This is a genomic window from Olivibacter sp. CPCC 100613 (assembly GCF_036959255.1).
Classification (GTDB): domain Bacteria; phylum Bacteroidota; class Bacteroidia; order Sphingobacteriales; family Sphingobacteriaceae; genus Olivibacter.
The window spans coordinates 1-230686 of the sequence record NZ_JAWMTI010000005.1; the positions used below are offsets into that span (position 1 = coordinate 1).

General features: G+C 40.7%; 171 protein-coding genes, 1 tRNA gene and 1 riboswitch (1 of these 173 cut by a window edge). Of the genes, 56 read left to right on the forward strand and 116 right to left on the reverse strand.

All coding sequences use genetic code 11. The annotated features are described in order from the left end of the window. Nucleotides 1-104: 104 nt before the first annotated feature. From RYH73_RS16360 to RYH73_RS16385, 6 genes are all read right to left on the reverse strand, one after another. Nucleotides 105-821 carry an RteC domain-containing protein gene (locus tag RYH73_RS16360; protein WP_335314523.1) on the reverse strand — a complete coding sequence of 239 codons (717 nt, stop codon included), beginning with the start codon at nucleotides 819-821 and terminating at the stop codon, nucleotides 105-107. A 224-nt stretch (nucleotides 822-1045) separates the two neighbouring features. Further along, nucleotides 1046-2254, reverse strand: coding sequence for a hypothetical protein (locus tag RYH73_RS16365; protein ID WP_335314524.1), 1209 nt, complete (start codon nucleotides 2252-2254; stop codon nucleotides 1046-1048). 11 nt (nucleotides 2255-2265) lie between these two features. Next, complete coding sequence (locus RYH73_RS16370) at nucleotides 2266-2970, reverse strand: LytR/AlgR family response regulator transcription factor (protein WP_335314525.1); 705 nt, start codon at nucleotides 2968-2970, stop codon at nucleotides 2266-2268. Nucleotides 2971-2979: 9 nt separating this feature from the next. Next, nucleotides 2980-4152 carry a sensor histidine kinase gene (locus RYH73_RS16375; RefSeq protein WP_335314526.1) on the reverse strand — a complete coding sequence of 391 codons (1173 nt, stop codon included), beginning with the start codon at nucleotides 4150-4152 and terminating at the stop codon, nucleotides 2980-2982. 9 nt (nucleotides 4153-4161) lie between these two features. Next, nucleotides 4162-5298: a hypothetical protein gene (locus tag RYH73_RS16380; protein ID WP_335314527.1), complete on the reverse strand. Its 1137-nt coding sequence runs from the start codon at nucleotides 5296-5298 to the stop codon at nucleotides 4162-4164. Nucleotides 5299-5356: 58 nt separating this feature from the next. Beyond that, nucleotides 5357-5488 carry a hypothetical protein gene (locus tag RYH73_RS16385; protein WP_335314528.1) on the reverse strand — a complete coding sequence of 44 codons (132 nt, stop codon included), beginning with the start codon at nucleotides 5486-5488 and terminating at the stop codon, nucleotides 5357-5359. Between the two features lie 316 nt (nucleotides 5489-5804). On the opposite strand from RYH73_RS16385, the gene RYH73_RS16390 reads away from it, so the two are divergent. Next, on the forward strand, nucleotides 5805-6788 hold the full coding sequence (locus RYH73_RS16390; protein ID WP_335314529.1) for a hypothetical protein: 984 nt from the start codon (nucleotides 5805-5807) through the stop codon (nucleotides 6786-6788). A gap of 136 nt (nucleotides 6789-6924) precedes the next feature. Here the strand turns inward: RYH73_RS16390 and RYH73_RS16395 are convergent, their stop codons facing one another. From RYH73_RS16395 to RYH73_RS16415, 5 genes are all read right to left on the reverse strand, one after another. Beyond that, the gene (locus tag RYH73_RS16395; RefSeq protein ID WP_335314530.1) at nucleotides 6925-7311 is read right to left on the reverse strand and encodes a mobile mystery protein B; all 387 of its coding nucleotides are present in this window, start codon (nucleotides 7309-7311) and stop codon (nucleotides 6925-6927) included. A 259-nt stretch (nucleotides 7312-7570) separates the two neighbouring features. Beyond that, nucleotides 7571-9058 carry an RNA-binding domain-containing protein gene (locus RYH73_RS16400; protein WP_335314531.1) on the reverse strand — a complete coding sequence of 496 codons (1488 nt, stop codon included), beginning with the start codon at nucleotides 9056-9058 and terminating at the stop codon, nucleotides 7571-7573. 10 nt (nucleotides 9059-9068) lie between these two features. Further along, entirely contained in the window at nucleotides 9069-9437 is a 369-nt protein-coding gene (locus RYH73_RS16405; protein ID WP_335314532.1) for a helix-turn-helix domain-containing protein, read from the reverse strand. An 11-nt stretch (nucleotides 9438-9448) separates the two neighbouring features. Continuing rightward, nucleotides 9449-9847, reverse strand: coding sequence for a helix-turn-helix domain-containing protein (locus RYH73_RS16410; protein WP_335314533.1), 399 nt, complete (start codon nucleotides 9845-9847; stop codon nucleotides 9449-9451). 10 nt (nucleotides 9848-9857) lie between these two features. Then, nucleotides 9858-10241 carry a helix-turn-helix domain-containing protein gene (locus RYH73_RS16415; protein WP_335314534.1) on the reverse strand — a complete coding sequence of 128 codons (384 nt, stop codon included), beginning with the start codon at nucleotides 10239-10241 and terminating at the stop codon, nucleotides 9858-9860. A 173-nt stretch (nucleotides 10242-10414) separates the two neighbouring features. Between RYH73_RS16415 and RYH73_RS16420 the strand changes: the two genes are divergently transcribed. The 4 genes from RYH73_RS16420 to RYH73_RS16435 all read left to right on the forward strand — a co-directional run bounded on the left by RYH73_RS16420 (nucleotide 10415) and on the right by RYH73_RS16435 (nucleotide 16709). After that, complete coding sequence (locus RYH73_RS16420) at nucleotides 10415-10654, forward strand: hypothetical protein (RefSeq protein WP_335314535.1); 240 nt, start codon at nucleotides 10415-10417, stop codon at nucleotides 10652-10654. A gap of 264 nt (nucleotides 10655-10918) precedes the next feature. Next, a complete protein-coding gene (locus RYH73_RS16425) occupies nucleotides 10919-13909 on the forward strand; it encodes a SusC/RagA family TonB-linked outer membrane protein (protein ID WP_335314536.1) in 2991 nt (996 codons plus the stop codon). A gap of 9 nt (nucleotides 13910-13918) precedes the next feature. Then, nucleotides 13919-15283 carry a RagB/SusD family nutrient uptake outer membrane protein gene (locus RYH73_RS16430; RefSeq protein ID WP_335314537.1) on the forward strand — a complete coding sequence of 455 codons (1365 nt, stop codon included), beginning with the start codon at nucleotides 13919-13921 and terminating at the stop codon, nucleotides 15281-15283. 13 nt (nucleotides 15284-15296) lie between these two features. Next, nucleotides 15297-16709 (forward strand): TlpA family protein disulfide reductase, encoded by a 1413-nt coding sequence (locus tag RYH73_RS16435; protein WP_335314538.1) that lies wholly within the window; start codon nucleotides 15297-15299, stop codon nucleotides 16707-16709. Here the strand turns inward: RYH73_RS16435 and RYH73_RS16440 are convergent. The 11 genes from RYH73_RS16440 to RYH73_RS16490 all read right to left on the reverse strand — a co-directional run bounded on the left by RYH73_RS16440 (nucleotide 16699) and on the right by RYH73_RS16490 (nucleotide 29989). Continuing rightward, nucleotides 16699-17721, reverse strand: coding sequence for a hypothetical protein (locus RYH73_RS16440; RefSeq protein WP_335314539.1), 1023 nt, complete (start codon nucleotides 17719-17721; stop codon nucleotides 16699-16701). The genes RYH73_RS16435 and RYH73_RS16440 overlap by 11 nt on opposite strands. Nucleotides 17722-17768: 47 nt before the next feature. Then, the gene (locus RYH73_RS16445; protein WP_335314540.1) at nucleotides 17769-18047 is read right to left on the reverse strand and encodes a hypothetical protein; all 279 of its coding nucleotides are present in this window, start codon (nucleotides 18045-18047) and stop codon (nucleotides 17769-17771) included. Nucleotides 18048-18154: 107 nt separating this feature from the next. Next, nucleotides 18155-18631 (reverse strand): MauE/DoxX family redox-associated membrane protein, encoded by a 477-nt coding sequence (locus RYH73_RS16450; protein ID WP_335314541.1) that lies wholly within the window; start codon nucleotides 18629-18631, stop codon nucleotides 18155-18157. Nucleotides 18632-18946: 315 nt separating this feature from the next. Beyond that, nucleotides 18947-19522, reverse strand: a complete 576-nt coding sequence (locus tag RYH73_RS16455; RefSeq protein ID WP_335314542.1) for a hypothetical protein — start codon at nucleotides 19520-19522, stop codon at nucleotides 18947-18949. 86 nt (nucleotides 19523-19608) lie between these two features. Then, entirely contained in the window at nucleotides 19609-21621 is a 2013-nt protein-coding gene (gene mobC, locus RYH73_RS16460) for a conjugal transfer protein MobC (RefSeq protein WP_335314543.1), read from the reverse strand. Next, nucleotides 21618-22904, reverse strand: a complete 1287-nt coding sequence (locus RYH73_RS16465) for a relaxase/mobilization nuclease domain-containing protein (protein WP_335314544.1) — start codon at nucleotides 22902-22904, stop codon at nucleotides 21618-21620. The genes mobC and RYH73_RS16465 overlap by 4 nt, the downstream gene beginning before the upstream one ends. Beyond that, nucleotides 22886-23296 carry a mobilization protein gene (locus tag RYH73_RS16470; protein WP_335314545.1) on the reverse strand — a complete coding sequence of 137 codons (411 nt, stop codon included), beginning with the start codon at nucleotides 23294-23296 and terminating at the stop codon, nucleotides 22886-22888. The genes RYH73_RS16465 and RYH73_RS16470 overlap by 19 nt, the downstream gene beginning before the upstream one ends. 189 nt (nucleotides 23297-23485) lie before the next feature. Beyond that, nucleotides 23486-23662 carry a hypothetical protein gene (locus RYH73_RS16475; RefSeq protein ID WP_335314546.1) on the reverse strand — a complete coding sequence of 59 codons (177 nt, stop codon included), beginning with the start codon at nucleotides 23660-23662 and terminating at the stop codon, nucleotides 23486-23488. A 533-nt stretch (nucleotides 23663-24195) separates the two neighbouring features. Continuing rightward, complete coding sequence (locus tag RYH73_RS16480; protein WP_335314547.1) at nucleotides 24196-24912, reverse strand: hypothetical protein; 717 nt, start codon at nucleotides 24910-24912, stop codon at nucleotides 24196-24198. 22 nt (nucleotides 24913-24934) lie between these two features. After that, nucleotides 24935-27427 carry a TonB-dependent receptor gene (locus RYH73_RS16485; RefSeq protein WP_335314548.1) on the reverse strand — a complete coding sequence of 831 codons (2493 nt, stop codon included), beginning with the start codon at nucleotides 27425-27427 and terminating at the stop codon, nucleotides 24935-24937. 165 nt (nucleotides 27428-27592) lie between these two features. Then, the gene (locus tag RYH73_RS16490) at nucleotides 27593-29989 is read right to left on the reverse strand and encodes an ABC transporter permease (protein WP_335314549.1); all 2397 of its coding nucleotides are present in this window, start codon (nucleotides 29987-29989) and stop codon (nucleotides 27593-27595) included. 325 nt (nucleotides 29990-30314) lie between these two features. Between RYH73_RS16490 and RYH73_RS16495 the strand changes: the two genes are divergently transcribed. The 4 genes from RYH73_RS16495 to RYH73_RS16510 are packed head-to-tail and all read left to right on the forward strand — an operon-like array spanning nucleotide 30315 to nucleotide 33059. Next, a complete protein-coding gene (locus RYH73_RS16495; RefSeq protein ID WP_335314550.1) occupies nucleotides 30315-31154 on the forward strand; it encodes an ABC transporter ATP-binding protein in 840 nt (279 codons plus the stop codon). A 10-nt stretch (nucleotides 31155-31164) separates the two neighbouring features. Next, complete coding sequence (locus RYH73_RS16500) at nucleotides 31165-31959, forward strand: hypothetical protein (protein ID WP_335314551.1); 795 nt, start codon at nucleotides 31165-31167, stop codon at nucleotides 31957-31959. Next, a complete protein-coding gene (locus tag RYH73_RS16505) occupies nucleotides 31960-32337 on the forward strand; it encodes a GntR family transcriptional regulator (protein WP_335314552.1) in 378 nt (125 codons plus the stop codon). A gap of 2 nt (nucleotides 32338-32339) precedes the next feature. After that, nucleotides 32340-33059, forward strand: coding sequence for a hypothetical protein (locus RYH73_RS16510; protein ID WP_335314553.1), 720 nt, complete (start codon nucleotides 32340-32342; stop codon nucleotides 33057-33059). A 62-nt stretch (nucleotides 33060-33121) separates the two neighbouring features. On the opposite strand, the gene RYH73_RS16515 is transcribed toward RYH73_RS16510, so the two are convergent. The 4 genes from RYH73_RS16515 to RYH73_RS16530 all read right to left on the reverse strand — a co-directional run bounded on the left by RYH73_RS16515 (nucleotide 33122) and on the right by RYH73_RS16530 (nucleotide 37566). After that, the gene (locus RYH73_RS16515) at nucleotides 33122-35071 is read right to left on the reverse strand and encodes an LTA synthase family protein (protein ID WP_335314554.1); all 1950 of its coding nucleotides are present in this window, start codon (nucleotides 35069-35071) and stop codon (nucleotides 33122-33124) included. A 12-nt stretch (nucleotides 35072-35083) separates the two neighbouring features. Then, nucleotides 35084-35740 (reverse strand): phosphatase PAP2 family protein, encoded by a 657-nt coding sequence (locus RYH73_RS16520; RefSeq protein ID WP_335314555.1) that lies wholly within the window; start codon nucleotides 35738-35740, stop codon nucleotides 35084-35086. Nucleotides 35741-35857: 117 nt separating this feature from the next. Beyond that, a complete protein-coding gene (gene porY / locus RYH73_RS16525) occupies nucleotides 35858-36895 on the reverse strand; it encodes a sensor histidine kinase (RefSeq protein ID WP_335314557.1) in 1038 nt (345 codons plus the stop codon). Next, complete coding sequence (locus RYH73_RS16530; RefSeq protein ID WP_335314558.1) at nucleotides 36892-37566, reverse strand: response regulator transcription factor; 675 nt, start codon at nucleotides 37564-37566, stop codon at nucleotides 36892-36894. The genes porY and RYH73_RS16530 overlap by 4 nt, the downstream gene beginning before the upstream one ends. A gap of 220 nt (nucleotides 37567-37786) precedes the next feature. On the opposite strand from RYH73_RS16530, the gene RYH73_RS16535 reads away from it, so the two are divergent. The 5 genes from RYH73_RS16535 to RYH73_RS16555 all read left to right on the forward strand — a co-directional run bounded on the left by RYH73_RS16535 (nucleotide 37787) and on the right by RYH73_RS16555 (nucleotide 44054). Next, nucleotides 37787-38200, forward strand: coding sequence for an EamA family transporter (locus RYH73_RS16535; protein WP_335314559.1), 414 nt, complete (start codon nucleotides 37787-37789; stop codon nucleotides 38198-38200). Between the two features lie 132 nt (nucleotides 38201-38332). After that, a complete protein-coding gene (locus RYH73_RS16540) occupies nucleotides 38333-38770 on the forward strand; it encodes a PepSY-like domain-containing protein (RefSeq protein ID WP_335314560.1) in 438 nt (145 codons plus the stop codon). Nucleotides 38771-38831: 61 nt separating this feature from the next. Then, nucleotides 38832-40076: a TolC family protein gene (locus tag RYH73_RS16545; RefSeq protein ID WP_335314561.1), complete on the forward strand. Its 1245-nt coding sequence runs from the start codon at nucleotides 38832-38834 to the stop codon at nucleotides 40074-40076. After that, nucleotides 40076-41023 carry an efflux RND transporter periplasmic adaptor subunit gene (locus RYH73_RS16550; protein WP_335314562.1) on the forward strand — a complete coding sequence of 316 codons (948 nt, stop codon included), beginning with the start codon at nucleotides 40076-40078 and terminating at the stop codon, nucleotides 41021-41023. Before RYH73_RS16545 ends, RYH73_RS16550 begins: the two co-directional genes overlap by 1 nt. 10 nt (nucleotides 41024-41033) lie before the next feature. Continuing rightward, entirely contained in the window at nucleotides 41034-44054 is a 3021-nt protein-coding gene (locus RYH73_RS16555) for an efflux RND transporter permease subunit (protein WP_335314563.1), read from the forward strand. Between the two features lie 14 nt (nucleotides 44055-44068). On the opposite strand, the gene RYH73_RS16560 is transcribed toward RYH73_RS16555, so the two are convergent. The 15 genes from RYH73_RS16560 to RYH73_RS16630 form a co-directional block, all read right to left on the reverse strand. Then, nucleotides 44069-44656: an HD domain-containing protein gene (locus RYH73_RS16560; RefSeq protein ID WP_335314564.1), complete on the reverse strand. Its 588-nt coding sequence runs from the start codon at nucleotides 44654-44656 to the stop codon at nucleotides 44069-44071. A gap of 17 nt (nucleotides 44657-44673) precedes the next feature. Continuing rightward, nucleotides 44674-47082 (reverse strand): TonB-dependent receptor domain-containing protein, encoded by a 2409-nt coding sequence (locus tag RYH73_RS16565; protein ID WP_335314565.1) that lies wholly within the window; start codon nucleotides 47080-47082, stop codon nucleotides 44674-44676. Nucleotides 47083-47448: 366 nt separating this feature from the next. After that, nucleotides 47449-48090, reverse strand: coding sequence for a CPBP family intramembrane glutamic endopeptidase (locus tag RYH73_RS16570; protein WP_335314566.1), 642 nt, complete (start codon nucleotides 48088-48090; stop codon nucleotides 47449-47451). A 662-nt stretch (nucleotides 48091-48752) separates the two neighbouring features. Continuing rightward, nucleotides 48753-49145, reverse strand: a complete 393-nt coding sequence (locus RYH73_RS16575) for a nuclear transport factor 2 family protein (protein WP_013665548.1) — start codon at nucleotides 49143-49145, stop codon at nucleotides 48753-48755. A gap of 73 nt (nucleotides 49146-49218) precedes the next feature. Further along, the gene (locus RYH73_RS16580) at nucleotides 49219-50064 is read right to left on the reverse strand and encodes a helix-turn-helix domain-containing protein (protein WP_335314567.1); all 846 of its coding nucleotides are present in this window, start codon (nucleotides 50062-50064) and stop codon (nucleotides 49219-49221) included. Between the two features lie 474 nt (nucleotides 50065-50538). Continuing rightward, complete coding sequence (locus tag RYH73_RS16585) at nucleotides 50539-53187, reverse strand: glycoside hydrolase family 38 C-terminal domain-containing protein (protein WP_335314568.1); 2649 nt, start codon at nucleotides 53185-53187, stop codon at nucleotides 50539-50541. 105 nt (nucleotides 53188-53292) lie between these two features. Then, a complete protein-coding gene (locus RYH73_RS16590) occupies nucleotides 53293-55224 on the reverse strand; it encodes a RagB/SusD family nutrient uptake outer membrane protein (RefSeq protein WP_335314569.1) in 1932 nt (643 codons plus the stop codon). A 92-nt stretch (nucleotides 55225-55316) separates the two neighbouring features. Next, nucleotides 55317-58850: a SusC/RagA family TonB-linked outer membrane protein gene (locus tag RYH73_RS16595; RefSeq protein WP_335314570.1), complete on the reverse strand. Its 3534-nt coding sequence runs from the start codon at nucleotides 58848-58850 to the stop codon at nucleotides 55317-55319. Between the two features lie 172 nt (nucleotides 58851-59022). Next, nucleotides 59023-60072 (reverse strand): FecR family protein, encoded by a 1050-nt coding sequence (locus RYH73_RS16600; RefSeq protein WP_335314571.1) that lies wholly within the window; start codon nucleotides 60070-60072, stop codon nucleotides 59023-59025. 58 nt (nucleotides 60073-60130) lie between these two features. After that, nucleotides 60131-60691 (reverse strand): RNA polymerase sigma factor, encoded by a 561-nt coding sequence (locus RYH73_RS16605; protein ID WP_335314572.1) that lies wholly within the window; start codon nucleotides 60689-60691, stop codon nucleotides 60131-60133. Between the two features lie 328 nt (nucleotides 60692-61019). Then, the gene (locus tag RYH73_RS16610) at nucleotides 61020-62066 is read right to left on the reverse strand and encodes a DUF6528 family protein (protein ID WP_335314573.1); all 1047 of its coding nucleotides are present in this window, start codon (nucleotides 62064-62066) and stop codon (nucleotides 61020-61022) included. Between the two features lie 52 nt (nucleotides 62067-62118). Beyond that, the gene (locus RYH73_RS16615) at nucleotides 62119-63615 is read right to left on the reverse strand and encodes a RagB/SusD family nutrient uptake outer membrane protein (RefSeq protein WP_335314574.1); all 1497 of its coding nucleotides are present in this window, start codon (nucleotides 63613-63615) and stop codon (nucleotides 62119-62121) included. A 16-nt stretch (nucleotides 63616-63631) separates the two neighbouring features. Continuing rightward, nucleotides 63632-66766 carry a SusC/RagA family TonB-linked outer membrane protein gene (locus RYH73_RS16620; RefSeq protein WP_335314575.1) on the reverse strand — a complete coding sequence of 1045 codons (3135 nt, stop codon included), beginning with the start codon at nucleotides 66764-66766 and terminating at the stop codon, nucleotides 63632-63634. Between the two features lie 90 nt (nucleotides 66767-66856). Next, a complete protein-coding gene (locus tag RYH73_RS16625; protein WP_335314576.1) occupies nucleotides 66857-67918 on the reverse strand; it encodes a FecR family protein in 1062 nt (353 codons plus the stop codon). A gap of 108 nt (nucleotides 67919-68026) precedes the next feature. Beyond that, nucleotides 68027-68629 (reverse strand): RNA polymerase sigma factor, encoded by a 603-nt coding sequence (locus RYH73_RS16630; protein WP_335314577.1) that lies wholly within the window; start codon nucleotides 68627-68629, stop codon nucleotides 68027-68029. Nucleotides 68630-68896: 267 nt separating this feature from the next. On the opposite strand from RYH73_RS16630, the gene RYH73_RS16635 reads away from it, so the two are divergent. Beyond that, nucleotides 68897-69844, forward strand: a complete 948-nt coding sequence (locus RYH73_RS16635) for an SPFH domain-containing protein (RefSeq protein WP_335314578.1) — start codon at nucleotides 68897-68899, stop codon at nucleotides 69842-69844. A gap of 13 nt (nucleotides 69845-69857) precedes the next feature. Here RYH73_RS16635 and RYH73_RS16640 read toward each other — a convergent pair whose 3' ends face one another. From RYH73_RS16640 to RYH73_RS16655, 4 genes are all read right to left on the reverse strand, one after another. Further along, complete coding sequence (locus RYH73_RS16640) at nucleotides 69858-72377, reverse strand: phosphocholine-specific phospholipase C (protein ID WP_335314579.1); 2520 nt, start codon at nucleotides 72375-72377, stop codon at nucleotides 69858-69860. A gap of 202 nt (nucleotides 72378-72579) precedes the next feature. Continuing rightward, the gene (locus RYH73_RS16645) at nucleotides 72580-74046 is read right to left on the reverse strand and encodes a family 43 glycosylhydrolase (RefSeq protein WP_335314580.1); all 1467 of its coding nucleotides are present in this window, start codon (nucleotides 74044-74046) and stop codon (nucleotides 72580-72582) included. Between the two features lie 233 nt (nucleotides 74047-74279). Next, the gene (locus tag RYH73_RS16650; protein ID WP_335314581.1) at nucleotides 74280-74864 is read right to left on the reverse strand and encodes a DUF6266 family protein; all 585 of its coding nucleotides are present in this window, start codon (nucleotides 74862-74864) and stop codon (nucleotides 74280-74282) included. A gap of 10 nt (nucleotides 74865-74874) precedes the next feature. Continuing rightward, nucleotides 74875-75522 carry a DUF6266 family protein gene (locus tag RYH73_RS16655; RefSeq protein WP_335314582.1) on the reverse strand — a complete coding sequence of 216 codons (648 nt, stop codon included), beginning with the start codon at nucleotides 75520-75522 and terminating at the stop codon, nucleotides 74875-74877. Nucleotides 75523-75962: 440 nt separating this feature from the next. Here RYH73_RS16655 and RYH73_RS16660 point away from each other — a divergent pair, with 440 nt between their 5' ends. Both RYH73_RS16660 and RYH73_RS16665 read left to right on the forward strand, forming a co-directional pair. Further along, nucleotides 75963-76562, forward strand: a complete 600-nt coding sequence (locus RYH73_RS16660; RefSeq protein WP_335314583.1) for an HD domain-containing protein — start codon at nucleotides 75963-75965, stop codon at nucleotides 76560-76562. 4 nt (nucleotides 76563-76566) lie between these two features. After that, the gene (locus tag RYH73_RS16665) at nucleotides 76567-77436 is read left to right on the forward strand and encodes a YitT family protein (protein ID WP_335314584.1); all 870 of its coding nucleotides are present in this window, start codon (nucleotides 76567-76569) and stop codon (nucleotides 77434-77436) included. A gap of 7 nt (nucleotides 77437-77443) precedes the next feature. Here the strand turns inward: RYH73_RS16665 and RYH73_RS16670 are convergent, their stop codons facing one another. The 3 genes from RYH73_RS16670 to RYH73_RS16680 are packed head-to-tail and all read right to left on the reverse strand — an operon-like array spanning nucleotide 77444 to nucleotide 80233. Further along, the gene (locus RYH73_RS16670; protein ID WP_335314585.1) at nucleotides 77444-78487 is read right to left on the reverse strand and encodes a response regulator; all 1044 of its coding nucleotides are present in this window, start codon (nucleotides 78485-78487) and stop codon (nucleotides 77444-77446) included. Next, nucleotides 78480-78863: a response regulator gene (locus RYH73_RS16675; RefSeq protein ID WP_335314586.1), complete on the reverse strand. Its 384-nt coding sequence runs from the start codon at nucleotides 78861-78863 to the stop codon at nucleotides 78480-78482. The genes RYH73_RS16670 and RYH73_RS16675 overlap by 8 nt, the downstream gene beginning before the upstream one ends. After that, nucleotides 78863-80233, reverse strand: coding sequence for a sensor histidine kinase (locus tag RYH73_RS16680; protein ID WP_335314587.1), 1371 nt, complete (start codon nucleotides 80231-80233; stop codon nucleotides 78863-78865). Before RYH73_RS16680 ends, RYH73_RS16675 begins: the two co-directional genes overlap by 1 nt. A gap of 198 nt (nucleotides 80234-80431) precedes the next feature. Here RYH73_RS16680 and RYH73_RS16685 point away from each other — a divergent pair, with 198 nt between their 5' ends. Continuing rightward, nucleotides 80432-80641 carry a hypothetical protein gene (locus RYH73_RS16685; RefSeq protein ID WP_335314588.1) on the forward strand — a complete coding sequence of 70 codons (210 nt, stop codon included), beginning with the start codon at nucleotides 80432-80434 and terminating at the stop codon, nucleotides 80639-80641. Here the strand turns inward: RYH73_RS16685 and RYH73_RS16690 are convergent, their stop codons facing one another. The 3 genes from RYH73_RS16690 to RYH73_RS16700 form a co-directional block, all read right to left on the reverse strand. Further along, entirely contained in the window at nucleotides 80642-81124 is a 483-nt protein-coding gene (locus tag RYH73_RS16690) for a hypothetical protein (RefSeq protein ID WP_335314589.1), read from the reverse strand. A gap of 87 nt (nucleotides 81125-81211) precedes the next feature. Continuing rightward, nucleotides 81212-82666 (reverse strand): amidohydrolase family protein, encoded by a 1455-nt coding sequence (locus tag RYH73_RS16695; RefSeq protein ID WP_335314590.1) that lies wholly within the window; start codon nucleotides 82664-82666, stop codon nucleotides 81212-81214. Nucleotides 82667-82811: 145 nt separating this feature from the next. After that, nucleotides 82812-82973, reverse strand: coding sequence for a hypothetical protein (locus RYH73_RS16700; RefSeq protein WP_335314591.1), 162 nt, complete (start codon nucleotides 82971-82973; stop codon nucleotides 82812-82814). A gap of 142 nt (nucleotides 82974-83115) precedes the next feature. On the opposite strand from RYH73_RS16700, the gene RYH73_RS16705 reads away from it, so the two are divergent. Beyond that, a tRNA-Ala gene (locus tag RYH73_RS16705) sits at nucleotides 83116-83189 on the forward strand. Between the two features lie 331 nt (nucleotides 83190-83520). Here RYH73_RS16705 and RYH73_RS16710 read toward each other — a convergent pair. The 5 genes from RYH73_RS16710 to RYH73_RS16730 all read right to left on the reverse strand — a co-directional run bounded on the left by RYH73_RS16710 (nucleotide 83521) and on the right by RYH73_RS16730 (nucleotide 90784). Then, complete coding sequence (locus tag RYH73_RS16710; RefSeq protein WP_335314592.1) at nucleotides 83521-85086, reverse strand: hypothetical protein; 1566 nt, start codon at nucleotides 85084-85086, stop codon at nucleotides 83521-83523. 671 nt (nucleotides 85087-85757) lie between these two features. Next, entirely contained in the window at nucleotides 85758-86234 is a 477-nt protein-coding gene (locus RYH73_RS16715; protein ID WP_335314593.1) for a hypothetical protein, read from the reverse strand. Between the two features lie 266 nt (nucleotides 86235-86500). Then, a complete protein-coding gene (locus RYH73_RS16720; RefSeq protein WP_335314594.1) occupies nucleotides 86501-87682 on the reverse strand; it encodes an ROK family protein in 1182 nt (393 codons plus the stop codon). A gap of 252 nt (nucleotides 87683-87934) precedes the next feature. Beyond that, nucleotides 87935-89449: a malate:quinone oxidoreductase gene (locus RYH73_RS16725; protein ID WP_335314595.1), complete on the reverse strand. Its 1515-nt coding sequence runs from the start codon at nucleotides 89447-89449 to the stop codon at nucleotides 87935-87937. A gap of 162 nt (nucleotides 89450-89611) precedes the next feature. Next, nucleotides 89612-90784 carry an acyl-CoA dehydrogenase gene (locus RYH73_RS16730; protein ID WP_335314596.1) on the reverse strand — a complete coding sequence of 391 codons (1173 nt, stop codon included), beginning with the start codon at nucleotides 90782-90784 and terminating at the stop codon, nucleotides 89612-89614. Nucleotides 90785-90994: 210 nt separating this feature from the next. Here RYH73_RS16730 and RYH73_RS16735 point away from each other — a divergent pair, with 210 nt between their 5' ends. Beyond that, nucleotides 90995-91906, forward strand: a complete 912-nt coding sequence (locus RYH73_RS16735; protein WP_335314597.1) for a DUF6263 family protein — start codon at nucleotides 90995-90997, stop codon at nucleotides 91904-91906. 121 nt (nucleotides 91907-92027) lie between these two features. Here the strand turns inward: RYH73_RS16735 and RYH73_RS16740 are convergent, their stop codons facing one another. From RYH73_RS16740 to RYH73_RS16750, 3 genes are read right to left on the reverse strand one after another with little or no spacing between them, the layout of a single operon-like run. Continuing rightward, on the reverse strand, nucleotides 92028-92555 hold the full coding sequence (locus tag RYH73_RS16740; protein ID WP_335314598.1) for an adenine phosphoribosyltransferase: 528 nt from the start codon (nucleotides 92553-92555) through the stop codon (nucleotides 92028-92030). Then, entirely contained in the window at nucleotides 92552-93448 is an 897-nt protein-coding gene (locus RYH73_RS16745) for a ComEA family DNA-binding protein (protein ID WP_335314599.1), read from the reverse strand. Before RYH73_RS16745 ends, RYH73_RS16740 begins: the two co-directional genes overlap by 4 nt. Before the next feature lie 4 nt (nucleotides 93449-93452). Continuing rightward, nucleotides 93453-94865 (reverse strand): APC family permease, encoded by a 1413-nt coding sequence (locus RYH73_RS16750; RefSeq protein ID WP_335314600.1) that lies wholly within the window; start codon nucleotides 94863-94865, stop codon nucleotides 93453-93455. Nucleotides 94866-95051: 186 nt separating this feature from the next. Here RYH73_RS16750 and RYH73_RS16755 point away from each other — a divergent pair, with 186 nt between their 5' ends. The 4 genes from RYH73_RS16755 (at nucleotide 95052) to RYH73_RS16770 (ending at nucleotide 101012) form a co-directional block, all read left to right on the forward strand. Further along, on the forward strand, nucleotides 95052-97268 hold the full coding sequence (locus tag RYH73_RS16755; protein WP_335314601.1) for a sodium-translocating pyrophosphatase: 2217 nt from the start codon (nucleotides 95052-95054) through the stop codon (nucleotides 97266-97268). A gap of 201 nt (nucleotides 97269-97469) precedes the next feature. Continuing rightward, complete coding sequence (locus RYH73_RS16760; RefSeq protein WP_335314602.1) at nucleotides 97470-98954, forward strand: amino acid permease; 1485 nt, start codon at nucleotides 97470-97472, stop codon at nucleotides 98952-98954. A gap of 111 nt (nucleotides 98955-99065) precedes the next feature. Next, complete coding sequence (locus tag RYH73_RS16765) at nucleotides 99066-99632, forward strand: MarC family protein (protein WP_335314603.1); 567 nt, start codon at nucleotides 99066-99068, stop codon at nucleotides 99630-99632. A 126-nt stretch (nucleotides 99633-99758) separates the two neighbouring features. Further along, entirely contained in the window at nucleotides 99759-101012 is a 1254-nt protein-coding gene (locus tag RYH73_RS16770; protein WP_335314604.1) for a cation:proton antiporter, read from the forward strand. Between the two features lie 5 nt (nucleotides 101013-101017). Here RYH73_RS16770 and RYH73_RS16775 read toward each other — a convergent pair whose 3' ends face one another. From RYH73_RS16775 to RYH73_RS16790, 4 genes are all read right to left on the reverse strand, one after another. After that, entirely contained in the window at nucleotides 101018-102190 is a 1173-nt protein-coding gene (locus RYH73_RS16775; RefSeq protein WP_335314605.1) for an RsmB/NOP family class I SAM-dependent RNA methyltransferase, read from the reverse strand. 11 nt (nucleotides 102191-102201) lie between these two features. After that, complete coding sequence (locus RYH73_RS16780) at nucleotides 102202-103452, reverse strand: ABC transporter substrate-binding protein (protein WP_335314606.1); 1251 nt, start codon at nucleotides 103450-103452, stop codon at nucleotides 102202-102204. Further along, nucleotides 103409-104959 carry a glutamine-hydrolyzing GMP synthase gene (gene guaA / locus RYH73_RS16785; protein ID WP_335314607.1) on the reverse strand — a complete coding sequence of 517 codons (1551 nt, stop codon included), beginning with the start codon at nucleotides 104957-104959 and terminating at the stop codon, nucleotides 103409-103411. Before guaA ends, RYH73_RS16780 begins: the two co-directional genes overlap by 44 nt. Before the next feature lie 557 nt (nucleotides 104960-105516). Further along, entirely contained in the window at nucleotides 105517-106470 is a 954-nt protein-coding gene (locus RYH73_RS16790) for an acetyl-CoA carboxylase carboxyltransferase subunit alpha (protein ID WP_335314885.1), read from the reverse strand. A 309-nt stretch (nucleotides 106471-106779) separates the two neighbouring features. Between RYH73_RS16790 and RYH73_RS16795 the strand changes: the two genes are divergently transcribed. The 5 genes from RYH73_RS16795 to RYH73_RS16815 all read left to right on the forward strand — a co-directional run bounded on the left by RYH73_RS16795 (nucleotide 106780) and on the right by RYH73_RS16815 (nucleotide 111616). Continuing rightward, nucleotides 106780-109044, forward strand: coding sequence for an aconitate hydratase (locus tag RYH73_RS16795; protein WP_335314608.1), 2265 nt, complete (start codon nucleotides 106780-106782; stop codon nucleotides 109042-109044). Nucleotides 109045-109340: 296 nt separating this feature from the next. Beyond that, nucleotides 109341-109556, forward strand: a complete 216-nt coding sequence (locus RYH73_RS16800) for a hypothetical protein (protein ID WP_335314609.1) — start codon at nucleotides 109341-109343, stop codon at nucleotides 109554-109556. Between the two features lie 211 nt (nucleotides 109557-109767). Then, entirely contained in the window at nucleotides 109768-110094 is a 327-nt protein-coding gene (locus tag RYH73_RS16805; RefSeq protein WP_335314610.1) for a DUF3276 family protein, read from the forward strand. A gap of 93 nt (nucleotides 110095-110187) precedes the next feature. Next, the gene (ypfJ, locus tag RYH73_RS16810; protein WP_335314611.1) at nucleotides 110188-111033 is read left to right on the forward strand and encodes a KPN_02809 family neutral zinc metallopeptidase; all 846 of its coding nucleotides are present in this window, start codon (nucleotides 110188-110190) and stop codon (nucleotides 111031-111033) included. Nucleotides 111034-111184: 151 nt separating this feature from the next. Further along, nucleotides 111185-111616: a DUF983 domain-containing protein gene (locus tag RYH73_RS16815; protein ID WP_335314612.1), complete on the forward strand. Its 432-nt coding sequence runs from the start codon at nucleotides 111185-111187 to the stop codon at nucleotides 111614-111616. On the opposite strand, the gene RYH73_RS16820 is transcribed toward RYH73_RS16815, so the two are convergent. Continuing rightward, nucleotides 111617-111778, reverse strand: coding sequence for a lmo0937 family membrane protein (locus RYH73_RS16820; RefSeq protein WP_335314613.1), 162 nt, complete (start codon nucleotides 111776-111778; stop codon nucleotides 111617-111619). A 369-nt stretch (nucleotides 111779-112147) separates the two neighbouring features. Here RYH73_RS16820 and pyrR point away from each other — a divergent pair, with 369 nt between their 5' ends. The 9 genes from pyrR (at nucleotide 112148) to RYH73_RS16865 (ending at nucleotide 123239) form a co-directional block, all read left to right on the forward strand. Beyond that, complete coding sequence (pyrR, locus tag RYH73_RS16825; protein WP_335314614.1) at nucleotides 112148-112699, forward strand: bifunctional pyr operon transcriptional regulator/uracil phosphoribosyltransferase PyrR; 552 nt, start codon at nucleotides 112148-112150, stop codon at nucleotides 112697-112699. Between the two features lie 23 nt (nucleotides 112700-112722). Further along, entirely contained in the window at nucleotides 112723-113661 is a 939-nt protein-coding gene (locus RYH73_RS16830; protein WP_335314615.1) for an aspartate carbamoyltransferase catalytic subunit, read from the forward strand. Between the two features lie 144 nt (nucleotides 113662-113805). Beyond that, entirely contained in the window at nucleotides 113806-117003 is a 3198-nt protein-coding gene (locus RYH73_RS16835) for a tetratricopeptide repeat protein (RefSeq protein ID WP_335314616.1), read from the forward strand. A gap of 55 nt (nucleotides 117004-117058) precedes the next feature. Continuing rightward, nucleotides 117059-118777 carry a hypothetical protein gene (locus RYH73_RS16840; protein ID WP_335314617.1) on the forward strand — a complete coding sequence of 573 codons (1719 nt, stop codon included), beginning with the start codon at nucleotides 117059-117061 and terminating at the stop codon, nucleotides 118775-118777. A 41-nt stretch (nucleotides 118778-118818) separates the two neighbouring features. Then, a complete protein-coding gene (locus tag RYH73_RS16845) occupies nucleotides 118819-119841 on the forward strand; it encodes a hypothetical protein (protein ID WP_335314618.1) in 1023 nt (340 codons plus the stop codon). 80 nt (nucleotides 119842-119921) lie between these two features. After that, nucleotides 119922-120623: a MotA/TolQ/ExbB proton channel family protein gene (locus RYH73_RS16850; RefSeq protein ID WP_335314619.1), complete on the forward strand. Its 702-nt coding sequence runs from the start codon at nucleotides 119922-119924 to the stop codon at nucleotides 120621-120623. Nucleotides 120624-120662: 39 nt separating this feature from the next. Beyond that, nucleotides 120663-121073: an ExbD/TolR family protein gene (locus tag RYH73_RS16855; protein WP_335314620.1), complete on the forward strand. Its 411-nt coding sequence runs from the start codon at nucleotides 120663-120665 to the stop codon at nucleotides 121071-121073. A gap of 22 nt (nucleotides 121074-121095) precedes the next feature. After that, entirely contained in the window at nucleotides 121096-121914 is an 819-nt protein-coding gene (locus RYH73_RS16860; RefSeq protein ID WP_335314621.1) for an energy transducer TonB family protein, read from the forward strand. A gap of 17 nt (nucleotides 121915-121931) precedes the next feature. Beyond that, on the forward strand, nucleotides 121932-123239 hold the full coding sequence (locus tag RYH73_RS16865; RefSeq protein ID WP_335314622.1) for a bifunctional folylpolyglutamate synthase/dihydrofolate synthase: 1308 nt from the start codon (nucleotides 121932-121934) through the stop codon (nucleotides 123237-123239). A gap of 112 nt (nucleotides 123240-123351) precedes the next feature. Here RYH73_RS16865 and RYH73_RS16870 read toward each other — a convergent pair whose 3' ends face one another. The 6 genes from RYH73_RS16870 to RYH73_RS16895 all read right to left on the reverse strand — a co-directional run bounded on the left by RYH73_RS16870 (nucleotide 123352) and on the right by RYH73_RS16895 (nucleotide 133072). After that, the gene (locus RYH73_RS16870) at nucleotides 123352-125643 is read right to left on the reverse strand and encodes a GH92 family glycosyl hydrolase (protein WP_335314623.1); all 2292 of its coding nucleotides are present in this window, start codon (nucleotides 125641-125643) and stop codon (nucleotides 123352-123354) included. A 197-nt stretch (nucleotides 125644-125840) separates the two neighbouring features. Then, on the reverse strand, nucleotides 125841-128570 hold the full coding sequence (locus tag RYH73_RS16875) for an outer membrane beta-barrel protein (protein ID WP_335314624.1): 2730 nt from the start codon (nucleotides 128568-128570) through the stop codon (nucleotides 125841-125843). Between the two features lie 337 nt (nucleotides 128571-128907). Then, nucleotides 128908-129435: a ferritin gene (locus RYH73_RS16880; RefSeq protein WP_335314625.1), complete on the reverse strand. Its 528-nt coding sequence runs from the start codon at nucleotides 129433-129435 to the stop codon at nucleotides 128908-128910. A 151-nt stretch (nucleotides 129436-129586) separates the two neighbouring features. Further along, nucleotides 129587-129985, reverse strand: a complete 399-nt coding sequence (locus RYH73_RS16885; RefSeq protein WP_335314626.1) for a DUF6686 family protein — start codon at nucleotides 129983-129985, stop codon at nucleotides 129587-129589. An 83-nt stretch (nucleotides 129986-130068) separates the two neighbouring features. Next, complete coding sequence (locus tag RYH73_RS16890) at nucleotides 130069-131907, reverse strand: UbiD family decarboxylase (protein ID WP_335314627.1); 1839 nt, start codon at nucleotides 131905-131907, stop codon at nucleotides 130069-130071. Between the two features lie 106 nt (nucleotides 131908-132013). Continuing rightward, nucleotides 132014-133072, reverse strand: a complete 1059-nt coding sequence (locus RYH73_RS16895) for a class I fructose-bisphosphate aldolase (protein WP_335314628.1) — start codon at nucleotides 133070-133072, stop codon at nucleotides 132014-132016. Nucleotides 133073-133288: 216 nt separating this feature from the next. On the opposite strand from RYH73_RS16895, the gene RYH73_RS16900 reads away from it, so the two are divergent. Next, a complete protein-coding gene (locus tag RYH73_RS16900; protein WP_335314629.1) occupies nucleotides 133289-133963 on the forward strand; it encodes a class I SAM-dependent methyltransferase in 675 nt (224 codons plus the stop codon). Here RYH73_RS16900 and RYH73_RS16905 read toward each other — a convergent pair. Next, nucleotides 133960-134409 carry a deoxycytidylate deaminase gene (locus RYH73_RS16905; RefSeq protein ID WP_335314630.1) on the reverse strand — a complete coding sequence of 150 codons (450 nt, stop codon included), beginning with the start codon at nucleotides 134407-134409 and terminating at the stop codon, nucleotides 133960-133962. The two genes, RYH73_RS16900 and RYH73_RS16905, sit on opposite strands and share 4 nt — an antisense overlap. A 196-nt stretch (nucleotides 134410-134605) precedes the next feature. On the opposite strand from RYH73_RS16905, the gene RYH73_RS16910 reads away from it, so the two are divergent. Next, a complete protein-coding gene (locus RYH73_RS16910; protein WP_335314631.1) occupies nucleotides 134606-135235 on the forward strand; it encodes a LysE family translocator in 630 nt (209 codons plus the stop codon). Nucleotides 135236-135402: 167 nt separating this feature from the next. Here the strand turns inward: RYH73_RS16910 and RYH73_RS16915 are convergent, their stop codons facing one another. From RYH73_RS16915 to ispG, 11 genes are all read right to left on the reverse strand, one after another. Continuing rightward, nucleotides 135403-137313 (reverse strand): amidophosphoribosyltransferase, encoded by a 1911-nt coding sequence (locus RYH73_RS16915; RefSeq protein ID WP_335314632.1) that lies wholly within the window; start codon nucleotides 137311-137313, stop codon nucleotides 135403-135405. Between the two features lie 157 nt (nucleotides 137314-137470). Continuing rightward, nucleotides 137471-138787, reverse strand: a complete 1317-nt coding sequence (locus tag RYH73_RS16920; RefSeq protein ID WP_335314633.1) for an ammonium transporter — start codon at nucleotides 138785-138787, stop codon at nucleotides 137471-137473. A 325-nt stretch (nucleotides 138788-139112) separates the two neighbouring features. Further along, nucleotides 139113-140606: an NADH-quinone oxidoreductase subunit N gene (locus tag RYH73_RS16925; protein ID WP_335314634.1), complete on the reverse strand. Its 1494-nt coding sequence runs from the start codon at nucleotides 140604-140606 to the stop codon at nucleotides 139113-139115. Nucleotides 140607-140614: 8 nt separating this feature from the next. After that, nucleotides 140615-142219, reverse strand: a complete 1605-nt coding sequence (locus RYH73_RS16930; protein WP_335314635.1) for a complex I subunit 4 family protein — start codon at nucleotides 142217-142219, stop codon at nucleotides 140615-140617. Nucleotides 142220-142228: 9 nt separating this feature from the next. After that, the gene (gene nuoL, locus RYH73_RS16935) at nucleotides 142229-144286 is read right to left on the reverse strand and encodes an NADH-quinone oxidoreductase subunit L (RefSeq protein ID WP_335314636.1); all 2058 of its coding nucleotides are present in this window, start codon (nucleotides 144284-144286) and stop codon (nucleotides 142229-142231) included. Then, complete coding sequence (gene nuoK / locus RYH73_RS16940; RefSeq protein WP_335314637.1) at nucleotides 144287-144592, reverse strand: NADH-quinone oxidoreductase subunit NuoK; 306 nt, start codon at nucleotides 144590-144592, stop codon at nucleotides 144287-144289. Then, the gene (locus tag RYH73_RS16945; protein WP_335314638.1) at nucleotides 144589-145140 is read right to left on the reverse strand and encodes an NADH-quinone oxidoreductase subunit J family protein; all 552 of its coding nucleotides are present in this window, start codon (nucleotides 145138-145140) and stop codon (nucleotides 144589-144591) included. The genes nuoK and RYH73_RS16945 overlap by 4 nt, the downstream gene beginning before the upstream one ends. Beyond that, nucleotides 145137-145700: a 4Fe-4S binding protein gene (locus tag RYH73_RS16950; protein ID WP_335314639.1), complete on the reverse strand. Its 564-nt coding sequence runs from the start codon at nucleotides 145698-145700 to the stop codon at nucleotides 145137-145139. The genes RYH73_RS16945 and RYH73_RS16950 overlap by 4 nt, the downstream gene beginning before the upstream one ends. 124 nt (nucleotides 145701-145824) lie before the next feature. Then, complete coding sequence (gene nuoH, locus RYH73_RS16955; RefSeq protein ID WP_442946113.1) at nucleotides 145825-146925, reverse strand: NADH-quinone oxidoreductase subunit NuoH; 1101 nt, start codon at nucleotides 146923-146925, stop codon at nucleotides 145825-145827. Nucleotides 146926-147198: 273 nt separating this feature from the next. Beyond that, entirely contained in the window at nucleotides 147199-148938 is a 1740-nt protein-coding gene (locus tag RYH73_RS16960) for a thiamine pyrophosphate-dependent enzyme (RefSeq protein WP_335314640.1), read from the reverse strand. Nucleotides 148939-149035: 97 nt separating this feature from the next. Beyond that, nucleotides 149036-151045, reverse strand: coding sequence for a (E)-4-hydroxy-3-methylbut-2-enyl-diphosphate synthase (gene ispG, locus RYH73_RS16965; protein WP_335314641.1), 2010 nt, complete (start codon nucleotides 151043-151045; stop codon nucleotides 149036-149038). Between the two features lie 47 nt (nucleotides 151046-151092). On the opposite strand from ispG, the gene RYH73_RS16970 reads away from it, so the two are divergent. Further along, entirely contained in the window at nucleotides 151093-151755 is a 663-nt protein-coding gene (locus RYH73_RS16970) for a YceH family protein (protein WP_335314642.1), read from the forward strand. Between the two features lie 173 nt (nucleotides 151756-151928). Here RYH73_RS16970 and RYH73_RS16975 read toward each other — a convergent pair whose 3' ends face one another. The 7 genes from RYH73_RS16975 to RYH73_RS17005 all read right to left on the reverse strand — a co-directional run bounded on the left by RYH73_RS16975 (nucleotide 151929) and on the right by RYH73_RS17005 (nucleotide 164612). After that, on the reverse strand, nucleotides 151929-152564 hold the full coding sequence (locus tag RYH73_RS16975) for a sprT domain-containing protein (RefSeq protein ID WP_335314643.1): 636 nt from the start codon (nucleotides 152562-152564) through the stop codon (nucleotides 151929-151931). A gap of 79 nt (nucleotides 152565-152643) precedes the next feature. Continuing rightward, nucleotides 152644-154746, reverse strand: coding sequence for a ferrous iron transport protein B (gene feoB, locus RYH73_RS16980; RefSeq protein ID WP_335314644.1), 2103 nt, complete (start codon nucleotides 154744-154746; stop codon nucleotides 152644-152646). A gap of 23 nt (nucleotides 154747-154769) precedes the next feature. Continuing rightward, on the reverse strand, nucleotides 154770-154991 hold the full coding sequence (locus RYH73_RS16985; protein WP_335314645.1) for a FeoA family protein: 222 nt from the start codon (nucleotides 154989-154991) through the stop codon (nucleotides 154770-154772). A gap of 459 nt (nucleotides 154992-155450) precedes the next feature. Then, entirely contained in the window at nucleotides 155451-155831 is a 381-nt protein-coding gene (locus RYH73_RS16990; RefSeq protein WP_335314646.1) for a VanZ family protein, read from the reverse strand. Between the two features lie 159 nt (nucleotides 155832-155990). Next, the gene (gene gcvH, locus RYH73_RS16995; RefSeq protein ID WP_335314647.1) at nucleotides 155991-156371 is read right to left on the reverse strand and encodes a glycine cleavage system protein GcvH; all 381 of its coding nucleotides are present in this window, start codon (nucleotides 156369-156371) and stop codon (nucleotides 155991-155993) included. 138 nt (nucleotides 156372-156509) lie between these two features. Further along, nucleotides 156510-163595 carry a T9SS outer membrane translocon Sov/SprA gene (gene sov / locus RYH73_RS17000; protein WP_335314648.1) on the reverse strand — a complete coding sequence of 2362 codons (7086 nt, stop codon included), beginning with the start codon at nucleotides 163593-163595 and terminating at the stop codon, nucleotides 156510-156512. Between the two features lie 255 nt (nucleotides 163596-163850). Further along, on the reverse strand, nucleotides 163851-164612 hold the full coding sequence (locus RYH73_RS17005) for a hypothetical protein (protein WP_335314649.1): 762 nt from the start codon (nucleotides 164610-164612) through the stop codon (nucleotides 163851-163853). Between the two features lie 439 nt (nucleotides 164613-165051). Here RYH73_RS17005 and RYH73_RS17010 point away from each other — a divergent pair, with 439 nt between their 5' ends. Then, nucleotides 165052-165504: a hypothetical protein gene (locus tag RYH73_RS17010; protein ID WP_335314650.1), complete on the forward strand. Its 453-nt coding sequence runs from the start codon at nucleotides 165052-165054 to the stop codon at nucleotides 165502-165504. A 215-nt stretch (nucleotides 165505-165719) separates the two neighbouring features. Here the strand turns inward: RYH73_RS17010 and RYH73_RS17015 are convergent, their stop codons facing one another. The 3 genes from RYH73_RS17015 to tkt all read right to left on the reverse strand — a co-directional run bounded on the left by RYH73_RS17015 (nucleotide 165720) and on the right by tkt (nucleotide 169672). Beyond that, complete coding sequence (locus RYH73_RS17015) at nucleotides 165720-166340, reverse strand: HAD family hydrolase (RefSeq protein ID WP_335314651.1); 621 nt, start codon at nucleotides 166338-166340, stop codon at nucleotides 165720-165722. Beyond that, nucleotides 166340-167467 carry a transaldolase gene (gene tal / locus RYH73_RS17020; protein WP_335314652.1) on the reverse strand — a complete coding sequence of 376 codons (1128 nt, stop codon included), beginning with the start codon at nucleotides 167465-167467 and terminating at the stop codon, nucleotides 166340-166342. Before tal ends, RYH73_RS17015 begins: the two co-directional genes overlap by 1 nt. A 195-nt stretch (nucleotides 167468-167662) precedes the next feature. Next, nucleotides 167663-169672, reverse strand: a complete 2010-nt coding sequence (gene tkt, locus RYH73_RS17025; RefSeq protein WP_335314653.1) for a transketolase — start codon at nucleotides 169670-169672, stop codon at nucleotides 167663-167665. 237 nt (nucleotides 169673-169909) lie between these two features. On the opposite strand from tkt, the gene RYH73_RS17030 reads away from it, so the two are divergent. After that, nucleotides 169910-171922: a sensor histidine kinase gene (locus RYH73_RS17030; RefSeq protein ID WP_335314654.1), complete on the forward strand. Its 2013-nt coding sequence runs from the start codon at nucleotides 169910-169912 to the stop codon at nucleotides 171920-171922. A 13-nt stretch (nucleotides 171923-171935) separates the two neighbouring features. Here RYH73_RS17030 and RYH73_RS17035 read toward each other — a convergent pair whose 3' ends face one another. Beyond that, nucleotides 171936-172304, reverse strand: a complete 369-nt coding sequence (locus tag RYH73_RS17035) for a response regulator (protein ID WP_335314655.1) — start codon at nucleotides 172302-172304, stop codon at nucleotides 171936-171938. Nucleotides 172305-172528: 224 nt separating this feature from the next. Here RYH73_RS17035 and RYH73_RS17040 point away from each other — a divergent pair, with 224 nt between their 5' ends. Next, on the forward strand, nucleotides 172529-172729 hold the full coding sequence (locus RYH73_RS17040) for a hypothetical protein (protein ID WP_335314656.1): 201 nt from the start codon (nucleotides 172529-172531) through the stop codon (nucleotides 172727-172729). 8 nt (nucleotides 172730-172737) lie between these two features. Here RYH73_RS17040 and RYH73_RS17045 read toward each other — a convergent pair whose 3' ends face one another. From RYH73_RS17045 to RYH73_RS17065, 5 genes are all read right to left on the reverse strand, one after another. Next, on the reverse strand, nucleotides 172738-174030 hold the full coding sequence (locus RYH73_RS17045) for a bile acid:sodium symporter family protein (protein WP_335314657.1): 1293 nt from the start codon (nucleotides 174028-174030) through the stop codon (nucleotides 172738-172740). Between the two features lie 7 nt (nucleotides 174031-174037). Further along, on the reverse strand, nucleotides 174038-174700 hold the full coding sequence (locus RYH73_RS17050) for an aspartate/glutamate racemase family protein (RefSeq protein WP_335314658.1): 663 nt from the start codon (nucleotides 174698-174700) through the stop codon (nucleotides 174038-174040). Nucleotides 174701-174711: 11 nt separating this feature from the next. Then, nucleotides 174712-176112: a four-carbon acid sugar kinase family protein gene (locus RYH73_RS17055; protein WP_335314659.1), complete on the reverse strand. Its 1401-nt coding sequence runs from the start codon at nucleotides 176110-176112 to the stop codon at nucleotides 174712-174714. Between the two features lie 8 nt (nucleotides 176113-176120). Continuing rightward, the gene (locus RYH73_RS17060) at nucleotides 176121-177359 is read right to left on the reverse strand and encodes a ribulose-bisphosphate carboxylase large subunit family protein (protein WP_335314660.1); all 1239 of its coding nucleotides are present in this window, start codon (nucleotides 177357-177359) and stop codon (nucleotides 176121-176123) included. A 202-nt stretch (nucleotides 177360-177561) separates the two neighbouring features. After that, nucleotides 177562-178017 (reverse strand): soluble adenylyl cyclase-like protein, encoded by a 456-nt coding sequence (locus tag RYH73_RS17065; RefSeq protein WP_335314661.1) that lies wholly within the window; start codon nucleotides 178015-178017, stop codon nucleotides 177562-177564. Nucleotides 178018-178255: 238 nt separating this feature from the next. On the opposite strand from RYH73_RS17065, the gene RYH73_RS17070 reads away from it, so the two are divergent. After that, the gene (locus RYH73_RS17070; protein ID WP_335314662.1) at nucleotides 178256-178471 is read left to right on the forward strand and encodes a CsbD family protein; all 216 of its coding nucleotides are present in this window, start codon (nucleotides 178256-178258) and stop codon (nucleotides 178469-178471) included. Between the two features lie 37 nt (nucleotides 178472-178508). Here the strand turns inward: RYH73_RS17070 and RYH73_RS17075 are convergent, their stop codons facing one another. From RYH73_RS17075 to pncA, 3 genes are all read right to left on the reverse strand, one after another. Beyond that, nucleotides 178509-179114: a CDP-alcohol phosphatidyltransferase family protein gene (locus RYH73_RS17075; protein ID WP_335314663.1), complete on the reverse strand. Its 606-nt coding sequence runs from the start codon at nucleotides 179112-179114 to the stop codon at nucleotides 178509-178511. Nucleotides 179115-179160: 46 nt separating this feature from the next. Continuing rightward, nucleotides 179161-179257, reverse strand: a riboswitch (TPP riboswitch). A 130-nt stretch (nucleotides 179258-179387) separates the two neighbouring features. Continuing rightward, nucleotides 179388-180221 carry an MOSC domain-containing protein gene (locus tag RYH73_RS17080; protein ID WP_335314664.1) on the reverse strand — a complete coding sequence of 278 codons (834 nt, stop codon included), beginning with the start codon at nucleotides 180219-180221 and terminating at the stop codon, nucleotides 179388-179390. Between the two features lie 172 nt (nucleotides 180222-180393). After that, on the reverse strand, nucleotides 180394-180984 hold the full coding sequence (gene pncA / locus RYH73_RS17085; RefSeq protein ID WP_335314665.1) for a bifunctional nicotinamidase/pyrazinamidase: 591 nt from the start codon (nucleotides 180982-180984) through the stop codon (nucleotides 180394-180396). A gap of 339 nt (nucleotides 180985-181323) precedes the next feature. Here pncA and RYH73_RS17090 point away from each other — a divergent pair, with 339 nt between their 5' ends. The 5 genes from RYH73_RS17090 to RYH73_RS17110 all read left to right on the forward strand — a co-directional run bounded on the left by RYH73_RS17090 (nucleotide 181324) and on the right by RYH73_RS17110 (nucleotide 186625). After that, a complete protein-coding gene (locus tag RYH73_RS17090) occupies nucleotides 181324-182352 on the forward strand; it encodes a c-type cytochrome (RefSeq protein WP_335314666.1) in 1029 nt (342 codons plus the stop codon). A gap of 71 nt (nucleotides 182353-182423) precedes the next feature. Next, entirely contained in the window at nucleotides 182424-182897 is a 474-nt protein-coding gene (locus RYH73_RS17095) for a DsrE family protein (protein ID WP_335314667.1), read from the forward strand. A gap of 48 nt (nucleotides 182898-182945) precedes the next feature. Continuing rightward, the gene (locus RYH73_RS17100; protein WP_335314668.1) at nucleotides 182946-183860 is read left to right on the forward strand and encodes a molybdate ABC transporter substrate-binding protein; all 915 of its coding nucleotides are present in this window, start codon (nucleotides 182946-182948) and stop codon (nucleotides 183858-183860) included. A 423-nt stretch (nucleotides 183861-184283) separates the two neighbouring features. Further along, nucleotides 184284-186161 carry an FG-GAP-like repeat-containing protein gene (locus RYH73_RS17105; RefSeq protein ID WP_335314669.1) on the forward strand — a complete coding sequence of 626 codons (1878 nt, stop codon included), beginning with the start codon at nucleotides 184284-184286 and terminating at the stop codon, nucleotides 186159-186161. 101 nt (nucleotides 186162-186262) lie between these two features. Continuing rightward, nucleotides 186263-186625 (forward strand): VOC family protein, encoded by a 363-nt coding sequence (locus tag RYH73_RS17110; protein WP_335314670.1) that lies wholly within the window; start codon nucleotides 186263-186265, stop codon nucleotides 186623-186625. A 95-nt stretch (nucleotides 186626-186720) separates the two neighbouring features. Here RYH73_RS17110 and RYH73_RS17115 read toward each other — a convergent pair whose 3' ends face one another. Beyond that, a complete protein-coding gene (locus RYH73_RS17115) occupies nucleotides 186721-187011 on the reverse strand; it encodes an HU family DNA-binding protein (protein WP_335314671.1) in 291 nt (96 codons plus the stop codon). Nucleotides 187012-187260: 249 nt separating this feature from the next. On the opposite strand from RYH73_RS17115, the gene RYH73_RS17120 reads away from it, so the two are divergent. Then, a complete protein-coding gene (locus RYH73_RS17120; protein WP_335314672.1) occupies nucleotides 187261-189351 on the forward strand; it encodes a hypothetical protein in 2091 nt (696 codons plus the stop codon). 261 nt (nucleotides 189352-189612) lie between these two features. Here RYH73_RS17120 and RYH73_RS17125 read toward each other — a convergent pair whose 3' ends face one another. The 3 genes from RYH73_RS17125 to RYH73_RS17135 form a co-directional block, all read right to left on the reverse strand. Continuing rightward, complete coding sequence (locus RYH73_RS17125; RefSeq protein WP_335314673.1) at nucleotides 189613-190314, reverse strand: AcvB/VirJ family lysyl-phosphatidylglycerol hydrolase; 702 nt, start codon at nucleotides 190312-190314, stop codon at nucleotides 189613-189615. A 74-nt stretch (nucleotides 190315-190388) separates the two neighbouring features. Then, nucleotides 190389-193526, reverse strand: coding sequence for a hypothetical protein (locus tag RYH73_RS17130; protein WP_335314674.1), 3138 nt, complete (start codon nucleotides 193524-193526; stop codon nucleotides 190389-190391). Nucleotides 193527-193690: 164 nt separating this feature from the next. Continuing rightward, entirely contained in the window at nucleotides 193691-193963 is a 273-nt protein-coding gene (locus RYH73_RS17135; RefSeq protein WP_335314675.1) for a YtxH domain-containing protein, read from the reverse strand. Between the two features lie 251 nt (nucleotides 193964-194214). Between RYH73_RS17135 and RYH73_RS17140 the strand changes: the two genes are divergently transcribed. Further along, the gene (locus RYH73_RS17140) at nucleotides 194215-194640 is read left to right on the forward strand and encodes a hypothetical protein (protein ID WP_335314676.1); all 426 of its coding nucleotides are present in this window, start codon (nucleotides 194215-194217) and stop codon (nucleotides 194638-194640) included. Between the two features lie 141 nt (nucleotides 194641-194781). Here the strand turns inward: RYH73_RS17140 and RYH73_RS17145 are convergent, their stop codons facing one another. The 4 genes from RYH73_RS17145 to RYH73_RS17160 form a co-directional block, all read right to left on the reverse strand. Next, nucleotides 194782-196656: a hypothetical protein gene (locus RYH73_RS17145; protein ID WP_335314677.1), complete on the reverse strand. Its 1875-nt coding sequence runs from the start codon at nucleotides 196654-196656 to the stop codon at nucleotides 194782-194784. Nucleotides 196657-197361: 705 nt separating this feature from the next. Continuing rightward, nucleotides 197362-199305 carry an OmpA family protein gene (locus RYH73_RS17150; RefSeq protein ID WP_335314678.1) on the reverse strand — a complete coding sequence of 648 codons (1944 nt, stop codon included), beginning with the start codon at nucleotides 199303-199305 and terminating at the stop codon, nucleotides 197362-197364. Between the two features lie 36 nt (nucleotides 199306-199341). After that, entirely contained in the window at nucleotides 199342-200349 is a 1008-nt protein-coding gene (locus RYH73_RS17155; protein WP_335314679.1) for a PorP/SprF family type IX secretion system membrane protein, read from the reverse strand. A gap of 215 nt (nucleotides 200350-200564) precedes the next feature. Further along, complete coding sequence (locus RYH73_RS17160; protein ID WP_335314680.1) at nucleotides 200565-212798, reverse strand: Ig-like domain-containing protein; 12234 nt, start codon at nucleotides 212796-212798, stop codon at nucleotides 200565-200567. 657 nt (nucleotides 212799-213455) lie between these two features. Between RYH73_RS17160 and RYH73_RS17165 the strand changes: the two genes are divergently transcribed. Continuing rightward, entirely contained in the window at nucleotides 213456-216008 is a 2553-nt protein-coding gene (locus RYH73_RS17165) for a hypothetical protein (protein ID WP_335314681.1), read from the forward strand. On the opposite strand, the gene ruvA is transcribed toward RYH73_RS17165, so the two are convergent. Next, a complete protein-coding gene (ruvA, locus tag RYH73_RS17170) occupies nucleotides 215960-216544 on the reverse strand; it encodes a Holliday junction branch migration protein RuvA (protein WP_335314682.1) in 585 nt (194 codons plus the stop codon). The genes RYH73_RS17165 and ruvA overlap by 49 nt on opposite strands. 100 nt (nucleotides 216545-216644) lie before the next feature. Next, entirely contained in the window at nucleotides 216645-218942 is a 2298-nt protein-coding gene (locus RYH73_RS17175; RefSeq protein ID WP_335314683.1) for an NADP-dependent malic enzyme, read from the reverse strand. Nucleotides 218943-219393: 451 nt separating this feature from the next. On the opposite strand from RYH73_RS17175, the gene RYH73_RS17180 reads away from it, so the two are divergent. Further along, on the forward strand, nucleotides 219394-222111 hold the full coding sequence (locus tag RYH73_RS17180; RefSeq protein ID WP_335314684.1) for a carboxypeptidase-like regulatory domain-containing protein: 2718 nt from the start codon (nucleotides 219394-219396) through the stop codon (nucleotides 222109-222111). 67 nt (nucleotides 222112-222178) lie between these two features. Here RYH73_RS17180 and RYH73_RS17185 read toward each other — a convergent pair whose 3' ends face one another. Next, nucleotides 222179-222349 (reverse strand): hypothetical protein, encoded by a 171-nt coding sequence (locus tag RYH73_RS17185; protein WP_335314685.1) that lies wholly within the window; start codon nucleotides 222347-222349, stop codon nucleotides 222179-222181. 263 nt (nucleotides 222350-222612) lie between these two features. Here RYH73_RS17185 and gcvP point away from each other — a divergent pair, with 263 nt between their 5' ends. Then, entirely contained in the window at nucleotides 222613-225495 is a 2883-nt protein-coding gene (gcvP, locus tag RYH73_RS17190) for an aminomethyl-transferring glycine dehydrogenase (protein ID WP_335314686.1), read from the forward strand. A gap of 52 nt (nucleotides 225496-225547) precedes the next feature. Here the strand turns inward: gcvP and RYH73_RS17195 are convergent, their stop codons facing one another. From RYH73_RS17195 to RYH73_RS17210, 4 genes are all read right to left on the reverse strand, one after another. After that, the gene (locus RYH73_RS17195; RefSeq protein ID WP_335314687.1) at nucleotides 225548-226858 is read right to left on the reverse strand and encodes a nicotinamide mononucleotide adenylyltransferase; all 1311 of its coding nucleotides are present in this window, start codon (nucleotides 226856-226858) and stop codon (nucleotides 225548-225550) included. A gap of 206 nt (nucleotides 226859-227064) precedes the next feature. Then, nucleotides 227065-227595, reverse strand: coding sequence for an NUDIX hydrolase (locus RYH73_RS17200; RefSeq protein WP_335314688.1), 531 nt, complete (start codon nucleotides 227593-227595; stop codon nucleotides 227065-227067). Between the two features lie 28 nt (nucleotides 227596-227623). Next, nucleotides 227624-228484, reverse strand: a complete 861-nt coding sequence (rfbD, locus tag RYH73_RS17205; RefSeq protein WP_335314689.1) for a dTDP-4-dehydrorhamnose reductase — start codon at nucleotides 228482-228484, stop codon at nucleotides 227624-227626. A 41-nt stretch (nucleotides 228485-228525) separates the two neighbouring features. Further along, nucleotides 228526-229464, reverse strand: coding sequence for a glycoside hydrolase family 43 protein (locus tag RYH73_RS17210; protein ID WP_335314690.1), 939 nt, complete (start codon nucleotides 229462-229464; stop codon nucleotides 228526-228528). A 190-nt stretch (nucleotides 229465-229654) separates the two neighbouring features. Here RYH73_RS17210 and RYH73_RS17215 point away from each other — a divergent pair, with 190 nt between their 5' ends. Continuing rightward, nucleotides 229655-230686, forward strand: partial view of an endonuclease/exonuclease/phosphatase family protein gene (locus RYH73_RS17215; protein ID WP_335314691.1) — the 5' portion only. The gene runs 27 nt beyond the window's last position; only the first 1032 of its 1059 coding nucleotides appear in the window; it begins with the start codon at nucleotides 229655-229657; the stop codon falls past the right edge of the window.

The following is a 230686-nucleotide window of genomic DNA, read 5'->3' on the forward strand; positions in this document are numbered from 1 at the left end:
ACACCAAAAGAACACATTCTGCTCTGGGTTATAAGACACCCAGACAGATCGAAGAAATGCTATTGGAAAAAGAAAAAATGGCAGCATAAAAAAGTCTCCTATTTTTAGTTGCAATTCCAGTTGAACATCGTTTCCAGTTTACGGACAATTTCTCCTATCCCTGCCTGACCATTGTTGAGTTGCCCGGTGCAATACCAACCATAAGCAGTTTCCAGTAAATTAATGCTTTCTCCTGTCCATGTTATTTTATTCAAATCCGGTTCGACCTTCGTTATGCCGCGCTTTAGGAATTTTTGAATGTGATTGACCAACCTTTCTTTAGCCATTATTTTGGCAATTATATTATCAGCCTGCGTAGAAAAGCGTTCATCATGATCAATCCTCACAGGGCACAACCAAGTAGGAGCCTCTTTGGCCGAGCGCAGAAATAATAACTTGTCCAAGCGGTTATCGCCCGAACGATAATAAGTGTAAAGTTCCCTATTCTGTAAAAAGAATTTTTCTATCCCTTTCAGGATATAGCGGTAATATTTCCTGACATATTCATCCCGTCCTGTAGGTTTGGCAACTTCCATCCGTTGCTTACTGGAAAAGTAAAGAATAAGACTTGCGAACTTTGGCTTTTTTGTTTTGAAGAAGGTAATTTCTTCTTGTTCATTGAACGGGTAGTCCACTGTTTTGTCTCTTAATCGTAACAGATAAGTATGTGCTGTCATGGCTTTCTTAGCAACTGTGAATTTCTGTTCCTTATTTTCCTGTTCAATGGCCGTGAGTTCCTCTTCGAGTTCACGGTATAAATCGTCTGCATATTGTAAGATCATAACTTTATCATTTGGTTTCGGTTCAAAAAGACAGCTTTTACACTCGTAAATAAAGTGGTCAGGGTGGTTAAGAAAAAGTAAATAGTCCCCCAATACAAGAATTAAGAAGTACTGAAGCAAGAACTTAGGTGGTAGAATTGATGTGAATTTTTGCAAAAAAATGTGAAATTAATTGCAATTAACAATGAAAGAAACAACTCTCTTTCATTGAATAGTACAAGCAATCATCGGTATTTGGTATTGATATGATTGATCATCTTGATAAGAATTTCTTTCACCTTTTCGATAACCTGCTGAGATGGAATATCGTCTTTACTCAGTAAGCTATGTAGCGCTAGACGATCAGCATTGGGAGTACCAATAAAATTAGCGATAAAGGTAAAAAGCATTTTTTTCTTGCCTACCATCAGTATTTGCAGCTCCAGTAAAATTCGGAAGAAAAAAATCAATTGTCTTGCGGTTAAGGAAACCCTGAAATAATATTTCTTCGAGTCTTCTTTTGCACCACCGACCGGAAATTTTGACCAAATTTTACGAGTTTTACGAAATGATGCCAGTTTTTTATCGATATATGTCAAGAGCGAATATTGGATTGTCGGCAATTGTGAATCCGCAGCTAATTCTTTTATGATAGGAATAGCTCTCAACCTAACCCTGTAATGTGTCCATTGTTCCTCCTGCCCGTGTGGATCATCATTAACTTCTACTAAACGGTGCATCTTCTCTATAATGAAATGGTAAAAGGGTAGGTGATTAAAATTGAAGGAAATCAGTTGAATAATGAGCTCTTCTTCTTTCCGATCAGCATAACCGAGGAACAAGAGTCTTGAAGATAATTCATTTGAGAGTTTAAGGGCATAATTCCAATGATGCCATGTAATGTAGTTACCGGCCTTTTCATGTAGAAAACCATAAAAATAGTCCTTTAACAGGCTTATCAGTTTCCTTTCTATCCTGTTTTCATCAAAGACCCATAGTAGTTCCTGTACATTGTTCAAGAAGGCTTTGGACCTGAAATGCAGTAAAAAGGACGGTAATATTTTTTCCGACTGAAAATTCTGTGGATAAAAAAGCTGCAAATTCTCTAAAAATTTAATCCCGCAGTGCATACAATGATAAAAAACAGCTATTTCATAATTGTTCTTTACCCTTATCCCATCCCTTTGCTGCTTGCAATTATTTAGCTTCCCCCAGCTGGTCAAAAGGGCATCTGTAACGGATATCTGATATCTACGGATCAGTATATCACGTCCTTGGAAATCATGCACCTGGAGTATATTGACAGCTATCATATCTTCCATATGCTGAAAATATTGCTTCAATGTTCTTTTGGAGGAGGAGAAATCCTGGACGTTATTTTCGTCAGTTATATCAGCAATCAGGTCATCCAATTTACTCGAACAAATAAGGTAGTTGTCAGATTTCGCATACATTTAGTTTTTCGTTATATAGATGGATAGACATAGTTGAGCAGGTATTCCCTGTACATCCCGCCGATAATGAGACTGGTTCCATTTTTTAGTTTAACCATTCCTTCATCAATTGTATCGATCATTTTTATGGCTACGATATAAGATCGATGTATCCGGATAAACCCCTCTTGGGGAGATAGTTTTGATTGGACATCTTTGATTGGCATAGTAGAAAGCAGGAACTCTTGGTGCAGATGAAAAACTACATCGTTTTTTCTGGCTTCTATGTAAATAATATCGTCATAATCTATTCTTTTGAGTTTTCGCTCATACTTTATGAAAACGTAGTCGTTACTGATTGCAAATAGGTCTACCGGTTGATGTGTTATCCTTCCCCGTAAGCGTTCCACTGCCTTCGTAAATCGATTCATATCCATTGGCTTTAGCAGGTAATCGACAACGTCATGCTCAAAGCTTTCCAACGCAAATTCCGAAAATGCCGTACATACGATTACTTTTATATCGGACTTAAGCTTCCCCAGCACTTCCGTACCGTTCATTTCGTCCATTTCCATATCTAAAAAAAGCGCATTGGGCTTCATTTGTTTGATCATTTCCAATCCCTGCAAAGGGCTCGTAGTTGTTCCGATCAGCTCAACATAGGGGAATTCCTGTAAATAAAGTTCCAACTGTTGAAGAGCGGCCGGTTCATCGTCTATAGCAATGCATTTAATCATAATTATTTATTAAAGGAGGGAAATCAGTAATTCAATTGTATAAATTCCGTTTTCGTCAAGACGTGTCAATGTAGCCTTATTGTTAAAGATCGCTTTCAATCGTTTCTCAAGATTCTTCAATCCGATGTGATTCCCTGATTCCTGCGGTACAGCCGCTTTCTTTTTATTAGAGCAATAAAAATAGATTTTATGTCTATCGACAATGATCTTGATTCTCATGGGACACATCGGGTCACTCAGATCGCCATATTTAAATGCGTTCTCAACCAGTGTGATAAAGCATAACGGAGGTATTGTTAGGCCATACGGATCCCCTTCAAATTCAAAAACCACTTGTTTTGTGCCACCGAAACGTTTGTTATTTATTTCCAGGTAAGTATTTAAGTATTCAAGCTCCCTATGGAGAGGAACCAGTTGCTTTCCTGTTGCTGCATTTTCCAGAAAATATCGCATCATGGTTGAAAGTTTGAAAATGCTGTCGGATAACGATTTCGACAAAGTCAACGCTTCTGTATAAATAAAATTGAGTGTATTATGCAGGAAATGTGGGTTTATCTGTGCCCTTAAAAGTGCCTGCTCATAGGAGAAGCGTTCACGTTCCACCTGAAATTTAGCCTCGTCTGCACGCCGGCCATATTGTATCGCCCGGAAAGCCCGGAGCACAAAATAATAAATTAATGCATAGCTGGTATATTTGATATACATGGGCAGGATATTGCGTAGATAAAGCGTTATTTTAAAAGGAACGTGTTCATAGAACAACTTGATTCCGAATAATGGGAACAGATGGTAAATAGCAATGTAGCCCAACGTTGCCAGCACAAAGAAAAGAACAACCAATAAAGCGCAGCTGTACCACCATTTTATGTTTTTCTGTTCGAAGAACCATAGCGAAAAAAGGTTCGCATAGAAAACAATAGCATAAAGTATACAGGAAAATACAATATGCATGTACACTACGTTCTCGATTTTAGGAACATTATACAGGTAAGTTAACTGCATATAGATCAACCAGCAAAGTGCGTGAAAAAAAACGGGGTGTTTATGAAAGAAAATAGCCATATCTCCGGGGTTTGAAGATTCTACATCCCACAAGATAAGGATATTACGCCAGTCTTTCCGAAAAAAACGACTATAAATGCAAAAAGCAGCATCAAAAAATCGAATTCCTATATTATCCATGGTTAAATACTAATGTTGTACCACAACCCGGCTTTTTACAAGATCGGCCATATGGTTCCGGTTTAACATCGGAACGGTAAACCGATAACTTCCCTCGTACAATTGCTCAAGCCTGGTGTAGAGCCATTGTTCCACCTCAAAACACTTATAATCGGCTTTACGAAAGAGGAAATGCTTTTCATTTACCCTGAAAAAGCCATAATCTCTTTTGTTGAATGCCACCTGTTTTTTTGCCGACTTCCCATCATTGTCAATTTGCGGATGAATTGATTCATCAACACTCACTTTCGCATAATGGTGCAGGTATAGCCATCCATCCCATTGCCAGGGCCTTTCATAAACCAAATTTTCAAGGTCTTTGTAAATTGAGACCATCACGCTCTCGGCAAATGTTTTTTTATCAGAAGGGCTATTAGGTATAATAGGGCGTCTAAATTCCAGCTTTGATACATAACGCCACCTTCGGCTTGCGGTTACCGGATAAAGCGGCACTTTGTTTATAAATGCGGCATAAGCAGCTCCGGCCCGTACATTGATATGCTGGTTCAAAAAGGGAACGGTAATGAGGTTTTGATTTTGATATTCATTACCTGCTCCCGTGTTCCCATCCATATATATCAGTACATTTGTTTTCTCTCTGAGTGTCCGGCATATTTTAATCAGGCAGTTTTTTTCATTTGCATCGATAAGATCAAAACCTATTGTATCCAGCGACTCCTGACTGTAAAGTTCATTCGCTAGATTACCTTCTCTTAGCATTCCATCGTTTGCTACAACCAATTTGAATGGAATTCCATTTGCTGCCAAATAATGTCCTATTAACCTAAAAGACCCAGTATGAAAGGTAACAATAATACCAGGTGCATCACGAAATGTGTCCGGTTTTCCTTCGTCCCAAAAAAGCACTGGCACCTCTTTGAGCAGGTCAATTGCAGACTGTTCCATATTTGCATTTTTTTGGTTGATGAGGAGTTTTTTAAACAGTAGTTCATGCTGTTCGTAGGGAATATGCGGGAGAAAATTCCGAAAACTGGCACTTACTATTTGAAATTTGAACCATATTGGTGTGTTTGGAAGCAATAATAAGTTTTTGTAATAATCAGACCAATACTTCCTATTTCTTTTCAATTTATTGATGGAATACATGATTTCCAGTTTTAGCCCAACAAAGCAAACATACTCTGTTGGGCAGTGAGATTGATTATTAAATACCTTCGTAAGGAATGCACTTTTCTTCCCTAGCAGCAACCAATAGTGCGGCTTCTAAGGCCAACAAACCAACAGGCTTGCTGAAAAGTTTATTGATCCTGGCTTTAACCTTTGTTATCCGTTTCATATTAATCGTATATGTTTTTAAACCGTTCCTACTCTTATCAAGGGTTTTCGGTTACTCCCTACCGTTGGCCAAAGGATTTGTCGAATATCCTGTTACTAATCTCGTAAGGGTATATAGCGGCATCAAGCAAACTGGGACGAATGCAGCTATTCTAAGTACGAAAGGGATTTTTGTAGGTACGAAAAATTATCATTTATGATAATCTATAAGTCATACTGAATTAATAATTTAGCACCAACCTCCGACAGATATGACACTGATTACTAAATCCATTATAAACAACCCAGTACAAGCAAAAAACACTTAACCTAAGATTATGCATCCCATTACCGTTAAAAAGATTATTGATCACGCAATCAGGAGTTTCCATGAAAAAGAATTTCAAAAATTTGGAGATAGGTTATTAACCGAATTATATCCGGATGATTACCATTCAACGCGTGCAGGTGGAAGATATGGCGATTTTTCCAATGACGGATACAGTCCGAAGAGCAGAACTTTCTTTCATTTTTATGGCCCTTGGCGTGATACCAGCAAAAAGTTGAAACTAAAAATGCAATCGGATGTCAGTGGGTGTCTCGAAAAGCAAAAGAACGTGAAGAAGATTGTTTATATCACCAACAATTCTTTCTTAGGTGAAATCGAGACGCACATCGATGAAATGAAAAGAAAATTCAACATGGACATTGAAACCTGGGGTCCCGAAAGAATTTTACAAAAAATGGATGGCTTGCGTATTAAAACCGTCAGCTATATATTAGATATGGCCTTAGATCTTAATGAGCAGCATATTGCCCTTAATGAAGAAGTTATTAGTTACGAACCTTATGTAAGAACCTTAAGAAAGCATTCCCATAGAACGGTAAGGGTACGCGGTCTTTTATCGATAAGCTTTTTCATAATTACTGTCTCTCTGAGTTTACTTAATATTCTTTTTAATTTTTCTCCCGTAACCGGATTAAGTGTTTTACTATCACTTGGGGCTCTGTTTACACAACACAGATATCTGGCTATATATATGGTTGTTTCAACAAAGGAAGCAGAAATCACATCGTTTTTCGATGTAAGATTCTACAAAAAGGAGGGTAAAAGCTATCTGGAATATGATAAAGTAGCGTCTTGTGCAGTTCCAGGCTGCACAGGAAAAGTAGTTACCGGATTGCCCCCAAAAAGAGAGAAAAATAGGTTTTCAGTGGTAGGTTATTGTTCTAAAGAGAAAACTTTGCATACCTATTCAATTAATGATGATAATATAGGTTATCCCGTACAGCTTAATTTTGAACCAATTTCTCCAAAGTGAAAGTTTTATCAGGTTATTGCCAAAGAAGAAACTAAAAAGTAAGGCAATTACTTTATCTGATAGTAGGGCGTTCTAAAAAATTGCCAGCTGTTCTTTACAGATATGTTTCATTTTCTTTGATACTCGATACCGAAAATTACGATCTTGCAAATGCTACCAATGGAGCCAAGTTTCCCGCATCGGCCATACGAACACATTTAATATAATCTGCTCGAGCGTCGCTTTGCTCAACTAAATTAGCCGCCCCCCAACTAAATACCGGCTGCTTAAAAATCTTATCGATGATGATATCCGCCATTAATCTGCTATGTCTTCCATTGCCGTTCGGAAAGCAGTGAATGCTTACCAAACGGTGCTTAAAACGTATGGCTATTTCTTCCGGAGGATATGTATTGCTCTTTATCCAATAGAGCGTATCGTCCAGTAGATATTTTAATTCCTGCCCTATGCGATATCGTTCTACACCAATATTTTTTTCTGTAACCCTGAAATCTCCTGCCCAAGACCACACATATGTAAGCATATATAATGACAAAATATATGTTTTTGTCAAACTTTAGGCTGACATTTTTGATACAGAAGTTGAAAGTTATCGGGAAGAAATATCGATTCAGGACTCACAGAACAGTGAAACAACAAGCAAGAAACAGGGGTAAACGGAAGGAAGCTATTGCTATTGCTATTGCCAAAGAAATGAAAAATGGCGATTTGCCTACCAGCCAAACCGTAGAGTTTACCAAGCTTTCTATTAAGGAGATCGAAAAACTAAAAACCCATTTGTCCTATACTTTCCAATATCCGCCAGTTTTCGGCGCGCCTCGGAATTCAATCTTTTTTTCATTCCTAAGGATTTTTAGCCATCTTTGAACAGATCTTACTGGAGCATTCATCTTATCCACAAAAAATGGAACCCTATTGCCAGGATGTTGAGAAATCAAGCTTAACAGCTCATTTACTACGCCATTTACTACGCCATTTACTACGCCATTTACTACCTCTTCCTCCGTTATTTCAGCAATAAAGTCTGGATGGATATGCAAAGTTACCTGAAAGTAACTCCTTTCTTCATCGGTATCGAACTCAGGATTGGGTGAACCATTGGTTTTGAGTGATTTTCTAATAATTGGAATACCTGTGGCCTTGCCCTCGGTAAGATCCAGTTCCTTTAGAAAATCGCCCAATCGCCTATTTCTATAACGCCTGGGCAATATTGGACCGATCTCGAATGCTTTGTTTTTGATACTCCTATCAGGACCACCATAATTTAAAATAACCATACTGTTTGGATAAAGCCTAATCTCTACAGGTTCTCGTGTTTGGTAATCACGGTGATATAGTGCATTAGCAACCACTTCCTCCAAAGCCTCGTAAGGATAATTCCAGACTCTCACCGCTTCGGCTTTCCCTTTCACTTTACGCACCTTCTCTTTTAGAACAGTTGTACGCAGGTACAAAAGTGTCTGTCGAATCATTTGTGGAACCGGACCATTAATAGGGGCCGCTTCAAAAAACTCAGGATCGTCAACTCCTTTAGGAAAATGGACTATTTCGACATGAGAATAAGGAAAAAACTTTTCGGGATTTTCTGTAAAAAGCATTAAAGAAACATTCCTTGGGTACGATAATTCTGAAGGGCCATATTGTAATTCCATCTGAGAAAGAATCTCCGCCTTCGATCGAGTATCAACCCACTCCAGCAAGCGGCTATTCGTTTGCCTCAAATGCTCTTTCAGCAGTATAAAAGATATATCATCAATAGAGGCACTCGTGTTAGGCCGATCATCAAAGGGAACTTTGTTTGAGATAGAGATCAGTTCCTCACGTTGTTGCTTATTGGCTTTCACGCTACTTCCCATCAGACGGATAAAATAATGGTAGCGTTTTTCCTTTGAATTGATTTCATCAGGAACCTCATACGGCCTGTTCTGCCCACTGAGTGCCCAAATAACTATAATTTTCTTTCCACTGATTTCCTCTACGCTTACCTTTGGATAATAGGCAGGATTGACAAGGTTGTTGAATCCGATCATTTCTTTTTGGATCCGATCTATTTCGTCCTCATTCAGCCCAATAGGAGGTAATATTGGCCTACCATTTTGTTCCTCTATTCCAACGATAATATACCCACCGCCAATATCATCAAAGTCGTTGGCAAATGCGCAAATACTTCTGTATATAGAGCCTGGATTCCATCCCTTTTTATATTCTATCCGTTCACCTTCTACCGTACGGCCTTCTACCAATTCTAATACATTTATGTGCAAAGGCATTTCAACAAGTTTAATTATTTCTAGTTTGCACCCGAGCTTGTAAGCGATTTGCGTCTTTTTTACTTTTATCGACCTGTTCCTCTAAATTCTTGATTTGGTCAGAAGAGCAGCCTTGGTACATTATGTTCACTCCTTGATTACCATCATAATTGTTAAAGTGGTTTGTATAAGTGGCCTTGTCTTGATAGTTAAGTATATATTCCGGGGCTACTCCGAAAATCTCCGATAGCTCGTAAAGCCTTGAGACTGTAACGTCTGCAATATTGTTTTCTATATTACTATACGCTTTAACTGTTATACCGAGTGCCTTTGCCACATCCTCTTTATGCAAGCCTTTTTCCTTTTCTCTGATTTCTTTAATATTTTCGCCAATTTTCATATTCTAAATATTTAAAATTCTATATTATTATTTTTCAATAGTGCTTCCAATAAAGAGATTCGTTTGCGTTCGCTTTCCAGCAATTCCTCTTGTAATTTAAGGATTTTCCTATTATTGTCTGACTCTACACTTGTTCCACCTTGATGCATAATATTAGTCCCCTTATTGCCGCTTTTATTGTGAAAATAATTATAAAACTCTTTCTTAGATTGCTTGTAGTTCAGGATATATTCTGGATTACACTCAAATATTAAAGCAATCTCTTCCAGTCTAGTTAAATTTATATCTGTAACATTATTCTCTATGTTCCCATATGCCCTTTCGGAGATATTTAATCTATTGGCCATATAGCTCCTTTTAAAGTTTTTTTCGGTTTCCCTAATTTCTCTTATATTATCTCCAACTTTCATGTCAAAAGGTTCAAAAATCTATTGGTATATTGTTTTCGCGCAACAATTTTTCAAGCTTGGGTATCCTTTTTAGCTCTTCACTATACAACTCTTTGTATGCTTTTCTTACTTCTTTTTGATCAATTCCTTGGATTTTTATGTTTGTTCCTGAATTATCACTATGGTTAAAAAAATAATTTTTTATTCCGTTAGTCGGCTCGTTAAGCTGAAGCAATTCCGCAGGAGTTAAAGATAAAATGCCACAAATTGTATCCAGCATACTTAAAGTTATGTCAACATCGTCATTTTCAATTGATTTGTATTCATCAACACTAATTTTCAATTCGTTAGCCATAAATTCTTCAGTATACTTGTGAGCTTTTCGGATTTCAATGATGTTTTTCCCTATTTTCATGTTATAAATTTTTACAATCGTAAATATAGTAAAACTTCCACAAAAGAACAAACACTTCCAAACAAACCTCCATATAAATTCATCTTTCTGAACTACAACATCAATTGCTAGAAGCTATTTTCTCCAATTTGAACAGCATTTGTCTTTTCTTTGCAAATACCTAACACAAGATTATGAAAAGAAAGCAAAAGGCACCTAAATCAATCCAAACCATTTTAAAAAGGGTTCAGAAGGGTTGCAGCCTGTCCAAGCTTTTTTCAAAACAACCAACTAAATTTTACCCAATGGTAGTACTAGCTGACGATGAAGAAATCATTGTCAGTATCTCTGATTTCAGTCTGACAATTCAATGTGCTCCTGAAAACCGCACAAAAAAAAATCTCTTTAAAAACCTGATAAAGTCACCGGTTTAATCGGCTTCTTTCTTCTTTCCCAAGAAGTTCAACCTAATTTTTCACCAAACCTCAATCGTAAAAAATGAATTTAACGCTCATAAGGGGAATGTTATGTCTTTCCCAAACGAACTTTACATATAAATTTAGAAAAACGACCGCCTATCATGTGTTTACCGCAGAGGCAATGCGGGTTCCACTTCGTTTGGAGCCTGCTGCCGAAGCGGTATTGATACTTAATTGCCGAAGCAATAACAAATTAGCTACGAAAGGGGGAAATAAAAAGTGAAGAAACTTTTGATACCCTTTAAAATTTCGCTTTTAACGATCTTGTTCTGTGTTTGTTTGACCAATGCCGGGCAGCGGGGACTAGGCACCTCTGCTGCCACCGGCTTGGTTATGCAGCAAATTATACTAAAAGGAAAAGTGCTGTCAGCAGTTAACAATGAGCCGCTTGAAGGGGCCACCATACGTACAGAAATCACCTCTATAAAAACTGATCAGAACGGGAATTTCACTGTCATAACCAAAAAGGACAAGGGAACATTCACGGTCACCTATTTGGGCTATCAAACCAAGGAAATTCAGTACGATATTTCCTCTAGTCAATACTATGCGGTAAAGCTTGATCCACAGCAGAATACCTTAGATGAAACGGTGGTAATTGCCTATGGACAAACTACCAAACGCTTCAATACAGGAAGCGTTGGGCGTGTAACCGCAGCAGAAATTTCAAGGCAACCGGTCGCAAACCCAATAGCTGCATTGCAAGGGCGCATCCCTGGGGTAGAAATCACGCAGCAAAGCGGACGTACAGGTGCAAATTTTAATGTTCTTATAAGAGGTAGAAGCTCGATTGCAAATGGAAACGAACCTCTATACCTGATCGATGGAGTGCCATGGTTAAGTGCAGGTATTTCAAAAGCCGGTTCTGTGGGTTCACAAAGTCCGTTTAACAGCATCAACCCATCAGACATCGAGAGTATCGAAGTGCTTAAAGACGCTGATGCAACCGCAATTTTTGGTAGTAGGGGAGCAAACGGTGTTATACTCATCACCACAAAGAAAGGCAAGCGGGGAAAAACAGAAGTTGGCCTGAACGCTTACACAGGTATTAGCCGGGTGGGGCACACTATGCCGTTAATGAACACACAGGAATACATTGAAATACGTTCTCAAGCCTTTGTAAATGATAACATCGCCCCTACGTCTGTAAATGCACCTGACCTTGCACTTTACGATCAGCAGCGGTATACAAATTGGAAAAAAATTTTAATTGGAAATACCGCTCATTTATCGGATCTACAGTTAAACCTTTCAGGGGGCAGTGATAAAACACAGTTCCGTATTTCAGGTGCCTATCGAACGGAGGAAAATGTTTATCCCGGAGATGAGGCCGACAAACGAGCAAGCGCGCAACTAAACCTCGACCACAGATCCGAAAATGAGAAGTTCCGGATCTCTTTTACGAGCAGCTTTTCAGATTACAAAAACAACATACTTCCCACCGATTTAACAGAGGGTACTTACACTGCACCAAACTTACTACCATATGAAGATAATGGATCCTTATCATGGTCAGAAAACGGATCGGCTGTATATAATAACCCTTTGGCGGCTACATTGAGAAGTTACCGGACAAAAACGCAGAATTTGGTCAGCAATCTGAACGCTAACTACAGTATTACAAAACACATAGCTATCAGGTTGAATGCCGGTTATACCACCATTGCAACAGATGAGGCCAACGTTTATCCATTAAGCTCTTTTATACCGAACAATTCGAGGATAAGCGGGGAATCAACATTCGCCAATAGCGATTTTAATAGTTGGATTGTAGAGCCGCAACTTACGTATAACCGAAGCTTTGGCAACCATAAGTTGGAAATGTTGTTGGGATCTAGTTGGCAGGAAGAGAAATCCAGCGGCAGGATTATATTTGCCGGCAATTACAGTAGCGAAGAACTGTTGTTCTCCACAACCGGGGCAAGTACCCTAAATGTCACCGAAGAATATGGACTTTATCGGTATCAGGCAATATTCGGAAGGATCAATTACCAATATAAAGAACGATATCTTTTTAATCTGACCGGGCGAAGGGACGGTTCTTCCCGTTTCGGACCCGGACGTCAGTTTGCAAATTTTGGTGCAATCGGTGCCGCATGGATTTTTACCAATGAAAACATTATCAAAAACAATTTGGCATTCTTAAGCTTCGGAAAATTTCGCGCCGGCTACGGGCTGACAGGAAACGATAAAATAGGCGACTACCAGTTTCTTGACACTTACGGAAATGTCCGTTATCCCTATGCAGGCATCGGTGGCCTGGCTCCGCAACGTCTTTACAATCCTGACTACGAATGGGAAAGCAACCGTAAATTGGAAATGGCTTTGGAGCTTGGTCTATTGAAAGATCGGATACTGTTTTTGGGAGCTTGGTTCAGAAACCGAAGCTCCAATCAGCTATTGCAATATACCTTACCATCTCAGACGGGATTCCGGGGCATTACCCAAAATCTACCTGCCGAGGTGGAAAACAAAGGGTGGGAATTTGAAATCAGCACCATAAATCTCCAAAAACCTGCATTCAAATGGAATTCATCCTTCAATATTACACGCGCAACAAACAGGCTACTCGATTTTCCGGGTCTTGATAAATCAAGTTATGCAAATCAATATGCGATTGGCGAGTCCCTGAACATCGTTAAGTTATATCCCTATTTAGGGGTAGATCCTGAGACAGGCCTTTGGTCTGTCGATCTTAATAACGGCCGCAGCGTTATTCGCGACCTTACACCGAAATTTTACGGAGGGTTGAACAACAGCTTCCAGTTCAAGGGATTACAATTGGATGTCTTCCTCCAATTTGTCAAAAAGGATGGGTATAGTTTCATACATAGTCTTCCGGCGTTAATGGGAACTACAAACTTTAACCAACCAAAGGCTTTGACAAACTATTGGGCCCCTTCAAATATCGATAGTGAGATACAGAAACCTTCTACAGGGGGACAGGCTGCAACTGCAAGAAGCAATTACCTGCTATCGAACGGTGTAATAACAGATGCCTCATTTATCCGATTAAAGAATGTTTCACTCAGCTATCGTTTGCCTGATCGTTGGCTTAGCAGCATGGACATCAAGCAGCTCCGCATTTACTTTCAGGGACAGAATCTACTGACCTTCACGGGGTACGAAGGTAATGATCCGGAAGTAACCAGCATGCGTACCCTCCCGCCTCTGCGAACATTAACATTTGGAATTCAGGGAACTTTTTAACAGCATAAAATGAAACAAAAATTATTTAGATACTATTTGATAGCGATCATCACAAGTTTTACAGGCTGTAGCAACTTCGTGGAAGTTGAATTACCGCCCAACCAGATCGGTAAAATTAACGCTTTCAACAATGAAGCGACTGCAACGTCTGTAATCAGTGGGATATACAGTAACCTTTCCAACATTTCCCATACTTTAAATGCAGACATGCACATTGCCGTAGCACTCAATGCAGACGAGCTATCTTATTCACAATCTTCACAGACTTATCTGGAATTTCTAAATAGCAATATACAGACTAACAACACATTGGTCGGTAGTTTTTGGTCCACGACATACAGCAGCATTTACAACGCCAACATGGCAATTGAAGGGCTTTTGTCTTCATCTAACCTAAGTGAGTCCGTACGGAATCAACTACTGGGAGAAGCGAAATTTATCAGGGCGTTTTGTTACTTTTATCTGGTGAACCTATTCGGAGATCTTCCGCTGATATTGGAAACGGACTATCAAAACAACCAGCGCCTTGGCAGAACCGAGATAGCTAGTATCTATGAACAGATTGAAAGTGATCTTACAGAGGCTGAAACGTTATTGACGGAAGGCTATCCGGTTTCGGATAAAGTTAGACCCAACCGTTTGGCGGCCACCGCTTTGTTGTCTCGAGTTTATCTTTATCGCGAAAAATGGCAACTGGCAGAGGCGAAAGCTTCCGATGTTATCAATAGTGGTTTATATTCACTGCCCGACCTTTCAGCGGTATTTTTAAAAGCGAGTGAAGAAACAATCTGGCAGCTAATGCCGGTGTTTCCCGGCTATAACACTAATATCGGAAGAATACTAATTCCAACATCTAGCGGCAGAATTCCAAATTACTTTCTGATTGAAGATTTCCTACAATCATTTTCCAACGGCGATAAGCGACAACATGAATGGATAAGCTCCTTAACAATCGCTGATAAAATTTATCATTCGCCCCATAAATATAAAGTGCAGATAGGTACTGAATTGTCGGAATACCTGGTTGTGTTTCGACTTGCCGAGCAATACCTGATAAGGGCGGAGGCTTTGGCAAGGCAGAACGATATTTCCCGCGCCCTACAGGATTTAAACATAATCCGTAAAAGGGCCGGATTGGAAGAAGTAGTTATTAACAGCACCGATGAGATGATAGATGAGGTTCGAACACAGCGCAGGCATGAATTATTTATGGAATGGGGTCATCGCTGGTTTGACCTTAAACGACTGAGCCTTGCATCCTCAGTATTACAATCCATCAAAGGGGCAAATTGGCAATCTACGGATATTTATTGGCCAATTCCCTTACAGGAGCTGGACTCGAATCCTTTTTTAATCCAAAATGAAGGTTATTAACAAGAGAATTGAAATGAGAAACTACATAAGAAGATTAAGATTTTTACTGGCGATATTAATAGGAATGAACTTCCCTATCGAAAGCCATTGTCAAGCAGAAAGAAATGTTCCTGTTAGGCCATTAACAGTTGGAGATACAATAGATCTGAGCTCAATAACAGGATTTGATAATCGTCAAATCAAAGAAATCAAAGCAAAGCATGTGATTATTGACTTTTGGGCAACCTGGTGTTTTGCCTGTCTTAATGGGATGCCGAAGTTATCTGACTTACAAAAGAAATTCGCAGATCAACTGGAAGTATTTTACGTTACCTACGAAAATGACAGTCTGGTTAATAACATTTATAAAAAAAACTTAATTCCCAAAGAAATCGAGCCTAACATTATCACGAACGATAAAATATTAAAGAGACACTTTCCATATTTAACCTTGCCCCACGAAGTATGGATCAACGATAAGGGCATTGTAGTTGCCATTACCGGCGGGAGCGAAATAAGTGAAGAAAATATCCAAAAGTTTTTAGCGAACCAAGAACTTAGGTTGCCGGTCAAAAGAGAAAATTTCAATTATGAAAAAGAGGGGTTAAGTAATGCTGATAGCACTGATGTGCTGTACCGATCAATACTTTCAAAATATAACCCAAATGCCCCACATCGCGGCATGTTTGACAGAGGTGCCCCGAGCTTCGGCACTGACAGTACAAAGTATAAAACTGTCAATCGGGCGTTTTTTTCGAATTACCCGGTTATACGTCTTTATTACTGCATATACATGTTATGGAAAAACAAAGGAGATGGGAATGTCAATCCATACCGTGTTGAGGTCAATATAAAAGATGATTCCATCCGGAGGTTATATGCTGACGTTAACACAAAGATTCCTTTTTTCCCCGACTTACCCTTCCGAAAGTGGAAAACCAGACAGGAATACAATAAGGATAATTTATATAGTTATGAATTAAAACTTCGGGAGTTTGTCCCAGATACGCTGGTCTATCAATACATGTTCAATGATTTTAATCGGTTTTTCCCCATAAAAGGGGAAATAGTAAAAAGAAATATTGAATGTTTGGTTCTTTATGTCAAGGATACAACGAAAGTCGCCGGCAGCCTTGTTTATAAGGGTGGCGATCAAAATGCAGCCATAACCACTGAAAAGATAATTATGAGGAAATGGAACATGCGCCACCTCGTTAAGAACTTGAATATGTTCCGGGCAAAGCCGTTTATCAATGAGACGAATATATCCGAGCCTATTGACATCGTAATTGACTTCAGTAAGTCTCCATTTCTCGATAGAAAGCAGGGAAAAGTAGTCAACATGCTAACTTTTGACGAGGATATTTTTGAATCTGAAATGGCCAAATATGGTTTGGGTGTAAAGAAGGAAAAGCGGGTGATCGATGTCCTTTCCATTACCGATTGAACAGATCTCTGACATTAAAAAGACGTAATTCATTGCTATGGTATAACACCAACATTTTATTCCGTGAAATAAACTTCATTGATTTGATCAGTTTACCTTTGGAAACCGGAAGATAAAAGCTGCCTAAATAGGAAGCGGCTTTTATATCGTACATATCAATCGGAATATGCTGGGTGTAATGGGATCGCGATTCATTATCTGCTTTTAGATTGGATGATATATACAGGAATCCGCCGTGTACGCAGCTCTTTTGGTTTATCGCAAACCTCGCACCATTTTCGCCTTCTTTTAAGCTGTTTGTAACCGTGTCAATAGTGTGAACGATATTTTTTAGATGTAATGAGGTATCGAAAGTTGTTACCTCATTTTTATAATAGTGCATATAGACAAAAATTTGGGTCGAATCATCAAAATTCAATTGTCCGTCGGCTATCAGGCCCTTCGGTTCGGATAAAATGGTATTACCTGTATCACAGGATATGGTAGCGTCGTTAAACCGGCCAATGCAAAATTGTTTGGACGTTTCAATACCTGTGTATTTTAAATAGCTATATCTATTATCTGAAATAGGCAGGTAATAAATCACCGGAGGCGTCTTGAATCTTGATAGCAGTTTTGGCTCCTTGGTTTTCAAATTAAAAATTTCGACCTTTCCACGGCGGTCATACCGATAAAGCTCGTCGCCGAATAGCTGGTATCGGTATTTTTTATTTTTGAAGCCTACCGGAAAATTGCCAATGGTTATAACCGATGTCTGACAAGAATCGTTGTTAAATTTCAACAGAAACTGGGCATCATCGGTCTCCAAAAGCGTGTAATTGCCATGTACTCCCAATATTCTAGTTGTTTGTTTTTTTAATAACGATTTACTGATCTCTTCAACCTGACCCTTTAAAATTTTCCGGTCAAAACCATTGTCTTTTTTATTAGGTAAATCAGCCATTGCCCATAACCCATAGATTATCAGGATGGGTAATGTAAGCGAAAACAGTAAAGAAACAAAAACTCTCATCTCATCATGTTAACAATGAGCGGATTCTCCGCTCATTGTTCGAAAATCTAAAATTTATTTTCATTTCCGTTCCACTCTAAGTTTGGAGCAGTAGAATTCTGATCCGTTGGCTCCGCACAGGTTTGCTGAGTACCTTGGCACAAAGGCGAAATTTCGGATTCGAGTCCCACCAGATTAAAATTTGGGTGTGATGAATCTGTAATACGGTATTCCTCTTCCTGAACTTTTAATACCGAGGCATTTGCTTCAACATCATTGTTCATTGCCCAGTTTGCCACACCAACCAACCCAGCAGCCAGTGTGATTCTTAAAATTGTTTTTTTCATTTTATTTATTATTAGTTTTAAAAATTCGTTTTCCAGATGGATCGTCAGTGAAATAACACAACCTAGTTATGGTGGCGAATGCGGATATAAAATGTTCAACAATTTTTTCATGACTTTGGTATTTGATTTTGTGAATTGGTTTCCTCTATTAAAACCCCAATGAGCGCGAATGCCAGAAACACCATATTGAATATTAAATGTTGCTGCCAGGAAAGTGATTCAATGGCTGCAGAGCACAGGCACGAGGTAAAGTAACTGTAGTTAACAAGCATGTATATATAAGCGGTAAACAAGCTCATAAGAAATACCGAGAAATAAAGCGCTCTTAACCGCCATTTATCAATTACAAGCATCATTGCCACAATTGCTTCTATGAGTGGAGTACCTATCGCAACAGCTAGAGCGTAATCCATAAGAAATGGAGATTTACCGAGCTCATCCAGAAAACGGCCAAACCGCACTGTTTTATCAAAAGCTGTAAGACCGAAAAGAGCAATAAGAAGAATGGCGATTGTTTCCAATGTTATAACCTGCCAGGTTATTCTTATTGGTTTCCTTATCGCGTCTATATTTAATGTATCCATTTTTTTGATCTTCATTTGTCCTAACAGCATATGATAAAGTTCCGAAAGTGGGAAATAAATCTTTGTATCAATTTTCGAAAACTTTTGTCGGATATGAGACATGGCTTTGTCGTAAAAGACACAGGTTTTTGTCACAAAAACGACAAACCTTAGGTCATTAAACATTGCTTAAGCAGCCTTTACATTGAACTAGGGTAGTTTAGAAAGAAATGTAGTGTGGAATAAAATGGTTTCACCCCATAAAAATCACCGATGTGAAAATCTGCTTATTTTTGGCTTGTTGTAGAGAAAATTTGCGATTTTACAGTAGTGGCTCTATTTGATAATCTTGTAGAGATATCTCCTGTCAATTTGCAGGTATTGGGCCTGTTGTTCAATGGTCAGTTTTCTGGCAAGGTTAGGATATTCCATAAGAAAGTAGTTATATCGATCTGTTGCATTTTTAATTCGCAGCATGATCTCCCTTCCGGCACCTTCCACTACGGCCTCTTCATAAATTTCCAGTAACATTCTGTACATATTGATATTGTTACGCGCAATGGTATCTGCCCGTAAAAGGTTCAGGGCGTATCCTTCCGTGTCATTTAGCACCTGAATAAGTTCCTCTTTTTTTGTTCCGGATAGAAAACCATTGCCCGGCACAATAAATCCTTTGTCAATTATCCACAAGCAGTAGTCTCCACTGGATTTGGAAACCACACTTCTTACCAGACCACCGGTGATATAATAAAGATACGCAGTTGAAATGCCTGTAGGATAGGAGATTACCCAACTTCGTTTAAATGAAATTGGGGAGAAGAGATTCTCTAACAACATGACGGTTTTTTCATTTGCCGTTTTGAGCGATTGCAGTCTTTGTCGTAATTCCACCATAGTCTGAATTTTATTCATAAAGGAAAAATTATTTTTTCAATAAAATGGGTGGTTAGGGTGGTGTGGATTAACCACCCATTTTACGATCGGTTAAAAAAAGTACTTTATAAAGACAGGGAAGTCTGTTCAGGAGGCGTTGGAATATTTTTTGGAAAGGTATCATTTTCTTTGGGAAGTGGCGCAGTTATCTTTGCCAGCTCTTTTGTTATCAACTGTTGTATATCATCCTTTATACAGAGATAGGTTTCCTGTATATCTGCTGCTGTCACGTTTTCAACTAGTGGTATATCTCTATAGGAAGCTTCTTCTGCTTTTATCGCCTCATGGTCATTCTGTATTTCTGCATGAAAAATCTTTTGTGGTATCCTGCAGTCCGGGTTGTCGGCAACAACTCCAACAAACACGCCCGATGAAAGCGTTGCTATCTTACTTGCCGGAATGGCGGCATCCAATTGCGTAGATTTTGAGATGGATATATCACTGCTGTTTATGCTCAGGCTCTGTCTGTCCTGAACGATTTTGCCAAACGTCTCGGATAGCTTTTTAGCGGTATCGCCTGTCACCTGTCCGCTGATAATATTCCCGACAATTCCGGTTATCACATCAGCTTGGTCTGCCCCATAATCTTTTTTTAGCTGGCTGAAATCCTGAACGGCCAATATGGTGGCCACTTTGTTGCTCCTTGCTGTGGCAATAAGGCTATCAATATTGTTAAAGTAGATAGTTGGAAACTCATCGAAAATGAGGCTGCTCTTAAGTTGGCCTTTCCTGTTGACCAATTTTATCATCCTGGAGATGAAGAGGGAAAGTACAGGACCGAACACCTGTAGTTTCTGCGGATTGTTACCAACGCATACAACTTTTGGAGCTTTCGGATTATTAACATCCAAGGTAAAATCATTCCCGCTTAGAACATAATATAACTGAGGTGAGGATAATCTGGCTAATCCTATCTTTGCACTGGCGATCTGCCCCTCCAGTTGCTCTTTTGCATTATTCTGAAAGGCGGATATAAATGGGTTGATCAGTACCTTAATCTGTTCCTCCTGTTGCAACACCGCAAAAAGCGGATCGTAATCCACCTGCATCAGCTCTATAACGTGGGGCAAGGTACAATATCTTCCATCTTCATACTTCCGGAGAAACCAGATAATGGCTGTTAGGAAGTTTATTGGGCTCTCTACAAAGAAGTCACCTTCCTTTTTTATCCAGTCACGGTTAAGGCCAAGCATAATGGTGCGGCTTGCCTCTGTGGCGTCTGTAATATCGTCCATGCTTTCTGGATCCAATGGATTGCACCTGTGATAGATTTTTTCGAAATCGATCACCCAGAAAGTTGGCTTTACGGTATAATTCTTCCGATATCTTAATAAGGCATTATAGGTAATCTTGGACAGATCATCGAATTTAAAATCATATAAAAAGACTGAGAAACCTTTTTTTATGTGCTGGTCGATTATATGGCGGATGACAAAATAACTTTTCCCTGCGCCAGGGGTTCCGGCTACCAATAATCCTCTGAAAAGATTGATTAGGTTTATCCAGCCGTTCCTTATCTTTCCCTTAAGCTGATATTTTGTCGGAAGGTTAACGGAAAATTCATTTTCCAGCAGCCGTTCTTCCTGTGGAAAGGTTTCATTGTTGTTATTGAAAATATCATGGTTGAGCTTTTCTTTCAGTAGCCTTGAGAGGTATACGCCTCCCGTGAGGATCAGGAGGTAGCCTATTGATGCCATCAACATATAGAGTACGGCAATGACCGTTATTTGTGTAGGGATATAAAAACAGAGTATACTTATGAAGTAAAGTAAAAGCCCGGTAATAATATAGCAAACGATTACCCTAACCTTCATCTTTTCATCCTTTTTGCCCTTTGCTCCCAACAGGGATATCGATAGCAGACCCAGTGCAGCAAGTTTGGGCAACAAAAGGTCGGAATAAAGCCCTGTCTTTGCAATGACAACAATGATCCGATCGGTAATTTCGGCTGTCCAGCTCCATTGTTCAAAAGCTTTATAACAGCATAGGTAAAAATGGATAGCTAATATGAATATGCTTATCAGTCGGGAAAAGTCGATGATTTTTCTTAAGCCCTGTATGTCTTCTCCTGTGTTCATGGTTGTTTTGGCTTTATTCTTCTTTTTTTCTTTTTGGAGGTAATAGAAGGTGCATATCCGATGTATTCGGGATCTAGAAGGTCTTTCAGTATTTTACCGGTTGTAGCGGAGACAGTCAGATCGGAAAGATTAATTTTTCCGGTATGTTGAAGGTGCTTTTGTTCACTATGAGGTTTTAGGTAACCGCTTATTCTTTTTGGTTTCGACAGATAGGTCTTGATCTTGTCGTTTTCGGCAAGTTTTTCCTTTAAGGCTTTTGCACTGTATGTTTTCCCAAGGCTGCTGCCGTTGAAAACGGCTTTACGCTGGTGGTCGACAAATGTAACCCCGTATATAAACCCTTCTCCGTTCTGCCGGAAGATCAAGGCGATCCCGTTTTTCTGTAGTTCGGTAATCAATGTCTGCTTGGTAATGTATTCGTATTTGCTGAGCGCCTGGTCAATTCGCCTTTTCAGATCATCGCGGTATGGTTTTCTCCTTTCAACATTCTGTTCAAACTTTGTTTCCAACCATTTAAGGATAGGTCTGTTGTAAAAATTGCTTGCCTTGATGGGAACGCCTATTTTTCTTCCCTGATTGTCCAATATGGAATAAAGGAGACCTTTCTTTTTAAACATTTCGCTTTCCTCATTCCCCCTGTCCGCCACAACATTGAACTGTTTGAGCACTGCATTAAATTCTGCGAGTGATGTGAACTTATAGCTATTCATCACCATCGTAACCACATTGCCGATTGCCCTTTTGGTAGGCAAATGACCATATTGTATTTTTTCAGGATCAATTGCTTTTATGGCTGGCTCTGGATGATATGTTTTGCTCTCCGCTCTGATCAGGCCAAATTCTTCCTCTATGAATTTCCTTGCCTGTTCCGACTGTATCCTGCCAATGTTATGTAGGTCTATGGATGTGCCGTCCTTTTTTATGTTTACCGTTGCGATATGGAAATGCTGGTGGGAAGCATCTTGGTGCCGATAGACCAAAAAAGGTTGGTCACCAAAACCAATGCGCTCCATATAAGTTGCTGCGATCTGTTGCATTTTAGCGTCGTCGAGTTCTTCACTCGAATGAAAGTTTAACGAAATATGCAGTGCGTTTGTGCTTACGCTCGGTTTGAGGCAAGTCAGGTGTTCAAACCGCCTAAATTTATTAGGGAAATCCAGCTTTTCGATGTCTCCCGCAAAACCGCTTGCCATAATCAGCGTAGCAGAACCTTCTGCAACCTTCTGCTCATTATAATGCAGTATGCCCCGTATGCTTTTGCCTATCATGATCCTTGCAACCATTTTTCAGCAAGTTTTGAAACAATACTTAACAGGCGTTCCAGCTTCGGTTCCATCTGTTTATAGGTACTGGCTGTTTTGAGGGCAAAAAATGCTCGCTCCGATTCATTCTGGCTGGTGTGGAAACGATGCGTCTGTTGATTGATATTTATACCTATAGCCTTGATCTCTTTTCTTATCAATGCAAGCTCTTCCATAGGACCATTCATAGAAATGTCCCTATGCAGATAGGTTATCCGTTGTTTTGAGAGCATCTTTCTGACTACTTCTCCAATGCTCCTGTAATTACTTTCTTTCCGGATCTTTTCAAGTTTATCGAAATCTTCCAAAGTGATCCGGATAACAATCGGATTGGTTAGCACCTGTTCCTGATCTTTGTGTTTCTTTCTAGGCATAAATTACACTTTTTAGAAATTTCAGACTTTGCGAGTTCCGAGCAAAGTCCCGACCGCAAGGACGGCAAAGATATTTTCGTATACGAAAATACATCTTTGCTGCCCACCCTCGTGGGCCGTAACTGAGCTGCCCAAATGTAGTCTGAACTTCGGTTACACTTTAGTTTTTCTCCTTACTTACCCCTTTATTTAATTGGGTAATTGCTGATAAAGATCGGTTGTATCTTCGGATGGATGGAGTGGAATAAACGAACGAAGAAGTTGTCTTATCTGGGTTCGAGTATTTCTAATGGGCTTGATGATCGGTTGCAGATTTTTGGGTAAATCTATTTTTTTAATTGCCTTTTTTTGCATTTTCCCTTTCATAACTTTGACATTGTTTTTATCAAAGTTGAGGGGATCTCATGTAGTTACTTGACAACCTCGTGGGAAGTGGCTAAAGATTTTGTTGAAGTTTGTTATCTGATAATGATTAAGGAAGTGCACATAATGAACCAAGCGTCATGAAAGCGTCAGTTGATTTTAAATAGTAATACCATTTTAAGATCAACTGTTTTCAAGTCTAGAAACAATTGACTAGCTTTGATCATGGAAAGCAACCATCTTCCTCCTCAAGCTGAATGGCTTAAGTCCAATAAGATATCGAGCTATAGAAGCTGTCCAAAGTGCAAACTAGGAGAATTAGATACACGCATTCACCGGGGATTTTTTGTTAAATTCTTCCTAAGCTGGCTTCGCTTGAAAAGATATCGTTGCAATAAGTGTTGGAAACGCTCTTATATATGGATTAAAACGAAATAAAATCACATATTATTAGTTTCCTCTTGCATCACCAAAAATGGTGTTTATCAACTAATCAATTAAGTGTTATATTTTGGCAAAATACACGATTCAATTTATCAGTTATCACCAATTGCCCATTTAACTGCAGCATCGAATAGCTTGAGACCATTTTCTTTCAGCAACGGAAAGGTCTTGTTATCTAGAAACAGCATAACTCTTCTTTCAGGTGCAAGAAAATCATAGTCCATAGTAGCCCCTTTTTCATAGCCGAAGATAATCGCTTTGTCCGGTTGTCCCGGCATAGTGGCAATAGTAGAGGCACCTAATCCGGGCTTTCCCCACCCCATCGGCTGATCTTTTCGATAGACCGAATTGATCCCTGCGGATAGGCCTGCAGCTAAGGGGTGAGGAGCATTGACAATCCAGATATAATGCTCACCTTCTACTTCTCCGAAGTCCGCATCTTTATGGCGTCCGACATAGCGTAGGTCGTCGAGGATATCATTTTCCCAAGTTAATATAGGCACTTTAACATCCCTGTATTTTCCCTCGAAATCTTGTGAACCGACCGTAGAAGAAATAATAACCAGATCGTAACCCACTGCTTTTTCTACTGGTTCAGACTGATCGATAAAGGTGATCCTGTAACCGAGCGAATCCAGATGTGCTTTTACTTTTTCATCAACAGGCCTATCGCGATAATCCATGCGGAGCACATATAATATAGATTTCCCCTTGCCCAAAACTTGCGTAAATGCCGGTTGACAATATAATAGACCAGTCAAAAAAAATACACTTTTTATAAGGTTTACTGTTGTTCTGTAAGTTTTCATATCGCTATTTGTAATACTGTAGTTAGAAATCATAAGTTAAACCGGCCAGCCACGTTCTGGGCGCTCCGGGATATAAACGGGAGCTGTCGTACCCGCCCACCCAGTGTGTTTTGTTAGTCAGGTTATTGACATTTAGCTGAAGCAGCACCTTATTAACACGGTAATAGAGCGCTGCATTCAATAAGGTATAAGTGGGGGCATCTATAGGTGTGATGCTGGCATTGCCCTGAAAACCGAATGAACGCTTTCCAATGTAATAAACACCACCACCCATTCCAAGTCCCTTCAAAGCACCGCTGTCAAACTGATATTTGGTCCATATACTTCCCTGATGAGCGGGAGCATTGGGTTTCTGTTGATTATTGTACAGACTGTCGGTACCACCACTTGCGCCTAGCAGTCTCGCATGATTATAGGCATAGGTGGCGACTACATTTAGGTTCGGAAGGATGCTGCCCACTATGTCCATTTCTATCCCTCTGGATTTATCCTTTCCGATCTGGTTTAGTCTGTCCGGATTATCAGGATCCTGTGCATTGTAGAGCGCGTTACGCTGTTCAATATCATAAACTGATACCGTAGCACTCAGGCGTTTTTCGAACCAATCTGTCTTAAGTCCAGCCTCTAATAGATAACTTTTCATCGGATCGAACGGCCCTCCCGCCAATGTGTTCTGGCTCCGTGCGTCCTGCGGGTTATATCCTGTTGTATAAGTAGCATAAGCATTGACATGGCTGTTTATCTCATAGGTTACTCCAATACGTGGCTGTAAGGCGCGCTGGGTAACTTTACTCACCTCCGCGGATGCATAATCCAAATGGCTAACGAAGATGTCATACCTCAACCCTAACAACAGCTTTAGGCGGCGGAAGCTGAGTTGATCCTGTACATATACACTGTGTTGCTGGGAAAAGAAGGGTACCACCACATCTGTGTTGTTTGCCGCGTATATATACCCTCCGATATCCAGGAGACTATGTTTGTTAGCTTCCAGATCGTAGGAAGGAACGTTGGGCTTGGGTATCATCTGTCCATTGTATTCATAAAATTCGTATTGTGCAGCACGCGCAGGTATATAACGGACTGTTACCGTACCATCTTTAAGTCTATAACCTGCTGCATCCATCTGCGATGAACCGACAGGGATAAGGCTGTTGTTGTAATCGTAACCCGCCACGATTATATGACGAACTTCACCCGTTGCTGCTTCTGCGCTGAAATACGCAGTATAACTATCACTCAACTGTTCATTATGCCGTTGGCTCGCCCGTCGAAGTGCTAAGGTATTGATCTGATTGCCTGCACTGTCAACTGCAAAGGCGGTGCTGCGATGTTCCAATAAGTCCTGCCGATATCCGGTGCGCAGATAGGATGTATTGAACGTAATATGATCTGTTAATTTATGACTCAGGGAAGCCGTGATGAGATAGGTCTCTTCATTGAGATAGTCGTTGATATCTGCAACGTTCAGTGAGATTGGCGTTGAATAGAGATCGTTGGAACCAAAGATGGATTGCCCACGGTCCAAACGACTGTTGGATTTGTTATAGACGATATCGAGATTGATTCTGGTCCGTTCATTGGGTACATAGGAAAAAGATGGCGCAATCACAATGTTCTTATCGAACATCAGGTCGCGGAACGAATTGGCATTTTCGTACCCCAGATTTAAACGGTACAGAATTGTTTTATCCTTATTGGCAGGTCCTGTGAAATCTAGATTGGTACGCATGGTACCATAATTGCCGACCTGGAAGTTGACCGATCGGCGATTTACGTCGAGCGGCTTCTTGGTGACCTTATTGATCGTACCACCGGGATTAACATTCCCAAAAAGGGCAGAGGCCGGCCCCTTGATTACTTCCACTCTTTCCAGATAGTTCAGGAGATTTTGCCGCCAGAAGCCATTGAAGGTCCTCAAGCCATTAAAAAGTTGATTGGAACTGTTGCTACCTACTCCTCCCTGATTTCTGAATCCCCGGATTGTCACATCGTCATAAAAGGTATGCTGATTGATCCCGCTGACATTCTTGACGACATCTATCATACGTACCGCACCCTGATCCTGCATTAGCTCTTTGGTAATATATTGAATGGACTGGGGTACATCTTTGATATCAGTTGCGATCTTTGTTCCGCCATAACTTAGTGAATTTTTATATTCCTTTTCCTTTCTGCCGGTCACCTCAACGGATTGCAAAAGCTCTGATTGGTGATAAAGCGTAATTTTCTTTGACATATTATCAGATCCTATTTTAATGCGCTCATGGAATGGTTCGAAACCAAGGGAATTAATTATAATCTCAAAGTGACCCTGAGGCAGGTCGTTAAAATGAAATTTGCCCGTTCCGTCACTTTGTCGGATATAGGTCCCCGGTTCCAGCCTGATAGTCGCACCGATTACAGGCTGCCCCAGTTCGTCAAATAATTGGCCAGCGATGCTGGAACGCTGGCGGGCAGAAAGCGAGAAAAACACGACGGAAAAAAATAATAGAAAAAGTAAAGTTCTTTTCATTGTTACGCTGATCAAAAAATGGAGAGCGCAAATATATAAATTTTATTTAAACTTATTCTAAATAAAGTCCTATACCAATAAAATTCCACAAATATTATGTATAGAATTTCTCTATTGATGATCTTTAGAATCCGTCATAGTGCATCGAAAATCATTATAATTGGACTATTCCATTCTCAAACTATCAACGGGATTAGCTGCAGCCGCCCTATAAGTTTGGGAAATGATGGTAAACAGACCAATGCCGAGTAAAAAAAGAAAACACATCAGCACATGAAGTACACCGAAGTCGGTTTTTACAGGAAAGTTCTGTAGAAACATCACGGATAAAAGCCAGCCAATAGGCATGGCAATTAACCCTGCAATAAGCAATATTTTAACAAAACCTTTTGAAAGGATCCGAATGAGTTGAAATTTATTGGCACCGATAACCTTGCGCACATTTATTTCCTTATTTTTTACTTCAACCGTATAGACCACGAGACCGAGTAGACCCAGCGTAGCGATAACCAAGGCAATAAAACCCAAAAATCCGAGCAAAGAAATGGTGGCTGTTTGCGAATTGCTTTTGTCGAGGTCATCTGCCAACCACGAAACTGTAATGGCTTGGTCAGGATGCAACTCATTTAAAGCAGCTTTCACGCGTTCCTGTACAGCGGTCTTGTTACTGCCTATCGTTTCAGCATATAAATAAGTATATACACCTTTTTTGGTTCTGAAAGCTAAAGGATCTATTGGTTGGCCGGCACCTTTATAGATAAAGTCTTTTAATACACCGGCAATTTCTAACTGTGTAGAGTCATTCATCCATATCTTTTCTCCAACTGCTTTAGGTGCATCAGCAAAGCCAAAGGCATGTGCGGCTTTTTCATTCAATAGTATGTATTCCTCTTTATCATCCGATGCATTTGCTTGGAAATTTTCTCCCGCTTCAAAAGCAAAATGCATGTTTAAAATAAAATTTGCATCCGCATAATAATAATTGAGGCCAAAAGCATCTTTTTTATCATTAATCCATACCGGCATATTCATTCCGCTGAAATGTTGGGTAAAATTGGCCGAGGTAGCTGAAACCGATTTAATACCACTTATGCCGCGGATCTGCTGTGCAGTTATGTTTTCATCCAAGCCGTTTAACGGCACCACAAGCACATTTTCTTTCTTAAAACCGGGGTTTATATTTGACATAAAAGAAAACTGCTTGTAAAAAACAAGCAGAAAAATGATTACCACCAAAGAAAGCGTGTATTGAAAAGCGATCAATGTTTTCTGAACACTTACCTTGCCTAAAATTTTAGCGGTAGACAAGCTCTTAAGCACGCGCAGTGGCTTGAATGCAGATAATATCCACGCCGGAGCAGCGCCTGCCAGCAACGCGGCAAAAAGTGCATATACAATAGTCCATGTTACAAAAGAAAAATTATAATAAAACGAAGAAGGAATAAATTCATAACCATCATTGAAAGGCGCATACCGAACTATAAACGAAAGAACCATCCAGGCAAAGCCTAAAGCGGCAAAAGACAACAAAATAGATTCAAAGATGTACTGTACAAAAACCTGTGAACGTTTCGCCCCAACGATCTTTCTTATGCCTACTTCTTTTGCACGGGTTAAGGCACGCGCAACGGTAAGATTGGTATAGTTAAAACATGCAGCGAGTAATATCAGGAAAGCAATGCCAACTTCCACATAGATCTTTGTCCAGGAAGTGCCCATGGCAATTTCGTTACTTAAATAGTCCGCACCCGGACTGATACAATCTAACCGCTGCAGATGGAAGCGTGTTTCGCCATCCTTATTCATTTTATTTAAGCCACTTGCTGTTGTATTCAGTTTGGATTGTAATGCCCCCGTCGTTGCATTTTTATGTAATAGCACATAGGTGTAAGCTATATTGAAGGCAAACCAGTCGGTCGATTTTTTCGGAAGTATTTTGTTACTTTCCATTTGCGCAACGCTGCTATAAGATGCATATGCATCATAGTTAACGTGCGATTTTCCCGGCGGTGTATCCAGCACGCCTTTAATAATGAAGTTTTGGCCGTTCTCAAAGGTTATAACCTCGCCAATAACATTGGTTGTACCAAAAAATTTCTGAGCAGTCTCATTACTGATGATAATTGAATTCGGTTCTTTTAGCGCCGTTGCAGTATTGCCTGCAATCAAGGAAAAACCAAATATAGAAAAGAAAGAAGGTTCGGTGAAAGCACCATCTAAATACATTTCCTTTCCATTTACGCTGGCCTTCCCATTTAATACGGGATAAATATTCACCACCTCTTTTACCGTTGTCTGATCTTCGCCCAAGCTGCTTGCCAGCGGTAATGGAGAACTCGCCATCTGCCATTTCTCTCCATTTTTTTTATTGTATTCTGAAATAATGCGGTACGTATTTTCAGGAGATGGATGAAATTTATCGAAGCTGAATGCGTCCAGTGTACGGATCAAAATCATCAAGCCTACGGACATACTTAATCCGAGACCAAAAACATTTATGAATGTGGTAAGTCTGTTTTTTAAAAGACTCCGTACTGCGATCTTTAAATAACTTTTTATCATAATATAAGATCTTGGCTTGAAGATCTATCTCCCAGATATCTAAAACACTTCCAAGGATATCTTTCAATTAACCAAAGGGAATGCCAAATAATAAAAATAAGAAAATCAATCACTTACAAACTAAAAATTCAACATATTGTACGCTTTTGATACACGCTGTGTCCGCTTTCAATACAGAAAACTGAACAAAGGGAAGCTAAAGACGTTCATTAATATCGATACAGAAATGCTACAACTACGCCCCCATTTAAATATTCTTTGAAATAAAAATTGGATTCTAGAAAAATATTCTACATTTGCAGTGTAATACTAAACTACTACACTGATGATACATATTTCTGACCTCTCATTTGGCTATACACGTAAACATTTACTGTATCGTAAACTCACGCTTTCAATGGATGATGGAAATGTTTACGGCCTGCTTGGCAAAAATGGCGCTGGAAAATCAACCCTGTTAAAGAATATTACAGGCACCCTTTTTCCGACGGAAGGAAACATCTCCATTGATAACATGGTACCTAGGAAAAGATTGCCCTCCTTTTTAAAGACCATTTATTACATTCCCGAAGATTTACATATCCCATCATTAACGTTAAAACAGTATGTAAATTTGTTTGCAGTTTTTTATCCGCTGTTCAGGGAAGACGATCTACACCGCTACTTAAAAGAGCTGGAGGTAAAGGTACCAGGAAAGATCAATGCGCTTTCCTTTGGTCAGCAAAAGAAATTTATAATCGCTTTCGCCCTTGCCTGTAATACGAAGGTTTTATTGATGGATGAACCGACAAATGGCTTGGATATCCCGTCAAAAACACAGTTTAGAAAACTCATTGCATCGGTGATGGATGAGCATCGCATCCTGATTATTTCTACTCATCAAACACGTGACCTTGAAAACCTAATCGATCGGGTTATTATTGTGGATGACGGCCGCCTACTGATGCATGCATCGATAGAAGAAATTACTAGGAAGTTTTATTTTGAAACCGTCAACGAACTTCCAATCAGCAGTAAGATCCTATACACAGAAAAACACCTCAGAGGCTTATCAATTGTAAGAGAAAACACGACCGGAGAAGATACCCGAGTTAACCTTGAACATTTCTTTAATGGCGTAACAGGAAAACCGGCTTTAGCTAAAGAAATTTATTTAACGGAATAATCAGTTAATTATGAATGATACATTTAATTTAAAACGTTTCGCTTGGCTGCTAAAAAAGTCGATATTGGAGCGCCCCGCTCTTATGTTGGGGCTGTTGGCTGTAACACTGGCGATTACACTGCTCACCTACTCTATCGTGCAATCTATAGCGGGTATAAACAGGGCACAGATTAGTGCTTTTGTTCTTGGTTTTGTAACGGGCGGGAGTTTTATGGCATCTTCTGTTTTTGGATATTTTTCTTCCACGGCCAGCGGTTCGTCGTTCCTACTGATACCTGCGTCGCATTTTGAGAAATGGCTCTGCGGGATTTTAATAACAGGAGTCCTATTTATATTGATATATTTAGGTTTCTACCGTTTAATTGATATTTTCTTTGTAAACAGCTACCGCAATGGTCTCGATCCTGCCAGAGCTGACTATCAGTTGTTATATAGCGGGATCGAGCTATTTTCTTTTGATAATGAAATAGCCAAGATAGTGTACACCGTATTTTTTAATCTTGCTGGAGCAATGTTAGTGGGTTCATTATATTTCAATAAGGTAAGTTATATCAAGGTGGCGTTGGTCATTTGTACATTGACTATTGTAACGTATTTTTTGAACCTCTCTATAGCAATGGCTTTTTTTGATCATATTGATGTAGCCATCCCCTTTAAGGTTATCTTTTTAAAAGTTGGCAAGGGTGTGGGTATTATCAACCAGCCCGACCTCATGGCCAGGGCGATAAACATAACCATTAGTTATGTGATACCTGCAATATTATGGTTAACAGCCTATATTCGCCTTAAGGAGAAAGAAATTTAAATGGAGTTTAAAGAGAAACAGGCAATTTATCTGCAGATAGCAGAATACGTATGTGAGCAAATTTTGCTAAAAAAGTGGCTACCTGGCAATAAGATATTGAGCATTCGTGATCTTGCTGTGCTTATGGAGGTAACGCCGAATACCATTCAGCGCACCTACGATTTTCTGCAGCAAAGAAATATTATATTCAATAAACGGGGTGTTGGTTATTTCGTTGAGGATAGCGGAATGGAGCGTGTTCTCGCCTTTAAAAGAGAGTTATTTCTGGAGAATGAGCTACCTACAACGTTTAGAAATATGTACTTATTGGATATAAATGCGGATGAAATAAAAAAAAGATTCGAGGAATTTATTGAACAGAATTTTAAAAAGATATAGTTATGAAGATCAGTACTACTATTCTCACCATTATGTTGGTTTTATTTGTAACTGGCATATTTGCGTCAAACGTCGCTTTCAGAAGGCAATATGAGAAAGTGGATAAAAGTGATTTATACTGGAATTACAGTAAAATTGCTGATAAGCCTTTCAGACATGTAAAATTAGATGGTGGAAACCTAACCAACATTGTTTTTGAACAGAATCCGCATTGTTCGGCGAGGGTACTTGACTACTGGGGCGGCTATGAAAAAGATAGCATAAAGGCTTACGTAGATAAGGATACGCTCCACGTTAAGTTCGTAAATACTTATGCCAACCTAATAGAGAAATCATGGCTACAATCGAACGTGCTGATCCTTATTTCTGCACCTGAATTATTGTCGATTGAAGGTGTCAACACAAATTTTCATATGAACAAGCTTAACCAGAAATCATTGGACATAAGGCTATCAGGCAGGTCAAGGATAGGAATTGAAAGTAATAATCATCATTTTGATAACCTTAATATTACCCAACGGGACTCATCGCAGGTCATTATCAAGATGAATCCCGAACTTAAGAGTAGCCCAATAATGAGCGTGCAAAAAGTTACTGCCGATCTGCAAGGTAGGACCCTTTTAGACATTGGCCGAGCCTACGTAAATGAATTAAACCTTAACGTAGCGGATAGCTCTGCTATTATTTTATCTGGCTATGCTTTAAAAACTATTAACAGATAGTGCGTGATGAATGAAAGGAGCTTACACTTATCGAAGAGTGAATCCTTTATATTTCACAAAAATTATTGTTTCATAGCACCACTTTTAAACAATTGGTATGCTCCCTGATAGTAAGCTACTGCTTTGTTTAATTTCTCTTGATCAATAGGGATGGGAAACTGATTATTGCCATTCATATCCAGTTTATAAAAATTGGCCTTTCTTATCGGGCTTAAAGTCATCAGGGTACCCTGCTCCAGCAGTCCCAAGATCTGATAAGTACTGATGAAAGTCCTTGGGTGATACGCAGACGATAGTACATCCTGACCAAAAAACTTGCTCTTATAATTCCATCCCAGTATATGGAATAATGTAGGATATAAATCTATCTGCGAGCACATCGGCGCTATTTTTTGAACAGCATTATTCTTCAAATTATAGATAAATGCCGGAATATGGTAATTACTCACGGTCAACTCTTCCTTTCCTGCACTGCTTGCACAATGATCGGCAACAAATATAAAGATGGTATTGTTGAACCAAGAGTGTTTCTTTGCGGCGGCCAAAAATCGGCCAATGGCATAGTCTGTATATTTCACTGCGCCATCTCGTCCCGAGCCCGAAGGAATATCAATTTTACCGGCAGGATACGTGTATGGTCTGTGATTCGAAGTAGTCATAACAAAATGATAGAAAGGTCTGTGTGCCTTATATTCCTTATCAGCCTGCTTAATAACCGCTTCAAAAAGATCTTCATCACAGATGCCCCAAGCATTTTCAAAATGTATAACGCTATCCGGAATGAATGTGCGTTTTGTGATGATCTCATCGCTCGGCATGATTTTTCTACCGCGATCTACAATATCAAAACCATTGTGACTAAAATACCGGTTCATATTATCAAAATAACCATCGCCTCCATAAAAGAAAGTACTATGGTATCCTTTGCTATTAAAAACGGCCCCCACAGTAAACAAGTTTTCGTTGTCTTTTCTCCTCACAATACTATTACCCGGAGTAGGCGGCGCCGCCAAAGAGAGTGCTTCCATTCCCCGTACTGTTCTCGTTCCGGTTGCATACATGTTTGTAAAAAGCAGACTCCTATCCGCTAGGCTGTCCATAATTGGCGTAATATTATTCTTATTGCCGAAGTGCTTCATAAAATTTGCACTCATGCTCTCGATGGTGATCATGATAACATTGGGTTTTTCATCTACCCCTCCGTTGTTTATATAACGCTCAATACTTCCCCTATTAACTGAATACCTACCATTATCGCTTTCGAGCTCTTTTCTCAAAACGGCCAACACCTCGTTAGCGGGATGGTTTATATAAAAATCTTTGTACGATAACTCATTAGTTCGATAGGCTGCAACAAATGAATAAATACCTGCCTTCGAAAGCTCCTGTTGGTATCGGTTATTACCCGTCTCAGCCCATTGGTTGGGGATAAATAAAATATATACAAACGCAACCAATAAAAGACTTACTGTAATCGCTACTCTTTTTCCAAACCTTGTGCCCGTTTGAAAGCTTCGCTCGAACATGTTGTATTTGAATACCAACAGAACCAATAACAATGTAGTGCCCAGCACACCACCTATCAATAAAGGTAAGGGATAAGATTCATTGATATTCTGAACAACTTCATAGGTATAAATAAGATAGTCTACCGCAATGAAATTAAAACGGCTTTCAAATTCACTCCAAAAAGTAATTTCTGCAAAGAAAGAGAAAACACAGATGAAAACACAGAGGGTAAAAATACCGATAGTGACAATTTTATTGAATAAACTTCTGTTCCACTTTTCTGGTAAAAATAACAGGTAAATTGAATAAGGAACCACAAGGAATGCGCTTACTCCAAAATCAAAAATCAAACCCTTCCAATATATAGAAAGTATATCCTGGAAAGTAAATACTGCTTTAGAAAAGACTTCAATCAGCAGGATGGTCCTCATCAAAAAAGATAGCACCAAAAATAATAGCATGAAGCTGTAGAGTACAGCATATCTGTGCTGAAAATATTTCATTTGATAAATTTTTTAATTTTCGTTGAGGTGCCTCTTTTTATTCCATTTAAAATGGTGTGTCCAATAAGCAAGCTTCATGGTGAGAATACCAATACCAGCCCCCATCAGCACGTCACTGATATAGTGCCGGTTGTTGGCCATCCTTAAGCCACCTACACTAGAGGCCGCCGCGTAGGCAACATAAGGCATCCATTTATAGGTAGATCCATACTCTTCTGTCAAAAAAGTGGCTGCCGCGAAGGCTTGGGCAGTGTGGCCGGAAGGAAAAGAATTATAGGTACTGCCGTCGGGCCGTAAATTATGGAAAGTGGATTTAGACGCAAATACAATACCCGACAGCAGCAGCTCACCTTTCAAAAGGATGGCCGAGCGGTTCACGAAATCATGACGGGCTTTGTAACCGTAAGCATCCATGGTATATACCGTAGCGATCGGTGCGTATTGAAGATAGTCGTCCACATGGGTATGGAAATTGGGAAAATGTTCGTTCCGTTCCTCGGCAATTTCCATTTTAAAAGACTCCGGTCCATTTCCATTGGCCAGCAAACCACCGATCATCACGCCTAGTGGCAAGTATAATTGGTTGCGATTAAACTTCACCGGGTTTTGGAGGTAAAGCCTTTCCTCCCTATGGGCATCCATGATCATTCGCTGGGCAAACAGGTTCATGTGGCATACTGTTAACCCCAGCAAAATCAATGACTTTAAATATCCTATTTTTGGCATTTATTTTTGCTGTATGTAACAACAAAATTGAAAGCCAATTCTGTAGAAATCCTGAATTGTCTAGAAAGAAACCGTAAAGTAATGCTTATTATTTTCGAATTTGTAGGCGATATCCCAGTGATACGTTGAACAGATCTCCTTAGCTATGGCCAGGCCCAATCCGGTTCCCATACCGTTGTTGGATGAAAAGCGTTTGAACAGCTCGTCTTCACGTAAGCGATTCTCTCCTGAATTTGCAACAACGAATCCCGCAGCATCCACGCGGATTAATATTTCACCTCCAGAATGGTTATGGCGATAGGCATTAAAAAGTAAGTTCTGTAGTAACACTTCTACCAGCGCCTTGTTGCCCATGATAGATACATCGTCTGAGATATTGGCTGTTAGCTTGATTTCTTTGATCGCTATATGTTCAGAAAGCATATCCATTACCTCTTGAAATAACTGGCTAACGTGCACTTTTTCTATGTCTTCAAATTGCCTATTATCAATTTTTGCCAACATTAACAAATTCTTATTGATACGTGAGGTGCGTGCAACGGCGGCGCTTAGTTCCCGTATCAGTTGATGCTGACGTGGCGAAAGAGTACTCTCCTGAAGAAAGAGATCCAGTTTCGATTGCATAATGGCCAGTGGGGTCTGTAATTCATGACTGGCGTTTTCCGTAAATTTCTTTTGCTGATTATAAGCCGAAATGGAGCTTGTTATCAATTTGTGGAGGTTGGTGTTCAGCTCCGTAAATTCCGAAATATCGGTGGGCTCAAAAGAAACTGTTTTATGCTGGTTTAGATCGAAATCCTTAATTTTGGTTAAACTGTCATAAAATGGACGCCACAGTTTATGTGAAAGTCTACGGTTCAGTAGTACCAGACCAACCAGTAACAAGCTGGAAAAAAGTACTGTCAAAATGGTTACCGTACCGATGATCAAAAAGCTATCTTCTCTGCCTGCCTTCTCCGTCAGGGTGATATTATGTTCATCCAATTCATACTGCAAAAGCGCACGAAAAATAAAATAATAGACGGGTATACTGCAACAGAGTACAATGGCAGCGTAAGTGAGTAGCTTATTAAGTGATTGATTTAATAGTTTACTCATATCTCCCATTTATAGCCTGAACCGTACATTGTTTTCAGGTAATTATCTATTCCCGAATCTCCCAGTTTCCGTTTGAGATTTTTGATATGTGCATAGATAAAATCATAACTATCCAACATATCTGCAAAATCTCCAGATAGATGTTCGGCAATCGCATTCTTGGAAACTACCTTATTCTTATTACTTATAAAATATAACAAGAGGTCAAATTCTTTACGGGTAAGGATTACCTCCTTATCATTTACCGTAACAGTTTTTGCCGGAACATTGATCGTTATCTCTCCCTGTTTTAATATATTTGAATTACCCAATTGGCGCCTTCGTATCACCGCATACACCCGCGCAGCCAGTTCCGATAAGTGAAACGGTTTGGGAAGATAATCGTCAGCGCCTATTTTTAGGCCTGCCAGTTTATCTTCCAGCGAACCTTTGGCCGAGATAATGATCACCCCGTCTTCTTTGCCTTCATCCTTCAATACTTGAAGAATTTTCAAGCCACTCCCTCCGGGAAGCATCAGATCCAGTAAGATACAATCATAGCTAAATTGGTAAATTTTAGCTATGCCCTCATCATAGGTCTCAGCCAGCTCACATCGATACTGCTCATTGGAAAGATATTCGATCATATCTGTTGCCAGCGCTGGTTCATCTTCTATGATAAGGATTTTCATCTGTATAAAATTTACTTTCAATGGCGATGAAGCTATCATGATTTTATCCATTCCACTGTATGCTTTTGCAAAAGCATGATGGTTTCATAATTGCTATCGGCTCTTTAAGCTTAAACCCAAAGATAAAGATCCAATTCTGATTTTTCTCTGAATTCGGACGAACGATCTTAAAAACATTCAATATAATAATTTGAATGGTGTATTTTTACATTAAAAAAGTATGTGGAAATATTACGCTTTGCTCTCCGCATTATTTGCTGCGTTAACGGCGATACTAGCTAAACTCGGCGTCAAAGGAGTTAATTCGAATATAGCCACTACTATCCGAACGCTTGTTATCCTTTTTATCGCTTGGGGTATCATCTTGCTCAACGGTGAAGTGAAAGATATCAAAACCTTAACTAAAGAAAACTGGCTATTCCTCATTCTCTCTGGTGCGGCCACGGGCCTTTCCTGGCTTTTTTACTTCAAGGCACTTCAGTTGGGCGATGTCTCCAAGGTCGCCCCTATTGATAAGTTAAGCGTAGCAATCGCGATGGGACTATCTTTCTGGATACTAAAAGAGCCTATGGAAATGAAAACCATTATTGGTGGCTTATTAATTTTAACGGGTACGCTGGTTATCATTTGGTAATTTATCAAAAATTGCAATCTCGCCATCCGTCAAAATATCATTCACAAATATTAAACCTATAATAACAAATACAGAAATTCTACAGAATTGGCAACTAGTATTGTTTATTATTTCACGCTTATTTAGCAAAAGATGAAACACTACATTAGCACAATGATCTTTCTATCGTTCATGATGATAGATCTATCCGCCCAAGGAAAAGTTCTGCCACAGACATCTCCGCCCGCTGTCGCAAAAGCTAGTTTCGAGAAAAGTTATCCCAATGCCTCCAAGGTAAAATGGGAAAAAGAGAACGCAGAGTATGAAGTTAGTTTTACCAGTAATGGTAAAGGGATGTCAGCTGTTTATGATGCCTCCGGTAGGTTGAAAGAAACAGAGACAACTATGCCAGTAGCACAGTTACCTGCTCCAGTAAAGAGCTATATTGCCCAGCATTACAAGGGACACAAAATTAAAGAAGCAGCAGAAATTAAATATGCTGACGGTACTGTAAATTATGAAGCTGAGGTAAATAAAACGGATGTCATATTCGATCTGAGCGGTAAATTTATAAAGGAAGACCAAGACTAAGCAAACAGTGCAGGATCGGCCGTCGAATTTCATACGGCCATCCTTTTATATTTTCGAAATAATGAAAATCGATAAAAAATGGATATTCCTCATCTGTACGCTTGTTTACGGGTCCATCTTACATGCGCAATCGGGCAATCTAGATTACTATCTTAAACAGGGATTGGAAAACAGCCCCTTATTAAAAGACTATCGTAACCAAATGAGTGCTAACCTTGTGGACAGTGAAAAAATAAAAGCGATCTATAAACCACAGATAAACGCCAACAGCACAAACTCTTATGCCCCTGTCATAAATGGGTGGGGATACGATGAAGCAATCACCAATGGAAAAAACATCAATGCGGTACTAGGTTTCACCCAAACATTGGTAAGTAAAAAGACTCTACAAACCCAATTTGAAAGTGTCAATCTGCTGAATAAGGGGCTTGATAACACATCAAAAATTTCGGAGCAGGATCTCAAACGTACCATTACTGCCCAATATATAACAACCTATGGAGACGAAGAGCAAGTTAATTTCTTAAAAGAAACCTATCAGCTGTTGAAAGAGGAAGATGAAGTACTTAAAAAACTAACCCGCAGCAATGTTTACCGACAGACCGACTATCTAATTTTTTTAGTAACCCTTCAACAACAGGAACTAGCTACAGCACAAGCCGATATACAATTACAAAATGATTTTGCCACCCTAAACTATATTTGTGGCACCAACGATACCAGCGTCCTCCAATTGGAAAAACCTGCTCTGATTACGGAAAATACACCTTCGGCTGAAAACTCCGTCTTCTTCACCCAATATGCTATAGACAGCCTCTCTCTAATAAATCAAAAGGCAGTGGTAGATATGAATTACAGGCCAAAAATAAACTTATTTGGTGATGTCGGTTATAATTCCACGCTTTTAGTAACCCCCTATAAAAATATTGGTTACAGTTTCGGTGTAAGTCTGAACATTCCTATCTATGACGGTGGCCAGCGTAAGCTGGACTATCGTAAATTGGCTATAGCTGAAGAGACCCGTACGCAGTATAAGGATTTCTTTAGAAGACAATACGATCAACAACTTGCACAATTACAGCAACAGTTGCATGCTACTCAAAACATGATCGAACAGATAAATCACCAAATAAAATATGCAAATGGACTGATTAAAGCCAACACTAAGCTGTTAGCAACTGGAGATGCCAAGATAGCGGACTTAGTTATTGCAATCAATAACTATTTAACAGCAAGGAACCTCTTAACGCAGAACAAAGTCAGTAGCCTATTAATTGTTAACCAAATGAATTATTGGAATCACTAATGAAAAATATACTAAAAGGTAAAATATTGCTGTATATACCTCCTCTCCTACTTGTTAGCTGGATCTGTGCTTGCAGCAATTCCGTTCAAACAGATGATCAAACAAATAATTCCGTGCTGACACCCGTAACGGTAACAAGTATTGGCCATGAAGATATGAGTGATTATATTGAGCTAAATGCCACTTCTACATTTCTTCTCAAAAACTTCGTAAAGGCAAACGCAAATGGTTATCTACATTCTTCCAGCATTCATTTAGGGCAATCCGTTAAGAGGGGCCAGTTACTTTTTACCGTTAAAACGAAAGAGGCGGAAAGCCTGGGCAGCACATTAAATGTATTAGACTCGTCGTTTAAATTTAGCGGAACGAATAAGATCCGCGCGGGAGAAAGCGGTTTTGTAAACCAACTGAATCATCAAACTGGGGATTATGTACAAGATGGGGAACAGTTGGCTACCATCAGTGACATGAACAGTTTTGTGTTCCTGATGAATCTGCCATATGAATACAGTATGCTTGCTATTCCCTCAAAAAAGGTAGAGATCTATCTACCTAACGGAGAACAACTGATTGGAACGATAGGGTACGCTATGCCACAAATGGATTCCGTTGCGCAAACGCAGCAGGTAGTAGTTAAGGTTGTTGCCTCTCATTCCATACCCGAAAATCTTGTAGCCAAAGTTCGATTACTGAAAAAAGCCCGCCCTAACGCCACTACGCTTCCGAAAGCTGCAATACTTAGCGATGAAAGCCAGACTAACTACTGGATTATGAAAGTAGCTAACAATGCTATAGCCATCAAAACACCTATAAAAAAGGGTATAGAAACTGCTCAAAGCGTTGAGATTCTCTCTCCTCTTTTAAGTGATAGCGATCGTATTTTGCTAACGGGCAATTATGGACTAGAAGATTCTGCCAAGATAAAAATTACCAAACCCACTGAATAAACTACAAGACGTGAAGAATTTCTTTGTGACCTACAAAAATCCGTTGACTGTGGTATTGGTGCTCATTATAGCAGGTGGTATATTTACCTACGGTAAAATACAGTCATCTTTATTTCCGGAAATAACTTTTCCCAAAATAAAAATTATTGCTGACGCTGGGCTCCAGCCAGTTGATAAAATGATGGTAACCGTTACTAAACCCCTTGAAAATGCTATCAAGCAAGTACCTGATTTGCAAATGATCAGAAGTACAACCAGTAAAGGAAGTTGTGAAATATCTGCGTACATGACCTGGGGTTCAGCTATTGATCTCAGCTTACAGCGAATCCAAGCACGTATTAATGATATCCAAAGCCAGCTACCACCAGAAGTGCAGATCACCGTAGAAAAAATGAATCCCTCTATACTGCCTGTTATGGGCTACACGATAGAAAGCCGGGATAAGTCGCCTATTGAGATGAAAATGCTAGCCAACTATACGATTAAGCCCTTTCTTTCACAAGTAAACGGCGTGTCTGACGTAAGAGTCATTGGTGGCAAAACAAAAGAATACTGGATACAGTTAGATATTCAAAAAATGGGTTCATTGGGTATTACCCCAGAACTGGTAGCGAACGCCATGGCACAGACTAACTTCGTCAAATCCAATGGTTATGTATCAGATTACAGATATCTCTATCTTACCATAACAGATGCAACGGTACACGCACTGGATGATCTTAAACAGGTAGTCGTCAGCAATGATGGGAAACGAATAATCACTATTCAAGATATAGCCACTGTGCAGATCAATGAAAGTGTTGAATTTACCAAAGTAAATGCCAATGGTAAAGCAGGCGTTCTTATTGCAGTGATTAAGCAGCCGAACGCTAATCTCCTCACACTATCCGAAGCGATGAAAAGGAAGGTAGAGGCATTAAGGAAAACATTACCCAAAGGAGTAACCATCAAACCGTATTACATACAGGCAGACTTCGTTAGCGATTCTATCCGCAGTGTTTCCGATAGCTTATGGCTAGGATTAGGTTTAGCTATTATAGTATCTGTCCTTTTTCTGCGTTCCTGGAAAGCCAGTGCAACTATATTAGTTACGATCCCCATAACCTTATTCTTGACGCTTATTGTACTATATGCTATTGGCTATACCTTTAATATCATGACATTAGGTGCCCTTGCTGCTGCCATTGGATTGATCATTGATGATGCGATCGTAGTGATGGAACAGATACAGCGTACACATGAAGAACATCCAGAAGAAGCCACTACCAATTTACTCCAAAAGGCGATAAGATATCTCTTCCCAGCGATGTTAGGATCGTCTATTAGCACAATCGTTATTTTCATCCCCTTTATCATGATGAGCGGCGTGGCAGGAGCATATTTTAAGGTTCTGACGGATACTATGATCATTACATTGCTATGTTCTTTTTTCGTAACCTGGATTGGGCTGCCGGTGGTTTACTTAAGGCTGGGTGGCAATACAAAAAAGGACACAGGCAAGTTTGAGGGCAATGAGGTCAAACAGCAGGGTTGGATATCATTTTTTATACACCGCCCATGGATCAGTTTTTGTTTTGCGGGCGTGCTATTAGTGGCAGTAGTATTGGTTCTACCTAGGCTACAAACGGGTTTCCTTCCCGAGATGGATGAGGGCAGTATTGTACTCGACTATACTTCCCCGCCCGGCACCTCGTTACAAGAAACTGATCGCATGCTCCGCCAAGTTGAACAAATAATACAGCAAACACCCGAAGTATTGGCCTATTCTAGACGTACGGGCACTCAAATGGGTTTCTTCATAACTGAACCAAATACAGGAGATTACCTCATCCAGTTAAAGAAAAACAGAAGACGATCTACCGATGAAGTAATCAATGCGATCAGGCTACAAATTGAGGGCTCACAACCCGCACTTAGAGTAGATTTTGGGCAGGTAATAGGTGATATGCTGGGTGATCTTATGACGTCAGTACAACCAGTTGAAGTAAAGATATTTGGAAACGATCAACACCAGTTGCAGCAATTTTCGAAACAGCTCGCAGACCTTGTTTCGACCGTACCTGGTACAGCAGATGTATTTGACGGTATTATTATGGCCGGACCTTCGGTAAGCGTTGTTCCAAACTACGCGAAGCTAGCACAATTAGGAATTACACCTGCCAATTTACAAATGCAACTACAAGCCTCTATTGAGGGAAATGTGGTGGGAAGTATACTGGAAAAAGAACAACTGTCAACTATTCGAATGACATACCCAAATAACAAGGGCAGAAGTATATCCGATATAGGCAAGCTTAACATATTTTTACCTACTGGAAAACGCTACCCGCTCTCCATGTTAGCTACCATCAACATTAAAAGTGGCGATGCAGAAATCCAACGAGAAAACCTCCAATCAGTAGGCGTGGTAACGGCGAGACTGGAGAATCGTGATCTTGGAGCCGTTGTAAAAGAAATACAGCAAAAGGTATCCCATACCTTGGCATTACCGTCTGGTTATCATATCGAATACGGAGGAGCTTATGCCGATCAACAGCAATCTTTTAAAGAACTACTTATGATACTCATCACCGCAAGCCTACTGGTTTTCGGTGTCATACTTTTCCTCTTTCGCGAATTTAAAGTTGCACTGGCCATTGTGGTAATAGCTGCCTTCGGTATTTCAGGTAGCTACCTCGCATTATTTTTAACCAACACACCACTGAATGTGGGCAGCTATACCGGTTTGATCATGATTGTAGGTATTATTGGGGAGAATGCAATATTTACATTTCTTCAATTTAGAGAAGCGATTAAAACCAGAACAGCTGAAGAGGCTATCATATATGCGATATCTACGAGACTACGGCCTAAATTAATGACGGCAATAGGTGCTATTATGGCCCTGCTACCCTTAGCATTAGGAATAGGTGCCGGTGCCCAATTACACCAACCACTTGCCATTGCTGTTATTGGTGGTTTTATAATAGCACTACCATTGTTATTGATTGTACTGCCTTCTGTTCTGAAAATATTGTACAAGCGTAATTAGGGATAAAAATTTGTTCATTCTTGACTCAAAGACTTCAAGTGCTGAAGATTTTTAGTCTTTCCTTCCGACAACAGTTGCCGACAATAAACGGTGAAAAACTGATGCGTCTTTAGGAAATGAATAGACTTTTCAATCTTTTTATCAATACATATACCCAGCCTACATTCTAGTTCACACCATACCTGTTCATCTAATTTCATAAACTCATTGGTTCCGATATGGTAGGTATCCGCATCGCACAAGATCTCTTCAAGTAACGTTAATGGTTTGGCAGGCATTTTGGTGGCCATAATACACGCTTCTATCCGTTTAAGTATCCCTCGATCAATCAGCCTTTCAGCAAAATATTCCCGCATCAACTTAACACCTAGCTGCTCATGTGTAGAAATATCGCCAAAAAGATGTCCGGTATCATGGAACCAAGCCGCTGCAAGCAAGGTAAATTGCTCCTCTTGATTTAAGGCGCAATGCGTTGCTATCTCTCGGGCGTGTTTTACAACCTGCTTGGTATGATCCAAGTTATGGTAAAAAAGGCATGGTAAAGACCGTACCCGAAACAGTTCTTCCACAAATGCAGCTATTTGAGTGAGTTCCGTTTTCATACTTACGTCATTAATTATTAGAACTTATAACTATAACCCAAACGAACAACTTGGGTTTCATAGTAATCTGTACTAAGATAACTGAATCCCCGCCCTTTTATATCTCTTCTGATCCTTAATGTATTGGCAATATCCGTTGCATTCAGGAAGACCTCTCCTCTGCCCTGCTGAACAGGCTTCTTTACCCCCATATCAATAGAAAATTGAGCGTAGATCTTTCCCTGAGGGATGATATCTGGTGCCAGGTAAATGCTTGTCAGTTGCAGATCAAATTGTTTCGGGAGGTGAAATAAGGCATTTAATTTTATATTTCCGGAGAACATATCCTGTTTATCGGCACTAAAGGTATTTTCTTCCGGATATTGATTTACAACCGTAAAAGCATTTATGATATTTTGGTATCCATTCAGGTTTAGGTTAAATGTTGCCCACTTGCCAGCATCCTGCGATATAACCACCTCTACCCCGGTATTATAACTTCTTCCTGCATTCTGAAATATATTGTAGATCAGGTTGCTGCCCGGTATGGTACTGGCAATTCGGGTGATCGTTGCTTCCATTGATTTATGATAAGTCGCTGCATAGAAAGAGCCTTCGTTCCAGCTGGTCTTATATCCCAGTTCATAGGAATTTGTAAACTGAGGGCGTAAGCCCGGATTTCCAACCTTGATAATCTCCGCATCGTCATATTTCGGAAAAATGCGGATATCCACCTCATTGGGTCGGTCTACACGGCGGTTGTAGAAAAAGGAAATCCTGTTCCGATCATTAAATTTATAAGCCATACGCAGATTTGGAAAAGGCTGCATATAGTCGTAACCATCACTTTTATACGTTGGGTGATCAGGGTTTACATCGTATTGCACCTTCACATACTCCACACGTAGTCCGGCTTCTACCTCGAAGTGCTGGTTTTCAAAAATGTAGTTTCCATAAAGGGCAGGTATCGTTTCCTTATAATCTGCCCAACCGCCGGCGGTGGAGTCCAAGGGCGAATTTAATCCAGGAATGAATTGCATATTGGTGGGAATACTTCGCCTCCTGAACTTCATCCCACCTTCAATACGACCATACTTCAAGGGATGCACGTAGTCTATATTAAGATCAGCAACATGTTCATCGGAAATCAATTTAAAAGCATCAAAACCGGTAAATGTGGGCAAGATATTGGTGAAAAAATATTTCTCATCTTCCCGATGGAAAGTATAATTAAAACCAACGTCCAAAATCCTACCAGGTTGTTTAAATTTATGCTGCCATCCAGACGATGCTGTAACAGTAGTTTTCAGTTCATCTTCTAAAAATTGCCAGAGACGGCGTCTTTCTGACAGATCTTGATTAAAAAAAGGCTCATCACCACGATCTATAATTTTCTCGCTGCTGAAAAGCCCTGATACCGTAAACGTATTATACTCATTTATATACCAGTCGAAACCACCCTTGCCGGTTACGATATTGGTGTTTCTGTTACGCTTGGTCTGTTGCCTCACCATATCGCCGTTATCGTACGTTCTGTCTACAAACTCATTTTTATTCAAGGTCTGGGTATAAAGATTATCTCCCTGAAAGAATATATTTATATGCTTCTTACGATAGTTAAGGGCTAGCGATGGATTGATCTTCGGTGTGTAGCGATATTGAGAACGGATAGTCGGAAGATTTTCCTTTTTTTTCCACAGGGCCCCCAATCCTCCCGAGAGGCCTACTTTCCCGTTAAATCCCTCCTGTTTTTCTTTCTTGTATATTATATTGATAATTCCGGCATTTCCGTTAGCATCGAATTTTGAAGAAGGATTGTTTATGATTTCAATTCTTTCTATTGCGGAAGCGGGGATGTTATCCAGCCCAGACTGGTTCCCAAATCCAGTTAAGGCGGTCTGCTTGCCATCCATCAACACCATCACCTTATCGCTTCCACGGAGCTGTACCTTACCATCGTCACCTATCGTAATCCCGGGAAGATTCTTCATCGATTCCAGTACGGAACCTCCGCTCTGACTGATATTGTCTGCCACATTAAACACTTTTTTATCCATTTTGGCCGATATAGCCTCCTGTTTCCCGGTAACAGTAACTTCATCAAGCTGGCTCCTATCTGGTGAAAGAGCTATTGCTCCCAGGTCCAGAAATTCACTCAATTTTCCTACCGCTACCTGTTGTTCTTTTGACTGATAGCCTATATAACTTACTTCGAGTACATAATTCCCGCTATTAATATTAGAAAGAATAAAGTTGCCATCTTCCTTAGTGATCGTTCCTACAATAAATTTATTGTCTGTTGCCGTTTTCAATCTAAGACTTACAAATGGTAAGGCAGCATTGCTGGTTGAATCTCTAATATGGCCAGACAGGGTCACCTTAGTTTCCTGGGCATATAGAAAAGCAGTAAAGAATAAGGAGCAGCTTAGTAAAGTAAATGATCTCATCGGATAATATTTTTTGGTTGTACCCGACAAAGATGTAAGCAGATTCTGGAGAAATTCTGAATTTTCCACAACTCCCATGCTTAAATTAGTCCAGAGACTCGATCAGCGGTAAGGTAGATAATTTTGGGGTAGTTGTCAGTGCTGTTGGAAAGTCGCTTTTGCTGTTCGCATGTTTCTTGCCAAACACATGACCATCATCCCTAATCTTGCAACATGAAACCGATTCTAATCTTTTTCCTTTAGCTATTCAGCGTCGGCTCCACTGCCCAGACCTTACGTGGAACGCTGGTTGACAGACAAAGCCAAAGAAGGCTTACATTTGCCAGCCGTTGATCAGATGATCTCTTCCCTTTTAACAGGATTTTTTTAGGTTAAAAGTCCCAAATATATTAGTGTCAATGCTATGGTATCAAAAAATGCATGTGAAAGAATAGAATTCCATAGGTTCCTTCCAAAATATCTATATATGAAACTCCAATATAAACCGCCAAATGTTGCAGCAATGATTCCGAATAACCCTTGCTGACAATGATATAATCCAAACAATAAGCCGGTTATACAAGCACTTAACCAAAAAGAATTTGTATATTTTTCAAGCAGGGAATTTATAAAGCCGCGGAACACTATTTCCTCATAAAATCCTCCAACAATCCACGCTGCAACTAGCGTTATCATTAGCCTAGAAATATGTTTCCTTATAAAATCATATTCAGTATAATCGGGAACTGTAAATAAAACCGAAATAAGAGGAACATATATCCATCTCATAAATGCTGTCCAAATCAGTGCCGATAAAATGGCAATAATAACTGATTTGATTGTTATTCCATTTTTTACCAGCCCAATACTTCGTAAGCCCTTTCTGCTTTTCCTCAAATAATAAATAATTGCAATAAAACAAACTATCGAATAAGAATAAAACGGAAGTGGAAAATAGTGAGGAAATAAAACGACGAATGCAATTATTCCAAGGTCAAATATTACTTGATTTACGTTTTGGTTATTCATTTTTTTAATATCACGAAGGGTCCGAATTGATCACATCGTTTCATCAGAAATCTCACATATCAACAAACCTGCCAACGCTAAAACCTCACTTTAGCAGTTTAATTAAATGTTTAAAAGTTTTATGAATGTACATTTTCGTACAGTAAGTGTCTGAATACGGGCATTGCTGCTTCGTGGCCAAATTTCATCTTATCTACATCAAGATTGATTTTATTATAGATTTAAAGAATTATCCAGTAAGGTAAGAATCTTATGGTACTGAATTCTTATTGGAATTATTTCCTAGATGTCATTTGTCCAATTTCTCTACCTTGCGTTATATTATGTTCCTTTCGTCTATTGTTAAATCAGCAATTTCTTTCAATTCCTCTATAAATTGGTTCGAATTATGCCCAGTCAGGAGCACTTTAAGGGCAAAATGCTTTCAATAGCTTTTTGCCCTTTTTATTTACCAGCAATTCCTTAGTAATCAGACAAATACAATTGAACACTGGGCTCACTGTAGCGGTTCAGGCTTTTAAATTTTCAAACGTAAAGGTCTGGAAACATTGAGTCAATTATCCCTCATTTTAAATAACCGTCTGATTTAAAGAAAATTAAATCCGCTTTAAAGATTTTAAAAAATAAAATCGGCGACTTTCATGGGTGGCTACAACTGAAAATTAGTGCCTCGACCCTAAATCGCGATCTTTTTCGTCGCCACTGATCATGTGGGTAAGTTCGTTACAATAAATAATCTTCTGATCTTTGAAATGGAATTCAGCAATGACCCGAAACTTACCCGAACGTCCGTCTTTTGTAGTACCGCAGACTACATGATTGGAAAACAATATGTTGCCCTCCGTGATTATGGTTTGAAAGTCAAAGCTTAGCGTCCTTATCGTTTCCTTTTGCAGGCTAACATGCTTGCAGAACTGAGCGTAGTTCAATTTTTTACCATCTACTTCCTGGATGTATTCCTGATCAAAGTACTTTTGAATCGCCGCCTCATTAAAGGCGGTGTTTTCAAAGATTTCTTTAAACATACTCTTGATTGTTGTTTTGTATTCGTTCATATAAAATAAATTTAATACAAAACAATAGAATTGATCCCTAATGGTACAGACCTGATCCACGGAAAAAATTGTACTATTTGCGGTATCGTTTACGAAAAGCTGCTGGACGCTCACCAACTATCTTCTGAAAAACACGGTTAAAATAGGCCGGATCGGAATAGCCCAACCCATAGGCAATCTCTTTAACACTTAAGTCTGTGTGCACGAGTTGTCGTTTACCCTCTAAAACAATTTCTTGCTGAATGTATGTACTTACCGCAATCCCGCTTGTTACTCGTACACATTCGTTTAAGTAAGAAAGTGAAAGGTTAAGCTGACTAGCATACCATGATGGCGCTTTTCGTGCCTTGAAATTATTCCTGAGTATTTTGCTAAATTCAAAAGTAATAGCTGCAGCCCTATTGCCTAAAGTTTTCTTTTCACTTATTTTGATAACTTGCGCGAAAATACCGGTGAAAGCCGATACTAAATGCGTAACGATGACCGATATCAGGTTACCGGCATTTGATTGATAACTAGCGATAGCGCGCGCTATCTCATCCAAGAAAGGTGCTGTGTCGTTTACACGGAACACGTCTCCCGACACGCTATCTAGTAAAATACGCCTAACAACTTCATCTATTAATTCCGAACTCGTTGCTAACATCCAGCCACTCACTTTATCTGCTGAATTAAAATGGTGGACGCTTCCGGGTAAAATACAACAAATGCTGAGCCCATCTAAGATTACCTCTTTGAAATCGATGGAAAGTATTGACCTTCCCGACTGCTGGTACAGAAAAACAAAGTAGTCATCACGATGAGCAGTCATTATAGGAGGACTGCCATGTGGCTTATTGTCTATACGCCTGATATGCAAGCCCGGTATAATTTCCCGTTCTAAATTTAATATCGGAATATCACTCGGTCTTTTACTCATGTAGATATTGAAATTATAGCCATTCGTATGATTCTAGTAAAAATATGACAAGCAATGGAATAAACAAATGATATTTGCTGATATCCTGAAACGGTACGCATTGACGGGTATACGCTTTCCGCTTTCGAGCCTAGATGGGACATAAGTAATCCCTCTTTTCGAGGGGTTTGTTATTTATATTTGTCGTCCAATTTAATTTTAATGGAATTAAAAAGTGGACTGGTAATGTCGACACGCAGATCCTGCGAAGTTCTTCCATTCATTTCAAAAGTCCCCTTTTTTCCTGCGCAAGCGTATCAATTGTGGTGAACGCTGTAAATAAGACCGTAATTAGAATGCTATTTAATGATTTCATATAGTATTGGTCGATTGTCAAAAAAACAGCTCTGCAATGAGTGTACGACTGGAGTTATCCCAATTTTCTATCAAAGCCGAATCTCCACACGAAGTAGAGATCTCGAGTTCTAAAAATACCTATAATAAAATAAAGCTTGCCGGAGCATAAGCTCCAAGCTTAAATTCGAATTTGCTAGATATAATTTTTATCGGCTTCCCTATCTTCTGTCCCCGCAAATCAACAGGAATTGCCGTAAGCGCCTTTATTCCATTCGGTAACGTTACAATAATTTTTCCTGAAGTCCCAGCTTGCTCCCATACGCGGAAAACGGTTCCATCCCCGTCTGGATTATTTCCAAATGCGGTAATCATTACACCCTTTTGAGATAATTGAACCCCCGAGGCAGACACGGGCAAACGCCCGCTTGCATCATTTATTAATGTCGCTAAAAGCGGAGACCGGGATTCTTCAGAGGGTGTAATAATAGACTTTTCATTATTAAAATGATCTGTAAACCATAAATTAATCCTTGTGGACCACGAACCTTCCACCCACTCCGTGAAGTTGGTACCCCAGAGATTATTATACAGATTAACAAAAACATTGGGTTTTCGGGGTATAAAATATCCTGAATATGTCCACAGTCTAGGGCTATCAAGACTGATTCCGGGAGCATCCGGCGTTGACAGCCCAACACCATTTCCATGCTTATCGATTACAGACAAGCCCGAATTCAGAAAAAAATAGTCAAAATTGCTTCCCTTAACAAAATCCTGGCTAGGATCCACTATGCCGCCCAGCCTTGCCAATTTAAATGCGGGATCGTTAACATTGAAGGGCAAACTTATCCAGCCCGCTTCCGGCCAAGGTTCAGCCGGTTTACCGTTGATACTCCAGATGAGCTCAACATTGGGCGTATTTTTATATAGGGTTACTGTAATGCTATAATCGTGTGGCAGATTAGGTGATGCTGAAAACAGCATGGTAGCTGTTACAGATGTCGCATTTTTTGAAAAAATAATTTTTGCATGTTGTCCTTTCTCCGTCAGATGTGGTTCATCAGTCAGATTCGGCCGGGTTAATTGACCACCGCCCCCTCTTTTTATGATATCTTTAACGTAACTATCTGCATCTTTCCTACTGAAACGCTCATACACATATTGACCAAATCCATATTCGCTTTTTTTATCAACCATTTCCCTGCCTGTTTTCTTTTCTAAAATCGAGCTTATACTTCCTTTAGTAGGGTCAAATTGTATCTTTAAATATTTGTTCTCTATAGTGCTGGTTGATTCATTGATCAAAAATTCCTTTCCAGCATTTGATGGTTCTTCATTCGTTAGTATGTAATTGCGATAACCTGAAGCCGGCACATCATTCGCAACAAATTGAAGCAGATTCTTTTCGTTTGAAAGCGTTATAATTTCACCAGTCTCAAGATCCTTAACTGCGGTACCTGGATTGGATGAGCTATGCCCTTTAATAGTGACCAGTCCACTTCTTTTCCATGGCAGTGGATTATAAACAAAAATCCTCTTTCCTTTGACATTAACCTCTCGAGCTAAGGCTTTCAGCTGTTGGTTCAACGATGGCGTTACGATCTTATCAGCTGAAAACACACGATCTGCTTTTTCCTTCCATGACTTTTCAATATCACTATACACTCCTTTTGCCCTTTGTATTTTAAATTCATCTCCATAAGTCCAAATGCCATTTTTACCATGACTCATGGCCATACCAAAAGTATGCTCATCAAATAAAAGATTATTTATATAAGCGTCTGATAACAGATCTGAAATATTGTATCCTTTAGGCGACCAAATATTATATAACGTATTAAGCGACTCAAGAGCAAAGAGATCTTTACTTATTCTACGAGAGTCTTTAACTTCCCGTGGCATAGACATAAACCCATAGATCCAGGTGTCTGGCATATCGCCACGAACGACCGGTAATCTGGGATTTTCTTTAATAATAGCGTCATAAAAATCAGACATACGCCCAATTTTAACGCTTGCATTCGGCGCTTTCGCATGTATTTCTGCGAGAACTTTTTCAACAATTTCAGGCGTAGGTGGTCCTGAATTATCGCCGTTTTGTACAATTGCTAGCCAGGTTTTATATGGCCAATTTATAGGCGGAAGCACGGAGGTACCATAACCTTTTTCCGAATACATTGTCATCAATTTTGAGCCATCCGGTCCCTCCCACCAGAATAACTCAGGGACTTTAGGAGATTGAAAAGCCCCGTTGCAACCAATCTGGATAAATTTTACTCCAGCGTGTTTTAAAAGTGTCGGCAACATCCATGATTGACTGGGAACATCCGACATTTTTGCATCGTAAGGTAAAGGTAAACCGTAACGTCGTGAAATAGCAGACGAGATACCCATCCCGCGAACCAGCATTTCAGGATCGCTGGATTCAGTTTGTATATTAAAGGGTAAGGCGTGTATTACAAAACGACCGTCAACAATAGCGGCTTCCACTTTAGGCCTCATGTCGGGTAAACTTTGGTTGATCATTTGACTCATTGGCCAGCCAGGAACGGTCCAGACAAACTGTTTCTCAGGGGCCAGATTTTTGTTTTCTTCAATAATATTGAAAGCATTTTCCATCATGGAAGTACTATACTGTTTTACAACGGCTCCGGCATAATCCGTATAACCAATATCAAAATGTGTTTTAAACACAATAATGATCTCCTTGACAGACGTATCCTGTTGCCGAGCAAACAGCACTGGGCTGGCGAGTAATAACCAAGAGCGTAAAAAAAATTGTTTCATCATCATTTATGTTATTAAGCCTCTCTTCAGTTAAGGCGAAGCGCGACAAAATATGCCGAGTTAAACATCTATCACTAACTCGGCATATTCTTTCAGTAACAACCCTTACCAACCTGGACTCTGTATCAAGGTAGGTGATTGCTGCAATTCCGTGTTCATCAACGGGAATAGGTAATGCTTCGGGGCGGTAAACACCCGGCTTTCAACAAAGAAACGCTCCATCCGATATTTTTTACCATCTACTTCAATCTTTCCGTTTGGATCTTCTACCGGACGCATACCGTTAATCATCCGTTGGTTTTTCGGATAAGGTCCATAACCTTTCGCCCAATATTGCTGCGAACGTTCATTATCATCAGCACCAGCACTCCTAAATTGCTGCTCTTTACTTATTTCGCTATCCGAAGTGGGTTCCAGATACAATCGGGTATCAAAAGCACGCTTATTTTCATAGAAAAACTCAACCCGGCGTTCGCGCTTGATGTATTCGCGCATCAATTCCTGATTATTCATTGTTTCTGGTGGCATAGGTGCCATAAACGAACGTGCCCGCACTTGGTTAATCAAATGGTAAATTTCCGCATTTGGACCATCCAGCTCATTTACCGCCTCTGCATAAATATAGATAAAATCGGGTAAACGCCATATCGGCGGGGCACTGATTCTTAGACTCCCGTTTTTATTCCAGGCCTCCTGTAAGTACTTACGCAAGTAATAGCCTGTTTTTGTTGCATTGGAGGCATTGATTTTATCAGCACCACTTGCTGTATTAACGGTAGATGGATTATTAGCCCCATTACGAAAAGGAGCTCCATGATAAATAATATCCCGATAAAAGCGTGGGTCGCGTTTCACCGAACGGTAGGGATTGGCATCATCATAACCATCATCCTTTGCCCTGCTGGCATAGATGGGATAACCGTAACCATCCGGTGCTATATATTCATATTCATCCACCTGCTCCTGTACGGGTTGCTGTCGGGAACTCCCACCCCTACTGGGAGGATACACATCACCATACCATCCTTCATATTTATCTTTTGTTACAAACCAAACCGCTTCGGTTTTGAAGGCATCCATATCATAATATATTTGCCATAAACGGGTATATACCGTCGAACCACTGGTATTCTGGTTACCGCTATCATTAAAATCCTGATCACTATATTTCTGATATAAACTAAACCTTTGGGAACCAGCTTCGTTCTTTAGATCCAACACGGCTTTTGCTGCATCCCGGGCAGCTGCCCAACGCGCTGCATTATATGCATAATCATTTTCAAAAACACGATTTCCCGTATAACCATATTTACTTGCACCATTCCACAACGGTGCAGCTAGCGTCCAACGTGTAATAGCTATCAACCCTAAACAAGCGCCTTTGTCGACCCGCCCAAAATCATTACTACTCCAGTCGGCAGGCAAACGATTAAAAGCCTCGTGTGCGTCTTGTACAATTTTATCACCTACGGCCTGAGCGGATTCACGTGTGAATTCCATGGACTGATTCACATCCACCACATAGTCCAGATAAGGTGCTTCACCATAAATGCGTAATACCAAATAATGCAGGTATGCGCGCATAAAATAAGTTTCTCCGATACGCTTCTGCAAATCACCCGGATTTACCGGATTATCCGGCGTGTGATATTTCTCTACGCCTGCTAAAATAACGTTCGCTTTCCGTATCCCAGCATAAAGATCGTTCCAATACTGACCACGGCTTCCCGGTAAACTCGTAGTATTCCAATCGCCCGTGTTAAAACTATTGGCAGCATTATTGCCAACATTGGTTGCTTCCGCTTCATCTGTAATACCAGCGGTAGAAAAATCTGCAAACCAGGTCATGGGCGCATTAGCAGTCTTTGCTTTTGCATATAAATCCGTTACTAATTGATTGACTTTATCATAACGCGTAAACACCTGTTCTTCGGTTAATTGATCGTCTGGTAATTTATCCAGGTACTTTTTGCAGGAGCTAAAAGCCATGGAAGCAACAACCGTTAATATAATGTATTTCTTTAATTGTGTTTTCATTAGAATAAGTTGTTTTTTATGGCAATGAAGCCGGCATAAATTATTTTGATTTTTTTGTTTATGACAATTTATGCAGGTCTCATCGATTTATCTTAGAAGTTAACGTTAACACCAAAATTGTATACTTTCAATAGCGGATACCAATACCCGTTTGTATTACTTTCCGGATCCATATCTAGCTGATCCAATCCATCCCATGTCATGAGATTCTGTCCTTGCACATAGAACCGCACTTGGTTTAAGCCAATTCGCTTAATCCAATTTCGAGGTATACTGTATCCGATCTCAACATTCTTTAATCGAAGGTATTTAGCATCATACAAGAACAAGCTGCTGTTACTGTTCTTATTGTTATTATGTGTACCCATATGCAATGCTGGATATGTGGCCGTTTCGGCGGTTTCGGGGGTCCAGCGATTAAGATGTAAGGGCCGTACAGACCCTGTTTTATCGTGATCATATTGCGGAAAATCCCAAGCAGCACCATCGGTTACCAGCATAGACGAATTTAAGGCCCCCTGAAGAAGCACACTGATATCCAATCCTTTATATTGTAGGGTTATCGGTAAGCCAAATTGGATTTCAGGACTACGCGGATTGCCCATAATCTGGCGATCAGCAATATCGCTTATCAAACCATCTCCATTTAAATCCTTATATACCGCATCACCTGGAATGAGCTTGCCCCAAGGTTGATAGCCCATTTCATTCAGGGCATCTGCTTCCGCCTGATCCCGCACAAAATGATCAAACACATAAACAAAATTCTCATTCAAACGATGTCCGGTAGCAGCACGCCAAGGGTATTCCCAGTTAATTTCGTTTTGGAAAATAATCTTATTACGTGCAAAGGTAAAATTCGGTTTGACGAAATACCGAAAATCCGCACCGATACGGTCGGTCCAAGTTAACTCAAAATCGATTCCTCTGTTGTTGACAACCCCGGAATTAATGAAGGGGGCAGTTTGACCAACCACACCAGGGAAGCCTAATCGGTTATCACTCGCTCGCAATTCGGTCAAAATATCATAACGATGCTCATGGAAGACATCTACGGTAATCCCCAAACGCTCTTTTAAGAACTGCGCATCTAAACCGATATTGATTTTACGGGCTTTTTCCCAACTCATTAGTGGATTTGCCAAGCGGTCTTCTTTCAACCCTCCTGGGTTAACATTGAAGTTTTGTTCGCCAAATTCATAGCCACTTCCTCCCGTATAAAACTGTAAATAGCCAAAACGACCGCCCGGTAACTTATCACTACCCACCAAACCATAAGAACCGCGCAGTTTTAGGAAGTCCAACCACCCTGCGGTGTTATTCATAAATTTTTCTTTGGAGATGACCCAACCGAGCGCTGCGGCAGGGAAGAACCCATAACGATGTTGGGGTGAAAAGTTTTCCGATCCATTGTAACCGAAGTTAAATTCTGCGAGGTATTTCTGATCGTAATTATAGGTAAACTGACCACTTAAACCCTGATAACGGATATCGACTTGTGCATGATCTCCATCATAGACACTTTGTGAAGACCGATTGAACAGCAGCATGCCGCTGATATTATGCTTATCAAAGTTATGATTGTAGTTCACCTTAAACTGATAGAACGTACGGTTAAAAGGGTTACTCTGTGAAAAGCTGTTCCCTAAGGTTTGGTCGATGGCATACTTATTACCTAAAACATAGCTTCCATCGTAATAGCCTGGATTCATGAATACATCGCGTCCCCCTGAAGGTGTAAAAATAGAATACCCAGGATATTCCCGATATCCTTCACTGTAGGTATCTATTTGTCGGCGTAACCATTGCTCTTCGTTTGCATCATAAGAAAAGGTACCATCCACCGTCAATCCGTCGGTGATAAAGTCGAGGTTATACCCCATGGAAAAGCTTCCTTCCAAATAAGTTTTTTTCTGCGTATGGAACCCGCTTTTAGTAAGCTCGCCCAAGATATTGAAACGGTAAATCTGATCGCCGTAAAGTAATCCATCAGGATGATCCAGTAAATATTGTGCATTCACACTATTGCTATTCGGTTCCAGTACAATGGGCAGATAAGGCGGTTGCGTCATGGCAATGGTTGTAAGCCTTCCCGCACTTGTTCCCGGTGCGGTACGGTCAGTAATACGAGCTCCGAGGTTTAACTTAGCCCATAATTTATCGGTAATATTCACATCGATATTTGATCGGAAATTATAGCGTACAAATTTAGCTTTGGCATTGTAATCTGATAGATCAATATGATCATAGTTAGTACCTTGACGCATATAGCCTCCCATTACATAGTAACGTGCGATATCGTTACCGCCACGAATAGCCAGATTTGATTCTTGCTGTACGCCGCTTTTGAAGAGGTAGTCAAAATAATCCCAGTTATATCCTAGTCCATCAGAATTATCTCCCTTCGCCTGACGGAATTTATTGATCCCATCTCCAGAAAATAGATTTAAATTATCCACGTTTCCACCATCACGAAGGGCATCGTTTGTCATCGCCTCATTATAAAGCATCGCATAATCGCCAGATCCTAAAAGGGAGGGTAATTTTACCGGACTGTTTATCCCAACAGACGTTCTAAAATCAACCGTTGCTTTTTCCGCAGCTTTTCCGCGTTTCGTTGTAATGACGATTACACCATTGGCGCCACGGATACCATAAGGGGCCGTGGAGGCTGCGTCCTTCAGAATGGTAAAGGTTTCAATTTCGTCCGGAGCCAAATAAGACATATCGCGTTCGATACCATCCACGATAATAATAGGCGATTGATTGCCATAGGTGCCCTTACCACGAATAAAAATCTCCGATCGATCAACACCCGGTTCACCACCACTATATTGGTTAGCGACTAAACCCGGCAAGCGTCCAGCGAGCATGTTATTAATATTCGCTGTAGGACTTTGCACCAGATCTTTGGAAGTAATGGTACTGACAGCGCCGGTTACATTTTCCTTCTTCTGGGTAGTATAACCTACTACTACGATTTCTTGCAGGGCCTTGGTATCTTCCACCAACTGTATATTAACAGTACTTGATCCTTTCAGATCAATTTGTTGTGGTTGAAAGCCAATATACGAGAAAATCAACGTGGCGTCAGCATAAGGAACGTGAATGGTAAAATTACCATTAGCGTCTGTTCTTGTAGCTGTTTTTGTACCTTTTACAACCACACTGACGCCAACCATTTCCTCTTTGGTTACACTATTAACTACCGTACCCGAAATCTGCTTTCCTTGCTGTATATTACGGTCTACCGAACGGGATTCTGCGGGAATAATCGTAATTTGTCCTTTTGCCTTATGATAGGACAAACCTAACTTAGGCAGTTCAGCGCCCAGTAGCGTTAACAAGTCCTCCCCGTTCGACTGAATGGTAATTTTTTTATCTTTAAAAAGATCCTCATTATACAATAAGGCAATATCAGTTTGTTGTTGTAGGCTTATAAAAAAGGTCTTTAATGATGCATTTTTTAGGTTTAACGATATTTTCTGCGAAAACGCTTTAGCAGAAAAACCCAACAATAATAAGGTACATAAAATGCAGAAAAAAGGATGGATACTAATCCTTTTTTTTGGACAATTACCTTCCATTACATCACCTTGCAGGTCATGTTCATTTTTTATCGTCATTTGCTTATTTTTTAGGCAATGAAACTCCGACGAGTTTTTTTATGATTATATGCTATATTATCACCGAAAACTCAAGTAGGTTTCATATTTTTGATTAAGATTTAAAGATTAGATAAGATTTTTACGTCTCAGGAAGAAGGAGCTCCCCCTCCTCTTCCTTATTTTTTTGTCATTATTTTTTTATCAAGTAAACCTCCTTTTCATTAATTTTAATTTGATAACTTTCTAATTCATATATGCTTTTCAACACATTTTCTATAGATCCTTGTAGACTTAAACGCCCGGAATAGGCTACCCGTACCTGTTGTAATGTTTCCGGACAATGTATATGTACATTAAAAATACGTTCGAGCTTTTTAAAAAGCATCGGTATAGCTATTCTATCGAGTGCCAATTGCCGCTTGGTCCATAACATTCCTCTTTCCACCTCTCCTTCATGTAAGTAAACTTTTTTATCCTTTCGGTTTAATGCAAGTTGTTGCCCTGGCTTCAATTGGAACCGTTGACGGTTCTCACTTTCAAAAGCAATGCGACCTGTAATTAACGCTGCTAGCATCTCCGGATCTTCTTCATAACAGCTCACATTAAACGAGGTTCCTAATACATGAATGGTTCCATCATTGGTTAACACGCGAAAAGGGTGCACATTCGAGGCGATTTCAAAATAAGCTTCACCGTTTAAAAACACGTCCCTGAAGGCTCCCTCCTTGAATGTTGCCGGAAAGGTCAAAAAAGAGCCTGCATTCAACCATATTTTCGAGCCGTCTTCCAAGATTACTTCCTGCCGCATTCCATAAGGCACGTAAACGGTTTTATAATCAGCCATCTTTTTGTTGATCACTTGTTGCACGTAAGAAACGCTATCCTTAAGAATGACCGCTTGTTCCTTCACTAGCTTCATGTCTCCTTTTTTCAACCCCTTTTTGGATAAAGTAAGCATCTGTATACGACCTTCCTCGTGTTTCAGTAAATTAACACTTAACTGTGCAGCTCGTTTCATTTCCCCGGATCGATCTTGATCGGTCTCTATATGCATCCAAAAGAACAGGCCTACAACAAATACTGTCACAACAAGGCTAAGCATACCGATAGTTTGCTGTCTTTTTTTTCGATAAATGGAATGTTCAATTTTTTCCCAAAGAAAGTTTTTGGTATCTGTATTAAAAGATTTCCCCTCGTCTTCTGGCTCAGTTAGTGACCGTTCCTGCTTTGATTTATCCATTAATCTTTAGCCTTATATAGATAGAGAGCTAAAAACATATCAGGTATGGACATTTTTTTTAAAAAAATGAAGAGAGGACAATTACAAAATAGGTTAGTGTTTGTAGATCCGCCTTTAATAACTTAATAGCACGATAGCTTAATTTTCGGCAGGTTTCAATATTGATATTCATGACTTTTGCAACTTCGGGATAAGATAAATCCAAGGTGTAACGTAGGTGTAAGATTTCCCGTTGCCGCTTAGGAAGACGATTAATACCATATTTTAGCCGTTCCCAAGTCATTCGTTCCGTTTCTTTTGCAATCAGATTAGCTTCTGCGCTTTCCTCCATTTCCATAGCTATCTCTTTGACGCTTAGGTCCTCGGTAGGTTTACCGAGCTTAAGTAAACGTCTACGTAAGGAGGCCATTAAATAAACGCGGATATTCACATCCTCAGCGATCTTATGATTTCCGTAAAGATGTACAAAAAGGTCATGGATGCAATCAAGCACTTGGTCATGATCGCCTCCTAAACGGATTCCATAGGCATATAGGCTGTCTGCATGCGCCTCATAAATACGCCGGAACGCTTCCTTATCACCTTTGACAAATAATTTCCAAACGCCTTTTAAGTCCATAAGTTTTGGTTAATTTTCCTATTAAAGGCACATCAGATACAGCTAACATAGTATTTTTATAGGAAAAAACGCACAATATTAGGCACAAAAAAATATTTGCACAATAAGGAGTGAAAAAATTAACATAAAAGTAAAATTTATTCCAAGACATCTTATTCAATGAAAAGACTCGCGATTCAAGTCAATGGCTCGAATGGTAGTCTGTCTTAGAGAAAAAAACAAACCCCTCGTAAAGAGGGGTTTGTTGCTTATATCCATCTGAGATAGACTATTCATTCGATCCTGATAAACACCTTTTTTATTTTCCGGTGATTCTTTACGTTCCTTTTCAATAAGGGGTACGAAAAATCTTCGCCCTATAAAATTTTGCACCGCTCTTTGTCCGATAATATTGAAAGTACCCGTCACTGGAATAAATATCCACGTAGCGTGTACACCAGGTTGGACTGGTAACAGGGTCCGGCAAGTCGGTTGTCTTCTCCGAATCCGGACGTGTAAGTACAAATAGGCCAGACTGCTGTCTGCTTATGCCTTTCACAAAAGTCTTGTTCAGCAGATTAGGTGCATCCGTAAACGCTTTTGTTGTTTTATCAAAGCGGTAAACACCTCCATTGGTGCTCACCCATAAAATAGTAGGATCGTTCAGATCGCGCGATAGGTCATGCCCATAGGGATTAGCACTGCTCGTTGTATTCAATCGTCCCCGTCTTTCGGGAAGTTCTGTCAAAGTTGGAGCAGCATCCGTTCCACCAATTTGCAGGGCCATTACAAAATCATTACCGGTTGCCCAGAGGATATTTTCGATTGGGTCGTACAAGACGGAATGCGCTTTATTCAGTCGAACCGCCGCATGGGTTAAATTATCCGTTCCGATAGAAGAAGCAAAAAGCAATACCGAATCTTTATCCGTAGCAGCGACCGCAATATTCCCGTTTGGTAACAATTCTACACCATGCGGATTAAATCCGAGGTTATATGCCCACTTCTTTATACCCCCGGGATAGGAAGCGATCGTAACCAGTCCATTTGAACAAGACGCAACTAAATGATTCCCTCCCCAGACACTAATAGTACGGACTTTAAAATCTGTCGGCAAACCCCAATGATCCAGTGCATACTGAGAATAGCCTTTGGCCTCCTCTGGTTTCCATGACCATTTTAACGCAGTCGAATTGTTCCAATCTTCGACTGCAGGGTTATAGATTTCAATTGCATTCGTAGCCTGATTACCCGTCCATATCCAATCATCGGTAGCTACCGCATTCGTTACTTTAGACGGAACCGTCATTGCTACATTTCCCGTTAAAGAATCTTGTTTATCTTCTTTGCAGCAGACAAAAATAGTCGCTATATAAAAAATTAATAATCTTTTCATTTTAATGCTTGACTAATACTTTTCATGATTGACCTTTCCTTTATTCAACCAGCTAATATCCTGGATTCTGGGTAAGATTCGGATTTTTAATAATCTCCTCGGCAGAAATCGGATAATAGTTATGAAACGGTTTGATGTTTGCCGCACCTATCGGGTTATCATCAGCAACTGATTTAATCGCATCCACGAGCTTATCCCATCTCACAAGATCCCACCTACGTTGAAACTCTCCGACAAATTCGATGGCACGTTCCTTCATGATCTCTTCTCGTAAACCTTCCTGCGATAGGCTTGCAAGTTCACTCAATTCGGCACGTTTCCTTACTTCATTTAACCATTTCATACTTTCCGAGGTATTCCCCTCTTCATTATAAGCTTCTGCCAGAATCAATAAGACATCTACATAACGTAATATATAAAGGTTTTTACCACTTGCTTGGGCATTGGCTTCCAAATCCCAAAATTTAGGACCGAACCAAGGGTGATCTGGTCTTGGCCATTTCGTAAAGGTTTGACCGTTATAACCGTAACCGAGTACGACATCCTTACGCTGGTCGTTTGGCTCAAACATCTTCACCAACTTAATTGTTGGCCGGCAAACACTCCATCCATCTATCACATAACTACCAAAGTCTACTCCTGCATAGGTGCTTAAACCGGGATCTCTTGCAGGCATATAATAGGACGTCTGCTGATGTGTTTTGATATTGGTGGCGGTGGCCGCATCACGAAGAAATTGAACTTCGAAAATGGACTCCGCATTGTTTTTAAAACGATTGCGCACGTCAAAAACATCTGCATAACTTGGTAATAGCGAATATTGGTCGCTTTGAACAACCTGTAATGCGGTTTGCCGCGCATTTGTCCAATCTTTGTTATAAAGATATACTTTAGCCAAAAGGGTCAGGGCCGCTCCTTTCGTCGCCCTACCTACATCGCTTGTGCCATAGCTTAATGGAAGTGTTTCAGCAGCCTCGCGCAGATCTTTCATAATCTGCTCACGAACTTCCACCAGTGGAGTTCGCGCAAGCTGACTAACTGCATCCACATCCAATTCATCCGTCCATACGGGAACATCTCCCCAAAAATTAGACAATATGAAATAGTACAATGCCCGTAAAAATTTTGCTTCCCCAACTAAGCGTCCTCTTAACTGTTCGTCAATAGGCGCTTGTGAAACTCGGGCGATAACCATATTCGCGTTCTTAATAGCCGTGTATGCGCTACTCCAAACGCTACCGGTACCTGTATTTCCAGAAGTGAAGGTATATTCATGTGGAACCAGATTGTTTGCGTCCTCGGTATAGGAAAGATCCGTACCCAAATCCACAATCCGCCAAAAATCAGGCGATCCATAAATCGTATTTAGAGATGCATAAACACCATTGACTGCCTGCGTACATTGTTCGCCATTCGTAAAAAAATCAGCGGGTGCAATAAACGTTTTCGCATCTTCATCCAGCGATTTTTCACATCCTCCTATCAGGATGCTGCCCGCTAATAGGAACATAAACAAATATAGTTTCATAACGATTATTCTTGTTTTCATTTCGTATCACTTTGGGTTAAAAGGTCATATTGAGTCCGAATGTTATCGTTCTACTGTTCGGATAGTTTCCATTGTCGGTGGCGATGATCGTCGAACTGCTGCCTCCACTATTTACTTCAGGGTCGAATCCATTGTATCCTGTCAGTAAAAACAGATTCGTACCGCTAACAAATACCTTCATATCTTTGACAAGCTCTTTTAGCAGTAAGCCTTTGAGATTATAACTGAGCTGGGCTGATTTTAAACGAAGAATGGAAGCATCGTGCAATAAGCGATCGCCCGGTATATTGTCACGAGATTCTACTGCAGGAATATCCGAAGTTGGATTATTTACAGACCAACGGTCGGCCATATACTTGTATTGGTTAGTCAGAGAAGATCCCATCCCGGCGAAAAATTCCATGGCATTGAACATTTTATGGCCTTGGCTAAACTGAAAGAAGAAATCAAACGTAGCCCGTTTGTAGGTAAATGTGCTACCGAAGCCGCCAAATAATTTGGGGTTTGCCGGCGCAAGGTAATGGTAGTCCACGGCATTCAGTACGCCGTCGCGATTGTAATCAACGTATCGCGGCCCTCCAGGCCTGTAAAGGTTGGCAGTTGACACCAAAGTTCTTTCTCCACTGGGTTTGCTCAGTTCGGCATCGATCTCTTCTTGGTTCTTCCAAGTACCCGCATACTCAACACCATAATTTGCACCAATGGGCACACCTTTTTCCAGGTAGCTGGTCAGCACGCCATAACCAATGCCTGCATCCAGAGAAACGCGGGTAAGTGGACCGATATCGGTTACTTCCTGGCGATTGGTTGAGATATTGATCAGGGCATTCCATGTGAAATTACGATTTCTGATGACATCTCCATTTACTGAAAAATCGAACCCTTCATTTAACGATTTTCCGAGATTAACAATGCGTGATCCATACCCCGTTTGTGAAGGAATCTGGACGGTCAATAATAGATCTTTGCTCACCATTCGGTAATAATCAGCTGTAAAATTGACTCGTCCATTAAAGAACTCGAAATCAAGTCCTGCGTCTAGTTGAGAGGTGGTTTCCCAGGTCAATCCGTCGTTACCAACATTTCCTTGTGTATAACCCAATGCCTGCGTTCCTCCAAAGATATACGCATTACTGTTTGCCGATAAAGAAGCCAAAGACTGGTAGTTGGCAATACCTTGGTTCCCGGACAAGCCGTAGCTAACACGAAGCGAAAGATCGGATATCGTATTGCGAATCTTAGCATTTTCGAAGAAGGATTCATTGGATATTCTCCATTTGACAGCACCTGAAGGAAAAAATCCCCATTTTTTCCCCGCAGCAAAATTTGAGGCACCATCACGACGGCCTGTGAAAGTAAAATAGTATCGATTTTGATAATCATAATTAATACGTCCCAAAAAAGAGATAATTGTATTTTCGTCTAAGTTAGAAGCTATACCGCGATTCTCCTGTTCCGTAATTCCCAGGTTATTGTATTGGGTAATATCGTTTGTAAGCCGTGCACCTGAAGCATAGAGTCGATCAATATCTCTACTTTGATAACTGGTTCCAAGAAGAAAATCCAAGTGATGATCTCCGAAACTCTTCGTATAATTTGCTGTGTTTTCATTAATCAAACTAGTGGTATTATAGATATCAGAAGACGCAGAACCGTACATAATGTTATTATAAATCTTGCTCGGCATATCAGAAGGACTATAATAGTCCGCCCGTTGATTGATAAAATTGATTCCCAGCGAAGACCTTAGTTTCAAGCCGGAAATAGGTTCATATTGAAGATAAAAATTCCCGATGATATTGTTAGCGAGCTGCTTATTGGTGATTTTATTCACAATCGCTACGGGATTATCAATATGTCCTCCCGTGTACCAAATCGGATTGAATGTCTCATAGCTTCCATCCGCCTTATAGATAGGTATCGTTGGTGCTAAAAAAACATAAGATGAAGACCAGCCCGTATTAGATCCTAAATTCATGCTGCTAAGCTTCTTGTTTTCGCGGCTGATATTGAGATTAACACCGAGGTTCACCTTTGATGAAAGATTCTTCGTAAAGTTGAGCCTACCCTGATAGCGTTTAAAATCTGTATTCTCAATAATACCTTGCTGGTTCAATACGTTACCCGATAAATAATAGGTATACCCATGATCACCACCTGTCCCTCCCGATGCTGATAAGTCATAACTTGAAAACGGAGCATTACGGGTCACCGCATCTACCCAATCCGTGCCCTCTCCGCCAACTATATTAATAACCGAATCCACGTTCGGATAAAGAGCAGGTTGCTTACCAAATATCCGGGCCTCGTTTATAAATTCAGCGAACTCCCTCGCATTCATCATTTCAGGCCGCTTTGCTAATTGTGAGATCCCTTGATTTGTCGAAAAACGAAATTCATTACGCCCTGCCTTCCCTTTTTTAGTGGTAACGAGAACGACACCATTGGCGGCTCGAGACCCATAGATGGCAGTTGTAGAAGCATCTTTAAGGATATCGATACTTTCAATGTCTGCTGGATTGATTGAATTAAGATTTGTACCACTGGGATCAACGATACCATCGATGACATAAATAGGTTCATTCGTAGCGCTGATTGATCTCGAACCCCTAACACGGATCGTGGTAGGACTTCCAGGCGCACCATTTGTTGATTTAACGTACACACCAGCTGCCCGTCCCTGTAGCATTTGATCAATTCTCGTTGCCGGTAAATCCGCTAGCTTTTCCGTTGAAATGGTACTTACGGATCCCGTTAAATCTTTTCTTTTGCTTGTACCATATCCAATAAGCACGACTTCATCGAGCACGGTTTCCTTAGGGCTTAATTTGATATAAATCGAACTGATTGAGCCCCGATTTGTAAGTACTTCCTGGGTGAACGGCGTATAGCCGACTAGTCGAAAGTTAAGCGTATAGCTTGTTTCATTTTGAAGATCGTTGACCTGAAATAGTCCTTGCTTGTCCGTAGTCGTGTTTTTTACGATCTGATTTTCATTCAACTGAACCGTTACAATTACGCCTTCCAACTGTCGACCGGCAGTATCAACAACCACTCCTTTGATACTTGCTTGTTGTTGCGCAAATGTTGGTACTGCCAAAACAAGCAGTAACATGAGTAGAAAGTAACATTCAAATGTTTGTTTCTTCATAATTTGTCTTTTTTATCTTATTATTATTTTTCAAGCAATACGAGGCCCCTACCGCTTTTGCAGTTGCAACCGTGTCACGTTTAGATTATTTTATTGTTTTTTTTTACTAATCAGGATCGTATCCCCTTGTTGATCAAAAAAGAGATTGTTCATCGTACAAATAATGGATAGTGCAGTTGAAAGTGGCATATCTTCTTCGAGATTACCCGTGAAATATAGATTTTTAACATCCTTTACTTCGTAATCAATCGATACCTTGTAGTGTTTCTCTAAGGTGCTGAATGTTTCTGATACCGCGGTATTTCGAAATGAAAGCGAAACAATTGGTTCTTCTGCTTTGGAAGAAGGTATTTGCTTAAAAGCTTGTACATTTTTGGCGGTTGTAACGTCTACTACACCCGACTTCAGGTCTAACCTGAGTTTTTTCCCAGGCATCAGATAAGTTTCTTTTTTGAAGTCTCTGCCACTATAAACCACCACCTTGCCTTTAAGCAGTTTAACATCGGCGTAGTTTTTATTTCGTAGATCCACATCGAAAACCGTTCCTAAAACATTAGTTATCAAATGGTTACTTTTTACAACAAACGGAAGTCCAGGGACTGGTTTTACGTCAAAGCGGGCACGCCCTTTGATCAATTCAATGCTTCGATTGTCTTTCCCAAAAGTTCCATTGTACAGAACAATACTTTGGGGATATAACATGACCGTAGATCCATCTGCGAATTTTAGCGCTCGCACATCGCTTGAAAAATTTTGTTGTTGAAAAATCCTTGTTCGCTGTCTATTTTCAGTTAATGACCTTGCCGTTTTTACAGGAACTGTTGAAAAATGTCCAACCAAGACCTTCGTAAGGCATACGACCAGAACTATAGCAGCGGCATATTTTATATAATTGGAAAAGTGGTCACTTCGACGTCGAGGTCTTTCCATATCGATCTTTTCTAACAGTCGGTCCTTAATCGTTTGAAGAGGATTCTGCTCTTCCTGCAGAACTATTTCCTCAACATCTATCAATGTCCGGACCTGTAAACGTAATTCCTCTTCATTCGCCACGGCAAAATAGGCAAAGAGAGAAAGCAATTCTTCAGGTGTGCATGTATTATCAAAATATTTTTGAAGTAGCGGGTTGATATGGCTGTTCTTTTTATCCACTTTATGCTCTTTTATTACTAATATGCGCGAGCGGAAAAAACACACTAATCTTTTTTTACTTTTTTTGATTTTTTTCGAACGGAAGAAATCCGCTACGCTTTTTCTCTCCTAGTTACGGAGCATATAGGCGGTTACGACAATCAGGGCTATCTCAACAGATTGAAAAAGGGTTTTTCGGGCGATTGCTGTAGCACGGACAAGGTGATTGCTAACCGTAGATGTGGATATATCTAATAATAGTGCCGCCTCCTCATAGCTTTTTCCCTGCAAGCGGCATAACTCAAAAACTTCCCGGCAACGTGGTGGCATATTGGTCATTGCATCCTGCAATAGCTTACGGCTTTCTTTAAGATAGTAATCCTCTTCCGTATGAGTGTATAGCTCATCAAAGGTCTGTAAAATATGCGTCTGTAGCTTAATGTCCAGCGCTACCTTTCGGTAAAATTTATAGATTTCGTTTTCAGTGACCTTGTACAACCAGGGCTTAAGCGTGTAATTTACGTCTAGAATATGGCGATTCTCCCAAACTTTTAAGAAAATATCCTGGAGCAGTTCATCGGCTATAGCAGTAATTTTCACCAATTTCACCAGTTTACCATAAATCGCTCCACTATAATGGTCATAAATCTTTCCGAAAGCTACCGGATCGTCGGTCTTCATTTGATTTATAAGCTCTTTCTCGGCAAATACAGTTGAAAAGGAGGTCGTCATAGCGTTGAATGATCAACAGGGTTATTTCCAGTCGCCAAAGCTAAAGTCCCTTTGTTAACAAATCATAAATAAATCTTAATGTTTATTTATTTCAGCAACATTTATTGCAAAAAAATGCTTTTGCGTCTTAACCACTCCTGTACAATTAACTTTGCTATTCAGCCCATGACTTGGGTTTAAATAGATGCCAAAACTGTTTTTTTTCTCCCTTTTACACGATCTTATTTGGATAATGACCAAAATTTCTCTATCTTACGGAAAAAGCCTATGAATATTTTTGATATTTTAGCTACCTTCTCTTGGATACTCTATCTTGTTATTGGAATCTTTTTGTTAAGTTTTTTGGGCCTATTTTTTACCGTGAAACAACAAACGGCAGTGATAATCGAACGCTTTGGTAAATTTCAAGGTATACGTCAGGCCGGATTTCAGTTCAAAATTCCTTTTGCCGATCGGATTGCTTCTCGTCTTTCGCTAAAAATCCAACAATTGGATGTTGTAGTCGAAACGAAAACACAAGATGACGTTTTTGTCAAATTAAAAATTTCAGTTCAGTACGTTGTCATCAAGGACAAGGTATACGAGGCCTTTTATAAACTAGACAATCCCTATACGCAGATTACCTCCTATGTATTTGATGTGGTACGGGCAGAAGTTCCCAAGCTTAAATTGGATTACGTTTTTGAAAAAAAGGATGATATCGCTGTTGCAGTTAAAGGAGAATTACAAGAAGCTATGAATGATTATGGCTACGATATTGTCAAAACGTTGGTGACCGATATCGATCCTGACGAACAGGTAAAGCAGGCCATGAACCGAATAAATGCAGCAGAGCGAGCGAAAGTGGCTGCTCAATATGAAGGAGATGCCCAACGGATATTAACAGTAGAAAAAGCGAAAGCTGAAGCTGAAAGCAAGCGTCTTCAAGGGCAAGGTATTGCGAATCAACGTAGGGAAATTGCGAAAGGCTTAGAGGAATCGGTGAACGTTCTTAACAAAGTAGGTATCAATTCGCAAGAAGCTTCAGCACTGATTGTCGTTACGCAGCATTACGATACACTGCAAGCTATGGGAACCTTAGGTAAATCCAATTTGATTTTGCTTCCCAATTCACCACATGCTGCGGGCGAGATGCTCAATAGCATGATCGCTTCTTTTGTTACCGCAAATCATATCGGAAATGAAATGAGAAAACCAGATGAGCCTGCAAGTTAACGAAATATCGGATTTAGACCTCGCCGCCCATCAGTGGATCTGTCTTTGAGACTTGACCGGTTTCTACATGCCCGGCAAAACGTTCTGCCCAAGACGCTTCATTGATTTCGCGAACGGTAAAATCGTACCATTGGTGGCTACCTTTCAAATCCATTATGATATCCATGTTGCTGCCTGGTGATAGAACATGGCTGGTCGTTTCTTTTTGATAACTATTATCCGTTATGGAAACTGTTCTTTCCATTTTACTGTTATTTTTTAGCTTAATCACCACATTACCTGTCAATCCGCCCCTTTGTTTCTCCTGTCGTTCGTAGGCGCAGGTAACCGCAATACCGGGATGCTCACTACTTCCCATAAATTCGCGATAAAAGCCGTTGGGTGCATATACCCGTAAATGATATTGCTTTTGTTCAAAGGCCCTTAATGCCCATTGATCTTCCAATCGATCGCCTGCAGCAACGGCATACTCCCAGGTGCGTAACACTTCCCCTTCATAGGGATTCATCGCGTACACCAGAAAGGGAGATCCTGCGGATTGTTTACCAAAAATATGCTGATCGGCTGCAAAACGCACGTGATATTTCTCTTTCGCAGCGTCGTAAATCCCTTCTACATATAGCTCATAAGGTAAAGCGCAGGCAAGCTTGGTTCCTTTCTCCTGCTTTGGAAAATAAGGAGAATCCTTTGGCTCTTTATTAATCTGTGCAATGTCTGCTGCCGTCAAGTTTTTAAAATTATGAGGTATGTCCTTAAACTGCGTTTTATGGATATCTTCCAAGAAAGCTTCTTTGTTTAAAAATTCCGGGCCGGTTATCCGCTCGCCGTGGTAAGGACGGAAAATCGAGGTCAAATCACCACATATGCTTCGACGCCAAGTGGTAATATTCTCTTCCCTTAGCTGTTTATTATATTTCTTATTGATAAAATGCTCCAGAAAACGCAGCGACGAAGTATGGTCAAAAAGTTCGGAATTGACGAAACCGCCGCGTGTCCATGGAGACGCAACAATTAAGGGGACACGATATCCCAAACCAATAGAGCTTTCGCGAAGCCGATTTTCCATCACAGAAGGATTTGTCTGTTGATCTTTCGTCACAAAATCCATTCGGCTATCTATACTAGCAGAAACCTTTCCCCTATTTTCCTTGTAAGGATTCGGAACCGCATAAGGTGGTATGTGATCAAAGAAACCATCATTTTCATCATAGGTTAAAATAAAGATCGTTTTTTGCCACACCGCTGGATTTTCCAAAAGAATTTCCATCACCTCATTCACATACCAGGAACCGAACCAGGGACAACCCGGATGATCCGAAAAATTGGCCGGTGTCATTAGCCAGGAAACCGTGGGCAAGGCACCATTCCTAACATCTTTGCGAAACTGATGCAACACATCCCCCTTAGGAATATATAGTTCACGATCGGTCCCCTCATCTGTATAATTTAATTTGGTGAGCTGATGAAAATCAACATCTTCACTATTTACCGTAAAAGCTTTGCTATTCAGCGCCTTTTCCCTGTCGCTTAATTTTTGATAAGCTTCCGCCGTATAGTGCAATTGATCAGCCTCGATCATCGTCAACACTTTTTTGGCTGCTGCCAAGCGTTGCTTATCATCGTCCGTTGTAGCCGATTCTTCAAGTCGAGCAATCTCCTTCTGTATCAAGCCCTTTCGCTCCCGAAGGTTGGCCACGCTACTTGGGTGTAAACGAACATTATAGGCTTGGAAATATTCCATCACATTCGTACCGAAATTACTTAACCAAGCACTCTCCTCCCCCTTGAGTCCAAAGCCCATAGTTAACTCATTCTGATATATGCGCCAAGACACTCCGTGCTCTTCCAAGCGCTCGGGAAAAGTCTTCCACGTCAGTTCCGGTTTATTATAATTGCTGATATTCCACAGATGTGCTTTTGCCTCTACTTCATTACGCTCCCTCACCGTACCGGTCATCCAGTACCAACGATTCGGATGCGTACCGGTAATACTCGAACAGAAATGTTGATCGCAAACAGTAAACGCATCGGCCAAAGAATAATAGAAAGGAAAATCAGAACGATCGCAATAACCCAAAGTAAGCGGTATATCCGCATATACCTTATTGTAAGGCTTTTTCACCTCTAACCAACGATCATATTTTCCATGATTACGGGCGTCCGTCTGATCAGCCCAACCATGGGGTGTTGAGCCCATCCAGGGCACTTTCGTTTCTTTCGTATTTAGCCGGAAGGGTGCATAGGTTTCGCCTGCCCGATTGGATTGCAACCAAACACGATTTTTATTAGCCAATTGGATAGCACGGGGATCATTAAACCCACGCACACCTCTTAATGTGCCATAAAGATGATCGAACGATCTATTTTCCTGCATCAAGAAAACCACATGTTCAGCATCGTAAAATGTACTCCCATTTGCCGGATCAATAGCCAAAGCTTTCTGAATTGTAGGAGGCATCATATGCGCCAAAGCGGCACTTCCTGACAGGAGCGTTGCTTTTTTAAGAAAATCTCTGCGTGAATTATTCATCATATCCTAACCCTTCAGGTTTAGTGACATTAAAAACCTTGATACCATCACCTGCTTTTTTGAAATTAATCGCGTCAAAATTATTTAGAAAATTAGATGTTCGCTATAGGGCAATATTATTAAATCGTTAAATTGCTTGTTTAGCAAAATTGAACGATTGTTAAAATTATGCGATCAACGGATGAGCTGCATTTCCCGAAAAATATCAAGGGGCTTCGAATTCCCATATCTGCGCATCCGTACCGTTCCAGTTCCATGAGCGAACATCGGCTCCCGGTGTAGGATCCCCATCAGCAATATCCAATACATTGTTACTTGATTTGGACATGATCCGATATGAGCCATTACCCAAGGATTCGATACGCCAAAGTTGGCAATCGTTCGAAAAAACATCCCAAACCTGAATATTTGCACCACGATCTATTCCGCAAGCATCCAGATCGAGCGATTTGTGAGTAGGTAGTGCTGATATAATTTTATAAAAGCCATTCCCTTGATACGTCAGGTTCCATTTCTGGCCATCACAGTCTGTTCGCGTCCATGTTCTTACATCCGCGTTTCCCTGAGAACATCCTGCAATATCAAGATATAAACCCGCGCCGGTAGTCGTGTTTACCTTTGATCGGATGGCATATTGTCCGTCCGGTATAGGGTCGGGAGTATAACATGGTGCTGAAGGGCCAGTTTGAGTAACACCTGAGTTCGTAATATTTATTGGCATAATGTTACCTGCTGCATCGAAAAACATTCGATCGATGGCCACTTGACGTTCATGAATATTTGTACTGGTTCGACGGTGATAAACGAAAAAATACTCTTCGCTGCAGCCAGGCTTTCTAATAACCGCATTATGGCCCGGTCCTTTTATCTCTCCTCGTGGCGACGTAATCCGCCCTTTATTGGTCCAAGGTCCCATCGGGTTCGTTGAAGTAGCATATTCAACATGATAATCATCATTGCCGAAGTGGTTGACAGAGTACATCAGGTAATAAATATCATTTCGCTTTATCACATAGGCTGCTTCAAAATAATTAGAAGGTTTGTTATGTCCCCGCTCACCCGTTAGCGAGATCATATCACTGTCAAGACGTTGAATATTGAATGTAGTATTTCCCCAATACATGTAGGCCTGTCCATCCGTATCAATGAATACCATGGGATCTATCGGGTCAGAACCATCACCTGTTGCCAAAGCGCTCCCTTTATCAACAAAGGGGCCGATGGGCGTATCACCAACAGCCACCCCTATTTTTTTTGCTGCGGTAAAGTAAAAATAATATTTCCCATTACGTGCAACGACAGACGGTGCCCAGCCATCGGTTTGCGCCCAACTAACATTAGCCAGGTCTAAAACAATTCCCTCATCTGTCCAGTTTAATAAATCAGGAGAGGAATAGGCATGAAACTGGCTAGCATTCGGGCCTGTTGCCGTCGTATAAATATAATATTTGCCATCAGCATAAATAACATCCGGATCAGCCGTTGGTACAGGTAGAATAGGATTTCCACTCATCAAACCGATGGCGTTTAGCTGTGCAGCAGAACTCGTCGAAACTTCCGCTTTCACACTTTCTCCAGGAGCAATGTCTTTTTCCTTACAGGCGTTGATAATCAATACGATACTCACCGCACCAACAAACAGTTGTGCTATTTTTTTACGTTGCTTTTTCATTGGCTTTAGCTTTATACAAATTGGTTCTTTCGTTAAAGCTATTGAGAAAGGGCGGGATATTATACCTCATTTTTTCTCAAAAGTTCTGCAAATTATATCGATATGAAAAACACAATATATTCATAACAAGCAGATTACCTCCAAAGAAGCCCGATTCAGTATGACTATAAGGATATTGTAAAAAGAAAGAGAACCCTTCTGCGGTTTAAAACGAAGAACCTAATTTTTTATAATCACAATTTATCATTTTGGTCAAGCATTGCTTCAAAATGGCCCAAATAGTAACTTTTTGAATAGCTTGTTTGCTTCTTATTGTGACAATAAATATAAGCATGAAAAGAACCCGCTTCAAACTGTACAGGAAGTTCTACTTCGATATGGCCATCTTTTCGATACCAAACTTGATCACTCTTGGCACCTATGCCGAGCTCAGGACTGATTACAACTAATACCAGTTCATCACTATCTCTCGCCATTGGATGTGGTTCGTTCGTAAAAAAGACTTCCAATATACCGGGTGATCGCACCACATCGGCTATCGCAGGCATCGGTAAAGCTCCCATACTGATCATCACCTTTTCGGGAACAATCATCTGATCGGGGTAGGTTCCTTCGACTGCTTCCTGTATTACCTTTTTAAGTGCTTGGCCGAAAGCTTTACTTTTTTTCCCGTTTCCATATTGGCTCCACCCGTCGTTTATAACCGGCCTCAAAGGATTCAGAAAGGCCATAGCTAAGCGCATTCGCTGTTGACTGGCGAGTTTTCCATAGGATTCCTTCTGCTTTTTTGGTTTGTGGGCGTCAAAGAAAAATTCCATAAAGATTAGGTTATTGGTTATTGGTTATCGAAAGGTATTTGGTAGAAGACACCCGTTTTCCCTGACTGTCGCTGAGGAACAACCAAACATGGATTAATTCACCCTCCAACGCGTAAAACTCGACCAAAGCCTCTCCATGATATCTTAAAGGCACAATGTTCGGGACAAAAAAGAAATCGGTCTTTTCCACGTAACATACAATATGAACTAGATCGTCCAGGGTGCCGCTCAGTCCATAAGTTTTAGGATTCCACATCACCTTCAGTTGGCTATCCCCTAATAATGCTAATTTTTCGGCTCCAGCTGTGAATAAGGAGCCTTTGCTGAGTTGAATCATGCTGTAGTTCAGGGCGGGTTCATTATTCTCATCCATTAAAAAGGCATGGTCAAAATTTTGCTGAAAAGCAATATTGCGACTGGTTGCTTTGCTGATATAATTGCCAAAGCCTATATCTAGCTTGTTTTTTATAGGTGCTAAAAACTCATTTAACAATTTGAATTTTTTATAATGCTGCCGCTGTTCGGCAGTTGGTTTACCTTTGTTTTTATAAGCCCTCGAAAAACCTTTAATATAGTTTACCCCTCGCCAACGGCTGCCGATAATACTACCCGTTTTACCGCTAAAAGGTCCGTTTATACCTTTGTTGTAAGTGCCCATAATTTTCGATTTAAAATAAAAAAATACGATGCTTAACCCACTCTTTGCCATGAGTTATGGCCATATTTATTAATAAATATATAAAAAAATCATATAAAAAGAATAATAAAGTCTATAGAAGATTCAGTTTTATCGTAAATTTATCGTTTTTTTACCGTAAATTTATCGTAAATTATATGATCAATTTACGATATTTTAACGCTTAAAAATAGATATAGTATAGGATTAATAATTTATTTTTCTATTTTTTGTATTTTTTCTTTATACTGTCTATAGTAAAATTGGAGATAGCCCATTATAACGTTCTTTCAAACGGTATAGACCCTTCTCATAACGCTCAACCGGATACTCACAACCAATAAACTTTCCTTTTTTAAAAGCGATTTCCCTAGCTCCTAGATAATCTCCTTATCCCGTTTAAGAAATTTTAATATCTTAGCGTGTTATTAACGACTAACATGCAACTGGAGCTGGTTACGACATTCATTTTAGATAAGTTGAAACGTGAACTCTCCCCTTCTATTACCTATCACAATGCAGATCATACGAAAGATGTGATGCGCGCAGTAAAGGAGATTGGGGCGGGGGAACAGGTTTCGAACGAGGAATTGACTATTTTATCAACGGCGGCACTCTTCCACGATACCGGTTTTTTGCAATCACCTGAAAACCACGAATCGTACGGTTGTGACATCGCCAGGAAACATCTCCCCTATTACGTTTATAACAAACAGGATATCAATCGGATCTGTCATTTGATTATGACCACCAAAATGCCGCAAACACCTAAAACTCATTTGGAAAAAATCATTTGTGATGCCGACTTAGATTACTTGGGCAGGGAAGATTTTTTTGAAATCAGTGAACGGCTTTATGAGGAGATGCGAGCGCTTGGCACCGTATCATCTCACGAAGAGTATATGCAGATACAGTTAAATTTCCTTTCTGCCCATCACTACTTTACCCATACTGCCAAAAAAATGCGCAATAAAATAAAAGAAGAAAATTTAACTAAAATAAAGACAAATTGGGAAGCTTAAGAATATGAATTCAAAATCAATCGCTGTAATCCGTGACATCATCTATGTAGTAGCCGGTATTTTATTCTGTGGCTTCGCCTTAAAAGGCTTTTTGGTTCCTAATCAGTTTTTTGATGGTGGTATTACCGGGATTTCCCTCCTCATCCACGAGATTTACCATATTAACATCGCTTATGTTATTGTGCTTGCCAACCTTCCACTTATTATTATGGGAGCCTTTCAGGTAAGCAAAAAGTTTGCTTTAAAAACACTGATCTGTGTGATACTACTGGGAATATGCCTATTATATGTTCCTTATCCGATTATTACATCCGACAAGCTACTCGTTTCTATCTTTGGTGGGGTGTTTATGGGGATAGGCGTGGGCCTGTCTATGCGGGGCGGATGCGCGCTGGATGGTATTGAAGTACTGGCACTCTATACACTTAAGCGAAGCAGCTTTACGATTAGCGAAATTATTTTAGGGATTAATGTTGTTATTTTTTTGATTGCGGCTGTGCATTTGGGACTTCCAACGGCCTTGTATTCGATTTTAACTTATTATACAGCGTCAAGGACGATTACTTTTGTGATCGAAGGTTTAGAAGAATATACGGCCGTTAATATTATATCCGCTCAAAGTGATCTGATTAAGGAAAAATTGGTAAAAGAGATGGGTAAAGGAATAACGGTTTATAAAGGTGAACGCGGCTTTTTAAAGGAGAGCTTTGACACAAGTCACCCGGTTGATATTGTATTTACCGTCGTCACCCGATTTGAGGTACGAAGACTTAAGAATATGGTACATCGTATTGATCCGCAGGCATTCGTGTACACGAATACCATTAAAGAAGCTGCCGGTGGCATCTTGAAAAGAAGAGCAAGAGAACATTAATCTCTTACTATGCGATTACCTCATAGATATTGACAGCTTTCGCCTTGTTTTTGAGCGATGCTGTGCCAAGTGATGAAAAGCCGAACGATTGTTTCGCCTGATCATAAACATGTTCGGCAACAACGATCTGACCGGCTTTGGCGATTGATTGTAAGCGTTGTGCTAAATTAACAGCATCACCAATGACGGTATAATCCAAGCGTTTCAGCGACGCCGAACCAATATTTCCTGAAATCACCTCTCCCGTATTGATACCGATGGATACTTCCGGTTTGAATGTATGGTTACCTGAACGGATTGATTCGATGGCGGCAATCTTTTCTTTCGCCGCAAGTGCCGCATCAATTGCCCGATCCAGGTGGTAGTCTCCTTTGAATACGGCCATTACGGCATCACCCATAAATTTATCTACATGCCCTGCATAACTGATAATTTCCTTCACAATCGTATCAAATAGATCATTAATCAGCTTCACCACGTCATCAGCGGCAACGGTTTCTGTGATCGCGGTAAAACCGCATATATCAATAAATACAATGGTGGCTTCGATTGTTTCGTTCACTAAAAGGCTTTTTTCAAATTCCTGATGCGTCATAAAGTTTAGTACATTCTCATCCACATACATCTTCAGAATATTATTTTCTTTAATCGCCTTTAGCGTATTCTTAATTTGTTCGACATGACCCAGTGTTTTTTCGATCGTTACATCAAGATCATCAAAATTTACTGGCTTACAAACGAAGTCAAAAGCGCCCCGATTCATGGCTGTACGGATATTTTCCATATCTCCATAAGCTGACACCATGACCGCTCTAATGACCGGGTTTGCTTCGGGAAGCTTGGTTAGTAAGGTTAAACCATCCATTCCGGGCATATTGATATCGCTTAAAATAACATCAATATCATGCTCCTTTTTCAAGCATTCGAGCGCTTCCAATCCATCCTTAGCAAAGACAAATGAGTAGGTCTGCTCTCGGATTTTTTTTCTGAATTTCTGCCTAATCAACAGTTCGAGATCTGCTTCATCGTCTACAACCAATATCTTAGCCATGTTTTTCCAGGTTTTTTAATTTTTCTTTCAACAAATTAAAATCGAGCGGTTTCGTTAGAAAGTCGTTGGCCCCTAATCGCATCGATTCTTGATAATTCTCTTCATTCCCATAGGCGGTAATCATCATAACAAAAGGAGGTGTTCCGCCATGCTCTTCTCGAATATGCGACAAAAGCTCCAGACCGCTCATACCAGGCATATTGACGTCGGATAAGATTAAAATCACCTCCGATCCGTCCTGGTGGAGATACTGAACGGCCGCTTCTCCGGACAATGCAAATTCAAAGATGATTTCGCCCGATTTAATTTCTTTACGAAATCGTTGCCTAAATAGAGGTTGTATATCTATTTCGTCGTCAACTACTAATACTTTCATTATCTATCGGGTATGGTAATAATAAATTTAGCGTATGCCCCTTCCTCGGTTTCCACTTGCAGTTCACCTCCATGCATTTTTGTGATAATATCGTAACTCATAGAGAGTCCTAAACCAGTTCCTTCTCCTGTTGGTTTGGTAGTAAAAAACGGTTGGTATATCTTTTCCAACACTGCCTTTGGGATTCCTAAACCATTGTCGACTACTGTGATCTTTATGATTGCCTTTTGATCGGGCGCTATAACACGCTCGGTAGTCACCGTCACCTGAGCGGTAAAATGTTCCCCGAGTTGCTTTTTTTTCTCATTAACTGAGTAAAAAGCATTATTGAAAAGATTGAGCAACACACGGCCCAAATCCTGCGGCACTACTTCAACTGCAGGCAAAGTCGCGTCAAATTGCGTGTCAATGCTTGCATTGAATGATTTATCCTTTGCTCTCAAGCCATGATAACTTAATCGCAGGTATTCATCGACCAGGGTATTGATATCGGTCATTTCTTTTTTACCACTGCTACTGCGTGAATGCTGCAGCATGCTTTTAACAATGCCGTCAGCACGTTTACCATGAAAATTAATCTTGTCCAGGTTCTGCGTGAGATCGGCCATAATGTCTTCCGCTTCTTCTTGCTGAGACGCATCAAGCGTTTTTAAAGGTCCTTCTCTCAATTCATCTAACAGCTCAATACTTACTTCGGAGAAATTATTAACAAAATTCAGTGGATTTTGTATCTCATGGGCAATACCTGCTGTGAGTTCACCCAAAGAAGCCATCTTTTCGGATTGGATAAGTTGTGCTTGTGTATTCCTCAGTTCGTCTAATGTCAGCTGTAATTCTTCTTTTTGCTTAACCAATTCAGCCGTTCGTTGGGCTACTTCCTTTTCTAAATCAACTTTCAATTGCGCCATAACTCGATGCTGCGCCTCCTCCGATTCCCGTCTAGCACGTTCTTTTTCCAAAGCCTTTCGTTGATTTCTATTCACCAGCCACATACCTCCGTACCAAAGCACACCAAATAATACAGCGCTCTCAAAGAAATCACTATTACTTCGGTAAAATGAAGGAAAGAAATTCCTAACAAAAGAACTGATAAACGAAAGAATAGCATAAGGCAATATGGAAAAAATCATATGCCTTCCTACTTGTAATTCAGGTCTTATATAAACAATATATAATAAGGCAAAAAGAGAAAATTGCACCCCTAAGGTAATCAGATAGGTCTTGGAGACAATATCAAGAATAATCAAGGCGATACTGGCATAAAAACCAAACTGAAGATATTTCGCCAAATCATAGTCTACCTTTCGATAGTCGACCTTTTTTTTAAGGAAACTGATCAGAAGAAGTGCGAATACGGGCTCTAATGTCATAAAACGAAGGTTTAGTTTGTAAATAAAACCTGTTAAACACAAGTACAAACTTTTTTTTCAAACATAGATAAAATCGTAGTCTCCTACAACAACAATTCCATCAAAGACTAAACTTTTTCTATGACTTCTTTGTTATAGGATGTAGCTGAAAGCGAAGAATACGACGCAGGAAGTAAAGAGTCCTTAAATAAACTGAATATGTTAGAGAGATTTGCAAAATGGGCACAAGAAATAGACCACGAATGGGCGGGCTATTCCAGCACTTATGACAAGCAGTCATTTATTATTTTTGACAATTTAAAGAATGAAGTTGCCCGCATTGACTACAACGACGGACGCTACGATATATCGGGCAATAATATACCTATCGTTGAAAAGCTTACCAATATGACGCAACACAGGCACTAATTATCGTGGTGTCACTTTTAACGAAAGTGTAAATGGTCCATTATAAGGATCACCTGCCATTTGATTTTCGCTGACAACGATCCGATAGGTTCCGGGTTCTTTTAAATTATACTCCATACTTGGACCGAAGGGCCCATCTGCCACATTATTAGGTAAAAAGATCTGGGCAATTCGAACGTTTCCATTTGCTTCACCGGGTTTGACAGAAGCGGACAGTTTCCCGAGCTTTTCGATATGAAATGAAAACACTACATGTTTTCCTTTTTCCATGCTTGCTTCGTGGGTAACCTCACCATTCTCCAATTGCAGATTAATCGAATCTCTGGTATCCTCTGTTGTCGCATCTGTAGTGGTCAAATGATCAACCTGCGTTGTGTCAGCACTATCTATTTCCCCGGTGGAAGTCTTCGTGGCATTATTGCAAGCAGCGATTACTAAAAACAAAATGATTGCCGAGGTATAGCGAAATGTAATTACTTTCATCAATGATGTAAATTTGATTTATGAAATAACAGTGTGTCTTATAAATTGTTTTCCAGGCGTAACCTGCTGAAGTAAATGATTAATTGCTTATTGATCGTTTCTCTTTTGCCAGTCAAATTTTTGCTTATTTGCCAGGTTTCGTTTAGAAAGATCCGAGAGTAAACTATCGATCGTTGGTTTAACAATCCATCTGCCGTCAAAAAAAACACCTGAAATTCTTCGGGTATTTTCTATATTTTCCAAAGGATTGGCATCAAGCAAAACAAGATCTGCCAATTTACCCGCTTCAATGGTGCCGATTTTGTCATCGATTTGCAGCCAGGTTGCCGGAAGTCGTGTTGCCGAAGCCAATGCTTCCTCAGGCGTCAGACCGGCCTTAACGAGCAGTTCCAGCTCGTCATGTAGGGCATATCCCCATACAACACCAGAGGTACCTGCATCTGTACCTGCCAGGATAGGGACACCTTCTCGTTCGAATGCTTTTACCAACCTGTTGTGAAACTCGACCAATTTATCAAAGTAGGCAACTCGTTCGGGATTGGTATCTCGATTATATTGATTGGCGGTTAACCATTTGCTTTGCACCAGTGGATGAACGTAGGATAGATAGGGTAAATTGCGAACGCTATCCAAGGTGCGCGCCTGCTGTGCAATGCGCACCATGGTGACCAGCGTTGGAGATAGCCATGTACCATTTCTTTTTGCAAGCGCGGCAAAACGAGCAGCATCTTTATCGCTGAAATCCGTGGTTTGTTTAGCAAATTCTTCAGCATGGGCAACCAAATCAAAATTGGGAACAAAGGCTTCCTGCAGCTTACCTTTAAAAGCATCGGGAATGTGCCCCACGACCTTCATGCCTTCTTTAGCGGCTTCCGCAATGATGGCCTTAAAGGTTTCGGTGCTAAGACTCGAATAGACCTTAATAAATTCGTAGCCCAGTCCTTTTGCAACACGGACAATTTGCCGTCCGTCAGCAGGTGTATTTGCAATCATACCGGTGGCATCGCCCCCATCGATCAAGGCAGCTAAGGCAATGCGCGGACCGATAGCTTTTCTCTGTGCGATCTCATTTCGTTGTCCGAAATGTTCGGCCCGTCCATTCAACTCAAACGTCGTTGTCACCCCGTTGGCAACATACAGCAACATGAAGTCTTGCGTTTCTACAAAAAAATTTGCCGCTTTGGTAGGATAGTGCTTTCCGAAACCGGTGCTTGCCAGGTTATGAACATGCATATCAATAAGACCAGGTATCAACCATTTTCCCTTTCCATTTATAACATAAGCAGAATCGGGCACCGTTCCGTTAATCGATATAATCTTGTTATCGTCGATAACAACCGTGGCATCACGAATAACCTCATTTTTTGATGTCATTGGAATTAAATTGACATGCTCGATTACAAAGCGCCGTTGTGTATTAAGGGGTAAAGCATCGGATTTACCAGATGGGTTTGCATGCTGCCGGCAGCCATGAAAAATGGATGTAAAAAGTAGTAAAAATGCGATAACAAGAAAGTTGCGTTGCTTTTTAAGGATAATCATAATTTAGTGCATTAGGCTTTATGTGGACTAACCATTACTAAAAACGAATATAAAGAACATCTTGTTATTTTTTATTGAAAATAATGCGCCGTTTAAGGTATATTTTCATCAAAATTGCCATATGTTCAACGGTTTCATTAGCCCATTAATTGATGATAGAATCTCCGGTATTTTCTGTTTTCGTCTCTATAGTAAGTAGACTATCAATTTGAGCAACATCGGCACTATTCGTTTCTTCAGTTGAAGTCTTAGTGGCATTATTATAGGCAGGATGGTTAAAGGTATAGCCATGTGTGGCTGCTTTCATTAATGGTGTAAATTTTGATTTATAGAATTTTGATTTATAGAATAACAATGAGTCTCGGATAAGATCAATAAGGACCTCTTTGTTTAACAAATAATTTGCACTTATGTTGCTATTTACTATCTTTGCCCCACACAAAAAACTCGGGGGTTTAGCTCAGCTGGCTAGAGCGCTTGCATGGCATGCAAGAGGTCACCGGTTCGACTCCGGTAATCTCCACTAAACAAATCCCGCTTTTTGCGGGATTTTAAGTATAAGAATTTCAACTTATGCTTAGGTAAGCAACTTTAATTGAAAATAAACATCTTGCGGGCTGATATAAAAACGACAGCTTTATACTAAAATAAAGCATAGCCAAACTCTCAATTTAATATACACCCGTGTCCACAGAAGAATTAAATGAAAATAAGAATGTCGCTAGCGACATTTTTCTCGACCATACGGGATCTTAATAGTTATTAAGACAGAAAAAGGTCACCGATGATGTCGATGACCTTTTTTCCAATTGGAACTTACTAAATATCTTCCAATTTATTGAAGCATAAATTACTTAATAGTCGTAGACTGGTAAAACTGTCATCTCTACATAGGGGTTTGAGATACTGTAAAGGCTATAGGATGTTCCATCGTTCGATGTTACAACAGGCTTTGAAAAATCTAATTCAAGTGTACCCAATTGATCAGAATTACGTGTAATAGCGAAAGTATGCGTGTTCACGATAGTTTTTTTTGCGGATCCGCCGAAATTTATACCGATCTTCTCAGTGATATTATTATTGATTCCAAAGTTGGTTGCAAATTCAGAAGTTACTGTCTCTGTTCTAGTTTCAACCGTTTCCTCATCCTTCTCGGACACGATAAACTTCCATGCAAACCCATTTTGTTCTAGATTCCAGCTTATTAAGTTAATTCGCGGATAGTAATCTTTTGGAGACAGACCTATAGCCCGGTACTCATAAATGTTTGAAACCATTTTCTTTCTTTCATATACAACGTCAAACAGCTCTCTATGTGATACACTAAAAAATTTTTGTAATGTTGTTCCTAATCCTGAAAGATTATTTATAAGTATATCGATATGAATTTCAAATCTTCCGTCTTGCCAGAATAAATTCTGAACGACATCCCAGTCGGGATTATGTCCGGCTAATACATTCCGGTCATAAAAAACAGGGTCTCCTTCTTGATCCGACATAACAAAAAATGCATCTGATGTAAATTTGATTGATTCAATTCGTTCAATCACACGTCTATTTAATGGTCCTTTTGAATTTTGATCAGTGGTTAAACCATAGTAAATATGGTCTCGTTGCCAATATTGATTATTGATTCCCATTACGTTGAAAGCCGACACAACTTCGGGGATTAGGTCTCCGTTAGCCTTTATTATCAGTGGAGCTACATCTCTTTGACTAGATAGTTTTTTAACTTTTGCATCAAATGCCTCGTCGATAAATTCGTACGAATCTTTTGTAGGAAAGACATTGGGATTCCTTGCAGATGTAGGTGCTTTCGAAAGAAGATGTTGTGCTTGCTGATTATTTTTTAAACGAAGACGTTCATTGTTTTTAACGACCAATACGGGAAAGCCAGGAACGGCGGCTATCTCCAATGAATCTTTAATAATACCTTCTTTATAAAGACTTATAAATTTATTTCGAACTATTGTTGGTGAGACATAGGGTTTTTCATTAATATCATCCCAATTTTCCGCATTAAACCCTGAAGGTAGTTCAGGAACATAAATAGTAAGCAATGGTAACGCACTTTCTATTTCTTCTAATTCTCTTTCATCACTAGTGTATTTCATCAATATCTGTCTAAAAGACTTACCGTCAGAAACAATGTCATCTTTTACAAATGGATAAAAGACGTCATAATCGTTATCAAATTCCTTCAGTGCCTCCTGTCTTACAAATTTTCTCAAATCTGCATTTTCATCAATAGCCTTCGAAAAAATTTCCGAGAATTTCCTCATTGCCGGTGCTATCTGGCTGTGATTCGAGTCTTGATGAACCTCTTGCGCTGCTTCATTGGTTAACTTCGTTTCCTTTTTACAACTATACACAAATAATAAAATATTAGCAGCAGTTAACAATAAAAATTTAATTCTCATAAAAACATAAATTAAATAAAACAATAAGAGACACCAAATATATTTTCAATATATTGTTTTAACAAAAAATTTACACGAACACCCATTTTTCTTACACATAAAAATAATCATAATTTATTTTTATAAAGACGACTTAAGAATTCAAGGCGAAAAAAGAGAGCAGCAGAGATATCATATTGTTCATAAGAGTTACGTTTTAAGTTTTTACGCAAGGTATGAAAAAAACAACTATACTGCGCATTAGAGCTGTTAAATCATTGATGAAACTACTCAGCTGGAAAGAGGTTAATCAAGCAGTTAGCTAGCCATCGTCATTGGAAGTATTTTATATCTATAACAGTATTAACAGGAATTAGCGGTGTTTACGCATCCTTTAACAAAGCCTCTCAACATTCTTTTGCTTTTCAAAAGCTTCTATGCTATTTGGTATTCAGGCTTCTCTCAATAATATATATTTCGGAGACTCGCTGTTTGATATATACATAAGACTTAAAAAAGACTCAACATTTTTTATAAAATTATTTCAAATAATCAATTATCAAAACTATTTTATTGTTATCTTATCATCGAACAATATAACAAATAACTAAAAAAAGAAGTGGTTCAGACTGAAAACTGAACCACTTCTTTTTTACTCAAAATGACTTAGTGATTTAAAGAAAGGATTTTACTTAATTAAAAGTGTATTTAAACCCAATACTAAAACGCGAGGGTTCAAAATCCGATTCGTCTGTCAGGGTCCAACGTGGCTTCCAATCAAAATGGAATGCTAAGGGTGCGGAAGGTATTTTATACTCCAAACCTAACGCTGGCCGAATGGCAAAGTACGTTTTATTACCAAAAGGTCCACGATCAATAAAACTTAATTGAGGACCGACACCGATGTACCAGTTAAGTCCTCTCGCTCCGCGAATCGCTTGATTATAGGAATAATCCGCGCCAAGCAATACGTGGTTATCTGCAAATAAAACTTGCACGTTAGCGGCATCTTTTGAATTAAAAAAATGCTTTAATTGTGGTCCCACTAACGTCTGGCCGTCACCTAGATCAATGCCTAATCCTAAGGCATTGCGATACTGGGCCTTTGATTCTTGCGCCAAGAACACCAATAAAAAAACTGTTAATAAGGATAAAAATCGATTTCTCATAATAAATATTTTGTTTTTAAACTAAATTTATTACCCCCAATAGAGGGTTAATTGATCTCTCTGAACAAATTTCTTGCCAAAAACAAAGGAGAGGTTCACGTATAACGAAATTTAGTTCAAAAGACCTCCAATCGAATTTTTATAAACTGACTAACAAATAGTTGGCACCCACGAGTTAGTGCTCATATCAAGAATATCTTACTTAATTAATTTGGTGGTATCTGAAGGATGTGCTTTTCGAAAGATCGAACGAAATCAAATATTCACTAAAATTCACAGCGCTCCATCACTAAAGCAGCTGCACCTAAGAGTTGTACCTCTTTAGATAAATCAGACACAGCAATGGTGGTTTGCTCTGACAATCTGGGAATACAGAATTCGTTTATCGCTTGATGAATCGGTGCCAACCAAATCTTGCCTGCAGCGGCCCCTCTTCCACTTAACACAATGCGCTCGGGGTTCATAATATGAATGAGCGTTGCCAATCCCTTTCCGATCATAAAACCACCTTCCGCAAGCAAGGAAACGGCCAAAGGATCACCCGCCTTCGCAGCATTCAATAAGTGCTCACCCGAGAGCTTGTCCTCGTCTTGAAAGAGCTGTTCCAACCTCGACTTGGCACCAATTGTCATTTCCTTCTTCGCCTTCTCAACCAAAACCAATAAGGAAGCATCCACCTCCAGGCATCCGCGTTTACCACAGGAACATAAGTTATTGCTGTTTGCCAAAGGAATATGGCTGAACTCACCTGCATAACCATTATGTCCGCTAAAAAGCGTTCCATCCACGATCATACCCAAGCCTATACCCCAACCGATATTGACAACCATTACATCTTTATAGCCTTTCGCTGTACCAAAATTCAATTCGGCCATAGCAATGGCGCGCGAATCGTTATCAACATAAACCGGAAGCCCGAGTTTTCGGCTCATATGCTTTGGTAAATGCTGATGATCGGGAAAATAGGTATGATTAATCCCCTCTTTCATATTGTACACACCTGGCATGGCAATTCCGACACCCAAAATCTGATCAGCCGGCAATTTACTCTTCGCAAGTACCTCTTTGATGCAAGCAACAAGATGATCGATTGCAATTGGATTCTGTGTAATTTCCAGACGGAAAGAATGTATCGGCTGTACCAGCTCATTCCCAAGATTATAAATACAAATCCGTGTTTCAAGCTGATCCACAGCTACTGATATAATAAAGCTATTCTTTTCCTTGTTTAAAAGATAAGTGGTTGGCCGTCTACCGCCTGTGGAAGGAGCTAGTCCGTATTCGATGATGTAATTTTCTTCCAATAATGCTATTACCGAAGATGACACGACTGGCAAGCTTTTATGTGTCATCAAACATAAATCGGCCAAGGACAAGGCGCCATTATAGTATAGCTGCCTTAAAATAGCTTTTCTAAGGTGTTGTTGTTTTAGTATTTTTGCTGTCAAACCGGTTAGTATTAATAATTATCTAAAATTAAGCAATAATCGGGTATCGTCCTAATGTTAATTTTCACGCACCGTTAGCATTCAGCAATAGCATTGCCAAATTCAGCAATTGGTTACTGTGCCTTTTAAGCAACATTTTATCTGAAAGAACTGTCCGTTAATGAACAATAATTGGTCATTAACGGACAATAACCTGTAAAAGAAAAGGGCGGAAAAATTTTTCCGCCCTTTTCTTTTACAGGTTTATCAATACTAAATATTTTCCTCGACTAACTGTTGTAATTCCAGTACTTCACTACTTTTTCTCCGTGTTTCCGTGGCCAAATTCGCATCGTTCGCTAATGATTTTCCATAAGATGGTATCATTTTTTTGAACTTGTCATCCCAGCCTTTAACCTGTTCCGGAAAACATTTTTGCAAGAGTTTTATCATAATGGAAACGGATGTTGAAGCACCCGGAGATGCACCCAGTAACGCAGAAATAGAGCCATCTGCACTACTTACCACCTCTGTACCGAATTCCAGTACACCTCCGTGCACCGGATCTTTCTTAATGACCTGTACACGCTGTCCGGCAATTTCCAGCTCCCAATCCTCTTTACGGGCCGTTGGCACATATTCTCTCAAAGCTTCTATCCGATCATCTGGAGATTGCCTCACCTGATCGATTAGGTATTTCGTCAACTTCAGGTTATCTAATCCAGCAGCCAACATGGGTCTGATATTATTAATTTTGATGGAAGCCGGCAAATCTAACCACGAGCCATTCTTCAGGAATTTCGTAGAAAAGCCAGCATAAGGACCGAAAAGCAACGCCTTCTTACCATCGATAATACGCGTATCCAAATGCGGGACAGACATGGGGGGAGATCCAACAGCGGCCTTCCCGTACACCTTCGCTTCATGTTTAGCAATGACCTCCGGATTCGTACATCGTAGCCATTGACCACTGACAGGAAAACCTCCAAAGCCCTTTCCCTCTTTAATATCAGACTTTTCAAGTAAAGGCAAAGCGCCACCACCTGCACCGATAAACACAAACTTAGCAATAATGGTTCGTTTGCGCTTTGTTGTGCTATTCCTAACCTCTATTTTCCACCGGCCATCCGGTAATCGTTCTAAATCGCGCACCTCATGGGCTAAACGGAGTTTAAAATTAGGTTGCTTTTTCAGATATTCAAATAGACAACGGGTAAGCGCACCAAAATTAACATCCGTTCCGATATCCATTTTGGTAGCGGCAACGGCTTGATCGTCATTTCGCCCTCCCATAACCAAAGGAATCCATTCTTTGATGACTTGGTGATCTTCTGAATATTCCATTCCTTTAAAGAGGTGATGCTCTTTCATCGTCTCATACCGTTTTCTAAGGTAATTGACATTTGCATCTCCCCACACAAAACTCATATGGGGTACACTTCTGATAAATTGAGATGGGTTCTTTAATATTCCCTTGCTCACCAATTGGGCCCAAAATTCCTTTGAAACCTCAAATTGCTCCGCAATATTAATAGCTTTTTTTATTTCGACAGAACCATCTGCCAACTCTGGTGTATAGTTTAATTCGCATAGTGCAGAGTGTCCGGTTCCAGCATTATTCCATGCATCCGAGCTTTCCGCTGCTACTTCATCTAAACGTTCAAAAACTTCTATACTCGCTTCCGGCAGAATCTGGTTTAACATGATGCCCAAGGTAGCGCTCATGATTCCCGCACCTATCAATACAGCATCCTTTTCTTGAATGGTGTTTTTGTTACTTTTAGTCATTTTAATCTATGGTTTGCAAAAATAACACCATTCGATTATATTTTCTTAAAAAAATAACAAAAGAATAGAATTATTTACATATATAATACAAAGTAAATGCTGTCATGATTTTGCAATTATTCATTCCTGCCATTTTTTTATTCAATACCGTAAACTTGCATTTTAGTCACTTTTCCCGGCGCGAAGCACTTCTCTGGAAATGACCATCTTTTGTATTTCCGAAGTCCCTTCCCCGATCGTACAAAGTTTTGCATCCCGATAAAATTTTTCTACCGGAAAATCTTTGGTATAACCATAACCACCGAAAATCTGAACCGCTTCTGTTGCCACCTTCACCGCCACTTCTGACGCATAATATTTAGCCATTGCGGAAGCTTTTGTAACAGGAAGCCCTTTATTTTTCCAGTCTGCCGCTCTTCTTATTAAGAGCTCAGCGGCCTCAACTTCCGTCGCCATATCGGCTATTTTGAAAGCGATCGCCTGAAAGCTAGCGATTGGCTGTCCGAATTGATGCCGTTGTTGACTGTACGTAATAGCAGCATCCAGTGCGCCTTTAGCGATCCCCAACGCTAAAGCTGCTATGGATATCCGTCCGCCATCCAATATTTTCATTGCTTGCTTAAAACCTTCTCCCTCCTGCCCAAGCAAATTGCTTTTCGGTACCTGTACATTATCAAAAATAAGCTCCGTTGTCTCAGATGCACGCATGCCCAGTTTATTTTCTTTTTTACCATGCGTAAAGCCAGGCGTGCCTTTTTCTACCATGAATGCCGAAATACCAGCAGATTGGCCTTTATCACCTGTACGGGCCATTACCACCGCAATGTCACCGCTCTTTCCATGCGTAATCCAATTTTTAGCGCCATTAATGACGTAATGATCTCCTTCCAATACAGCCGTCGTCAGCATATTTAGTGCATCAGACCCTGTATTGGCTTCTGTCAGGCCCCAAGCCCCAATCCATTCTCCGGAAGCCAGTTTCGGCAACCAACGTTTTTTTTGTTCTTCGTTACCAAAAGTAAGGAGGTGCCCTGTACAAAGCGAATTATGTGCAGCCAATGAGAGCCCGATTCCTCCGCAAACGCGAGCAGTTTCAACAATTACATCAACATATTCATGGTAACCGAGCCCGGTACCACCGTAATCTTCGGGTACCAGTACGCCCATGAGCCCCAGTTCTCCCATCCGGCCAAAGAGTTCTCGAGGAAAAAATTGCGCTTCATCCCATTCCATTACATGAGGAAGAATATTTTTTTGAGCAAATTCGCGCACCATCTCCCGAATCATACCCTGATGATCCGATGCGAAATAAGATGTTTCACTATTTTCGAGCATAATAATTTATAATATGGTAACATACAATATTAACCAAATTATATCTTAAAAAAGAAAGTAAAATCAATATTAAATGAATAACAAAACAGTATTTAGTATAAAATCAAAGCCTATTCGCTTAGGTCCACGGTATGTCTTTTTCTTTACATCCGTAACAATCTTTCTAAAGGCGTTGTCTTATCTTCGTTCATACATTTAAATGCAAGCAAAATGATAAAAAAAATCTTCACATTCTTCTTCCTATTAGTTAGTTTGACCATGGCCAAAGCCGGTAATAAAACGGGGGAAGAGATCGCCAAGCAAGCCGTATTATTAAAAATGAATTTAAAAAAAGGGGCCTCATACCTTTTTAGTACCAATATTGATCAACTCGTCAACCAAGAGGTAATGGGAAATCAGATGGATATTAAACAGCAGACGAAAGTAGACTACCTATATGAAGTACTTGAAAGCAATGCACAGGGAATGAAAATCAAGAGCACCTATCAGACAATGGCCATCAATATGGAAACACCTCAAGGCGCATTTAAATTCGACTCAGAAAGTAAGGAGAACCCGGAAAGCCCATTAAAAGCCGTTGGAAACATGGTTGGTAAAAGCTTTCTGATGTATTTAAGCCCGGAAGGCGAAGTAACAAAAGTAGAAGGTATGCAAGACATCTTGAACTCCATTGGTGGCGAGGAAACTACACAACAACTATTAAAACAACAGTTTAGTGATTCGGCCTTTATGAATATGATGAATGTTTCATTAAACATCTATCCGAACAAAGAGATTAAACCTAGGGAAACCTGGCAGAAAGACTTCAAAATGCCCATGGCGGGCATGATGGAGATGGACCTACAAAATCAATATACACTCACAGGCATCCAAGGAAAACAAGCCGATATCGCGGTACATTCAGCAGTTAAGCTGAGCCCAATCGCCTCCGACAGCCCCTTAGGAAGTATGGAGATCAATTTGAATGGAACTCAGGAAGGCACCATTCAGGTTGATGTCTCTACAGGACTTATAAACGCAAGCACAATCAATCAACAGATTAACGGCGACATTTCCGCTCAAGGGATGAAAATCCCCATGAAGATTACCTCTAAAATTACATTAACAGGAAAAGCGTTGTAGCGTGGTTGAGTCGGGAAATAGTTGAGTGGTTGAGTAGGAAGTAGTTAATTAGCCAATGTGATGATTAGCCGATGCGATAATGAAGCATAAGCCCCGTGGACTTACAACCCGCAACTAATAACTAATAATCAACAAGGGAGATGAGTTGGCTACTGTATGGTAAAAGACGCTGTCTCCCGTTTAAAAAATCCAAACTTATGACGAAGCTATAACCTGCTATTATTCCGCCGAGCTGTTGAATCAGTTTACTTGCAGCTACTACGGTTCCGCCAGTTGCCAGCAAATCATCGTGAATCAACACGCGTGTACCTGCTTCAAAAGCGTCCGTATGTACTTCAATCGTAGCCGAACCGTATTCTAAATCGTATGATTGTTTGGTAGTTTGAGCGGGTAACTTCCCTTCCTTCCTTATCGGAACAAATGGTATCCCCAGACGGTTTGCCAACATCAAACCAAACAAAAAGCCCCTACTTTCAATACCGGCAACGACATCAAACTGTACATCTTCTAAACGCGTTACAAATTCTTCAACAACGAGATTACAGAGCTTAGCGTCTTTAAGTATAGGTGTAATATCTTTGAAAACGATACCAGGTTTCGGAAAATCTACAATATCCCGTACGGTTGCTTTTAGCAGATTGTCAATCATTGATCAAATAGTATATAAGGTGCAATTTTACGTAAATATTTTTCATCAAATACAGGTATTTGTGATAAATCTTCCATGCTTTTATAGGCTCCATGTTGTTTTTTATAAGCAATGATCAATTTCGCATATTGGGATTTGATATAAGGATGCTTTCGTAACTCGTCGAAACTCGCTCTATTTATTGCTATGCGCTTCACATGCGTACTATCAACCAGTACGTGCCGTGTAAGTTGTTGATATTTCATGGTATCCATGCCATATACTTCCTGCAGTTGTGACACGGAATAAAAACCGCCCAACAGATCCCGATAACGAATAATGCGCGAGGCAAAGACAGGTCCGATCCCGCGTAAGGACAGCAAGGAAAGGCTGTCGACCTCATTTAAATCCAATGGCTCCGCCCGTATTGGTTCCGCTTTTGTATATTTTTTATTTGCAGGAGAACCAAAAGAAGAATCGTCTATTTTTGCAGTTTTCAGAGGGGTGATATGGATGTAAGATTCGAGGCGTTTATAATCGGCTTCTGAAATCGTGTATATTTTGCGTAGATCTTCTTTTTCCCTGAAACGCCCACCCTTAGCTTCAAAATTTTTAATGTTTTGTATTTGGCTTTCTCGAAGACCTAACTGTCTCCATTGAGTGGCGGATAAATCATTCGGGTCGAATTTAAAATAATGGACCGTCTTTTCTTGTGGTAGCGTTTTGCTTGGTTCTAAAACTTCCACATCCTTCCAATCGTCCGCTAGAAATTCAACGCTTGGTTGATCTGGTTCGTAAACTAAAACATAAAGAAGAGGAATAAGCCACACGAGCACAATCAAAATAAGTAAACCGGAAATGCCGTTCAGTTCTCGTCGATGAAAGCCAAAATGCCGCTGCAGTTTCCTTAACATTTGATCATTTTTTATTACCAATTAAATAATATATGGGAATGCCTATCAATACAATGATCAGTCCCGGCCAAGTGAATGTAGGTTGATAAATTAGTAGACCGATGCAAATTGAAAAGGCAGCTATAACATAAACGGCCGGTAGTATTGGATACCCAAAGGCTTTATAGGTACGAGGGATATCCGGGCGCTTCTTACGAAGGATGAAGACACCGATAATCGTGAGCGCATAGAAAATCAATACTACAAAAATCACATAATTCAACAAATCGCCATACTTACCGGTTAAACAGAGCGCCGAAGCCCAAACGCATTGTGCCCATAATCCCCAACCCGGGACTTCGAAGCGATTTAGCTTTCCTGCCTGTTTAAAAAAAACACCATCATTGGCCATGGTGTAATAAACGCGTGCACCGGATAATATAAGCCCGTTATCGCAACCAAAAGTGGAAATCATAATCATCACAGCAATTACAACCGTACCCACCTTACCGAAAATAGCGTGTGAAGCCACAACCGCCACCCGATCTGCCGGCGCAAAGGCAATATCCTGCAAAGAAACAGTTGCCAAGTACATCACATTGGTTGACACATAAATAACCGTTACGATTAAAGTTCCTAAAAAAAGGCTTAATCCGATATTACGTTCAGGATTTCTTATCTCGCCTGCGATGAAGGTTACATTATTCCAAGCATCACTTGAAAATAACGAACCCACCATCGCCGAAACAATCGCTGCGAAAAGTGTAGCACCACTGATATTAACAAATATCTCTTTATTAAAGTCCCATGTTTTAGGCACCCATGCATCCGTCCAATTCAAATTCCATATGTCCGCCTTGAAAGCCGTTATCAATCCTAAAATCGTCAACCCTCCTAATGATAAGATCTTAACGATGGTGAGCACCGTTTGTAAAATCTTCCCATTTTTAACGCCTCTGGTATTTAACCAGGTAAGCAAGACAATGATTGCAATCGCTGTAATCTGTGCAGCGTTCAATTGAAACAGATCATTTTGATATAAAACATGTTCATCGCTTACAACGGGAAACAGGTAGGCTGTAAATTTTGCAAATGCAACACCGACGGCAGCAATCGTCCCTGTTTGAACGACCGCAAACAAAGCCCAACCATATAAAAAAGCAATTAAGCGATTATAAGCCTCCCGAAGGTAAACATATTGTCCACCAGCTTTGGGAAACATCGCCGAAAGTTCACCATAACTCAAAGCAGCGGTAAGTGTAATGGCTCCCGTCAATAACCAGATAACAATCAACCAACCTGCACTTCCGACCTGACGAACGATATCTGCGCTAACAATAAATATACCTGAACCAATCATCGATCCAACCACTAACATGGTCGCATCCAATAGGCCCAATTCTTTCTTCATATGATTTTCGGATTGTACTTGATTCATGGGGTTTTGGGGTTATCAAAAACGAATGTAGAAAAATATTTTTGTGATTTTTTAAAAAAATAAATTTGATTATCTCGATAACCCTGTTTATTTTCAGCGAATTATTTTATATGACTCTTACCTTACGTTAGGTAACGGAACCATTTATACAAAACCTTTATACACATTATAAACTCAATTGAAATTATGGATTTTCTACACAGTAATTTAATTTACATCATACCGATGTTAGGGCTTATAGGAATTTTGGTCATGATCGGCAAATCAAGCTGGGTTAACAAGCAGGACGCGGGTGATTCAACCATGCAAGAATTGGCAGATCATATAGCGAATGGCGCAATGGCATTCCTAAAGGCTGAATGGAAAATATTGTCTTATTTCGTCGTTATTGCGGGTATATTACTGGCCTGGTCAGGCACATTAAGTCCATATTCCAGTTGGGTTATCGCCATATCATTTGTAATTGGCGCCGTGACATCAGCTTTTGCCGGTTACATTGGTATGCGTATTGCGACGAAAGCTAATGTTCGTACTACACAAGCTGCCCGTACAAGTTTGGCCAAAGCCTTAAAGGTGTCCTTTACCGGAGGAACGGTGATGGGACTTGGTGTTGCTGGTTTGGCGGTCTTAGGGCTCGGTTCGCTTTTTATTATCTTTTATACCATTTATGTAAAGAATACAAACGGCCAAATCAACGGTTTAGAAATGGAGAGAGCGCTGGAAGTATTAGCGGGATTTTCTCTTGGAGCCGAATCCATTGCCTTGTTCGCTCGTGTCGGCGGTGGTATCTATACCAAGGCAGCCGATGTAGGAGCCGATCTTGTTGGAAAGGTAGAGGCAGGCATTCCGGAAGATGATGTGAGAAATCCTGCAACCATTGCGGATAATGTAGGTGATAATGTAGGTGATGTAGCAGGTATGGGAGCCGATTTATTTGGTTCTTATGTGGCGACGATTCTGGCAACCATGGTGCTAGGACGAGAAATTGTTTCAAATGACAATTTTGGCGGTATCGCACCTATTCTACTTCCTATGCTTATTGCCGGTTTAGGGTTACTTTTCTCCATCATTGGTGCTTCCCTGGTAAAGATTTCCAATGAAAACGGAAATGTACAAAAGGCCTTGAACACCGGAAATTGGACTTCTATTGTATTAACAGCCATTGCCTCCTTTTTTGCCGTGAATTGGTTATTGCCGGACACCATGGTTATTAGAGGATATGAGTTTACAAAAACCGACACCTATCTAGCTATTGTCGTGGGTTTGATCGTGGGTGCCTTGATGAGTATCATTACCGAATATTATACTGCTATGTCCAAGAGACCGGTTCAATCCATTGTTCAGCAATCGATAACAGGTCATGCAACCAATATAATCGGTGGTTTAGCCGTTGGCATGGAGTCTACCGTACTGCCTATACTTGTTTTGGCGTCCGGCATTTACGGTTCCTATCATTTTGCCGGTTTATATGGGGTTGCTATAGCCGCTGCAGGTATGATGGCTACAACCGCGATGCAACTGGCTATTGATGCCTTCGGTCCCATTGCTGATAATGCAGGTGGTATTGCTGAAATGAGTCAACTTCCAGAGGAAGTGCGCGGTCGGACAGACAATTTGGATGCTGTTGGAAATACCACGGCAGCCACCGGCAAAGGTTTTGCGATTGCATCGGCCGCCTTAACCTCTTTAGCGTTGTTCGCAGCATTTGTGGGCGTTGCCGGAATTGACCAGATCGATATATACAAGGCCGATGTACTCGCCGGCTTGTTTGTTGGCGGGATGATTCCTTTTATCTTTTCAGCATTGTGCATTTCAGCGGTAGGCAGAGCTGCTATGGACATGGTGCAAGAGGTAAGACGGCAATTTAGAGAAATACCGGGAATCATGGAGTATAAAGCAAAACCTGAGTATAACCGTTGTGTGGAAATCTCCACAAAAGCATCGATTCGGGAGATGATGCTGCCGGGCGCTATCGCACTTCTTGTGCCGATTGTGGTTGGGTTCAGTTTTGGCCCTGAGGTATTAGGTGGTTTACTAGCTGGTGTAACAGTATCCGGTGTTCTGATGGGGATGTTCCAATCGAATGCCGGCGGTGCTTGGGATAATGCCAAAAAGTCTTTCGAAAAAGGGGCAAGTATTAATGGCGAAGTTTATTATAAAAAATCAGAACCTCACAAAGCATCCGTTACCGGCGATACGGTGGGCGATCCTTTCAAAGATACATCGGGCCCATCCATGAATATTTTGATCAAATTGATGTCGATTGTGTCGTTAATAATCGCTCCGCATATAAACATCAACAAGCATACAATTAGCTTAAAGCAAACAAAACCAAAAACGGAGGTAATTCAGACAGCAAACAATCGAGAGAATGTAACAAATACGAAAAAAAACAACCTATAATCCCTTGAAGGCGCTAAAATAAATAGCGCCTTCTTTGTTTATCAAATAAAAATTGTAGGTTTGACTTTCTTTTAATAAAAGATAATGATTTTAAGTAAAAAAGACATCAAATCACCCAAACATTACATTATTTTAGCAAAATCACACCACATTTTAACAATAAATACAATTCAAACCACCACAAAGTAAAAAAACCACATTATGTTTTATAAAAAATCAATTCCCTCACTGATTAAAGAAGCGCAAGAAAGTGGAGAAGGCACTTTAAAACGAACCTTATCCAGTTATCACTTAGTAGCCTTAGGCGTTGGAGCTATCATAGGTGCGGGACTTTTTTCGTTAACGGGAATTGCTGCCGCAGACAATGCCGGGCCAGCGGTTATTCTTTCCTTTATTATTGCTGCCATCGGATGTGGTTTTGCCGGTCTGTGTTATGCAGAATTTGCTTCCATGATTCCAGTCGCAGGAAGTGCTTATACCTATTCCTATGCTACCATGGGTGAGTTTATCGCCTGGGTTATCGGTTGGGACCTGGTCCTTGAATACGCTTTGGCCGCTGCAACAGTATCTGTGAGTTGGTCGCAGTACTTTTCTCAATTCTTAGCGGAGATTGGCATCCACTTGCCCGCAGCCCTTTTACACGGCCCTTGGGAAGGTGGTATGATCAACATTCCGGCGATCGTGATTGTATGTCTATTATCGCTCCTGCTAATGCGGGGAACACAGGAATCCTCATTTGTGAACAATTTACTTGTGATCGTAAAAATAGCGGTTGTATTGATATTTATTGCTTTGGGTTGGAAGTTTATCAACCCGGCAAACCACAGCCCCTTTATTCCTGTCAATACAGGCGAAGAGGCTTTGAAGGCGGGAAAAATCGGGTTTTTTGATTTCTTCAGCAGCCCTGAATTTGGGCACTTTGGCATTAGCGGTGTATTAAGAGGAGCCGGCGTTGTATTTTTCGCATTCATTGGATTTGATGCCGTTAGCACTGCTGCACAAGAGGCTAAAAACCCGCAGAAAGGAATGCCTATCGGGATCATCGGCTCGTTGCTCGTTTGTACACTTTTGTATGTGGCCTTTTCTTATGTTATGACGGGTTTGGAGCATTATAGTGCATTCGAAGGTGATGCAAAGCCGGTAGCAACGGCCTTCGCCCGTACAGGTTACACCTTTTTGAATCTGGCTTTAATGATTGCCATTTTAGCGGGTTACACGTCGGTGATCTTGGTCATGTTATTAGGCCAAAGCCGTGTATTCTATAGTATGAGTAAAGATGGTTTGCTGCCCAAGTTCTTCTCTGATCTTTCTAAAAATCAAACCCCTTGGAAATCGAATTTACTCTTCATGTTTTTCGTCAGCATTTTCGCTGGATTTGTACCGGTTTCTGACCTGGGACACATGGTCAGCATCGGCACTTTATTTGCCTTTACATTGGTCTGCATTGGGGTGATCATTTTACGAAAAAAAGATCCACAATTAGATCGTCCATTCAAAACACCACTCGTACCGCTTGTTCCTATCTTGGGGATTATCATCTGTGTTACGATGATGGCGGGCCTTCCTATAGAAAGTTGGGAACGCTTAGCAATCTGGATGGCACTTGGTATTATAATTTACTTTGGTTACAGTAAATCGCATAGTCTTGCCCGATTAGCCGCCGAGCGAAATGAGTCAAAAGATTAATAATTACCGAAGGGCCTGAAGGCCCTTTTTTTATATCGCTGCCTGAATAATGATCGTCCTCATTGGATATCAACGAAGTTTTATATAAGTTTGATTTATAAAACCAAAAGCATGTTTTTCAACATAAAGGAAATTGCTTCCGTTACTATGATTCTCTTCGCGATCATTGATATCCTAGGCTCCATTCCTATTATTATTGATTTACGTCAAAAAGCCGGAAAAATTGAATCAGGCAAAGCAAGCCTCGTTGCGATGGTACTGATGATCGCTTTTCTTTTTATAGGGGAAAGCATGTTGAAATTGATTGGTATTGATGTTGCTTCGTTCGCTATTGCCGGTTCATTGGTGATCTTTTTTATTGCTATGGAGATGGTTTTAGGTATGACTTTCTTCAAAGATGATAGTTTTGAAACAGCCTCCATTGTACCGTTGGCTTTTCCGCTGATTGCCGGTGCCGGAACGATGACAACTATTTTATCTCTCAAATCGGAATATGCAACACAGAATATTATTGTTGGTATACTCATCAATATTGGCATTATTTATATCGTGTTAAAAAACACCTATCGTTTGGAAAAACTCTTGGGTCGTACAGGTTTGGCGGTATTGAGAAAAGCGTTCGGTGTCATTTTACTAGCCATTGCTATTAAGCTTTTCAGAAGTAACACGGGTTTGTAAATTCAAAAGTAAGAAGTAAAAAGCCTGCCACGACCCTCACTATTAACTATCCCCTACTCACTACTTACTACTTCAACTTGCCAAACAAAATAAAAATTCTTATTTTACGGCAAACCCAAACATTATATGGAATTATACTACTCATTTTCAATACTTATTGTTCTTTCAGCCGTTTTCTCTTATATTAATGAGCGGTTTTTAAAATTACCGTCTACTATTGGCGTCATGGTGATTGCCCTTTTGGTCTCACTGGGCCTTATACTTACTGATAAAATTTTTCCACATACTTTCCAGGAATTCTCCACCTTCATTTCTTCTGTTGATTTTACAGAAGTATTAATGGGGGCCATGCTAAATTTCCTGCTATTTGCGGGCGCCATCCATATCCGACTAAGCGACTTGAAAGAGCAAAAGGCGCCTGTTATGATTTTCTCTACGGTGAGCGTTATCATCTCCACCTTTGCTGTCGGTTTCATGCTTTTTTATATCTTGCAATGGTTGCATATGGGAATACCCCTCATTCAATGCCTTCTTTTCGGGGCGCTTATCTCCCCCACTGACCCGATAGCGGTATTGGGTATCTTGAAACAAGCAGGTGTTCCAAAATCATTGGAAACAAAAGTGGCCGGCGAATCCCTTTTCAATGATGGGATAGCTGTTGTGGTTTTCATTATTATGTTACAGCTTGCTCAAGGTGAAGATGTAGATTTATCGTTCGGTAGCATCTCCTGGTTGCTTGCGAAAGAAGCGCTTGGCGGTGTTGCACTGGGATTACTATTAGGTTACATCGCCTCTAGAACAATAGGAAAAATCGACAATTATAAAGTGGAAGTTCTGATTACCCTTGCGGTGGTAATGGGTGGCCACCTTGTGGCAAGCGCAATACATATGTCCGGCCCCTTAGCCATGGTAGCTTCCGGATTAGTGGTTGGAAACTACGGCCGCAGTTTTGCGCTCAGTGAAGTATCCAAAGATTATTTAGATAAATTTTGGGAATTGATTGATGAGATCATGAATGCGATCTTATTCTTGATCATTGGTTTTGAACTTATTCTTATTACCAACATTGGCGATTATTGGTTAATTGGCATCATTAGTATTCTGATGGTATTACTTGCCCGCTTTGTCTCCATATGGCTCCCGGTGAATATTATACCGATGAAGACAAAATTCAATAAAGCGACAATTACCATTCTAGTCTGGGGAGGTCTACGCGGCGGTGTATCCGTTGCACTTGCCCTTTCCATAGATAACGACTTAAATAAGGATTTGTTGCTGTCCATCACCTATTATGTTGTTCTTTTCTCCATCTTAGTGCAAGGTTTGACCATAGGAAAACTGACAAATAAAGCTCGACAAATAGCCAGCGAAGATATTTAATAAAATTATATTGGATTTTTAATCAGCCGGGCAACGAACATCGTGTCGGCCCGGTTCTCATAGCCTTTCAACAGTGTCATTTTTTCCACTTGTAAACCTAGCGATTCGGTAAAAGCTACCTGTTCTTCATTTTCTTCTTTGTATACCGAGCAGGTAATATATATCAATGGCTTATTGACCTTCAAATGATGTACGGTATTTCGCAAAATTGTCCGTTGTAGCTGGCTAAAACTTTGCAATTTTCTGTCATCAAATTGCTGCATCATCTCCGGCGTTCGACCCCAAGTTCCAGATCCTGAACAAGGTGCATCCAGTATAATACCATCAAAAGTTTCATCACCAAGTATCACTGTAGGATCTTTTGTCAAGTCGATAATCTTTCTTCTATAATGTCTAATAGAAGCTTGTTCAAAGCGTTCATCCAAATTCCTTAATATGCTTGATCGCACATCACTGACTAATAAGTTTACATCAGGGTATGTTTGCATCAAAAGAAGTGATTTCCCTCCTGAAGCAGCACATGCATCCCACCATTTTTCATTCGGTTTCGCTTCAAAAAAAACACCCGTTTGCTGTGAAGATCGGTCCTGTACTTCATACGTTCCGCGAAGCTCTCTATATTGGTCGATCTTTGTACCATTTTCCAAAGCCAGGCTTCTTTGATCTATTCTTTCATAACTGATTTGATTACGCTCCAAGCATGCTAAAAATAACTGTTCCGCTCCCGGGTGGATCCGTACAAAAAGTTTGGGCTGCCTGAACATGCTCTTTAAGAAAGGCAGTTGATCTAAGTCCGCTGATACATGTGCGATCAACGGAAAAACATCATGAATCTTAAAAGAAAAACGATCCGCTATTAAACGCAACTTTTCATCGACCCTGGCTGTTATCGTATGATTTAAAACCGGATTGAGAAGCGCTACGACATCGCTCTCGGCCGCACATAGATATTCGGCAATCACTAGGCGCTCCAATACAGATAAATCGGGCAAAGCCTTCCCTAATCGAAAATAATTGTAAATCCACCGCGATAATGTTCGTCTATCGGTTGAACCCATCTGCCGATTTTCCTTAAAAAAAAGGGTAAGAAACCTGGAAAGCGGTTCCTTACCCTCGTCATATGCGTTTAAAAGACGTTCGAAACTTCTTAATTGTTGCGAAACACGTTTTTCATTCATCAAATCGTTCCCTAAAGCGGTCGATAAAATTGACCATTAAATCGCAATAAACGGACACTGTTATTGATATAACCCATGGTAGGATCGAGTACAAACTCGAAACCAATGGAAGTGCCCATATGCTTTTCTTTTATGAGTTTTTCTGCATAATCCTTCGGATATTTAGCCAACAATCGCCCGAAAAACACCCCGGTATCATATCCTTTAAATGCAAATTCTGAAGGAATCACCTTAAACAAAGCTGAATAATTTTGCCTAAACTTCTGCACTTCCGGTTTTTTTTCATCAATAAAATAGGAAGAGCTAATACATGTTTGAAGTGCGGATAAGTAATCCGGGTTTAAGTCCAATTTGCTCCAGTTGGGATGACCGACCAACGAGATATTATAAGCGCTCTCTGTTTTTAACTTATATAAACTAGCTAATAGCTGTGCAATAAAAAACTGGTTAGTAGAAGCATTTACAACCATATTTTTTCCAACGCTGTTTAAACTAGCCTCTATCTCGTTTAATTCATGCAATTCGCTGTATTTAACCGCTTGTTTATCCAATGCTGCGCGGAGCGGGACAAGTAATTTTTCGCTGTCTTCATCAATATTATTCAATAGGACCACATGATCTCCGATTTCATATTCCGATGCGATATATTTTGCTAACACTTGGGCATGGACATCAATTGGAGGCGTGACCGTAACCAATTTGTTCGTCTGATATTGAGAAGGGCTCCGAGCCGCCAAAGGTGAAATCTGCAATTTACCACTAAGATTTGCTGCATCGCTAAAAGCGTTGATTTCTGTTGGAAAAACCGGACCTACGATTAATGCAGCCTCTTCTGTACTTTTCCCCACGGCCAATTTTTTCACTTCTGCTACATTATCGCGTGTGTCCAATACTTCAAGCTTGAAGTTATCACCACTTGCTGTAAGATTATCCAATCCAAGTTTGAAGCCTTGGTAAAAATCCAACGCCAAACTCGATCGTTCCACATCCCGTTTGTTAGGCAATGAATCGATTACTTTATCCAATTGAAAGGGCAAAAGCAACGCAATATTATTGAAATGCGCCCGTTTCTCAACAACTTTCGTTTCTCCTTCCTTATTTTCCTTTTCCGGCTTTTCCTTAGTAGGTTCCTTCGTATCTTTACGACCCGCACCAGGCCTCAGCACCTTGGGAGTACATGCTCCCAACATACTTAAAAGTAGTACAAAAGCTACTATTTTACTCCCACTCAATGGTAGCCGGTGGTTTTGAACTAATATCATAAACAACTCGGTTTATCCCTTTTACGTGATTAATAATTTCATTTGATATCTTCGCTAGAAGATCGTACGGAAGGTGAATCCAATCCGCCGTCATCCCATCCAAGGAACCGACAGCTCTTAACGCTATAACATATTCATAGGTCCGTTCATCCCCCATAACACCAACAGATTGAACGGGTAAAAAGATAGCTCCTGCCTGCCATACCTTGTTATACCAACCCGACTCGCGCAAGTTTCTGATATAAATTGCATCCGCTTGCTGTAAGATGTTCACTTTTTCGGCCGTGATGTCACCTAATATACGGATTCCGAGGCCCGGCCCCGGAAAAGGATGACGCCCTAAAATTAATGGATCAATTCCCAAGGCAGCTCCTACCCTACGCACTTCGTCCTTAAAGAGCGTATTTAAAGGTTCCACTACTTTTAGTTTCATAAAATCGGGCAGGCCGCCAACATTATGATGCGATTTGATCGTAGCAGAAGGCCCCTTTACCGAAACGGATTCAATCACATCCGGATAAATCGTTCCCTGCCCTAACCACTTCACTTCAACTCCTTCCGGCAGTTCTTGCTGCACCTCATGAGCGGCCTGATCAAATACATCTATAAAAGCACCACCGATAATTTTCCGCTTACGCTCCGGATCGGTCACGCCTTTCAGCTTATCATAAAAAAGTGATTTGGCATCGATACCTTTTATATTTAACCCCATATGTTTATACGAATCGAGCACCTGCTCAAATTCATCTTTTCGGAGTAGACCGTTATCAACAAATATACAGTGTAAGTTCTTTCCGATCGCTTGATGTAAAAGCACGGCAGCTACCGAAGAATCCACTCCTCCCGATAGGGCTAAGATAACGTGGTCATTTTGTAGTTTTTCTTTTAGTTCTGCAATCGTTGTTTCAATAAATGTATCGGGTGTCCAGTCCTGACTGCAGCCACAAATATTCAACACAAAGTTTTCCAACAGCTTCTTCCCGTCTAAACTATGCGTAACCTCTGGGTGAAATTGGATACCGTAGGTACTGGAATCCTTAATATGATAAGCAGCTACCTGCACTTTGTCCGTACTGGCAATGATTTCGAAGCCTTCCGGTACATACTTAATCGTATCCCCATGTGACATCCATACTTGCGAATCTAATGGAATGTCTTTGAGCAGCGCACTCTCTTGATTCACGAACAACAAATTTGCCCGACCATATTCCCTAATTTCAGAAGGTGCGACTTCACCTCCTGCGTGCTGCGCAATATATTGAGCACCATAACAAACGCCTAATAAAGGAATTTTTCCATGAAATTGTTTGAAGTCGATTTGTGGAGCGTCGTCCTGACGAACAGACGAGGGACTACCTGAAAAAATAATACCTTTTACATGCTCGTCAAATGATGGTAAATGGTTGAAAGGATGTATTTCACAATATACATTTAGCTCTCTGACCCGGCGAGCGATCAACTGTGTGTACTGCGAACCAAAGTCAAGAATAATAATTTTTTCTTGCATGGGCCAAAGTTAGGTATTTTGTTTACTTTTTTATGGCAAAAAAAACAAAAAGCTTGCTGTAGTCTTAGGACTCGCCTTTAACCTTTGGATGAGGGTGTATATATTATAAGAACATTTTTCTTTAGTCACTTTTTCCCGCAAAAAGTGACGCAAAAACTCGTCGCTTGGAACTTTGCTACAACGGTAGTGCATCAACGTGCAAACCGCAAATTTCCTAGGCGACATCTTCAGAAACCAACAGTTGATGCTTTTAACCGGACGTATTATTTCTTTAGCCCTAATAAGCCTTGCGCGCGGAAAAACGGCCTTGGAGGACACTGCCTTGATTTATTCACGCTTGTTTATTTTTAAAGGTGTTCATGAACTCATCACTACATTCTTCGGTTTGTTCAACTTTTTATCAAGAACCTTCCCGTAGGGAAAGCTTGAATGCCTTTGAAACTAACTAATGATGAAAAAAGCTGATTAAGAAAAACGTTTTTTTAAAGCGAAACCGACCAACGGGGAGCTCACCGAAGGTAATCCCTGGCTGTTGTTTAGCTGGTAAAAAGGCAAAATTACTCTACGACCACCCCCATCGAACAGAACTTCTCAATGCGATCATTCACCAGCGTATCAATTTGTTTAGTACCTAATTCAACAATATCTTTTACCAGTTGCTCTTTTATTGTTTCCGCCATCTGATGCGGGTCTTGATGTGCTCCTCCCAAAGGCTCTGGCAATATACCGTCTATAAGACCATTGCTGTACATGTTCTCTGCGGTAAGTTTTAAGCACTCGGCCGCCTTTTCCTTGTAATCCCAACTCCGCCACAAGATTGAAGAACAGGACTCAGGTGAAATGACCGAATACCAAGAATGCTCTAACATATAAACCTTGTCGCCGATACCGATACCGATTGCGCCGCCGGAAGCCCCTTCCCCTATGATGATACAAATGACAGGAACTTTCAGAACCGACATTTCCAATAGATTTCGTGCGATGGCCTCTGCCTGTCCACGCTCTTCAGCCTCAATCCCTGGATAAGCCCCCATGGTGTCTACAAACGTAATCACCGGTTTGCCAAACTTTTCAGCCATTCGCATTAACCGCAAAGCTTTTCGATACCCCTCCGGATTCGCCATGCCGAAGTTACGGAACTGACGTTCTTTTGTATTTTTACCTTTCTGATGACCGATAACCATGACCGAATGACCGCCCAGCTTTGCTAATCCGCCGACAATTGCTTTGTCATCGTTCACATTTCGATCGCCGTGTAATTCCACAAAATCTTCACAGATCATGTGTATATAGTCCAACGTTTGAGGACGATCCGCATGACGCGCCATCTGTACCTTTTGCCAGCCACTCAAGTTACTGTAGATCTCTTTACGGGTTTCCGCTAATTTCCCTTGCAACTCGGTAATTGTGGCAGACATATCCACTTTCGTCTTTTCGGCCACTTGGTTTACCTTCTCAATTTGCATTAACAAATCGGCAATCGGCTTTTCAAAATCAAATGTTGTTTCCATTAAAGAAAATTTGGGGTTGCTAAGGTACGGATATTTTTTTACTAGCCTAAAAATTCTTTCCGACGATGCGCCATAGACCACAGACTTCGGGCAGGATACGCCGCCATTTATCGTGTATACCTTTTTGCCCTATACCATTCACCTACAACTGTTTAGAATATTTCCAAATAAGGCCTTAAGCCTTTAAAAATGCGATTTTCATCTCTTTTTTTGTAAATTCGTCTCGCTTTAATGCTGATAATGAGTGCAGCAGGTTTGTTGCTCCACAACAGCCTTTAGAGCATTGTAAATCCAAAAAATATTTATAAAATGGCGTTTGATATAGAAATGATCAAAGCGGTTTACGGACGCTACCAAAGTCGGATAACGGCTGCCCGTAATGTTGTCGGTAAACCACTTACTTTAACGGAGAAAATTTTATATGCTCACCTTTGGGATGGCGAAGCAAAGGAGGCCTACGGCCGTGGGAAGTCTTATGTAGATTTTGCTCCGGATCGGGTAGCGATGCAAGATGCAACAGCACAGATGGCTCTTCTTCAATTTATGCAAGCTGGCCGGCCGCAGGTAGCTGTCCCTTCTACTGTACATTGCGATCATTTAATCCAGGCTAAAGTAGGTGCAGCGACTGATTTAGCCGTAGCAACCGATCAAAACAAAGAAGTTTATGATTTCTTAGCATCGGTATCAAACAAATATGGTATTGGCTTTTGGAAGCCCGGGGCAGGCATCATTCATCAAGTTGTATTGGAAAACTATGCTTTTCCAGGTGGCATGATGATCGGCACGGATTCACATACACCGAATGCGGGTGGTTTGGGCATGATTGCTATCGGTGTTGGCGGTGCCGATGCTTGTGATGTTATGGCAGGACTACCCTGGGAACTTAAATTCCCTAAACTCATCGGTGTAAAATTAACTGGTAAATTAAGTGGTTGGACCGCGGCGAAAGATGTGATCTTAAAAGTTGCAGGTATTCTAACTGTTAAGGGCGGAACCGGTGCAATCGTTGAGTATTTCGGAGAAGGTGCCCGTTCGCTATCGGCAACAGGTAAAGGAACCATTTGTAATATGGGTGCAGAAATCGGTGCTACAACCTCGATTTTTGGCTATGATGAAAAATCAGAAGCCTATTTACGCGGTACGGATCGCGCTGATATAGCCGATTTAGCAAATGACATTAAAGAACACCTGACCGGGGATGCTGAAGTATACGAAAACCCGGAACAATACTTCGATCAGGTAATCGAAATCAATCTTTCCGAATTGGAACCACATATTAACGGACCCTTTACGCCGGATTTAGCTTGGCCAATTTCAAAATTTGCTGCTGCCGTTAAAGAAAATGGTTGGCCCGAAAAATTGGAAGTAGGCTTGATTGGTTCTTGCACAAACTCCTCTTACGAAGATATCAGCCGCGCCGCGTCGCTCGCGGAGCAGGCTGTAGCAAAAAATTTAGTCGCCAAGTCTGAATATACCGTTACCCCCGGCTCAGAGCAAGTTCGTTATACCGTTGAACGCGATGGTTTCTTAGAGACCTTCGACAAAATCGGTGGCGTTGTTTTAGCCAATGCTTGTGGACCCTGTATTGGTCAATGGGCTCGCCACGGTGCCGAAAAGAAGGAAAAGAATTCAATCATTACTTCCTTTAACCGAAATTTTGCAAAGCGTGCCGATGGTAATCCAAATACGCACTCTTTTGTTGCCTCTCCGGAAATTGTGACCGCTTTAGCGATATCGGGGTCGCTCTTATTTAATCCGTTGACCGATACGCTTACGAATGAAAAAGGCGAACAAGTTAAATTAGATGAACCAAAAGGACTTGAACTACCTGTTAAGGGCTTTGCTGTTGAAGACGCTGGATACCAAGCACCGGCAGAAGACGGCAGTCAAGTTCAGGTAATTGTAAATCCTACATCAGATCGTCTACAGCTGCTTGAACCGTTTAAAGCTTGGGAGGGTACAGATCTTACCGGTTTAAAACTGCTAATCAAAGCAAAAGGCAAATGTACTACTGACCATATTTCCATGGCAGGCCCTTGGTTGAAGTATCGTGGACATTTGGATAATATTTCGAACAATATGTTGATAGGTGCTATCAACTATTTTAATGATTCTGCTGATAATGTTAAAAATCAATTAACAGGATCATATGGTCCGGTACCTGCTACGCAACGCGCTTATAAAGCCGCTGGAATAAATACCATTGTCGTAGGGGACGAAAACTATGGAGAGGGCTCTTCAAGAGAACACGCCGCCATGGAACCACGCCATTTAGGTGTCCGTGTTATATTGGTTAAATCTTTTGCCCGTATCCACGAAACGAATCTTAAAAAGCAAGGGATGTTAGCTTTAACATTCAATAATCCTGCTGATTATGATTTAATCAAGGAAGACGACATCATTGACATCGTTGGTCTAACTGACTTCGCCCCCGAAAAGCAATTAACGGTTATATTGCATCACACAGATGGAACCGAAGATCGCATTCAGGTAAATCACACGTATAATGCCCAGCAGATAGAGTGGTTCAAAGCCGGTGGTGCTTTGAATATTATCCGTAAGAATCAAGCTTAACAGGCTTAAAAATAAAATGGCGCTCTCAAAAGAGTGCCGTTTTATTTTTGCTGTAAGCAATAAGCTTTAAGCTCGCACAAGCCGCTGTTTAGTTATTAGTTGTTAGTTGTTAGTTGCCGGTTGTGAGTCGCTGGTTTTGAGTCCACGGGGCGCACGCCTCATTATCACATTGGCTAATCATCACATTGGCTAATTGACTCCCCCTTAACGACGCATCTTTTAACCAAAACTTCATATAAAATTAATCCTCAACTCATAAGCAATTCCAAACTTTGGTAAAAACAACATTTGCGACCATGGAAAGCTTCAAAATTGAAATCACTGACAATCAATATTTGATACGTTTACAGCGATCGGAATTTGATCTAAACTCGCTATATACTTTATTAAAAAGTTTAGGTGCGGAAATACCTTTTAGAAATTATCGCGTAGATTTAGATGATGACATGATTAAAAGTCATCGAATTGATGAAGACTTTGGTGATCGTTTTGACTATTTATTAGATAAATAGTCGTTTAAACGCATACATTTTTTCATTTTTTTATCAACCTTAAGAAAAAGAAAAAAAAAGCGGAAACGAGTAACCCAGGTCGCTTTTTTTTCGGAAAAGAAGTTTTTAATAGCCTATTTTTTTCAGCCATTGTTAAATTCAATTTGCATTATTAGAAAATATTGATTTATATTTATACCGAATCGGAGAACTTAAACTTAAAGATTTGACAATGGGAGATTTTGACAACAAAGAACGGGAAGAAGTTTTTTCAAAAAAGGTAAGAGCAGGAAAGCGTACCTATTTTTTTGACGTGAAAGCCACGAGATCGAATGATTACTATGTAACCATTACAGAGAGTAAGAAGAGATTGGAAGACGGCGTGTTTGTAAAACATAAGATTTTCTTGTATAAAGAAGACTTTGAAAAGTTTGCCGAAGGACTTAATGAAACAGTAGAATATATTAAGGCCCATCAAGAAGTAGTTGAGAAGCGTTACGAGTTCAGCGAAAATGGAATAGCCGCTGATGCAAAAAAAGATGACGATTTTTCGTTCTAAAAGACTGCTTAATTGATTTCAATCAATTAAGAGCCTCAACCATTTGAGGCTTTTTTTGTTTACCAAGCATAACCATTTAACGAAATATACATTATGCGCTGGAAAGGCAGAAGAGAAAGTGACAACTTCGAAGATCGAAGAGGAATGTCCGGAAGAGGTTTAGCTGTTGGGGGTGGAATTGGTGCCATCGTCATTGCGTTAATCGTTAGCTTTTTAGGAGGCGACCCTGGGCAGGTCCTGCAGCAATTGCAAACTGCTGCCCCCCAGCAGGAACAAGCCGTCGAGATTAGCGCGGAGGAAAAAGAATTAACCTCCTTTGTCAGAACTGTTTTAGCCAGTACAGAAGATGTTTGGGCTCATCTTTTTCAGCAAGAAGAAGCTACTTATCAAAAACCGACCTTGGTAGTGTACCGCGACCAAACTTCTACGGAGTGCGGTGCCGGGTTAACTGCTATGGGACCTTTTTATTGTCCGGCTGACCAAAAACTCTTTATCGATCTGAGCTTTAATGACGAACTAAAAAACAGATTCGGTGCTCCCGGAGAGTTTGCTATGGTCTATGTTATTGCGCATGAGGTTGGCCATCATATACAACATTTGAATGGTACAATGGATAAAGTACAACAGATGCGTGGGCGCCTAAGCGAAAAAGAATACAATAAGCTATCCGTTAAACTGGAGTTACAGGCTGACTTTCTTGCGGGGGTATGGGCCCATCACGCCAATCAATTAGAGCAATTACTGGAAGAAGGCGATATTGAAGCCGGTCTGCAAGCGGCTAACGCAATAGGCGACGACAAACTTCAAATGCAGACACAGGGACAGATTGTACCCGATGCCTTTACGCATGGAACTTCCGCACAAAGAGTTTATTGGTTTAAAAAAGGTTATGAAAGCGGCGACATAAATCAAGGTGACACGTTTAATAACGATCGATAAACGTTCGGATTCTATTTTGGTGCTATTAATTCCCTATATTTGCGTTAGAAAGTCAGTTTAAGACACTTCTTTTCGTTGTGGCCGCACCTCAAAAATAAAAACGCTGCGTTGAGATGACACCCATTACAAAAGACTAAATTGTTCAATCCACATGGCTCAAAATACGCATTCCGAAAAATTCATCCCAACCTTTCCTTCCATGTTAAAAGGAAAATGTCCACGTTGCAGGCGAGGCAATATGTTCAAGAGCTTTTATTCCAATAAAATGTACGAGGAATGTAGCCATTGCGGTTTAACCTTCGAACGAAATCCCGGTTATTTCTACACGGCCATGTACGTCACTTATGTTTTTAATGTCGCAGAAATAGTAACGCTTGGTATCGCTACTTTCATTTTATCAGGTGGATCTGATAATCCCTGGCTATATGTTGGCATCATCATTCCCGGAATTTTACTTTTAGCTCCTATTAACTATCGATACTCACGTATAATACAGATGTACTGGTTAGACCCTACACTTAAATACAGGCCCGATTTATCGGGAAACGATCAGGCGGATGAAGTAAGAGATAAGGCGCATTAACTAGTTTCCTCCTGTATTCCTTCTACGTGCCAAGCCAAGAACAAGTGCCACAATGGCCAGTACCAATAATATATAGATTAAGTTTCCCACGGCGTATACAAAAGTACCCAGGGCCCATCCTATCAATAATATAACTGCAATAATATAAAATAACGTTCTCATAATATATTCCATCTAGTAAACCAACAACCATTTGACGGCTTCATTTGTTTTTGGAAATCCGATAACTACTCTCTTGATCTGTAAAGCCTGATATACTCGTCGTCTTCTTTGCTGATTTACTACGCCAGCTTCATTACTGATAGGATGCGATTAACAACGGTTTTCCCAAAAGCAAAAACATAGGTAAACAGGCTGATTCGTTTCTGCTCTGATGGATCATGAACAATTGCACAATCATTGCATATGAAACCAATTTTATCTAAGTTTGCAGAATAAACAAAATAATTCCATTAGCTTGAGGCAATTACGAAGATTAGCAGGGAAAAAGAAAAAAATAAGGTTTTATACGCTCAACCAAACAGATTTCTAATGCAACAATCTATATTATTAAGTGGTCTAAAATTTCAACTCACGATTCAGCGTCTTTGCCAACAGTTAATTGAGAACCATCATGATTTCAGGAATTCAGTCATCATTGGTATCCAACCCAGGGGTATTTATCTGGCCCAACGGATAAGAGAAGAATTGCAAAGAATATTGCAAATCGACCATATTTTATTCGGCGAGCTTGATATCACTTTCTATAGAGATGATTTTCGACGCAAAGAAAGCGGGCCGCTTGTTCCCAATAGCACGAATATAAATTTTGTAATAGAGAATAAAAGCGTAATTCTGATCGATGACGTGTTGTGGACAGGTCGAACCATTCGATCGTCACTGGATGCTATTCAAGCCTTTGGGCGTCCGGAAAAAGTGGAGCTGCTTGTTCTTGTGGATCGCCGATTTTCGCGGCATCTACCTATACAACCGGATTATATAGGCATTCAAGTAGACTCTATTAATTCGCAACGGGTTATTGTTAACTGGCGCGAAACAGATACGCAAGACCAAGTAATCCTTTTAACAGAAGAAAACATTTAGAAATTTTTTGATTGCATATTACAATGGCAGAAACAGCACAACAGCTAAGCACCAAACACCTTCTCGGCATAAAGGATCTGTCCGCAGACGATATCCACCTTCTATTAGATACGGCCAGCACTTTTAAAGATGTGATCAATCGCCCAATCAAAAAGGTTCCCTCTTTAAGGGACATTACAATAGCCAATGTTTTTTTTGAAAATTCAACACGAACCCGGTTGTCCTTTGAACTTGCTGAAAAACGTCTGTCTGCGGACGTCATCAACTTTGCTGCCTCTTCCTCTTCCGTTAGTAAAGGAGAAACACTGATTGATACGGTAAATAATATATTGGCAATGAAGGTAGATATGATCGTTATGCGACATCCTTATCCAGGTGCCGGTGTATTCTTAAGTAAACATGTTGACGCTCAAATCATAAATGCGGGAGATGGCGCTCACGAACACCCAACCCAGGCGCTGCTTGACGCATTCTCCATAAGAGAGCAATATGGTGATGTCGCCGGAAAAAAAGTAGCCATTATCGGGGATATCCTACATTCCCGTGTTGCACTTTCCAATATATTATGTTTGCAAAAACTTGGTGCTGAGGTATTGGTTTGCGGCCCAACAACGCTCATCCCGAAATACATTACTTCATTGGGTGTCAAAGTGGAGCATGACCTGCTCAAAGCACTTCGCTGGTGTGATGTGGCCAACATGTTGCGCATTCAATTGGAACGTCAGGACATCAATTATTTCCCCTCTTTGCGAGAGTATTCCATGTTGTATGGATTAAACAAGGCCATCCTCGAATCATTGGATAAGAAAATAACGATTATGCATCCTGGACCTATTAATCGCGGCGTGGAAATTACAAGCGATGTCGCCGACAGTCAACATTCAATTATCTTAGATCAGGTTCAAAATGGTGTAGCGGTAAGAATGGCTGTCCTTTATTTACTTGCCGGAAAACGCGTTTAAAACCGCATAAAGCAAAAATAATTAGCATGCACATTATTTCACAATTATTGCCGTTATAGTAAGAGGTTATTAACATTTGTTAAGTAATAGTGTACAAAACTTCATAACATCCCATTAATTTAGCATAAAAAGAATTTGAACAATATGTTTAATAAATTCACTCGTATTAGTCTAGCCCTTAGTCTTTTCGCCAGCAGTGCCGTCGCTCAACAAAGTGCTTGGCAATCCCTCAATCAGGCCTATAAAACAGGTATGGAGCTATACGAAAGAGGGAAATATTCCTCTGCTTACAACCAGCTTGGTAAAGTTGAAACCATCCGTACCAACACGACTATACAACAAGATGAAAGTGACCAAATTTCATTACTGAAAGAAAACGCACGTTTCTATCAAGCGGTATGCGCACTTGAATTAGGCAATCACGATGCCGAAGGTCTATTCCTAAAATTTATAAAAGATCATCCGACAAGTGCCAATACAAAGGCGGCTTATTTTCAAGTTGGCCGTTCTTACTTTGCAAAGAAAAATTACCCAAAAGCTATCGAATGGTTTAAAAAATTGGACGGCGGAAATTTAAGCGGTTCTGAAAATACCGAGTATCGTTTCAAATTGGGTTATTCGCTCTTTATGACGGAAGATTATAAAGCAGCAAAACCTTTATTTGAGGGCTTAAAAGAAGAACGAGGCCAATATCAGGAAGCTTCGATATATTATTATGCATATCTTTCCTACTTGGATACAGAATACAAAATTGCGCTAAAAGAGTTTGAGCGCTTAAAAGGTTCAAAAACATACGAAAACAGCTATCCCTACTACATAGCTGCGCTTTATTTCCTAGATAAACGCTATGATGATGTACTTTCCTATATACTCCCTATTTTAGAAAGAACGAAACAAGAGAATGAGACAGAAATCTTTCGTATTGTTGGAGCAACCTATTTTGCGAAAAACGACTTGACCAAGGCAAAGGAGTATTACGACAAGTTTCAAGCGCAGGACCAAGGGAAAACTCAAAATAACCAGGACGATTACCAGATCGGATATATTGCCTACAAAAACGGCAATTACGAGAAGGCCATTAAAGAACTTGAAAAGCTAACAGAACCAGATGCTTATTTTCAAAGCGGAATGATCATTCTGGGAGATTCTTTTTTAAAATTAGGCAACAAAGAAAGCGCTCGTAACGCTTTTTTTAGGGCCTCTAAGCTCGATTTCGATCCTTCTATGAAAGAACAAGGGCTTTTAAACTATGCTAAATTATCCTATGAGCTCGAGTTTCATCAAGTAGCCTTGGATGCTACACAAGAATACCTGAAAACCTATCCTCGTTCTAAAAACCTGGATGACGCTAAAACATTATTAGCTGAAGTTTTATTAAGCACGAAGAATTACCGATCAGCCGTCGATATTTTGGAATCGATTCCAAAAAGAACCAAAGAGGCAAATGCGGCCTACCAAAAGGTGACTTATTTCCGTGGCTTGGAATATTACAATGAGCGGGCCTTTGAAAACGCTATTTCTATTTTTATGCGTTCGGAGCAGAATCCTTATGATCCAGAACTACTTGCTTTGGCAACCTATTGGAAGGCAGAAGCAATGTACGAGGTAAGAAAATACGGCGAAGCCACTACGAATTTTAGCAAATTTTTACAATACCCAGCAGCAAAAAACACGGATATATATAATTATGCCAATTACGCACTTGCCTATGCCGCTTTCCGCAATGACAATTACCGTACTTCCGCCAGCTACTTTGCTAAATTCTTAAACAGTGGAGAACCTATCGAACTGAACACAAGAAATGACGCCATTGCTCGCTTAGGTGACTCCTATTTTATGTTGAAGGATTATGGAAATGCAATGGGACAGTACAATAAACTCATGAGTTCAAAGGCTAAAACCCAGGATTATGCTTTATTCCAAAGCGGTATTATCAGAGGTTTACAGGGCGATGCGGATGAGAAGATCAGTATTATGACGGATCTACTGGCAAGGTACCCCAATTCGAACTATGCAGACGATGCGAGCTTTGAAATACCCTATACGTTCTTTTTAAAGGGAGAAAACGAAATTGCCATTCAAGGCTTGCAAGATATGATCGAGAAGTATCCCCGCAGTAGTTATGTTCCCAGAGCACTTGTAACTATTGGCTTGGTGCAATACAATAGCGATAACAATGATGCAGCGGTTAGGACCTTTCAACGGGTGGTAGAACAGTATCCGACAACAGAGGAAGCCAAACAAGCACTGAAGTCGATACAGAACATCTATATCGACAAAGGGGATGCCCAAGGATTCTTAGATTATGCAGGAACCACTGCCATTGGTGATTTGTCAACAGCCGAGCAGGATAATATTACATTTCAAGTGGCAAACAATTACTTTTCAAGGGGTGATTATCAAGCAGCGATAGAAGCAGTAAATGCTTATTTCGACAAATTTCCGAAACCAATACAAGAAAAATTTGCACGCTTTATCAGGGCGGAAAGTTTGTATAAAACCGGACATCCACAAGAGGCCTTACACGACTTCAATATTATTCTAAACGATTGGACAAGTGCTTACACGGAACGTACCTTATTGAGTGTATCCAGTTTGTATCTTGATCAAAAGAAATACAATGAAGCTATTGCTCCATTGAAAAAGCTAGAACTTACCGCGGAGTATAAATCACATTACAATTTCGCCATCAACAACTTGATGGTCGCATATTTCAATATTCACGATTTTGATAATACATTGATGTATGCGCGATACGTAAAGGAATATGAAAAATCTTCAACGGAAGACAAAGCGAAGGCAGATCTCTATGCTGCAAAGGCTCATATGTTAAAAGGCGATTTAACGACCGCCCGAAAAGAATTGGATCAAGCTGTAACCAACAGTCAAACAGTTGTTGGTGCTGAAGCAAAATACAATATCGGTAAATTGCAATATGAGGCAGGCGAATATAAAGCAGCCCAGGAAACCGCTTTCGACCTCATTAAAAATATGCCATCCTATGACTATTGGGTTGCGAGAAGCTTTATCTTATTAGCTGACTGCTATACAAAACTGAAAGATGAATTTCAAGCGAAAAGTACCTTACAAAGTATTATCGAGAATTACGAGGGCGAAGATGATATCCTCCCTGCCGCAAAAGAACGTTTAGAGAAATTAACTGGAAAAAAAGTAGATAATAAGAAAGCAACAGATAGTGTAAAAACGAAAAGTGATTCTACGAAGGTAGACAGTACGAAGATAGATAGTACAGAGATAGACAATACGGAAACGGAAATAGACAGCACGAAAACAGACAGTACATCGCAAGATTCATCTTCTATTGAAAAACAAGCTTTATAAATTAAGGACATTCATACTATCTAAATAAAGAAATACCATGATATTGAATTCTTCAATGTTAAAATATACATTACTAATCGGCTTGGGCTTTTGTTCCTTCGTTGCTTTTGCGCAAGAGGAAGAGCAAGTACCGCAAGAGGAAGCTAAAGGAAACTTAGGTGAAATTGAAGTTGTTCGGGATTATAAACCTATTTTGGCAGATGCTGTAAAAATCAGACAGAGCCCTGATCTTACCAATAACCGCAAGTATTTATCTAAACTCAACTATTCCGTTTTTGATAAGAAACTCGATATCAATACCGGGACACATCGCTTGGAAATACAACAACTACCCGCGATGCGACCAGATGTGCTGACCAATAATTACGCAAAAATAGGTGCCGGAAATTTTAATACGTTGTTGGGTGAAGTATACATAAGCAACGGCGAAGACGAAGCGCTTCAAGTAGGAGGTTTTGTAAAACATCTCAGTCAAAAAGGTTCCGATTATGAGGGGCAAAATTTTAGCGAACAAAAAATAGGATTATTCGGAAGAAGTATCCTCGACCGAATTACATTGAATGGGGAGATAGGATTCAACCGATACGCCACGCGGTACTATGGCTTTGTCCCACTTCAACCCGAATTAAATACAGACCCCACCAAGCAGCATTATAACGACCTTTATCTTAAGGGAGAATTAAACAGCAATTACGAGGACAATGAGGAATTATTAAGTTATTCTCTCAAGGTTGATGGCTACCTATTTGGCAATGCTTTTTCAACAAAAGAGAATTCCTTTGCACTAAGTGCTAATATCAACAAAAAAGTCAATGCATTTAATGTAGGCGCCAATGTCTCCGGTGACTTTACAAGTTTAAAAAGTAACGGCTTAAGCCTGGGGAATCATATCGCGCGATTAAATCCATATATCCGCTTTCAGGGAAAGAATTATAAATTGACATTAGGAGCCACTTTTGTAAGTGAATTTGGCGGTGAGGAGAACAGAAATAATATTTTTCCAACGGTTGATTTTGATTTCGCATTAGTACCCGAATATGCAAGCATTTATGCCGGTGTGAAAGGTGATGTCGTTAAAACGTCATTCAGATCATTGGCTAATGAAAACCCTTTTCTTACCGAAAGTCCTTTTCTTGACACAACCAGCAACACCTTGGTTGTACGCAATATGTTAGAGAAATTACATGTTTTCGGGGGGCTAAAAGGCAATGTTGGTGCCACATTTGGCTACAAAGTAGGTGTCTTTTACAAGCAAATCAGTGATCTCCCCTTCTACGCTATCCAAGCGAACTCCCCTTCAAGATATGATATAATATATGATCGTGGAGATAATAATAAAGTTTTTGGTTTAGAGGGAGACATCAACGTGCGGGTATCCGAAGCCGTTAGCTTAGGAGGCAATTTATTATTTAATGAATACGATCTTGAAAATGAAGCCGAAGCATGGTATATTCCTAAGCTTCGCCTTGCTGCCAATACACGAATTAACATCAGTAAAAAAGTATATATTGATGGCGAGCTCTTCTTCAATGATGCGATGAAAGCAAAAAGTTATCAGCAATACGCAGGAATAGTCGGAAACGATCCAAGTGCACCAGTCACGGTATCCATGCCCTCCTTTGTTGATATCAGTGCAGGCTTAGAATACCGTGCCACCAAACAGATCGGTGTATATGTCAGAGGAAATAATTTGTTAAACAAAGGTTATGAACGCTTCTTATATTACCCCCGTTTAGGTTTTAATATAATAGGTGGTGTAAATGTTTCGTTTTAATTGTTAAGCTTTCTAAATTTGCCGATTCAAAAAAAGAAGAAATGTTTAATTTAGGCCAATACTTGCATCAACTCTTGCTTATACATCCACAGGTTGGGGTGCCCGGTATTGGTATTTTTTCAAAAGAACGCATTGCCGCTAGATACGACGAGCAATTAAAAAAATTCTTACCTCCCACGAGTAGTTATTCATTAACTCCTCACGCAGCAACCGATCAGCATTTGGTTAACTATGTTGCTAAATCGTTGCATTTATCCCCTGACGAAGCGATTACAGCGGTCGATAAAGCAGTCGATCTTTTGTTAACAACTGTTGATGAGTACGGAGAAGCTAAGTTAGAGCCCATCGGTTATCTTAAAGAAGTCGAGGGTGTTTATAACTTAGTAGCAAAAACAGATCAAAAATTTTGGGGTCTACAACCGGTTGGCGAATATACGGTACCGTCTGTGTCTGAAGAATTACCGATAGTAGTAAAAGAAGAACCTGACGAATCGTTGGCTGGTGAGCAAGTACCCGAAACAGCTTTTGAAACAGCAACGAGTGAGAAAGAAGGAAGCAAGCTTACGTGGTTATGGCTAACAGCCGGTATTGTTTTTATCGGAATTATTGCCTTTTTTGTTTGGCAACGCCAAGAGCCGCTCGTTCAGAACCAGCGAAATGGAACAAATGCCACCGCAAAAGAGGTAGCAGATAGCTTAACAAAACAAGAAGCATCGGCCTCCGCAAACGTGTCGGATACCACAACTTCAAGTCGCCCAATAACCCCTGTAGCAGACTCGCTAGGTCAACAAAGATCAAGAGAAGAAAACGAACCGCTCGTTCGAAAAGCCTCCAAAGAAAAACCATTTTCAATCGTAATAGGCTCCTTTAAAACCATGAAGTTAGCCATTGAACAAGCAAAATATTTTAGAACCATCGGTATTAATGCATTTGTTCTAGAAAGTAATATGCCCAATAATAGAAAGAAGATATGCTATGGAGCCTACGCTACTAAGGAGGCTGCTAAAGAGCATTTGGAGAAAGTTAGGGATGAAATAACCAAAGAGGCATATATCTTCCCCTAACGTATAAATGCCAGGAATAAGTTTTATCTTGGTACCGATATAAAACAAACAGTGTAAAACAAAATTATTATTTATAAAACATGTTTTTATTACAAGTTACAGACACACCCGCAACATTGGATTCCATGCTAACCGCACCAGGAGCCTCGACAGCACCCATTGAAGATTTAAGTTTGTTAGACCTGCTTATAAAAGGGGGATGGGTCATGATTCCTATCGCCATCCTTGCTTTCCTAGGCTTGGTTATTTTCATAGAAAGATACTTAACGATAAAAAAAGCTTCGCGTTACGATTCGAACCTTATGATCCAAGTCAAACAGAACATTATGTCTGGTCGCCTGGAAGCTGCATTGGCACTGTGCCGGAACAGTAACGGTCCTTTAGGGGCTATGCTGCAAAAAGGATTGACCCGTATCGGCAGGCCTATTAAAGATATTGAAGGAGCTATTGAGAACGTAGGTAAGCTAGAAGTATCCAAGCTTGAAAAGAATATTAATATATTAGGTATTATTGCCGGTATTGCTCCGATGCTAGGTTTTGTTGGTACTATCATTGGGGTGATTACTATTTTCCACGAGGTCTCTATCAAAGGAGTTATCGAGATTGGAACGGTATCAGGCGGTCTATATACAAAAATGATCACGTCTGCTTCGGGACTTATCATTGGTATTATCGCCTATGTGGGTTATCATATTTTAAATATGATGGTTGATCGTTTAATACTCAGGATGGAAACAGATGCTATTGAGTTTATCGATCTATTGGACGAACCGGGCAGCTAAATTGTGATGCTACCCATTGACCCAAAAATGTAATTTCTGATGAATTTAAGAAAAAGACACCATAGACCAGCTGCAGAGGTTCATACATCGGCGCTGAACGACATCATGTTCTTTCTGTTGTTATTTTTTTTGCTAGCCTCTGCCGTTGCCAACCCACAGGTAGTAAAACTCCTGTTACCTAGGTCTCAATCCGGCGAACAATCAGTAGCTAAACGGACCATAAGCTTGTCTATTAACAAAGATTTACAGTACTTTGTAGAAAAAAAACAAGTATTGCTGGATCAGTTAATGCCAACCCTACAAGGCTATGTACAAGAGGGGCAGGAATTGACCGTTCTTTTGTATGTTGACAGAACAGTAGCAATAGAGGATGTGATACAGGTAATGGATATAGCCAATAAGTTGAAAATAAAACTTGTTTTGGCAACCGAACCAAAAGAGAAGAGTTAGGATTTAAATTGGAGAATGCACGATGAATCATCAGCATAAGCAAGAGAACAATTACCCAAAGGCTTTCGCTATATCGGCAGGCGTGTTTGTTGCATTCCTATTACTGTGTTTTTTCTGGATGCTAAGTCAACCACCTGTCGAATTTGGAACCGGAGGTCTAATTGTCAACTACGGTACCGTTGACGAAGGCATGGGAGATGACTATATGAGTTTGGATGAACCTTCCATGGATCCAAATGCCAATCAAACGCGACCAGACAAAGTGATACCCAATGAAGAACCTACACCTGTGGCTTCTCAAGAAACCAATGATAAAGCCGTAGTAACACAAGACGCCGAGGACGCACCTGCTGTCGTAACGAAGGAAAAAGTAAAGCCAACATCCACCACTCCGACTATCACGCCGGAAAAAAAGGAAAGTAAACCAACCGTTAATCCCAACGCGCTTTATACAGGCAAGAAGAATAAAGGTGTTGGTGTTGGTGATGGTACCGGATCAACACCCGGGAATCAGGGCAGCGCACAAGGTAATAACATGGCCACTAATTACGGCGAGGGGGGGGCCGGTAACGGTCTTGTAGGTTTGCCTAATCGGTCTTTTGCCGTTAGACCCCAAATAGAAGACAAAGGCCAACTTTCCGGCCGGGTTGCGGTGGAGATAACGGTTGACCGAAATGGGGTGGTAACACGCGCGAGAGCTGGCGCTAAAGGCACTACGCTGTCGGATGCCTCGCTGTGGGAAAAATGCGAAGCCGCCGTTAGAAATGCCCGTTTAAATGCAACCGATGGAGGACCCGAATTGCAATCGGGTATTGTAGTGTTCAACTTTAAAGTAAAGTAAGCACGCGTTTACACATCATGAACTACATAGAGGTAATTGATTATCTATACAGCCGTTTGCCGATGTTTACGCGCGACGGCTCTTCTGCTTTTAAGAAAGACTTAACCAACATTCGAGCGCTTTGTGAGGCCTTGGGAAATCCAGAAAAAGCATTTAAATCGGTTCATATTGCCGGCACGAACGGCAAAGGGAGCAGCTCCCATATGCTGGCGGCTGTTTTACAAACTGCGGGCTATAAAACAGGTTTATATACTTCTCCCCATCTTCTGGATTTTAGAGAACGGATCAAATTTAACGGTGCGTTGGTGCCCCAAACATTCGTCATCGATTTTGTTAAAAATAATCGATCGTTAATTGAAGCAATACAACCATCCTTTTTTGAGGTGACCGTGGCCATGGCATTCCGTTATTTTGCGGACATGCAAGTGGATATCGCCATTATTGAAACAGGGCTAGGTGGCCGATTAGATTCCACCAATATCATCCATCCGATCGTTAGCCTGATAACGAATATCGGTTATGATCATATGAACATGCTAGGGAATAGTTTGACTGCAATTGCTTATGAAAAAGCAGGCATTATCAAAAATCGAACACCTATCGTAATTAGCGAAAAGCAACAAGCAATAGCCCCTATTTTTATTAATCGAGCACAAGAATTAGCCGCTCCTCTTTTTTTTGCCAGTGATGAGTGGACCGTGGATGAAATCGTTGTAAACACACAATTTCAACAATTAATGGTAAGTCCGAAAGAAGGACATCCATTGAAGACGGCGAAGGCTATCTGTCTCGACTTAAGAGGAAGCTATCAACGGAAAAACCTGCTAGGTGTCCTCAGCACCTTCTGCCTATTACAAGAAACCGGTTTTATTATTTCCGAAGACCAATTGATAGAGGGTTTAGCAGCCGTTCAAACGCTTACGGGCTTAATGGGCCGCTGGCAAACACTATCAAACGCCCCCTTAACAATATGTGATACGGGACATAATGAAGATGGCTGGAAAGAAGTAATCAAAAATATCAGCCATACCACCTATAAAAAGCTTCGGATGGTGATTGGCGTAATGCGCGATAAAGATCTTGAACATATGTTAAGCTTACTTCCTCGTGACGCAGACTTCTATTTTTGTAGCCCCGACTTCCAACGGGCACTTCCAGCAAAGGATTTAAAGTCGCAAGCCGCTGATTATGGATTGATTGGACATGCTTATGACGATGTAAAGCAAGCGATCGAAACGGCGCAACAGAACGCATCGGACGATGACCTGATTTTTATCGGTGGAAGTACCTTTGTGGTAGCAGAAGCCTTGCCTCTCTTTCAGTAATCTTTGTCACATCTAAGCGTCTAAACCTATCCGCAAATACGTATTCGATGGGAGGAAATGCCTCTGCTTCGCTCCTGTTATGCTTGAAGCAGAGGCATCGGGTTCAATTCGATTATTTACCTTCCCTTGAAAGCGAATAAGGTAAATCGCCGTCTTGCACGCCGCGTGTTTTATTAGGTTGACTTCCCATATCAAACTGAATGGTGGCCCCTTTTATCAATTCTTCATGCGAAAGGAAATTTTTCGTATAAGAATTGCCATTCAATAAAAGCTTATCAATATATTTATTGTCGATGCTATTATCAGGCGCATCTAATCTAATTTCCTTTCCGGTAGGCAATTTAATTTTAGCATGTTGAAATAAAGGCGCTCCGATAACATATTGGTCGGTTGCAGGGGCAACTGGATAAAAACCCAGTGCTGAAAAGACATACCAAGCCGATGTTTGTCCGTTATCTTCATCCCCACAATATCCATCGGGAGTCGGCAGGTACATCCTATTCATGGTTTCGCGAACCCAGTATTGAGTTTTCCATGGTTCATTCGCATAGTTATACAAATAAATCATGTGTTGAATCGGCTGGTTTCCATGTGCATATTGGCCCATATTAGCTATCTGCATTTCTCGAATTTCATGAATAACCTGCCCATAATAGCTATCGTCATAAATAGGCGCTAAGGTAAAGACAGAATCGAGCTTAGCAGCAAAGGCTTTTTTCCCACCCATCAAATTGATCAACCCCTGTATATCGTGGAATACAGACCACGTATAATGCCAACTATTACCTTCAGTGAATGCATCTCCCCATTTAAATGGATTAAACGGCTTTTGAAAACTTCCATCTTGATTCTTTCCTCGCATCAAACCAGTTTCAGGATCAAATAGTTTTGTATAATTTAAGCTTCTTTTCCTATAGTGTTCTATTTCCTTTTTCGGCTTATTCAATTTCTTAGCGAGCTGATAAATCGCAAAATCATCGTAAGCATATTCCAAGGTGCGCGCCGCATTCTCATTAATATTTACATCATAAGGCACGTAGCCCAGCTTATTGTAAAAGTCGGCCCCGGCCCGACCGACCGCCGTTAATGGGCCTGCATTATTTGCACCATGTAACAATGCCTCGTATAAGGTTTCAATATCATAACCACGGAGCCCTTTAATATAGGCATCTGCCACGACCGATGCGGAATTGTTGCCTACCATTACATTTCTCAAACCAGGGCTTGCCCATTCTGGAAGCCAACCACTTTCTTTATATGCATTTACCAAACCCTCTTGCATTTTAACGTTCATCTCAGGATAGACGAGATTCAAGAAAGGGAATAGACAACGAAATGTATCCCAAAAACCGGTGTCGGTGAACATGTAACCAGGAAGCACCTTTCCATTATAGGGGCTATAATGTATAACCTTTCCATTTGCATCATACTCAAAAAACATCCGTGGAAATAAGAGCGCTCGATACAAATTTGAGTAAAAAGTACGCACCTGATCGATGCTACCGCCTCCTACTTCCACTCTACTTAAAGCCTTGTTCCAAACCAACTTACCTTCCTGCTTGAGTGTTTCAAAACTTTTACTGCCGATTTCTTTCAAATTCAATGCGGCCTGTTCATGACTTATAAAAGAAGAAGCGACTTTGATATTTACTTGTTCACCTGCCTTGCTCGTTTTAAAGTGTATCACCGCCCCCGCATGTTCGCCGGTAAACTCTAAAACCCCTGTTTTTAAGGTTTTACCATCAAAAATAGCAACGTCATCAAAACCTCTATCAAACTCCATCACAAAATAGTTCTTGAAATTCTCTGGCACCCCTCCACTATTTTTTGTAGCGTAACCAATGATCTTATTTTCATTTGGAAGCACCTGAATGTAAGATCCTTTATCAAAAGCGTCGATTACAATGTACGCGCTATCTGTTTTTGGGAAAGTCATCCTAAATCGCGCGGCCCTCTCTGTTGGAACAATTTCCGTCGTTACGTCATGATCTGCTAAATAAACACTATAATAATAGGGTGTCGCGACTTCTGCCTTATGAGAAAACCAACTGGCACGATCATCTTCGTTAAAACGAGCAGTACCTGTAATTGGCATAATTGCAAATTGACCATAATCATTCATCCAGGGTGATGGCTGGTGTGTCTGCTTGAAGCCTCTAATTTTATCCGCATCATAGGTGTACATCCAACCATCACCCATTTTTCCTGTTTGTGGCGACCAAAAGTTCATACCCCAAGGCCGAGCTATAGCGGGGTAGGTATTACCGGTCGATAAGCTGTGTTTCGACAAAGTTCCCACCAGTGTACTCACATAATCAACGGGACTTGAAACCGTTTTTACTTCCTGTCCCCAAAGTGAGGAAGTAAAAAGGTACATAGAAAATAAAAGGATAACGCGTTTCATTGGATTTTAGTTTTTACTTGATTCAATATAGTGCTGACTTTGGTTAATGAGAAAAATATCCTCATGGAGCTAATATATACAAATTTTTCTAGATTGCTAAAACGTTAAAGCTTATAAATTTCTCTCATTTGCAAACTTGCGATGGACTACAATGAATGGAGCAGGCTCGCTTTTTTAGTTCAACATTGCGGTACCTATTAAATTTCAGAAGGGAACTTCTGTAAGCGAATATTAAGAGAGATCAAAAAGTAACGGGCGAGTCTGTTATTTTGCATATCCATAATACTATTCCCGAGAATTTCTCGCCTAACACCTGTATTTTTGTTAAATAGATCGAAGCCTTGTAAACGAACTGCTAGCATATCATTTTGTAAAAATGATTTTTCTATGTAAACATTTAGCAGCGTTGGATTTGCATTGATAGAGCTACTATATCCGGAATTAAAGTTTTGCGAAAAATCGGCACTAATGATCCATTTTTTAGGAAGATAACCTTTTCCTCCAAAGCCTAGACTGAACGTATTCGCGCCCGCATCCATAAAAGATGGAATATTATACTTTATTTTATTAAGGGTATAGCTGCTCCTCAGATCTGCTTCAAGCAGATCTTCTATTTGAAAGTTCACTTGCAAATTCTGTGAGAATATCATATTTTTTCCGACATTTCTTACATGGTTGATATAGGTCAGATTGTTGGTGTAATCCATTGAACCATTCAAATTAAGCGTTAACACTTTTCCGGCCAAGGGTGCACTGTAATGATAAAAACCTCTCAGGTCATAATAACCATTTGCATTTAAAAATTCTGTTTCTTGTATTGTGCTGTTCATGGCACTTATCCTATTTGTTACCACTTTATCCTGCACATGTGTAAATGAAAAATTAGTAAAAAGTGAGCTACCATTTTGTATATTAAAGCTTCTGTATTGCAAGCTTACCATATTCATAAACTCAGGTTTCAAGTTCGCATTGCCAATTACAATGTATTGCGGATTAGAGACATCTCGTATCGGTTGGATTTGTGTAAATGCAGGTTGGTTATTTTGGCCTCTATAATTTAAAGAAAGATTACTGGTTTTATTAATTGTATACTGCAAGCGTGCACTAGGAACAAAATTCAAATTGTTTATATGGGTAACAACATCTCTCGAAGGCGTCTTTCCATCCAGTTTAGTGGGTTGTAAAGCAAAGCCAACGGTATATTTTAGTCGATCGAGACTCCCTTGATAGTTGATCCCAAATTGGTGTGTTTGAAAGAGATAATCATAGTCAATACTCAGCGAGTCTACCAACGACTCTCCTGCGGTAACAGAATCAATATCAAAAGTATTTCTCGCATTTGCAATCGAATTGGATTCATACTGATAGTTCAATTCCAAATAACTGCGTTTGGTTACCGGTTCCATATACGATATACCAAACAACATACTTTTATTATAGCTAAAGTTACCTATACGTTGCTGAAATTGGCTATATCCGATCTGTGGATCGTTATACCCTGAATCGATACTCGTTGAAAAATCACTTGCCAGGTCATTGCGTGTGCGTTTGTAATATTCAAATTTTGCACTAACGCTCAGATTTCTCCCCTTTGTTGGAAAACGATGATTATAAAATAGATCTACGTCGACATTTGGATCCGTATAGGTTCCCGAAGTCTTATAAAGTCTATCCGTGAACACCCTTTTATCTGTAATTGTATTGTGGCTTTCACTCAGTAAATCATTCGTTAGATAGGAGGCCGTAGGTGTGATTTTAAGGTAATTGGCTGTATCGATATTGGCTTCAACCGTCCAAGTCAATTTATGTTTAATATTATCGGTGATTGACTTTACTTCATCAAGCGAGTTAATCTGTCGATTTTGATAAATACTGGTCAGTCTGGTTGTTCCGATTGTTTGATTCTTACGTTTTGTAAAGGTATACCCTCCATAAACCGACACACCTTTTGCGACTTCATCCCGATAATTCATACCAATGGAGCTCGCTGTATTAATACCGTCACCTCCATCGATCATACTGCTTAAATCAGTTCCATCTCGACTACCTGCACCACTAACGTCTCCAAAACTGAATAAACTTGTATTGGTATTATTCGTAGATCCTAAAATCGAAATTTGTTTATTCCCTTTAAACTTATTAGCGGAAAAACTCCCAATGTACCTACCCTGTACTTTATCGTTCGCGTCTACACCTCCTCCTGCCGTCACTTGGCCGAAAGTTCCAAAATTTTTGTCTTCTTTAATCGTTACATTCAGCACTTTCTCCGGCTCGCTATTTTTAATACCTGTAATATTTGCTTGGTCTCCATAATCGTCTATTATCTGAACGTTTTCTACAATCTCTGCCGGTAAATTACGTGTAGCTGTCAGTACATCGCCATCAAAAAAATCCTTTCCATTTACTTTCACTCTTGTAACACGTTGCCCTTGGGCATCTATATTCCCATTTCGATCTACCTGCAGACCAGGCATTTGCTTGATCATCTCTTCCAACAAAGCATTTTTACGGACCGTATAGGCCTTTGCATTATATTGAATAGTATCCTGCTTAATCACAACAGGCACCACTCCATACACTGCAATTTCCTGTAACTCATGCGGCTGTTCTTTTAAATTAACGGTTACCAGTTCTGTAATAGGAAGTAATACATTGGAAGTATAATGTCTTTCAAAAAGTTGAAAGCCAATTAGGCTAAAGGTTAACTTAAAATCACTTGCCGCCACCTTGTTGAACATGAAACGTCCGTGTTCATTGGTGCTCACCATCATCGTGTCTTTTTTTGCATAAAGCCGAACAGTGACTCCAACAAGAGGTCTACCGGTAGAATCTTGCACTACACCGCGCACTTCTCTTGTCTGTATCTGTCCTTTTGCAATTGTAACAAAAGAAAAAATCACAACTATGCAAACCAATGCCCTGTGCATATAATACTTTAATCCGATCGACGCTTTATTTAGTAACGAGAAATAACTTTAAATCTTATAAACACTCTAATATAGCTGAATTAATGCTTATTTCATTGGATTATTTTTTTTATAAAGATCGTTACTCAAGTCAGTACACTTTACCGTCCAGAGCTACTCATGAGAACGCAGAGCTTAGTTGCTCAATCTCAGGACTAAATAAAGTTAGCCTAAGTAATAAGTAAACCATTATTATAATTTCTGCTTACGTTCCCGTAATTCATAGCACCTTACCATCCAATAAAAAAAGCCTTAGTTTATCACTAAGGCTTTTGTGTTAAAATTTTATCAACAACGCTTATTCTGCATTGTAAGTTACCTTGGGTATATGTTTGTCAATTTCCCAACGGCCCGTTCCTTCTTCACCAATTACATCAAACATCTCAAGAATTCTTCTTGCTACATACTCCTCTTCAATTTGCTCAGCTAAGAACCATTGAATAAATTGGAAAGTAACAAAATCCTTCACTTTGAAGCATTTCTCTGCGATGTTATTAAATTGAGCTGTCACGTGCATTTCTTGTTCTAAAGCCAATTCAAAAACGCTTCTGAAAGATTCAAAATCCTTCGGTACATTAACAACCTCCGGAGAGATAGCCTTTCCGCCTCGATCGTTAATATAATTAAACAGCTTTAACATGTGGTGACGTTCCTCATCCGCTTGTTTCGCAAAATAACCGGCGCTAAAATCGAAACCTTGGTCATCACACCAAGAAGACATTGCTAAATAAATAGCTGATGAATGGGCTTCTACTTTAACTTGTTCATTTAATATTTTCTCTATTTCTTCATTTAATGAAGTTTTTAAACTCAATAAGTCTTTCATACTCAAAATTATTAATGCTTCACGGCCTATAAAGTAAGTCCGCTAATCTTTATACAAAGATAACAGAAACGGCCCTTAAGTTGCTTAAAATAAAATCAATACGTATTCAGTCTAAATTACTGAATAGGCTTTAAGAAGGAGGTATAAGAGATTAATGTTGAGAATTAAAGCGCTGCAAAGAAGATACTTTTAAACAATCTTTGATGACGCCGGGCAGTTCCATCATAAACTTTGCTCCCTGCATAAGCTCTTTCAATTTCAACACTTCGGTTACATTTAACACAAAACAACGCTGGGACCTAAAGGGCATCAAAATGGTTAAATCAGCACTTAAAGCAGATTCAGACAGCAATTCGTCGATTGCTATATCATCTACTTGTTTTCTAAAATTTAAAAAATCAGCCACTTTAAATGGCGTGCAATCGCCTGCAAACTCCAACCAATAACAATTTTTATTGCTACATTGCAATACCGCACCGTGTTCTGTTCTAAAAATCTCCTCTAAACTTGCAAGACCACAAGGCATATTCCACAAACGTTTTATTTCCAATGCGAATATAGTAATTATGTATAATCAGTCCAAATTAATAAATGCTATTTTTTCTATTTCATATTTGGGAATCAAGATCTTCCTTAAATGAAGCCAAAAAGTGAGCCTCCCCGAGCACCTAATTCGTCAACTCGCTTTTCAATTTCAGGCACCTTTTCTAGAGGTGGTGCATGATGCGGTTTATTCCGAGCATCAATAATTAAAGGTCCTTTACATCCCCAATGTTTATATTCAACGAAACTACCGACACCGTATAGGTCATGAGATGGATTACTTCTGGTGAAACATACCCAAACAAAATTATTAATATTATCAGCGGCAAAATGCACATCATCACAAAGCACAATAAGTGCAACACCGCTCAAATCTTTGGTTTCCAGATATTTTGAAAACACCTCCAGCTCTTCATTTGCTTGCACATACGTAGTGAAAGACGGGCCTTGAACAATTAAGACACCCGGGATGATCATTTTTTTGTGCGCGAAATTCCGGGGAAAGTCCAGATTTTCAGGCATTTCAGACCACAAAATCCTTTTTACATTTCCCGCCGCTGCGAAAACAACCTTTGATCCCGAATTAAGCCCCTCACCACTATAATCGAGTGTATCAATCGTTGTCTGTGTATGAAAGTGAAGATCTCGGCTGAAATCTATTCTTTCAAGGATATGCATAAGAAAAGCTGGAACGCTGTGTATGTCTAAGGACGGATTGTCTTCCTTAGCCACAATAAACAGGTATTTTGCTAAACTTAATTGATTTTTACCAAGCACCTGGTTTGCTATGGTTAAAATCTCTTGCGGTCTATCTATTTTAAGATAGGGAGTATATCGTTCCGATCCAATGGCAAAAAGTAAGGGATGAACGCCCGCAGCATCCACCGCATGGACCGCATGCAAACCATTGATTTCCTTCGGGATAGCCGGACCGCTAATTTCATGTATCAATTCACCAAAACTGGTATCTTCCTGCGGTGGCCGTCCCACTACAGTAAAAGACCAAATAGCATTTTTGCGGTGATACACATTATGCACATGCATAAGCGGAAATGGATGCGTTAAACTATAATAGCCGATATGATCACCAAAAGGCCCTTCCGGTTTATTTTCATTTGGATACACCGTTCCCGTGATGACAAAGTCAGCATCAGCAGAGATACAAAATCCTTCATCATCATAGAAATAACGAAACCTCCTGTTGCCAAGTGCACCTGCGAAAATCATTTCCGAAAGCCCTTCAGGTAATGGCATGACGGCCGCTAGGGGATGAGCAGGAGGCCCGCCAATAAATATGCTCACTTTAAGCGGCTTTCCCAGCTCATTGGCTTTTGTCTGATGTACACCTATTCCTCGATGCAACTGATAATGAAGTCCGATCTCCTTATCTTGTATATATTCATTTCCGCTGAGCTGAATGCGGTACATCCCTAAATTAGCTTGCATAATACCGGGCCTGGTTACATCTTCCGTATAAACTTGCGGCATGGTAACAAAGGCTCCCCCATCCATTGGCCAATTAACAATTTGTGGCAGTGCGCTGATCGTCGTTTTTCCGTAGTTGATCGGATTATTTCTACCAAGCTTCATTGGTAAAGCAGAAAGAGCATTTAAGGAAATACCAGCATATTTTAGGGGATTTTTAAGTGCCCGCAAGGGGTCCATTTTAAGATCAACCATCAACTTCATCTTATGAAGCGTATCCCTGAACATAAAGCGAGATCGATCTAGTGTACCAAATAAGTTAGATACTGCCGGAAACTTGCTTCCCTTCACTCGTTCAAAAAAAAGAGCAGGCCCTCGATGCTCGTATACCCGTAAATGAATTGCAGCCATCTCCAGATAAGGGTCTACCTCTTCTTTAATTCGTATTAAGTGTCCGTTTTGTTCCAGATCCTTTACGCATTCGGCTAAGCTTTTATATCCCATTAACTTCTTTCATTTCTCTTGCTGCCAAAATAGATAAAAAGCCCTTTTTTAACAAATGTTTGTATACCGGGAAAGATTAGAACAGTCATTTTCCAACGCAAAATACCTAAGCTAACGTAATTTCTTTGGCGAGATATACATCTTGAACAAGGTGCAGGAGTTCGATCCCCTCCTCAAAGGGTCGTTGAAAGGCCTTCCTGCCTAAAATCAAACCCGTTCCACCTGCCCTTTTATTTATAACAGCACTTTTAATTGCCTCTGCCAAATCGGCCACTCCTTTCGATTCCCCTCCTGAATTTATGAGGCCAATTCGTCCATTATATCCATTTAGGACCTGATATCGGCACAAATCAATTGGATGATCCGAACTCAAATCAGTATACATACGCGGATCACTTTTGGAAAAATTGATTGCTGTAAAACCGCCATTACTTTCAGGAAGTTTCTGCTTCAGTAAATCGGCTTGGATGGTAGCCCCTAGATGATTTGCTTGTCCTGTAATATCAGCCGATGTTTCATAATTTACACCTCCTTTTTTGTAGGCAACGTTCCGCGTATAGCACCACAAGACACAGGCCATCCCTAATTCATGTGCCCTTTCAAAAGCAGCAGCTACTTCTACAAGTTGTCTGTTGGACTCTTCCGATCCAAAATAAATAGTGGCCCCTACCGCTGTGGCTCCTAAATTCCATGCTTCCTCTACAGAGCCAAACATAATCTGATCATATTTTGTCGGATAGGTCAACAATTCGTTATGGTTTATCTTGACGAGGAAGGGAATTTTGTGTGCATACTTTCGCGAAAGCAAGGCCAGATTACCAAACGTCGTCGCCACGGCACTACAACCACCTTCGATTGCTAACCTGATAATATTTTCAGGATCAAAATACAGGGGATTAGGGGCAAATGAGGCCCCCGCCGTATGTTCAATCCCTTGATCAACGGGAAGAATTGATAGATAACCCGTGTTTGCCAAGCGTCCATGCCCAAATAAAGAAGCGAGCGATCTCAGCACTTGCGGATTACGATTGGAAGGAATAAAAATATCATCAATAAATGCTGGCGAAGGAACATGGATCTGCTTCTTATCGATCGTCTTGCAGCTGTGATTCAATAGAAAGTCGGCCTGTTCCCCTAATAATTCTTGTATTTGTTGTAAAGCCATTATAGTAAATTTTTGGGTGATTCTACAATAACAATTTATTCTATGTCAGAACATTTGAGTGTCTAGATAGTTCACCAAAATTCACATTAATTGTTACTGCTTTGTTTTTCCAATGAATGCGAATATTATTATATTCGTTCTTATATTAAATATACGCTCGTTGTGGCTTCTATCGAAGCACATAAATAACAGGATTTTAAGACATATCAAGCATTTATGGATGAAATACGAAGGCGTTTCGGTGAGATATCAGAAAAATACGATCAAGAGCGCGAGCATCTAATCCCTTGTTTTCAAGACTTCTATCACATCAGTCTTCCACTGATACAGCATCATCATCAAGCAGAAAGTCTATTAGACATCGGGGCAGGAACAGGACTGTTTTCTTATTTTGTTTATCAAGTTAACCCAAAGCTAAAGTATACGCTGCTAGACATTTCTCCCGAAATGCTTGCTGTTGCGAAACGACGGTTTACCGGTTTAAACCATTTCACGTACGTGGAAATGGATTATAGGGAACGTTCACTTCCCGGGAAATACGACATTATTATCTCTTCGCTTTCTATTCACCATTTAACAGACGAAGATAAATCTATGCTTTATGAGCGCATTTTTAAAGCTTTGAAGCCAAAGGGTTTGTTTATCAATGCAGATCAGGTGAAAGGCCGAACGCCAGCCATTGATAATTTCTATAAGGAACAGTGGCGTCGTTCCGTTATCGAATCAGGATTGAATCAAGAAGCTATACGAGATGCATTTAAACGTACCGCTTTGGATAAACTCGCTCCCTTATCCTGGCAACTGAATGAGCTGCAACGAATCGGATTTAACGAAGTAGATTGCATTTACAGGTATCATAACTTTGTTGTGATGATTGGCAGAAAAGGTTAAAATTTAACCGCGTTTACACCAAATCTATTCAGAAAATCAACACCTTCATCGGAGCTCAATCCTTTATATTCTGCATAGGAGTATTTATACAGCACTTTAATAATACCTGCGGAATAAATCAGACGTGCACAAGGCAAACAAGGAGACAGCGTCGTATACAGCGTTGCACCTTGTAAACCGGCCCCATTCTTTACGGCGTATAAAATTGCGTTCTCTTCCGCATGCAAAGCTAAAGAACAACTTCCTTTTGAATCGCGGGCACATCCTTCCAAGGGCCATTCTTGATCGCAATTATGCGTACCGGAAGGTGGTCCATTATAGCCAATGGATATAATCCTTGTGTCTTTTGCCAGCACAGCACCTACATGAGCCTTTACGCAATGAGAGCGTTCAGCAAGCTCAAGGGCCAAGTTCATAAATATTTCATCAAAACTAGGTTTCGTCATCTCTTCTAATGTTACATTGCAAAACTGTTACAGAACGGATTATCGATAAAAAAATACTTGTGTTAAAAGCGAATAGCTTTACTTAACGGTGTTACAAAAATAGAATTAACCCTCAATTTTCAGTAGCTTTTTTTCAACAGAAACTTCCATTTAATATTTTTTTCTTATACTTGCACCTCAACCAAGTAATGAAAACATGATTGAAGTAATCATTTCTGGTATCGGTTTGGGGATTATTTTGTCTTTTCTAACTGGCCCAGCATTCTTCGCATTACTGAAAACAAGTATAGAAAAAGGGTTCTATGGCGGTCTTTCCTTTGCATTTGGTGTATTTATAGCCGATGTGATGTATGTTGCGCTCGCCTTATACGGCTCTTCGTATATTGCGCGCGAAAAGGAAATTCTTCTTCCCCTTGGTATCATCGGCAGCCTTGTGTTGCTCGGCGTTGGTATTCATTATATTCGTAAAAAAGTCACCATAAAGCGTACGAAATGTTTATCTAAAAAGGAACATAGCGGTTACTTTATCAAAGGATTAGCGATGTGCATTTTTAATCCAACGCTATTACTTTATTGGATCAGTGTTACAAGTGGGGTAGTTTCTATCAGTAATACTTTTGATTTAAAACGAATCGTTCCGTTTTTCGCATGTGTACTTTTTACTCAATTGGGTATCGACTCTCTAAAAGCTTTCTATGCTGACAAATTGAGCCATAAAATTGAGGAATGCACCCTAAATAAAATCAACAAATTTGCCGGTGCCCTCATTATCGTATTTGCGCTACGACTAATGTATGAGTTGGTATTTACGCATACAATTATTTAACGAACGCAGGTATTTTGCAATAATCTCACTCACCATCATTAATACCGGAACTCGACGGTAAAAGCATGCGAGAATAATTTTCTACGCCCACAAAAAAAGGTTGAAATTTTATTTCAACCCATACATACTGTTATTTCATTATTATCTATCTACACTGCTATATCATATCAGGCCGAATAATAAGCGCGTACATTCTTTCCTTCTACCCAATTCATGAAAGCGCGGTTGACCACTTTATTTCCACCCGGAGTTGGATAATCACCTGAAAAATACCAATCCCCTTTATTCTTCGGACATGCAATATGTAAATCTTCCAATTTTTGGTAAATCACTTCTACTTTTGCCTTAATATCGATAGGGGTTACAATACGTGCAATCTCAGCCGATATCTCTTCATAAGTGAAAGGTTCGTAAATAGCTTTTACATGGTTTGGAACCCGTGTTTTATCCATATCCAACGAGTCAACACATTTTTGATAGACATCATCAATAATGTAATTCATACCGTTTTTACGCAGCAATGAAATAGCGGCCTCAAAAGCAACAAACTCACCCATTCTCGACATGTCTATACCATAACAATCGGGATAACGTATTTGAGGAGCAGATGAAACAATAATAATTTTAACGGGATTTAAGCGATCTAGGATCTTCAAGATACTTTGCTTCAAGGTAGTGCCACGTACAATGGAGTCATCAATTGCTACAATCGTATCTTCCCCGCCCTTAACCACACCATAGGTAGTATCGTATACATGGGCCACCATATCTTGTCTATCGGCATCTTGCGTAATAAATGTCCGTAGCTTCGCATCCTTAATACTCAATTTTTCGAAACGAGGTGAAATGTTGAGCATATCTTCCAATTCCGCATCCGATATCTTATCGGTTCGGTTCAATAATGTATCCTTCTGCAATTTGCGAACATACTCATTAATACCATCGGTTACACCGTAAAAAGCAACCTCGGCTGTATTGGGAATAAAGGAAAAAACAGTATTTTTTATATTATGGTTAATAGACTCTAGAATGCCAGGACACAGCAGTCGCCCCAGTTGTTTTCGTTCTTGATAAATTTCGGCATCGCTACCTCTCGAAAAGTAGATGCGCTCAAAAGAGCAAGATTTCTGTTCTTCGGGTTCCCTGAACATTTCTTCCGAAATCGTTCCGTCTTTCTTAATGATAAGCGCATGCCCTGGCTTAATTTCACGAATATTTTCAAACTTAATATTGAAAGCGGTCTGAATAGCCGGTCGTTCAGATGTAACCACTACGATTTCATCATCATAATAATAGTAGGCAGGCCTGATCCCTGCGGGATCTCGCATAACGAAAGCATCCCCGTGCCCGAAAATACCACTGATTGTATAACCTCCGTCCCATGTTTTTGCAGAACGCCGAAGAATATTAGCAACATCCAGATTTCTTGCAATAAGCGCGCTTATTTCGACATTAGAATACCCCTCTTTCTTAAACTTATCAAAAAGTTCCTGATTTTCAGTATCTAAAAAGTGTCCGATCTTTTCCAAAACAGTTACCGTATCAGCCTGTTCCTTCGGATGTTGCCCCAGCTCAAACAATTGTTCCAATAGTTCGTCTACATTCGTCATATTGAAATTACCGGCAATCACCAAGTTACGACTCATCCAATTGTTCTGGCGCAAAAACGGATGACAATTTTCAATGCTATTTTTGCCATGTGTTCCATACCTTAAATGCCCTAACAGTACCTCCCCCACAAAACTCATATTCTCTTTTAACCAATGAGAATCTTGAAACAATTCAGGTTCCGCCTGCTGGACGGCAGCAAATTTCCGTTGAACATATTCAAAAATTTCTGATACAGCGCTCGCCCCCATCGCTCTATATCGACTGATATAGCGATTACCAGGTTTAATATCAAACTTAATGGTGGCAATACCAGCTCCGTCCTGACCACGGTTATGCTGTTTTTCCATTAATAAATAAAGTTTGTTGATGCCGTACAGAGAGGTACCATACTTCTCCTGATAATAAGAAAGAGGCTTTAGCAAGCGAATTAATGCAATGCCGCACTCGTGTTTAATTGAGTCACTCATAGTTGGAATTGAGCATGCAAAATTACATATTTAAACAACTTTGCAAAAAGAAAGCCACCTAAAAATAAACACCCCTATGTAAAAAAAATTGGAGCCCCTCCCATCAAGGGGCTCCCGAGCTTCAAGCATTGCTGCCCGAAGATATTGGTTGGGTTAATTAGAGTTTCTCTCCATGTTGGCTAATATCCAGTCCCATTTCTTCCTCTTCGGGAGAAACACGCAATTTGCTAATAGCGTTTGTTACTCTTAATAAAATGAACGCTACAACAAATGTATAAGCTACCGACCCAATTAGCCCAATAAGCTGTGCCCAAAACAGGGTTGTTTCACCAAAGAACAACCCATCGGTTGTAACCACAGGATTAACATGTTTTGAAGCAAAGACACCCGTCAACAGCATTCCAACCATTCCGCCTACGCCATGACTTGGAAAAACGTCCAAGGTGTCATCTACATTCGAGCGTGTAGTACGCCATTCAACCAATAAGTTACATATTATCGACGTTACTACTCCTATGATCAGCGAATGTGGAACCGTTACAAAACCTGCCGCAGGTGTAATGGCAACCAAGCCGACCACTACGCCAATAGAAACGCCCAAGGCTGAAGGTTTTTTCCCCCTCGCTGCATCAAAGAAAATCCAAGCTAATGCAGCTGCTGCCGATGCTGTTGTGGTGGTAGCTAAAGCCGAGGCAGCGAGTTGATTTGCTCCAAATGCTGAACCTGCATTAAAACCAAACCACCCAAACCATAAAAGCCCCATACCAATCAGTACATAAGTAACACGGGCAGGATCATGCCCATTACTATTTCCTCTCTTCAGAAAAATAGCAGACACAAACGCAGTGACACCCGCTGACATGTGGACGACAGTTCCTCCCGCGAAATCCAACACCCCCATACTCGCCAACAACCCCTCGGGATGCCAGGTAGCGTGCGCCAATGGAGCGTATATAAAGACAAAAAATAGACAAACAAATAAAATATAGGAAGTAAATCGAATCCGTTCAGCAAAAGCACCGGTTATAAGAGCGGGGGTAATAATGGCGAATTTTAATTGGTACATTGCAAAAATAGCTAAAGGAATAGTCGGTGCACCCGCCCAGTTCGGTCCATCCAAAACCCCTTTAAACATAAAAAAGGTACAAGGATTACCGACAATACCGTGCCACGACTCACCAAACACTAAGCTGAATCCAAATACAACCCAAATAACGGCTACAATACACATACAAATGAAGCTTTGTAACATGGTTGAGATAACGTTCTTTTTCTTCACCATGCCCCCATAAAAAAAAGCTAAACCCGGGGTCATAATCAGCACCAGGGCGGTGGATGTTAGCATCCAAGCCACATCGGCACCATCATATTCTGCGGCTCCCTCACCAGAAAGAGGAACCGAAGGAAAAATTAGCGCCAACAACACAATAAGCAACAGAAAAACAAAAGGAATAGTTGATTTTTTTGAGTTCATATTATATTTTAACATAAGTTTTGCCAAATATATACAATATTTTAAAAACAAAACACATAAAAATATTTTTTTAACATAAAAAATCAAAATAAATTAGAAATAACACAAAAAATAGTTAAAAAATAAATTCAAAATCATAAAAACATACAAAAACATGTTATAAAAACGGGTAATTCATCCAAAATTCCTGAAATAATAAAAAATCACAAACAGACAATAAAGCAGAACAAAGAAAAGAGAAAGCAAAAACGTGGTTGTAACAGAGAAAAATAAACGCGAATAAGCATTTTTCAGCTATTCACGTAATACAATAAGCGGCTATACTTTAAAGTAAATTGAGCACAAAAGAAGGGAATATGCCAAGCAAAAGGCTTAGAAAGCCTAAAAGAAAGACGACAAAAAGTAAAGCATTGGTATGAACTTCTTGCTTTGCTTCGTTATTTGTATTTTTTAGAAAGGCCTGTAATGGGATCTTGAAATAAAAAAATAACGCCACTACCGTCGTAATTGCACCCGTAATCAGCAGAAGCAACCATGCTGTATCTCCATTTGCTTGATAGGCATTAAGTAGTGCAGAAAACGTAAGCAACTTAGCCACAAAACCTATCGTTGGGGGTAACCCAATAAGCGACACCATAAATAGCGTTAATACACTCATAACAAAGGGATGAGATTTCCCCAAGCCTTTATATTCTGTGATTTCCACCAAGCCAAATTTTTCTTCCAAATAATCAGCAAGCATAAATACCCCCATATTCATAATCACATACGAAGTCAAAAAGAAAAAAAGAACCGGAAATGAACGCTCAGTATCAGCCAAGATGATCATCATCAAAAAGCCCGTGTGTCCAATGGATGAATAGGCCATCATTCGTTTCATATTGCTTTGCCTAATTGCCACTAAATTACCGAGAAGCATACTAAATATCGCAACAGCAACCAACAAATAAAAAAGCGGAGCAGGCAACCCAATGTCTGTCTCTTGAGACCAAGCTAAAACAAAACGTCCTAAGAGCATGATAGCTCCTATCTTTGGCGCGGTCGACAAAAAGGCAGTCACCGGAGTAGGCGCTCCCTGATAAACATCCGGGCTCCAAAAGTGAAAAGGAACAAAAGACAATTTAAATCCAATGCCTGTCAACACAAAAAGCATAGCAAGGATAAACACCGGGAAAGGCATCATTGCCAAAGCGGAAAGATGATGAGGATCAACGAAATTAAGACTACCGGTATATCCGTAAAACAAAGAAAGCCCGTATAACATAATGGCAGAGCAAACGGTTCCGAACAACACATACTTCATGGCTGCCTCGCTCTGTTTATTATTCCGCGACAAATAAGCAACCATAATGTAAGAACCGATGGAAACCATCTCTATTGTGATATAGGCCATCAACCAGTTCACTGCAACAGTCATCAAATTTAACCCGATATGAATTGCCAATAACACGCTCAACAAATCATCTATCTTTTTTGAGTGATTTTGCAAGGGCTGATTATAATAGACAAAAATGCAAAATAGCAAACAAACAGCACTTACAAGTGCTTTCAGTGTCGATCCATTAGCATCGGGTAAAATCATTCCAAAAAAAACGGGCTCAACTGCTGGCGAAAAACGCTGCATAACCGCAGCCACACCAGCTAAGACGATACCTATAAAGGTAAAACACCAAGTGATCGTCGATCTTTCTTTTTGTGCAAATCCGGAGAATATCGTTAAAAGAAAAGTAATTGTCAGTATAAATTCAGGCAAAAGGAAAGGTAAACCATCCCAAACGCCATTTAACAAATTACTGATTTGCGGAATATATTCTCTCATAAACAACATTAATGATTTACGCGACTGACCAGTTCAATGAAAGAAAGCACCGAGGCATTTATTTTGTCAAAAACAAGGGCAGGCATAATACCAAACAACAGCGCTAATAATACCATCGGCACCAACGCCAACTTTTCTCTCCTATTCACATCCGTCAACAATACTTCCCACTGGCTTCCGCCTTTTAAACGCGTATGCCCAAAAAACATTCTTTGCAAAGTCCACAAAAAATAAGCGGCACTTAATAGAATGCCTACAGCACCACCAATAGCCATCCATCTCGGGATAAGACCATTGACACTCTCCGCGTTAAAAGCGCCGATAATAGTAAAAGCTTCAGCGATAAAAGCCGAAAATCCAGGAAGTCCTAATGAGGCAAAAAACGCTACAGCTACGAATACGGTATACGTTGGCATAATGGAAGCTAAACCCCTAAAATTATAGATCATGCGGTCGTGAACGCGATCGTACAAAACCCCCACCAGGAAAAACAGCATAGCTGACAAAAAACCATGGCTGACCATCTGGAACATGGCACCACTGATCCCTTCCGGTGTTAACGAAGCAAGTCCCAAAAGAACAAAGCCCATATGGGATACGGAGGAATAAGCAACCAAGCGTTTTAAGTCTTGTTGTGCCAATGCGTTTAACGCGCCATAAATGATAGAAACGACACCGATCAGCCCTATCCACCATGCCACATTCAAAGCGATATCAGGGAATATACTATAACAGATCCGAATGATACCATAGCCGCCTACTTTTAGCAATATGCCCGCCAATATAATGGAAATCGGCGTCGGAGCTTCGACGTGCGCATCAGGCAACCACGTATGCAGCGGTACAATAGGTACTTTAATAGCAAAAGCTATGAAGAGAATAATAAAACCAAGCAACCGAGCAGATATTCCAAATAACTGTCCGTTACCGATCCAAGAAAACACCGAACCTTCAACATAGTTTTTACTATCCATCATGTGCAATATATTGAAGGTATGATTGCCCGTAATTGGATCCGTAACGGAAAAATACAGACCGACCATTACCAACAACATGAAGACCGAGCCGAATAATGTATACAAAAAAAACTTAATGGCTGCATATTCTCTTCTTACCCCGCCCCAAATACCGATCAGAAAATAAAGTGGTAGCAGCATCACTTCATAAAAGACGTAAAATAGAAAAAAGTCAAGCGCAACAAACACCCCCATAATCGCCGTATTCAACAATAATAATAGCGATAAGAAACCTTTGAGCTGTTTATCTATTTTCCAAGAGGCGAGTACTGCTACCAGCATTACCAAAGCTGTTAACAACAAAAACAATATGGAAAAGCCATCGGCACCAACAAAATAATCTACCTCTAACGTTCCCAAATTGCCTAAATTCAACCGAATCCAAGGAAGCTTCTCTACAAATTGGTAGCCATCCATTGCAGAAACGCCCGCTAATTCTGTATCAAAAGCAGTATACAGATACACGGCAAGCAATAGTTGTATCATACTCACACCGATTGCAATGTACTTATATACCGTTTTGTATGCTGTAGGCACTAATAATACAAGCAAAGCAGCACATAATGGCAAGAAGATTAAAACAGACAATAAGCTCATATTTTCAGGTTAAGGACTAAAGACCTTTAATCCAACAAATAATACAATTAATAAAACTAAAAACATACTAAATATATAGTACTGTATTTTTCCCTTTCTGGAACCGCGCATCAGACCACCTATTACAAAAGCAGTTTTGCCCATACCATTAACGACAGCATCAACAACAGAACGATCAAACCAGTGCGATGCATAGGCGAATAAACGCGCGAGACCAGTTACTTTTTCGACTAAGCCGTCTACCACGACACGATCTATAGCGTACAACATTTTTGAAAATCCAAGCAAGGGTTTGACCAATCCACTTTCATAGAAAAGATTTAAGTACCACTGATGAAAAGAGAACTGATATAAAGCTCCTTGAAAACTTCCTTGTGGATATTTTCCTTTTGCATACCACTTCCAAGCGATAAAAATCATCACAATCGCAAGTCCATTGACCGCTGCCGGGATCACCGTATGGTAAATGTTGACCCGTTCCAATGTTTCCGGCAACTCGAACCCCTTAATAAGCCAGGAATCTTCAAAAATCAATGGATTATATGAAAATAGAGGAAACAGCGAACATAACCCTAGAAATAGCATGGGAATCAACATTCCCCTAGATGCCTCGTGCGGATGATATTTCTGTGAATCATTCCTTTGGAGTCTAAGTTTACCATAGAAGACCTTAAAAACCAGTCTCGCAATATAGAAAGCCGTTAAGGCACTGGTAATCAACAAAGATATGGGAATCAATTTCCACCAAGCAGATTGCCACTCCGACCATTCAAAAGCAAATATCAAAATCGCATCTTTTGACAGATATCCTGCGGTTAAAGGTAGACCCGCCAACGCAAGCGCAGCTACTAAAGTCAAGCGAAAAGTATGCGGCATATATTTTCTCAATCCCCCCATATTCCGAATATCCTGTGGATCTATCGCTAGGTTATTTTTTTCTTTCAAGTGCTGCATTTCGTGTATTACTGCCCCGGCGGAAAGGAAAAGCAGGCATTTAAAAAATGCGTGTGTTACCAAATGAAAGATTGCTACTCCATATTGACCGATGCCAATGGCAACCATCATAAAACCAAGCTGGGAGATCGTTGAGAAAGCTAGGATTTTTTTAATATCCTGTTGCGTCAGGGCAATCGTGGCCGCCATCAGGGCAGTAAAGGCGCCGATCGTTCCGATCAGCAGCAGCACATGATCATCAAAAAGAGGGGATATTCGCACGAGCATAAAAACACCGGCCGCTACCATGGTGGCTGCATGGATCAAAGAAGAAACCGACGTAGGACCTTCCATCGCATCCGGCAGCCAAATATGAAATGGAAACTGGGCAGATTTGGCCATTGCTCCAAGAAAGAAAGCTCCTCCCGCTATTGATAACCATATAACAGGCATACCATGCTCGCCATAGCGCCATTCGATTCCATCATTTAGCGCTTCCCTAACCATACCATGCTCTCCAAAAAGCGCTAAGAGATCAAATGTCTGAAATTGCGTATAAATAACGGCTATCCCTACTAAAAAGCCTAAATCTCCAATTCTGTTAATTAGAAAAGCCTTCTTATTGGCCTTAATAGCAGCTGATTTCGTAAACCAAAAACCAATTAATAAATAGGAAGCAAAACCAACCAATTCCCATCCGATATACATGAGCAACAGACTATCCGCCATGACCAGTCCCAACATGGCAAAACAAAAAAGGCTTAAATATAACCAATACCGGTGTATACCTGAATCACCTTTCATGTAAATCGTGGAATATATATGAACAGGAAGAGCTATAGCCGACACCAACAATAACATGATGGCCGATAAATTATTTAACAACATACCTGCACCAAAGGCATGTTCTCCAATTTGAAACCAAGAAATCTGTTGGTGGATTTGCTCCCCGTTCCAAACATGACAAAAAACTACGATCGATGCTGTCAAACTGATTGCAATAGCCGCTATAGCAGGTATTCCTGTTCGTAGCTGTTTACCAGCAGCAGCGTAGATAAAAAAAGAAACGAGTGGAGCAAACAGCACAACAAGTGCCGCTAAAATCGGTGTCGATAATTGACCTAGCTGCTCCATTTAATCTTTTAAATTGTTAATATCGTCGGGATTAATGCTTTTATAGTGCTTGTATACATTCAATATAATAGCGAGGGCTACGGCAACAGCAGCAGCGGCAAGAACGATCGCAAATAGCGCAAAAGTTTGACCACCATACAGGGCTCCATCATACCTTCCGAAGGCAACTAAATTTAGTACTGCCGCATTAATCATCAGCTCAATACCCACCAATACCAAAATAGCATTCTTTTTTGCGAGGACAGCATATAGCCCAATAGAGAATAACAGGGCACTGACAATTAAAAAATGTGTTAGGCTTATCACGATGTTTGCTTCTCCTTCCTTGCTAGGTGAGCTGCGCCCATTAACGCCATCATTAGAAACACCGAAACTACTTCGAAAGGCAATATAAAGCGCGTCATCAAGTTGATTCCCAAATGATGTATCGTATTATCATGATATTGTATATATAGCTGCTTTTCTTTTGCTTGGGTAATCCATTGTGGTTCGCTTACAGCTAATTGCGACACCACGCCCAACAGCGCAACGAACAGACCAAGAGAAACAACGCCAGCTTGCCAAGATGGTATCGAAAACACACCACTCAACCCCGATCGTAAATCATTCAACAACAGCTTATTTGACAACATGAAAGCAAAAAGCATTAAAACCAATACGCCACCCACATAAACAATTACTTGCGTAACCGCTACAAAATCAGCTAATGCAAAGATATAAAGGCCTGCAACGGCAAATAAGGTCACAAAAAAAAGAAATAGGCATCGTACCAAATTTTTCATCGACACAATCAAAATCGCAGAACCGACTGCGGTAAATGCCAATACATAGAATAATATCAGATTTATATTCATGGTTTACGCTTCGCTGCCTCCTTCTCAGCCTGAAAACGCGCCAATTCAGCTCGTTTTTCTTCAATTTCTTCTGCTGTCATCTCTGAAAATTGATAAATCAGCTCTGATAAATTTGAAAAACTACGATCGTAATTATCCGTCATGGTAATGCATTCTGTTGGGCATACAACTGTACATAGACCACAATACATGCATTTTGCCATATCGATATCAAATTTCGCAGCATACAAACGTTTTACGCTGCCATCAGAAGTCTTTCCAATCGCTTCCGTTGCTTTGATGGCGTCGATACTAATACAATCTACAGGACAAGCTTTGGCACATAGATCACATACGATGCAATCGTTAATTTCGACGTCCAATTGATATCTAGCTACTTCAGGTATCGGTATTTCCTGCTTGGGATATTGAATAGTAGTAATCCCTTCTTGCTTTTTAAAATAATTATCCTGCTTAATATCCAATTCTTTACGTGATTTACGTGCAGCAAAAAAATGCCTGAAGGTAATACTTAACCCTTTAAGCGCTGTAGTAAATGCCTGTAAAGCTCTTTTTAACATATTCTGCTTTGGTTACAAGGTACTCGAGCTAACGCAAAGTTATTCATCAACTACTTTCCCACTAACTACTTTTCAATTCAACTCTTTTTCTACACCCTATTCAACATCTCAACTACTTAATGTTTCAGCCAACCATGACCATAATCCGCCAAATACCGGATATAACCATACATAAAAAGGCTAAAGGTGTTAATACTTTCCAAGATAGACCCATTAACTGATCCACCCGTAATCGAGGAAGCGTCCATCTGATCAAAATCTGAATACCAACGACTGCCAAGGTTTTAAACAGTACCCAAATAATCCCCCAAACGATTCCTGTAGTCCAGGTTGCTAATTTCCAAGCGCCGATATTTGGTAGTGGTGTGTTCCATCCTCCCAAAAAAAGTACAACCCCAATCATGGACACCAAAAACATCAAACAGTATTCGGCCAAAAAGAAAAAGGCAAAACGCAGTCCCCCATACTCTGTATGATAGCCTGAAACCAATTCGGATTCTGCTTCAGGAATATCAAAGGGCGCTCGGTTGCATTCGGCTAATGACGCAATGAAATAAATAATATAAGCCAGTATAAGATGAGGTGCCTGAAAAATATTCCAGGCAAAAAAACCACCTATTTCACTTACATCCCAAAAACCAAGAAAAAGTAAGCGTTCTTTTGTCAACACCCCTTGATTAATTGTGACCTCCTGCAAATCAAGCGTTTGCGTAATCATTACCGCGGCAATTAACGCTAAACCAGCCGGTATTTCATAAGAAACAATCTGCGCTACGGAACGAAGCGCCCCCAGCAGGGAGAACTTATTATTAGACCCCCATCCAGCCATCAGTACACCAATCGCTTCTACTGATATAATGGCGATCACATAGAACAATCCCAGATTTAATGCTGCAGGTGCTACATTGGGCGCCCAAGGCATAGCTGCAAAACCTAGGTATACCGCAACAAATACAATGACCGGTGCCGCTGCAAATAATATTTTATCACCACTTGCCGGTGATATAAACTCCTTTTGTAAAAGTTTAAGAATATCGGCCACTGTCTGTAAGCTACCAAACTTACCCGTCTCCATAGGACCCAATCGGTCTTGCACAAAGCCTGCCACTTTCCGCTCAGCATACACAGCAAAAAGTGTAAACCCGGCTAAAAAAGTAAACAATAAAATGGCAACCAGAATATATATGACGTAAAAACTCAAGACAAAATTTGCACTAATTGTAATTAGTGCAAACTTAATGATTAAGCATGAAAATACTAAATGGAAAATAAACTTATTTTGAATGATTCTAATAACTACTTATTCTGTAGAGCTGAGGGTTGTTATGCGTTGCAGATACCAGTTGTCAGTTGCTGGTTCTTCGTTATTGGTTATTAGCTATTCGCAGCAACACTCATAAGGGCAATGCCGGCAATCCATCTTTGGTTACCCAGGTTCTTCCATTATCACATTGGCTAATAAACTATTTCCTTACTTAACAACGCAACTATTTAACTACTATCGAATGACCTCCTTCAGATGCTTGTAATTGCTCTTAACCGTTTCAAGGACCTCGTCCATTCGTCCGCTCAGAATCATTTTCCCCATTGTGATCGCGTACCCTTTCATCTGCGAGAACTCTATTTTTGGAGGCATCGCCAAAGAATTTGGGTTGGTTTTTGCATGTACCAATACAGGCCCCTGGTGAGTCAATGCTTCCTTTATGCCCTCTTCTACCTTATCCGGTTCATCAATACATATTCCTTTCATTCCCATTGCCATTGCTACCGTTGCAAAATCCGGATTGTACATATCCGTTTGCCAATCAGGTAGACCGGCCACTTCCATCTCCAACTTCACCATACCTAATGAACGATTGTCGAAAACGATGATTTTTATCGGAAGATTATACTGAACAATAGTCGCTAAGTCACCCAGCAGCATCGAAATCCCCCCATCTCCACAAAAGGCGATTACTTGTTGGTTTGGCCGAGCAAAAGCTGCACCGATAGCCTGGGGCATGGCATTTGCCATCGAGCCGTGATTAAACGAACCAAGCAATTCTCTATTAGCTGTAGCCTGAATAAACCGTGCTCCCCAAACACAGCTCATACCGGTATCAACGGTAAATATCGCATCCTTTGCGGCTAACCGATCGATCGTATAAGCTAAATATTCAGGTGATATATTATCCTTCTTTCCTCGATCATTTACATAGGTCTGCTGTGTTTCTCTTACCTTTCCATAAAGCTTCAATTGCGCTTGTAAAAAACTATCATCCTGATTTTGTTCCAGTAAAGGCAGCAACGCTTGTATCGTATGTTTGATATCACCCATCAGCCCCATTTTTAGTTTAGCCCTGCGCCCCAATCGTTCCGGCTTTTCATCAATCTGGATAATACCGCAACTTTCAGGCATGAAATCTTTGTACGGAAAATCCGTTCCCAGTAACAAAAGCAAATCCGACTCATGCATGGCATGATAGGCAGAAGGCAAGCCCAAAAGTCCTGTCATTCCTACTTCATTTGGATTATCGTATTGCACATACATTTTACCCCTAAATGAATAGCCAACAGGTGCATTTAATTTTTTCGCCAGGGTTACTACTTCATCGTGTGCATCTTTACAACCGATGCCACAGAAAAGCGTAATCCGTTTATGTTGATTCAGCAAAGTAGCCAAAGCCTGCAACTCCTCATGATCGGGGTGTACGATCGTTTTTTGGCGCAGCAATCTTGTCTCGGTCAATATATCGGTAGCTTCCCCCATAGCGACGTCACCGGGTAATCCAATAACCGCCACTCCTTTTTTACTTGAAGCGTGTTGCAGGGCTGCCTGAAGCATTCTTGGAAATTGTTTGGAGGTAGTAGCTATTTGATTGTAAACACTACAATCATCAAACAGTTTAATCGTATTGGTTTCTTGGAAATAATCAGAACCCATTTCATCGGTGTGCATCGTTGAGGCTATCGCTAAAACAGGTGCTCCTGATCGATTAGCGTCATACAAGCCATTAACAAGATGCACATGCCCAGGGCCACTGCTCCCGGCACAACAGGCGATACCGTTCAGTTCAGCTTCCGCCGCCGCGGCATAGGCTCCGGCCTCTTCGTGACGAACGTGAACCCATTGGATATTGCCGTTTCTTCTCACTGCATCATTCACCTCATTTAAACTATCGCCCGTAACGGCATAGATACGCTTAACCCCCGCTTCCCAAAGGGTTTCAACTAGCTGATCAGCTACTTTTTTTGCCATGATAAAAAATCTAAAGGTTGTTATTAAAGATGTACTAATAACAACCTACTGGCCTATTAGTTTGAATAGTGATCGATTTATCGGTTGAATAAGGAGATCAAGTTAGTTCAGTCCAATTACCATCTGCACGGATAATTTCTATCAGCTCATTCAGTGCATTTGCCGACAGTACATTTTTTTTCACAACCTCTTTTCCCCGGTACAAGGTAACCCGATCAGGACCTGCCCCCACATAACCGTAGTCGGCATCAGCCATCTCACCCGGACCATTTACAATACATCCCATAATAGCTATCTTCAATCCTTTTAGATGATTTGTACGACTACGAATCATTTGCGTAGTTTCTTGTAAATCAAACAAGGTACGACCGCAGCTTGGACAAGAAATATATTCTGTTTTCGAAATTCTGGAACGTGTTGCCTGCAAAATTGCAAAGGACGCGGAAACGAGTTTATCGGTAGGGATGGCGGGTGCGTCAATCCATATTCCGTCGCCCATCCCATCTATCAAGAGCCCCCCTAAATCAGTTGCTGCATATAATTGCAATTTAGAGATGGGTTCTTCCGGGCTCATAACATCCCCTATAGGACCATTAAATGCTAAAGGGTCGTAAAATCGCTTTATAATAACAGGAATTTCCAGACCCCAGCGCTTTAACTTTGCAAAAAACGCTCGTTGGTCTGCCATACCGTGCAGCCGCTCGGTTTCCAATACAAAAACCAATGTGGGGTCCATGGGCAAGTTTTCAAAGGCTTCACTTTCCAGATCTTGGTGACAAATGCTTACCAAATTTAAATGCATATCATGCTCGGTAGCCTCTAAATACGATGCCAATTGATACAAGGGGTGTGCGTTCTCCTTATTCGTCAGACGCTGCCAAGTAGTAACGTTATAAACCTGCTTTAAATTACCGGGCATGGTAAAGGAAGGCAAGTTATCACCAAAGAAAACAAAATCAACAGATTGATCGCCCATATGGTATTTATCCAATAAAGGATCATATATATAACCAATATCTTTTAATACCATGGGGTCGATCAGCCGTTTCTTAGATAAATCAGCCACTACCCGGGGAACCATGGCTCCGCCAATAAATGCATTGACCTCTTTGGTTTCACGACGGTTACTTAAACTGTCCACTATAAGCTTCGAATCAGCGAAAGTCTGACGCGCGCGATCCTCCTTGGTGTGCTGCGCACGATCCACATAACGGTTCACCAATGCCCTTGCTACCGGTGCTTCTAATTCAGGTTCTTCCGTCAACGATACCCTCACGGTATCGCCAAGCCCATCCTCTAATAAAGTGCCGATACCCACAGCCGATTTAATTCTGCCATCTTCCCCATCGCCAGCCTCTGTAACACCTAAATGTAGGGGATAATTCATTCCTTCAGCTACCATCTTCTCTACCAACAAGCGATAAGCCTGCACCATCACCTGCGGATTACTCGATTTCATGGAGATCACCAAGTTATAATAATGGAGATCTTCACAGATACGAATAAACTCCAGAGCTGACTCCACCATACCTTCAGGTGTATCACCGTAATGGCTCATGATCCGATCCGATAGCGAACCGTGATTAGTTCCTATGCGCATAGCGGTACCATACTCTTTGCATATCTTTACTAAGGGGGCAAACTTTGTATAAATTCGTTCCAGTTCTGCCTGATAGGCTGCGTCTGTATACGTCAGCTTGTCAAATTTCTTTTTGTCGGCATAATTACCTGGGTTTACCCGTACCTTTTCAACGATACGTGCGGCAACTTCAGCAGCATTGGGGGTGAAATGAATATCGGCTACCAGGGGAACTTTACACCCTTCTTTGCGTAATTCCTTTTTTATTTCTGCTAAATTTTGTGCTTCTTTAATACTAGGTGCCGTGATACGTACATACTCACATCCAGCCTCTACCATTCGCAACGTCTGTTCAACCGAACCCTTGGTATCCATGGTATCAACCGTTGTCATACTTTGAATGCGTATGGGATACTTGCCCCCCATCGGAACATCGCCAATCTGTACCTCTCGTGTAAGCCAACGCTTATAATCTGTCAACGACTCGCAATATTTCCCCGGAAGCATTAATTTCTTTGTTAAATCCATAGCCTGAATGTGTTGCACAAAGTTAGCTAATTTTCCTATCTTTAGCCATGGAACAACAGATTACCTTACCTATATTAAGCCTTGAAGAACAACGAGTATTAGGTTCTTTAATGGAAAAAAGCAAAACAACTCCCGAATATTACCCACTCACATTAAATAGTTTAACCGCGGCTTGCAATCAAAAATCGTCTCGTAAACCCGTCGTTCAATATAATGATGATACCGTTATCGCCGCATTAGACGCTTTGCGAAAGAAGAGTTTAGTTGCAACTGCCACCGGAGGTTCGAGCCGTACCATTAAATACAGGCATACGCTAAGTGTTTCATATCCAATTATCCCTGCTGAAATAGCCATTTTATGTCTTCTCCTCTTACGGGGCCCATTAACAGTGGGTGAGATCAACAGTAATTCCGGTCGACTTTACGAGTTTGAATCATTGGCGGAAATACAAGAATACCTCGATAAGTTAAGCAAGGAATCAGAATTACCGGCTATGCTTATTCAAGTTCCTAAAAGACCTGGACAAAAAGAGGTCCGTTATATGCACCTTTTTGGAGGGATTCCGGATTTCGAGAGTAATGAATTTAATGAAGATGCTACGACAAACATCCAAGATACTGAAATCTTGGAGGCTCGTCTCGCCAAAGTAGAACAGGAACTTGAGACATTAAAAGAGGCATTTGAAAAATTGTTGAAGGAGCTTTATTAGGAAGTTAAGTAGTTGCGTGATTGATTGGTCAATTTGGTAATTATTCATTCGTGTTCATTTTAAAGGTATTATTCATAGTCAATTGCTTTTTATTTGGCATTCATGAGCTCATTGCACTCGGTTCATGAACTCCCTACGGTCGGTTAGCTGATGAGCCAATGCGAAGATGTGAATTAAGGCCTGAGGGGAGATACCCCACTAACCACCCTTACTTCGGCGACCGGACTAAATAAATAAATTCTACCCGTTGTTAATTCCTCGCAGCGGAAACGAGTTCTGTTTTTTTGACCTTTTTTAAAAATTCGCCCATTGGGCAATGCGAAGGCGCTGCCCAATGGTAATTCCTCTACCCGAACATGTCCGTTCCTGGCCTGATCGTATTGTTTTAATACGCGATACAACACCAGATCAGAGCAACTAGAAGCAGCTGGATTAGTCAAGTAACTCAATACGGCTTGCCGCACATCGTCCGGAAACACTTCCATCTCAAAAAAAGGCTTCATCAACACCTTGAAATTTTGCTTCCATTCTACGCCATGAGGTTTTGCCTTCATCCTGTGCTCATTCCAAGTTTTCAAATGGGCAAACTCATGCACTGTTGTTACCAAAAAAGCATAGGGGTTCAGGTTATGATTTACTGAAATGCGATGTCCTTTATCTTTATAAGGCGATCGATAATCTCCAAATTTAGACGTTCGGCTTTTGCTAATTTTAAAAAGACAGGGAGCCTGATGGATCCAACGGGCAATTATCGGAGCAGCCTGCTTCGGAATATATTTTTCTAAAGCTAACTTTGTTTTTTCGATCATTTCCAATACAATGATAAAAGTAGTAAGATATTCAGAAAAAACAAGACTTTCACGGCAAATTCAACGAAGACACTTTTGTCTATTTTAACAATTGGAACACCAATAGAGAGGAAAAATAAGCTAAAGCCGTCATATATGTTAACTGGATAATTGGCCATTTCCAACTTTTGGTTTCCCGATGTACCACCGCAATGGTGCTGATGCACTGCATTGCGAAGGCATAAAATATCATAAGAGAAAATGCCGATGCCACCGTATAGATGGGCTCTCCCGTTATGCTATCCTTTGATGCAAGCATCTTTTGCCGAATGGTAGACGTATCATCTTCCGGCTCTTCAACACTATAAATAGTTGCCATTGTTCCCACAAAGACCTCCCGCGCGGCGAAAGATGTAATCAGCGCAATACCAATCTTCCAATCAAAGCCCAAAGGTCTGATAGCCGGTTCGATTGTTTTCCCCAAAATGCCAACATATGAATTCTCAAGCTTTTCTGCCGACGCTAGAAATTGCCGCTCCTCTTCCGAATAATTCTTTACGTAATCTTCGGTTTGATACTTTTCTTCAATTGCTTCCATACGTCCCGGCGGGCCATAGGTTGCCATTACCCACAACACGATTGACATTGCGATAATCACTTTCCCTACCTGCAGCACAAAAGTCTTCACTTTCTCGTACATCGTTAGAAAAACATTTTTCCAGCGAGGCGCCCGATACACCGGTAATTCCAGAATAAAATACGATTTTTCCTTTGCCTTGATTACCTTTTTCATAGCCCAAGCGACCACAATTGCACCAATGGTTCCTATTAAGTACATCCCCATCAGTGCCAAACCCTGTAGATTAAAAAAGCCCCAAACTTTATCATTTGGTACAACTAAAGAAATTAACAGCGTATATACCGGTAAACGTGCTGCACAGCTTATAAGAGGCGTTACCATGATAGTAATAATCCTGTCTTTCCAGCTTTCAATATTTCTTGTTGCCATGATAGATGGTACAGCACAAGCTAAACCACCGATCATAGGCACAACTGATTTTCCGTTAAGTCCTACTTTTCGCATGACTTTATCCATTAGAAAGGTAATTCTTGCCATATACCCTGTATCCTCCAAAATGGCGATAAAACCAAAAAGGATAGCGATTTGCGGGATGAATACCAATACACCGCCCAATCCGGCCAAGATCCCATCTAGCAAAAGATCGGCTAGAACCCCTTCAGGAATAAATTGCCGTCCCATTTCATCCAGCCAGGCAAAAAAGTTCTCTATTAATCCCATCGGATACTCGGCCCAAGCAAAAATAGCTTGGAATATGAGTAATAGGATCGCAAAAAAAGATACAAACCCCCAAACTCGATGCGTCAAAAAATGATCGATTTTCCCTGTGGATGTCTCCGATATATTCTTAGGCAGTTGTTTTACTGATTCCTTTAGTACCGTGCTGATAAAATCATATCGCGCAATTGTTTCCTTTGTTTGGGCGTGCTGTGGCTGAAAGGCATTGGCTTGCTCCAACGATTCGATATGATTGCTTTCCTCTTCCGTAAGATAATCAAGTATTTCATGTTGATGGGCCAGCAAGAGTGCTTTATAATCCCCCTCTATACGGATATCTTGTTTTATTTGTGAAATCAATGCCGGTGCAATCTCAACCACTTCAATGCTCTGTTTTTGCAGGGCAAGTCCCGGTGCATCTGCAATTGCCTGCTTCAATAACTCAATATTCTCATTTTTCCGCGCACTGATAGGGACCACCTGTACACCTAATTTCTGTGACATTTTATCGATATCGATCAGGGTTTTTTCCTTCCGTGCAGCATCCGACATATTAAGCGCCAAAATCACCGGAATTTTTAAGTCGGCAACTTGTGTAAAAAGGAGTAGATTGCGTTTAAGATTGGTAGCGTCGGCCACTACAACAATCAAATCAGGGTGAGAACTATTCTTGACATTCGTCAACACTTCCAGTACAATTGCTTCATCTCTGCTTTTCGGATAGAGACTATAACAACCTGGTAAATCAATTATCTCAACTTGCTTTCCGTTTGGAAGTTTACTAATTCCGGTTTTTTTATCGACAGTGATGCCCGGAAAATTTCCCACTTTTTGATTAAGTCCAGTCAAACTGTTGAACAAAGTTGATTTACCGGTATTCGGATTCCCTACTAACGCTACTCTCATGAATATCTGTACTTGTTTATATTTTACACGCCCTCAACAATGATAGTTGCGGCTTCTTCTTTTCGCAAACTGAGTTGATACCCCGCAATTGATACCGCTATGGGATCTCCCAAAGGAGCAATTCGTTCAAAAGTAATTCGCTCTCCGGGCAAACATCCCATCTCCATCAATTTCACAGAGAGGTTTAAATCTGTAAAATCTTTTATAATACCGGAGCTTCCGATTTTCAATGCTGTAAGTTTCATGCGTAACTATTTTTTATCCATCGACTAGGTGACCTTGCCCTGTTCAACTCTTTCATTTTTCGACAATAAACCGTGCATTATCTATCAATTTTTATCCATTAGATAGATGAATACCCTTCAAAACAGGATGTTTGATCGAAAACAAATTCAAAGGTAAGTTTTATTTAGAATGATTCAAAAAAAGATATAAGCTTATTGCCTACTCACGACAACTTAGTTGAATAGGTCTTTTAAATACATCCGTTTATTAGGATCATATAATTCCGCATCTATCGATTTGCCACTTTATAATGCTTACTTATCGGCGGACAGTTACAGCCTTTTTTAAAAAGTCCACACGAGCTGAGCAACAAACACAAGCCAATTAAAAACAGAAGGATATATTTATGTTTCATACCATTATATTCGCTATTTTACAAATCACAGCCCTTCGAGCCTGTTGTTTCTCAGTAGTTACTATTACCTGTCTACTTTATAGCTTCTATGCAACACAAGGTACGAAAACAATCCCATACCTGTACCTGTCATATCAGCAAAAACATCCCACCAATCACCGCTCCGATAAGTAAAGAACTTATATTGTAAAAATTCTGTTAGCAAGGCAAACAAAGCTGAAAAAATCAGTGTTTTCAGCAAGATATTGAATTGAGGGCTATAAGTTCTTTCTTTTCTTGCATACCCTAGACAAAGCAAAACGGAAAAAACAAAGAAAAACCCGGTATGTACCAATTTGTCCATTCCTTCAAAATGGGGCACTTTTTCGGTTGTATTATCCATTGGCAAACAAGTGAGGAACAACACAATGACGGCCCATAAGATAGCCCATATAAAATACTTCATAATATAGCGCAAGGGAACAATAAAAAGACCATTCTATTGAATGATCGCAAATAAACCAGTCGTAAAAAAGTAAGCGACAGATTACCACTAAGGAAGCAATCTATCGCTTTCAAATTTCTCGCATATATAGCAACACAATCTATACGACAAACGAGTGATTTAACCTCCTACCAACTCCTGATATGCTTCAGCGGAAAGTAGTCCATCCAATCCCGTATTATTATCGATTTTAACTTTTATAATCCAACCTTCGCCATATGGATCATTGTTAACCAATTCGGGCGATCCATCCAATGTTTCATTTACACTCACCACAGTTGATGTTACCGGCATATACAAATCAGAAACGGTTTTCACGGCCTCCACCGTCCCAAACACTTCATTAGCAGTTACCTCTTCACCTACAGTAGGAATTTCAATAAAAACGATATCACCTAATTCACGCTGCGCAAACTCCGTAATCCCAATGGTTGCTTCATCGCCTTCTACACGGATCCATTCGTGGTCTTTCGTGTACTTTAATTCAGCTGGAAAATTCATTATTATTTTGTTTAGTGCTTTAGTAAATCCTACTTTGTTAAGAAGGATATATTCATGTTGTTTTTTTGCCAAACTTAGATAAAATTGCTTTCAATTGCAATTTTCGTTTTATGGCCAACAGTTACCATGGCTCAACCATTACTGCAACAATATTCTTAAGTTAAATCCGAAGTTGCTATAAGCAGTTGCATAGGTTTGCGAGGTATAAGGTTTCACAGCATTGCTGTCAAAGAACATACGAATATTAAAGCGATTATTGAACATATAATCGATAGACGGTCTATAGGTAATATTCTTATTGCCGGAAGCCATTTCTGAGAACTCCGAATCAGAACGATATACAAGGGTTTTCATATCGTTGATTGCTATATCAAGCTTAAAAGTCAAATCGTTCGATACTTTCCTATCAGCAAACCAACCGAATGGGAATCTGAAATTAGCAACCCGATAACCGGCACCTAAAATGAAACCTTCATCCAGTAGCTGCGCCAATTGGCTATTCTGTAAACTAAGACTTAGGGTTCGTGCTTTTCGGTATTCGGCATTTGCCGTCAGGTTATTTTTAAACCGAGCATTGACGCCAATTAAGGGTAAGAATTGTTCCTGTAAAGTAATTTGGGAGAATTGATACTCGGGCAGGAAGTTTCCATTAATATCCCTGACCGAGGAGGCTCCGTTTGTTTCGTTATACCGGATGAGCGTTGTATATCCATTAATGTTATACAGTGTCCGATAAGCATGCACTAATTCCAAGGACGATAAATACTCGCTAAAGAAAGGATATTTCGCCAAGCCATTATACATAATACGCCAATTCGGGATTGGTATGCGCGGAAATACACCCAGGCTTTGTTTATCGGGGCTTTTACCTGTATAAGCCGCTAAGAAAGCTCCTATCACCACGTCCTGTGCCGTATTTCCATATCCATCAGCAAAATCGCCAATGGTCCCCTCAGAATTAGGATTCAATTGCCCCAACCTTCGTGAGATCGTTCCCCTATTTCGCTCGAATGTTCTGAAAAGCTCATCTTTATTAGAGAAGGCTGTTTTTAATGAAAAATAGGATATACTATAATCACCGGCTGTTACGGGCGTCACACGTTCAAAATCTTGTGTTTCTTCATTAAATAGTACCTGTGTTGTAAAATTTCTATTTTCAATCCGTGTAGCCGTCAAATCAATTCGCAAATCTTTAAATGGCTCTAAGGTAGCTCGAATGCTAAGGTCTTCCCGTAAAGACTTCGCATAGAGTTGCGTTTGCAAACTATCTCTACTCAACCATCCGTTAGCAATTGCTTTCCCCAATATATCCCCTTGTCCACCGAATATAAAGCCAAAACCAGGTGCATTCATATCAAAGTCTAAGCCCAACATATTTGTTTTTCCGAGATATCCGGGCAAGAACGTTCCGTCTACTCTCGTATAGGCAGCATTGATATCCTTAATGCTCGATACGAAATTTGCGAATATCGCTGTTCCTTTATTCGGACTTCGACCATTACGAGCATCTCTAAAGAATGTAAATTTATTAAAGAGGCCTAACAAATTAAATCGTGGGTTTAGTTGCAGCGTGCGCGAGTTCTGAATCGTATTTCCTATATTCAAATTAGGGTCGTTAATCGCGAGCAAAGGTTGCGTCTGCCAAGCGAACTGACTTCCATAACGAGCCGCTACATTGATCCAATCGAGTCCCGGAATTTTATCAAGCGGCACATTATAGGTTAAATTCATCATATGGTTATAATCGGTCGTCCTTCCCAGCTTCCAAAAATTCTCCCATAAGGTATCCCGTTTAAGCCCATCCAAACGCCCTTGCGGCTCATCAATAATCGAATAATTTGTTGCATTAAAATCCAATTTCAGCGAGCGTGTCAGATTCCAACTGATACCGTATAGTCGCGTCATTGTAAAATTCTTATTGTATAGAGTCCCTATATTACCGGCAGGCAGGTAGTTGTCCGGCGAACTACCGGTGCGAAGTGTATTTTCCGTATAAAGTCGTTGTACATCAATTCTAAAATTAATGAAAGAAGGCATTAAATTAAAATTCAGATCACCTAATAATCTCGTATACCTGCCTTTAAATAACTTTTTCAACGGTTCGATATACTTATCTTTATTCTGTACATAGTCATAAGATAGGGATGCCCTATAATTGTTTTGCACCGATTTTTCCGTTAGGTAATCCCGGTGGTAAAATTGTGAAAAAGCATAAGAAACGCTGAAGTTTTCGATATCCCATAAGCGCACCGGTTTCTCATTGTCCATACGCAATTTCCGCACATTCATAAAGCTGATACTTTTGCGCGTTGTATAGTCCTGTGTTAAGCGCAGAAGCGAATCTTTTTGATTATCATTCAAACCATCTAATGCCGATTTCATCTCGATATCGGGCACCAAAGGATTGTACTGTGGCGTACGCACCTGATTCGAATAATTGAAATAGAATGGAATTCTGATACCGGTTCGCTCAGGAAAAAATTTACCCAGTTCTACGCTACTCGTAAAATCAAAAAACCGATCTTCCGTTCGATTACGTTCATTGATGCGAGCATCAATCGCACCAAAACCAATGGTGCTCTTACTTCCAGACACTGTCACATCCGCAAAATCTGCCAGTTTAGCATTCAAACGAGCCGTTGCGGCCCAGCCCCCCTTATCTTCATAATCTGTTAAGCGTAGCTCATTGAACCAAATAACACCTGATTTTTCCATTCCATCATCATTCGCATTATTTTGCCCTTTCAATGGGTTTTTAACACCCAGCATGTAAAACCGGACTTTACTGATATCCGGTTGCCCTTTAACGGTTACGGTATTAGCACCGTCCACAAAGCTATAAGGGACGTTGATTGGCCAAGGGCTTCCGTCAGGTAAAGTCGCTTTATTCCGCGCTTCTTTTGCTTCTTGGAATAATTTGATTTCGACATTCATCCGATTGCTGGACGGCCAGATTGCCTCTGGATCACGACTCCCGGGGGTAGTGACTTCAAGTGGCATTTCATACTCATAATAGTTTTCAATACCATCCGTTCCCATCCTTATAAAACCATGCAAATCTCCACTGCGCAGCTCATTCCCTTCCGCGTGGATAAACATCTGCAAGCGTTTATAAGCCCGAAAATCGTTGGTCGATGTGCGATATGCTCCCTGTCCGTACCCATCCCGCAATCTATTGACAGTAACCGATAGTGCTTGTTCGTTCAGCTGCACGTTCGTATTATAATTACCGTAATCGATCTGCCGTTCAATACCCGGAGGAACCACATAAGGAATAGGCTCTCGGTTTCCATTTTCCTCGATACTAACAGCAGCAACCTCAATGGTTGAGTTGTCCAAGCCAGGGTTATTCAGTGTGGGATCAGCAATAACTTTTGTTGGCGAACGCTCCGAATTAAATCGCCGCCATTCCCCTCTTACCAGCTGCAGTCTCGCCATTCTTAAGACAGACGTATCACCAAAATTAGTCATGAACATCCTTATGAAACGAATGGATTTAAAATCCTGCGGATCACCAGCCCTGGATTCATACTGCGTAATTGGTATTCTGAGTTGGTACCACTTCACATTCTCCTTTTTGCCATTGGCCAAGGTAACGGGTGCATCAATCATGTCGACAATAAAGTTTTTACCCACCATCATATCTTGTGGGCGAACAGACACACGATATTGATAATACTCATCCGCTTGATTCATGGTGTTATCTCGATTAACATCCTCCCCATCAGGCAACAAGGTAGAGGCCGAGGTATTGACTCCATCTTGTGCACCAGCTTGTTCTGCCGTTTTGCTATTGCCTTCGGTACCATTAAACCGTTCATAACGTTTTAGGATCCCGGCATTTTGCGCATCCAATTCAGCACTTCTAAAGTAACTGAAATTATCACTGGAAGGGTCGTTGTTTAATTCCTGTAAAGGTTGTGGATTGAGCGTAGCACTTGCTTGCGACAAAAAATTTGAAAAATGATTCCGTTCATCCGCATCATTCAGGGCATCCAAACCCACGTCCTGCAATGCTCGTTGATCGGGGTTATTTGCAAAAGCCTGTACCATCGGTTGCAGTTTAGGTACCCTTCCCCAGTTCGTGAGGTCCATCTCGGAATAATTCCCATTGGTAGGCAATGCGTTTTCTACGGATCGGCGCCCATCTTTTAATATATCTTCTGAGATGTTTCCTAGGTTAAAATAAAGATCTCCACCGGCATCCTGTGGCTTATAAATGAAAGGGTCCATCATCCAAAGCTCAATAAACTCAATATTCTGCGCTTCAAAATCCGGTGTTTGGATTTGCCGAAACATCCCCCCCCATCTCGATTTAGGGTTTGTCAACGTACCATCACCATTCACACCTGAAAGTGTGTAATTATAAGGTCCTCTTATCGTAGGATAAAAGCTGAGATCGAGCGTAGACATGTATAAAGGTTGTCCGGTAACCGTTTGTTTATTTGGAAACACCTCCTGTTCCAACACCTCACGCACATAGTGATTTGACAATTCCGTTAAATTGCCTCTGATATTCGCCGGAGTCAGACTATTATCGTTTCTATAGAACACCGGGTCAATGTTATAAAAAGCTAGACGGGCCCGATTATAACCGTAGCGTAAATCATCGGACAATTGCGATTCAGGAAACAGCTGAGGAGTTCCTGATATTTGCCAGCTGTAAGCGCCTTTTAAATCAATAATAGAGCGGCTGTTTTCAAAATCGTCGATATAGCTAGCCCCATTTCGGGATCCAGCGATATTCGTTGCCTTGGAATGCCCCGGTATGAGGTTTGCAAATTCGCCATAGAAGGAAATCGTAGACTCTTCCCGCGTATCGATAAACGGAATTTTATCAACCATACGTGTCAGCCATCGAGAGGGGGCATTGTAGTTTACGTCAAAACCCCATATGGTATTGGAGATTGGTTCTTGTGCTAAATTAACCTTTTGCGTTAAGGGGCGTTCCGACAAATTCATAATGGTACCTCCCAGTTGAAGTTGATCGTTCACCATATAGTCAAGCCTCGTTCCGAACAAAGTCCGTTGTTGCAATCCAAAAAGCTCATTATTTTCCATCTTAATCCGTATTGCCTGTCCAGATCTTAGAAGTGCCTCATTTAAAATACGGACGCGTCCAATCTCATAGTCAACGGTAAAATCAGCGCCTTCCTGTAAAGGGATTCCGCCGGCAAAAACCTGTACTGATCCCCTCGGGATATTGATAGCACCGAGTTGGAATTCCGATCCCGCTTCCGACTCATAAGTACCTCGGATCGCATACCTGTTTTTATTGGCGAACAATTGTTGGGCGACAACTTTTGTCGAATCATAAAGTTCTTGAAAAGCATAGCGCTCAGCCAATTGTTCCTCTCCCGGGGCGAATAAGCTTCTCAAGTCCTTCCCGAAGGGTTCAACGACAGGAAATACGACCCGCCCGTACTCGGGGTCTATCGTCAAGCCCTCTAAAAAATCAAACACGCCATCAGGTTGCCGATCATTCTGCGGATTAAGTCGATCTAAACCGGTTAGCTGTAACCACAATTTATTGGTGGTATTTTTTCCTTCAAACATGACAGGCCGTTCCACCCCCGTTTCATCCTCCAATCGGAAGACATTCAGAATAAAATTATTTCTTCCTACTCGATAAGCTCCGATTGAGTAAATATTTTTCATCATCAGATCCCAAACCGGTAAATTAGGTTTCAATATTTCATTTTTCAACAACTTCGTAAAAAGCACCTGTGGATTGGAGGGCGTAATCGGAATATCCGTTGAAAATTCGCCCACTTGATATTCCCGCCCGTTAGCCGTATAACGATAAGCAACTGTCAATACCTGATCCGCATTAAGTGGTGTATTCAATGAGATATACCCTAACCGTGTATTCAAGGTATATTCCTTTTCGGTCAATTTACGTGCATTGGAAAGCCGCGCATAATTATCACTAGCGCCACTAGCTTGAAAAAGAGCTGCTACTGCATTTGAAGAGCTATAGCGAGCATCTGGATATTGTTGCTGCAAAATTTGCAAGAGGCGATTTGACTGCTGTGGAAAGGCGGGATCCCCCACCACACCGGCAGCCGGTAATTGAGATCCTCCGGGCAGGTTTAACATTGGATTCCAAGGACGGCTTTCCCCCAGATCCATAAAAGCCAATACGTCGCGACTATTTTCGATGGAATTACTTCGATTCGTTACCCAAACCTCGATCTGTGTAATATTGACGTTTGTCAACAGCAAAGGGGCATTAGACATAGCTCTATTGTAGTTATCGCGGAAGTATTGTGCGAGGAAATAGTGCTTATTCTGTTCATACTCGTCGGCTTTCAACGAAAACTCGTTCTGTTGTGCGCCATTGGTAATGGTAATTTCTTTGCTCTGTGATCGTTGCTGGGAAAAAACACTCGTTACACCCAGTTTACCAAATTGAAGTTGCGTTTTAACCCCAAAAAGAGCTTGCGTACCGGAAATCAACGTAGAATTTAAAGGCATACTTACATTACCTACTTCTATACGACGAATAATCGCATCATCCTTTCCCACATAATCAAATTTTATCTGATTTTCAAAGTCAAACTGCGCTTCTGTATTGTAATTGGTAATGATACGCATACGATCACCGATCTGACCCGTTAGGTTCATTTGAATACGCTGATCAAAGTCGAACCCCAGTTGCTTTCGTTGGCGCTCATTAAACATGGGGTTATCGTTTTTATTATACTGCCCCATAATAGTGGCATCTACGCTTCCTCGGGGAACGATATTAATCGTATTTCCACCAAATATTTTCTCGAAAGTAGGACTGTTAACCTGAATACTGGGAATCCATCCGTCCTTCCGCGCCCGTCTTGAAAAATCATCCGACAGTTCTCGCCAAGTCCGTTCCTTAAGCGATTGATTTTCGTACTGCTGGTACTCGTCAATACTCATGTATTGAGGCGGGCGATACATGCTGTTTCCAATATTATCTCGAATGATGTATTGTCGACCGATTGGGTCAAAATCTATTTCCCTTTTAATTGTACCCGGTTTCCTCAAATGAATACCCTTATCACGTTGATACAAATTCAGAAAAGGATCGTCTTTAATAGGATAAAGCACTCCCGTACTGTCACTTACAAGTCGTACACTATCTTTACTAGTTGATAATACTCGTTTTTGCCGGGCCGAAACAATTTTCGTCCCCAGAATAGTCAAGAAAAAAAGAAAAAATAGTATACTCGAAAAAGTATTTCTCACAGCACAGGTAAATGAATGTACTTCCCTTATAATATAATTGATAAATTGAGTTCAGGCCATTACTATGGCTAAAAAAAACACCACCAATCCAAGTACAAACGAACAAAAAAGTGAACACATGGCCCTTGTTCATTTTGTTCAGATTTTAAATGAAGTACATAAATTTGCTGCTTCTATAATTATTTTTTTTATCAGGGTTTACCGCAAAAAAATTAGCTTTTTCTTTTACCTCGCCAGATACATTACGCAATGCTATTAAAAATAACTTTCGACGGGAGATACATGTTCGACCCACGCCCCCGAACTTACTTGCAGCACGTATTCGCTCAGACCAACTTCGGGGTTGTCAGGTGCCCAATCATACGTATAGCCTAAGCGAGTCCAAGGATAATGAAAGTCAGCAGAACCGGAGAGGGTTCTATAATAAGCAAAAAGAATATAATTATTGAACCAGGTGTTATAAGTTGCCGAAACATCATTACTTAATACAGCCCCTGCTGTTCGCGTGTCAATATTCGGATTACCCGCAGGTCGATATAAACGCTCCGGATTCACCCACAATTCCGCTATATGCGTATTACTTCGCTCATTAGCGGGTGGCAAACCTAACAGCTGACAGATGCGCATGGTGGTATCACTTGTGCCATCCAGCTTATTGCCGATACGTGCCTTCATTTGCTGAGGAATAAATACCCAAGATTCACCCCAAACATTGGTAATAGAATCTCCCTCTGGATAGCTCTCCGGGTATCGCATAAAACTAGCTAATAAAACATAGTCCTTTCCATTGATTGTTTTCCATTGCAAGGCTGTATTTTCCTTTGAAATTTGCCAAAGTGTATCAACCACCTCCGAGCTATCCGCTACCATTGCATCCAAAATAGCATTTTGATAAAGCTGCTCCATTGTCAGGGCCGGTACTTCAGGAGAAGGCGTGACGGGGTCATCCTTTTTACATCCGGCAATAAAAATCAACATCAATAAAGTATATCGAATTAAGGTGTTGTGGTTAATCATGAAGGTTCATATAAATTTGTAGATGAATAAAAAAATTTTGAACTAAAATATCTAATTTCATTATTCTTTATATGTCCAATCTGTTCAAGCCTCACGATAGGCTTTTATTTAGGCTTTTATTAATGACGAAGAATCGGGCATATTATGCTAGAGAAAGGCATGTAACATCAAAAAAGTTGCTGTTCAGCGCACTTTATTCATCTTGTTCATTTTTCTAGACAGTAACAATGGCGGCCATCGAAAGAGTTTATACTACGTATCGATCCTTTGTCGAAAACTACCAAGAAACCCGTAGAAAAAATCACTCATTTATGAGGATTGCGAGGCGAGAAAAAATCAAGCAATTTTGTCAAGCTAATGTATAAAAGAAAGAAGTTCCATAATATCTATTAGCCTTTTCCTGAGATAATAAGAACAATATTAAATAACACATTGGATTATGAAAAAGTTAATCGCCTCCTGTATCGCCCTTATTTTTTTAGGGTTAGGCAGTCTTCAAGCACAAAATCTATTTGACAAAGTAGATCAGGCACTAAACAAAGTTGATAAAGCATCAAATACAGCCGACAAAACAAAAGGAACCAGTGATAAGGTACTGGGTTTTTTTAAGAAAAAAGAAAATGCAGAGGAAAATTTTACCTCTATCAACATCACTGGGATCAACCTTAGCAACCTAAAAAAGCTAAATGAACAGGTTGAGACTTGTAAAGGAGTTGAAAATACCAAAATGAAATTTAGTCCTTCCGGTTCTGTTATTCTGGTAGCTTATGAGGGATCGGCCGAAGATTTACTGACCGCTATTCAAGAAAAATCAAAAGACATCTTTAATGACGAGCATATCGAAGGATTGGACGAACATGCTATCACGATCAATCTTAGTAAAGGGAAGTAGTTTACCGGTGAGTGGTTGAGTAGTCAATGTGATGAATAGTTAAGTAGGAAAGTAGTTGAGTTGTAAATAGTAGCCCCTTGCAAAGCCGGTTAATTAGCCAATGATTGTGTGTCGGCAGCTAATAACTCATAATCAACAACGGACAATTAAGGATTGAGTAGGGTGTTGTGTGTTAAGACCTATTAACCATCTCCCTACTCAATCACTTCATCATATTATGTCAATCCATATTTAGCCAAAGCCTCTCTTGTCTTGTCTAGATCGATATGCTCAATGCCCTGAATACCTAGCTGACAGGCCGCCTCGATAAAGACAGGACGATCATCCAGATAGATGATCTCCGTTGGCTTTACCTGTGACAAATCGATCGCAAGCCGATATATATCCCGATCAGGCTTCCGCATATGCACAAAACAGGAAGATGCGAAAACATCGATAAAGCTTTTGAGATCGAACTGCTCAATGCGATAGTTATTCAACTCTTTTCCTTCGTTATTGACAGCAATCGTAAGAAGATTATACTTTCGCTTTAAGGTGCGAATGAGCTCGATCATCTCTGGAAAAGGTTCAGATTTCTCCATCATAAATGCTTTAATATCCTTAGGCGTAAAATCACGCTTTTTGTGAAATATCAATAAATCCAGATATTCATCTAAAGTTGATTTGCCGGATTCATACGCATCGAAGATAATCCGATGTCTTCCATTTAGCTCTTCAAAATCAAGTGAAAATTTCGTTGCAGCCTCTTTGCGGGCCTCGGTATCCCAACCATTTGTTAAAAACACGCCCCCAATATCTAGAAACAGTGCTTTTATTGTACTGTGTTGCGACTGCATTAGGAAAGTACCTCCTTACGCTTCTGTGCAAGTACCTCCATTAAACTATCGAAAGGTTTGATAAATTTTTGAATACCTTCGGCTTCTAACTGTTGTGTAACCTCTCCCAGTTTAATACCTACTATATCTTCCAATTTATACAAGGTATAACGCGCATGCTCGAGGTCTTCCTTTAAACGAGCTCCCGGGTTGCCATGCTCGCGATAAGCATTCAATGTTTCTTTCGGTAAGGTATCAACCGTTTGCGGGCCAATCAAGGCTTCAACGTACATCAACTCATTATAGTCTTTGTTTTTAACACTGGTACTAGCCCAGAGTAAACGTTGAGGTTTCGCCCCTTTGGCCTCTAATTCCAAAAAACGATCCGACATAAAAAGTTCGTTGTAAATACTGTATGCTACTTTAGCACTTGCAATAGCTACCTGTCCTTTAATCTGCTTTGCTGCTGTCGCTTTACTGGGATCACTTTCAATGATTTCGTCCAACATAGCGTCTACCATTGTATCGATACGGCTTAAAAAGAAGCTGGCAACCGAAGTCACATTTTCTAACGGCTCTCCTCTTGCAGCTCGCTCTTCCAGCCCTGCAATATATGCTTCGGCTACCTCGCGGTAGCGGTCTAATCCAAACAATAGCGTTACATTGATATTAATACCCTCACTAATCAATTGTTTAATCGCCGGCAGGCCCTCTTTAGTACCTGGAATTTTAATCATTACATTCGGACGGTTCAGTTCTTTCCAGGATGACCGCGCCTCGGCGATAGATCCCGCCGTATCCAATGCCAGTCCAGGCGACACTTCTAGGCTTACATAGCCATCCAGTCCGCTCGTTTGTGCATATACCCCTTTAAAAACATCGGCGGCATTTTGTACGTCCTCAACGGCCATTTTAAGAAAGATTTCCTCATTCGATAAATCCGTCTTTCCCAATTCACTAATCGTATCGTTGTAGTCTTCACTACGCGCTATCGCTTCTTCAAAAATTGCGGGGTTTGAAGTAACACCTCTTAAATTGTCTTCATCTATCAATTTTTTCAATTCACCGGATTGAATAAAGGATCTTTTGATATAATCCAACCAAATACTTTGGCCGAAATCAGGGATCTTTGCTAATGGATTTTTCATTGTATTAATTATTTGTTCATTTGTTTCTGTTTCCAAAGGCATTATTTCACTCGGTTCATACTACCTTCGGCGGTATGAGCGTCGCTGTTCAATAGCATCAATGCACCCGCTACACTCAATTTGCTTTTTTATAGGATCCTTACGCAATCCTCCCACTCAACCCCGAGTTGTTCATTGCACTCAACTATTTACCACTTAACGGTTCAACAACTCCAGTGCTCTTTCATATACATGTTCAGCAGTAATACCAAAATGTGCTAGTACTGCTTTACCTTCACCGGACTCACCAAAAGTATCGATTCCTATTACGTCACCGTCCGTACCAACATATTGATACCATAACGGCGTTACCCCTGCTTCAACAGCCAAACGCTTCGTCACATTTGGTGAGAGCACCTGTTCCTGATAAGATCGATCCTGTTGATTAAATAATTCAAAGGAAGGAAAGCTGACCACCCGAGCTTTTATCCCCTTATTAGCCAATTGTTCCTGTGCCTCTAACACCAGTTGTACTTCGGAACCTGTGGCCAAGAGAATAATATCAGGGAGTCCTTCGCAATCACTTAATATATAACCACCCTTTTTTAAGTTGTCGGCTGAAGCATAGCGTTGTTGATCAATAACCGGCAATTTTTGCCGTGACAAAATGAGTGCCACCGGTCCCTTTAACCGGCTCATTGCAATTTTCCAAGCCTCTATCGTTTCAAAGGCATCTGCAGGTCGTATTACGGTCAGGTTGGGTATTAAACGTAAGGCAGAGACATGCTCAACTGGCTGATGCGTAGGGCCATCTTCGCCCAAGGCAACACTATCATGTGTAAATATATACGTTACCGGCGCTTTTGTCAGCGCAGCCAAGCGAATGGCGCCTCTCATATAATCGGAGAACGTGAGAAAGGTACCACCATATACACGCGTGCCACCATAAGACGCTAAACCATTTAGGATGGCTCCCATACCATGTTCACGAACTCCAAACCAAATATTGCGTAAATCGTAATGTCCAGGCTGAAAACTTTGATCCCCCTTAACAGGCGTATTGTTGGAGCTGGCTAAATCTGCCGAACCTCCAATCAACCAAGTTATATTTTCACGTAATACCTCAAGCACCTTTCCCGAGGCTTCCCTTGTTGCTAAGGTCTCTCCTACTTGAAATGTAGGCATATTGTGATCCCATCCTTCTGGCAGTTTACCATCAAAACTAATCTCAAAATCTTTGGCTTCTGTGCCAAACTCCTTTTGATAGCCGGCAAAATCCTTCTCCCACGCTGTCTGTAATTCAACACCTTTTTGGCTTTGGTTTAAGAGATAAGTTTTTACTTCTTCCGGTATAAAGAAGTTTTTCTCCGGATCCCATCCAAAAAATTCTTTTGTTTTTTTCAGGTTTTCAATACCCAAAGGGCTACCATGTACCTTATTGGTACCTTGCTGTGGACTACCATAGCCAATAATCGTTTTCACTGATATCAAAGAAGGTTTTTCAGATTCTGCCTGTGCTGTCAAAATTGCCTGCTCAATAGCCTCTAAATCGTTTCCATCTTCCACTGTCAGCGTCTGCCAGCCGTAGGCCCTAAACCGTTCGGGAACATTTTCTGTAAATGCCAAATTAGTTGGTCCATCCAAAGAAATGGCATTATCATCATATAGATAAATAAGTTTACCTAACTTCAAATGCCCCGCCAAAGATGCGGCCTCCGAAGCAACCCCCTCCATTAAATCACCGTCACTTACAATAGCATAAGTATAATGATCAATCAATGAATAGTTCTCTTTATTATATTTCGTTGCCAGAAACCGCTCTGCCATGGCGACTCCTACACCATTTCCAAAACCTTGGCCAAGCGGGCCCGTGGTTACTTCAATACCCGGTGTTAAAACAGATTCCGGATGTCCTGGTGTTTTTGACCCTAATTGTCTAAAATGTTCCAGTTCCGTTAAGGATAAATCGTATCCATATAAATGCAACAAACTATACAATAAGGCCGAACCATGGCCTGCTGACAGGATAAAGCGATCGCGATTTGGCCATTTAGGATCTTTCGGGTTGAAGCGTAAAAAGCGATTCCATAATACATAGGCCATAGGTGCAGCGCCCAGCGGAAGACCCGGATGACCTGAATTTGCTTGTTGCACCATGTCGGTCGCAAGGAAGCGGATTGTATTGACACTCAATCCGTCTAAAGAGTTGCTGATTTCTTTTGTCATGGATATTTTTTTATGATCATTCAATTTGAGGCCGATATTGCCTACTTTTGACATAACAAATTTAAGCAGCACCGGTGTTGGATTTCTTTATATAACGTAATAATCGTCCGATTGATTCTAATCATAAAGTCATAATTAACTTGAAACCGTCAAGTTCATTCTCTCTATCTGACCTATAGCGGCTATTAAAGAAATAGTATATATTTACAAACCAATTCACGGAGATAGACTTAGACAATGGAAAATGATTCTACAGCTGCATCGCATAGAAATTTAAACAAGTTTACCGACTTTTCGCTAAACGATTTAGTCCATGACTCAGCTGTCGCTATTTATGCCTGTGACATCAAGGGTGTCCTTACCTTTTACAACGAAGCTGCTGTGTCACTTTGGGGAAGAACGCCCGACCTGCAGAAAGATCGTTGGAGTGGCGCTTATAAAATGTATGATTTGAAAGGTATGCAACTTATCCCGAAAGAATATCCTACAGCACAGGTAATCAATGTACCAAATGCGAGCAATCGATCGGAAGTAATCATTGAACACCCCAATGGAACACTTCGAAATTTACTCGTTTTTCCCAAGGCTCTTTACAACCCCAATGGCGAAATCATCGGGGCACATGCTACTCTGGTGGATATCAGCAACCAAGCCACTTTAGAAGAACCTCGGGCATTTCTCGCGTCTATCATTGAATCATCGGACGACGCCATTATAAGTAAAAATCTGCAAGGTATTATTACCAGCTGGAACATTGGTGCCGAGCAACTTTTCGGCTATACTGCAGAGGAAGTTATCGGAAAATCCATTACTATTTTAATTCCTGAATCGCGTTTGAGTGAGGAAGAATATATTTTAGAACAGATACAACAAGGAGAAACGGTAGATCATTTTCAGACCATACGATTAAGTAAATATGGAAAGGAGGTACTTATATCACTTACCGTAGCCCCCATTAAAAATAAATGGGGTAAAATTATTGGGGCTTCCAAAATCGCGAAGGATATTTCAGAAGAAATCAAGGTCCAAAATGCCATCTATCAATACACACGGGACCTGGAGACACTCAATTCCATTAGTCGAGCTATTTCTTCAAAACTAGATGTCCAGAGCACCCTACAACAAGTAACTGATGCAAGCAAAGAAGTTACAGGGGCTGCCTTTGGAGCTTTTTTTTATCATTTGATTGATGAAAATGGGGCTATTAAAACGCGCTTTACGGTGTCTGGCTATCCAGCAGAAGCACTGCAACATTTGGACATGCCCCGGGATACTGCACTGCTTCATCCCACCTTCCATGGAAATGACATTGTACGATCCGATGATATCAGAACAGACCCTCGTTACGGACAAAACCACCCTCATTATGGGATACCTAATGGCCACCTACCAATTGTAAGTTACCTTGCTGCACCAGTTACCTCCGCTAAAGGTATTGTAATGGGTGGACTGTTCTTAGGGCATCCTGATGTGGGCAAGTTCAACGTACATCACGAAAATTTGATCAGCAACATCACGGCACAAGCCGCTATCGCTCTAGATAATTCAAGATTGTTTGAAGAAGTTAAAGCATTAAGTGCAAAAAAAGATGAGTTTATCGCATTAGCTAGTCATGAACTCAAAACACCACTTACCAGCGTTTACGGTTATCTACAATTATTGGAAAAAAAACCGAACAATGAAATGGCGGCTTTGTTTGTCAACAAAAGTGTAAAACAATTAGACAAACTAAACAAGCTGGTTTCGGAACTGTTGGACATTTCCAAAATTGAAGCAGGTAGGCTCCAATTTAATGCAGAGCTATTTGACCTTGGCGAGCTCATCCAAGAAACGGTAGAGTCTTTCCGTTTTTCCATCAATAGTCATGAAATCTTGTTAAGTCGTCCTAACTACCCGATCACTGTCAGGGCAGATAAACAACGGATTGAACAGGTGATCATCAACCTCCTGAGCAATGCAGTTAAATACTCTCCCAACACGGATCGCGTGTTTATCGATTGTGAAAAAAAGAAAACCATTACCACGATAAGTATACGAGACGAAGGCATGGGATTAACTCCAGATCAACAAACCCAAATTTTTACTCGCTTTTATCGTGCCGATAATACCTCAGGTATATCAGGATTAGGGATTGGCTTATATCTTTCCCGCGAAATTATCGAACGACACGACGGAAGGATTGATGTTGTCAGTGAGCATGGAAAAGGCAGTGAATTTGTCATCACATTACCACTTCCAAAGGCATTTTAAACTTTTAGATCATTTAAGCCCCATTGCTCTTACCATATCGATTAATCGTATTGACAAAGTTGTCTATATCGAACGGTTTTTCGATAAAATCCCGTACGCAATCTTCCGTTTCAACCAGATTACGCCTACCATGTGCAGACATAAGCACGATCGGAATATCTTTCGTACGTTCATCGCGATAAAGCCTTCGACAAAGATCAACACCATTACCATCGGGCAACATAATATCCAGCAGAATGAGATTAGGTCTAACTCTTTCTATTCGCTCGTTAAACTCACTTACATTCGCACAACTTTCTACAGCAAATTGTTCATTTGTAAGTATGTATGCTATCAACTCCCTTATGTCTTTATCATCTTCAACAACGATTACTTGTTTCATTTATGTAAATTGAACTTATTAAAATGGTTCCACACTTAAATCATTGATCTGGATCGTATGCGGAAGGCTTTGCTCTAATGTGTCAAAAACAAGAAGACTTCGAGTTTGTTTTAGCTCACACGAAAAAAATTTAGCTTTAGGTAATTTTACAGAAGTAAGAAATTCCGTATATCGTTGGCAGCGAACAAACCAACGTCAGTATATTGGGTTATAAAAGTGAATTAGTGGAATATCAGGAAGGATTATCGGCCGAGCTAATGGCAAGCCCCAGCTCAACGGGCTTGGCCATCAGTGCTCTTAACGGACAACGTTTCTATACCAATAACCAGTGGCCTAATCCAATCGTCTTGAAAATAGAAAATGCCCAATTTAAGGCAATTCAAGATCAGAAAGGCAGAAAGGTAACAATAGATGGAGCTAAGTAAATAATGGATCATGTCTGTTGGGAATCGTTTTTTTCATTCAGTGGCCGCTTCCGCCAGTAATTCGCTAATAAAGATCCGGATATGTTCATCCACGGACTAAAAACGGCAGCTGCTAAACCCACCGTTGCTAATTTCCCCATACTTCCCGCTAAACCAGACGCCATGCCCCCGTTTTGCAAACCTACCTCAAAAGCAATGGTGCGCGCAGCGTTCCTATCCAGTTTAAATAGCCGAGCGAGCCAATAACCGAAAAAGTAACCCGCACTATTATGTAAAATCGAAGCTAAAAACAAGAGCAATCCCACCTGTAACAAATGCGCTCTTCCTGCTGCCGTTGTAACCGTAGTAAAATAGACGATACCAAACATAGACACATAAGGCACCCATTGATCAATGCGTTTGAATCGAAGATATAGACTATGATACAGAGCGCCCACAATAAAGGCGCCAGCAAAAAAGTTCAATAGCATTAAAGACTGTGCAGCGGCGATAGATACTTGCTCTGCAAGCTTATCCCACAGAAAAAGCATTTGAACAACAAGCCAAACCACACAAATCAGTCCGATAATAGTCACCACCTTTCTCCCTTTAGTAGAGGCCGTCTTAAGATAGTCGTGCAGCAATGCAGCGCCTATTGGCACGATAACAATTTGAATAATTTCCAACATCATGGGTAGAAATTTGACTTCAATCAATGTTCCGGCCAACAAACGCATCAACAAAGGCGTCAGAAAAGGAGCGGCTAAAGTTGCCATAGCGGTTACCGTTACCGATAAAATCAAATTTGCACGTGCCAAGTATACCATGACATTCGAGGCCAATCCGCTCGAGCAAGAACCAATTAAAATAATGCCTGCTGCGATTTCATCTTCAAAAGGAAATATATGTGTCAATAGATATCCTACTAAAGGCATTACCGAAAAATGGCAGATTAAGCCAATCAAAACCCCTCTACCCGTGCTACCCAATCCGGAAAAATCACGAATGCTCATCTGTATTCCCATACCAAACATAACCAACTGGATGATAATCAAGATAAGCCATTTATTCCTCAAATCCACACCACCCCATTGGGTAAAAGCAGTTGGATAAATCATAGCCGAAATGACAGCGGCCACAATCCAAGCCGTATACTGATAGTTCTTTAGCGCCTCAACGCTTCCGATACCGAGCGCAAAACAAATCGCGGTGCAAACGGCAGCAGGTTGCCAAATGACACCATTTTTCAATAAAATTCCCAAAAATAGGAGGAGGACAGCAATGACACTGATCCTCAAACAGATTCTTTGAAAACGTTTCATGATATCCTTAAACTACATTTGCAATATACCGGATAGCATGAGGAGGACTTGCAAGAATTGGTACATTTTTACCTTCATTTTTCAATGTATCTACTACACGCGCCATACTCGCTTGCGCCAATAAAATGACATCGACTTCTTCCGTTAATTGATATAGGGCCTGCGTCACCAATTCATCATGTTTAGCAGCATCTCCACTCATCAGAGCCTCAAAAGCACCCTCACACAAGCGTGTATTTAACAAAATCTCCTTGCCTGCCAAAGCTGCTCTGCGTTGCACGAGGTCAGCAGTTGGTTGAAGCGTTGTTTGAAGTGTTGCGATAACACCAACACGTTCACCTTCTCGAACGGCTAAATCTGCCATGGGTTGATCTACCCGAAGAACAGGGACACTTGTTATATTGGCTGCGGCTTCTACCGCAGCGCCAATAGATGAGCAGGTTACCAAAATATAATCAGCACCTGAATCCTCCGCCGAAGCAACGTAATCAGCTACACGCTTAGAAATGGAAGGCGTAAGTTCCCCTCCCCGAGCAGCAATATTTTTCACTAAACTATCGTCTACAATGTTGAAAAGACTTGTTTTTGGCAAGTACTGCTTGCATAGTTGCTGAAATACAGGAATCAGTGTAGCTGAAGTATGAATAAGCCCTAAAGTTTTTGGTATCATATTATAAATATTTAAGAAACATTAGCATTCCGTAGCTTAATAAAATAATGTTCATCACCCACCTGCCCGCCTTTGAAGTTTATTTCAATTCCGTCTAGTGGTGTATCAGGTGCAAAAGCTCTGCACAACGGTGCCCCTGGATAAAAAGGAGCGATCATTTCTATCGCCTCGATTCCCAACGTACGGGCAACAAAGCTCGAGGTATCTCCGCCGGCCACCACAAGACGTCGCAAATCGGTAGACTTGGCAATATGGAGCGCAACCTCACCAAGCGCCTGTCCATATGTGCGTGCCGTTTGTAAGCTTATTCCCGCTTCTGAATAACCTTGTTGAGATAGGAGCGCTCGTGTTTCCGCGACTCTTACATCCTCCCGCCCCAAACTTGTATGCAAGATTACCGGGAAACCTGCTGCCATCAAAGCAAGTATCTGCTGTACACAATGGTCAATGACGGTTTGTAAATCGGTAGATGCGTTAAAAATAGAAGTAGGAATCCCCACTGCCTGAAAACCATGACAAAGCGCATGGTCAATTTGACTGGCCGTTACCGGTGAACAACTGCCGGAAAGCACCAAAAGCTTTCCATTAAGGGGGTATTCGGGCCATTCTATTATTTCCTCTTTAGCCAATCCTTTATTTTTCCAGTATAAGCCAAATGCCGTTTCAATGCCCGAAGAACCGATCGAAAATAACGGTCTCCGCGCCGTAGCGTAGATATCCATTACCTCGGCAATTGGCAATAAATCCGAAAGATGTAAAGCATCAAAGAGCACAATTGGAATTCCTTGATCCAAGCATTCTCGTATTTTTATTTCTATTTCAGTTCGCCCAAGCTGAACGGACAAAATGTCCACCAAAGCGATCGCAAGCTCTGTTTGTCGCGATAAATGCAAACGTAAGTCTGCTTCCTGCATTGGAGTAACCGGATGATGACTGATCGAAGGATGGCGATCCAAGCGATGAATTTCGCCTCGACTTCCGATTCCCATTCGAGCAAAGAGGTTCCCAAATAAACAGAATCTTCCCAAGGTTGGGGCTGCCACCAGCAACGGAATAAATAAAGGATTAAAGATTTCCTTTCCTACTTCCGCTGCCGTACCAATACTCCCAATGTGTGGAGAGGAATCGAAGGTGGAACAAACTTTATAATGCACGTGTCGAGTACCCAAATTTTTTAAAGCAGTGAAGGCCTGCGACAACTCCGACTTCATGGTACCCGGATTCATCGTTCGTGTCATACCCGCGACACCGACAGCCTGTATCCCAGGATACCGCGCTAACATTTCAGCATCGGGCACATCAATAAATAATACCGTCTTTAATCCTGCCTGATTCAGAAACTCCAAAGCATCGGTAGACCCTGTAAAATCATCGCCATAATAAGCAAATAAAGGAATCTGTATTTTTTCCATGTCTGTAGTTATCCGAATTTTTTCACCGACTTCGCGAATTCAGGATATAACCGAATAGCCGTTTCCATATTATACCCTTTAACCGCCCCTTCCCATGCCTGCTGTAAAGCTACAACTCCCCCCCCAGGCCCATCAGGATGCGCCATAATTCCCCCACCCGCCATATATAATAAATCGATGGTTTGTGTGCGCCTATAGGTTTCGAAAGCCTGCCCTCCCCACTGCCCTGAAGATACGACGGGTAACAATAGGCCACTGGAAAATAGCGGATTTAAACAAGCTTCGATCGATTGAACGACCGAATCATCGGATTCCCAAAATTTATTCTGAATCCCATTCACATGCAGCTGATCTATACCTGCCAAACGCCAAAGTTTTTGATAAGCCTTAAAGTCAATACCCAATAAGGGATGTCTGTTTAACATGCCCCAACCATTCCGGTGACCATGGATCACCAATTCCCCCTGATCGCAAATTTTTTTCACCCCAGCAAGACCTACGCTGTTTATACTGAGCATAGCGCAGGTCCCGCCTGCCTTGACGATGTATTCATACCGTGATAACATGCTGTCCATTTCATCACTGATATTAAAAGCATACATCACCTTTTTTCCGGTTTTATCGGCATGTTCGTTAATAATTCGCATGATGGCATCTACTCGATCTTCCAATTTAGAGTTCGCCGCTGCTGATTGTAGTTCGTCATCTTTAATAAAATCGACCCCGGCCTCTACCAAGGTCTTTACCAGCTTAGCCGTATCGACAGGTGTCATCCCAATGCTAGGTTTAATAATGGTACCAATCAGCGGTCTACCCTCTACATGTGTGCTCTTTCTAGAGCCTGCCACTCCAAAACGAGGGCCTTTAAAATGACCAACATAGGACGACGGAAATTGAATATCCAGTAATTTCAAGCCAGTGAATTGGCTTAATTCATAAAGGTTTCCCTGTAATGTGGAGATCAGCACAGGCAGATTATAGCCGACATTCTCTATGGACCAGGAAATTTCAATGTGGGCTCGATGATAAGCATTGGAAATAGCTTTCGAACTAGGAATGGCTGGCTCCGTGACCGATTCCACAACATCAACCTTCTCCACACGAGCAGCGAAGCGCTGTTTCAAATCTTTTGTCTCACCGGGAACGGACACAAAAGTACCGGACGACTGTTCTCCTGCCAAAATCAGCGCCGCCTTTTCTACATTAAAGGGCGTCTCAATATAGTATTTCGCAATAATTCTTTCCATAGCCTATTGAATCCGTCTAATTCTTCAATCGCCATAAATGTTACGAAGGGCAATAGTCATTTGCCATTTTACATTTAATGATGATCCACTAAATCAAAAAGATTAGATTTATACCGACAAATTTATCAGTGATAACAATAGTGCTATTGTAGTATGTATGCAAGCTGTTGTAGCATATTAGCTTTTTATATATGCATTTCGTTCAATCCGTCTTGAGTAATTGGTATTGATACTTTCGTCCTATTTTATGGGCATCTATAAAACCGTTCTTTAAAAGGTAATTAAGTCTTACCGCCAAAGCGTTCTCTAATTTATATTTATCGCGATCCGGTTGTGCCTGATGAATTTCGTTTAAAATAGCATCGCGATCGCCAGTTCCCAAACGCGTCAATGCATAAGCAACCTTTCTGTCCAATTTACCAAAAGGATCAAATTTTTCGACGGGTACTAAAACACCTTTTCTCCATTTAGCAGTTAAAGAAGCAGCGTCTTCCTTGGTTATATCCGTCATTTTGGATTCGCCGAAAACAGTCATTTGCTTTCGTTTCTGCACAATATCGATTGTACATTGTATGGCATCGATTTCAGCACGGATACTTTCAGCGAACTCCTTTAAAAAAGCGATCGTTTGCTCATCTAATAGCGGGTTTTTTGTCATGAGATTAATTTAGGCTGAGTTTACTATTACAAAAGTAATAAGTTCGTCAATTAAAAAGAAAAAATTGAGACCCAATTGTGCAAAAACTGTACATAAACCAATCAGAGATGATATAAGAGCTACTTCGTTGTGCAATTTGTTGCGGACATCACATCAAGTAACTGTCAATAAAAACAAAATTATTCATAGCTTGCAAAAAAATGGTCACTGTCAAGTATGTTTACTTAAAGAAATGCATATGAGTGAATGGAAATTAAAAAAGTCATGGAGACAAATTAAAAATCAAATAAGAGCTAAATGGAGCGAGCTCACCGAAGATGATCTTCATTATGAAGAAGGCAAGGAAATTGAGCTGGTCTATCGTTTAACGCAAAAAACAGGGAAGAGCAGAGAAGATATTGTTGATTATTTAAATCATTTATCTTTTATTTCCGACCTTAAATTCCGACCTTAAGATTCAGCGCATACGGTTAAAGTATGGGCCGTGTGCGCTAATTTTCAGGATCTCGCCGGCTCTGATTTTCTCCTCTCCTGAATCGCAGCGCTTCCTGTATACCCTTTACATCTGCTTGCCAATTAGGCAATAACCAAACCATAATCGTTTCTTCCACCAGATCCGCAGCCGTTAGGACAATCGATAGATAAAACAACAACAAAGAAGGCGATTTGAGAAAAAAAGACGATATTAAAAAAAGAGCTTGAGCTACGGCAGCAACTTTTGCGAGGTAGGTATGAAAACTGGTCAATTTTCTATACCGAATCAGGGCGGCGCTGACCTGAAGAAGGAAAAGAATCAGCAATATGAGCATCCAGTGATATTCTCTAAACACGAATTCCCGGTGATAAAGAAACAAACCTACAAGGGCTACCAGTACGGTTAAATCATCCGCAACTGAATCCATTTTAGCTCCCATAATGCTTACGACTCTATATTTTCTCGCCAAAAAACCATCAACAGCATCCGTTAAAAAACTGAAGGCGAGCAAGCATTTAAACCAAACGAGCTGTTCGGAAAAAGCAAGAAATAACAAGAAAGGAGCAGCTATTAAGCGATAGAAGGTAATACCGTTAACCATATAATAGCTCCTTTTATGCATAATACTAGGCCTTTCATAAAAAAGACGGCCCAAGTTTCTACCTAGGCCGCCTCGATTTTCTTAATTCCTTCGCTGGTATTGTCCAGAGCAGGTTCAATGGGTATGTTCTCAGACTTATAAAAAAGCCACCCCTAAAGAAATCTATAAATAGAACAAAGTGATCGAAATTTTGTTTTTTTTTATTTTAAAAAAAATCAGCGCCATCGGTTTTACGCTCTACGGATCACGCTTGTTCTACTCCACACAACCACATGAACGAATTTACCAATTAACTTATTTATTCCCCACAATAAATCGCTCTTCCACATGTGTACTTAAAACTTCTAAATGATCTCCGAGCCGGATCATTCCGCGACCGTGATGAATGAGGTTTTGACCAAATAAGATTTTTCTATCTTTTGAACGATAAGTAGCAAGAGTTTTTAATGGTTCTTTCGATTTTTCGGCATTTTGTTGATCGATGGTAGTCATCACACAACGGGCACAGAGTTTCACTCCAGAAAAATAGACATGCTCACCAATTCGTATCCGATGCATCCGATCTTCTTCAAAAGGAGTTCCACCTGTAAACAGAATATTAGGTCTAAATCGATCGATGGGCAGGGCAATTTCCAAACGACTGTTTAAGTCATCCAACGATGCTTGTCCAATCATTAAAAATGGATAAGCATCCGAGAAGGAGGTTATCATCCCTTTAGGCGCATATCGTTGATCTACTTCCCGTTCTGTACTATCCGGCATATAAACCAATTTGCAAGCAAATCCCAATGCTTCACTAAACCACGCATCCACTTCCCTGCTCACCGAAACAGCTTGGCAGGTATCATCCCAAATGACAACTTCTTCCTGTTGCGCATTAACCAGATCAAAAGGTATCTTGATTTTGCCCCACTCAGGATGCATTACCCATAAACCGTCTACACTAAGTTCAAGCTTAAACAAAGCCATTTTAGGATAAGTACGTTGCGTAAGAAATTGATTGTTTTCATCAATCAACATCCATCTTCGATCATATTTAAATCCCCTATCTGTGACCTCCGCTTGTCCAAGTTGAATCCCTCCTAACGATTTGATGGGATAAATAAAAAGTCCGCTAATTGTTAGCATATGTCATCCGTATATAAAACAAAAATAGAAATACGCACTTCGTTTTTCAAATTGTCATGGATATTCCCATTAACGAAAATCATCCACGGCATCCATGCCAACAACGTCTGGATTTTTACCTAAGAAAAGAACAATGAAACGATCAACAAAGAGAGAAAATAGAATCTAACATCTATAAAATCTCCCCTCCTTTTTGTTGAAATTCAGTCTTTAATTGTCGGAATCTTTCTGGATCAATTGCGCAGGAAGCATGTTCAATAATACGGGCCTTAAAGCCTAAATCCAGAGCGTCGTTGGCCGTATAGTAAACACAATAGTCCGCAGCTAAACCACAAACTGCAAGCTCGGTTACACCTCTACCCTTTAAGTAGTCTGCCATACCGGTAGATTTCTTCTTGCCATTATCGAAGAAACCGCTATAACTATCGATCTCCCTATCCATCCCTTTTCGGAAAATAGCCTCTATCGCATCCGTTGAAAGTGCTGGAGCCAAAGCCGCGCCATTAGTTCCCTGCACACAGTGTACGGGCCAAAGCACTTGTTCTAAACCATGCAGTCGAATATGTTCAAAAGCTTGCCTTCCGGGATGCTCTGTAAAGAAGCTTTGATGGTTTATCGGATGCCAATCCTGTGTGGCCACCACTAGATCATAAGTTGGCTGCAAGTCGTTGATAATCGAAATAATCCGATCCCCACCGGTTACAGCAAGTGCACCCCCAGGTAAAAAGTCGAGTTGTATATCAATAATAATTAATGCGTTCATTTTATGCTATTTACTTATACTTTCAAAACTACACATTTTTTGCGCGTACCCTAATGGGCGTTAGGTATTAGCTTTCGGCCGCACTAGCCTGCTCATCATCACATGGGCTAACCGACCATTAGGGAGTTCATGAACCGAGTGCAATGCGCTCATGAATGCCAATAAAAAGCAATTGACTATGAATAATGCCTATAAAGTGAACACTAATGAATAATTAACAAAACCTACTTAACGACTCAACCATTAACCACTTAAACGGATCGGCTCCATAACCTCTGGTTATACCCTATAAGAAAAGCTCGTTTAAACTTGATCGCTATACCATTTACATTTGTCCATATGGAAAAGATAAAACCAACTTCTACTGATAAGGAAAATACAGGACAGGACGTTTACCGGCTAACAAGGTATACCAAGGTTCTTGCGTGCATTATCCTATTGTTAATTGGATCTTGTATTTATCTATTAAATGGCCGTGCGGTGCAAAAACCAACTGCCATAAAAGCAACAGCAAATATGCAGCTATCTCATGTAAGTGATGCGGTAATAAAGCCTTTCGATAATAGCGAGGAGGGTAAACTAGCCGATTACGGCCATCGCTTAATCACAGAAACCTACAAATACTTAGGAACAGAAGTGAAGAAGGGGGTGATTACCGGTAACAACCTGGCTTGCTCAAGTTGTCATTTAAATGGCGGTACGAAGGCCTATGCTGCACCTTATGTTGGTTTATCCGCTGTTTTCCCCATTTACATTGGACGCGAAAATAAGATAGCATCGTTAGAAGAACGCATCAACGGTTGTTTTGAAAGGAGTATGAATGGGAGTGCTATCCCTACTGATAGCAAAGAGATGCGGGCCATTATCAGTTATATAAAACATCTAAGTAAAGACGCATCAATTGGCAATCGTATTGAAGGACAAGGCTTTGTTAAAATAAATATTCCCGATCGAGCGGCGGATAAAGTAAAAGGAGCGGCTGTATTTAAGCAATATTGTGTTACCTGCCATGGTAAAAATGGGCAAGGAAATCGCCGGGGTCAACGCGGGGATAAACAGGGTTACCTATATCCGCCACTTTGGGGCAACGACTCCTATAACGATGGTGCGGGAATGGCTCGCTTGCTTACGGCAGCACGATTCATCAAAGGAAATATGCCTTTGGGCGCTACCGCGGAAAACCCTTTATTAACGGACGAGGAAGCTTATGATGTAGCTGCCTATATCAATTCATTTAGCCGGCCACAAAAAGCAAATAAAGAATTGGATTATCCCGATCTCGCAAAAAAACCGAAGGATTGTCCCTATCCGCCTTATATAGATGAGATTGCCATAACACAACATAAATTAGGACCTTTTAATTTTTAATATCCTGCCAAAAAAATTAATTAGGAGTAAAGATGCTGGCAGGAGCACTTACTTTAAAAATACCAAGTAACATGACAACACTAAAACAATCAATTTTCATCATTATTGTATTTCTATGCTCAGGATCTTTTGCTCGTGCTCAGGAGAATTCCGCTATTACCCGTAACAAAACCTATCAAGGTGCCGAAGCAAATGAAGCTCACTATCGAGCCATCTATCAACTGGATAGCAATACCCCTGCCACTATTGAAAAGGCCATACGAAACATCAACAATGTGCTACAAGATCCACGTTTAAGGGGAAAGATCGAAATAGAGCTCATTGCCTTTTCAGGAGGAACCGAAGCCTTCTTAAAAAATGGCAAATATGAAGAAGCCCTAAAAAAGCTGATTGACAAAGGCGTGATTGTAGCACAATGCCTAAACTCTTTAAAAGAAAGAAATCTGAATAAAGAAGCATTATATGATTTTATTGCTTATGTACCCAGTGGAAACGGCGAGCTTGTTATCCGTTCTGCACAGGGCTGGACGATTATCAAACCGTGATCTTACAAATTGAAATAACCAACAATGAATAATACAACACGTTACCAAATGAGAACAACATCTTTTTTTATCTTATTAAGTATCTTTGCTTTTCAGTTAACTTATGCACAGCAAAATCACCGTTATGATCCTCCTTGGAACATTCCTCCAGCATCAAGTGTCCAATTTACGGTACCGGGAATAAACAATACACCCGATTTGTATGGTGATATTGAAGACCCACAGCTTGTCATATTCTTCGCAGGCAATCAATTCATGTGCATTGATGAACTGCTTAAGGGCTTTAAGAAAAAGTACCCCGCCTACCAACGAATCTTTGCCGAAACACTCCCTCCCGGCATACTAGCAAAACAGATCATCGGGGGTTCTTTAACTATGGGAAATTTACGTATTACCCACAAACCTGACGTTTATACTGCTGGAAAAAGCCGCATTGCCGAAATGGAAAACTATTTCGATCGCACAGAAGTATATGCATATAATAAACTGGCCTTAATGGTTCCAGAGGGAAATCCGAAAAAAATTCATGCGCTCGGTGATCTAGCGAAAAAAAATATACGGATCAGCATGCCAAATCCTGCTTGGGAGGGTATCGGGCGTCAAATCGAAGCGGCTTATAGAAAAGCCGGTGGTGAGCCTTTGCACCAGGCCATTATGCAAAGCAAGGTTAAAGACAACAGTACTTACCTAACCAGAATCCACCATCGAGAAAGTCCGTTACGTATACTTTACGGCCAAAGCGATGTGGCCCCTGTCTGGTATTCGGAAGCCCACTATCAGAAAATGATTAATCATCCCGTCGAATTAGTCTCAATAGCGGAAGAACAAAATATCCGCGCCACCTACATGGCCGGTAAACTGAAACAAGCACGCCATCCCCAAGCGGCGGCTGATTTCTTAGACTATCTAACCTCTGAGGAAGCAAAGGCAATCTATAACAAATATGGCTTTGAGACTGAATAGGTTTGTATAAAAAAGACATCCATACATTGTGTTGGATGTCTTTTACAACACGGATAATCGCATTATAGATCCACATAACACTTCCTAAAATCATTTACTCCTGTAGGGGTGTCATCTCAATCCAAGTAACTGTTGCAGATATTGAAAGTGCCTTAACATCTTCTTTCTTATTGGACAAAGCTCATCATGAAGTTTGCTTTAAAGCAAATTTTGAGCATCCCACAACATTTCCTAACATTTATTTATCAATTAAATAATATTTCATTTTATTAAAATCAACTATATTCATGGTTTAAAATAATTTACTTATGTTTTTTTATTGTTGACGAAATCGACGTAGAGTTTCAGGTAAGATCGGGGTGACAAGGGCACAACAAGGTACAAACAAGCTTTCTAAGACTTAATATACTTAACAGCAACAAAATGAAAAAAACAACTTTTAGCCTGTGTCGTCTAAAAAGAACGACCTTTGCTTTTGCGATCGTCCTATGCTTCTTGAGCTGCAAACGGGCGGAAATGGGTGTTCCGAATGATTCCGGTCAGACTCACGCTTTGCCATCACTGTCAAATTTGGCACTGTTAGCTAGCGGAAATCCTTTTAAAGTTCTGTCATTTAACGTCAGACATCATGATGACAACGATCCGCAAAGCATCGATCAACGTAAAGGAAATATCCGCCAAATTATTGTGGACAACGACCCTGATGTGTTTGGTTTGCAAGAGTTCTCAGACGACTCGTTTGAAGCTTGGTTCAGAGAGCAAATGGCCACCCTAGGTTACGGAGAATACTATGACACAAGTATTACCGGCACACCAAAAGCTATTTTTTTTAAAACGACTCGGTTTGCACTTCAACGAAGCGGTACGGTAAGATTAGGTCCTTCTCCCATTATCAATACAGCCACCTGGGTAGTTTTGCTAGATAAAGTTACATCTTACAGGTATTTTATCAGTAATAGCCATTGGCAGTTTGACTCGCAAGCCACCAGGATCGAAAATTCAGCTGCCTTGGCAACAATGGTTAATCAACAAAACACAGACAAACTACCTGTTATCGTATTTGGCGACTTTAACGCAAAACCCGGCACAACTGAAATTTCGAATCTAAAAAACCAGCTTGATGTCGTTGATGCCCTTGGAGATAGCGCAGGTGATTATACTTTTCACGGCTGGAACGCCTCCGGAAGCTCCAAGCTGGATTGGATTATGAGTGATAGAAGCATGGCTTTCACGTCGTCTCATGTTATCACCACCAGCTACAACGGTTATTGGCCTTCAGACCATTGGCCAATTATTGCGACTTACATTCCGGGTATATTTGGTAGTCCGCACAACGATGCCAATGGCAAAAGTAGCAGCGCCGGCACTAACTTTTATTTTGCCGATATAGATGGAGATGGGAAACAAGATAAAATCTATTGGAATCCAACTTACGACAGTGGCAAACCGCAAGTGTTTCTCTCTAATGGTAATGGTACGTTTGCATCTACCGCTATTGTACATACAGCAGGAGCTTCTACACTAAACACAACCCGTTATCATTTTGCCGACGTGAATGGGGATGGTAAAGCTGATCTAATTTTATGGAATCCAACATTAAACGCTGGTCATACGCGTGTATACCTCGCTACAACAGGTGGCAATTTCAGTTCAACTGTAGTGGATAACCCAGAAGGAACAAGTGCAGGTACCACCACAATATATCATTTTGCCGATGTGAACGGAGACGGCAAAGCCGATAAAATTTACTGGAATTCAACTTTTGATTCCGGAAAGACAAGGGTGTATTTGGCAACTTCGGGTGGCAATTTCAGTGGTACGGTGATTAACGGTTCAGTGGGTTCCAGTACCACGGCCGGTACTACTTTCTACTACGCCGATGTGAACGGTGATGGTAAAGTAGATAAAATGTTGTGGCATCCGAATCTAAATGCCGGAAAAACCATGGTTTATCTCTCCAATGGGGACGGCACCTTTACAGCATCGTCCACATTCAGCAATTCAGGAGCAACAAGTGTTTCCGCATCCACCACTTTTTATTTTGCCGATGTGAATGGGGATGGAAAAGCGGACAAGATATATTGGCGACCCGATCTTTACCTAGGTAAAATAAAGGTTTATCATTCGAGCGCTAGCAACACATTTGATGGCCCTATATATTCATTAAGAGGCACGTCCCAAAGTGCTAACACTAATTTTTATTACGCGGATATTACGGGGGATGGAAAAGCCGATCAGATTCGATGGAATTACACAGAAAACGATGGTGTACTTAGAAACTACTTTGCCAACGGTCAATAAATACCTTAAATTAGAAGCGAATATCGACATCGCTTATATTTTTCAAAGAATTAAGCGGCCTTTGTAACAAGCAAAAGAAGAATAATAAATAATACGATATTATGACGTCTCTCCATTTACAAAAAAAGTTAAAACACGAGCAAATTCAATATGTCGAGTTTCTCTCGGCTGATATTACACGTGCCAAAAAATTTTATGCAGCAAGTTTCGGTTGGAAATTTACGGATTACGGTCCAGACTACACCGCATTTGGCGGCGATTATATTGATGGGGGCTTTACTTCTGGAGAGCCGATTAAGGGCAGTATTTTAATCGTCCTTTACTCGGAGGATATTGAGGTAACGAAGCGCAAAATAACAGCTGCCGGCGGCCTTATCGTAAAGGACATATTTGACTTTCCGGGAGGTAGACGTTTTCATTTTACCGACTTGGATGGTTACGAACTCGCTGTTTGGTCGGAATAAACAGTTATTTATTAGGCTTTGGGCTAATTAGGGGTTACAAAAATTACAGCCCGATCTAAGGGAATCGGGCCGTATAAAATAAAGTTTTACAATACCTATTTTTTTATTTTTGCCGATGCTACCGCTTCCCGAAGTGATTTACCTGGTCTAAATTTGGCAACCTTGGTAGCTTTTATTTTAATGACAGCCCCGGTATTGGGATTACGCCCACTACGAGCGGCACGTTGGCCTACAGCAAAAGTTCCGAAGCCTATCAGGGATACGCTTTCTCCTTTTTTCAAAGTGGTAGTAACCGAATTGGTGATACTGTTCAGGGCCTTTTCTGCCTGAACCTTTGTGATGCCCGCATCTGCGGCAATTTTTGTAATAAGATCAGCTTTGTTCATTGTAATAGTATTAAGTTTACAAATCGGTAAAACCAATAGCACGATTGGTTTCTATGCCATAAATATAACCTTTTTATCCGCTGTCTCCAAAAGTAATATATGAACGCTTATATTTCCAACTCGTAGGATGCATGAAAAACACCTTATACGGTAAATAATTGATACACATTATCGAAACTTTGAAACACTTTGCCTTTGCTCATTAAAATCCTTTCCTTTTTTTTGTATAAACCCATTATAATAGCTCACATGCGTAATCTCCTAATTACTTGCCTTCTTTTCATTTTTTATTCTCCCCTACTTTTGGCGCAAACACCTACTGTAAATAGTCAGAAATTCGATGAAAAGGCAGGTGCAAGCTTCAGCTACCGTAATCATATTTTGCAAATAAAATGGCCCACAGGTAATCAGCACTATGGACAGATTGAGCTTGATATGCAAAAAGGAAAACCGCTATTCAGACGTATGCTGTTAACTGAAGGAAAAAGAAGTAAGCTTATTTCTTCGAACTTAGACCCTTCTTTTTTGCTAACGATCGGCAAAAGAGACTTGGTCTCACAAAACGGTTGGAATATTTTTTTTGATAAAGTACCCGAGAAACCATACCAAACCTATGATGTAAAATTGGAAAAATCGACTGCTTCTGTGGAAACCATCGGTAGTCGTACGTTGGTAAAAATCTCTTCGCTGAAGGCAGATCATTTTAAGGGCGATCTTGAAATTACATTTTATAATGGTAGTCCACTTTTTAATGTAGCAGCCGTCATGTCTACAAATGTCGATTCTTCAGCAATTGTTTATGATGCAGGCTTGGTAAGTAAGAATCCGGAATGGGAAGCGGTATCTTGGATTAATACGGCTGACAGTCTACAAAGTACTGATTTGATTTCGTCGGACACCTCCAAAAACATGGCCGTGAAGTACCGTAGTATTGCAGCAAAAGGAAAGGATGGTATGTTGGCATTGTTCCCCGCGCCACACCAGTACTTTTATCCGTTGGATGAAGCCTTTAACCTTAAGTTTGCTTGGTACGGGAACAATTATCGGAAGATGGTGGATGGATATGGCATAGGTATCCGACAAGACCTGCAGGGAGACAAACGTTTTGTTCCATGGTTCAATGCGCCTCCAAAGACCAAGCAACGTCTGAACTTCTTTTGTTTGCTAAGTGTAGAAAATGAAAATAGCACCTTCGCCGCGATAAAAAAATTCACACATAATGATACTTATGTTAAACTACCCGGATATAAAACCATGTCAAGCCATTTCCACAACGAGTTCATCATGAACGTGGTGCTTGCAAACAAACCTATCCCGGAAGTCCCTGACTTTGTCACCGTTTTTAAACGAATGGGTGTTGATATTGTGCATTTAGCCGAGTTTCACTATACAGCACATCCTAAAGGACCTGATCCGCAACGCTTAAAAGAGCTACATGCTCTTTTTGAGCAATGTAAACGCTTATCGGATGATCGTTTTCTTCTCCTTCCAGGTGAGGAACCGAATGAATTTTTTGGAGGTCACTGGCTTTCTCTTTTTCCCAAACCAATTTATTGGGTTATGTCTCGAGAAAAAGGAGTGTCTTTTTCAGAAAACCACCCCACTTATGGAAAGATTTATCACGTTGGTGATCAGGAGGATATGTTGAAGTTACTAGAAGAAGAACAAGGCTTGGCATGGACAGCCCATGCACGTACAAAAGGTTCTGTGAATACACCTGATCTCTATAAAAATGAAAATTTTTTTAAATCAAATCGATTTATGGGAGCTGCATGGAAACCGATGCCCGCCGACTTATCTATGCCAAAATTAGGTAAGCGCGTACTCGATCTAATGGATGACATGAATAATTGGGGACTTAAAAAGACGGTCATTGCTGAGGCTGATCTTTTCACAATCACCCCTGAGAATGAAATGTATGCCCATATGAATGTAAATTATCTGATGCTCGATTCGTTGCCTAAATTTACCGATAGCTGGAAACCTGTACTCAATAGCATGCAAAAGGGTCATTTTTTTACCAGCACAGGAGAAGTCTTGATGCCTCGATTAACCATTAACGGCAAACATTCGGGCGAATCCATATCACTTGACGATTCAGGGTATGCTACGGTGGAGCTAGCACTCAATTGGACGTTCCCCATGAATTTTGTAGAAATCATTTCGGGAGACGGACAGCAAATTTATCGTGAAAAAATAGACCTGACTAAAACGGAAGCCTTTGGTTCAAAGGTAATGCAATTTAAAACGAATCTCCGTAAGCGAACATGGGTGCGCATTGAAGCATGGGATATCGCCGCAAACGGAGCTTTCAGTCAGTCTTTCTATGTTGCAGAGTAGTAATAACTACCACAATTTAGCTTCCGGTAATACATAATAAGCAGTGCCAACAGGCGTCCACATGATCGAAGTACCTAGTATCACCGCGCTCCTCCCACGGGTAAGTGATCTTATATTTTTTTTTCTATCGTGCAACGTGCCGAACAATTTTCAATTACCCTTTCTTCAGTTTACATACTTTTAAACAACTCTATATCAGAAAATTAAAGCAATGACAGTTTATCAATTTTCATGCACATTTATTAGGTAACTGCCTTGCAACTAGAGTCTCATCTTTTGTACGAGCAGCGAATAATTTTGTTGATATTGATGATTTCCCGGAAGGTGGAAGACGGTAACATTACTTCCATCTTTTAACTTATTTTTCAGTAAAAGCGATTCTTCTTTCCCGAAAAGAATAAATATAGGTACACTGCTGTTTCTTATGGCTGATTCAATTTTATATTTTCTACCTGTATTATCGCTCGTTGCCATCAAATCACTTACACGAATCACAAAATCTGTACTGGAAGAAGGCGACAACAAAATCACTGTTTTTACTTTGGTTAAAAGTAGCTTCGAGATACGATTGGGAAGAAAGGCTGCTACATCCGCCCCAAATGAATAGCCAATGATGATCAAAGAAGATTTATCCCATACCTTCATGTACTGCAAAGCGATTTGTTCTATATCCTTGGCAAATATTTCGGGGTTCTTTTGATTCCAAAAATATTTACGACTGTTTAGTGTGACGACACCGTATTGCTTTTCTTCAAAGGCGTGAATGAGCGACTTATTAAAGGTGTTCAAGCCCCCATCACCCGTAATGTATAGAATGAGTGCTTTTTGAGATCCTTTTGTTACCGAACATGTTAGGGGGAACGACTTTTCAACACTTTCAACGCCAAATGAAACATTCCCTGTCAAGAGCACTACTATCAAAGCATACATTCTGATAAAAGAGGGGTGTATTTTTAGAAACATGTTACGTATTTTTCTAATGTGAAACGATCACAGACCATCATTCATGAAAATTATGCAATTTCCGCATCATCCATTTATTCTTTATACCGTACAATACTAAACTCTTCCTCTAATCCATATGCGTAGGTTTGGTAATGACTCCCTGCAGGATGATGATGAATATTATACCATTTACCTGGATCTACCAAGCCCGGTTCCGGATTATTATGATGCGGCCCGAGTAGATTCTTCAGACTTCCTATGACTTCCACTTCTACTTCGTTTTTGCCTTTTTTTACAAATGACGCTATATCCAAACGATTGGGCTCGTTAAAAATAACACCCGCGTATTTACCATTAACCCGTATCACGGCGACTGTTCCATTCCATTTACTCAATTGAACATAAATATCACTAGTTTCCTCTGTAAGCTCAACCTGTTTACTGTATTTAATACCGCCGCTATACATCGGTAAATATTGTTTATTCCACGCCCCTTTTTGTAACGGTTTCGGCTTTATTATTTTAAAACCCTGTTCGACAGACATTAAACTGAAATCACCCATTATATAAATCGGTTCAATTTCTGCAAAGATACGCATGGGAGCAACATGCAATGTCACGGCATTATGTCCTGGTTTCAATTGTGATGAAATATCAAAAACACCAAAGGATCGATCTAACCACCATTGATTTTTGAGCGGTCTAAGCATTTTACCATTAACAGTAACTGCCGTCCATAATTCAGGCTGCTCTATAACGGCTTTAAAAGTTTTCGTAGACACATCGTCATCGATATAGAAATTATAGGTTGCAGAAAACCCAGTGCCCGTTGAAAAGGTATCTCGCATTACGATATTATTTTTGAATTGTGTTCGATTATTCCAAGGATTACCCATCCCATCAACAAATCCATAATGCCTAAAAGTTTTATTAGATGCTATTCCAACATGCAGATCCCGATATAGGCTGTCTGGCTTATGAATTACTAAATCGCAGAAGTCAATCATTAGCGTATTGTTTTTGGGTCGTTGGATCTGCATATCGCTGGCCGGTAGCTTACTCAAATAAAAAAGATGGCGGTAAGACTCAACTTTTTCCGTTACCGTATTGGCAACAAAGAATAGCTTACTCCCTGCAGGTTCTATATTAGCATGTAAAGTCAGTTTAGCTCCATTAACTGTCTCGGGATAATCGAGTACCTTACCGGTAAAAGGGTCTAAAAGCAAGGCATTCTTTCCATTAACATCTATCTTTACAGTCGTTTCCTCCGTTATACTGGCATTTGTAAGAAATATAATCTGGCCATCTACAAATTGTCTGCGCTGATGGTATAATTTACCCCCTATACCACGAATTGAAAAATGGGTATTCAAAGACAAATTTTTGTTTGGTTCCGTCTTCACGATTGAGCTAATATTCTTATTGCCGCTACGAAACAAGGTTAATTGCACACTTTTTTTGCCGTCGATAAACTGGGGTTGCTCGAACAAAACTACTTTACCACCTTGCGCTATGAACTGCTTTAGTAAATGGAAAGTCCTGCCATCCAAATTTTCCATTCCCGGTGGCAGCACTACTGTAGTATATGACCGTTGGCCAACGATAAACTTTCCTTTATGTACAGAACCGTGATCTTTGATAATATTCTCAGATCCCAAATCGTACTCCGTGTGTGCCTTTTCGAGTGTTGTAACAAAATCATTAAATTCTTCGCCGATTTGGTAAAAGCGTTTATGCGCCTTACCATTGAAGTAATACATCCAAGCAGTGGTAGTGGGCTCTAGTACCAATAGATCGTTTTTCTGTTCACCGCTGGACAAAGCGACCGATAAGCGAGCGTAATAATCATTCAATGATTTATAATAGGGCCACCAAGGTTCGTGATACGAGAAGCTTGGCGGGTAATCATACTTTCTAGCACCATGTATCGTCATAAATGACAAGTGTTGATTGAGAAAATTCACACCAAGTACATACTCCCAATCAGCCAATCGTTTCATATCCTTAAAGGTGAGTTCCCAACCGGCACCCCCATACGTTTCCGACAGCGTTCTGCTTTTATTTAATTGATTTGCAACACTAGCCAGCTCTTTTACAGCCCTGATATTACCAAATTGAACAGGTTTCTCCTCGTTAAATTGATTAAATAACATATCGATGCCCGGCATTTGCATCCAAGCATACATTGCCATATTATCCGGACCGTGATTTGGGCTAGGCCAGCCGTGTTCCCAATAATGCCCTGTCCAAATCAATTGATGATCTTCCATATAGCGGAACATGGGTTTGGACCATCTGTCAAGAAATAATTGTAACAGAACCTGATGGTAATTGTGTCGAATTTTTTTCCATTCACCTACTTCTTCAAACAAAGAAGCTATATTGGTCTCCAGTTCATAGCCCCATGTCTTCTTGAATACCTTAAATAAATCAGGTGTCCACCGAACGCTATTTTGCCCTTCATTAATAATAGTCGGTTCATCTGAAAAAACACCGACTATCGACTTATTTAAATTTTTGCCAAGGGCCTTCTCATAGCCCTTAAAAGTAACATCAATAAAGGTCTGCGTTACACCTTTGGCTAATAAATCCACATAAGAAACTCCTATGGGTCCCGCCACTGACCCCCGGTTGGATTTTTGGTAGTTCTTTTTCTTAATAACGATATACTCACCTACTTTATCCTTAAATTGTTTGTAACTTGTCGTAATATCTTTCGTTCTCTGATCTTCGACTTTCAGGAGCAGTAAGATGCTATCCTCCATTGGAGGGATTTTGTTTGCGCGCTGCATATATAGCATCTGTCCTTGGTTGTATGCTGCCGGCATTTTTTCTCCCACTAGCCCACCTGCAAAACCGGTTGGATAAGAGTTCTCATCATATATCCAGCTATTTAAATCCAACTCTTTACTTTTGTTTTTTGCATACTGATACAGCTCATACCATTCATCAGACAAATATTCAGTGATTAACCCCGGTCGCGGGTGAATAATAACACCACCAAAACCCGCTACTTTGTAATCATTTAACATCGAATCAATAATGTTTTTACCTACCCTTCCATTCCAAACCCATAATGGCACAGGTTTGAAGGCATTGCCTGGTGAGTTAAATGTTGGTAACAGCGAACTAAGTGTATTGATTCTTTCCCCTTCCTTTTGATGCTTATAGGATTGCGTCAACAACATAAGGGGCAGCATTATGACGAGTAAAAACCTTCTTGCCTGCATAGATAATACCATTGAATAGACAAATGGAAATTAAGTAAAATCATTTGCATTATTGTCTTCTACTTGATCTACATTGGCATTAATTTATGATTAGTTATTTATCGTTTACCATTTACGGATTGCCGATATTTTGTTGATTTATTATTACGCTTAACAGAAATGACCTATATCCAGGCATGCTCATCTGTTTGTCCCTCTATTTCCCATCTTTCCCTTTTTAACTTCGATCTAATGGTTTCCGTCAGCTCGTTTTTCATTATATTGAAATGACTAATTTGATCCGAAGCCTGCTTACGAAGACTGTGTGCTAAGTTCTTCATAGAATCGGCTGATTTTTCTCTCGTATATTCACCCTTGTCCGGTGCAAATAATATCCCAATAGTTAATCCAGCTCCCAACCCGGCCAAAAAAGTAACTATTCTTCCTACGTCATTCATATTTCCAATATTATTGTGTAAAATCAGCTAAAGCCTGCATAGCCTACCATATACTTAATAAGACAAAATTTCGCATTAAAAGTTTGTATCGAATCAACATCCAACACATCAGCAATGAATCGAATCAAGAAAGATCGAAACCTTCCGTTAGACAAACAGAATAACCAGCAGATAAATTTCATTGAAAACAGGGATATACATAGCGATAGAGATGACTTAATTTTGTGTTATTCAATATTAAATTTTATAAAATGATCTGGGGAATTACACTTATTCTATTGAGTATCTTGGCTGTGCCTTCGTTGATACTCGCTAAAAGACCTGATGCAAGACAGCTTTTAGAAAAGATTGAACCTTATCAGGGATGGATTGGGCTGATTTTTTGTTTTTGGGGAATCTGGGGAGTGATCCAAGCAGTCATCCACATTGGTGCGCTTACCACTATGCCTATTTGGTGGTTAACCTGGCTTGCTGGTAGTGCATTGGAAGCAGTGCTTGGTTTTATGTTAGGTTATACCTTAATCCAAAAACACCTCTTATCAGGAAGTGCAAACGCAGGCACGAAGGCGGCAGAGCTACGCGCAAAATTAGCCCCTAACCTCGGAAAGTTTGGGTTAATCGGACTAATTGTAGGTATTTGGATGATTATAGCCAATATCTTATTCATGGTTGTTTAAGCAATTTATCTTTCGACACACGGCTAGCTACGCAAAATTGCCTTCGAGCGATACAGCAATATTTATAATACCTAGGTGCTCTGCGAAAGAATTTAAAGAAAATGGTCCTATCTGTTTCACAGATAGGACCATTCCTAAAGCTTAAGCAATTTTAGGATAAGCTCTGGATGAAAGGTTGCCATATGAGGCACTACCCCATCCACCATCGTATATTTTCTCCACTTTATCGGGTGATGAAAAGTTTGACTTCGCAATAAAACGTTTGGATCCTCCGCTACCGTTGATACCACCGGCCAAATATACGCCACCATGGCTATCAAATGCCAAACCGAAATACGAACATTTCTCCCCCGCTTCGCCTGCCGTAGCAAATTGGCAAAGATACTTAGCTTCCCAAGTTGTTCCGTGGGTATTATCTACCCGCCAAGCACGGCCACTTGAATCCAATAGATAAGCACGATCATCTCTATCAAAGGCAATATCGATAATACCTGTACCATTGCCAAAAGGTTGAATTGGATTGCTTGCCGCTCCCCGTACCTGAACCGTACTGTAATTTGTTTGTGGATGTTTAAAGGTATAAATTTTTCCGCCTTCGGTAGCAGAAAAGAAAAAACCTACATCATCTTTTCTAAAAGCGAAGGCATCTTTACCCTTACCACCTGATAAACCACGCAAGTATTCAAAATTCTGATCTTCTTTCCGTCGATAGATTTGATTGGCGTTCCAACCAAAATAGTGGGTGCCATCAGACGTTGTCGCATTACTCCAGCCAGCCCCGTGCTGGTTATCGATTGCTTTTCGAATCCGTGACCCATTTCCTCCGTTATGCGCATAGATATCTCCATTATCTGACTGATTACCACGAAATACATTGTCGTAATAAGTGATCGCAAAAATCTCATCTATTTCACTATAAGTAGGAGCGGGCGGCGTTATTGGTTTTTCTTCTTTTGGTTTTTCCGCTGCGGGTTTCTCTTCTTTTGGAGGAGCAACAACCGGCTTTTCTTCCTTTGGCTTCTCGGCCGGTACCTTCTCTTCTTCAGCAGGCTGCTTTTCGTGGCACTTACATCCCTCCTTTTTATCTGTGGATGCGCCTCCTCCCGATGACACTTTACAAAGGGATTCAAAACGCTTCAAAAAAGCAGTAAGCGTTTCAACTGCTTTCAAAACCTCTGGCAATTCATTGCAAAGATCCGTACAAGTTGGTGTAGGTTCAACAGGTTTGTCAATGGGTGGTTTCTCCGCTGCCGGTTTATCCAATGGCTTATCAGTCTCCTTGGACTTATCAACAGTCGGTTTCCCTTCCAGTTCGTCTGCTTCCTTCTCTTTCTCTTCGATACTTTCATCCTGCGGTATTTTACTGGCACATATGGTATCTTTCAGCACCTTTACAAAATCGGGCAATCCGTTAATATAAATGTTGTGATCACCACCGGTTCGCAGAGCTAGGCGTTTAAACTCTTTGATCATGTCCTCCTTGTCCTTTTTGGAGCGATAATGCAACCCCTTACCCGGAGTACCTAAGTATGTATGTACTTTTACCTCATTAGTTAAAGCGGCAGCAATAGCTTTGTCGTTTGCTTCAATAGCAGCGGGTGTTACTACAGTATTACCACCATCAAGTGATTCATCTTGTAACAAAAATATTGCGCGTTCAGCACCCTCACGCCAGTCATAGTGCTCGCTAAGATCTTCCACTACACGTGCTCCATCTTCCTGGGCCCCTGCACCGGGCAGCGAGTCCTTCACCCTGCTTTTAAGCTCATTTGCATCTGCCCCAGCTTTGTTCGTAAGATAATCCCTTACAGTTTCATTAAATTTAGTATCTGTAAAAGTCCCTTCAATTCCTAGATAATCTACCCGTAGATCAGAAGGACAAGAACTTTTTGCTTCTTTTATCGCCGCCTCGATGGCTAAACTAATAGCTTGTGCCTCATCTGACATCGATCCACTGGTATCTATCGCGATAACAAGATCTACTTTTTTTGCATTTGGATCATTTGTTGTGCTCATTTGTTTTCCTCCATTTTGTTTTCTCAATGATAAACTACTTATTCCTAGTTCTAATTAATTATTGGGCATTAAAGGAGCATAAGCTAAAAACCTATGTTTTACTAAGTTTTCTGAAATTCCATGTTTACTTTTTTTTGTAATGTTTTATTTACAAAAAAAATGATTAACATTAAATTAACTTTGGTGTTAATACTGGCAAAACAAACCTAAATAATTTCTCGAAAGGAAAAGAAATATTTACACATACAATACACAATTTTACACATAATCACACACACCCTACACTAATTTACTTTTCACGCGATGCATTTATGGCATAAGAACGGAGGCTTTCCGATGAATGAAAACGTATTATTTTGTAGGTTTGAAAATAAATGGCCTGTTTACGCAACTGATGTGCTATTTGAACGAAAATGAGGCGTCATTACCTGTGAATGGAACGCCTCTTAATCTTTTAAGATCTGATCCGAGTATCGGAATAAGTTGCAAAAAATTGGTCAAAAAAATATCCCTTATTTTCCACGACTTGCAAGTGGAAATTTAACGCCTTATCAAATGATTTTAAGGATCGTTGACTTTTAGTCATATGTTTACATACCGTCGTATTTGCTGTCTATTCTCCTAAAATTTCTCACGCAGTAAGGATATTAAATAAAGTTTTTAAATCTCCGCTGCCTAAAAATCGTTGCTATCAATAAACATTCGTCAAAGCTCTAACACCGTAAATTCAGTTCTTCTATTCAGTTGATGTTCTGCTTCCGAACATTTAACGCCATTCGCACAACGATTCAACAACTTACTTTCCCCGTAACCTTTGGCAATCATTCTATCTCTTGCGATTCCTCTGCTTACCAAATAATCAACCGCTGCTTGCGCACGTTTTTGAGAAAGCGTCATATTGTACTTATCTCGTCCCCTACTATCCGTATGAGATGATAGTTCTATCCTTAGTGTCGGGTTATCCTTCAAGATTTTCACAAGACCATCCAAGATAACAGCAGCATCCTTTCGAATATTATACTTATCAAAATCATAATAGATATTATCCAATCGGAAAGTTTTTCCCTGTTTTAATTGATCGAGATACAAAGCAACTTTCACCGTATCGCCTGGATTTAAGCCATTCGTATTTGTAAAGGCAGAATCAGCAATATAACTAATCTTTTCACCCAAAACCTGATAGGCTTCCTCGACGTCAACTTCAAATTCAAACTTACCGGCCAATTCACTCGTTTTCCTAGCCAGCAGTGTACCTTTTTCATCAAGCAAACTAACCTCTGCATCAGCCAAAGGCTCCTCTGTTTCTCTGTCGTAGGTTACACCTGCCAGTAATACCGTAAATTTCGGCTTTAAATAGGTAAAAGAGTAGATGTCATCACTTCCCACTCCCCCTTTTCGATTTGATGACATAAAGCCAGCCTCGGTAAGGTTGGTAATATCACTGACAGCATAAGCAAAATCATCGGCAGGAGAATTGACAGGAAATCGCATATTAGCCGCCTTAGACCAATCTCCTTTTCCGCCTTTTGCGGTGAAAACATCAAGATTACCCATACCTGGCCAGCCATTACTGGAGAAGTACAACACGCCTTCCTTCGTTACACTAGGGAACATTTCATCACCAGCGCTATTAATCATTGGGCCTGCGTTTTTTGGTTCTCCCCATTCACCGTTCAATAGTCGTTCACTATACCATATATCCGTGCCGCCTTGTCCGCCGGGCATATCGGAAACAAAATACAACGTTTCGCCATCTTGACTCAAGGCAGCGTGCCCTACTGAATATTCATTTACACGATTATATGCAAAAGGTGTTTCATTCCAAGTGCCATTATCGTTCGTATAGATATATAACTCCAGGTTTTTGGTACGATATCTTTTTCTTTCTTCCTTTTCCTTCTGTACTTCTTTTCCTGGATGCGTTCTGGTTACATAAAGTGTTGTTCCTTCCTTATTAGAGGCTACAGGTCCTACATGGTAAGGTTCGTTGTTAAATGAGACTTCCGCGATGTTTGATTCCTTTAAAATATTTCCTTCATTATGTTTCGCAGTATACACCCTTAAAAATGGATTACCTGTCCATCCATAAATATTTTTGAACATAATAGCATCGGGTTCACCAACATAATACACCTTGTCGCCAACCGTGTACCCTCCAAATTCAGCTAAAGCTGTATTCACAGCCGATTCATTTCTCAGTTTATGCGTAGTCGGTTGTTTCATCCAAATAATTGCCGAATCACACCCTTCTATCTGCAGATTGATTTCATTCGTACTATCGGCTTTACCGGCGTATTCCTGGAAAGCCTTTTTAGCCTCCGCATATTTGGCGTTTGCTTTTAGCACTTCTGCATAGCGCAATTTATTGACAGGATTGCTTGTACTATCCTCCAATACACGAACGTACCAATTTTCAGCCAGTTCGTAATTACCCATCTTTCTATAACAATCAGCCAAATTCTGCAAATCATTTTGCCTTGGCTTTTTACTATCTACTAAGCGTTCATACAATTGGGCTGCCTTCGCATACTGATATTCATTATACAGTTGATTTGCCCGATCACGCAGGGTTGGTTGTTCTTGTGCTTGCACTCCGGATCCTAAAAGGATGAGCACAAGTAAATAGGGATATATGTATAATTTTTTCATTGGATTCTGCATTAGCTGATTAATTCATAGCCTGGCCTAAAAGAATCTTGGACTTATAAGTCGGTAACCACTTTGAGGGAAGGTTAAACCAATAGTAACTTCATGTGTTCCGTTTTGAACGGAGCTCAAACGGCTCAAAATGTGATCATATGAATAGCCTATCCGCAAGCGTTCTGTAACATAAAACTGAGCAACTCCGGTAATTGCATTAGAGCTCCGAAGATTCTGTTGTCCATCTGCATATGATTTACCCATTTTCAAGCCCATTCGATAACCTGCTCCCAACCAAACTCTTTCCCCAAAGATAAACATGGCGTTTAAGTCAACATTAGTCGGTCCCTTAAAATCCTCCATAACCATTACACTTGGCCGAAGCTTCATATCTTCCGAAAGATCAAACAAGGCCCCCCCTATCAAATACATATGTCGCTTACGCTTTAAATTGGAAGTGGCGTTTGCATCCCAACGAAAAATATTATTTGACTGGTCGCCGGAAAGCAAATCCATCATAGAAACCCCGGCATACCAACGTGGGTTATAATAGTACACACCAAAACGTATATCCGGGATCGTACTGCTAATCTTCCCTGGAGGAATTGTAGGGTCTCCCGGGTAGGTGGTTCTTAACTCATTCCCATCCAAGCCATATTGCGTAATACCTGCGCCAATTCCAAAACTTAATCTTTGAGTATCTTCTGCATCTAAACGTAATCGATAAGCATAATTAGCGTAAACGGAAGTAGCACTTTGAGCGCCCAATTTATCTGCAGTCACTTGCAGACCTACTCCTGTATTCTTGTTCATTCCCAACACACCATCGATTGATGCCTGTCCCGTTCTGGGTGCGCCATCGATACCGGTCCACTGACTACGCAAAGCCATTTGCGCAAACCATTCTTCTTTGTAACCTGCATAGGCAGGGTTTACACTCAAAGAATTAAAAATGTATTGCGTAAACTGGATATTTTGCTGTGCTTTAACCTCTCCCAAACCGAGTATCAAGGCCAGTACGACGACTAATCTCTTTATGTTATGCTTATCCATAGCGTTTTATTTTCGTTCAATACGTTGCTTTTACGAAGCAATGAAGCTTGCCAATTATCACAGAAAGACTGAGCTCTACTCTTATCTTCTCTGACGGTTCATGCAGGTTTCATCAGAATAATTATTTCCTATCGTTCATCATTTGTAAGGCCTTGTCCAAAAAGTTCTTTATCGATTTCTTTTTGGACAATCCTTACATCCTATGTCCACAATACCTATTGTCTCTTTAATAACACCCAACCTTTTTGCGTTTCTACTTTATCTTCTTTAATCAACTTGATTAGATAGTAGTAAGTACCTTCGTTCAGGTTCTGGCCATCCCAATTATTATTATAATTTGGATTGTTGTACACTTCATTTCCCCAACGATTGAAGATATAAAGTTCAACACGATCATAACCTTCAATTCCCATGATTTCAAACTGGTCATTCTTACCATCGCCGTTCGGTGTAAAGGCATTTGGTATGAACAACGGATTCGGAAGAACATTCACCATAACTGTTGCCGCGTTACTTACATTACCTTTTTCATCCTTAACGGTATAAGTAAATCTATCGGTACCGACATAGCCTTTATCTGATGTATATGTTACTGTTCCATCTGGATTAACCGCTACTTTACCATTTTGCGGTGCATTAACAATTTCTACCGACGCTACGTTCAATGGCCATCTAGTCGCTTTGTCATTCGATAAGACATTAATCGTCACGGGCGTAGCAGAAGTTGTTTCCGCTTCATCATCCACTGCTTCAGGTAACTGATAGTCAACCGGTATCTCTGGTGTTTGATCCTCATCATCAGGGTCTTGTGTCGTCGGTTTATCCGGACCCCAGACCTGAATACCATTACTAATCACCGTTGGCGCCTCTGCATCTACCAAGCCGGTAACCTTCATAGTAATTGTTCCACCTTTAGCTACCTTCGTATTAGTGGTGATAGTCGCGGTATTTCCATTACCGCTTGCGGTGCCATTACCCGAGGTCACTTCATACCCTGTGATACTTAATCCTTCACTTGGTAATTCTGCAATGTTAATTACTTTACCGCTCAATATATCTGAAGGACCGTTATTGGTAATGGTTACCGTAAACGTAGTAGACTCTCCAGCTTGCACCCTCTCTTGATCAGCCACCTTGACAATACTTACATTAGAAACATAATCTACAGGTATTTCAGGCGTGTCATCTTCATCATCCGGATCCTCGGTTGTTGGCTTATCAGGTCCCCATACGCTAATACCATTGGTGATTGTTGCTGGAGCATCCGCTGCTACCGTTGCAATCACCTTAACTATGATGGTACCGTTAACAGGAATCACACTACTTGTAGTAACTGTTGCTGCAGTTCCGTTACCATTAACCGTTCCATTACCTGAAGTCACCTCATAACCAGTAACACTCACCCCGGTTCCCGGTCTTTCTGTTAAGTTAATTACCTTACCACTTGCAATCTCTGCAGGACCGTTATTGGTAATCGTGATCGTAAAGCTAGTACTTGTTCCAGCAATTACGCGGTTTTGATCAGCTACCTTCGTTATGCTCAATGCAGCATCACGGTCTACCGGTATTTCAGGTGTATCATCTTCATCATCCGGATCCTCGGTTGTCGGCTTATCAGGTCCCCACACACTAATACCATTGGTTATCGTAGCTGGAGCATCAACGGCAACTAAAGCAGTTACTTTCACTACAATTGTTCCATTAGCTGGTATGCTTGCAGTAGTTGTCACTGTAGGGGTATTACCCGCTCCATTGATAGTTCCATTACCGGATGTCACTTCATATCCTGTAATGCTGACGCCATCTCCAGGTCGTTCCGTTAAGCTAATTACTTTTCCACTTGGAATAGCCGTAGGACCTTCATTCGTTATAGTCACTGTAAATGTAGTGCTTTCTCCCGCCCTCACGCTAGCCTGATCTGCTACTTTCGTGACACTTAAGTTGTAAGGCCTTACGAAGGTCACCGTTACAGGGCTGCCGCTGATGGCTGTGCCGTCTACAGTAGCCGCGATCGTTGCCTCACCGGCCTGCGTACTGCTCACACGCACCACGGCCCTGCCCAGTGAATCCGTGGTCACTGTTTCCTGGCTGGTCGTGCCGTCCACGTTCGTGATATCAAATACCACTTCCCGGTCCGCGATCGGGTTATCGTTCGCATCCACAATGGTCGCGGTTGCTTCGTTATAATCCGTACCATCGGCGACCGCGTTGTCCCTGGTTACCACCAATGTTCTCTTACCGTGGTCTGCAGGACCTGCGATGAAGGTCACTACGGCCGGACTGCCGACCGTGATCGCTGTACCGTCTACCGTGGCCGTTACGCTCGCCTGACCCGCTACCGTGCTCACAATAGGAACCGGTGCCTTACCAAGTGAGTCTGTCGTAACACGGACCGTCGTACTGCTGCTGTCAACATTGACGATCGTGAACTCTACCTCACGGTTGGCTATCGGATTATCCGCGGAATCAAGCAGTGTCGCCGTTACCTCATTCGCGTCAACACCGTCGGCCACCGCATTGTCACGGGTTACCGATAGGTTGCTCTTCGAGAAATCTACCTCGCCGGCCACGAAGGTTACCGTTACCGGACTGCCGCTGATGGCCGTGCCGTCTACAGTAGCCGCGATCGTTGCCTCACCGGCCTGCGTACTGCTCACACGCACCACGGCCCTGCCCAGTGAATCCGTGGTCACTGTTTCCCGGCTGGTCGTGCCGTCCACGTTCGTGATATCAAATACCACTTCCCGGTCCGCGATCGGGTTATCGTTCGCATCCACAATGGTCGCGGTTGCTTCGTTATAATCTGTACCATCGGCGACCGCGTTGTCCCTGGTTACCACCAATGTGCTCTTACCGTGGTCTACAGGACCTGCGATGAAGGTCACTACGGCCGGACTGCCTACCGTAATCGCTGTACCGTCTACCGTGGCCGTTACGCTCGCCTGACCCGCTACCGTGCTCACAATAGGAACCGGTGCCTTACCGAGTGAGTCTGTCGTAACACGGACCGTCGTACTGCTGCTGTCAACATTGACGATCGTGAACTCTACCTCACGGTTGGCTATCGGGTTATCCGCGGAATCAAGCAGTGTCGCCGTTACCTCGTTCGCGTCAACACCGTCGGCCACCGCATTGTCACGGGTTACCGATAGGTTGCTCTTCGAGAAGTCTACCTCGCCGGCCACGAAGGTTACCGTTACCGGACTGCCGCTGATGGCCGTGCCATCGACCGTTGCCGCGATCGTTGCCTCACCGGCCTGCGTGCTGCTCACACGCACCACGGCCCTGCCCAGTGAATCCGTGGTCACTGTTTCCCGGCTGGTCGTGCCGTCCACGTTCGTGATATCAAATACCACTTCCCGGTCCGCGATCGGGTTATCGTTCGCATCCACAATGGTCGCGGTTGCTTCGTTATAATCTGTACCATCGGCGACCGCGTTGTCCCTGGTTACCACCAATGTGCTCTTACCGTGGTCTACAGGACCTGCGATGAAGGTCACTACGGCCGGACTGCCTACCGTAATCGCTGTACCGTCCACTGTGGCCGTTACGCTCGCCTGACCCGCTACCGTGCTCACAATAGGAACCGGTGCCTTACCGAGTGAGTCTGTCGTAACACGGACCGTCGTACTGCTGCTGTCAACATTGACGATCGTGAACTCTACCTCACGGTTGGCTATCGGGTTATCCGCGGAATCAAGCAGTGTCGCCGTTACCTCGTTCGCGTCAACACCGTCGGCCACCGCATTGTCACGGGTTACCGATAGGTTGCTCTTCGAGAAGTCGATATCCTGACTACCAACAGTCAGTGTAGCCTCTGCCGAAATCACATCACAACCACCATCAGCAGAAACAATGACGCGATAAGTATATACAGTTCCTGCGCTATCAAATGGAACTACTACATTCAAGGTACTATCAGTCTCACCTGGAAGTGTTGTCCAAGTAGTACCTTCTAACCGTTCCCACTGGTAGCTTAAATTACTACCTGTTGCTCCTACTTGGAAAGAAGCTGTAGAACCTGGCGCCAATGTTAAATTAGCAGGTTGCAAGGTTATTTCAGGTTTATCACCAATTGTAACAGTAATTGGAATTCTGACTCCCACATCACAGCCTTGACGAACTGCCTGCACGAAGAAGGTATATTCACCTGCCGTAAGACTATCAGGAACAGCAAAACGGAAGCCATCAGTGGTAGTCAATTCATTCCCCCCTTCATCAGCGTCAAAGATTTTATAAACTGTACAATCATCAACCTTAGTCAATACAATAGAGTCCCCAGGGCATAATTTCAGATCGCCGTCGGGATCTACAACCGGACTAATGGTTGGCTTCAAATTGATATCGTAGATATTCGTCGTATTACCTAGCACACTTGCAACACTACCATAACTGATGCGCACTCGATCGAAAGGTTCATTAGTTGGCGCAACAATAATAGCGGCTCTTTGACTACTACCGAGTAAACCTAAAAGTTTAAGATTCAGTAAACCGCTATCTTCATCAAGTGGTTCACCTACAGGTGTTTCACCCAAATAACGTTGAACTACATAACCTTTAAGCAGTTCAAGCTGCAAGATCGGATCATTCGGTACCTCCGTAACAATCCGTATCGAGTCATTCAATTGGCTTTGCGTTTTGAACGTAACCGTTAAAAAGGCTTCGTTCAATACTGCAGCTGCTCTTGAAATGACTGCAAAAGAAGTTGTGTCATTGTCTACCGCGTTCCATGGATCCGTTACCGAAGAAGTAGCACTTAAAGCACCCAAGCCAATATCCCTAACGCCATGCAATACGTCAATTACATTCGCTTTGACACCAGGCACTACCGGCTCACAATCATTGCTTGAACTATTTTGCGTAATATAAGCTCCATATACTCTTGTATTCTGAGCTACACTCAATACCGCTGCTTGGATTACACGAATTCCTTTATAATTTTTAGGACCGTTGTTATCTGCCGGAACAAATGTATATTCCGCTACATTATCACCGACCAACAGATCCAACAAGCCGCCCTGTACGTTCTGTGGGCTACCTATTTCATTTCCGTCCGCATCCAAACCGACCACAGATACACCGGCTATAAGACCTACTGCACTTAATTCCTTACCAAACTTCACGCTTACTGGTGTACCCGCCTCCACTTCTTGTGCAAATAGAAGGTTTTGACGAACACTACCAATTCCAGCAACTCCCAGTAAAGTTCTTAAAGTAGCGTGTGTCTGCGGATTGCCATCAACCGCATTTGTTGGATTCTCCACATCGCCTGTCAGCACGGCACTCCAAGTTTGCGTATTCGCATATACACGTTCTACGAGTGGAGGACAAGCATTTTCATCATATACAGTTATCACGATGGTTGCAGACGCAGAACAACCTCCATTTGTTACCACAGCCGTATAGGTATAAACCCCCGGCGTGTTAAATGTCGGATTCAAGTTCGTTGTTACATTACCATCATTGTCATACCAAGTCACCTGCAATCCGGCAGGGTCCGTTACAACACCAGGTATCTGAATAGCGACGCCCACTGCAGTAGAGATCGCCGCATTGCCATCTATCGTAATTCCAGGTGCCGGGTTTACTGTAATGACAAGATCAGCTGATGCTAAGCTTGTACAACCTGTATTTGGATCCGTTACAATAACGGCATAAGTACCCGCTTCATTAACGATGAGTGTTTGTTGAGTTGCTCCTTGAATTTCAGTACCGTCTTTGTACCATTGGTTACCAGCAGTTGCACTGGAAGTCAAGGTAAGCGTCGTACCTTCACACACAGTTGTGTCCCCATCAACCAAAATCGTCGGTTGAGCTGGACGAGGACTCATTTCCACTACAAAACTTGCTGAAACAGTGCTTTCGCAGCCACCAGCATTGACAGCAATTACTGTATATTGTCCTGCAACGCTTGCCTCAATTGTTGCCCCCGTTTGGCCAGTAATTTCAATTCCATTATTAAACCATTTATAAGAATCTGCGGTTCCACTCGCTGTCAAGGTAGTAAAACCACCCTCGCAGAACGGATTGGCTCCGGTCGCTGTAATGGTAGGTGTTTCAGGAATGGCTGATACCGTCACTGCAATCTGTGCGGGTGGATCATTAAAGCAATAACCATCACCCTGCACTACCACATAATAAGTGGTAGTTTCAATTGGATTCACGGTAATTGATAAGCCAGTCAGTGGATTATCCGAAAGATCGGCTGACGTATACCATTTCACTGAATTTGCACTCGGAGGTGTGGTTAAACCAGGGAAAGTCGCTGTCAAAGTAACCTCCTCACCGGCACAAATCTGATCCATTGAGCTTGTTAAAGAAACATCTCCTGCGCTAATTGGTAAACAATCTGTTGGCATGCTATGCGTTGCCGTTTCCGATCTATCGTCCGTATCGTCTTCATTACGATAAGTAGCTGTTACACTATTATCTATGGAAGGAACCGTAGCAGGATCGATCGTATTAACACGGACTGTAAAGGTAAATGTCTGTGTTTCACCAACGGCCAATGTAGGAACACTTAGCTCCAGGTTATCTCCATTTTGCGTAAAATCACCCGCGCTCTCAAGTGTCGTATTTTGAGGAATAGCATCCACCAAATTGACATTCGTTAAGGTCTTATTACCCGTATTGCCGACAGTAACTGTATAGGTAATAAGATCACCAGAAACCGCTTGACCGCTATTTGCACCGTCACTTGATCCTGTCAATGTCAAATCAAGATCATGAATTGGTGTTACATCCAGTGGCGTTCCTGTTGTCCCCGTCGTATCCGGTTCACTTGGATTTGCATTGTCAGTTGGTGGGAAACTTTCTGTAGGTGTTGTGATCTCATCACTTACTACAGTAGCCAAATTGCGAATAATGTCAATACCCGTTAAATCTTCTTTCACTTTCGCAGTAAATATTTGCGGAGTGGACGTTTGTCCTGCCGACAAAGTAGGTAAAGTGAAAGTAACAGTATTGGCAGCAAAAGTACCTCCTGAAATGTATTCAAGTCCGGCCGGCAGTACATCAGAAATGACCACATTGCTAAGATCTTGATTTCCATTATTTCTTACGTAAATAGCATATTCAACGGTTTCGCCTCCACGAACGGCCGTGCTATCCGCGCTTCCATTTACTTTGTAAGCTTTCCAGGAAACTAAATTATCAGCAGGGCTTACCGGGATCACTGTGCCGGTGCTACCTGTATCATTTGGTTCCGTTGGATTCGTATTATCAACAGGTGGGAAGCTTTCTATCGGCGTACCTATTTCATCACTTGCCACCGTAGCCACATTCCGAATCTCTGTTATACCCGTTAAGTTCGTTTTCACTTTAACGGTGAAAGTTTGAGGAGCAGACGTTTCACCGACAGCCAAGGCAGGTAACGTAAAAATAACCGCTCCATTTTCCAAAGTTCCACCCGATACATAATCAGTTCCTACAGGAATCAGATCATTCACCCTTACATTCGTCAACGCCTGATTACCTGTATTTCGTACATAAATTGTGTATTCAATATCTTCACCGCCACTTACAGCGGTAATTGACGCATCTCCATTCACGTTATAAGCCTTCCAAGACACTAGAGAAGATAGCTGATCGACTGGAATATTCGTACCAGTCGATCCACTGGTATCCGGTTCAGAAGGATTTGTGTTATCTACAGGAGGGAAAGTCCCCTTACCTGGATCATCAGCATCCGTTTTCACAAATGCTGTGTTAGCGATTTCAGAAACACCAGTTAAATCAGCATTTACCGTTACCTTGAAACTTAACGTTGTAGTAGCACCAGCCGCAACGGTTACATCTTCAAATGTAACCACGCTGTCAGCGAAAACTCCTCCCGAACCATCAACGTAAGACGTATGGGAAGGTATAGTATCCATTACAGAAAGCCCTGTCAAATCGACGGTGCCCGAATTTCTAATATGAATATTATACGTTACTTCTTCCCCTCCTTTCACTGATGTAATAGTAGGATCCGCATCCACTACATAGCTTTTCCAAGCTACAAAACCCGCTACTGCATCACAATCCTGTTGAATATAATACAGCCTGACATTTGGAACCACTGTCACACCCACAAGGGATCTTAAACGGATCGCTATTTCATCCACTGCTACGTTCGGTGACACATTAATTTCAGGTGCAGCTCCATTATTAAACAACTGCAGTAGGTTGACATTTCCTACAACCGCATTTTCAAGCGTTTCAACATAAACCTCTTGCCCATTATTGTAACCCACTACGTCGATTCTTCCAAAGACACCGGCATCCAATGTTCCGGTACCCACAGCCATTTTAACCTTAAAGACGCTATTAGCTTCGATCTCTTTATTAAACTGGACATTTTGTTGAATAGCACCGGCAACACTAAGTGTTCCCAAGCTGATTTCAGAATAATCACCATTATTATTATTATCGAGTACTCTATATGGATTCTGTACACCGTAATTTCCAATACCTGTTATGCCGGCGGTTAATCCCGAACCATCAAAAGAAGTAGTAAATGCCTCCGCGCAACCTTCAAAATCAGTTTCATAGCACATACCGTAAACATTGATACTATTATTCTGCCCTAACAGTAAAGCATCGGTATGATCTTCTATGCGTACACTTTGATAGGCCGCGTTAGGTGTAATGGCTAAATAGTATCTTCCTGCCTTATCTTGAACGATACGGATTTGATTGTTCGGATTCATTCCAGTAGTAGAGCCCGTAAACGAATCTTCGCTGGATCCTGAAACCAGCTCATTCCCACTCGCATCTTTTACAATTACATGGAAATAGTGATTACCAAGTACGACATTATTTAGGATATCTGTCAGCAATTTACCGACACTTCCCGCCAATAATGCATCCAATAAGCCTCCTTCTGCATCGATACGAACATAAGAAGTTGTACCTGCGGCAACCGGAGCTGCATAACCGAATTCTGCATGACCTGAATATTTCGTCACCCCTGCATCTGAGCGGATCGTAGCATAACTATTATGGTTTCCATCAAACAAGTTCTGTATATCATCTGCATGTTCAGCGCTTATTAAGTTATCGGCACAAACGGGGCTACGATACGGTGGTTCCAAGAAATCCGGATCAGGGCAATCCTCGGAAATACGGCTTATTCCGTAAAATCGTATGGGTGCACTTGTATTAATGCTAGCCACCGATTGAAGACCAAACTGCACGCGATCATAAACAACCCCCGGTGCAATCGTCAATTGAATAATACCTCCCGAATTCAATAGACCCAAAAGATCTAAATTATTGATCAATGCACTTTGAAGCGGCTGATTATACACCTCCTCATCGCCATTGAACAATTTTACACGATACGAACCTGCTATATCAAGATTTAAGATTCCCGGTTGATCAAGTTGAACACGTATTCTCAACGAATCGGTTGCCGCTGATTTTGTTTTGAAATAAATATTTTGATAAACCGTAGCACCTACACCTGCTATACCCAAATTTATCGTAGAATAATTAGATGAATTTTCATCTATCACATATTGCGGGTTGAAGACCCCGCCTTTACTGATATCCAATAAATCCAAGGTAAGGCCTGAACCATCGAAAGAAGTGAAAGTTGCCTGTTCACACGGATTAAATTCAGTTTCTCTACACATACTGTAGACGTTCATGGTCGCTGTATTATTACCCCCAATCAAGGCCGCCAAACCATGTGTAATACGAACGGATTTATAAGGAACGTCGGCAGTTACCGCAATATAGAAACGACCATTCGCGTCTTTTACAACCTTTACAGCTTGATCGCTAAACCCATCTACGCTTGATGCATTAAAGATTTGATTACCAGCAGCATCCTTAAGCATCACTTCAAAATAGTGATTGCCCAATATCAAACCACCAGTCAAATCAGCCAATGCATCACCTAAACTTCCACCTAGTAATGAATTCAACATATCATCTTCAAAATCGATACGGATGTAAGAAGTCTCTTTTGCTGGAATAGCATCTGGATAAGCTAATTCTATGTGGCTACTGAATGCTCCCAAACCAAGTGCGGTTCCTGTACCGGCATATAGGGTTGCGTACGTATCATTCTTACCGTCGATCGTATTCAATGGGAAATTTGCATTTTCAAAACTAGCAACCGTTGTACCACAGTCCTGGTTGTTAAACGGAGGCGTTGTTACCGGCGGATCTTGTAATTCAGGATCAGGACACTCAGCACTAAAACGCTCAATACTGAACACCTGTAATGGATTATTAATAACATTTGCACTCAACAATGATTCAATACCGATGGCTACTCGATCAAACGTTCTTCCCGGTCCAAATGGCAGTGATAATACTTGGCCCCCTTGTAATAGGTCTAGCAAATCTAGATCAGATATCAGTCCATCTCGTAAACGTTGCGAGAAAACCTCTTGATCACCGTTGAAAGCTTTCACTACGATACTTCCCAACACCTCAGCGGATAGAGCAGAGCCTCCGTCCATTTTCAATTTCACACGGAAATGATCTGTTTCAGCAGATAAACCATGAAAATCAACATATTGATAAACACTTGCAGCGAGACCGGCAGCACCTATACTAATAGAAGAAGCTGTATTTACATCGCCATCAATTGCATTTTGCGCATCTGTTACGCCTGCTTTTCCAACACCTAACAAATCCAGTGAGATACCATTGGAAGCCGTATATGTAGCAAAGGCTTGCTCGCATGGTTCAGAACCTGTCGAAACACAAGCGTGATAAACGTTCATATTGCGTACCTCACCAAGGCCCAACAACGCACCTAAACTTTCTGTTATACGAATACTGTTATAGTCACCATTGGGTGTAATGGCGATATAATAATGACCCAGTTTATCTTGAACAACTTTTACCCGGCCATCTGTATCATAGAAACCGGTATTACTGGAACCACTTAGTACCGAAGCCCCGTTATTTTTCGCCTCTACGGTAAAATAATGACTTCCGAATAGAACATTATCAAGCACCCCCCCTAACAGCTGTCCGACACTACCATCTAGCAATCCGCCCAGCACGTCATTATCAAAATCAATACGAATATAACTGGTGGTTCCCGCAGTCCTCACCTGGCTAAATCCAAGTTCAATATGACCACTGTAGGCGCCTAAACCTGCTGCAGTACCAGAGCTCGCTTCCAAAGTAGCATAACTATCGTTGTTACCATCAACAGCGTTATAAGGGAAGTTGGCATATTCAGAAGAAATTAGGTCCGTTGCGCAGTCTTTCTGACTGAGCATATGGTCAGTTGGATTTGGAGAAATAATCGGATTCGGATCCGGACAGGTTAATACCGGGCTATTTGCCCCCCCATAACGCTCAACACTGTAAACGCGCAACGGTGAACTAGCTAAGCTTAACCCGACCGAAGTGTTTACACCTATGGCTACACGATCGAAAGGAACACCTGGACCAAACGGTAGGGTAACAACCTCTCCGTTTCGTAGCAAGCCCAATAAATCAACTCCATTAATTAAACCACCTTGTAATTTTTTGGAGAAAACCTGCTGATTGCCGTTGTAGGCTCGTATTTCAAAGCTACCGATTAGATTGAGGTCAAGTAGACTCCCCCCTCCAATTGCAAATTTGATTTTGAAATAATCTTGCGGGGCCGATAAGCCATTGAAATAGAAGGTTTGAAACACAGAACCCGCTACTTGCAGCGTTCCTGTACTAATGGTTGAGAAATTATTTGGATCACTGTCAACCGCATTTTGCGGATTTTGAACGACATCCGTTAAAGCAACATTCAATCCTGTCGATTCCCCAATGCTCACGTAATTTGCAAAACCGCAGGTCAGGTCATCAAAAGTAAATGCATTATAGACGTTAAGCGTAATTTTACCTCCCACGTCGGCAAGTCCATTTGGATATTTAAGGAGTATTCTTACCGAGTTATAAACAGTCTCAGATTCCGGAGTGACAGCTATATAATAATGACCCTCTCCGTCCACTGTCAGTCTTGTATTCACATTTGCATTTACTTTCGTTCCGGGGGAAGACGCATCATTTCCTGCGCCGACATAGAGTTCAGCGGTTACACTTGAGCCGACCAATCCCAAGAGCTGGCCCAAATTGAGCGGCAACCCTGTTTGTTGCGGCGCATCAATGCGAATATAGGTTGTTGCGCCAGCGGTTCTGTTCGTAGGAAACTTTAGCTGTAAGAAGGCATCGCCGCCTGAGACAATCACCCCCAGCAATCCCAAGCCACGATCTGCCGTCATGACTGCAAAATCATTATCATCCGGCACGGCCGCATTGGCAATACCGGTAACACCGGCGTCCCCTGGAAGAAGGCTCAGACCTTCCGGATTCATTCTTTCTCCATTAGGTGCCCAAGTAGCATAAGATTTTGTCTGCCCATATCCCATCTCTGCCAGACCAAATACAGCAAAGAATACCGCAATTACAGTAAATACAAAATGGGAAAAAGATTTTCTGAACGTAAAAGTTGTTTCCATACAACAGCTATTAAGTAGAATGTCTATTTGAAAGAATAGTTCTAATTCAGCCGTTGCTTATAATTTAAATTAGCGACACGAAAAGATAAATTAGGTTTACCATCGCGCCAATGTTTCAATCTTAAAGCAAAAACAATAAATTAGTGAACTATTCGTTGTATAAATGGCGGGTAATTTTGTGATATAAATACACACATACATTACCCATTATTATCGCACAATAATTGTCATGCAAATGTATTCTACCGCAGCGAAGAATCAGCCGTTCACAATGTTCATTTAGAATTAAATATATTCACCGTGTTCACTAATATAATCACCTGTTCAGTTTGTTCATTTTTTAAAATAACAACCACATTTATTCACATTTTTTTCACACAAATCACACTGTTCAGAACTTAGCTATCCCTAGTCGATTTCTTGATTATTAAAGTGAAAAGATTGTTAAAAAGCTATAAAACAAAGGATTTACATATAAAGTCATTTAAAAAACACCTCCACCTTACCGCCACGATGCATTCACGAAAAAAAAATGCTTTTAAATTCTGCGAAAGAAATTTTCATTTTTATTAAGCTTTCTATTTTTGTTAACCAAAATTTTAACTCCTATCTTTATCACACCGTGCATTAATGCAGTTGTTGACCAAAATTGAAAGCATGAAGATATTTTTACAACCTCATATTCAAGAATTAAAAAATAAGGTATTAGAAATTGCGAAGATTGATACCATAATCGCCGCCGATTGCTATAAACTTGCACTGGATATTTCAACCAAAACGCATAAAACGATCAGTCAAACAACGATCAAACGTGTTTACGGGTTTGCGCATGCACGTTACGCACCTTCGACTTTTACGTTGAATGCGTTATCGCAATATTGTGGTTATGACAGTTGGGCCGACTTCATCAAACAAATGGAGACGCAGAAAGACGACACCAATGAGCATATTACTTGGAACGAAATTACACAAGCAGCCCACAACATTACCCGTTTTACCATTCAAACGAATAAGCATAAGTGTGGCATCTCTTATCTATATACCATCGAAAGGCAATCAATTACAGATCACATTCAGCGCTTTTTAGAGGCAGATACCACTGGTTGTATTATAAGTGCTCCCTCAGGTATGGGGAAAACGATTGGCATTACACATTGGGTAGATAGACAGCTAGCTGTAAATCACATGGAAAATCGAAATAATATTTTTCTTCATGTGAACAGTTCTTCGCTTTTTTTTGCTGCCGGATTTGGTTTCCATAGCAATAAATGGTTAGCCCATCTTCTTAATTTCCCGCAACAACAGCACTTTGAAGATTTTATATTACAATATGAGAAACGAGCGCCGGGAAATTTCTATATCATCATTGACGATTTCAATAATAACCTGATCAATAATCGGTTATTTGATATTGTTTTTAAACAGCTAATCGATATGACGGCTTATTTATCCAATTACCCTTGGATGAAAATTATCATTACGCTGCGCCCTTCCACTTGGCAAAAATATGGTCACTTGATTGAAAATCATACAGAAATCAGCAAGCTCTGGTTTACTGACTTTCCTTGCAGCAAGCGTGCAAATGCCGTCAACTTACAACCTTTTACAAGTCAAGAAATACATGAATTGATTGACAAAATCAGCAATGTCAAATCTATTGATAGGGACTATACAAGAAAATACTTCCCTGTAATCAGCCTCCCCCTACATTTTCAATATTATTATCAATTAAAAGGAGACAGCATTGGCCTAGATCAATTAAATCCAGCTGATGAATTTGCGATCGCTTCTTTGTATTTACATAAAAACATTCTTAAAGGGGCCTTAGCCGCCGAAAAGCAAGTAATGCTTAGTCAGCTAATCGGACTGGTAAATTTTTTCGATGAACATGCTTACGTTAACAAAAAAGAGGCATACCCCATCATTAAAGAAAACAATAGTATCTACAGTGAATTATTGCATGCAGGCATTCTTTATGAGCATCAGGAGGAAAAAGGTACAAGAGCTGCCTATCAGATACGGTTTAAATCTTTAGTAATTGCGGCTTATTTTATTGCACAAGACGCACTCGAGAAACAAAACGGCCAGGTTGACAAAACACTTATTAACTGGGTTCAGGATCAGCTATATAGTGACCACATTAAATTGATATTATTAAAGTGGTTTATTATTTTTTCACTGGAAACAGGTGACCTAGATATTTTTAACCACCTACAAGATGTCGAGTTCATCGAACCTTATCAGGCCTCATTGATCTTATTCACCTGCAGCAATTTGGATTATGTAGTAAAAGCTAATCCCGCAATTGGTAGTACACTAAACCGTGCTTTTGCCAAATCTGCGTTTATTGACATTGCACTTGATCATCTGCTATTGGAGTTGGAGTACGAATTGGCACTTAAGAAATTACTTCGATACCACATTCCTCCCCGGCAAAAGATTTTACTGCACACCTCACTTGCTTTTTTTGAATTGCTTTACCTACGAGACGAAGAAGCACTAAAACATATTGAAGTACTTCGCGCTATGCCACGCGAGCACTTTGCAGACTTTTCTTTAAATCCTTTAACAATTATCGAAAATATTCATCATTACTACCGGCATAACATGCTAAAAGAAGAAGCGATTGAAGAAATACAATTGTTTTGCCATTACCCTGAACGAAGTACCAATCTTTTACATAAGCAACTCATTTACGTATTAGGTTATCTATTATTAAAGATTAAAGCTTCCGAGCAAATTACATTGCAGTACCTTCAGGTTGTAAATCAATACGGCTTGGATCTAAACAGAAAAGTAACCAAGGATTTTAAAGCCTGTATTCAATTAGCGCTTGCTGAACGATATTTAGCCTTAGGTCAAATGGACCTTGCCTTTCAAGCAAAAGAAGAAGCTTTGCAGATGCATAGTTCGCATACGATTAATAGGCTGCAACTGGGCTTACTGGATCTTGAATTGTTAAGAGCTCAACAAAAAGACTATCTTCACCTAGCCCGCCAATTAATACTCATCTCGAAGCAGTTTGACCTGAAGTTTTACGAGGCAAAAGTCCGTGTCTATGTTCTGAATTCATTACAAGAGGATCAAAAGAGCTTAATAGCTGAGTATCAAGCTGCCTTACAGTTATTATTTGAACAGAGCCGATATAACCCTGAAAGTTTTTATAACCTTCGTAAGGCTTCCTTGATCAACTCTTCAACAGTAAATTGAGCCGTGCTGTTCTTTTGAATTTCGGCAAGTGCTTTTTCAGCTTGTCCCTTATTAAAACCAAGCATAATCAAAGCGGTCAATGACTCTTCAGATACCGATTGGTGTTGTGGAATTGCTATCAGCGTATCCGCCCCCTCCTTCTTTAACTTATCTTGTAGTTCGAGTATAATCCGTTGGGCTGATTTAGGTCCAATTCCTTTTATGCGTTGTATTTGTTTGACGTCTCCCTGCACAATTGCCGCCTGGATTTCCGTCGGCGTAATCGATGACAGGATCATTCGTCCAGTGTTCGCTCCAATGCCCGAAACCGACAATAAATGATTGAATAACCTCCGCTCTCCTTCTTCTGCAAACCCATATAATGAATGGGCATCTTCCTTTACTTGAAAACTCACATATAGTTTACACTGCTCCCGATCTTTAATCTGACCAAAGGTATGTAAAGAAATATTAACGTGGTATCCGATACCGTTTACATCCAATACGACATAAGTGGGACATTTATATGCCAGCTTTCCATTTAAATACTCATACATATTTTAGGTATTAAACGTTAAGTCTAATGAGAATTGATTCCATTCAGCAATCATTAGTTAATGGGCATATCAACCAATTAACTAATGATGAAGAAGGACGTTACTTTTTTCTTTTCTTGCTTAATGCCTCTTTCTCTTTCGCCTGCACATCAACAACCGCAATGGTAACCATGTTCACAATTTCACGTACAGAACTTCCCAGCTGCAAGACATGCACTGGTTTATTAAGTCCTAAAAGGATCGGTCCAACGGCTTCCGCTCCACCTAATTCCTGTAATAATTTATACGCAATATTACCGGATTCCAAAGTAGGGAATACCAATATATTAGCAGGTCCATCACTCAAATTGGTAAACGGAAAATTCTCGGCCAGCATTTGACTGTTGATGGCAAAGTTAGCCTGCATCTCCCCGTCAACAACAATGTGCGGGTACTTCTCATGGAGTATTTTAACCACATTACGCATCTTAGAAGGTGTTTCTCCTTCATTTGATCCGAAGTTTGAATAAGATAGAATGGCAATACGTGGATCGATATTCATCTTCTTTACGGCATCATGTAATAGAACGGTGATATCTACCAGTTCCTCCTCACTTGGATTCTTATTCACTGTGGTATCTCCAAAGAAGACCGGACCTTTTTTTGTCAGCATCATGTACATACCAGCAACTCGACTACCAGGGTGAGTACCGATCACATGCAGTGCAGGACGAATGGTCGTTGCGTAATTTTTAGTCAACCCGGAAATTAAGCAATCTGCTTCGCCAAACTCAACCATACTCGCACCATAGTAATTACGGTCTAGCATAAATTTATTAGCCTCCAACAAGGTAATACCCCGACGCTGTCTTTTCTTATACAGTGCCTCCACATACTGTTTGAACTTTGGTGTATCAACCTCTTCTAATGGATCAATGATTGTAACATTCGACAATTCCAAAGCATGTTCGGCAATAATGCGTTGAATTTTCTCTTTTCTACCGAGGAGAATAGGATGGGCAATCCCTTCATCTTTTACAATCTGTGCTGCTTTTAAAATTTTATAATTATCTGCTTCCGCAAACACAACTCGTTTAGGATTTTGTCTTGCTGCGGCGCTTAAATCACGCATCAACACATCATCTAAGCCTAAACGTTTTCTGAGACTCTCTTTATAACCTTCCCAATCTTTAATTTCAATTCTTGCTATGCCTGATTCAATAGCAGCTTTTGCAACAGCGGGAGCAACTTCGGTGATTAAACGCGGATCGGTGGGCTTGGGGATAATATAGTCTTCACCAAACTTCAGGTTATTTATATTATATGCAAGATTTACCGACTCAGGAACGGGTTCTTTCGCTAATTTTGCAATAGCGTGTACGGCCGCCAGTTTCATTTCTTCATTAATACCTGTAGCTCGCACATCAAGGGCCCCTCTAAATATGTAAGGGAAACCTAGCACATTGTTCACCTGATTTGGATAATCAGAGCGTCCAGTTGCCATGATGACATCCTTGCGTGTCTCTATGGCTAAGTCATATGCAATTTCAGGATTTGGATTTGCCATGGCGAAAACGATTGGGTTTTTACTCATGGTTTTCAGCATATCCGCCGATAATACATCGGCAGCAGAGAGCCCGATAAAAACATCGGCGTCTTTTATAGCCTCTTCCAAGGTGTGAATAGCGCGATCTGTTGCAAACTCGCCCTTTAAGGCATCTAAATGTGCTCGATCTTTTCTTATAACGCCACTCCTATCTATCATAACGATATTTTCAGGTTTCGCCCCGAGCGACACATAGATGCGCGAACAGGAAATGGCGGCAGCTCCAGCTCCATTAACGACAATTTTAACCTTTCCGAGCTTTTTCTTCTGTAACTCACAAGCATTGATCAACGCGGCACCCGAAATGATTGCCGTGCCATGTTGGTCATCATGCATAACAGGGATGGACATCTCCTCCTTTAAACGACGCTCAATTTCAAAACATTCAGGAGCTTTGATATCTTCTAAGTTGACACCACCAAAAGTTGGTTCCAATATTTTTACCGTGCGGACAAAATCGTCTACATTTTTGGTATCAAGCTCTAAATCGAAAACGTCAATATCTGCAAATATTTTAAACAAAAGTCCTTTTCCTTCCATAACAGGTTTCCCACCTTCCGGCCCTATATCACCCAACCCCAATACGGCCGTTCCATTGCTAATAACAGCAACGAGGTTTCCTTTGGCTGTATATTTATAAGCCTCCTCTTTATTCGCTGCAATTTCCAAACAAGGTTCAGCAACCCCCGGCGAATACGCTAAGGATAAATCTCGTTGCGAATTGGTTGGTTTAGTAGGTATTACGGCAATTTTACCCGGACGGCCGTTAGCATGATAGTCTAGCGCATCTTGCTTACGATTAATTTTGCTCATTTTAATTGTTTCTTTTATTCAATATTCTTTCTCATTTGACCTACTAAATAAGTAGGTAAATCTGATAAAGCACCAAAGGTAGGAAGTTTTATGAGTACTACCTAGCATTTGATTCGAATGATTTGGGCAGATGTTAAGATAATGGAAGAAAACGTGAATATATGCCTGTGGCAGCTAGTTTCCCTTGCGGCGATTGCACTACCCTATTGGCATCTCTAATGCACCTCTACTGTACCTTATAAGTACCTTTTAATATATGCATTTATAGCACTTATTGATCGATTATATTTCGTTCACATCCTATATAGGTATTAACATGCGCATGGATTGCGGACGCTCGATCCATTTGTGGGCTTTGACACCAGCTTTTTTTGTTAAAAATCTGTTAAAAATCAGAAGTAAATGAATAAATCGATAAATTAGCCATTTCTAAAATTACGACAATCATTTTATGAGACACCTCAACGGATATTTACTTTTTACTATCTTATCGTTTTATAGCCTGGGCGTATGGAGTCAGTCCCGACAAAAAGGAATTAACCTGAATACCATTGTTGAAAAAACCAATGCATTAGCTACCCAGCAACCTGTTGAAAAAGTATATCTTCATTTTGATAAACCCTATTATGCTGTTGGTGACACGCTATGGTTTAAGTCTTATTCAACGAGCCACCATCAACTTTCAAATCTCAGTAAAGTTGTATATATTGAGGTGCTCAACGACCGGGATTCCCTCATGAAAACCACTATGATTTCCAGTAATAATGGTACCGGTAGTGGAAGTCTTGTTTTAGATCCGCTTCTTTATAAACAAGGAAATTATCGTGTCAGAGCTTATACCAAATACATGATGAACTTTGATCCCGATTATTTCTTCAATAAAAACATCACTATTGGCGATGTTTTCAATAAACGAGTCAAAACTCATGCGAACTTTGTTGCTTCATCAGGAGGAAAAACAGCGGCTGTCAATGGCCGAATCCGGTATACTGATGAGGAGGGAAAACCGTTAATTGATAAACGAGTTTCATGGGAGCTTATGCGCGGTACGAGCAGCGTAAGTAAAGGAAGGGGCAGTACTGATAAGAATGGATACCTTCAGGTAAATCTGTCCAGCGAACAACAACAGGTGCTAAAAGACGGAATCCTGAACACCGCCATCAGTTTAGACAATAACCGTTTAGTCAACACGAGTTATCAGTTACGCAGTGCGTTTCAAACACCAGATGTACAATTTTTCCCGGAAAGTGGGTATTTAATTGCCGATTTGCCGAGTGAAGTTGCTTTCAAGGCGGTAGGAGGCGATGGATTGGGCGTTGCGATAACAGGAAAGGTGGTGGATCAGCAAGGGCAAGAAGTCGCAAGCATTACAACACAGCATTTGGGGATGGGCAAATTTACACTAAACCCGAAAGCAAATGCTGTATATACCGCTAAAGTTACAACGGAAAACGGTGCTTCCTACAGTTACCAGCTCCCGAAAGTACGACCCTTTGGAACGAGTTTAGTTATCGATCCGTCAGACAGTTTAAACATTGGCGTGAAAATCATTTCCAATGCGCTTTATCTCGAGCAAAATCAGAACAAGGTATTTTCATTAGTTGCGCAGAGTGATGGCGTTATTTATTATGCGGCACAAACGCCATTAAGCAGTGCAAGCATTAATGCTTCTGTACCAAAGAATAAATTTCCTTCGGGTATCGTACAATTCACCTTGCTCTCTCCTTCAGGTATTCCTCTGAGCGAAAGACTGGTTTTCATTCAACGCCCAAATGAGCTTAAAATTAGCTTAAATTCGGATAAAAAAAGCTATGCAGCAAAGCAGCCGGTTCAATTGCATTTAAATGCTGCCACAGACAGTGCTCAATCTGTTGGGACTTTTTCTGTTTCGGTGATCGATGAGTCGAAAGTTCCGTTTAATGAAAATGCTGAAACAACCATCTTGACCAGCTTGTTGTTAACGTCAGATATTAAAGGTTATGTGGAGCAACCCAACTATTATTTCAAAGATATAACACCGGAAACGCGCTCCAACTTAGACATTCTCATGCTTACACAGGGATATCGCCGTTTTGATTACAAAGATATTATAGGTGATAACCCCCCCCCGATTTCCTTCCTTCCGGAACAGGGAATTGATATTACCGGAACACTCCGCCTTTTAAACGGCATCGCAGTACCTAACGGCAAACTGGAATTGAGCATCGGCAATGATAAAAAGACAGTTGAAACCCTGTCTGATGAACAGGGCAATTTCAAGTTCAGCAATGTGATGTTCACCGACTCGGCACAAGTTACGATCAGTGCAAGAAACAACGAGAACTATAAAAATCTAAAGATTACCTTAAATGGGGATGCATTTCCGGCAATCACCCCGGGTTTTACCGGTCCTGATGAAATTCTTAATATAGACAGTACGCTAACACCCTATCTAAAAAATAGCGCAAGGCAATATCGGTCTGAGCGCCTTTTAGAGGAAGTTGTTATTACCGAACGAGTAGCGCCTAAACCACGCCATACGCAATATCCGGCTTTATCAGGACTAAGTCCGATTCCTGATCATCTGATTGATGGTGCCCGATTTACCGGGTGTAATTTACTCATTAATTGCCTGCAAACGGCAGCAATGGGTTTAACCTTTATGGATAACAATTTTTACATTACGCGAGACTATAACCAAGGAAATCGTACACCTGTACAAGTATTTTTAAATGGAATGGCCATTGATGTGAATGGTATAAATACAGTTAGTCCTGTGGAGGTGGAATCTGTGGAAATATTTTTGCGTGATGATCTGGGCACGGTCAACAGAACATATCAAAGCAATGGTGTGTTAGTTATCAATACGAAAAAGAAGCCGCAAGGTACACGTATCAGCAAAGCTGAATTAGAGAACCTTTTGCCCAAATCCAATATTGTAACCATTACGCCTTTAGGATATCAAGCCGAACGCAGCTTTTATCTGCCGAAATATACGCCAACAAGCGCTCCTGGAATTGATTGGCGCACAACGGTCTATTGGAACCCTGAGGTCATTACCGACAGTCAGGGAAAAGCAAGTTTTCAATTCTACAATGCCAGTGGTTTAGGCACGTATAAAGCCGTGGTAGAAGGGATCGATGAAAATGGTAATATCGGACGGGCCGTTTACCGCTATAAAGTCGAATAGCAAACATACATCAATAAGTCTAAAGATCATTAGGTGGCAATCCTTAAGCGACTTACTACCTAATGATCTATTTCTTTTTCCCCATCAGCAATAAGCCGCATAGCCCCGCACATGTGGCTAGTCCATAGATTATAAAAACCAATACACTTGGCAATTCCGGATGTAGCATCATATAAATGATTCCAACAAAAGATACAAAGCCGGTGATCATAGCGGTAAGAGGTAGTGATTTTTTCATATTATTTTTATCTTCAATGTTCAAAACTAGGTAAAATGTTTTTTGCCTAGTTCCTAATTATCTGTTTTTATCATCCTGCAAAAATATGACAAATCCTGTATAGATAAGCGAGGCGAATGACTTGCAAATGAAAGGCAATTTGTCTATGTTTGTGGCCTTAAATGAAGACATCTTAAAACACAAGTAACAACCAGCTAAATCCCTCTTAAACAGCTTTATGCTCTGTTGCTTAAATTAAAACTGCATCTATAATTCATACATGAATGAACTTAAATATAAATTTTCAAGAGAAATTTGAGGAACGCCATATTGCACCAAATAAGCAAGATGTTCCCGAGATGCTTAAAACCATTGGCATTGACAGTATTGATCAGTTAATTGATGAAACCGTTCCAGCTAGCATTCGTTTAAAGGCCGCACTAAGCTTACCACCAGCTTTAACTGAAAATGGCTATTTACAGCGACTAAAACAATTTGCTTCTAAAAACAAAGTTTTCAGATCATACATCGGTCAAGGATATTATGATGTAATCACACCCGGTGTCATTTTGCGCAACGTATTTGAGAACCCTGGTTGGTACACACAATACACCCCTTACCAAGCTGAAATCGCACAAGGCAGATTACAGGCCTTATTAAATTTTCAAACGGCCATTATCGACCTTACCGGAATGGAAATAGCCAACGCTTCTTTGCTAGATGAAGCGACCGCTGCTGCGGAGGCAATGTTTATGCAATATGGTTTACGTAAAAATAAAGATGCGGATACTTTTTTTGTATCAGAGAACATTTTTCCGCAAACGTTGGATGTGTTAAAAACTCGTTCCGTTTCCTATGGCATCAAGCTTTTGATTGGTGACCATGCAAAAGTTGAATTTAATGAGCATATCTTCGGCGCATTGGTTCAATACCCAGCGGGCAATGGTAATGTATTTGACTATCGTGCATTTTCTGAGAAGGTTCATGCACATCAAGCAACACTTAGTGTCATAGCTGATCTGATGAGTCTTACCTTGTTAACGCCTCCTGGAGAATGGGGAGCAGACATTGTTGTTGGGTCATCTCAACGCTTCGGTGTTCCTATGGGTTTTGGTGGCCCCCATGCGGCTTACTTTGCAACCAAAGATGCTTATAAACGTAATATTCCGGGCAGAATTATCGGTGTAACCATCGACGCATCGGGCAACTATGCACTTCGCATGGCCTTACAAACACGAGAACAACATATCCGAAGAGATAAAGCATCTTCCAATATCTGTACAGCACAGGCGCTCTTAGCCATAATGGCTGGGTTTTATGCCGTCTATCATGGTCCAAAAGGCTTGCAAGCCATCGCAGAGCGCATTCATGGATTAGCGGTATTATTAGCCAAAGCACTGACTTCATTGGGTTATAAACAGGAGAATGAAGCTTATTTTGACACCCTAACCTTTCATCTTGGGAATTTATGCAATCCACTTCATGCGGAAGCACTTAACCATGAAATGAATTTTCACTATCGGGGCGAAACTGTTCACATTTCGTTAGATGAGACAACAACGTTAGAAGATGTAAAAGAAATTATTCGTGTCTTTGCCAAAGTGAAAGCAAAAAGCTTAACGGATGTTGATTTGGACGCTTCTACTCTTCAAAGTTCAATCCCTACCTCGCTGCAACGTACTTCAACTTATCTACATCACGAAGTATTCAATACGCACCACGCTGAACATGAGATGCTACGCTACATCAAGTCGCTCGAGAACAGGGACTTATCTCTTTGCCACTCCATGATTCCGTTGGGATCATGCACAATGAAACTAAACGCTACAACCGAGATGATACCTGTATCTTGGGAAGCTTTTAACCGATTACATCCATTTGCACCGATCGACCAAGTTGGTGGTTATATGCAAATGCTCGATGAGTTAAATCAATGGCTTTCTGCCATTACAGGATTCGCTAAAATGAGTTTCCAGCCAAACTCAGGTGCGCAGGGAGAGTATGCCGGTTTAATGGTTATTAGAGCCTATCATGAAGACCAAGGGAATCATCATCGGAACATTGTACTCATCCCTTCTTCTGCGCACGGTACCAACCCGGCATCTGCCTCGATGGCTGGCATGAAAATCGTTGTTGTAAACTGCGATGACCGAGGCAATATTGATGTTGCCGATTTACAATCAAAGGCTGAATTGTATAAAGACAATTTAAGTTGTCTGATGGTAACCTATCCGTCTACACATGGCGTATTTGAAGAATCAATCATTGCTATTTGTGAAATTATTCATGCAAATGGGGGACAAGTGTATATGGACGGGGCCAATATGAATGCACAAGTTGGTTTAACAAGTCCGGCAAGTATAGGTGCAGACGTGTGTCATCTAAATCTTCATAAGACGTTTTGTATCCCCCATGGCGGCGGTGGCCCGGGAATGGGACCAATTGGTGTCGCAGCGCATTTAGTACCCTTCTTACCAGGCCATGAGGTAGTAGATATCAATGAAGGTAAGTCCATCTCTGCTATTGCCGCAGCACCATTTGGATCAGCGTCTATCTTGTTGATATCACATGCCTATATTGCAATGATGGGCACCGATGGGCTTACAAATGCCACTAAATTTGCCATTCTCAATGCCAACTACATTAAAGCCAGACTTGAACAAGATTATAAAATATTATATGCCGGTGCTAATGGTCGGTGTGCTCATGAAATGATTCTCGACTGCCGTAGTTTTAAGAACTCTGGTATTGAAGTAGGCGATATCGCTAAACGTCTAATGGATTATGGTTTTCATGCGCCAACTGTTTCTTTTCCTGTGGCCGGAACACTGATGGTAGAACCAACGGAATCAGAGCCCAAAGCAGAATTAGATCGTTTCTGCGATGCGCTTTTAGCCATTCGGAAAGAAATTGCAGCCGTTGAATCAGGAACTGTTGACAAAAATGAAAATGTATTGAAACATGCACCTCATACCCTGGCCATTGTTAGCGCCAATGAATGGAACAGACCATATACACGGCAGGAAGCGGCATATCCACTTCCCTATGTTGCAGCGCATAAGTTCTGGCCTGCAGTAGGAAGGGTAAATGATTCTTACGGCGATCGATCGTTGGTTTGTTCATGCCCCCCCTTAAGTGAATATGAAGAAGCAACCGCCAGTTATTAAACGTTTAGTTACCAGTTGTGAGCAATTCACAACTGGTAATAAATAATAATTTTTATACCGTCTTCACAAAACGTTCGTCGTAATTTTCTATATCAATAATATAATGGTTTTGGATTAAGAAATCAAACAACGGTTTGGCTTCAAGGGACACGGGCATGTTTTGAGTAGTTATAATTTCATTATTCTTTCTATCTAGATAAGGGTAAACGTACAGCTTCACGTTTTTACTAAACATACCACTCACATAGGCCAACAATTCGTCCGCATAGCTTTCACCATAATTTTTAGAATTAAATATATTATGGAGATTGGAAATATTGGTAGAAATACCCACATTATTGGGTTTAAACTGAGCGAGAAACTCAGCCAATTTATGATTTCTCGTAAAATTAGAAACCAGAATATGATTTCCGGTAGCGCATAGCTCCTCTGCCCTTTTTGCAAAATATTCCAGGTCTTCGTTACTTAGCACGGGGTGATCATCCAAAGCATTTGACATCAGCACCTCGATCATAACCAAAAGATTTTTATTGTCGATTCCTAAATTTCGCTTAAACTGATCAACCGCTAGATTGAACAGATCGAAATTTGGATTGGACTTTTGTTTATATTTTGTTCTCAAAATAATAACATCCTTTTTGTAAAAAAAATCTTTCGCTTGATGCGCATGTCCTTTTTTATCAAAAATCGCAGCCCGCGAAAAACCTTTAGCAATTAGGTATAAATTAACCAATCGTTCACTTACATTTTCGAAAGCAGCTCCATTTAACTTGACCAAATCGATTTCAACCGATCCGGCAGCCAAGTTGTCTACTAGACTTTCAATCATCGTTTGCACGTCATGAACATAAAAATAAGCAGCAAATACCAGATTGACGCCCAGTACCCCTAGGACAGTTTGCTGCAAAGAAGCATCGCTATCCAAGAGACGTACATGAAATATAATATCATTTGGCTCTCCTCCCACTTCCGATTGAAAACGGAGTCCGATCCAGCCATGCGGATCATTTGTTTTACTAAAATTTAATGTAGTTACGGTATCGGCAAAAGCAAAGAATTTACGATTTTGGTATTTAGACCCCTTCAGTCGATCGGTAAGCAATTGGTATTCATGGTCGAGCATTTTTTCCAGGCGCGAGCTACTCACATAACGTCCGTTTGCTTCGGCACCATAAATAGCATCACTAAAAGCCATGTCATATGCACTCATGGTTTTAGCAATTGTTCCCGAAGCAGCCCCTGCTGTAAAGAAATTTCTTGCAACTTCCTGCCCGGCACCTATTTCCGCAAAGGTGCCATAAATCTGTTCATTTAAGTTAATTTTTAGCGCTTTACGCTTATTTTCCAATATCTCTCTTGCCATGGGGCAAAGGTAAAAATTTAGTTAGGAGTTATCCATGTTAAATTATGAGTTTCGTCGGTAAATAATTCCTATCCGCTAGTCAGCCCTCTACCTAACCCACAGGCAGGCCATAGCCACATTATTTTGCCTGTATTCGTTTTATTGCAAATGGCACTCAACTATACCATGATTACCAGGCCTGTGTAGCAGTATTGCATGGATATTCCTTAGATCTCACAAAGCGCATAAAAAAGGGCCGCCGTATGGAGAGCCTGGCCAATCTTATTTTCTTTTAACAGTTTTTTCACCTCATCAACCGAATAAAGCAAAACTTCAATTTCCTCCTGATCATCTAAAGACTGCTCTTTCACCTTTACCCCTCCTTTTGCCAGATAGGTAGTAGTAATATTGGTACTTGTTGCGGGATTAGGATACAAATCTACCAGTTTTTCCATTGTTGTGAATATATACCCTGTCTCTTCTAACATTTCACGTTTAGCGGCGCTTAACGCATCTTCTCCATCATCAATCACTCCTCCTGGAATTTCGAGGAATTCTTTGCCCGCACCATGACGATATTGTCTTACGAGGATAATTTCATTCGTTTCAGTAAATGCAACTACATTCACCCAGTTTGGATATTCCAATACATAGTATTCGGGTACGATATGGCCATTTGGCATCTCGCATGAATCTTTTCTCAAGACGGCCCATGGAGCCTTTACTAAATATTCAGATGTTAGGATTTTCCACTTCATGTGTTCACGATATAGATAAAACGGAGACTTATTGGTTTTGAACTTCTTTCAATCGTTGTAAACATACTGTCAGACTCTCTCTCCAATTCGGTATCAATAGATTAAATTGTTCTTTTATCTTTGATTTATCCAAAACCGAATAAGCCGGACGTTGGGCTTTAGTTGGAAAATCAGCAGTTTTAATCGGTAGTACACGCATATTTGTGCTGTTCAATTCGAAAATAGCACAGGCAAAATCGTACCAGCTTGCCACTCCTTCATTGCTGTAATGGTAAAGGCCATATCTATGCTCTGTGTTATCAACCATTTTACATAATACCTTGGCCAGGTCGGGGGCGTAAGTCGGTGTTCCGACTTGGTCCGCTACCACTTTAAGCTCCTCGCGATCCTGGGCAAGTCGTAACATCGTTTTAACAAAGTTGTGCCCGTACTCTGAATACAACCAACTAGTGCGGATAATAATATGCTTATCCCATATTTGTTGGATAGCAATTTCTCCATTTAGTTTTGTTTTTCCATAAACACCGGTCGGTTTAGTAGGATATGTTTCATCTAACAAGCCCGTTTGATTACCCTCAAAAACAAAATCAGTGGAGATATGAATCAGCACGGTATTAAAACGCTTACACAATTGAGCAATAATTCTCGGAGCTACCGCGTTGATTTCACTTGCTTTTTCTTCTTCATCTTCTGCCTTATCTACTGCCGTGTAAGCCGCGCAGTTAATTACATGACTGGGCTTATATTGAATGAATTTGCCTTCAAGTTGTACTTCATTGCAAATATCAGCCTCTTCAGAAGATAGAAAAATCATGTCCTTATCTGCACAAACGGACTTCAAGCACTGTCCTAATTGTCCACTGCCTCCAAATACTAAAATTTTACTCATTTTATTTTTATTTTGACTACACCATCCAAAGAGCACGATAATTATTTGGTCATCACCACTGGCTTAATAAGACCATTTTCATCAAAATACATTCGATCGATGCAAGTAACCCGATGATGTGCACTTGTTTCCCCTAAAGGACGACGATGGTAAACAATATACCATTCGTCCTTCCCCTTGCCACTTATCACAGAGTGATGTCCCGCACCTGTAGCGATTGCCGGATCTTGTTGTAAAATTGTTCCGATCCGTTTAAAAGGACCAAATGGTGAATCAGCTATCGCGTATGCGACTTTATAATCGGGCCCGGTCCACCCTCCCTCTGACCACATAAAATAATATTTCCCATCTCTTACGAACATAAAGGGCCCCTCGACATATCCCTCCGGTGTTACTTCTCGAAAAGTACTTCCATCTTCAAAAGGAATAAGTCCGGTAAAATCACTTTTCAGCTTAACGATATTGCAATGCCCCCAGCCACCATAGTACATATAATAGCTGCCGTCTACATCTTTAAAAACAAATTGATCAATGGGTTGAGCACCGTTTACAATCTCATTGATTAAGGGCTTACCAATCAAGTCACTGTAAGGTCCTTCCGGCTTCTCTGCAACGGCTACTCCAATCCCACCTATTTCACCTTCGTGAACATCGTTTGCTCCAAAAAACAGATAGTATTTTTTATCTTTCATTAAAACAGCTGGGGCCCACATCGCCTTCTTTGCCCATTTCACAGCCGACGTATCAATAATTCGAGTATGTTTCTTCCAGTTTTTCAAATCTTTGGATGAGAACGCGTCCATAAGCACCTGTTCTTCATAAGGAGCTGAATAGGTGGGAAAAACCCAATACTCATTACCATACCTGATCCCTTCTGGGTCGGCATACCAACCATCAAAAATCGGATTTGTTTGCGCTGAAAGAGTCAAGGAGCAACTTAGCAGAAAAAGTGCGGTGTAATAACGATAAATTTTAGTCATTTCAATCAATATTATCTATTAAGGTTTTCATCATATAATGCCTTTAAAAGTACTAAATAAATATGACTTCATTTCACATAGCTAAATCGATTTTTCAACAGAAATCAGCAACAATGAATGAAGCATTCCTTAAAAAACTTTTATTCATTTGTTTTTGTTCTTAAGTTTGACAATTAACAGCAGCACGTCTATGAACGTATTTATCTACACACTCTCCTTATTGACTATTTGTTTTACGCTCATTCCGCTCATCAAACACGAATACTGGATTTTTAGGATTTTCGATTACCCTCGCTTACAAAAATTGGTATTGACTGTCTTTTGCCTCTTATTATTGCTGAGTCGTTTCGATCATCCACCTGCTGCCTTTGAATGGATACTATTAACAATACTTATTGCTAATGGCATCTACCTGTCTTCACAAATTCTTCCTTTTACACCACTTTCGAAAAAGCAGGTATTATCTGTAAAAGAAAATATAGAAGAGCAATCTATCAGTTTAATGGTTTCAAACGTGTATGAAGATAACATCAATACGGTTGGATGTTTAAAAGAGATAGCGCTAGCCAATCCGGACGTTGTTCTGTTACTTGAAACAAACGGGCGATGGGATCGGGAGACAAGGAGTCTGTCAGTGGAATATCCCTTCCATGTACGCGTTCCCTTAGAGAATACCTACGGCATGTTGCTCTATTCCAAGCTACCCTTATCAGCTATAAAAATCAGCTATTTAGTGGAAGAGGATATTCCTTCGATTCATTGTGTCTTATCGCTTAGAAATGGGCTTAATGTGCAGTTGTATGCTGTACACCCCACTCCCCCTGTCCCAAATGAAAATCCACGATCAACGGAAAGAGATAAGGAATTATTGTTAATTGCAGACTTGACAAAGAGGAGTAGCAACCCTGTTATTGTTATCGGCGACCTAAACGATGTAGCATGGAGTTATACAACTGAATTGTTCTTAAAAATGAGCGGGTTACTCGATCCTCGCCGTGGAAGAGGGTTTTATAACACTTTTCATGCTCATTATCCATTTATGCGTTTTCCGCTTGATCATGCCTTTTTCTCTTCCGATTTTAAGCTTCAAGAACTAAAACGTCTGTCAAATTTTAATTCTGATCATTTCCCTATATTTATTAAGATACAATATGAAACATCCGCCTCTAAACAACAAGAGTCATTGATTCCAGATGCAGAAGACATTGAAACTGCCACGGAA

Excerpts from the sequence above, each read along its gene's own strand:
- RYH73_RS16950 (WP_335314639.1), bottom strand. The coding sequence starts at position 145,700 with ATGTTAAAAAGAGCTTTACAGGCATTTACTACAGCGCTTAAAGGGTTA.
- RYH73_RS16505 (WP_335314552.1), top strand. The coding sequence starts at position 31,960 with ATGGAGTTTAAAGAGAAACAGGCAATTTATCTGCAGATAGCAGAATAC.
- RYH73_RS16830 (WP_335314615.1), top strand. The coding sequence starts at position 112,723 with ATGGCAGAAACAGCACAACAGCTAAGCACCAAACACCTTCTCGGCATA.
- RYH73_RS17090 (WP_335314666.1), top strand. The coding sequence starts at position 181,324 with ATGGAAAAGATAAAACCAACTTCTACTGATAAGGAAAATACAGGACAG.
- RYH73_RS16975 (WP_335314643.1), bottom strand. The coding sequence starts at position 152,564 with ATGATCGAAAAAACAAAGTTAGCTTTAGAAAAATATATTCCGAAGCAG.
- RYH73_RS16645 (WP_335314580.1), bottom strand. The coding sequence starts at position 74,046 with ATGAAAAAGCAACGTAAAAAAATAGCACAACTGTTTGTTGGTGCGGTG.
- RYH73_RS16715 (WP_335314593.1), bottom strand. The coding sequence starts at position 86,234 with ATGAGAAATCGATTTTTATCCTTATTAACAGTTTTTTTATTGGTGTTC.
- RYH73_RS16970 (WP_335314642.1), top strand. The coding sequence starts at position 151,093 with ATGGAACAACAGATTACCTTACCTATATTAAGCCTTGAAGAACAACGA.
- RYH73_RS16745 (WP_335314599.1), bottom strand. The coding sequence starts at position 93,448 with ATGTTAAGGAAACTGCAGCGGCATTTTGGCTTTCATCGACGAGAACTG.
- RYH73_RS16580 (WP_335314567.1), bottom strand. The coding sequence starts at position 50,064 with ATGAGTAAAAGACCGAGTGATATTCCGATATTAAATTTAGAACGGGAA.
- RYH73_RS17010 (WP_335314650.1), top strand. The coding sequence starts at position 165,052 with ATGAAAAAGTTAATCGCCTCCTGTATCGCCCTTATTTTTTTAGGGTTA.
- RYH73_RS17095 (WP_335314667.1), top strand. The coding sequence starts at position 182,424 with ATGACAACACTAAAACAATCAATTTTCATCATTATTGTATTTCTATGC.
- RYH73_RS16820 (WP_335314613.1), bottom strand. The coding sequence starts at position 111,778 with ATGAGAACGTTATTTTATATTATTGCAGTTATATTATTGATAGGATGG.
- RYH73_RS16360 (WP_335314523.1), bottom strand. The coding sequence starts at position 821 with ATGATCTTACAATATGCAGACGATTTATACCGTGAACTCGAAGAGGAA.
- RYH73_RS16590 (WP_335314569.1), bottom strand. The coding sequence starts at position 55,224 with ATGAAAACACAATTAAAGAAATACATTATATTAACGGTTGTTGCTTCC.
- RYH73_RS16630 (WP_335314577.1), bottom strand. The coding sequence starts at position 68,629 with ATGACGACCTCCTTTTCAACTGTATTTGCCGAGAAAGAGCTTATAAAT.
- RYH73_RS17070 (WP_335314662.1), top strand. The coding sequence starts at position 178,256 with ATGAGTGAATGGAAATTAAAAAAGTCATGGAGACAAATTAAAAATCAA.
- RYH73_RS16775 (WP_335314605.1), bottom strand. The coding sequence starts at position 102,190 with ATGAATGAAAAACGTGTTTCGCAACAATTAAGAAGTTTCGAACGTCTT.
- RYH73_RS16865 (WP_335314622.1), top strand. The coding sequence starts at position 121,932 with ATGAACTACATAGAGGTAATTGATTATCTATACAGCCGTTTGCCGATG.
- RYH73_RS16740 (WP_335314598.1), bottom strand. The coding sequence starts at position 92,555 with ATGATTGACAATCTGCTAAAAGCAACCGTACGGGATATTGTAGATTTT.
- RYH73_RS17165 (WP_335314681.1), top strand. The coding sequence starts at position 213,456 with ATGAAGATATTTTTACAACCTCATATTCAAGAATTAAAAAATAAGGTA.
- RYH73_RS16600 (WP_335314571.1), bottom strand. The coding sequence starts at position 60,072 with ATGGATAAATCAAAGCAGGAACGGTCACTAACTGAGCCAGAAGACGAG.
- RYH73_RS16665 (WP_335314584.1), top strand. The coding sequence starts at position 76,567 with ATGAATTCAAAATCAATCGCTGTAATCCGTGACATCATCTATGTAGTA.
- RYH73_RS16620 (WP_335314575.1), bottom strand. The coding sequence starts at position 66,766 with ATGAAGAAACAAACATTTGAATGTTACTTTCTACTCATGTTACTGCTT.
- RYH73_RS16595 (WP_335314570.1), bottom strand. The coding sequence starts at position 58,850 with ATGACGATAAAAAATGAACATGACCTGCAAGGTGATGTAATGGAAGGT.
- RYH73_RS16895 (WP_335314628.1), bottom strand. The coding sequence starts at position 133,072 with ATGGCTTTACAACAAATACAAGAATTATTAGGGGAACAGGCCGACTTT.
- RYH73_RS16375 (WP_335314526.1), bottom strand. The coding sequence starts at position 4,152 with ATGGATAATATAGGAATTCGATTTTTTGATGCTGCTTTTTGCATTTAT.
- RYH73_RS16385 (WP_335314528.1), bottom strand. The coding sequence starts at position 5,488 with ATGAAACGGATAACAAAGGTTAAAGCCAGGATCAATAAACTTTTCAGC.
- RYH73_RS16490 (WP_335314549.1), bottom strand. The coding sequence starts at position 29,989 with ATGATAAAAAGTTATTTAAAGATCGCAGTACGGAGTCTTTTAAAAAAC.
- RYH73_RS17015 (WP_335314651.1), bottom strand. The coding sequence starts at position 166,340 with ATGCAGTCGCAACACAGTACAATAAAAGCACTGTTTCTAGATATTGGG.
- RYH73_RS16855 (WP_335314620.1), top strand. The coding sequence starts at position 120,663 with ATGAATTTAAGAAAAAGACACCATAGACCAGCTGCAGAGGTTCATACA.
- RYH73_RS16370 (WP_335314525.1), bottom strand. The coding sequence starts at position 2,970 with ATGATTAAATGCATTGCTATAGACGATGAACCGGCCGCTCTTCAACAG.
- mobC (WP_335314543.1), bottom strand. The coding sequence starts at position 21,621 with ATGAACACAGGAGAAGACATACAGGGCTTAAGAAAAATCATCGACTTT.
- tal (WP_335314652.1), bottom strand. The coding sequence starts at position 167,467 with ATGAAAAATCCATTAGCAAAGATCCCTGATTTCGGCCAAAGTATTTGG.
- RYH73_RS16520 (WP_335314555.1), bottom strand. The coding sequence starts at position 35,740 with ATGAACCTGTTTGCCCAGCGAATGATCATGGATGCCCATAGGGAGGAA.
- RYH73_RS16730 (WP_335314596.1), bottom strand. The coding sequence starts at position 90,784 with ATGCTCGAAAATAGTGAAACATCTTATTTCGCATCGGATCATCAGGGT.
- RYH73_RS16485 (WP_335314548.1), bottom strand. The coding sequence starts at position 27,427 with ATGAAAAGAACTTTACTTTTTCTATTATTTTTTTCCGTCGTGTTTTTC.
- pyrR (WP_335314614.1), top strand. The coding sequence starts at position 112,148 with ATGCAACAATCTATATTATTAAGTGGTCTAAAATTTCAACTCACGATT.
- RYH73_RS17125 (WP_335314673.1), bottom strand. The coding sequence starts at position 190,314 with ATGTTTCTAAAAATACACCCCTCTTTTATCAGAATGTATGCTTTGATA.
- RYH73_RS16615 (WP_335314574.1), bottom strand. The coding sequence starts at position 63,615 with ATGAAAACAAGAATAATCGTTATGAAACTATATTTGTTTATGTTCCTA.
- RYH73_RS16815 (WP_335314612.1), top strand. The coding sequence starts at position 111,185 with ATGGCTCAAAATACGCATTCCGAAAAATTCATCCCAACCTTTCCTTCC.
- RYH73_RS17075 (WP_335314663.1), bottom strand. The coding sequence starts at position 179,114 with ATGCATAAAAGGAGCTATTATATGGTTAACGGTATTACCTTCTATCGC.
- RYH73_RS17155 (WP_335314679.1), bottom strand. The coding sequence starts at position 200,349 with ATGGATAAGCATAACATAAAGAGATTAGTCGTCGTACTGGCCTTGATA.
- ypfJ (WP_335314611.1), top strand. The coding sequence starts at position 110,188 with ATGCGCTGGAAAGGCAGAAGAGAAAGTGACAACTTCGAAGATCGAAGA.
- RYH73_RS17100 (WP_335314668.1), top strand. The coding sequence starts at position 182,946 with ATGAGAACAACATCTTTTTTTATCTTATTAAGTATCTTTGCTTTTCAG.
- RYH73_RS16530 (WP_335314558.1), bottom strand. The coding sequence starts at position 37,566 with ATGAAAATCCTTATCATAGAAGATGAACCAGCGCTGGCAACAGATATG.
- RYH73_RS16990 (WP_335314646.1), bottom strand. The coding sequence starts at position 155,831 with ATGAAGTATTTTATATGGGCTATCTTATGGGCCGTCATTGTGTTGTTC.
- RYH73_RS16985 (WP_335314645.1), bottom strand. The coding sequence starts at position 154,991 with ATGAAACTTACAGCATTGAAAATCGGAAGCTCCGGTATTATAAAAGAT.
- RYH73_RS16560 (WP_335314564.1), bottom strand. The coding sequence starts at position 44,656 with ATGAAAACGGAACTCACTCAAATAGCTGCATTTGTGGAAGAACTGTTT.
- RYH73_RS16420 (WP_335314535.1), top strand. The coding sequence starts at position 10,415 with ATGAAAAGAAAGCAAAAGGCACCTAAATCAATCCAAACCATTTTAAAA.
- porY (WP_335314557.1), bottom strand. The coding sequence starts at position 36,895 with ATGAGTAAACTATTAAATCAATCACTTAATAAGCTACTCACTTACGCT.
- RYH73_RS16920 (WP_335314633.1), bottom strand. The coding sequence starts at position 138,787 with ATGAACTCAAAAAAATCAACTATTCCTTTTGTTTTTCTGTTGCTTATT.
- RYH73_RS16795 (WP_335314608.1), top strand. The coding sequence starts at position 106,780 with ATGGCGTTTGATATAGAAATGATCAAAGCGGTTTACGGACGCTACCAA.
- RYH73_RS16450 (WP_335314541.1), bottom strand. The coding sequence starts at position 18,631 with ATGGATACATTAAATATAGACGCGATAAGGAAACCAATAAGAATAACC.
- gcvH (WP_335314647.1), bottom strand. The coding sequence starts at position 156,371 with ATGAATTTTCCAGCTGAATTAAAGTACACGAAAGACCACGAATGGATC.
- RYH73_RS16390 (WP_335314529.1), top strand. The coding sequence starts at position 5,805 with ATGCATCCCATTACCGTTAAAAAGATTATTGATCACGCAATCAGGAGT.
- RYH73_RS16655 (WP_335314582.1), bottom strand. The coding sequence starts at position 75,522 with ATGGGCACTTACAACAAAGGTATAAACGGACCTTTTAGCGGTAAAACG.
- RYH73_RS16880 (WP_335314625.1), bottom strand. The coding sequence starts at position 129,435 with ATGAAAGACTTATTGAGTTTAAAAACTTCATTAAATGAAGAAATAGAG.
- RYH73_RS16805 (WP_335314610.1), top strand. The coding sequence starts at position 109,768 with ATGGGAGATTTTGACAACAAAGAACGGGAAGAAGTTTTTTCAAAAAAG.
- RYH73_RS16700 (WP_335314591.1), bottom strand. The coding sequence starts at position 82,973 with ATGAAAGCAGCCACACATGGCTATACCTTTAACCATCCTGCCTATAAT.
- RYH73_RS16870 (WP_335314623.1), bottom strand. The coding sequence starts at position 125,643 with ATGAAACGCGTTATCCTTTTATTTTCTATGTACCTTTTTACTTCCTCA.
- RYH73_RS16770 (WP_335314604.1), top strand. The coding sequence starts at position 99,759 with ATGGAATTATACTACTCATTTTCAATACTTATTGTTCTTTCAGCCGTT.
- RYH73_RS17160 (WP_335314680.1), bottom strand. The coding sequence starts at position 212,798 with ATGGAAACAACTTTTACGTTCAGAAAATCTTTTTCCCATTTTGTATTT.
- RYH73_RS17080 (WP_335314664.1), bottom strand. The coding sequence starts at position 180,221 with ATGCTAACAATTAGCGGACTTTTTATTTATCCCATCAAATCGTTAGGA.
- RYH73_RS16915 (WP_335314632.1), bottom strand. The coding sequence starts at position 137,313 with ATGAGTGACTCAATTAAACACGAGTGCGGCATTGCATTAATTCGCTTG.
- RYH73_RS16570 (WP_335314566.1), bottom strand. The coding sequence starts at position 48,090 with ATGAATAACCAAAACGTAAATCAAGTAATATTTGACCTTGGAATAATT.
- RYH73_RS17065 (WP_335314661.1), bottom strand. The coding sequence starts at position 178,017 with ATGACAAAAAACCCGCTATTAGATGAGCAAACGATCGCTTTTTTAAAG.
- RYH73_RS16540 (WP_335314560.1), top strand. The coding sequence starts at position 38,333 with ATGAAACACTACATTAGCACAATGATCTTTCTATCGTTCATGATGATA.
- RYH73_RS16470 (WP_335314545.1), bottom strand. The coding sequence starts at position 23,296 with ATGCCTAGAAAGAAACACAAAGATCAGGAACAGGTGCTAACCAATCCG.
- RYH73_RS16670 (WP_335314585.1), bottom strand. The coding sequence starts at position 78,487 with ATGGCTAAGATATTGGTTGTAGACGATGAAGCAGATCTCGAACTGTTG.
- RYH73_RS17150 (WP_335314678.1), bottom strand. The coding sequence starts at position 199,305 with ATGAAAAAATTATACATATATCCCTATTTACTTGTGCTCATCCTTTTA.
- RYH73_RS16405 (WP_335314532.1), bottom strand. The coding sequence starts at position 9,437 with ATGAAAATTGGCGAAAATATTAAAGAAATCAGAGAAAAGGAAAAAGGC.
- RYH73_RS16435 (WP_335314538.1), top strand. The coding sequence starts at position 15,297 with ATGAGAAACTACATAAGAAGATTAAGATTTTTACTGGCGATATTAATA.
- RYH73_RS16605 (WP_335314572.1), bottom strand. The coding sequence starts at position 60,691 with ATGGACTTAAAAGGCGTTTGGAAATTATTTGTCAAAGGTGATAAGGAA.
- RYH73_RS16440 (WP_335314539.1), bottom strand. The coding sequence starts at position 17,721 with ATGAGAGTTTTTGTTTCTTTACTGTTTTCGCTTACATTACCCATCCTG.
- RYH73_RS17110 (WP_335314670.1), top strand. The coding sequence starts at position 186,263 with ATGACGTCTCTCCATTTACAAAAAAAGTTAAAACACGAGCAAATTCAA.
- RYH73_RS16945 (WP_335314638.1), bottom strand. The coding sequence starts at position 145,140 with ATGAATATAAATCTGATATTATTCTATGTATTGGCATTTACCGCAGTC.
- RYH73_RS16610 (WP_335314573.1), bottom strand. The coding sequence starts at position 62,066 with ATGAAAAGATTATTAATTTTTTATATAGCGACTATTTTTGTCTGCTGC.
- RYH73_RS17210 (WP_335314690.1), bottom strand. The coding sequence starts at position 229,464 with ATGACTAAAATTTATCGTTATTACACCGCACTTTTTCTGCTAAGTTGC.
- RYH73_RS16905 (WP_335314630.1), bottom strand. The coding sequence starts at position 134,409 with ATGACGAAACCTAGTTTTGATGAAATATTTATGAACTTGGCCCTTGAG.
- RYH73_RS16650 (WP_335314581.1), bottom strand. The coding sequence starts at position 74,864 with ATGGAATTTTTCTTTGACGCCCACAAACCAAAAAAGCAGAAGGAATCC.
- gcvP (WP_335314686.1), top strand. The coding sequence starts at position 222,613 with ATGAACTTAAATATAAATTTTCAAGAGAAATTTGAGGAACGCCATATT.
- RYH73_RS16500 (WP_335314551.1), top strand. The coding sequence starts at position 31,165 with ATGAATGATACATTTAATTTAAAACGTTTCGCTTGGCTGCTAAAAAAG.
- RYH73_RS16400 (WP_335314531.1), bottom strand. The coding sequence starts at position 9,058 with ATGCCTTTGCACATAAATGTATTAGAATTGGTAGAAGGCCGTACGGTA.
- RYH73_RS16765 (WP_335314603.1), top strand. The coding sequence starts at position 99,066 with ATGTTTTTCAACATAAAGGAAATTGCTTCCGTTACTATGATTCTCTTC.
- pncA (WP_335314665.1), bottom strand. The coding sequence starts at position 180,984 with ATGAACGCATTAATTATTATTGATATACAACTCGACTTTTTACCTGGG.
- RYH73_RS17180 (WP_335314684.1), top strand. The coding sequence starts at position 219,394 with ATGAGACACCTCAACGGATATTTACTTTTTACTATCTTATCGTTTTAT.
- RYH73_RS16710 (WP_335314592.1), bottom strand. The coding sequence starts at position 85,086 with ATGAGAATTAAATTTTTATTGTTAACTGCTGCTAATATTTTATTATTT.
- RYH73_RS17195 (WP_335314687.1), bottom strand. The coding sequence starts at position 226,858 with ATGGCAAGAGAGATATTGGAAAATAAGCGTAAAGCGCTAAAAATTAAC.
- RYH73_RS17140 (WP_335314676.1), top strand. The coding sequence starts at position 194,215 with ATGATCTGGGGAATTACACTTATTCTATTGAGTATCTTGGCTGTGCCT.
- RYH73_RS16695 (WP_335314590.1), bottom strand. The coding sequence starts at position 82,666 with ATGATTATCCTTAAAAAGCAACGCAACTTTCTTGTTATCGCATTTTTA.
- RYH73_RS17145 (WP_335314677.1), bottom strand. The coding sequence starts at position 196,656 with ATGAGCACAACAAATGATCCAAATGCAAAAAAAGTAGATCTTGTTATC.
- RYH73_RS17060 (WP_335314660.1), bottom strand. The coding sequence starts at position 177,359 with ATGGAAAGAATTATTGCGAAATACTATATTGAGACGCCCTTTAATGTA.
- RYH73_RS16455 (WP_335314542.1), bottom strand. The coding sequence starts at position 19,522 with ATGAATAAAATTCAGACTATGGTGGAATTACGACAAAGACTGCAATCG.
- RYH73_RS16480 (WP_335314547.1), bottom strand. The coding sequence starts at position 24,912 with ATGAAAACTTACAGAACAACAGTAAACCTTATAAAAAGTGTATTTTTT.
- RYH73_RS17045 (WP_335314657.1), bottom strand. The coding sequence starts at position 174,030 with ATGAAACGTTTTCAAAGAATCTGTTTGAGGATCAGTGTCATTGCTGTC.
- RYH73_RS17185 (WP_335314685.1), bottom strand. The coding sequence starts at position 222,349 with ATGAAAAAATCACTACCTCTTACCGCTATGATCACCGGCTTTGTATCT.
- RYH73_RS17130 (WP_335314674.1), bottom strand. The coding sequence starts at position 193,526 with ATGCAGGCAAGAAGGTTTTTACTCGTCATAATGCTGCCCCTTATGTTG.
- RYH73_RS17005 (WP_335314649.1), bottom strand. The coding sequence starts at position 164,612 with ATGATTAACCACAACACCTTAATTCGATATACTTTATTGATGTTGATT.
- RYH73_RS16750 (WP_335314600.1), bottom strand. The coding sequence starts at position 94,865 with ATGAATCAAGTACAATCCGAAAATCATATGAAGAAAGAATTGGGCCTA.
- RYH73_RS16445 (WP_335314540.1), bottom strand. The coding sequence starts at position 18,047 with ATGAAAAAAACAATTTTAAGAATCACACTGGCTGCTGGGTTGGTTGGT.
- RYH73_RS16910 (WP_335314631.1), top strand. The coding sequence starts at position 134,606 with ATGATTGAAGTAATCATTTCTGGTATCGGTTTGGGGATTATTTTGTCT.
- RYH73_RS16960 (WP_335314640.1), bottom strand. The coding sequence starts at position 148,938 with ATGGCAAAAAAAGTAGCTGATCAGCTAGTTGAAACCCTTTGGGAAGCG.
- RYH73_RS16925 (WP_335314634.1), bottom strand. The coding sequence starts at position 140,606 with ATGAGAGAATATATTCCGCAAATCAGTAATTTGTTAAATGGCGTTTGG.
- guaA (WP_335314607.1), bottom strand. The coding sequence starts at position 104,959 with ATGCAAGAAAAAATTATTATTCTTGACTTTGGTTCGCAGTACACACAG.
- RYH73_RS16840 (WP_335314617.1), top strand. The coding sequence starts at position 117,059 with ATGTTAAAATATACATTACTAATCGGCTTGGGCTTTTGTTCCTTCGTT.
- RYH73_RS17055 (WP_335314659.1), bottom strand. The coding sequence starts at position 176,112 with ATGGAAAAAATACAGATTCCTTTATTTGCTTATTATGGCGATGATTTT.
- RYH73_RS16845 (WP_335314618.1), top strand. The coding sequence starts at position 118,819 with ATGTTTAATTTAGGCCAATACTTGCATCAACTCTTGCTTATACATCCA.
- tkt (WP_335314653.1), bottom strand. The coding sequence starts at position 169,672 with ATGACAAAAGAAATCAGCAACTCTTTAGACGGATTGAGTGTCAATACA.
- RYH73_RS16465 (WP_335314544.1), bottom strand. The coding sequence starts at position 22,904 with ATGGTTGCAAGGATCATGATAGGCAAAAGCATACGGGGCATACTGCAT.
- RYH73_RS16515 (WP_335314554.1), bottom strand. The coding sequence starts at position 35,071 with ATGAAATATTTTCAGCACAGATATGCTGTACTCTACAGCTTCATGCTA.
- RYH73_RS17135 (WP_335314675.1), bottom strand. The coding sequence starts at position 193,963 with ATGAATGACGTAGGAAGAATAGTTACTTTTTTGGCCGGGTTGGGAGCT.
- RYH73_RS16585 (WP_335314568.1), bottom strand. The coding sequence starts at position 53,187 with ATGAAACAATTTTTTTTACGCTCTTGGTTATTACTCGCCAGCCCAGTG.
- RYH73_RS16685 (WP_335314588.1), top strand. The coding sequence starts at position 80,432 with ATGTTAGAGAGATTTGCAAAATGGGCACAAGAAATAGACCACGAATGG.
- RYH73_RS16430 (WP_335314537.1), top strand. The coding sequence starts at position 13,919 with ATGAAACAAAAATTATTTAGATACTATTTGATAGCGATCATCACAAGT.
- rfbD (WP_335314689.1), bottom strand. The coding sequence starts at position 228,484 with ATGAGTAAAATTTTAGTATTTGGAGGCAGTGGACAATTAGGACAGTGC.
- RYH73_RS16550 (WP_335314562.1), top strand. The coding sequence starts at position 40,076 with ATGAAAAATATACTAAAAGGTAAAATATTGCTGTATATACCTCCTCTC.
- feoB (WP_335314644.1), bottom strand. The coding sequence starts at position 154,746 with ATGAGAGTAGCGTTAGTAGGGAATCCGAATACCGGTAAATCAACTTTG.
- RYH73_RS16735 (WP_335314597.1), top strand. The coding sequence starts at position 90,995 with ATGATAAAAAAAATCTTCACATTCTTCTTCCTATTAGTTAGTTTGACC.
- RYH73_RS17175 (WP_335314683.1), bottom strand. The coding sequence starts at position 218,942 with ATGAGCAAAATTAATCGTAAGCAAGATGCGCTAGACTATCATGCTAAC.
- RYH73_RS16760 (WP_335314602.1), top strand. The coding sequence starts at position 97,470 with ATGTTTTATAAAAAATCAATTCCCTCACTGATTAAAGAAGCGCAAGAA.
- RYH73_RS17120 (WP_335314672.1), top strand. The coding sequence starts at position 187,261 with ATGCGTAATCTCCTAATTACTTGCCTTCTTTTCATTTTTTATTCTCCC.
- RYH73_RS16800 (WP_335314609.1), top strand. The coding sequence starts at position 109,341 with ATGGAAAGCTTCAAAATTGAAATCACTGACAATCAATATTTGATACGT.
- RYH73_RS16725 (WP_335314595.1), bottom strand. The coding sequence starts at position 89,449 with ATGACTAAAAGTAACAAAAACACCATTCAAGAAAAGGATGCTGTATTG.
- RYH73_RS17105 (WP_335314669.1), top strand. The coding sequence starts at position 184,284 with ATGAAAAAAACAACTTTTAGCCTGTGTCGTCTAAAAAGAACGACCTTT.
- RYH73_RS16640 (WP_335314579.1), bottom strand. The coding sequence starts at position 72,377 with ATGATGAATAATTCACGCAGAGATTTTCTTAAAAAAGCAACGCTCCTG.
- RYH73_RS17035 (WP_335314655.1), bottom strand. The coding sequence starts at position 172,304 with ATGAAACAAGTAATCGTTGTTGAAGATGATAAAGACATAAGGGAGTTG.
- RYH73_RS16875 (WP_335314624.1), bottom strand. The coding sequence starts at position 128,570 with ATGCACAGGGCATTGGTTTGCATAGTTGTGATTTTTTCTTTTGTTACA.
- RYH73_RS16415 (WP_335314534.1), bottom strand. The coding sequence starts at position 10,241 with ATGAAAATAGGGAAAAACATCATTGAAATCCGAAAAGCTCACAAGTAT.
- RYH73_RS16790 (WP_335314885.1), bottom strand. The coding sequence starts at position 106,470 with ATGGAAACAACATTTGATTTTGAAAAGCCGATTGCCGATTTGTTAATG.
- RYH73_RS16675 (WP_335314586.1), bottom strand. The coding sequence starts at position 78,863 with ATGAAAGTATTAGTAGTTGACGACGAAATAGATATACAACCTCTATTT.
- RYH73_RS16475 (WP_335314546.1), bottom strand. The coding sequence starts at position 23,662 with ATGAAAGGGAAAATGCAAAAAAAGGCAATTAAAAAAATAGATTTACCC.
- RYH73_RS16565 (WP_335314565.1), bottom strand. The coding sequence starts at position 47,082 with ATGAGATCATTTACTTTACTAAGCTGCTCCTTATTCTTTACTGCTTTT.
- RYH73_RS16835 (WP_335314616.1), top strand. The coding sequence starts at position 113,806 with ATGTTTAATAAATTCACTCGTATTAGTCTAGCCCTTAGTCTTTTCGCC.
- RYH73_RS16755 (WP_335314601.1), top strand. The coding sequence starts at position 95,052 with ATGGATTTTCTACACAGTAATTTAATTTACATCATACCGATGTTAGGG.
- RYH73_RS16535 (WP_335314559.1), top strand. The coding sequence starts at position 37,787 with ATGTGGAAATATTACGCTTTGCTCTCCGCATTATTTGCTGCGTTAACG.
- RYH73_RS17200 (WP_335314688.1), bottom strand. The coding sequence starts at position 227,595 with ATGAAGTGGAAAATCCTAACATCTGAATATTTAGTAAAGGCTCCATGG.
- RYH73_RS17030 (WP_335314654.1), top strand. The coding sequence starts at position 169,910 with ATGGAAAATGATTCTACAGCTGCATCGCATAGAAATTTAAACAAGTTT.
- RYH73_RS16410 (WP_335314533.1), bottom strand. The coding sequence starts at position 9,847 with ATGAAAGTTGGAGATAATATAAGAGAAATTAGGGAAACCGAAAAAAAC.
- RYH73_RS16575 (WP_013665548.1), bottom strand. The coding sequence starts at position 49,145 with ATGAACGAATACAAAACAACAATCAAGAGTATGTTTAAAGAAATCTTT.
- RYH73_RS16850 (WP_335314619.1), top strand. The coding sequence starts at position 119,922 with ATGTTTTTATTACAAGTTACAGACACACCCGCAACATTGGATTCCATG.
- RYH73_RS17115 (WP_335314671.1), bottom strand. The coding sequence starts at position 187,011 with ATGAACAAAGCTGATCTTATTACAAAAATTGCCGCAGATGCGGGCATC.
- RYH73_RS16680 (WP_335314587.1), bottom strand. The coding sequence starts at position 80,233 with ATGACATTAGAGCCCGTATTCGCACTTCTTCTGATCAGTTTCCTTAAA.
- RYH73_RS16365 (WP_335314524.1), bottom strand. The coding sequence starts at position 2,254 with ATGTATGCGAAATCTGACAACTACCTTATTTGTTCGAGTAAATTGGAT.
- RYH73_RS16510 (WP_335314553.1), top strand. The coding sequence starts at position 32,340 with ATGAAGATCAGTACTACTATTCTCACCATTATGTTGGTTTTATTTGTA.
- RYH73_RS16780 (WP_335314606.1), bottom strand. The coding sequence starts at position 103,452 with ATGATATTAGTTCAAAACCACCGGCTACCATTGAGTGGGAGTAAAATA.
- nuoL (WP_335314636.1), bottom strand. The coding sequence starts at position 144,286 with ATGGAGCAGCTAGGTCAATTATCGACACCGATTTTAGCGGCACTTGTT.
- ispG (WP_335314641.1), bottom strand. The coding sequence starts at position 151,045 with ATGGATTTAACAAAGAAATTAATGCTTCCGGGGAAATATTGCGAGTCG.
- RYH73_RS17050 (WP_335314658.1), bottom strand. The coding sequence starts at position 174,700 with ATGATACCAAAAACTTTAGGGCTTATTCATACTTCAGCTACACTGATT.
- RYH73_RS16380 (WP_335314527.1), bottom strand. The coding sequence starts at position 5,298 with ATGTATTCCATCAATAAATTGAAAAGAAATAGGAAGTATTGGTCTGAT.
- RYH73_RS16395 (WP_335314530.1), bottom strand. The coding sequence starts at position 7,311 with ATGCTTACATATGTGTGGTCTTGGGCAGGAGATTTCAGGGTTACAGAA.
- RYH73_RS16900 (WP_335314629.1), top strand. The coding sequence starts at position 133,289 with ATGGATGAAATACGAAGGCGTTTCGGTGAGATATCAGAAAAATACGAT.
- ruvA (WP_335314682.1), bottom strand. The coding sequence starts at position 216,544 with ATGTATGAGTATTTAAATGGAAAGCTGGCATATAAATGTCCCACTTAT.
- RYH73_RS16635 (WP_335314578.1), top strand. The coding sequence starts at position 68,897 with ATGAATATTTTTGATATTTTAGCTACCTTCTCTTGGATACTCTATCTT.
- RYH73_RS16930 (WP_335314635.1), bottom strand. The coding sequence starts at position 142,219 with ATGAGCTTATTGTCTGTTTTAATCTTCTTGCCATTATGTGCTGCTTTG.
- RYH73_RS16545 (WP_335314561.1), top strand. The coding sequence starts at position 38,832 with ATGAAAATCGATAAAAAATGGATATTCCTCATCTGTACGCTTGTTTAC.
- RYH73_RS16495 (WP_335314550.1), top strand. The coding sequence starts at position 30,315 with ATGATACATATTTCTGACCTCTCATTTGGCTATACACGTAAACATTTA.
- RYH73_RS16860 (WP_335314621.1), top strand. The coding sequence starts at position 121,096 with ATGAATCATCAGCATAAGCAAGAGAACAATTACCCAAAGGCTTTCGCT.
- RYH73_RS16690 (WP_335314589.1), bottom strand. The coding sequence starts at position 81,124 with ATGAAAGTAATTACATTTCGCTATACCTCGGCAATCATTTTGTTTTTA.
- RYH73_RS16890 (WP_335314627.1), bottom strand. The coding sequence starts at position 131,907 with ATGGGATATAAAAGCTTAGCCGAATGCGTAAAGGATCTGGAACAAAAC.